At 29.8% G+C, this 230,686-nt stretch carries 189 protein-coding genes, 1 tRNA gene, 1 other RNA gene and 3 pseudogenes (2 of these 194 cut by a window edge); 112 read left to right on the top strand and 82 right to left on the bottom strand.

Features of this window, described 5'->3' with window-relative positions; genetic code table 11:
- The 4 genes from J3359_RS05275 to J3359_RS05260 form a co-directional block, all read left to right on the top strand.
- On the top strand, nucleotides 1-1,658 hold the 3' portion of the coding sequence (locus J3359_RS05275) for a SusC/RagA family TonB-linked outer membrane protein (protein ID WP_208079691.1). Its footprint begins 1,591 nt before the window's first position; 1,658 of the gene's 3,249 nt are visible here — the last part of the coding sequence; the start codon falls outside the window, past its left edge; the stop codon is at nucleotides 1,656-1,658.
- Between the two features lie 11 nt (nucleotides 1,659-1,669).
- The gene (locus J3359_RS05270) at nucleotides 1,670-3,175 is read left to right on the top strand and encodes a SusD/RagB family nutrient-binding outer membrane lipoprotein (RefSeq protein WP_208079690.1); all 1,506 of its coding nucleotides are present in this window, start codon (nucleotides 1,670-1,672) and stop codon (nucleotides 3,173-3,175) included.
- Nucleotides 3,176-3,196: 21 nt separating this feature from the next.
- Nucleotides 3,197-4,330, top strand: coding sequence for a hypothetical protein (locus J3359_RS05265; RefSeq protein ID WP_208079689.1), 1,134 nt, complete (start codon nucleotides 3,197-3,199; stop codon nucleotides 4,328-4,330).
- A 113-nt stretch (nucleotides 4,331-4,443) separates the two neighbouring features.
- Nucleotides 4,444-6,096, top strand: a complete 1,653-nt coding sequence (locus J3359_RS05260) for an alkaline phosphatase family protein (RefSeq protein WP_208079688.1) — start codon at nucleotides 4,444-4,446, stop codon at nucleotides 6,094-6,096.
- A 122-nt stretch (nucleotides 6,097-6,218) separates the two neighbouring features.
- Here the strand turns inward: J3359_RS05260 and J3359_RS05255 are convergent, their stop codons facing one another.
- From J3359_RS05255 to J3359_RS05220, 8 genes are all read right to left on the bottom strand, one after another.
- Entirely contained in the window at nucleotides 6,219-7,646 is a 1,428-nt protein-coding gene (locus J3359_RS05255) for a sialate O-acetylesterase (RefSeq protein ID WP_243765989.1), read from the bottom strand.
- A 187-nt stretch (nucleotides 7,647-7,833) separates the two neighbouring features.
- Nucleotides 7,834-10,461 carry a GH116 family glycosyl-hydrolase gene (locus tag J3359_RS05250; protein WP_208079687.1) on the bottom strand — a complete coding sequence of 876 codons (2,628 nt, stop codon included), beginning with the start codon at nucleotides 10,459-10,461 and terminating at the stop codon, nucleotides 7,834-7,836.
- 62 nt (nucleotides 10,462-10,523) lie between these two features.
- Complete coding sequence (locus J3359_RS05245; protein ID WP_208079686.1) at nucleotides 10,524-11,804, bottom strand: DUF6786 family protein; 1,281 nt, start codon at nucleotides 11,802-11,804, stop codon at nucleotides 10,524-10,526.
- A 98-nt stretch (nucleotides 11,805-11,902) separates the two neighbouring features.
- Entirely contained in the window at nucleotides 11,903-14,752 is a 2,850-nt protein-coding gene (locus tag J3359_RS05240; protein ID WP_208079685.1) for a GH116 family glycosyl-hydrolase, read from the bottom strand.
- Between the two features lie 113 nt (nucleotides 14,753-14,865).
- Nucleotides 14,866-18,207, bottom strand: a complete 3,342-nt coding sequence (locus J3359_RS05235; protein ID WP_208079684.1) for a VCBS repeat-containing protein — start codon at nucleotides 18,205-18,207, stop codon at nucleotides 14,866-14,868.
- Between the two features lie 98 nt (nucleotides 18,208-18,305).
- Nucleotides 18,306-19,967 carry a RagB/SusD family nutrient uptake outer membrane protein gene (locus J3359_RS05230; protein ID WP_208079683.1) on the bottom strand — a complete coding sequence of 554 codons (1,662 nt, stop codon included), beginning with the start codon at nucleotides 19,965-19,967 and terminating at the stop codon, nucleotides 18,306-18,308.
- Between the two features lie 12 nt (nucleotides 19,968-19,979).
- Nucleotides 19,980-23,231: a SusC/RagA family TonB-linked outer membrane protein gene (locus J3359_RS05225; protein WP_208079682.1), complete on the bottom strand. Its 3,252-nt coding sequence runs from the start codon at nucleotides 23,229-23,231 to the stop codon at nucleotides 19,980-19,982.
- A gap of 156 nt (nucleotides 23,232-23,387) precedes the next feature.
- A complete protein-coding gene (locus tag J3359_RS05220; RefSeq protein WP_208079681.1) occupies nucleotides 23,388-24,563 on the bottom strand; it encodes a FecR family protein in 1,176 nt (391 codons plus the stop codon).
- Nucleotides 24,564-25,013: 450 nt separating this feature from the next.
- On the opposite strand from J3359_RS05220, the gene J3359_RS05215 reads away from it, so the two are divergent.
- Genes J3359_RS05215 through J3359_RS05195 form a run of 5 tightly spaced genes read left to right on the top strand, consistent with a single transcriptional unit; the run spans nucleotide 25,014 to nucleotide 29,042 of the window.
- Nucleotides 25,014-26,042, top strand: a complete 1,029-nt coding sequence (locus J3359_RS05215; protein WP_208079680.1) for a DHH family phosphoesterase — start codon at nucleotides 25,014-25,016, stop codon at nucleotides 26,040-26,042.
- On the top strand, nucleotides 26,032-26,562 hold the full coding sequence (gene gldI, locus J3359_RS05210) for a gliding motility-associated peptidyl-prolyl isomerase GldI (RefSeq protein ID WP_208079679.1): 531 nt from the start codon (nucleotides 26,032-26,034) through the stop codon (nucleotides 26,560-26,562). The genes J3359_RS05215 and gldI overlap by 11 nt, the downstream gene beginning before the upstream one ends.
- Before the next feature lie 23 nt (nucleotides 26,563-26,585).
- Nucleotides 26,586-27,317, top strand: coding sequence for a BamJ family beta-barrel-assembly machinery protein (gene bamJ, locus J3359_RS05205; RefSeq protein WP_208079678.1), 732 nt, complete (start codon nucleotides 26,586-26,588; stop codon nucleotides 27,315-27,317).
- The gene (locus J3359_RS05200) at nucleotides 27,317-28,477 is read left to right on the top strand and encodes a peptidylprolyl isomerase (protein WP_208079677.1); all 1,161 of its coding nucleotides are present in this window, start codon (nucleotides 27,317-27,319) and stop codon (nucleotides 28,475-28,477) included. The genes bamJ and J3359_RS05200 overlap by 1 nt, the downstream gene beginning before the upstream one ends.
- Before the next feature lies 1 nt (nucleotide 28,478).
- Nucleotides 28,479-29,042, top strand: coding sequence for a phosphatase PAP2 family protein (locus J3359_RS05195; protein ID WP_208079676.1), 564 nt, complete (start codon nucleotides 28,479-28,481; stop codon nucleotides 29,040-29,042).
- Between the two features lie 344 nt (nucleotides 29,043-29,386).
- Here J3359_RS05195 and J3359_RS05190 read toward each other — a convergent pair whose 3' ends face one another.
- The gene (locus tag J3359_RS05190) at nucleotides 29,387-31,381 is read right to left on the bottom strand and encodes an LTA synthase family protein (protein WP_208079675.1); all 1,995 of its coding nucleotides are present in this window, start codon (nucleotides 31,379-31,381) and stop codon (nucleotides 29,387-29,389) included.
- Between the two features lie 324 nt (nucleotides 31,382-31,705).
- On the opposite strand from J3359_RS05190, the gene pheT reads away from it, so the two are divergent.
- From pheT to J3359_RS05175, 3 genes are all read left to right on the top strand, one after another.
- A complete protein-coding gene (gene pheT / locus J3359_RS05185) occupies nucleotides 31,706-34,132 on the top strand; it encodes a phenylalanine--tRNA ligase subunit beta (RefSeq protein ID WP_208079674.1) in 2,427 nt (808 codons plus the stop codon).
- 147 nt (nucleotides 34,133-34,279) lie between these two features.
- On the top strand, nucleotides 34,280-35,314 hold the full coding sequence (locus tag J3359_RS05180; RefSeq protein ID WP_208079673.1) for a quinone-dependent dihydroorotate dehydrogenase: 1,035 nt from the start codon (nucleotides 34,280-34,282) through the stop codon (nucleotides 35,312-35,314).
- Nucleotides 35,315-35,602: 288 nt separating this feature from the next.
- Complete coding sequence (locus J3359_RS05175) at nucleotides 35,603-35,761, top strand: YqaE/Pmp3 family membrane protein (protein WP_208079672.1); 159 nt, start codon at nucleotides 35,603-35,605, stop codon at nucleotides 35,759-35,761.
- A gap of 276 nt (nucleotides 35,762-36,037) precedes the next feature.
- Here the strand turns inward: J3359_RS05175 and J3359_RS05170 are convergent, their stop codons facing one another.
- The 3 genes from J3359_RS05170 to J3359_RS05160 all read right to left on the bottom strand — a co-directional run bounded on the left by J3359_RS05170 (nucleotide 36,038) and on the right by J3359_RS05160 (nucleotide 37,804).
- Complete coding sequence (locus J3359_RS05170; RefSeq protein WP_208079671.1) at nucleotides 36,038-36,376, bottom strand: tRNA-binding protein; 339 nt, start codon at nucleotides 36,374-36,376, stop codon at nucleotides 36,038-36,040.
- Between the two features lie 77 nt (nucleotides 36,377-36,453).
- A complete protein-coding gene (locus tag J3359_RS05165; RefSeq protein ID WP_208079670.1) occupies nucleotides 36,454-36,915 on the bottom strand; it encodes an Mpo1 family 2-hydroxy fatty acid dioxygenase in 462 nt (153 codons plus the stop codon).
- A 205-nt stretch (nucleotides 36,916-37,120) separates the two neighbouring features.
- Nucleotides 37,121-37,804 carry a tetratricopeptide repeat protein gene (locus J3359_RS05160; RefSeq protein ID WP_208079669.1) on the bottom strand — a complete coding sequence of 228 codons (684 nt, stop codon included), beginning with the start codon at nucleotides 37,802-37,804 and terminating at the stop codon, nucleotides 37,121-37,123.
- 563 nt (nucleotides 37,805-38,367) lie between these two features.
- Here J3359_RS05160 and leuC point away from each other — a divergent pair.
- The 4 genes from leuC to leuB all read left to right on the top strand — a co-directional run bounded on the left by leuC (nucleotide 38,368) and on the right by leuB (nucleotide 43,225).
- Nucleotides 38,368-39,768: a 3-isopropylmalate dehydratase large subunit gene (gene leuC, locus J3359_RS05155; RefSeq protein ID WP_208079668.1), complete on the top strand. Its 1,401-nt coding sequence runs from the start codon at nucleotides 38,368-38,370 to the stop codon at nucleotides 39,766-39,768.
- Between the two features lie 107 nt (nucleotides 39,769-39,875).
- Complete coding sequence (leuD, locus tag J3359_RS05150; RefSeq protein WP_208079667.1) at nucleotides 39,876-40,475, top strand: 3-isopropylmalate dehydratase small subunit; 600 nt, start codon at nucleotides 39,876-39,878, stop codon at nucleotides 40,473-40,475.
- Between the two features lie 108 nt (nucleotides 40,476-40,583).
- The gene (locus J3359_RS05145; RefSeq protein ID WP_208079666.1) at nucleotides 40,584-42,104 is read left to right on the top strand and encodes a hydroxymethylglutaryl-CoA lyase-like TIM-barrel protein; all 1,521 of its coding nucleotides are present in this window, start codon (nucleotides 40,584-40,586) and stop codon (nucleotides 42,102-42,104) included.
- A 65-nt stretch (nucleotides 42,105-42,169) separates the two neighbouring features.
- Nucleotides 42,170-43,225, top strand: a complete 1,056-nt coding sequence (leuB, locus tag J3359_RS05140; RefSeq protein WP_208079665.1) for a 3-isopropylmalate dehydrogenase — start codon at nucleotides 42,170-42,172, stop codon at nucleotides 43,223-43,225.
- 527 nt (nucleotides 43,226-43,752) lie between these two features.
- Here leuB and J3359_RS05135 read toward each other — a convergent pair.
- Both J3359_RS05135 and J3359_RS05130 read right to left on the bottom strand, forming a co-directional pair.
- Nucleotides 43,753-44,301: an acyl-CoA thioesterase gene (locus tag J3359_RS05135; RefSeq protein ID WP_208079664.1), complete on the bottom strand. Its 549-nt coding sequence runs from the start codon at nucleotides 44,299-44,301 to the stop codon at nucleotides 43,753-43,755.
- A 5-nt stretch (nucleotides 44,302-44,306) separates the two neighbouring features.
- On the bottom strand, nucleotides 44,307-44,675 hold the full coding sequence (locus J3359_RS05130; RefSeq protein WP_208079663.1) for a 6-phosphogluconate dehydrogenase: 369 nt from the start codon (nucleotides 44,673-44,675) through the stop codon (nucleotides 44,307-44,309).
- Nucleotides 44,676-44,905: 230 nt separating this feature from the next.
- On the opposite strand from J3359_RS05130, the gene J3359_RS05125 reads away from it, so the two are divergent.
- A complete protein-coding gene (locus J3359_RS05125) occupies nucleotides 44,906-46,081 on the top strand; it encodes a GlmU family protein (protein ID WP_208079662.1) in 1,176 nt (391 codons plus the stop codon).
- A 134-nt stretch (nucleotides 46,082-46,215) separates the two neighbouring features.
- Here the strand turns inward: J3359_RS05125 and J3359_RS05120 are convergent, their stop codons facing one another.
- Genes J3359_RS05120 through J3359_RS05105 form a run of 4 tightly spaced genes read right to left on the bottom strand, consistent with a single transcriptional unit; the run spans nucleotide 46,216 to nucleotide 49,126 of the window.
- Entirely contained in the window at nucleotides 46,216-46,950 is a 735-nt protein-coding gene (locus J3359_RS05120; protein ID WP_208079661.1) for a head GIN domain-containing protein, read from the bottom strand.
- A gap of 29 nt (nucleotides 46,951-46,979) precedes the next feature.
- Entirely contained in the window at nucleotides 46,980-48,059 is a 1,080-nt protein-coding gene (locus J3359_RS05115) for a hypothetical protein (RefSeq protein ID WP_208079660.1), read from the bottom strand.
- Entirely contained in the window at nucleotides 48,043-48,567 is a 525-nt protein-coding gene (locus J3359_RS05110) for a hypothetical protein (RefSeq protein WP_208079659.1), read from the bottom strand. The genes J3359_RS05115 and J3359_RS05110 overlap by 17 nt, the downstream gene beginning before the upstream one ends.
- Entirely contained in the window at nucleotides 48,557-49,126 is a 570-nt protein-coding gene (locus tag J3359_RS05105) for an RNA polymerase sigma factor (protein WP_208079658.1), read from the bottom strand. The genes J3359_RS05110 and J3359_RS05105 overlap by 11 nt, the downstream gene beginning before the upstream one ends.
- Before the next feature lie 367 nt (nucleotides 49,127-49,493).
- On the opposite strand from J3359_RS05105, the gene lon reads away from it, so the two are divergent.
- Together lon and J3359_RS05095 are read left to right on the top strand one after the other, a co-directional pair.
- The gene (gene lon, locus J3359_RS05100) at nucleotides 49,494-51,965 is read left to right on the top strand and encodes an endopeptidase La (protein ID WP_208080416.1); all 2,472 of its coding nucleotides are present in this window, start codon (nucleotides 49,494-49,496) and stop codon (nucleotides 51,963-51,965) included.
- Between the two features lie 223 nt (nucleotides 51,966-52,188).
- Nucleotides 52,189-52,863, top strand: a complete 675-nt coding sequence (locus tag J3359_RS05095) for a class I SAM-dependent methyltransferase (protein ID WP_208079657.1) — start codon at nucleotides 52,189-52,191, stop codon at nucleotides 52,861-52,863.
- Nucleotides 52,864-52,967: 104 nt separating this feature from the next.
- Here the strand turns inward: J3359_RS05095 and J3359_RS05090 are convergent, their stop codons facing one another.
- From J3359_RS05090 to ruvX, 5 genes are all read right to left on the bottom strand, one after another.
- Nucleotides 52,968-55,403: a glycoside hydrolase family 95 protein gene (locus tag J3359_RS05090; RefSeq protein WP_208079656.1), complete on the bottom strand. Its 2,436-nt coding sequence runs from the start codon at nucleotides 55,401-55,403 to the stop codon at nucleotides 52,968-52,970.
- 446 nt (nucleotides 55,404-55,849) lie between these two features.
- A complete protein-coding gene (gene mazG, locus J3359_RS05085; RefSeq protein WP_208079655.1) occupies nucleotides 55,850-56,629 on the bottom strand; it encodes a nucleoside triphosphate pyrophosphohydrolase in 780 nt (259 codons plus the stop codon).
- 115 nt (nucleotides 56,630-56,744) lie between these two features.
- Nucleotides 56,745-57,170: a DUF5606 family protein gene (locus J3359_RS05080; RefSeq protein ID WP_208079654.1), complete on the bottom strand. Its 426-nt coding sequence runs from the start codon at nucleotides 57,168-57,170 to the stop codon at nucleotides 56,745-56,747.
- Nucleotides 57,171-57,265: 95 nt separating this feature from the next.
- Complete coding sequence (def, locus tag J3359_RS05075; protein ID WP_208079653.1) at nucleotides 57,266-57,856, bottom strand: peptide deformylase; 591 nt, start codon at nucleotides 57,854-57,856, stop codon at nucleotides 57,266-57,268.
- A 213-nt stretch (nucleotides 57,857-58,069) separates the two neighbouring features.
- Complete coding sequence (gene ruvX, locus J3359_RS05070; protein ID WP_208079652.1) at nucleotides 58,070-58,480, bottom strand: Holliday junction resolvase RuvX; 411 nt, start codon at nucleotides 58,478-58,480, stop codon at nucleotides 58,070-58,072.
- A 121-nt stretch (nucleotides 58,481-58,601) separates the two neighbouring features.
- On the opposite strand from ruvX, the gene J3359_RS05065 reads away from it, so the two are divergent.
- Nucleotides 58,602-59,417: a 2,3,4,5-tetrahydropyridine-2,6-dicarboxylate N-succinyltransferase gene (locus J3359_RS05065; protein ID WP_208079651.1), complete on the top strand. Its 816-nt coding sequence runs from the start codon at nucleotides 58,602-58,604 to the stop codon at nucleotides 59,415-59,417.
- A 12-nt stretch (nucleotides 59,418-59,429) separates the two neighbouring features.
- The gene (locus tag J3359_RS05060; protein ID WP_208079650.1) at nucleotides 59,430-60,185 is read left to right on the top strand and encodes a glycosyltransferase family 2 protein; all 756 of its coding nucleotides are present in this window, start codon (nucleotides 59,430-59,432) and stop codon (nucleotides 60,183-60,185) included.
- On the opposite strand, the gene J3359_RS05055 is transcribed toward J3359_RS05060, so the two are convergent.
- Nucleotides 60,182-60,928, bottom strand: a complete 747-nt coding sequence (locus J3359_RS05055) for a glycosyltransferase family 25 protein (protein ID WP_243765988.1) — start codon at nucleotides 60,926-60,928, stop codon at nucleotides 60,182-60,184. The two genes, J3359_RS05060 and J3359_RS05055, sit on opposite strands and share 4 nt — an antisense overlap.
- The gene (locus tag J3359_RS05050) at nucleotides 60,925-61,728 is read right to left on the bottom strand and encodes an alpha-1,2-fucosyltransferase (RefSeq protein ID WP_208079648.1); all 804 of its coding nucleotides are present in this window, start codon (nucleotides 61,726-61,728) and stop codon (nucleotides 60,925-60,927) included. The genes J3359_RS05055 and J3359_RS05050 overlap by 4 nt, the downstream gene beginning before the upstream one ends.
- 120 nt (nucleotides 61,729-61,848) lie before the next feature.
- Between J3359_RS05050 and J3359_RS05045 the strand changes: the two genes are divergently transcribed.
- Together J3359_RS05045 and J3359_RS05040 are read left to right on the top strand one after the other, a co-directional pair.
- Nucleotides 61,849-63,264 carry a CCA tRNA nucleotidyltransferase gene (locus J3359_RS05045; RefSeq protein ID WP_208079647.1) on the top strand — a complete coding sequence of 472 codons (1,416 nt, stop codon included), beginning with the start codon at nucleotides 61,849-61,851 and terminating at the stop codon, nucleotides 63,262-63,264.
- A 5-nt stretch (nucleotides 63,265-63,269) separates the two neighbouring features.
- Nucleotides 63,270-64,037 (top strand): DUF1647 domain-containing protein, encoded by a 768-nt coding sequence (locus tag J3359_RS05040; protein WP_208079646.1) that lies wholly within the window; start codon nucleotides 63,270-63,272, stop codon nucleotides 64,035-64,037.
- A 256-nt stretch (nucleotides 64,038-64,293) separates the two neighbouring features.
- On the opposite strand, the gene J3359_RS05035 is transcribed toward J3359_RS05040, so the two are convergent.
- From J3359_RS05035 to J3359_RS05015, 5 genes are all read right to left on the bottom strand, one after another.
- Nucleotides 64,294-66,237: an LTA synthase family protein gene (locus tag J3359_RS05035; RefSeq protein ID WP_208079645.1), complete on the bottom strand. Its 1,944-nt coding sequence runs from the start codon at nucleotides 66,235-66,237 to the stop codon at nucleotides 64,294-64,296.
- A gap of 6 nt (nucleotides 66,238-66,243) precedes the next feature.
- On the bottom strand, nucleotides 66,244-68,073 hold the full coding sequence (locus J3359_RS05030) for an ABC transporter ATP-binding protein (RefSeq protein ID WP_208079644.1): 1,830 nt from the start codon (nucleotides 68,071-68,073) through the stop codon (nucleotides 66,244-66,246).
- Nucleotides 68,073-69,788: a phospho-sugar mutase gene (locus tag J3359_RS05025; protein ID WP_208079643.1), complete on the bottom strand. Its 1,716-nt coding sequence runs from the start codon at nucleotides 69,786-69,788 to the stop codon at nucleotides 68,073-68,075. The genes J3359_RS05030 and J3359_RS05025 overlap by 1 nt, the downstream gene beginning before the upstream one ends.
- Before the next feature lie 38 nt (nucleotides 69,789-69,826).
- Complete coding sequence (locus J3359_RS05020) at nucleotides 69,827-70,783, bottom strand: glycosyltransferase family 2 protein (RefSeq protein ID WP_208079642.1); 957 nt, start codon at nucleotides 70,781-70,783, stop codon at nucleotides 69,827-69,829.
- Nucleotides 70,784-70,859: 76 nt separating this feature from the next.
- A complete protein-coding gene (locus tag J3359_RS05015) occupies nucleotides 70,860-71,381 on the bottom strand; it encodes a DUF4199 domain-containing protein (protein WP_208079641.1) in 522 nt (173 codons plus the stop codon).
- Between the two features lie 177 nt (nucleotides 71,382-71,558).
- Here J3359_RS05015 and ffs point away from each other — a divergent pair.
- Nucleotides 71,559-71,657, top strand: an RNA gene (ffs, locus tag J3359_RS05010) — signal recognition particle sRNA small type.
- 246 nt (nucleotides 71,658-71,903) lie between these two features.
- Complete coding sequence (locus tag J3359_RS05005) at nucleotides 71,904-72,707, top strand: SDR family oxidoreductase (RefSeq protein ID WP_208079640.1); 804 nt, start codon at nucleotides 71,904-71,906, stop codon at nucleotides 72,705-72,707.
- Nucleotides 72,708-72,835: 128 nt separating this feature from the next.
- Here J3359_RS05005 and J3359_RS05000 read toward each other — a convergent pair whose 3' ends face one another.
- Nucleotides 72,836-73,843, bottom strand: a complete 1,008-nt coding sequence (locus J3359_RS05000) for an IS110 family RNA-guided transposase (protein ID WP_208076828.1) — start codon at nucleotides 73,841-73,843, stop codon at nucleotides 72,836-72,838.
- Nucleotides 73,844-74,580: 737 nt separating this feature from the next.
- Here J3359_RS05000 and fsa point away from each other — a divergent pair.
- From fsa to J3359_RS04980, 4 genes are all read left to right on the top strand, one after another.
- Nucleotides 74,581-75,234 (top strand): fructose-6-phosphate aldolase, encoded by a 654-nt coding sequence (gene fsa / locus J3359_RS04995; protein WP_208079639.1) that lies wholly within the window; start codon nucleotides 74,581-74,583, stop codon nucleotides 75,232-75,234.
- A 262-nt stretch (nucleotides 75,235-75,496) separates the two neighbouring features.
- Nucleotides 75,497-77,155, top strand: coding sequence for a 2-succinyl-5-enolpyruvyl-6-hydroxy-3-cyclohexene-1-carboxylic-acid synthase (gene menD / locus J3359_RS04990; protein WP_208079638.1), 1,659 nt, complete (start codon nucleotides 75,497-75,499; stop codon nucleotides 77,153-77,155).
- Complete coding sequence (locus J3359_RS04985) at nucleotides 77,155-77,637, top strand: S1 RNA-binding domain-containing protein (protein WP_243765987.1); 483 nt, start codon at nucleotides 77,155-77,157, stop codon at nucleotides 77,635-77,637. The genes menD and J3359_RS04985 overlap by 1 nt, the downstream gene beginning before the upstream one ends.
- Before the next feature lie 7 nt (nucleotides 77,638-77,644).
- Nucleotides 77,645-78,331: a hypothetical protein gene (locus J3359_RS04980; RefSeq protein ID WP_208079637.1), complete on the top strand. Its 687-nt coding sequence runs from the start codon at nucleotides 77,645-77,647 to the stop codon at nucleotides 78,329-78,331.
- Here the strand turns inward: J3359_RS04980 and J3359_RS04975 are convergent, their stop codons facing one another.
- A complete protein-coding gene (locus J3359_RS04975) occupies nucleotides 78,332-79,492 on the bottom strand; it encodes an alpha/beta hydrolase-fold protein (protein WP_243765986.1) in 1,161 nt (386 codons plus the stop codon).
- Between the two features lie 66 nt (nucleotides 79,493-79,558).
- Here J3359_RS04975 and J3359_RS04970 point away from each other — a divergent pair, with 66 nt between their 5' ends.
- From J3359_RS04970 to J3359_RS04920, 11 genes are all read left to right on the top strand, one after another.
- Nucleotides 79,559-80,398: a 1,4-dihydroxy-2-naphthoyl-CoA synthase gene (locus J3359_RS04970; RefSeq protein ID WP_208079636.1), complete on the top strand. Its 840-nt coding sequence runs from the start codon at nucleotides 79,559-79,561 to the stop codon at nucleotides 80,396-80,398.
- Between the two features lie 233 nt (nucleotides 80,399-80,631).
- Nucleotides 80,632-81,240: a fumarylacetoacetate hydrolase family protein gene (locus J3359_RS04965; RefSeq protein WP_208079635.1), complete on the top strand. Its 609-nt coding sequence runs from the start codon at nucleotides 80,632-80,634 to the stop codon at nucleotides 81,238-81,240.
- A gap of 8 nt (nucleotides 81,241-81,248) precedes the next feature.
- Complete coding sequence (locus J3359_RS04960) at nucleotides 81,249-81,563, top strand: hypothetical protein (RefSeq protein WP_208079634.1); 315 nt, start codon at nucleotides 81,249-81,251, stop codon at nucleotides 81,561-81,563.
- Entirely contained in the window at nucleotides 81,564-82,805 is a 1,242-nt protein-coding gene (locus tag J3359_RS04955) for a competence/damage-inducible protein A (RefSeq protein WP_208079633.1), read from the top strand.
- Nucleotides 82,806-82,979: 174 nt separating this feature from the next.
- Nucleotides 82,980-83,219: a 50S ribosomal protein L28 gene (gene rpmB / locus J3359_RS04950; RefSeq protein WP_077809621.1), complete on the top strand. Its 240-nt coding sequence runs from the start codon at nucleotides 82,980-82,982 to the stop codon at nucleotides 83,217-83,219.
- An 80-nt stretch (nucleotides 83,220-83,299) separates the two neighbouring features.
- Complete coding sequence (rpmG, locus tag J3359_RS04945; RefSeq protein WP_138537223.1) at nucleotides 83,300-83,482, top strand: 50S ribosomal protein L33; 183 nt, start codon at nucleotides 83,300-83,302, stop codon at nucleotides 83,480-83,482.
- Nucleotides 83,483-83,533: 51 nt separating this feature from the next.
- Nucleotides 83,534-83,686, top strand: a complete 153-nt coding sequence (locus tag J3359_RS04940) for a DUF4295 domain-containing protein (RefSeq protein WP_208079632.1) — start codon at nucleotides 83,534-83,536, stop codon at nucleotides 83,684-83,686.
- Nucleotides 83,687-83,956: 270 nt separating this feature from the next.
- A complete protein-coding gene (gene ftsY, locus J3359_RS04935; RefSeq protein ID WP_208079631.1) occupies nucleotides 83,957-84,931 on the top strand; it encodes a signal recognition particle-docking protein FtsY in 975 nt (324 codons plus the stop codon).
- Between the two features lie 97 nt (nucleotides 84,932-85,028).
- Complete coding sequence (locus J3359_RS04930; RefSeq protein ID WP_208079630.1) at nucleotides 85,029-86,678, top strand: amidase family protein; 1,650 nt, start codon at nucleotides 85,029-85,031, stop codon at nucleotides 86,676-86,678.
- Nucleotides 86,679-86,736: 58 nt separating this feature from the next.
- Nucleotides 86,737-88,089 (top strand): 30S ribosomal protein S12 methylthiotransferase RimO, encoded by a 1,353-nt coding sequence (gene rimO, locus J3359_RS04925; RefSeq protein ID WP_208079629.1) that lies wholly within the window; start codon nucleotides 86,737-86,739, stop codon nucleotides 88,087-88,089.
- A gap of 46 nt (nucleotides 88,090-88,135) precedes the next feature.
- On the top strand, nucleotides 88,136-88,873 hold the full coding sequence (locus J3359_RS04920) for a Dph6-related ATP pyrophosphatase (RefSeq protein ID WP_208079628.1): 738 nt from the start codon (nucleotides 88,136-88,138) through the stop codon (nucleotides 88,871-88,873).
- Between the two features lie 163 nt (nucleotides 88,874-89,036).
- Here J3359_RS04920 and J3359_RS04915 read toward each other — a convergent pair whose 3' ends face one another.
- Nucleotides 89,037-91,520 carry a M14 family metallopeptidase gene (locus J3359_RS04915; RefSeq protein WP_208079627.1) on the bottom strand — a complete coding sequence of 828 codons (2,484 nt, stop codon included), beginning with the start codon at nucleotides 91,518-91,520 and terminating at the stop codon, nucleotides 89,037-89,039.
- Nucleotides 91,521-91,723: 203 nt separating this feature from the next.
- Here J3359_RS04915 and bshC point away from each other — a divergent pair, with 203 nt between their 5' ends.
- Complete coding sequence (gene bshC, locus J3359_RS04910; RefSeq protein WP_208079626.1) at nucleotides 91,724-93,337, top strand: bacillithiol biosynthesis cysteine-adding enzyme BshC; 1,614 nt, start codon at nucleotides 91,724-91,726, stop codon at nucleotides 93,335-93,337.
- A gap of 190 nt (nucleotides 93,338-93,527) precedes the next feature.
- Complete coding sequence (gene rlmF, locus J3359_RS04905; protein WP_208079625.1) at nucleotides 93,528-94,385, top strand: 23S rRNA (adenine(1618)-N(6))-methyltransferase RlmF; 858 nt, start codon at nucleotides 93,528-93,530, stop codon at nucleotides 94,383-94,385.
- A gap of 123 nt (nucleotides 94,386-94,508) precedes the next feature.
- On the opposite strand, the gene J3359_RS04900 is transcribed toward rlmF, so the two are convergent.
- A complete protein-coding gene (locus tag J3359_RS04900; protein WP_208079624.1) occupies nucleotides 94,509-95,111 on the bottom strand; it encodes a hypothetical protein in 603 nt (200 codons plus the stop codon).
- 403 nt (nucleotides 95,112-95,514) lie between these two features.
- Between J3359_RS04900 and J3359_RS04895 the strand changes: the two genes are divergently transcribed.
- Nucleotides 95,515-97,023 (top strand): hypothetical protein, encoded by a 1,509-nt coding sequence (locus tag J3359_RS04895; protein ID WP_208079623.1) that lies wholly within the window; start codon nucleotides 95,515-95,517, stop codon nucleotides 97,021-97,023.
- 58 nt (nucleotides 97,024-97,081) lie between these two features.
- Here J3359_RS04895 and J3359_RS04890 read toward each other — a convergent pair whose 3' ends face one another.
- From J3359_RS04890 to J3359_RS04875, 4 genes are all read right to left on the bottom strand, one after another.
- The gene (locus tag J3359_RS04890; RefSeq protein WP_208079622.1) at nucleotides 97,082-97,456 is read right to left on the bottom strand and encodes a LysM peptidoglycan-binding domain-containing protein; all 375 of its coding nucleotides are present in this window, start codon (nucleotides 97,454-97,456) and stop codon (nucleotides 97,082-97,084) included.
- Between the two features lie 230 nt (nucleotides 97,457-97,686).
- Nucleotides 97,687-99,075: a dihydrolipoyl dehydrogenase gene (gene lpdA, locus J3359_RS04885; protein WP_208079621.1), complete on the bottom strand. Its 1,389-nt coding sequence runs from the start codon at nucleotides 99,073-99,075 to the stop codon at nucleotides 97,687-97,689.
- Nucleotides 99,076-99,305: 230 nt separating this feature from the next.
- On the bottom strand, nucleotides 99,306-101,081 hold the full coding sequence (argS, locus tag J3359_RS04880) for an arginine--tRNA ligase (RefSeq protein ID WP_208079620.1): 1,776 nt from the start codon (nucleotides 101,079-101,081) through the stop codon (nucleotides 99,306-99,308).
- Between the two features lie 520 nt (nucleotides 101,082-101,601).
- Entirely contained in the window at nucleotides 101,602-102,744 is a 1,143-nt protein-coding gene (locus J3359_RS04875; RefSeq protein WP_208079619.1) for an ATP-binding protein, read from the bottom strand.
- A gap of 281 nt (nucleotides 102,745-103,025) precedes the next feature.
- Between J3359_RS04875 and J3359_RS04870 the strand changes: the two genes are divergently transcribed.
- The 3 genes from J3359_RS04870 to J3359_RS04860 all read left to right on the top strand — a co-directional run bounded on the left by J3359_RS04870 (nucleotide 103,026) and on the right by J3359_RS04860 (nucleotide 105,580).
- Nucleotides 103,026-103,550, top strand: a complete 525-nt coding sequence (locus J3359_RS04870) for a YkgJ family cysteine cluster protein (protein ID WP_208079618.1) — start codon at nucleotides 103,026-103,028, stop codon at nucleotides 103,548-103,550.
- 234 nt (nucleotides 103,551-103,784) lie between these two features.
- On the top strand, nucleotides 103,785-104,621 hold the full coding sequence (locus J3359_RS04865) for a sterol desaturase family protein (protein ID WP_208080413.1): 837 nt from the start codon (nucleotides 103,785-103,787) through the stop codon (nucleotides 104,619-104,621).
- Between the two features lie 548 nt (nucleotides 104,622-105,169).
- Nucleotides 105,170-105,580: a hypothetical protein gene (locus J3359_RS04860; protein WP_243765985.1), complete on the top strand. Its 411-nt coding sequence runs from the start codon at nucleotides 105,170-105,172 to the stop codon at nucleotides 105,578-105,580.
- Here J3359_RS04860 and J3359_RS04855 read toward each other — a convergent pair.
- A protein-coding gene (locus J3359_RS04855; protein WP_208079617.1) for an IS630 family transposase occupies nucleotides 105,569-106,703 on the bottom strand; the annotation gives its coding sequence in 2 pieces (ribosomal slippage) (nucleotides 105,569-106,265 and nucleotides 106,264-106,703; 1,137 coding nt in all). The genes J3359_RS04860 and J3359_RS04855 overlap by 12 nt on opposite strands.
- A gap of 54 nt (nucleotides 106,704-106,757) precedes the next feature.
- Here J3359_RS04855 and J3359_RS04850 point away from each other — a divergent pair.
- Together J3359_RS04850 and J3359_RS04845 are read left to right on the top strand one after the other, a co-directional pair.
- A pseudogene (locus J3359_RS04850) lies at nucleotides 106,758-107,818 on the top strand (type IV secretory system conjugative DNA transfer family protein); the annotation flags it as partial.
- 234 nt (nucleotides 107,819-108,052) lie between these two features.
- Nucleotides 108,053-108,807, top strand: a pseudogene (locus tag J3359_RS04845) (ThiF family adenylyltransferase).
- Nucleotides 108,808-108,818: 11 nt separating this feature from the next.
- Here the strand turns inward: J3359_RS04845 and J3359_RS04840 are convergent.
- Nucleotides 108,819-109,580 carry a response regulator transcription factor gene (locus tag J3359_RS04840; RefSeq protein WP_208079616.1) on the bottom strand — a complete coding sequence of 254 codons (762 nt, stop codon included), beginning with the start codon at nucleotides 109,578-109,580 and terminating at the stop codon, nucleotides 108,819-108,821.
- A gap of 103 nt (nucleotides 109,581-109,683) precedes the next feature.
- Between J3359_RS04840 and J3359_RS04835 the strand changes: the two genes are divergently transcribed.
- The 9 genes from J3359_RS04835 to J3359_RS04795 all read left to right on the top strand — a co-directional run bounded on the left by J3359_RS04835 (nucleotide 109,684) and on the right by J3359_RS04795 (nucleotide 122,362).
- A complete protein-coding gene (locus J3359_RS04835; protein WP_208079615.1) occupies nucleotides 109,684-109,980 on the top strand; it encodes a hypothetical protein in 297 nt (98 codons plus the stop codon).
- 428 nt (nucleotides 109,981-110,408) lie between these two features.
- Nucleotides 110,409-112,802 (top strand): TonB-dependent receptor domain-containing protein, encoded by a 2,394-nt coding sequence (locus J3359_RS04830; protein ID WP_208079614.1) that lies wholly within the window; start codon nucleotides 110,409-110,411, stop codon nucleotides 112,800-112,802.
- A 311-nt stretch (nucleotides 112,803-113,113) separates the two neighbouring features.
- Nucleotides 113,114-114,409 (top strand): hypothetical protein, encoded by a 1,296-nt coding sequence (locus J3359_RS04825; protein WP_208079613.1) that lies wholly within the window; start codon nucleotides 113,114-113,116, stop codon nucleotides 114,407-114,409.
- A gap of 57 nt (nucleotides 114,410-114,466) precedes the next feature.
- The gene (locus tag J3359_RS04820; protein ID WP_208079612.1) at nucleotides 114,467-115,747 is read left to right on the top strand and encodes a hypothetical protein; all 1,281 of its coding nucleotides are present in this window, start codon (nucleotides 114,467-114,469) and stop codon (nucleotides 115,745-115,747) included.
- The gene (locus J3359_RS04815) at nucleotides 115,747-117,024 is read left to right on the top strand and encodes a hypothetical protein (RefSeq protein WP_208079611.1); all 1,278 of its coding nucleotides are present in this window, start codon (nucleotides 115,747-115,749) and stop codon (nucleotides 117,022-117,024) included. Before J3359_RS04820 ends, J3359_RS04815 begins: the two co-directional genes overlap by 1 nt.
- 6 nt (nucleotides 117,025-117,030) lie before the next feature.
- Complete coding sequence (locus tag J3359_RS04810) at nucleotides 117,031-119,232, top strand: peptidase domain-containing ABC transporter (RefSeq protein WP_208079610.1); 2,202 nt, start codon at nucleotides 117,031-117,033, stop codon at nucleotides 119,230-119,232.
- Between the two features lie 108 nt (nucleotides 119,233-119,340).
- The gene (locus J3359_RS04805) at nucleotides 119,341-120,246 is read left to right on the top strand and encodes an IS982 family transposase (protein ID WP_208079609.1); all 906 of its coding nucleotides are present in this window, start codon (nucleotides 119,341-119,343) and stop codon (nucleotides 120,244-120,246) included.
- Nucleotides 120,247-120,538: 292 nt separating this feature from the next.
- On the top strand, nucleotides 120,539-120,766 hold the full coding sequence (locus tag J3359_RS04800; protein ID WP_208079608.1) for a hypothetical protein: 228 nt from the start codon (nucleotides 120,539-120,541) through the stop codon (nucleotides 120,764-120,766).
- A gap of 72 nt (nucleotides 120,767-120,838) precedes the next feature.
- The gene (locus J3359_RS04795; RefSeq protein ID WP_437440107.1) at nucleotides 120,839-122,362 is read left to right on the top strand and encodes an IS1634 family transposase; all 1,524 of its coding nucleotides are present in this window, start codon (nucleotides 120,839-120,841) and stop codon (nucleotides 122,360-122,362) included.
- Nucleotides 122,363-122,395: 33 nt separating this feature from the next.
- On the opposite strand, the gene J3359_RS04790 is transcribed toward J3359_RS04795, so the two are convergent.
- Nucleotides 122,396-123,337, bottom strand: a complete 942-nt coding sequence (locus J3359_RS04790) for a hydrogen peroxide-inducible genes activator (protein ID WP_208079606.1) — start codon at nucleotides 123,335-123,337, stop codon at nucleotides 122,396-122,398.
- A gap of 115 nt (nucleotides 123,338-123,452) precedes the next feature.
- Here J3359_RS04790 and J3359_RS04785 point away from each other — a divergent pair, with 115 nt between their 5' ends.
- Entirely contained in the window at nucleotides 123,453-123,926 is a 474-nt protein-coding gene (locus J3359_RS04785) for a Dps family protein (RefSeq protein ID WP_208079605.1), read from the top strand.
- 137 nt (nucleotides 123,927-124,063) lie between these two features.
- On the opposite strand, the gene J3359_RS18270 is transcribed toward J3359_RS04785, so the two are convergent.
- The 3 genes from J3359_RS18270 to J3359_RS04770 all read right to left on the bottom strand — a co-directional run bounded on the left by J3359_RS18270 (nucleotide 124,064) and on the right by J3359_RS04770 (nucleotide 126,744).
- On the bottom strand, nucleotides 124,064-124,708 hold the full coding sequence (locus tag J3359_RS18270; protein WP_243765984.1) for an acyloxyacyl hydrolase: 645 nt from the start codon (nucleotides 124,706-124,708) through the stop codon (nucleotides 124,064-124,066).
- 8 nt (nucleotides 124,709-124,716) lie between these two features.
- A complete protein-coding gene (locus J3359_RS04775) occupies nucleotides 124,717-125,604 on the bottom strand; it encodes a 3-hydroxybutyryl-CoA dehydrogenase (protein WP_208079604.1) in 888 nt (295 codons plus the stop codon).
- A gap of 180 nt (nucleotides 125,605-125,784) precedes the next feature.
- On the bottom strand, nucleotides 125,785-126,744 hold the full coding sequence (locus tag J3359_RS04770) for a Gfo/Idh/MocA family protein (RefSeq protein ID WP_208079603.1): 960 nt from the start codon (nucleotides 126,742-126,744) through the stop codon (nucleotides 125,785-125,787).
- Between the two features lie 243 nt (nucleotides 126,745-126,987).
- Here J3359_RS04770 and J3359_RS04765 point away from each other — a divergent pair, with 243 nt between their 5' ends.
- Nucleotides 126,988-127,629 (top strand): protein-L-isoaspartate(D-aspartate) O-methyltransferase, encoded by a 642-nt coding sequence (locus J3359_RS04765; protein ID WP_208080411.1) that lies wholly within the window; start codon nucleotides 126,988-126,990, stop codon nucleotides 127,627-127,629.
- Here the strand turns inward: J3359_RS04765 and J3359_RS04760 are convergent.
- Genes J3359_RS04760 through J3359_RS04745 form a run of 4 tightly spaced genes read right to left on the bottom strand, consistent with a single transcriptional unit; the run spans nucleotide 127,626 to nucleotide 130,643 of the window.
- Nucleotides 127,626-128,858, bottom strand: coding sequence for an ATP-binding cassette domain-containing protein (locus tag J3359_RS04760; protein WP_208079602.1), 1,233 nt, complete (start codon nucleotides 128,856-128,858; stop codon nucleotides 127,626-127,628). The genes J3359_RS04765 and J3359_RS04760 overlap by 4 nt on opposite strands.
- Before the next feature lie 40 nt (nucleotides 128,859-128,898).
- A complete protein-coding gene (locus J3359_RS04755; RefSeq protein WP_208079601.1) occupies nucleotides 128,899-129,321 on the bottom strand; it encodes a DUF2147 domain-containing protein in 423 nt (140 codons plus the stop codon).
- Nucleotides 129,322-129,369: 48 nt separating this feature from the next.
- Nucleotides 129,370-129,897 carry a KdsC family phosphatase gene (locus J3359_RS04750; RefSeq protein ID WP_208079600.1) on the bottom strand — a complete coding sequence of 176 codons (528 nt, stop codon included), beginning with the start codon at nucleotides 129,895-129,897 and terminating at the stop codon, nucleotides 129,370-129,372.
- Nucleotides 129,898-129,944: 47 nt separating this feature from the next.
- A complete protein-coding gene (locus J3359_RS04745; protein WP_208079599.1) occupies nucleotides 129,945-130,643 on the bottom strand; it encodes a Rossmann-like and DUF2520 domain-containing protein in 699 nt (232 codons plus the stop codon).
- 74 nt (nucleotides 130,644-130,717) lie between these two features.
- Between J3359_RS04745 and J3359_RS04740 the strand changes: the two genes are divergently transcribed.
- The 3 genes from J3359_RS04740 to J3359_RS04730 all read left to right on the top strand — a co-directional run bounded on the left by J3359_RS04740 (nucleotide 130,718) and on the right by J3359_RS04730 (nucleotide 132,900).
- Nucleotides 130,718-131,872 carry a trans-sulfuration enzyme family protein gene (locus J3359_RS04740; protein WP_208079598.1) on the top strand — a complete coding sequence of 385 codons (1,155 nt, stop codon included), beginning with the start codon at nucleotides 130,718-130,720 and terminating at the stop codon, nucleotides 131,870-131,872.
- 80 nt (nucleotides 131,873-131,952) lie between these two features.
- Nucleotides 131,953-132,669 (top strand): bacillithiol biosynthesis deacetylase BshB1, encoded by a 717-nt coding sequence (gene bshB1, locus J3359_RS04735; protein WP_208079597.1) that lies wholly within the window; start codon nucleotides 131,953-131,955, stop codon nucleotides 132,667-132,669.
- A 155-nt stretch (nucleotides 132,670-132,824) separates the two neighbouring features.
- Nucleotides 132,825-132,900, top strand: a tRNA-His gene (locus J3359_RS04730).
- Between the two features lie 165 nt (nucleotides 132,901-133,065).
- On the opposite strand, the gene J3359_RS04725 is transcribed toward J3359_RS04730, so the two are convergent.
- From J3359_RS04725 to prfB, 4 genes are all read right to left on the bottom strand, one after another.
- Entirely contained in the window at nucleotides 133,066-135,525 is a 2,460-nt protein-coding gene (locus J3359_RS04725) for a TonB-dependent receptor (protein ID WP_208079596.1), read from the bottom strand.
- A 142-nt stretch (nucleotides 135,526-135,667) separates the two neighbouring features.
- Nucleotides 135,668-136,009 carry an arsenate reductase (glutaredoxin) gene (arsC, locus tag J3359_RS04720; RefSeq protein WP_208079595.1) on the bottom strand — a complete coding sequence of 114 codons (342 nt, stop codon included), beginning with the start codon at nucleotides 136,007-136,009 and terminating at the stop codon, nucleotides 135,668-135,670.
- 1 nt (nucleotide 136,010) lies between these two features.
- Nucleotides 136,011-136,787 carry a phosphoethanolamine transferase gene (locus tag J3359_RS04715; RefSeq protein ID WP_367890394.1) on the bottom strand — a complete coding sequence of 259 codons (777 nt, stop codon included), beginning with the start codon at nucleotides 136,785-136,787 and terminating at the stop codon, nucleotides 136,011-136,013.
- A 9-nt stretch (nucleotides 136,788-136,796) separates the two neighbouring features.
- Entirely contained in the window at nucleotides 136,797-137,891 is a 1,095-nt protein-coding gene (gene prfB / locus J3359_RS04710; RefSeq protein WP_208079593.1) for a peptide chain release factor 2, read from the bottom strand.
- Nucleotides 137,892-138,086: 195 nt separating this feature from the next.
- Between prfB and J3359_RS04705 the strand changes: the two genes are divergently transcribed.
- From J3359_RS04705 to J3359_RS04695, 3 genes are all read left to right on the top strand, one after another.
- Nucleotides 138,087-140,501 carry a zinc-dependent metalloprotease gene (locus J3359_RS04705; RefSeq protein ID WP_208079592.1) on the top strand — a complete coding sequence of 805 codons (2,415 nt, stop codon included), beginning with the start codon at nucleotides 138,087-138,089 and terminating at the stop codon, nucleotides 140,499-140,501.
- 190 nt (nucleotides 140,502-140,691) lie between these two features.
- Entirely contained in the window at nucleotides 140,692-141,216 is a 525-nt protein-coding gene (locus J3359_RS04700) for an AAA family ATPase (RefSeq protein ID WP_208079591.1), read from the top strand.
- Entirely contained in the window at nucleotides 141,213-142,238 is a 1,026-nt protein-coding gene (locus J3359_RS04695) for a threonine aldolase family protein (RefSeq protein ID WP_208079590.1), read from the top strand. Before J3359_RS04700 ends, J3359_RS04695 begins: the two co-directional genes overlap by 4 nt.
- Nucleotides 142,239-142,595: 357 nt before the next feature.
- Here J3359_RS04695 and J3359_RS04690 read toward each other — a convergent pair whose 3' ends face one another.
- From J3359_RS04690 to J3359_RS04675, 4 genes are all read right to left on the bottom strand, one after another.
- Complete coding sequence (locus tag J3359_RS04690) at nucleotides 142,596-143,843, bottom strand: transposase (protein ID WP_496559661.1); 1,248 nt, start codon at nucleotides 143,841-143,843, stop codon at nucleotides 142,596-142,598.
- A gap of 139 nt (nucleotides 143,844-143,982) precedes the next feature.
- A complete protein-coding gene (locus J3359_RS04685) occupies nucleotides 143,983-144,369 on the bottom strand; it encodes a hypothetical protein (RefSeq protein ID WP_208079589.1) in 387 nt (128 codons plus the stop codon).
- A 10-nt stretch (nucleotides 144,370-144,379) separates the two neighbouring features.
- Entirely contained in the window at nucleotides 144,380-144,994 is a 615-nt protein-coding gene (locus tag J3359_RS04680; RefSeq protein WP_208079588.1) for a DUF8845 family protein, read from the bottom strand.
- Nucleotides 144,995-144,996: 2 nt separating this feature from the next.
- On the bottom strand, nucleotides 144,997-145,491 hold the full coding sequence (locus J3359_RS04675; RefSeq protein WP_208080410.1) for an RNA polymerase sigma factor: 495 nt from the start codon (nucleotides 145,489-145,491) through the stop codon (nucleotides 144,997-144,999).
- Nucleotides 145,492-145,612: 121 nt separating this feature from the next.
- Here J3359_RS04675 and J3359_RS04670 point away from each other — a divergent pair, with 121 nt between their 5' ends.
- The 4 genes and pseudogenes from J3359_RS04670 to J3359_RS04655 all read left to right on the top strand — a co-directional run bounded on the left by J3359_RS04670 (nucleotide 145,613) and on the right by J3359_RS04655 (nucleotide 149,336).
- Nucleotides 145,613-146,506, top strand: coding sequence for a MerR family transcriptional regulator (locus J3359_RS04670; RefSeq protein ID WP_208079587.1), 894 nt, complete (start codon nucleotides 145,613-145,615; stop codon nucleotides 146,504-146,506).
- Nucleotides 146,507-146,567: 61 nt separating this feature from the next.
- Nucleotides 146,568-148,035: pseudogene (gene crtID, locus J3359_RS04665) on the top strand (bifunctional phytoene desaturase/3,4-desaturase).
- Nucleotides 148,036-148,037: 2 nt separating this feature from the next.
- Entirely contained in the window at nucleotides 148,038-148,880 is an 843-nt protein-coding gene (locus J3359_RS04660) for a phytoene/squalene synthase family protein (RefSeq protein ID WP_208079586.1), read from the top strand.
- Between the two features lie 3 nt (nucleotides 148,881-148,883).
- On the top strand, nucleotides 148,884-149,336 hold the full coding sequence (locus J3359_RS04655) for a sterol desaturase family protein (RefSeq protein ID WP_208079585.1): 453 nt from the start codon (nucleotides 148,884-148,886) through the stop codon (nucleotides 149,334-149,336).
- Nucleotides 149,337-149,467: 131 nt separating this feature from the next.
- Here J3359_RS04655 and J3359_RS04650 read toward each other — a convergent pair whose 3' ends face one another.
- The 4 genes from J3359_RS04650 to J3359_RS04635 form a co-directional block, all read right to left on the bottom strand.
- The gene (locus J3359_RS04650; protein ID WP_208079584.1) at nucleotides 149,468-149,899 is read right to left on the bottom strand and encodes a DUF4268 domain-containing protein; all 432 of its coding nucleotides are present in this window, start codon (nucleotides 149,897-149,899) and stop codon (nucleotides 149,468-149,470) included.
- 107 nt (nucleotides 149,900-150,006) lie between these two features.
- Nucleotides 150,007-150,588, bottom strand: a complete 582-nt coding sequence (locus tag J3359_RS04645) for a MiaE family protein (protein WP_208079583.1) — start codon at nucleotides 150,586-150,588, stop codon at nucleotides 150,007-150,009.
- Between the two features lie 2 nt (nucleotides 150,589-150,590).
- The gene (locus tag J3359_RS04640; RefSeq protein ID WP_208079582.1) at nucleotides 150,591-152,780 is read right to left on the bottom strand and encodes a SulP family inorganic anion transporter; all 2,190 of its coding nucleotides are present in this window, start codon (nucleotides 152,778-152,780) and stop codon (nucleotides 150,591-150,593) included.
- A 1-nt stretch (nucleotide 152,781) separates the two neighbouring features.
- Nucleotides 152,782-153,615 (bottom strand): universal stress protein, encoded by an 834-nt coding sequence (locus J3359_RS04635; RefSeq protein WP_208079581.1) that lies wholly within the window; start codon nucleotides 153,613-153,615, stop codon nucleotides 152,782-152,784.
- A gap of 125 nt (nucleotides 153,616-153,740) precedes the next feature.
- Between J3359_RS04635 and J3359_RS04630 the strand changes: the two genes are divergently transcribed.
- Nucleotides 153,741-155,582, top strand: coding sequence for a cation:proton antiporter (locus J3359_RS04630; protein ID WP_208079580.1), 1,842 nt, complete (start codon nucleotides 153,741-153,743; stop codon nucleotides 155,580-155,582).
- A gap of 250 nt (nucleotides 155,583-155,832) precedes the next feature.
- Here J3359_RS04630 and J3359_RS04625 read toward each other — a convergent pair whose 3' ends face one another.
- Nucleotides 155,833-157,482, bottom strand: a complete 1,650-nt coding sequence (locus J3359_RS04625) for a MutS-related protein (protein ID WP_208079579.1) — start codon at nucleotides 157,480-157,482, stop codon at nucleotides 155,833-155,835.
- Nucleotides 157,483-157,548: 66 nt separating this feature from the next.
- Nucleotides 157,549-159,240, bottom strand: a complete 1,692-nt coding sequence (dnaX, locus tag J3359_RS04620; RefSeq protein WP_208079578.1) for a DNA polymerase III subunit gamma/tau — start codon at nucleotides 159,238-159,240, stop codon at nucleotides 157,549-157,551.
- Nucleotides 159,241-159,593: 353 nt separating this feature from the next.
- Between dnaX and msrA the strand changes: the two genes are divergently transcribed.
- Nucleotides 159,594-160,247 (top strand): peptide-methionine (S)-S-oxide reductase MsrA, encoded by a 654-nt coding sequence (gene msrA / locus J3359_RS04615; protein ID WP_208079577.1) that lies wholly within the window; start codon nucleotides 159,594-159,596, stop codon nucleotides 160,245-160,247.
- On the opposite strand, the gene J3359_RS04610 is transcribed toward msrA, so the two are convergent.
- The gene (locus J3359_RS04610; protein ID WP_208079576.1) at nucleotides 160,244-160,561 is read right to left on the bottom strand and encodes a Fic family protein; all 318 of its coding nucleotides are present in this window, start codon (nucleotides 160,559-160,561) and stop codon (nucleotides 160,244-160,246) included. The two genes, msrA and J3359_RS04610, sit on opposite strands and share 4 nt — an antisense overlap.
- A gap of 162 nt (nucleotides 160,562-160,723) precedes the next feature.
- Here J3359_RS04610 and J3359_RS04605 point away from each other — a divergent pair, with 162 nt between their 5' ends.
- Nucleotides 160,724-161,521, top strand: a complete 798-nt coding sequence (locus J3359_RS04605; RefSeq protein ID WP_208079575.1) for a hypothetical protein — start codon at nucleotides 160,724-160,726, stop codon at nucleotides 161,519-161,521.
- 175 nt (nucleotides 161,522-161,696) lie between these two features.
- Here J3359_RS04605 and secA read toward each other — a convergent pair whose 3' ends face one another.
- From secA to J3359_RS04585, 4 genes are all read right to left on the bottom strand, one after another.
- A complete protein-coding gene (secA, locus tag J3359_RS04600) occupies nucleotides 161,697-165,038 on the bottom strand; it encodes a preprotein translocase subunit SecA (protein ID WP_208079574.1) in 3,342 nt (1,113 codons plus the stop codon).
- Between the two features lie 151 nt (nucleotides 165,039-165,189).
- Entirely contained in the window at nucleotides 165,190-165,411 is a 222-nt protein-coding gene (locus tag J3359_RS04595; RefSeq protein ID WP_036785931.1) for a DUF2795 domain-containing protein, read from the bottom strand.
- A gap of 170 nt (nucleotides 165,412-165,581) precedes the next feature.
- Nucleotides 165,582-166,154: a cob(I)yrinic acid a,c-diamide adenosyltransferase gene (locus tag J3359_RS04590; protein WP_208079573.1), complete on the bottom strand. Its 573-nt coding sequence runs from the start codon at nucleotides 166,152-166,154 to the stop codon at nucleotides 165,582-165,584.
- Nucleotides 166,155-166,259: 105 nt separating this feature from the next.
- Nucleotides 166,260-167,033, bottom strand: coding sequence for an O-methyltransferase (locus J3359_RS04585; RefSeq protein WP_208079572.1), 774 nt, complete (start codon nucleotides 167,031-167,033; stop codon nucleotides 166,260-166,262).
- Nucleotides 167,034-167,122: 89 nt separating this feature from the next.
- Between J3359_RS04585 and J3359_RS04580 the strand changes: the two genes are divergently transcribed.
- Nucleotides 167,123-167,920: a polysaccharide biosynthesis/export family protein gene (locus J3359_RS04580; protein WP_208079571.1), complete on the top strand. Its 798-nt coding sequence runs from the start codon at nucleotides 167,123-167,125 to the stop codon at nucleotides 167,918-167,920.
- A gap of 6 nt (nucleotides 167,921-167,926) precedes the next feature.
- Nucleotides 167,927-170,392 carry an exopolysaccharide transport family protein gene (locus J3359_RS04575; RefSeq protein ID WP_208079570.1) on the top strand — a complete coding sequence of 822 codons (2,466 nt, stop codon included), beginning with the start codon at nucleotides 167,927-167,929 and terminating at the stop codon, nucleotides 170,390-170,392.
- A 224-nt stretch (nucleotides 170,393-170,616) separates the two neighbouring features.
- Here J3359_RS04575 and J3359_RS04570 read toward each other — a convergent pair whose 3' ends face one another.
- The gene (locus tag J3359_RS04570) at nucleotides 170,617-173,016 is read right to left on the bottom strand and encodes a TonB-dependent receptor (protein WP_208079569.1); all 2,400 of its coding nucleotides are present in this window, start codon (nucleotides 173,014-173,016) and stop codon (nucleotides 170,617-170,619) included.
- 250 nt (nucleotides 173,017-173,266) lie between these two features.
- Here J3359_RS04570 and J3359_RS04565 point away from each other — a divergent pair, with 250 nt between their 5' ends.
- The 10 genes from J3359_RS04565 (at nucleotide 173,267) to J3359_RS04520 (ending at nucleotide 184,547) form a co-directional block, all read left to right on the top strand.
- Nucleotides 173,267-174,328 carry a sensor histidine kinase gene (locus J3359_RS04565; protein ID WP_208079568.1) on the top strand — a complete coding sequence of 354 codons (1,062 nt, stop codon included), beginning with the start codon at nucleotides 173,267-173,269 and terminating at the stop codon, nucleotides 174,326-174,328.
- Entirely contained in the window at nucleotides 174,321-175,019 is a 699-nt protein-coding gene (locus J3359_RS04560) for a LytR/AlgR family response regulator transcription factor (RefSeq protein WP_243765983.1), read from the top strand. The genes J3359_RS04565 and J3359_RS04560 overlap by 8 nt, the downstream gene beginning before the upstream one ends.
- Before the next feature lie 370 nt (nucleotides 175,020-175,389).
- Nucleotides 175,390-176,088: a hypothetical protein gene (locus J3359_RS04555; RefSeq protein ID WP_208079567.1), complete on the top strand. Its 699-nt coding sequence runs from the start codon at nucleotides 175,390-175,392 to the stop codon at nucleotides 176,086-176,088.
- Nucleotides 176,089-176,244: 156 nt separating this feature from the next.
- Complete coding sequence (locus tag J3359_RS04550; RefSeq protein ID WP_208079566.1) at nucleotides 176,245-177,345, top strand: helix-turn-helix domain-containing protein; 1,101 nt, start codon at nucleotides 176,245-176,247, stop codon at nucleotides 177,343-177,345.
- Nucleotides 177,346-177,616: 271 nt separating this feature from the next.
- The gene (locus J3359_RS04545) at nucleotides 177,617-177,898 is read left to right on the top strand and encodes a hypothetical protein (RefSeq protein ID WP_208079565.1); all 282 of its coding nucleotides are present in this window, start codon (nucleotides 177,617-177,619) and stop codon (nucleotides 177,896-177,898) included.
- Between the two features lie 158 nt (nucleotides 177,899-178,056).
- Nucleotides 178,057-178,749 (top strand): ABC transporter ATP-binding protein, encoded by a 693-nt coding sequence (locus J3359_RS04540; protein ID WP_208079564.1) that lies wholly within the window; start codon nucleotides 178,057-178,059, stop codon nucleotides 178,747-178,749.
- Between the two features lie 24 nt (nucleotides 178,750-178,773).
- Nucleotides 178,774-181,272 (top strand): TonB-dependent receptor, encoded by a 2,499-nt coding sequence (locus tag J3359_RS04535; protein ID WP_208079563.1) that lies wholly within the window; start codon nucleotides 178,774-178,776, stop codon nucleotides 181,270-181,272.
- Between the two features lie 5 nt (nucleotides 181,273-181,277).
- Nucleotides 181,278-182,726: an ABC transporter permease gene (locus J3359_RS04530; protein WP_208079562.1), complete on the top strand. Its 1,449-nt coding sequence runs from the start codon at nucleotides 181,278-181,280 to the stop codon at nucleotides 182,724-182,726.
- A gap of 2 nt (nucleotides 182,727-182,728) precedes the next feature.
- Nucleotides 182,729-184,075, top strand: a complete 1,347-nt coding sequence (locus tag J3359_RS04525) for a DUF3526 domain-containing protein (protein ID WP_208079561.1) — start codon at nucleotides 182,729-182,731, stop codon at nucleotides 184,073-184,075.
- 85 nt (nucleotides 184,076-184,160) lie between these two features.
- Nucleotides 184,161-184,547, top strand: a complete 387-nt coding sequence (locus J3359_RS04520) for a MerC domain-containing protein (RefSeq protein WP_208079560.1) — start codon at nucleotides 184,161-184,163, stop codon at nucleotides 184,545-184,547.
- Nucleotides 184,548-185,423: 876 nt separating this feature from the next.
- Here J3359_RS04520 and J3359_RS04515 read toward each other — a convergent pair.
- Nucleotides 185,424-186,065, bottom strand: a complete 642-nt coding sequence (locus tag J3359_RS04515; protein ID WP_208079559.1) for a TetR/AcrR family transcriptional regulator — start codon at nucleotides 186,063-186,065, stop codon at nucleotides 185,424-185,426.
- Between the two features lie 151 nt (nucleotides 186,066-186,216).
- Between J3359_RS04515 and J3359_RS04510 the strand changes: the two genes are divergently transcribed.
- Nucleotides 186,217-187,224: an IS30 family transposase gene (locus tag J3359_RS04510; RefSeq protein ID WP_208079558.1), complete on the top strand. Its 1,008-nt coding sequence runs from the start codon at nucleotides 186,217-186,219 to the stop codon at nucleotides 187,222-187,224.
- A 48-nt stretch (nucleotides 187,225-187,272) separates the two neighbouring features.
- On the opposite strand, the gene J3359_RS04505 is transcribed toward J3359_RS04510, so the two are convergent.
- Complete coding sequence (locus J3359_RS04505; RefSeq protein ID WP_208079557.1) at nucleotides 187,273-188,550, bottom strand: aminotransferase class I/II-fold pyridoxal phosphate-dependent enzyme; 1,278 nt, start codon at nucleotides 188,548-188,550, stop codon at nucleotides 187,273-187,275.
- A 294-nt stretch (nucleotides 188,551-188,844) separates the two neighbouring features.
- Here J3359_RS04505 and J3359_RS04500 point away from each other — a divergent pair, with 294 nt between their 5' ends.
- From J3359_RS04500 to J3359_RS04410, 18 genes are all read left to right on the top strand, one after another.
- Nucleotides 188,845-190,701 carry an O-antigen ligase family protein gene (locus J3359_RS04500; RefSeq protein WP_208079556.1) on the top strand — a complete coding sequence of 619 codons (1,857 nt, stop codon included), beginning with the start codon at nucleotides 188,845-188,847 and terminating at the stop codon, nucleotides 190,699-190,701.
- Nucleotides 190,694-191,797, top strand: a complete 1,104-nt coding sequence (locus J3359_RS04495) for an efflux RND transporter periplasmic adaptor subunit (protein WP_208079555.1) — start codon at nucleotides 190,694-190,696, stop codon at nucleotides 191,795-191,797. The genes J3359_RS04500 and J3359_RS04495 overlap by 8 nt, the downstream gene beginning before the upstream one ends.
- Nucleotides 191,798-191,995: 198 nt before the next feature.
- Nucleotides 191,996-192,286, top strand: coding sequence for a hypothetical protein (locus tag J3359_RS04490; protein ID WP_208079554.1), 291 nt, complete (start codon nucleotides 191,996-191,998; stop codon nucleotides 192,284-192,286).
- 62 nt (nucleotides 192,287-192,348) lie between these two features.
- Nucleotides 192,349-193,332, top strand: coding sequence for a 6-bladed beta-propeller (locus J3359_RS04485; protein WP_208079553.1), 984 nt, complete (start codon nucleotides 192,349-192,351; stop codon nucleotides 193,330-193,332).
- Nucleotides 193,333-193,348: 16 nt separating this feature from the next.
- A complete protein-coding gene (locus J3359_RS04480; RefSeq protein WP_208079552.1) occupies nucleotides 193,349-193,858 on the top strand; it encodes a hypothetical protein in 510 nt (169 codons plus the stop codon).
- Nucleotides 193,859-194,009: 151 nt separating this feature from the next.
- A complete protein-coding gene (locus tag J3359_RS04475; protein ID WP_208079551.1) occupies nucleotides 194,010-197,090 on the top strand; it encodes an efflux RND transporter permease subunit in 3,081 nt (1,026 codons plus the stop codon).
- An 8-nt stretch (nucleotides 197,091-197,098) separates the two neighbouring features.
- Entirely contained in the window at nucleotides 197,099-198,601 is a 1,503-nt protein-coding gene (locus tag J3359_RS04470; protein WP_208079550.1) for a TolC family protein, read from the top strand.
- A 505-nt stretch (nucleotides 198,602-199,106) separates the two neighbouring features.
- A complete protein-coding gene (locus J3359_RS04460; protein ID WP_208079548.1) occupies nucleotides 199,107-199,394 on the top strand; it encodes a hypothetical protein in 288 nt (95 codons plus the stop codon).
- Nucleotides 199,395-199,401: 7 nt separating this feature from the next.
- Nucleotides 199,402-199,671, top strand: coding sequence for a hypothetical protein (locus J3359_RS04455; RefSeq protein ID WP_208079547.1), 270 nt, complete (start codon nucleotides 199,402-199,404; stop codon nucleotides 199,669-199,671).
- Between the two features lie 60 nt (nucleotides 199,672-199,731).
- Complete coding sequence (locus J3359_RS04450; RefSeq protein WP_208079546.1) at nucleotides 199,732-200,262, top strand: hypothetical protein; 531 nt, start codon at nucleotides 199,732-199,734, stop codon at nucleotides 200,260-200,262.
- A 2-nt stretch (nucleotides 200,263-200,264) separates the two neighbouring features.
- The gene (locus J3359_RS04445; RefSeq protein ID WP_208079545.1) at nucleotides 200,265-201,296 is read left to right on the top strand and encodes a BF3164 family lipoprotein; all 1,032 of its coding nucleotides are present in this window, start codon (nucleotides 200,265-200,267) and stop codon (nucleotides 201,294-201,296) included.
- Between the two features lie 142 nt (nucleotides 201,297-201,438).
- Nucleotides 201,439-202,536, top strand: coding sequence for a signal peptidase I (gene lepB / locus J3359_RS04440; RefSeq protein ID WP_208079544.1), 1,098 nt, complete (start codon nucleotides 201,439-201,441; stop codon nucleotides 202,534-202,536).
- 38 nt (nucleotides 202,537-202,574) lie between these two features.
- Nucleotides 202,575-205,742, top strand: a complete 3,168-nt coding sequence (locus J3359_RS04435) for an efflux RND transporter permease subunit (protein WP_208079543.1) — start codon at nucleotides 202,575-202,577, stop codon at nucleotides 205,740-205,742.
- Between the two features lie 87 nt (nucleotides 205,743-205,829).
- Nucleotides 205,830-207,560, top strand: coding sequence for a hypothetical protein (locus tag J3359_RS04430; protein ID WP_208079542.1), 1,731 nt, complete (start codon nucleotides 205,830-205,832; stop codon nucleotides 207,558-207,560).
- A 246-nt stretch (nucleotides 207,561-207,806) separates the two neighbouring features.
- On the top strand, nucleotides 207,807-209,834 hold the full coding sequence (locus J3359_RS04425) for a hypothetical protein (protein WP_208079541.1): 2,028 nt from the start codon (nucleotides 207,807-207,809) through the stop codon (nucleotides 209,832-209,834).
- Between the two features lie 370 nt (nucleotides 209,835-210,204).
- Nucleotides 210,205-211,167, top strand: coding sequence for a signal peptidase I (lepB, locus tag J3359_RS04420; protein WP_208079540.1), 963 nt, complete (start codon nucleotides 210,205-210,207; stop codon nucleotides 211,165-211,167).
- A complete protein-coding gene (gene lepB, locus J3359_RS04415; RefSeq protein ID WP_208079539.1) occupies nucleotides 211,145-211,360 on the top strand; it encodes a signal peptidase I in 216 nt (71 codons plus the stop codon). Before lepB (J3359_RS04420) ends, lepB (J3359_RS04415) begins: the two co-directional genes overlap by 23 nt.
- Before the next feature lie 418 nt (nucleotides 211,361-211,778).
- Complete coding sequence (locus J3359_RS04410; RefSeq protein WP_208079538.1) at nucleotides 211,779-212,048, top strand: hypothetical protein; 270 nt, start codon at nucleotides 211,779-211,781, stop codon at nucleotides 212,046-212,048.
- 393 nt (nucleotides 212,049-212,441) lie between these two features.
- Here J3359_RS04410 and mnmE read toward each other — a convergent pair whose 3' ends face one another.
- The 3 genes from mnmE to J3359_RS04395 form a co-directional block, all read right to left on the bottom strand.
- Nucleotides 212,442-213,836, bottom strand: coding sequence for a tRNA uridine-5-carboxymethylaminomethyl(34) synthesis GTPase MnmE (gene mnmE / locus J3359_RS04405; RefSeq protein WP_208079537.1), 1,395 nt, complete (start codon nucleotides 213,834-213,836; stop codon nucleotides 212,442-212,444).
- Between the two features lie 142 nt (nucleotides 213,837-213,978).
- Nucleotides 213,979-214,881 (bottom strand): mechanosensitive ion channel family protein, encoded by a 903-nt coding sequence (locus J3359_RS04400; protein ID WP_208079536.1) that lies wholly within the window; start codon nucleotides 214,879-214,881, stop codon nucleotides 213,979-213,981.
- Between the two features lie 26 nt (nucleotides 214,882-214,907).
- On the bottom strand, nucleotides 214,908-215,408 hold the full coding sequence (locus J3359_RS04395; RefSeq protein ID WP_208079535.1) for a Dps family protein: 501 nt from the start codon (nucleotides 215,406-215,408) through the stop codon (nucleotides 214,908-214,910).
- Nucleotides 215,409-215,597: 189 nt separating this feature from the next.
- Between J3359_RS04395 and J3359_RS04390 the strand changes: the two genes are divergently transcribed.
- A complete protein-coding gene (locus J3359_RS04390) occupies nucleotides 215,598-215,936 on the top strand; it encodes a DUF4870 domain-containing protein (protein ID WP_208079534.1) in 339 nt (112 codons plus the stop codon).
- Between the two features lie 55 nt (nucleotides 215,937-215,991).
- On the opposite strand, the gene argH is transcribed toward J3359_RS04390, so the two are convergent.
- The 9 genes from argH to J3359_RS04345 all read right to left on the bottom strand — a co-directional run bounded on the left by argH (nucleotide 215,992) and on the right by J3359_RS04345 (nucleotide 225,075).
- Complete coding sequence (gene argH / locus J3359_RS04385; protein ID WP_208079533.1) at nucleotides 215,992-217,266, bottom strand: argininosuccinate lyase; 1,275 nt, start codon at nucleotides 217,264-217,266, stop codon at nucleotides 215,992-215,994.
- An 80-nt stretch (nucleotides 217,267-217,346) separates the two neighbouring features.
- Nucleotides 217,347-218,417: a M20 family metallo-hydrolase gene (locus J3359_RS04380; RefSeq protein ID WP_208079532.1), complete on the bottom strand. Its 1,071-nt coding sequence runs from the start codon at nucleotides 218,415-218,417 to the stop codon at nucleotides 217,347-217,349.
- Nucleotides 218,418-219,194, bottom strand: coding sequence for an acetylglutamate kinase (gene argB, locus J3359_RS04375; protein ID WP_208079531.1), 777 nt, complete (start codon nucleotides 219,192-219,194; stop codon nucleotides 218,418-218,420).
- 70 nt (nucleotides 219,195-219,264) lie between these two features.
- Nucleotides 219,265-220,203 (bottom strand): N-acetylornithine carbamoyltransferase, encoded by a 939-nt coding sequence (locus J3359_RS04370; protein ID WP_208079530.1) that lies wholly within the window; start codon nucleotides 220,201-220,203, stop codon nucleotides 219,265-219,267.
- A gap of 78 nt (nucleotides 220,204-220,281) precedes the next feature.
- A complete protein-coding gene (locus J3359_RS04365) occupies nucleotides 220,282-221,412 on the bottom strand; it encodes an aspartate aminotransferase family protein (protein ID WP_208079529.1) in 1,131 nt (376 codons plus the stop codon).
- Nucleotides 221,412-222,212, bottom strand: a complete 801-nt coding sequence (gene proC / locus J3359_RS04360) for a pyrroline-5-carboxylate reductase (protein ID WP_208079528.1) — start codon at nucleotides 222,210-222,212, stop codon at nucleotides 221,412-221,414. Before proC ends, J3359_RS04365 begins: the two co-directional genes overlap by 1 nt.
- A gap of 79 nt (nucleotides 222,213-222,291) precedes the next feature.
- The gene (argC, locus tag J3359_RS04355) at nucleotides 222,292-223,269 is read right to left on the bottom strand and encodes an N-acetyl-gamma-glutamyl-phosphate reductase (RefSeq protein ID WP_208079527.1); all 978 of its coding nucleotides are present in this window, start codon (nucleotides 223,267-223,269) and stop codon (nucleotides 222,292-222,294) included.
- Between the two features lie 2 nt (nucleotides 223,270-223,271).
- Nucleotides 223,272-224,462, bottom strand: coding sequence for an argininosuccinate synthase (locus J3359_RS04350; protein WP_208079526.1), 1,191 nt, complete (start codon nucleotides 224,460-224,462; stop codon nucleotides 223,272-223,274).
- Nucleotides 224,452-225,075 carry a GNAT family N-acetyltransferase gene (locus tag J3359_RS04345; RefSeq protein WP_208079525.1) on the bottom strand — a complete coding sequence of 208 codons (624 nt, stop codon included), beginning with the start codon at nucleotides 225,073-225,075 and terminating at the stop codon, nucleotides 224,452-224,454. The genes J3359_RS04350 and J3359_RS04345 overlap by 11 nt, the downstream gene beginning before the upstream one ends.
- An 882-nt stretch (nucleotides 225,076-225,957) precedes the next feature.
- Between J3359_RS04345 and J3359_RS04340 the strand changes: the two genes are divergently transcribed.
- The 8 genes from J3359_RS04340 to J3359_RS04305 form a co-directional block, all read left to right on the top strand.
- Nucleotides 225,958-226,371 carry a DUF2141 domain-containing protein gene (locus tag J3359_RS04340; protein ID WP_208079524.1) on the top strand — a complete coding sequence of 138 codons (414 nt, stop codon included), beginning with the start codon at nucleotides 225,958-225,960 and terminating at the stop codon, nucleotides 226,369-226,371.
- A gap of 47 nt (nucleotides 226,372-226,418) precedes the next feature.
- A complete protein-coding gene (locus J3359_RS04335) occupies nucleotides 226,419-227,777 on the top strand; it encodes a histidine kinase (protein ID WP_208079523.1) in 1,359 nt (452 codons plus the stop codon).
- A 1-nt stretch (nucleotide 227,778) separates the two neighbouring features.
- Entirely contained in the window at nucleotides 227,779-228,075 is a 297-nt protein-coding gene (locus J3359_RS04330) for a 2TM domain-containing protein (protein ID WP_208079522.1), read from the top strand.
- Nucleotides 228,059-228,397: a 2TM domain-containing protein gene (locus tag J3359_RS04325; protein WP_208079521.1), complete on the top strand. Its 339-nt coding sequence runs from the start codon at nucleotides 228,059-228,061 to the stop codon at nucleotides 228,395-228,397. The genes J3359_RS04330 and J3359_RS04325 overlap by 17 nt, the downstream gene beginning before the upstream one ends.
- A 2-nt stretch (nucleotides 228,398-228,399) precedes the next feature.
- Nucleotides 228,400-228,717 carry a 2TM domain-containing protein gene (locus J3359_RS04320; protein ID WP_208079520.1) on the top strand — a complete coding sequence of 106 codons (318 nt, stop codon included), beginning with the start codon at nucleotides 228,400-228,402 and terminating at the stop codon, nucleotides 228,715-228,717.
- Between the two features lie 69 nt (nucleotides 228,718-228,786).
- Nucleotides 228,787-229,092: a 2TM domain-containing protein gene (locus tag J3359_RS04315; RefSeq protein ID WP_208079519.1), complete on the top strand. Its 306-nt coding sequence runs from the start codon at nucleotides 228,787-228,789 to the stop codon at nucleotides 229,090-229,092.
- Nucleotides 229,093-229,344: 252 nt separating this feature from the next.
- Complete coding sequence (locus J3359_RS04310) at nucleotides 229,345-230,100, top strand: LytR/AlgR family response regulator transcription factor (protein WP_208079518.1); 756 nt, start codon at nucleotides 229,345-229,347, stop codon at nucleotides 230,098-230,100.
- 196 nt (nucleotides 230,101-230,296) lie between these two features.
- A protein-coding gene (locus J3359_RS04305; RefSeq protein ID WP_208079517.1) for a helicase HerA-like domain-containing protein crosses the window boundary here: on the top strand, nucleotides 230,297-230,686 show its 5' portion. 1,182 nt of this gene lie beyond the right edge of the window; 390 of the gene's 1,572 nt are visible here — the first part of the coding sequence; its start codon is at nucleotides 230,297-230,299; its stop codon lies off the right edge, out of view.

Genomic DNA, 230,686 nt, shown 5'->3' with positions numbered 1-230,686 from the left:
AAAAAATTAGTAAAGACATTTACACTTATAGTATTTCTGACAGAGGAGGTCGTTTTAGATATTCAAATAAAAGATTTTTTGAAAATAACACAGACTTTTTAATCTCTTATAACAACGATTTTTTAAATGACGATTTAAATGTATCTGCTACTTTAGGAGTAAATCAACGTTATTTTAAAACCCATTCAGAAAGTGGAACTACTGGTCAATTGATTGTTCCAGAAATTTTTACGTTACAAAATTCAGTAGATAATATACAACCATCTAGTTACAAAGAGCAAAAAGGTGTTTATAGTGGTTACTATACTTTAGATTTTGCATACAAGGACAAACTTTTTGTTGGTGCAACAGGTCGTGTAGATAAAACATCTACTCTCCCTTCTGCTGGTGATACATTTTTCTATCCATCCTTATATTCCAGTCTTATTATAAGTGAGATGTTCGATTTACCAGAGTTTGTAAACTTTTTTAAAGTAAGAGCAGCAGTTTCTCAAGTTGGATCTGATCAATTTGGTGGGGTTTATGGTTGGCAAAACCAATATGGTACAGGTAGGTATAGAAACTTACCAACCGCTGGTTACCCAGGGCTTTTAGAAAACCCCAATTTAAAACCTTCTTATACCAATACTTACGAATATGGTTTCGAAACAAGAATGTTTAGTGGTAGATTGGGTATTGATTTCTCTTACTATAGAAATCGTTATGGACCACAAATTTTTACGCAATCTTTTTCATCTGCATCTGGTTGGAGTGGTGTTAGGGAAAATGGTAGAGAAACAGAAAGAAGAGGTATAGATTTTTCTATAACAGGTTCACCTATTAGATCTGAAAACTTAAATTGGACGACAATTTTTAATTTTGCTACCTATAAAAACTACCTAATTTCTTTACCTCCTTTAGAAGATGGTACAGTGCCAGATAGGGAAGGTAGAACTTATGTAGGTGAAGAACTAAACCATTATTGGTATGGTGTATGGGATAGATCGCCAGATGGACAATTAATTATTGGTGCCAATGGTTTACCAGTAGGAAGACCTGCAATAGATCTTGGTAATACGCTTCCAGATTTTACAGCAAGTATTAACAATACTATACAGTATAAAGATGTATCGCTTAGCTTTTTAATAGATGGTCGTTTTGGTGGTGTAACTTTCGATAGATATAATCGTGATTTATGGAGATCTGGTTCGCATACAGATGCCATACATCCAGAAAGAGAACTTTCTAATATTGCTTTTGCTACTGGTGGCGATGCTAGAACAATGCAAATACCAGGAGTTTCTGTTGTTTCAGGAGAAGTAACCTACGACGCAGAAGGTGCAGTATTAACAGATACTCGTGTTTACGAACCAAGTACAGCTAAAGTATCTTACCCACAATGGGCATCTAATTACAAGGGAGATTGGAGAAGTAATATTATAGAAAAAACTTTTGTTAAATTAAGAGAGGTTACTTTAACTTATAATATTCCTAAGAAAACGTTAGAAAAAACATTTTTAAACTCAGCCTCAGTATCTTTAATAGGTAGAAATTTATTTTACTGGACAAAAGACGATACTTTTAACGATTTAGACACCTATACTGTATCTGGTGGTGATACCGATTTACAACTACCTTCGCAAAGGTCGTATGGATTTAATATTAATTTACAATTTTAAAAAAAGTTATAATGAAAAATATAATAATAAAATCGGCTCTATTCTTGATTTTGGTAGGAACATTTAATAGTTGTTTAGATTATGAAGACTTAAGGGAAAATCCGAACAGCCCCAATGCAGTTCCTCCGAGTTTAATATTTACGAACCTAACGCCACGTGTATCATCATCATTTACTGGAGGGTATTCTAGAATGCAATACCACATATATATTCCTACAGATGGAACTTCTAAAGTTAATTTTAGAGGTGGTTTTGGAGGTGGTTTTAATTATGGAACCATCCGTAATATCGATAAAATGAACGAGGAAGCAGAGGCTTCGAATGCACCTGTATATAAAATTTTAGGTAAGTTTTTTAAAGCTAGAAGCTTTATTGAAATGACAAGACGTATGGGAGATGTGCCTTTAACAGAAGCAAATAAAGGAGCTGAAATACCAAGACCAAAATACGATACTTCGAAATCGGTATATATACAAAGTTTAAATTGGTTAGATGAAGCGAACAAAGAACTAGGAGAATTTATAAGTGCAAACCCAGGTTTTCTTCTTGATGGCGACCTTTATTTTAAGGGTAATTTAAAAAAATGGCAAAAACTAATAAATTCTTATACCTTAAGAATTCTAATTTCGTTGCATAAAAAAGCAAACGATGCAGATGTAAATGTAAAAAGTCGTTTTAATGCTATTATTAACAACCCTTCTACATATCCTATTTTAACTAGTTTAGCAGACAATGCCCAGTTCGAATATAAAAACGAAGATGGTTTTAGACAATCTTATAATCCAAATAGTGCTGTATCGAAACCTTCTATAAACTATGCTAAGTATTATATAGATATGCTTAAAAGCTATCAGGATCCTCGTTTGTTTTCAGTTGCAGATCCAACACAAGAGGCTGTAGATGCAAACCCAGATTTGGTGGCAGTAACAGCAAATTTCGATTCTTACAGTGGCGCAGATGCTACAGCTAATCCTGCAGATAACGTTACAGGAAATTTAAATGGAAAATTTAGCAAACCTAATGACGAAAAATATTGGAATTTTGTAGGACAACCAGGAGTTCTTTTAAGTTACTGGGAACAAGAATTTACAATAGCAGAAGCTGCTCATAGAGGATGGATATCTGAAAATGCTAAAACACATTATGATAATGCAATAACTGCTTCTATGGAATGGTATGGAGTCGACAGCAGCAAAATTACAGCGTACTTAACGAATGTTAATTCTAGTTATGTCGCAGGAACTATCGGGTTAAATAGAATATTAGAACAAAAGTATTTGGCTTTTGCAGAAAATTCGGGTACAGAAGCATTTTTTAACTTTAGAAGAACTGGTATACCAAACTTACCATTCTCTAGTTTTAATATTGGTGATCAAGACCCTGGATATCCAGTGCGTTGGTCTTATCCTAGCTCTGAACTTTCTAATAACGAAGTAAATTACAAGGCAGCATTAGTAAGCCAATTTGGTGAAGAATCTGATGATGTCGATTTCCTTATTTGGGAACTAAAAGACTAACAAAAATTAAAATATTTCAGGATGAAAAATATTTCAAAAAAACAAAACTTTTCAACATTTTTATTTACCTGCCTTACTTTAGTATTAGTAATGAGTTGTATAGATAAAGGAGATGGTTGGGCAGACGATAGGTATTTAGAAAACTTCGAACTTTCATGGGACAATCCAAACCCTAAAACAGGGCAACCTTATACCGCAGACGAACTAGCGGAACTTAAGTACGACCCCAATGAAGAAGAACGTTTTAAGGGGGCAACACCTGTGGTTCTTAATTTACTAACTTCTAAGCAAATTAGTAAGGTATCGGTTATCGATGGTTCAGATGGATCTACGCTATTGACCATTACAGAAGCACAACCAGTGGATAGCAAATTTAAAGTATCAATAAGTACTTCATTGGATGAGTTAAAAATTAAAGAAGGTAAAACCAAAGCTTTAAAGTTTAACATTGTGTATAATGATGGCTCCATAGGAAGTACATTGTTTAAAGTTGTTTCGATATTGCCATTACCTCCTGCAGTTGATATTTTGAAAGGACACTGGAAGTTTGACGATGCCAGTAATTTCTTAAAAGCTACGCTTGGAAATGATTTGACTTTAGGTGGTAACAACGGTGTTTCTGCTGTCTCAGGGATGTCAGCAAGTGATGGTGCAGCTTTAACCTCATTTGGAGGTTATTTAGAGGTTAATCACGGATTGCCGGCCTCGGGTGGTGATAAGGTAAATAACTACACTATAATTTTAGATGTTAGCCTGCCTGCATCATCTTTTGGTACTTACTCAAATTTGTTACAAACGTTGACAGATAATAGTTCCGATGGATCTACTTATATTAGTCCTGCAGGAGGGCTTTGGGGTAATGGTATTGGAACTTCAGGTGGAGGTTCGATAACTGAAGATACTTGGCATCGAGTAGTTATTACAGTTGGAGATGGTGATTATAGAGCCTATATAGATGGAGGTAAAATTTTAGGAGGTTCTCCTGGAGCTGATGGTATCCATTCTTTAGATTTATCTAAATTCCTATTGTTTGCCGATAATGGAAATAATGAAGATGCACCCATAAAAGTAACAGAGGTTATGCTGTTCGATGTTACGTTCGATAACAACTGGATAACCGAAGACTTACCACCAGTAGGTCAACCATTAAAATAATAAATAATAGTTTGAGTTAATTTTAATATCCAATTTTATGTTTACATGAGATTGGATATTTTTTTTATACATTATAATAGTTTTACAAATTTAATTTATATAGATATAGAATTATGACTTTTAAATTCGATAAATTTTGCCTTTCAATAATTTTGTTATTTCCATTATTGTTTAATAGCTGTAGTAATTCAAGTCAAGAAAAAGAAAGCCTTCCTACAAATAAAATTGTAAATAAAGTATTGCTTATTGGAATTGATGGTTGCAGACCAGATGCTATGATGGAAGCTAAAACACCAAACTTAGATGCTTTAATGGAAAATGGAACATATTCTTTAGATGCCAGATGTTTATATACGACAAGTAGTGGACCTGGCTGGACATCTATGTTAAGTGGAGTTTGGCAAAATAAACATGGTGTTGTAAACAATTCTTACAAAGGTGCTCAGTTTTCTAAATACCCGCATTTTTTTAAATATATTAAAGAAGCAAGTCCTAAAAGTAGAACAGTTTCTATTGTAGAATGGAAACCTATAAATAAAAATATGGCTTCATTAGCGGCAGATGTGTTTACTAACGCTAACTCAGATGCAGATGTTAAAAACAAAGTAGCTAATGAGTTGCTAAATAATAACCCTACTGCATTATTTGTGCAGCTTTCTAATGTAGATATTACAGGTCATAGAACTGGGTTCAGTCCCCAAAACCCCAACTACATAAATGCTATTGAAACAGTTGATACACAAATAGGAGGGATGTTAGATGCTTTAAAGGCTCGTAAAACCTATAATAATGAGAATTGGCTTATTTTGGTTAGCACCGATCATGGTGGTTTGGGAACTACGCATGGAGGTCCGTCCGAAGAAGAAAGAACCATATTTGTTATAGCAAGTGGAGATAATATTCCAAACAAAGAAATAAAAAAAACAACTTCTCAGGTAACTATTCCACCTGTTAGCAATTGTTTAAATAGTAAGTATGAGCTAAAATTTGATAACACAGTAGTGAAAATTTCGAATAATGATAATTTTAATTTCGGAGAAAATCAAGACTTTTCAATAGAATGTAGAATTCGTTCCAAATCTCCACAAGACGTTAGTGTTCTCGCTAAAAAAAACTGGAGTAGTGGAGTACAGCCAGGATACATTTTCTCATTCAAACCCAATACAAATAGTTTTAAAGTTAATGTTGGTGATGGTGCTAATAGAATTGATGTGGAAGCTGGTGAAATTACAGACAACCAATGGCATACAGTTAGTGCTACATTCGATAGAGATGGCTTGCTAAAGGTTTATATAGATGGTGTTTTAAAAAATAGCACGTCTATGGCTACAATTGGCAATATTAATAATAATCTTCCATTTACTATGGGAGCCGATGGTAATTTAAATTATTATTATAATGGCTATTTATCTGAAGTTAGAGTGTTCAGATCAATACTTAGTGATACTGATATTAACAATTGGAAATGTAAGGTGTTGGATAATTCTCATCCCAAGTATACAAACCTATTAGGGCACTGGAAACTAACAAAAGGGACTGGTACTACACTTAATGATTTTAGCAGTAATAAACATAATGGAATAATAACAAATGGTGTATGGAATAACGCAAGAACTAGTACAGTAGAAACAGTAAGTAATTTTAACAATACCCCAAGAACAGTAGATGTGGCAGTTACAGCTCTAAATCATTTATGTATTCCAATTAAAAGTAGTTGGAATTTAGAAGGGAAATCTATTATTAGTACAAATTGTTCCAATAATTAATGGATAAAATAATTAGCGGACAACTAAATTTAAAATTCAATTAAAAAAAACGGGGGGGTGGCTAAAATTTATAATATAAAACCAGTTATTATTTAAATTTACTATAAGAGAAAATGAGTGAATTACTCTTTCCAATTATCTGTTCTAAATGCAGCTGCTGGTAGTCCATAACTGTTATACAAGTTTGGTTGTGCTGTTTCCGTAAAAGCAAAACGTACTGCTACAGGCTTTTTTACTTTATTTGATCTCAACTCAACCTTATCTCCTTTTATTTTTGCTTTTGCAGGGTAAAATTTTCGATCTTCTCCAGCAATAAAAAATTCTTTTGCCTCTTTTCCTTTCAATTTTAAACCTTCTCCAACAAAATCGAAAGTTATTATTGCTTTTTTATTTTCTATTTTTAACGATTTAAAAATAGGGCTACTAAAACCAATATTTTTTACTCCATAAGTTTTTGCCATTGCCCATAAGGCTAAACGTCTTCCTACTTCTTGCTTGTTAGATGGATGAATATTTTTTAGATTACCAATATCATTGGTAACCACCATTCCTGTATTTTTAACTGTCTGCATCGTTTTTAATTGCGCTTCACGAATCAAAGCAGCCTCTATATTCGTTTTAGAATTATAATTGAAAGGAGCTATTTCAGCAAAATAAAATGGAAAATCTTTTTTCCAATCGTCTCTCCATGAATTTATCATCATCGAAAAAGCTTGATGATAGTATGCTGCATTTGTTCTATTAGATTCTCCTTGATACCAAATAGTACCAGCTATGTTAAAGTTTTTTAAGGGGTAAATCATAGCGTTATATGCAACTCCTTCGTAATGAGGCCACCAACTTTGTTCAGAGACTTTTTCCATACTCTTAATTAAAGCTGGCGCTTGTTTTATTACATCTTTAGGAATCCAAACTTCTATGTTTGTACCTCCCCAACTTGAATTAATCAGCCCAATAGGAATGCCAAGTTTTTTGTGTAATTTTCTTCCAAAAAAATATCCTATAGCACTAAAATTTTTCATCGTCTCAGGTGAGCTTTCCTTCCACTCTCCATAAGAATTATCTTGAGGATAATTTGATGTATGCTTAGGAACCGTAAAAAACCTGATATTAGAATAAGTTGAATTTTTAATTTCTTCTGCTGCATTGTCTATACCATTACTTGGTGTCCATTCCATATTAGATTGTCCTGAACATAACCAAACTTCGCCAATTAACACATTTTTAAGCACGTGTTTTTCATGCCCTTTAATAGTTATTTTATAAGGCCCACCAGCAATAGGTGTTGGTAATTTTAAAGACCAAATACCTTGATATGCTTTTACAGCTATACTTTTGTTATTCCAAGATCCTGTTACAACAATTTCTTCATTAGGCACTGTAGTCCATCCCCAAATAGTGGCTTCGGATTTTTGTTGCAATACCATATTATCTGATAGAATAGAGGGCAACCATATTTCTGCCTGAGCATTCAAACAAAAAAAGACAAACAAAAAATTTAAACTTTTTCGCACAATAGATTTCATGTTAAAATTGATAAGATTCTTCATTTTTTTTAAAATTATATTGTTTTTAAAATTGTTATTTTACAGGTATTCGAAAAAATGCAATTACATAATAAATTTAAAAGCTACACATTTAATTTCGATTTTATTCTTTTACATTCTCGTAATTTATTCTACATTTATTTTTTTATTAACCTGGTCTTTTGTTTATTAACTAATAGATAAAACAAATTTAATTTATTTCAATCTTTATTATATCATCTTTTGAAAGTAATATTTCTTTAAAAGATAGGATAATTCTGTTCTCTTTTTTCTTTAATTTGGCTTTTATCTTTTTTCCGTTAAGCATTACATTAAAATTTTTAGACGATGGCAATTGGTCCAAACTAATATTTTGTAATTTTAATTGGCCATAAGCTATTTCTAAACTAGCTTCCACGCTATTTTTTTCAATTTTTTGGCTGAAGGTTCCCCAACTATTTCCTGTAATAAATGCCGATTTAAAAGCTTCTGGGTTAATTTTTGGTGAAAAACCAATTTTTCCATTCGGCTCATTTAAAGTAAAACCAGAAGCTGCGATAAAAGCACCATAGCTAGACATTGCTCTGGTATAATGATTACCATATTCAATCTCGTTATAAGGATTTCTTTTTTGAGGCTGATAACGATCATGTATAGCTTTGATCATCGTCATTCCCTCATCTACCAGTCCTTCTGCAATCATATGCCCAGCTGCTTGATAGGTAAAGCCAGTCATACATTCACTAAAATACCCCACTACTAAATTATCCCATTCAGCAGCTTTTGTACCTTTAGATGCTAATGCCCCACCTTTAGGAAACGTACACATAATAGTACCTGCTTCCCCTGGCAAGGCATAAAAACGAAAGTTTTTGATAGTTGATGTGTCTAAATACTTTCCAACATCCTTTTGGTAATTATATTTATAAATAGATTTTAAAGCACTAATGGTTTCTTTTTTTGGTAATACTCGTGGTAATCCTACTTGAATTGCCCAAGATTGCCCTAATACTTGATCGATATGACAACCAATATTTGTATTTGGGTTCTCAGTATTATCAGAATCTGGAATATTTATAAAATACTCGCCATCAAATAGTTGGTCTGTCATATTTTTTTTCCCAAATTTGGCAATTGTTGTACATTTTTTAGCAAACTTTTTGTCTCCTATTTCTATTGCCATAGCAGCACCTGCTTGTAGGGCAGCATTGTACAAGCTACTATGCCATGTGTTTTTACCATACCATTCTTTATCTAAGGTATTGTATTGAATACCTTCTAAAACACCGTCTGGTTTTACTGATTTTTCTGCATCATGAGCAATCATATATTCCACACTTTTCTTAATTTTTGGCCAGTATGTTTTTAAAAAATTTTTATCGGAAGAAGTGGTGTGTTCTCTATAGGCTCTTAAAATGGTTCCTGCTTGCCCATCTACAGCATAGCCACTCGCTTTTTGATTGAACTGTCTTCCCAAACCACTAAATTCTCCTCTATAACCAATAATACCATTTTCTTTAAAAGACAAACCATAATCTATTTGTGTTCTTAATTGTCTTGCCAAACTTGGAAACACCCTGCCCAATGCTTGTTCGTAATGAAACACATGTGTACATGTTCCTTCTCCTAAATATACACCTTCCATCGTATAAAAACGATTTTCATTGTCTGGATTATCTGTTAAATCGTCCAAACGATAACAGGATGTTGTTGCCAAAATACTTGTATTTATAAATGTTCTATCTAAAAACCACGTAGGTAAAGACGAATTATACCATATTTTATTCCATAATTTGGTCGTTTCTAAATATTTGGTTGTATTTGCTACAATTTTGTTTGCAACATCTGCAGATGATGTAAATTTTTTACTATAATAATTCCTTAAATTCTGTTTATTTTTTAGAGGATGAAAACCACTTTCTTTACGATGCACATTTGGAAAGTACCAAGACAGCACAAAGGTTAATGTTTTACTTTCTCCTGCATTTAATTCGACTTCTTTCCCGATAACACCTGTTAATTTATTTCCTAATTTTACTTCGGCGAAATTTTTGTTTGATTTATCTACTTCTGCTAAATTGTATTTTATATCTCTTGGCGCTGTTGGTGATGCCCAAGCATCCGTTCCTTCTAAAAGGGTTAAAGACATGTTACCATAATCTGGTAAATCTTTGCCTTCTTCGTTATCGACGATAGATGATGTAAACAATTGAAGAGCATCGCCCGATTTTATAATTTTATTCTGAGCTTTTCCTTGGGCAACACTTGCCATTTTAAAATTTGCCATATTTTGAAGCCATCCAAATAATTCGACGGACACTTTAGAGTCTGAATCATTCGTCATCGTATATTCCATAACTACCGCTGGAAAATCTGAAGATTCGTGATCTGTTGGAATAAATGGTGAATACGAATTTAAGACTACCGAAACTGGAAAATAGTCGTCTTTATAAGTCACTTTTCCCATAGGATACTCTCCTCTAAACGTAATATTAGAAAACCCATCGCTATTAAGTGATTTAACGATAGGTGTTATTGTTGTGGGTAATAATTTTTTAATACGAACTGCAAAACCTTGGTTAAATTGATGGTCTTGTGCCATCGGGTTGACATAGAATTTATCTCCAGGACCTCCTGGTTGAATTCGTTGAATATTAAAAATATCCCAATACCACAATTGCCCATCTCCTCCTAAATAAACTTGCCCTGCCGTTAAACCTCCAATTGGCATTCCAATATATTTTATTTGTTCGCCCGAGTAAATTTCAGCACCATTATTTTGTGCATTTAATTGGAATGACAAAATTGTTAAAATGAATACTAATATTTTTTTAACCATTGTGTTCTAATTTGTTATTCGTTCTCGTTCTTTTTAATTTACTACCTCTTTAAGCTTTCTTCTCATTTAAAAGCTGTATTTATTTCATCAATAGATACTTTTAGTGTTTTTTTAGCTATTTCATTTAAAATTTCTGCTTTTCCTTTAAAGTGATAAATGCGTTGTGCATGGGTATAACTTTTTCCTACTTTTAATGCCAATGCCGGTGATGAACTTTCCAACTCGTAAAAAGGCCCCATTTGCGAACCATCTTCCAAGGGACCATCATTATATGCGTTTAAGACATCTCCTGAATATGGTTTTTTTTGTAGTTCCCACGCAGAGTTTACATAACTATCGGTTGGGTTTGGTGCTGTGATTTCTAAAATGGTTAAAGTTTTATTTTTAGCATCATAACTTCCCATAAATTTAGTAGATCTTGCAGGGGAAATACCAATTTTACCTCTGCTGGCACCATCTGCTTTAAAATAAATAGTTTGCTCGGTCTTTTTTAAGCGGTCACCTGCCACTTTTCCAAAATAATCGTCTTTTACTTTTATCCCCAACTTAGATTTAGCCCCTTCTATAATTGGAACAACAATTGTTGTTTCTGGGGAAGGTGTAAACATACTTAACAACCAAATTGACACCAAACCAGATTCTTTTTTCCAATCTGCATTACCTATATTTTTAACAACATTTGATGTTTCATAGGCAACTACCAAAAAGTCTTCCGTTTTCAATTGCAAAGCATCGGTTATTTGTTTTTTAGTAAGTAATGACACTTTTCTATTGACATCAATATCTAATTTTGTTCCTGAATAATTAATTAAATGCATTTCTTTATGGAAGACAGCACTATTAGAATTGTGTTCCACAACATCAAAACCTTCTGTATCTAAAACTTTTGGTACATACCAATTTTTAAAATCGAAACTCTTTCCTGGCTTAAAATAAATAGAATACTGACCACCTTCTGGCCCCAACCAAAAGCGTTCTTCACCTCCTGTAGGGTTAATATGTTCTTTTATTTCTTTGGAAGCAATCAAATCGTAGTTTAACCATCCAAAACTAATTCCTTTATTTCCATTTAATGAACTTGTCATTACTCTTCCTTGTAACTCAGGAGACAGTGCTAATATTGCTTTTTTATCATCACTTTCTAAGACTAAGGTATTTTTATAGTTTTTTTGAAGAAAATCTTTGTCGTAACCAAAAGTTCCTTTTTCAAACGAGGCTTCATTTATTACTTTTCTTACATTAGTATTAGTATCGTTCGATTGTTTTGAATCTTTATTTTTACAGCTAATTAATGTAATCACACATAAAAATAAGAGTGTCGATTTTAAATACATTTTAATCATATTTATGTTTTTTATTACTGTTTACACCCAAACATAGGTAGTGTATTGCGTTTTAAATTTTCATATTTTTATAGTCGTTAAGCTCTTATTAAACTGATTTAAGAATATTTAATTTCAATAGTTAATTTTGCATTTTCGGTAATTTCTATTGCTTTAAATTTTAATCGTACTTTAGAACTATTTGTTGTATACTTATTTTTTATTCGTTTTCCGTCTAAATGAAGAGCCACTTTCTTAGGCTTTTTAACTTTTGGAATTTCTAAGGAGATTTCTTTTATAACTAAGCTTCCTGAGACTAATTTAATAGATGCTTGTTGTTTATTTTTCTTTTGTATTTGTGCATAGGTTCCCCAGCCTTTCGCTGCAATAAAACCTGCTTCAAAATTTTCGGGATGTAATTTGGGAGCAAAGGCCAACTGTTTTTTAGGTCCATGGTATTCAAAACCGCAAGCTGCCAAATACACACCATAACTTGCCATTGCTCTGGCATAGTGATCGCTACATTCCACTTCGTTATACGGATTTCTTTTTCCTGCATGGTAACGATCGTGAATGGCCTTAGTAATGGTCAATCCTTCTTCGATTTTATCTTCCCAAATCATATGTCCTGCAGCTTGGTATTCAAACCCAGTCATACATTCGTTAAAATATCCAAATTGCCAATGTTTTTCCCAGTCATCTTTTTTTCCGCCTTTTGGCCACGTGCACATTACCAATCCTGCATCATCGTCGATGGCATAAGGACGACCTGCTAATTTTTCTGGTAGCGATTTTCTAAATTCACCCATATTAGGAACAAAATTGTATTTCCATAAGGCGTCTAATGAGTTTTGAATCATTTCTTTATTGTACAATCGTCCCAATCCTAACTGAAATGCCCAACTCTGACCAAATACTTGATCTATATAACAACCAGTACCAATACCAATAGCATCTTTATGCTCAGGATCTTCATTTTGAACAAAATATTCACCATTATAAAGAGTTTCTATATTTTTTTCTCCTTTTTTCAGAATGGTTTTACATGTTTTAGAAAAGATGGTGTCATTCATTTCAATTGCCATTTCTTTCCCTGCTTTTAATGCAGCTAAGTATAAAGATATAATTACAGGAATATTGCCATACCATTCTGCATCTAAAGTATTGTGCTGTTCGCCATAGATCATTCCGTTGGCTTCGCCATCTTCTGCATCCATATCAATTAGGTATTGTAGTGCCGATTTTATATGTTTCCAATTTGTTTTTAAAAAGGTATTATCTGCAGTCATTTGATGCTCTCTATACGATCTTAATACAACACCTGCTTGTCCATCGGCTGCATCTCGATTTGCTCTACCTCCTCTAAAATCTACTTTTCCATTAGATTCTATAACCTTAAAATCGGTTTGTTCTCTTAAATTACGTTCTAACTCAGGAAAAACACGTCCCATGGCTTGAGCATAATGCCATACATGAGTACAGGTTCCTGGGCAACAACCAATACCTTCCCAAGCCCAAAAACGACCATCTTCCAATAGATAACAGGTTTCGGTTGCTAGAATTGAAGTGTTGGCAAAAGTTCGATTCAAAAACCAATAAGGTAGGCTCGATTTGTTATAAAATACATCTGCAAACGCAAGTGTTTTTGTGTGTAATCTTTTAAAGTTTTGAACAATGTCTTTTGAAACTTCGAAGGCATTTTTGAAGCGCTTGCTATAAGAACGTCCTTTAAAGCGATTGCCATCTGCACTTAAATTTGGAAAATACCAGCTAACTACAAAGGATATTTCTTTAGTTTCTCCCGGTTTTAAAGTTACCGATTTACTTAAACCACCACGTAAACTTACCCCAAAAGGTTCGGTTGCCAATTCTTTTTGTTGTTGTTCTTTTGGAAAGAGTGCTTCTGAATAATACTCTTCTTGCGCTGTCGCTGCAATATCGTCACCTAATAAAGTTAAACACATATTGCCATTGTCTCTCTTCTTTTCAAATTGAAAATCTAATTCTGAACCGTTTTCATCTAAAAGAGCTTCGCAAACTAAAGATGTACTCTTTTTATTATGAATAATGGTGTTTTTTAATTGTATTTCCGTTTTTACTCCTGAATGATTGAATGCTGCATTTTCTAACCAACCTGATAACTCACAGTTTACAGTAGCATTACCTGTATTAGAAATCGTGTAGTGCATGATTGTTGCAGGATAACTAGAGGCGTCTACATCTAACGGAATAAAAGGTGAGTAGGCTTTTAACACTACTTTTACGGGACACCCCTTATCTTTATATGTAATTTCACCTACGGGATATTGCCCTTTAAAGGTAATATCTTTAAAACCTTTATAATCTAATCGTTTTTCCCATTTGGTATCTCCTTGTTCGATTTTTATCGCAAAACCTTGGTCAAATGGATATTCTTGAGTTATAGGTACGATGTAATTACTACCATCACGAGCTCTTACTTTTCTCCCATTTAAATAATAGGTAGCATCTACAACACCTTCTTTTTGTTCATTAAAAATATCCCACAGCCATAATTTACCATCACCTCCCAAATACACCTGACCTGCACAAATACCACCAACAGGCATTCCAATATACACTAAATCTTTACCTGTATAGGTTTCTGGAACTCCACGTTCGTATAAAGATTGTATCCAGTCTGGGTCTAAATTTTTGTTGATTGGTATTTGATATCCTTCTTGAAGAATACCGGTGGCACTTAATGGATGGCTTAATCCCATTAGAGCCAAACTACCTAAACCAAGTCCCATTGTTTTCATGAAGTCTCGTCGTTGTATTCCTACTTTGTTTTTAGCTTCGTTTTCGAGTCCTGAAGCTGGGGTACAACATCCCGTACTTGGGTCGCAATTTTCTATGTTTGCTACTTTAACTTCAATATTTTCTTTTTTTTCTGAATCACAACATCCTGTGCTTGAATCGCAGGATGTTTTTTTTAAATTTTTACCCATTTTTTAAATTTTTGTAAAGTACTACTCCTTAAAAACAACGAATGTTTTCATTTATACTACTGAATGATTAGATTTTTATTTCTTTTTTTTTTTTTTTTGAAATTGTTAAGGTTTTATTGTTTTTTATAATTATATATTTTTAGAGACTCTTCGTTTCTGGCGACAAGAAAAGCATTTTGTTGATTTGCTAATTTTATCTCTACTATTTCACGAATTTCTCCTCTTAAATTTAATCCACTTTTAATTGGAGAAACTACGTTTAAATTATTACCTCCTTTATTTTTAATATATATGCCATAACTAGCATCGTTTCTTGGTGTTTCAATTTCGGACTCGTATAAGTTTCCACCTGCAATAATATCTTTGTAACCATCATCATTAAAATCGTTAATATACATAGAATTAATGGATGAAGTTTGGGCGTGATTTTCTAAAGGAACTGCAACAAAACGCTTTCTTTCATTTCTAAAATATGTAGAGGCAAAAGTATTTGCTTTGTAATGTACAGCGTTTTTAATATCTTCTTGTTCTAAAATATCCATAATTGTAGCTTTACTAAAGGCTTTATATGTAGGAAATTTCTTTTTTATATAAGGCATTTGACTTGATGTGCAGCTTCGACCTCTTAATGGAAATAAATTACCTTGTTCGTAAAATCCTAAAACGATATCGTTTGTACCGTTTTTATCAAAATCGTTACTAAAAATTTCAAAAGGACTTTTATTTGAAGCTTTGTATTTATAATTTAATCCTAAGTTTCCTGCTATAAAATCTAAATCACCATCATTATCCATATCTGCTGTGGCAATACTATTCCACCAACCTACTTGTTTTCCTAATCCATAAGAATCTGTTACGTCCACAAATTTGCCGTTATCGTTTTTTAAGAGTGTTATTGGCATCCACTCACCAACCAATATTAGATCTTTTTTACCATCCTTATCAAAGTCTGCCCAGTTAGCATCTGTAACCATACCTATTTCTTTGAGTACTGGTGCAATTTGATTTGTTATGTCTTGGAGGGAAATTTTTTCTTTAGTACTATTATTTTGTAATATATAACTAGTTGCTGGAAATGGATACTTTCCTGGAATTTGTCTCCCACCAATAAACAAATCAAGATCACCATCATTATCGTAATCGGCGGCTCTAACTTTTGATCCACTTGCTAAAAACGGAGGCAGTGCTTTACTGTTCTTTTTAAAGTTTCCTTTCCCATTGTTAATATACAATCGATCTTTATAGTATTTAGAGCTGGCAGGTTCTTCATTTCCTCCACTAACTACATATAAGTCTAAATCTCCATCATTATCTACATCAAAGAACAGTGATGAAACGTCTTCATGATTTTTATCATCTTCTAAAACTGGAGAAATAATTTGTTTAAAGGTAGCGTCTGGTAATTGTATATAGAATGCGCCTGTATAGCCTTTAGCTCCTCCAACATAAAAATCATCTAAATTATCACCATTTATATCTCCGACTGCTAGTGCAGGTCCTTGCTGTGACATTTTATGAGGAAGTAGTGTTTCTCTTATATAATCGTTAAAATTATTTTCTTTATGTGTGTAATTTATTCCACAATTATTTGTTATGTCTACAAAAAGTGGGGTATGGGATTCTATTTTTTTATTTCTTAAGAGTTCTTTAGGCTCCTTTTCTTGCACTATTTCTAAGGTTCTATTGCCTTTAACATTGTATAAAAATTGTTTATTTCCATTTGGCCATGTAACTTCCAAGGTGTCTACTTTCTTGTTGTTTCCTAATCCAAAATGTAGCATGGGTTCAACAGATGAAAGGTAACCTCGTGTAGGAATTAGCTCTTGAGATTGATAACTCTCTCCTATTTTTACGTTTACTTTAGCACCAATAGCAAAATGGTTATCTAAAGTTCCTTTTAATTTTAATCTTAAATAATGGTTGTTTGGAAAACTATCGATAGCGTTATTTTTATAAACTCCTGCCACATCGTCTAGATTATTCATTACCATATCCAAATCACCATCATTATCTAAATCGACATAAGCTATCCCTTGTGAAAAGCCTACATGGCTTAGCCCCCAATTACCTTTTATAGTCTTAAAGGTTAAATCTCCTTTGTTTACGAAAGCATAATTATCGTGTGCTACAACAGGCATTTCTTTAATAAGTAAATATCTATTTTTATCATTAATTTTACCTTCTTCCTGAAGTTTTCTATCTAGATTATTAAAATCATTGTCATTTACTTTCCTCCTCATTCCATTGCTAATAAAAATATCTTTCCAGCCGTTATTATTTAAATCACACATTAAAACAGACCAGCTCCAATTGGTATTTGAAAGACTTGCTAAATCGGCGATATCACTAAATGTTCCATTTCCATTGTTAAGTTGTAAGTTGTTTTTCATGTACTGGTGATGAAGTCCCATATCTACTGCTTCCTGAAACAACTCTGGAGACATCGCAGACATGTTGGTTTTCCTTTCCTTATTATTGTCGTTACTCATATCTAATTGAAGAAGGTCAATAAATCCATCATTATTAATATCGGCTGCATCTGTTCCCATTCCAAAATTAGCTGTATGATTCATTGCCGAGGCTAATTTATCTGTAAAGGTTCCATCTCCGTTATTTATGTAGTAAAAATCTGGAGAGTTAAAATCGTTGGAAACATATATGTCATACCATCCATCGTTATTAAAGTCTGATGTAGAGATATTAAGTGAGAGACCAAAATTCTTTAAACCTGCTACCTCTGTAACGTCGGTAAAATAATTATTACCATTATTTTTATATAACTTGTCTCTTTCTTCTTCTGATGGGTTTTGTTGTTTTTCTGCATAATAAGCATTTGTTGCCTCAAGTGCTGTGGGTGCATAGGAGCATAAGTACATATCGAGATCTCCATCTCTATCATAATCGAAAAACACGCTTTGGGTAGAATATCCATTATCATCTAATCCAAATTCTTTTGCCTTTTCTGTAAAAGTAAGATCGTGATTGTTTATGTATAGTAAATTTCTTCGAGTTTTAAAAGGGCCTGATGCACATATATAAATATCGAGCCAACCATCGTTATTAACGTCGGCCATTGTAACTCCGTTAGACCATCTTAAATTATCTTTACCACTTAAATTAGACTTTGCAGTAATATCTTCGAATTTAAAATCTCCTTTGTTAAGATAAAGAGCGTTATCTGTCATATTAGCAACAAAATAAATATCTTGAAGTCCATCATTATTAACGTCTCCAACAGCTACTCCACCCCCATTGTACATGTATGGAAAGTTGAAATAGTTTAATTGAGGTACCTCTGTAATACGGTTCGTAAAGTTTATTTTTGAATAAGATTTATCCACTTTACTAAAACTCAGTTCTAACTTAGATGAGTTTTTATTTTTTTTACTCTCTTGACAAGAATAAATTATAAATACAATAAAAAGAAAATATTTTTTAAATTTAATATAATACATCTTTAGAATTTGAAAAATATTTGAATTTTTAATAAATACCAAGGATTTAATAAATCCTTGGTATTCTCAGATTAACTCAAACAAATATTTTTTTATTTTTAATAACCAGGGTTTTGAGTGATGTTAGCATTTTTATCAATAACACTTTGTGGTATTGGCCAAAAGTAAAAGTGGTCTTCAAACTTATTGGGCTCTGCAATAAATTTTTCTACAGTCCAATCACCTTGTCTATTATTATAATCATCAATATTTTTATTAATTCCATAAACAAATCCTCCTGGAGGGTTTAGAACAATGTGTGCAATTTTCCAACGCATTATATCCCATAAACGTTTTTCTTCATTTACGAGTTCTACACGTCTTTCATGACGAATAGCTTGTCTCATTGCATCTTGATCGCCTAAAAGAGCATCTACTCCTGGTAAACCAGCTCTGGTTCTTATTTGATTCATTGCTTTTGCAATTTTTGCATTGCCTGGATCAGACTCATTTAATGATTCGGCATATAATAGAAGTGCATCCGCATATCTATAAAGAATCCAGTTTTGATAACCAAAAGTAGCTGTAGCTTCCAATTCTACATACTTAGTACACCAATAGCCACTTCTACCTCCACCACCTTCGCCACCAAGAGCTTCTGTTTTATTGTTATCTGGATGAGAATCAAATGGGGTCATGGTTCCATCTTGTCTCAGAACATCTACACCAGGAAGTAAAAACCAAGAAGTTAAACGTTTATCTCTATTTTTAAAAGGTTCTACGATATCATAATTAGGAGATTCTTTAATTCCCTTACCATCATCTACTTGATAATCGTCAATTAAGTTTCTAGGCGCACTAAACGAGGCCCATCCACCACCACGTAAACCTGTACCTCCTGGCAAACCTAAGATATTGATGAAATTAGTTATCTCATCTTCAACATATTGTCTTGCTAAAATAGTCTCATCATCAATGTTATTTGTGCTACTTTGAAATAAAGTAACTAAATCGGGGTGTAAACTATATCGTTTTTTATCTATTAATGTACCAATAGTACTTGCTGCTTCTGCCCAAAGTTCTGTACTCGATTTATCCGAAATTTTTGTATCCCTAAAGTCATCTAAAGAAGCCATCCACATTAATACTTCTGTTTTTAGCATAATGGCAGCATCTTGAGTTATAATACCTGATTTATCATGAACATCATCAAGCAATGGAATGGCTTGATTCAAATTCTCTAAAATAAAGGCAAAAACATTTTTTGATGGAGTTCTAGTAGCCTTTTTCGATTCATCTAAAGTAGCAGTTTTCTTAAACAGAATTATATCTCCCCAGAATCTAGACATTCTAAAATACCTGAACGCTAATAAAAAATAGGCTTGTCCTTTCATGTTTTCTAAGTTAGTAGAAGCTTCTAATTTATCGATATTTTCTAGAAAATAAAGAATGTTTCTAATCTGGTTATAATTATATTCTCTATGTGCTCCTGCTGTTAAATAACCTGTAGATGGAGTTAAATCTCCTTGACTTATTTGTCCCATACCACCTTCTCCCCAAGCATTGGTCATAATAGAGTTATCACTTAAACATTCTGCCCACCATCTTCTTGCGTTTGGTAAATAGGTGTATAAAACATTTAGTGCTTTTTGAGCATCGCCTTCTGAGCTCCAAAATGAACTTTCATCTGGCGCATGTAATGGTGGTTGGTCTAAAACATCTGAACAAGATGTAACATAACCTACAACCAATAAAATTAATATTATTTTTATATTTTTCATGTTTCTTTACTTTTAAAAGTTTAATTGAAGACTCATCGTTATCGTTCTAGGTAATGGATATATTCCTCCCTCAGGATCAAAGCCTTCGTATTTAGAGAAAATTGCCAAATTTTGTCCTATTAATGATACTGAACCATTTTTAACACCAACTACATCGGTTAATGCTTTTGGTAATGTGTAGCCAAATGTTAAATTTTGAAGCTTTAGATAATCTGCTTTTCTTAACCAATAATCAGAAAATGATGCATCGTTACCACCACTATTTAAACTTAATCTTGGGAAACTTGCATCTAAATTAGTTGGCGTCCAACTATCTTTATGCATTGGTCTTGCATTATCTGCTAAAAAGAATGCCCATCCTTCAACACCATCCATATATCGTAAAGCTCTGTGTCTACCATAAAAATTAGCATTTAAACTAAAACTTTTATATTCAATACCTAAATTGAAACCATAAGCGAATGCATTTTTATCATTTAATACCACTCGATCATCTGCATTAATAACACCATCTTCATTTTGATCTACATATTTAATATTACCTGGTTTTACATTTACTTGTGTAGCACTATTATCTATATCTGCTTGATCTCTAAAAAGCCCATTAGACTGTAATCCGTATGGTAAATTTAAAGAAGCACCTACCTCTGTAATGTTTCTACTACTCTTCCAAGGTCCAGAGCCTCTAAGATCTAATACCTTGTTTTTAGAGTGCGATATATTAAAATTTGCATTAAAATGTAATTCTTCTCCAAGTTTTTCTCTATAATTTAGTGTTAATTCAAAACCTTTGTTTTCCATTTTTAAAGTATTGGTAAATGGAGCAGACAAACCATATTCATCTGGTACAGGTTCTCTGTATAAAATATCGGTTCTAAGATCTTTAAAAAGGTCTAACTCTAAACTTAATTTATTATCAAAAAAACCTATTTCTATTCCTAAATTAGATTTGGTAGAACTTTCCCAAGATAAATTATCTAAAAATGAAGCTGTTGCTGCTGCTCCACCTACAAGAGTTCCATTAAAAGCATACACTCCAGAATTAAAACCAAGAATATTTCTGGTTTCATAACGGTTCACTTTTAAAGCATCTCCTAATTTCCCCCAAGATCCTCTTACTTTAAATTTTGAAATAAAGTTGATATTATTTTCAAAAAAAGACTCCTTATGTATATTCCATCCTGCCGAAAAAGAAGGAAATGTACCCCATTGATAACCTGGTTTAAAACGAGATGTACCATCATGTCTTAAACTAGCTTCAAATAAATACTTTTCTTTATAATTATAATTAACCCTACCAACAAAGGATGCAATAGACTCGTTGTACGCAAAACCCGAATTATCTTTAGTTCCCACAGCAATATTTAATACATATATATTTTCAAATGCAGGATCTAATCGAGAAGCACTAAAATTATTTCCTTTAGAGACTTCCTGAGAAGCTAATGCAAAAACGGAAAAAGAATGGTTTTCATTAAGGTTGAATGTATAATCTGTAGAAATTTGTAAAATTTCCGTAACACTTGTACCGAAAGCATCGTAAATACTTTGATTACTTAATGGATCTTTACTAAATACAGTCTCATCTGCATTATATAAAGTTATAGGCTTTGAAAAATTATGTGTTTGAGTCTGGCTATTAGAGTGTGAGTAGAGGGGTTTAATATTCCAACCTTCTAAGGGAGTTAATGTTGCAGACAAAATAGTTGTCATCTCTTTAAATATTTGAGAATTTGTACCACCTTCTTCAATTATAGCTATTGGGTTACCTCCTGGAATACCACCAGGTCCCTGAAACCTTCCCTGAGCAGTTCTTATAGGGGTAATAGGTGAAACACGAATGGCGTTAGTTAATGCACTTCCTGCACCTTGTGGTCTTTCTATATTGGTTTTTGTGTATTGAACATTGGCATCTAATGACAACCAATTATTTATTTTGTAGTTTAATTTTGGGTGTACCACCAATCGTTTATACTTATCTCTTGGTAAAGCTCCAGATTGTTTATCGTAACCAATACCAAGTCTAGTAGTAATTTTATCGTTACCTCCTGATAAAGATAAATAGTTATTATTAATAAATTGGTTTTTTTTAAAAATTTCACGATACCATTTATTATCTGGTAATTTACCATCTTCTAAATCTTTAAAATCTGCTGGAGTATATCGTTCTGTCAATCCATCATTAACACTGGCTAAATTATATAAAGTCATATAGTCTTTTCCGCCAACATAATCTATATATTGTTGTGGGGTTTGGACCCCCATACTCGTTGTTAAAGATACTCGCAAACCTTCGTGATTTTTAGCGCTCTTTGTTGTTATTAAAATAACTCCGTTCGCAGCTCTTGCCCCGTAAATAGCAGCAGATGCTGCATCTTTTAAAACAGAAATATTCTGAATATCATTTGGGTTTACGGAATAGATATTTCCAGGTATGCCGTCTATAATTACAAGAACTCCCGAGCTTCCTCCTATCGTAGATGTTCCTCTAATATTTATACTGGCTCCACTACCTGGCTGGCCTGAACTGTTGCTAACATTTAATCCAGGGACCTTACCTTGTAGTAATTCTTGTACATTAACTACTGGTTTATTTTCTAAGGTTTTTCCTTTTACAGTTCCTACAGCTCCTGTTAGGTTTACTTTTTTTTGTTTTCCATATCCTACAATTACTATCTCATCTAATGAAGCTGTATCTTCTTGCAGTACGATCGTAAACTTCGTTTGTTGGGTATTAACAGCGACCTCTTGTGTTATAAAACCAACATAAGAAACCACAAGTATGGCACTGGCATTGGATACATTTAAAGAAAACTTACCATCAAAATCTGTTTGTGTTCCATTTGTTGTTCCTTTTTCAAAAATAGAAGCTCCTAGTAGTGGCTGGTTATTAATATCTAAGACAACACCTTTTATCGTTTTTTTCTGTACAACAATAGGCCGATTAAGTTCGGTATTTTTTTTATGAACAATTACGGTGTTATTTTCCGTTAAATTATAGGAAAAACCGTAAGGAATTAAAAATTTATTTAACAAAGCGCTTACCTTTATAACCCCTTTATTAAGAGGTAGTTTAGGTATTACTTTTATTAAATCGTGTCGATAAATAAATTTGTAGTCTGCTTGCTTGTTAATTAATTTAAAAACTTGCTTAACAGACATGGTTTTACTTTTAGAAATGTTAATATCTGCATCTTGCGAAAATCCGTTCTCGGTAGTAAAAGCAAATATTGTAGTGCAACATAAAAAAATAAATGTCTTCATAATAAATCTTAACAGCCGTTTCTGTTTTGAGAAAAGACCAATAGTAATTTTAAATTTCATAAATTTGTATTGATTTTGGTTAAACTTAGTGTTAATTAGAAAAATCGTTTTAGGAAAAAGACTATTACGGTCTAAGGTTTTAGTCTTTTCCTTTTTTTATTTTATTTTTATAATTTTATCTTCAATTTTAAATATTATTTCGTTTTTCTGACTTGTTTTTTTTATAATGTTAATTATTTCTTGAATTGTTTTAGTTCTTTCTAAAATTCCTGTAAATTCGATTTTTTTTCTACTTGAATTTTCAAAAATAACATCCATATTATACCATCTTGATAGTGTTTTCATCATTTCATCTAACCTAGCTTCTTCAAAACTAAACAATCCTTTTACCCAAGCAATTTCATTTGAAACATCAATAGATACAATGCTTATTGTATTTAAGTCTCGGTTGATTCTTGCTTGCTGATTAGGAACCAAAATTTTTCTGATGTTACCTTTTTCTATTTGAATTTTACCACCAACGAGTGTAGTAGCAATTACGGCTTCGTCATTATAGGCTTTAATATTAAATTCGGTTCCAAATACGCTTACTTTTTGCCCTTTTGTAATAACATTAAATTTAGATCCGTTATGTTTTGAGCTCGGTGATATTTCGAAATATGCTTCTCCATATAAAAGTTCAACATTTCTTTCTTTTCCACTAATAAATTTTGTTGGGTACTTTAATTTAGTCTCAGAATTTAACCAAACTTTAGATCCATCTGAAAAAACTATAGCATATTCTCCTCCTCTAGGAATCGTTAAACTATTAAATTCTATAACATCATTCTGGATCGTTTTTTCATCTTTACTGTCGTAGGTTATTTTTTTACCATTACTTTTTAAGTAATTATTTTTATACGTTTCGTCTTTCGTTAAACTCACTTGATTGCCATTCCCTAAAGTTAGTATCGCTTTATCTGTCCCTGGTTTTATTACATTTGTTTCTTTGACTGGAGTATTAGTGAATTTTTGATTTTGATTTTGATTAAAAACAATATAGCTAAAAACACTAACCAAAACTATAGAGGCTGCAAAAGAAATTTGCTTTAACATTCTAATTCTTTTTTGTCTTCTATTGGCTTTTATTTTTCTATAAATTTCAAATTTAACTTCCTCTAAATTATAGTCTTGCACGCTACATTTGGTCAAGTATTCTACTAATATAAATTTATTAAAGACTTTTAAATTATTGGAGTTTGTTAACCATTTCTCCAAAATTTCTAATTCTACAATATTTGCTTCGTTATTTATAAACTTTACAAATATTTTTTTTATTTTTAATTCTTTCATACACCAAACTATATATACTATTACGTTTAATTTTTTGACACCCCTCTATATTTTTTTGTTTTTTTTAACATTTTTTTCTATTTTAAATATTAATTTCAGATAAAAAATAAAATTCTTTATTTTACGCTTTCTATCATTTCTACAATAGGAAAAATCTCAAAATTTATAACTACAATTTGTAAGACTACTCTTCCTGCATCATCTAAATGACATTTGTTTTTTTAATAAAAACACCTAAGTACCTGGTAGTCATTCGATAGCGTGTCCAGTTTACGTTTAAAGATTGAGAACTCGTGCATTAATGTAAAAAAAGAAGTTTTTTTAAAATATGAGTTTGCCCTAAATTTTGTATTTATTGGTTTGGTTGTCAATTATCAGCATAAAAAATGATTTATAATTGAGAATAAAAATAATTTTACGAAATACTATTAAATTGTATCTTCGCAAACTATGATTTTAAAAGGATTTAACAAATTAAAAACGTTTCTAGATAAACCAAGAAACATTGTAATAATAGGACATCGAAATCCAGATGGAGATGCTATAGGTTCTTCACTGGCTTTGTGTCAGTACTTTACAAAAAAAGGACACAACCCAACTGTTGTGGTTCCAAATGAATATCCAGATTTTTTACATTGGTTGCCTGGTTCTAAAGGTGTATATCGTTTCGATTGGCAAAACTCACAATCGCAAAGAGCCATTAATAATTCGGATATTATTTTCCTTTTAGATTTTAATACACTGCATAGAGTTGGCAACGATATGCAAAATACGTTAGAGAAATACCCAAATGATTTTGCGATGATAGATCACCATCAACAACCAGATGATGTAAAATATATGTATTCCGACGTTACAATTTGTTCTACCTGCCAAATGGTGTATCAATTTATAGAGATGAACAACGATTTGGAGCTAATAGATAAAGACATTGCTACGTGTTTATACACAGGTATTATGACAGATACAGGTTCTTTCCGTTTTCGATCTACAACCAGTAAAACACACAGAGTTATCGCCGATTTAATTGATAAAGGAGCAGAAAACGATAGAATTCATAACAATGTATATGATGCAAATTCGTATAATAGATTATTATTATTAGGAAAAGCATTGAGTAATTTACAAATTTTACCATCCTATAAAACTGCTTACATTACTTTAACTAACGAAGAAAAGAAACGTTTCGATTTTCAAAAAGGAGATACAGAAGGTGTTGTAAATTATGCACTTTCTTTAAAAGGAATAATTTTTGCGGCTATTTTTATTGAAGATGCAGAGCAAAATATTATTAAAATTTCTTTTAGATCGAAAGGAAACTTCTCTGTAAATAACTTTTCGAGAAATCATTTCGAAGGTGGAGGACATGATAATGCAGCTGGAGGAAAATCAAATTTAAATTTGGCGCAAACTGTTACGAAATTCACATCATTATTACCAAATTATAAAGAAGAATTAAATGCGTCTTATGAAGATTAAAATGCTTTTATTTTGTGGAATTATTTTGGTAGGCTGTTCCAAATCGACACCTAGGAAACCAATTAACCCAAAACCTTCTACAACTATTTTTCAAAAAGCAATTGAAGAATCGAAACAATTAAATAAGGTTGAAGAAGAGAAAATCGAACAATTAATAGAAAAAGACTCAATAAATAAGTATACAAATTCTTTAAATGGGTTTTGGTACACTTACATTACAAAAATTGAAGCAAATACAGCAACACCAAAAGCAGGAGATATTGCTGTTATAGCATATGATATTCGCGATTTAAACGATTCTATAATTTATAGTAAGGAAGAATTAGGTATTAAAAATTACAGTGTAGACAAAGAAGATTTTATTTCTGGAATACAAAAGGGAATAAAGTTGATGAAAATCGGAGAAACCATTACATTTGTGCTTCCATCTTACAATGCATTTGGTATTTCTGGAGATGGAAACAAAATAGGAATAAATAAAAGTATAAAAAGTACAGTAACATTATTAGATATTAAATAAACAAATAATAAATTAAATTAAAAATGAAAGTAATAAAAAATTTAGCAGTAGTAGCAATTACAGTAACAATGTTCTCTTGTGGAAAACAAATTAAAGAAGTTAAAACATTAGAAAAAGAAATCGATTCTGTTAGTTATGCCATTGGTTTAAGTATGGGTACTCAATTTAGAGCAAATTTAAAAGAAGTAAACAACGATGCTTACATTCAAGGATACTTAAATGGAGTAGATTCTACAAATTTTCTAATTAAAACAAAAGACGTACAAAATGTTATAAATACTTATTTGAGAAAAAAGCAAATGGCTCAAATGAAAGAACAGCAAGAAAAAGCAGCAAAAGAAGCAGAGGTTAAATTTGCAGACAATAAAAAAGCAGGAGAAGACTTTTTAGCTGAAAACAAAAAGAAAGAAGGTGTTGTTACTACAGATAGTGGTTTACAGTATATTGTTTTGAAAGAAGGAACTGGAGAAAAGCCAGCATCACCTACCACAAAAGTAAAAGTACATTACCATGGAACAAATATAGAAGGTAAAGTGTTTGATAGTTCTGTAGATAAAGGAGAACCTTCGGAGTTTGTTTTAAACCAAGTTATTAAAGGATGGACAGAAGGCTTACAGTTAATGAAAGTAGGCGCTAAATACAAGTTTTTTATTCCACAGGAATTGGCTTATGGAGCACAACAAAGAGGAGAAAATATAAAACCATTTTCTACTTTAGTATTCGAAATAGAATTGTTAGATATCGTTAAGCAATAATGAAAAAGTATTTATCTATTTTTTCTCTATTTGTTTTAATAATTTCTTGTTCCACTAAAGAAAAGTATAAAAACCTAAAAGAAGGCGTTTATGCAGAAATACAAACGAATAAAGGCGATATATTATTAGAATTATATTCGAAAGATGTTCCAATGACGGTTGCCAATTTTGTTTCTTTAGCAGATGGTTCTAATACAAAAGTTACAGATTCTTTCGCAGGAAAACCTTACTATAATGGTATTCGTTTCCATAGAGTGGTTCCTAATTTTATAATTCAAGTAGGAGACCATACAGAAACAAGTACTGGAAATCCAGGGTATGTTTTTGGAGATGAGTTTCCTAAAGATTCTGTTGGAAATTTATTGTATAAACATAATGATGGAGGAATTGTATCTATGGCAAATGGTGGACCAGATGGAAATGGAAGTCAAATTTTTATAACTCATAGACCCATTCCTCATTTAGATGGAAAACATACTGTTTTTGGAAAAACGATTGTAAATTCAACACAATTAAAAAAAATAAAGAAAAAATTTTCAGATTCTTTAGCACTTTCAAAAGCAATTGATTCTGCACGAATGGCTGTTATTAATAAAATTGCTCAGTTCGATACGATTCGTAATATTAAAATAATTAAAATTGGTGCAGAAGCCGAAAATTTTAATGCTTCTAAAGTTTTTAACCAAGAGTTTGCTAAATTCGAAAAAGCAAAGAAAGAAAAATTAGTAGAGCAATCTAAACTAGACGAAAAAAGATACGCAGTTTATTTAGAGAAGAAAAAAGCGTTTTTGGCTAAGATGAACGAGGACAAAGCAACCAAAACAAACTCTGGTTTGCGAATTCTAAAGTTAAAAAGCACTAAAGGAACAAAGGTTGTAGAGAATAAAAAAGTTACTGTAGATTATACGATTTACGTTGCAGATGGTCAAAAAATACAATCTACTTTCGATAAAGGTGGTCAAAACCTTGTTTTTCAGTTAAATGATAAAGCAAAACCAATGATTACTGGTTTTAAAGAAGGTGTTTTAACATTAAGAGAAGGAGAGAAAGCTCGTTTTTTTATTCCTTATTACCTAGCTTTTGGCGAACAAAAATATGGCCCATTTCCAGCAAAAGCAGATGTTGTTTTTGAGGTGGAAGTTTTAAAAGTAGGTAAATAATTTGTTAGACAGAATACTAAAAATAGATAAAGAAATTTTAATTTTCCTAAATAATTTAGGAAACGAACACTGGGATTCTTTTTGGTTGTTTGTAACCAATCAATTTAATTGGACTCCAGTGTTTCTTCTTATCTTTTTTTTAATCATAAAATCCTTTGGTTGGAAACGTGGGGTATTTATGATCTTGTCTATGATTGTTTTGGTCGCTTTTTCAGATCAATTTACAAATTTCATAAAAAATTACATCCAAAGATTAAGACCAAATAACGATCCAGAAATAGACCATTTACTAAGAACTTTAATAAATCCACAAAGTTTTAGTTTTATATCTGGGCATGCAACCACATCTACATTTTTTACGGTCTATGTTATTTTATTATTAAAAGGAAAATACAAATACAGTGCTTTATTGTTGTTTTTTCCAGTGCTCTTTTCCTACAGTCGTATATATTTAGGAGTACATTTTCCTCTCGATATTTTTGTTGGAATAACAATAGGAACTATTTTTGCAAACTTATACTTTACACTCTATAAGAAAATAGACAAAGTCTCTTTTGCTAAATAGAACTTTTTTATTCAATATAAAATAAAAAAACATTAGCTTAATTTTTATAAATTAATTTGAGTTCTATTTAAGAAACAATATAGAACTTTGTTTTAATAAATTAACATACAGTGTTTTATGTTTCTGTATCATTTCTACGATAGGAGAAATTTTATAATTTATAACTACAATTTGTAAGATTCCTCTTCCTGCGTTATCAGAATGATATTAATTTTCAAAAAAAAATTAAGTAGTTAATAATCAATTAGTAATATATCGAACCTGCATTAAATTAGTAAAGTCTATAAACATACTTTACGAAACGCTGTATTTTTCTCAGTAAACTTCGTAATACAATTTTAACTCTAACGCTTCTTGTTGTTAAAGTATAAATACTTTGTAGAATGGTAGTAAGCAGAAAGCAAACTATCCATTTGTTGTGCTCTTTCTATATTATCTTCTTTAATGTTCTTTAACCCTTTTGTTTTTAAATTATATAACCCAGTTGTTTTGGTAACGTTAGTTTTCGAATAATACAAGCTATCTTGTAAAATACCCACTGCAGGTTCTCCATTAATTCCTAAGTAAACAAAAGAAGTAGTGTTGGTTTGTGTGCTGTCTAACAAATCGTTTCCTAAAGTATAATTCGTATAATTTATCTTCGCTAAACTTGCTACTGTTGGAAACAAATCGATTATTTTTCCGTTTTTAGAAATAGTTTTTGAAGCTACAAATTTAGGCGCATGAATTAAAAAAGGAACATGCTGTAGCTGAATATTTAAATCGAATTCTTTTGGATATAAATTCGTCCTTTTCATGGCTGTATTATGGTCTCCAAAAAACACAAAAATCGTATTTTCGTAATAACCAGATTTTTTTGCACGTTCTAAAAACCGACCAATGTTAAAGTCTAAGTATCGTAAAGCATTTAATTGAGCTAAAGATTTAAAGCCACTTTTTTCTAACAAACCTTCAGAAATTTCATTGTCTTTTAAAGGTTTGTAAGCTTCTTTTTCGTCTGGTACCGTAAAAGGCATGTGGTTAGAAGCAGTTTGAATATAAGCAACAAAAGGTTTTTCTTGTTGATGTAATTTTAGCAATTCTTTGTTAGACTCTTTAAATAATTCATAATCGTCAATTCCCCAAACATCTGCTCTTTTTTCGGTTTTATAGCTTCCTTCTTCGAAAATCTTTAACCCCCTAATATTCGATTGAAAAATACTTCTAATATTCGCCCAGTTTGCACTTCCTCCTAAAAAATATAGTTTTTCATAACCATTAAATTGATCGAAAATAATACGTTGGTCTTGCAGTAACGGATTTCTAGAAGCAGTTCTAACATCTTCAATATCTGGTAATCCTGTAACGCTTGCAAAAACGCTGGCAGCAGTTCCTACTTTGTGAACATAAAAATTAGGGAAACTCGTACTTACATTAATTAATGAATCTAAATTGGGGGTCGATTTTATGGGGTTTCCATAAAAACTCATCGTTGTTATTCCAACAGATTCCATCATTACAATAACTACATTTGGCTTTTTCGTATATGTGGAATCAAAAACTACTTTTCTTTCAAAAGAAATTTTATCCTTTGGTAAATTTAAATGTTTGGCAATAACAGGATAGTATTTTTTAAACTCTTCCATATTTACGCCTTCACTTCTGTAGGCAAAACTATCAAAGAAATATAATACAGGGTTTAAGGTAAATTGGTTAACAGCATTGTTTTTAGAGAAAAAAGCCTGGCTCCAACGTAAAGGATAATGAGTAAAACTATTGTAAATTCCGAATGAAAGCAATAAAACAGTAGTTATAAAATAAAGAGCTTTTACTTTTTTAGAACGTTTTTCTTCAACATTAGAAAAACGATTGTAAATAGATTTCGAAAATTTATAAATGATAAAAATAAGGATTAGTAATCCTATAATTCCTTTATAAACAGGATAACTTTCTACCAAAACCTGTCCAGATATTTTTAAATTGGTTAAAAATCGAAGAGAAGAAGCATCTAAACGAATGTTTAAATAGTCGTAATAACCAAAATCAAACAGAAAAAATAAAGTGAGAATTAAATAAGTAATAGACAAATAAATAGTAGCAATTCTTTTATAAATTCTGTTTTTTAAAAAGCGATAATTTGTAATTAAAACAAGTATTGCCAAAGGGAAAAGCGTAATAATAGCTAATTTTAAATCGAAACGAAGTCCTAATAAAAAAGCTTTTCTTACTTCTACAGAAGTGGCATTTTCTAAATTAGCAAAAAAACTGTAAAAAATAATTCTAAAAATACTTGTAAAAACAAATAAGAAAAACACATTTGTAAAAATGTACTTTATGTAGTTGGGTATTTTTTTAAACATGAAACTCATTAATTTACTGCAAAGATATCTAATTCTTAAATTATAAACCTACAGCATTTCATTTTATTGCAATTGTGTTAGTTTTTATAATAATATAGAGGTTTTTAGTTGAACTATTGCCCTGCTTTATAGAACACTAAAAATAGTTATAATAACTTAATTAGTTGCAAATTTTATGCTTTGAAAATTATTTAAAAATCAATAAAAAAAAGTTTCGATATATTACTTTTTCACTTTGAGAGTAGAACTTTAATTTTACTGTAAAAATGCTTAAAAAAACGAGAATTTCAGTAAATTTGCGCCTGAAAACTTCAAAAAGAAAATATGAAAATTTCGTACAATTGGTTAAAGCAGTTTCTACAAATAGATTGGGAACCAGTAAAAACAGGAGAGTTATTAACTGATTTAGGATTAGAAGTAGAAGGTATCGAAACCAAAGAATCTATAAAAGGTAGTCTAAAAGGCATTGTTGTTGGCGAAGTTTTAACTTGTGTACAGCACCCAAATGCAGACAGGTTAAAAGTTACCACAGTAAATTTAGGAACAGCAAACCCTGTACAAATTGTTTGTGGTGCACCCAATGTTGCTGCTGGTCAAAAAGTACTTGTTGCCACAATTGGAACTGTTTTATATGATGATAAAGGAGAAGGTTTTAAAATAAAAAAAGGAAAAATTAGAGGAGAAGAAAGTTATGGGATGATTTGTGCCGAAGACGAATTAGGCTTAGGCAAAAGCCATGATGGAATTATGGTGCTAGATGCAGAAATAGCTACAGGAACTTTAGCTTCCGAAGTTTTTAATATAGAAACAGACTACGTTTTCGAAATTGGTTTAACGCCAAATCGTTCAGATGCTATGAGTCATTTTGGTGTGGCAAGAGATGTAAGGGCAGGTTTAATGCAACAAGACGTAAATTTAGAATTAATATCGCCTTCTGTAAGCGATTTTCATGTAGATGAAAGAACGTTAAGAATCGATGTAGAAGTAGCAGATAAAGACCAAACTCCAAGATATTGTGGAATTACCATTACAGATGTAGCCGTTAAAGATTCTCCAAAATGGATTCAAAATAGATTAAAAGCTATTGGAATTACTCCTAAAAACAACATTGTAGATATTACAAATTATGTGCTACATGAACTTGGGCAACCTTTACATGCTTTTGATGCCCAGAAAATAAAAGGAAATAAAATTTTGGTAAAAACTTTAGAAGAAGGAACAAAATTTACCACTTTAGATGATGTTGAAAGAGAATTGTCTTCTAATGATATTATGATTTGTGATGGAGATTCAAACCCTCTTTGTATTGCAGGAGTTTTTGGAGGTTTACAATCTGGAGTTACAGAAAATACGACTTCAATTTTCTTAGAAAGCGCTTATTTTAACCCTGTTTCTGTAAGAAAAACAGCAAAAAGACACGCTTTAAATACAGATGCTTCTTTTCGTTTCGAAAGAGGAATTGATATTAATATGACAGAATATGCACTAAAACGTGCAGCTTTATTAATTGAAGAATATGCAGGAGGTAAAATGGCCTCTGATATTTCTGATTTTTATCCAGTAAAACTAGAAGATTTTCAAGTATTCTTATCTTATGAAAATGCGTACAGATTAATTGGACAAGAAATTCCGAGAGAAACAATTAAAAATATTTTAGCTTCTTTAGAAATTAAAATTAATAGCGAAACAGAAGGAGGTTTAGGCTTAACAATTCCTTCTTATAGAACTGATGTACAGCGAGAAGCAGATATTATCGAAGAAATTCTAAGAGTGTATGGTTATAATAATATTGAGTTTTCTCATAAATTAAACACCTCAATTTCTTTTGATTCTAATAAGGAAACAAAGGTTGAAAATGTGGTTGCAAACCAATTAACAGCACAAGGTTTTAATGAAACTATGGCAAACTCATTAACAAAGCCCCAATATGGAACTTTATCGGAAAATATTAATGAGGAAGCAAATGTAGAAATGCTAAACCCATTAAGTAACGATTTGAAAGTAATGCGCCAATCTTTGTTGTTTAGTGGTTTAGAATCCGTTTCTTATAATATCAATAGAAAAAATAATTCTTTAAAGTTTTACGAGTTTGGTAAAACATATCATAAATATTCTGGTAAATACCAGGAAAACAAACATCTAACACTTTTTGTAACAGGAAACAGAACAAATGATAGTTGGAAAATAGTAAATCAAAAATCGGATTTCTTTTATTTAAAAGGAATCATTAAAAGTGTTTTAAGTAGATTAGGAATCGATAGTTTAAAATCGACACCTAGTAAATTAGATGTTTTTTCTGAAGGAATTTCCTTTGGATTAGGAAAAATGAAATTGGTAGAATTTGGAGTAGTAAAAAACAGTTTGCTAAAAGAATTCGGAATTAAACAAGAGGTTTTATATGCTGATTTTAATTGGGACACCATTTTAAAATTAACAGGAAATAAAAAAATTAAAGTTGCTGAATTACCAAAATTTCCAGCAGTAAAAAGAGATTTGGCGTTACTATTAGATTCGAAAACAGCTTTTAAAGAAGTGTATAATTTGGCATTTCAGTCAGAAAAGAATTTACTAAAAGAAGTAGATTTGTTCGATGTGTATGAAGGAGATAAGTTGCCAGAAGGTAAAAAATCGTATGCAGTTAGTTTCTTATTACAAGACGAAACAAAAACGTTGGCAGACAAACAAATAGATAAAATAATGCAAAAATTACAGCAAACATTCGAAAAAAAATTAGATGCTGTTTTACGATAAGGTTTAAATGAAATAAAACTAAATGAGGTAAGTAGAACTTATAACTGACCAGATGCAACCATAATGTAAAACTAAAATAAAACTCGCTCTTATAATTACATATTTAAAAGTCGAAAAATCAAAAAAAAGTAGTAAATTAGAATAGAAATGTATAAATTAATAGTAAGACCCATCTTTTTTCTTTTCGATCCAGAAAAAGTACACTATTTTACCTTTTTTCTAATTAGAATTTTATGCAAAATTCCTTTTGGAGCGTCTATTTTTAGAAGTATGTATCAGGTAAATGACACACGTTTAGAAAAAACTGTTTTCGGTTTAACGTTTAAAAATCCTGTTGGTTTAGCTGCTGGTTTCGATAAAAATGCAGTTTTATATAACGAATTGGCAAACCTTGGTTTTGGTTTTATTGAAGTTGGAACGGTTACTCCAAAAGGTCAAGTTGGAAACCCTAAAAAAAGATTGTTCCGTTTAAAAGACGATCAAGGAATTATCAATAGAATGGGTTTTAATAACAATGGAGTAGAAGAAGCGATTAAAAACCTAAAGAAAAATAAACATAAAGTGCTTATTGGTGGAAATATTGGAAAAAATACAGACACCAAACCAGAAAACTATACAAAAGATTATATTACAGTTTTTAAAGAATTACACCCTTTTGTAGATTATTTTGTGCTAAATGTTAGTTGCCCAAATGTGGGAAGTCACGCAAAATTAAATGACAAAGATTATTTGGTAGAATTGATTACTGCTTGCCAAAAAGAAAATAAAATTTTTAAAATTAAGAAGCCAATTTTATTAAAAATTGCTCCAGATTTAAATAATATTCAATTAGATGAAATAATAGATTTGGTTGCAGAAACAAAAATTGATGGTGTGATTGCTTCAAACACGTCTACTTCAAGAGAAAACTTAAAAGCCTCTAAAGAACGTTTAGCCGAAATTGGAAATGGTGGTGTAAGTGGAAAACCAATTAAAAACCAGAGTACAAAAGTAATTAAATATTTAGCAGATCAATCCAATAAATCGTTTCCTATTATTGGAGTAGGAGGTATCCATTCTGCAGAAGATGCGTTAGAAAAATTAGATGCTGGTGCAGATTTGGTTCAGGTATATACAGGATTTATTTACGAAGGCCCAGGTTTAATTAAGAAAATTAATAAGGCTGTTTTAGATAGGATGTAGTTTTAAAGTCTAATATCCCTGTTTTTCGACTGCGCTCAAGATAAACGTTGGTAAGAGTCATTTATTTGTTGCTCTTAGAAGTACCAATCTTAACTGATCTCAAAAGTAAAAAGACTATAATTTTTTTAAGATTTTAAGTTTCTTTTTAAATGTTACGATAATGTAAATGGGCTTATTTAATTGGTATACAGAGGTGTTTATTGTCTTCTAAAAGTGCTTAAATAATAGATGGTTTGTAACAAAAACAGCTTTTAATCGTCTTAATAATATCTAAATCAACATTATATTATGAGTCTTTTTAGAGTATTTTTTGCCATTTTCTTTCCACCACTTTCGGTAATAGATAAAGGCTGTGGTTCTTTTGTAATTATCTTTTTATTAACGCTTTGTGGCTGGATTCCAGGTATAATTGGAGCGTTGGTTATTTTGAATAATTCTAAGAATTAATGTTTCTCGAAAAGTCGTAGAGACGCAAAGTTTTTATTTTACTATTTAACGTAAGTTCGACAAACTACTAATTAATTATTTAAATATTTTTCTTAAAAAAAAATCAATGTTATTTGGATGACGCAGGAATCTTACAAATTATAGTTATAAACTATTAAATTTTTCCTATTGTCGAGATTACAGGAAGTGGAAGTATAAGTGGTTGTCTGTCAAAAAACTAAGATACAGTCATATATTGTTTCTTAAATCGAACTCACGATATTAAACTTGAAGACCCTAACTAACCTGCTCTCCATTCTTAACCTTCTTAGAAGCTTGTAGTAAAACCACATTTCCATTAGTGTTATAAATACCAACTACTAAAACTTCACTTATAAAGTTAGCAATTTGTCTTGGCTTAAAGTTAACGATGGCAGAAACTTGTTTGTTTAACAAATCTTTTTTTGAATACAAATCTGTTATTTGAGCGCTTGACTTTTTAATTCCTAAACCACCAAAATCTATGGTTAATTGATAGGCTGGTTTTTTAGCTTTCGGAAAATCGTTGACTTCTATAATGGTTCCTATTCTAATATCAACTTTTAAAAAATCATCGAAAGTTATTTCTGGTTTCATATTTTATTTTTATCATAAGTTGGCAGTCATAATTTGTAAACTTAGTGTCTATCTTCTCAATTGAAACCTAATAGTTATCACTTCCTCCTCAATTTTTGAATCACCCAAAGTGGGCCAATCAACAAAAACTGTAAATCTTTTGCAAAAGAAGGCTTTTTACCTTCCACTTTATGTCCCCAAAACTGACCAACCCAAGCCAAAACAAAAATAATTATCGAGGTATATAAAAGATTTGTAGTATTTCCCAACCAGAAATTTCCAACAATGCAAAGCAAGATTACAAATAACATATTTAAGAAGTACCAAAATCCCAAACGCAAATAAAAGAAAGAAATTACAATACCAATTACTACTGCCCAATTTTCTATAAGCGGATTATATAAACGAAAAGTATTTTCTAAAAGCGAAGTTGGAATACTCATTAAAAGTCCGATTACGCTAAAGAAAATTAATGGAACACAAATATAGTGTACCAATTGGTTGGTTTTATTTTGATGACTTATAGCATACTCATCAAACCATTCTTGTGCGGTTTTCATTATTTAATAACTTAAGGTTTAAATATACAAGTATTTTCAAAAAAAATAAAATTAAATATTGTTTTGAGTTTTTTTTTCTAGCAAAGTTGCAGACACCAAAAAGATTTAATTTGTTACTGCTACTAAAAACTGTAACTGAAGGTTCTACAGGCTCAGCCAGATATTCGTTTCGTTTAGCTGGTTTAGATTTTAAGTCCTAAATCCATTATTTTTCTTCTGTTAATTTTTTATAGGCTCTTTTTGCATTGTAATTTTCGGGATTAATAACCAATGCTTTTTTATAATATTCAATTGCTTTTTCTTTCTTATTTAATACAAGATACGCTTCTGCTGTGCTATCGTAAACATTCGAGCTTTTAGGATGCAAGGCAATATTTATTTTAAAAATTTCTACTGCTTTTTTTGCTTTTCCTTCTTTTAAAAGTTTGTAACCTATAGAGTTAATTCTTCGTTCTTTAATTATAGGGCTTAAAGAATCTTGTTCTTTAACGAGTAAAAAAGCTTTTAGAGCTTTGTCATATTCTTCTGCTTCGAAATATTCGTTAGGAGTTTTTTCGCTTTTATTTAATTTTTTGAAATGATAAATAACGCCATTATGTTCTTTTTTTGGAGCCAATTCTATATGCATTTTTGGAGTGCTTACAAAAACCATTTTTTCGTTCAACTCTTTCATATAAAAAGCACTATCGTTTACTTTTAGCAAATCAATATCGTTGTTTCCACGCCATTTTGCTTTTAATACTTTATCTTTAAAATAGATTTCAATTACTTCGTTTTCGTTAAATAAATAACGACCTTCAGTTGCTTTTATAAATTCATCAGAATTTTTTTGAGAAGTACAGCCAATGCATAAAATAAAAAGAAATAATGGATATATATAGGTTTTCATAGGTAGTTTCGTAAATTAATCCTCTATTTAGACGACTAATTTATTCATTTTGTTACAATTTTTTCAAAATAAATTAAACTATTGTTACCAAATAAATATCTTTAACCAGAAATAGTTTAAAATTAAACAAAAAAATTTAAGCTTCGAGAGAGATTTATAAGAAACGACTAAAATATTAAAGTTTATAATTAGCTTTTAATTATTCTAGAAGTTAGTTAGAAATTAGGTAGTTTAAGATTCCTTTCTAAATAATAATTCCTTCAGTATTTATGGTAATATAAAAAGAATTCCTATTATTTCAAGTTCAGTTCTCATTTTAGAATTTATATCAATTTCACTGTAATATTCAATTTTAGCATTTTTAATTTTTAACATAATAAAAAATTCTACAAAACAAATAGACATCGTATTTTAAAATAGGTTAAAAAACTGTAAATCAAATACATAAAAACAACTTTAACAGTTGAATATAATGTAAGAAACACTTCTAAAACCTAAAAATCTAATGAAAGCTTTATATTTGATAGCTGATACAAGAAATAGTTACTAAATATAAAATAAAAATGGCAAAAACATTATTTGACAAAGTATGGGACTCACATGTAGTTCGTAGTGTAAAAGACGGACCAGATGTGTTTTTTATCGATCGTCATTTTATTCATGAAGTTACCAGTCCTGTTGCGTTTTTAGGATTAGAAGGCAGAGGAAATACAGTTGTATATCCAGAGCGTACTTTTGCGACTGCAGATCATAACACACCAACAGTAAATCAACATTTACCAGTAGAGGATCCATTATCTGCGAATCAATTAGATGCCTTAGAAAACAATGCGAAAAAGCATGGGATTTCTCACTGGGGTTTAGGAGATAAAAATAATGGAATTGTACATGTTGTAGGTCCAGAAAACGGAATTACCTTACCAGGAGCAACCATTGTTTGTGGAGATTCTCACACATCTACACATGGTGCATTTGGTGCAATTGCCTTTGGTATTGGAACTTCGGAAGTAGAAATGGTTTTGTCTACACAATGTATTATGCAACCAAAACCTAAAAAAATGCGCATTAACGTAAACGGAAAATTAGGTATAGGCGTTACTCCAAAAGATGTTGCTTTGTACATTATTAGCAAACAAACAACTTCTGGTGCAACTGGTTATTTTGTAGAATATGCAGGAGATGTTTTTAAAGACATGTCTATGGAAGGTAGAATGACAGTTTGTAATTTGTCAATAGAAATGGGTGCAAGAGGAGGAATGATTGCTCCAGATGCAAAAACTTTCGAATATATAAAAGGACGTTCTTTAACTCCAAAAGGAGCAGATTGGAACAAAGCCATGAAATATTGGGAAACTTTATATACTGATGAAAATGCAGAATTTGATGCAGAATTTAATTACGATGCTTCAGATATTGAGCCAATGATTACTTATGGAACAAACCCAGGAATGGGAATGGGCGTAACAAAATCGATTCCAACAGCTGCAAATGTTGAAGGAGGAGCAGAAACGTATAAAAAATCGTTAGGATATATGTCTTTTAGTGAAGGCGATTCTATGATTGGTAAGCCCATTGATTTTGTCTTTTTAGGATCTTGTACAAATGGAAGAATAGAAGATTTTAGAGCATTTTGTTCTATTGTAAAAGGAAGAAAAAAAGCAGACAATGTTACTGCTTGGTTGGTTCCAGGTTCGCATAAAGTGGTAGATCAAATTAACACAGAAGGATTAGATAAAATAATTACAGATGCAGGTTTCGTTTTAAGAGAACCAGGTTGTTCTGCTTGTTTGGCAATGAATGATGATAAAATTCCAGCAGGAAAATTATCAGTTTCAACATCGAACAGAAACTTCGAAGGAAGACAAGGACCAGGATCCAGAACGTTATTAGCAAGTCCTTTAGTAGCTGCAGCATCTGCAGTAGAAGGAGTAGTTACAGATCCAAGAACGCTACTTGTTAGTTAGCAGTTTTCAGTGGCAGTTTACAGTCACAAAACTGAATGGAATTAAAATATTTTATTAAAATTAAACAATTACTGCCAACTGATACTGGCAACTGAATACTAAAAAACATGGCTTACGATAAATTTGAAGTATTAACAAGTACAGCATATCCATTACCAATAGAAAATGTAGATACAGATCAAATAATACCTGCTCGTTTCTTAAAAGCAACAGAACGTGTAGATTTTGATAAAAACTTTTTTCGTGATTGGAGATACAACCAAGATGGAACACCAAAAACAGATTTCCCTTTAAATAAAAAGATTTATGCAGGTTCTAAAATATTAGTTGGAGGTAGAAACTTTGGTTCTGGTTCTTCAAGAGAACATGCAGCTTGGTCCGTATACGATTTTGGATTACGTTGTGTAATTTCTTCTGCATTTGCAGATATTTTTAAAGGAAATTGCTTGAATGTTGGTGTATTACCAGTTCAAGTTTCTCCAGAATTTGCAGACAAATTATTTGATGCAATTATGGCAGACCCAAAAACGGAAATTAAAGTAGATTTACCAAACCAGAAAGTAACATTGGTTGCCACTGGTGAAAGCGAATCTTTTGACATTAATGCCTATAAAAAAGATAATATGTTAAATGGTTTCGATGATATTGATTATTTAAAAAATATGGAAAACGAAATTGCTGCATTTGCGGAAACAAGACCGTTTTAGATTTCTTCACAAAGTTGAAATAACATCGCTTTGTCATTCCGATTGAAGCAATAGCGAAACATAGGAATCTATAAAAAAATAAAAAGAAATATTTTTCAAGTTGATAAAATGACCCAAAGAAAAATAGAAATAATGGACACGACACTGCGTGATGGCGAACAAACATCAGGAGTGTCGTTTTCTGTTTCAGAAAAACTAACCATTGCAAAATTATTGTTAGAAGAACTAAAAGTAGATCGTATAGAAATTGCCTCTGCAAGAGTTTCTAAAGGAGAATTAGAAGCTGTTCAAAAAATTACTTCTTGGGCTTCAGAAAATAATCAATTAGAAAAAATTGAAGTGTTAACCTTTGCTGATAGTGGAAAATCTATTGATTGGATGGTAGCATCTGGTGCGAAAGTCCAGAACCTATTAACCAAAGGTTCTTTAAATCACTTAACACATCAACTTAAAAAAACTCCAACGCAACATTTTGTAGATATTAAATCTATTATTGAATTAGCGACTAAAAACAATATAAAAACCAATGTTTATTTAGAAGATTGGTCTAATGGAATGCGAAATTCCAAAGAATATGTTTTTGAGTATTTAGATTTTTTGACTGCTCAAAATATAGAACGTATTTTATTACCAGATACTTTAGGAATTTTAACTCCAGATGAAACCTTTGCATTTATTTTAGAAGTTCGCAATAAATACCCAAATACGCATTTCGATTTTCACGGACATAATGATTATGATTTAGGTGTTGCCAATGTTATGGAAGCTGTAAAAGCAGGTGCTAACGGATTGCATTTAACCATAAACGGAATGGGAGAACGTGCAGGAAATGCACCTTTAGCAAGTGTAATTGCTGTAATTAACGACTTTTTAAAAGAAGTTGAAGTGACTGTAAATGAAACAGCATTGAATAAAGTAAGTAAATTGGTAGAAACATTTTCAGGTTTTCGCATTCCTGTTAATAAACCTGTTGTTGGTGCCAATGTTTTTACGCAAACTGCTGGAATTCATGCTGATGGTGATAATAAGAATAATTTATATTTCAATGATTTAATGCCAGAACGTTTTGGAAGAAAACGTAAATATGCCTTAGGGAAAACCTCTGGAAAAGCAAATATTCAAAAGAATTTACAAGATTTAGGTATCAGCTTAAATGATGAAGAATTAAAGAAAGTAACCCAAAAAATTATAGAATTAGGAGATAAAAAAGAAGTGGTTTCTCAAGACGATTTACCTTATATTATTTCTGATGTTTTAGATTCTGATACTATTGAAAAACGTGTTATTGTAGAAAATTATGTTTTAGGACACGCAAAAGGAATGAAGCCTTCTACCACTTTACAGTTAATCTTGGAAGGATTTCGTTACGAAGCACACGCACAAGGAGATGGACAGTTTGATGCTTTTATGAATGCATTAAAGAAATTATACAAAACACATAGTAAAAAAGAATTGCCAAGTTTAATAGATTATGCCGTTAGAATTCCACCAGGAAGTCATTCTGATGCTTTGTGTGAAACAATTATCACTTGGAAAAGAGAAAAAAACGAGTTTATAACACGTGGTTTAGATTCAGATCAAACAGTATCTGCAATTAAAGCAACAGAGAAAATGTTGAATATTATTTAAAAATTCAAAAATTCAAAAATTGAAAGGTTTAATCTTTCAATTATTTAATCTTTTAATAAATAAAAATGAAATTAAATATCGCATTATTAGCAGGAGATGGAATTGGACCAGAAGTAATAGACCAAGCAGTAAAGGTGTCGGATGCTATTGCTAAAAAGTTCAATCATAAAATTAATTGGAAACCAGCCTTAACAGGAGCAGCCGCAATTGATGCAGTTGGAGAACCTTATCCAGATGAAACACATAAAATTTGTGCGTCTTCAGATGCTGTGTTATTTGGTGCAATTGGGCATCCACGTTTCGATAACGATCCTTCTGCAAAAGTTCGTCCGGAACAAGGCTTACTAAAAATGCGTAAGAAATTAGGGCTGTTTGCGAATGTTCGTCCAACATTTACATTTTCTTCTTTGTTAGATAAATCTCCCTTAAAAAGAGAAAGAATCGAAGGAACAGATTTGGTTTTTTTACGTGAATTAACAGGTGGAATTTATTTCGGAGAAAAGGGGAGAAGAGATGAAGGAGAAACTGCTTTCGATAACTGTGTGTACACAAGAGCAGAGGTACAAAGATTGGCAAAAAAAGGGTTTGAATTGGCAATGACTCGTTCTAAAAAATTATGTTGTGTAGATAAAGCGAACGTTTTAGAAACATCAAGATTATGGAGAGAAACTGTGCAAGCAATGGAAAAAGAGTATCCAGAAGTGGTAGTTTCTTATGAGTTTGTAGATGCAGTTGCGATGCGTTTGGTTCAATGGCCAAATAGTTACGATGTTTTAATTACGGAAAATTTATTTGGAGATATTTTAACAGATGAAGCTTCTGTAATATCTGGTTCTATGGGGTTAATGCCAAGTGCCTCTTTAGGAGCAGATATTGGTTTATTTGAGCCAATTCATGGTTCTTATCCACAAGCAACAGGTTTAAATATTGCAAATCCGATGGCAACTATTTTATCTGCAGCTATGATGTTCGAAAACTTTGGTTTACAAAAAGAAGGAAAAGCAATTAGAGATGCTGTAAACAATGCTTTAAATAAAGGAATTGTAACAGAAGATTTAGCTGACGGAGGAAAATCTTACGGAACAAAAGAAGTAGGAGACTGGTTGGCAGAACATATATAAAATTTATTTTTTTAGAGGGAATGTAAAGCTCTGTTATTTATATTTAAAAAGCATGCAATTGTTAGTTTAAAAGTTGGATGCTTTTTTGTTTTCGCTAATAGACGAATATGAAATCGTTTTAATGATTTACATTAGGTCTTGGCAGTAATTTCACGCAACTATTTCGGAATTTCTGCATCTATAAAATATAACTCAAAATAAAAATTATGAGAATTGGAAAATTAACTTTAATACTTATTTTAGAAATTGTATAGGAATGTAAATAAAACTCTGTTTGTTAATTTTTTAGATTCGTATATTTTAAAGTTTTTAAGTGTGATTTATAACTACCTAAATTCTCTCTATTTTTTATTGTTTTATGGAAAATAATTTTGTCTTTAAAATATAAACGAATTATTTAGAAACTAGTAAAGTCTTATAATAAGATTTCTAATCGAGGTGTTCTTTAGCAATATTAGTCTATAACTTTAGGGCTGCGTCTTCTGATTTTAGAAAAGTCAATTAAAATTATTTCTATAGAACTTACTTTATTTCAACTCAATTCTAGAATTACTTTCCTTTAATAGATGAATGTATGCATCCGTTTTAAAAATTTTACTACTAAAACGAGACGTTCTGTTTCTACCTTCATTTTGTCTTGTAATGGATCTTGCAAAACGTCTTATTTCATCTTTAGAAGTTAAAATAATGCCAGGAATTTGCGCACTTTTTCCAGCTTGGTCTTTAGCAACCATTGTAAAATAAGAAGAATTACAATGTTTCTTTTCGCCAGTTCTAATATTTTCCGATTCTACACGTAACCCCACAACCATAGAAGTTCTTCCTGTATAATTTATGGAAGCTTTTAAGGTTACTAATTCACCAACTTCAATAGGGTTTAAAAAATCTACTTTGTTTACGGAAGCAGTTACGCAATAATTTTCGGAATGTTTCGAGGCACACGCAAACGCAATTTGATCCATTAGGTTTAAAATATGTCCACCATGAATTTTTCCACTAAAATTAGAATGCGATGGCAACATTAACTCTGTAATGGTTAATTGAGATTCTTCAATATGTTTAAATTTTTTTTTCATCTTTTTTAATTTTTCCTAAAATGTGGAGATTGATCTTCTTCTACTTTGGTAACAAAATACTTGGTATCACCCAACCAGAAAAACGTAGCATATCTTTCTATATAAGTAAGTTTTACATAACGTCCTTGAAATTTTTGTAAATTTTCGACTACTTTTTTGTTCTTATCTTCTACAGAAAAAGCAAAAATTTGTGCCCCAGAAATACCTTGACTAATTTCTCCTTCCCAAGTTTTTACCAAAACTCCTTTTTTACTAATTTTAATTAATTCGCCAGAACGAACCCCTTCACTAAACGTAATATTATAAATAAAAACGTAATATAATAACGTAATTAAAATTACGACAGTTAATAAGATTCCTATAATTTTTTTCATATTCAAAAATACGATTATAATTTAGTATTCTTAAAATTGTTGAAATTAAAATGGTATAAAAGTTATTTTTTTCTTTAAGGTAAGTTTAGAAACATTAACGCTTTATCTCTTTATAATTGTTGTTTGTAAGTTAATTGATGTTTTTTATCGATGTTTTAAAGTGATATTGCACAAACTTTTCTTCACATATTACAAGCATTCCTATATATTTGCAAAAAAAAAATTCTAAAATGAATTATATTTTATTCGATGGCGATGTTAGAAATTCGCTGTTACCATTTACTTTTACAAGACCAGTTGCAGATATTAGAATTGGTATTTTAACCATTAGAGAAAAATGGGAAAAGCATTTGGGTTTAACTACCACAACTATTACTGAAGAATATTTGGAAGAGAAGTTTCCAATGGTAGAAATGGAAGAGAATATTTTAATAAATGCTTCTTTTTGTCCTACAAATTCTTTAGTAGAAAAAGTAAAAAACTTAGGTGAAAACGAAGCTATTTTTAAAGGTGAAGATGTAATTGCTTTTTACACATCCGATTCTCAAGAGGAAGTAAATTTCGATGAATATACACAAATCGAGTTTGAAGAAGAGTTACTTCAAATTAAAGAAAATTGGGATATTTTTACCTTCAATGGAAAAGCAATTAAAGAAGATTTCGATTTAATTACAGAAGATAGAACGTCGCAACCAATTCCAGAAGGAGTTCAAGTAATTAATAAAGAAAATATTTTTATTGAAGAAGGAGCAGAGGTTATTTTCTCTTCTTTAAATGCTTCCAATGGTCCTATTTATATTGGTAAAGATGCTTTAATAATGGAAAACGCTTCTATTAGAGGGCCATTTTCTATGAGTGAGAAAGCCGTTGTAAAAATGGGAACCAAAATTTATGGAGGTACTACACTTGGGCCTTATTGTAAAGTTGGTGGAGAAATTAATAATTCTGTTTTATTTGGTTATACAAGTAAAGGACATGATGGTTATTTAGGAAATTCTGTTTTAGGAGAATGGTGTAATTTAGGGGCAGATACAAACAACTCGAACCTAAAAAATAATTATGCAGAAGTTAAATTATGGAAATACGAAACTGGAAATTTTGCAAAAACGGGTTTGCAATTTTGCGGTTTAATGATGGGAGATCACTCCAAATGTGGTATTAACACTATGTTTAACACAGGAACTGTGGTTGGTGTAAGTACAAATATTTTTGGAACAGGTTTTCCAAGAAATTTTATCCCTTCTTTCAGTTGGGGTGGAGCAGCAGGTTTTACAACATTTCAAATGAGAAAAGTATTGGAAGTTGCAACAGCTGTTATGAAACGTAAAAATTTAGTTTTTGATGATAAAGACCAACGAATTTTAAATCATGTTTTTGAAATTACGAAAGAGTATAGGAATTATTAGTAGTTTAAGAATTAAGAATTAAGAATCAAGAATCAAGAATCAAGAACTAAGAATTAAGAAAAAAAAGCGTAAAAATGATTTATCATTTTTACGCTTTTTTTGTCTAAAGTTTTAAAATTAAAAGTCAAAAAAAACTAATTCCTATCAATAACACTTCCAGAACCTACAGATTTTGTATTTATATGACTTGGGTTTCCTTTGTAATATAGATTTCCAGAGCCTACTATTTTTGCTTTTATTTTAGATTTTACAGTTGTTTTAATACTTCCAGAACCAGCAACAGTTGCTTTTACTTCATCGGTTTTTAAATCGAAAGCCCTAATGCTTCCGGAACCTGCAATAGAACAAGTTAATTTTGTGGTATTTCCTTTTAAATCGATATCTCCAGAACCACCAATAGATGCACTAACTTCTTTAGCTTGTATATGTAAATCTATTTTTCCAGAACCTCCTAAACTCGCATTAAAATCTCGTGCAGTAATTTTTTCTTTGCTAGAAATATTTCCAGACCCCCCCAAAGAAACACTTTCAATATCATTGTAAAATACAGTTATAGTTAATCTTTTTGTGGTTCTAATATTGGTATTTTTCTTGTAATTTATTTTTAAGGTATTTCTTTTAACTTCTGTTTTTATATAAGGAATAATGTTTTCTTCTCCTTCAATTTTAATGTTTCCTTCTTTTCCTTTTACAAGAATTACATCAAAAGAGCCACCTGCAGTAACACCATCGAAATTAGGTGTGGTTCTATTTACAGTAACCACATTTCCATTTCCTTTTATTTTTTTGCTATTTCCCCACCAGTTTTGCGCATTCATAGAAAATGCAATCGTAAAAATTAAGCAGGTTAAAATTATTTTTTTGTTCATAATATATTAGTTTTGGTTATTAATTTTGTTTAGTTTTCTTTAATTCTAACACTTCCATATTGAGAATTTATTTTTAAATTTCCACTCGATTTTCCTTTACCATATTTTCCTTCGTAATATTTTTTTGTGGATTTGGAAATGCTTTTTGTAAGTTCTAATTTATCGTTATTCCTTTTAAAACTTCCATATTGCAAATCTATTTTAAAGTTGAAAGAAATTGTTGGTTCTACATAAATTTTAATGCCTGTATATTGTCCAGAGATATCTACTTTTTCGAAACCTTCTACTAAGTTTTTTACTATAAGCGAACCATATTCTGTATCTATAATTAAGTTTTTTCTTACAGTTCCAAAACGCAGACTTACATAATCGGAATTTCCATTGATATCTTCTGCATCATTTATAGTAATAGAACCATAATCTGCATTAAAATCGATAGCACCAGCTTTATCGAACTTTAAAGTTGAATAATCTGCATTTACTTTAATGTCTTGCGAATTTTCAATCGATAATTTAGAATAATCGATATTTACATCGCCACTTTTCATATATGCAATAGTAGAAGCAGAACAGTAATCTAAATTAATATTATTATCATTAGAAGACAATTCGCCCACAATAATTTTTCCATAATCGCAATTAATATCTGCAGATCCAGAAATATTTCCTAAATAAATACTGCCATAATCGTTATCTAAATCGACACTATTTGTTTTTGGCATTTTTACAATATAGTTAATCTTGTAGTTTACATTTTTACTCTTTTTCCACCAAAACCAACTACTTTTCTTTTCTCCAAAAGTAGTTTTTGCACTTACTTTAGAACTGCTGGCATTAAATGCTATATTTATTGATTTTAATTTTTCTTTAACATCTTCTAAATCGTCTCCTTTTACTGTAATTTTTACTTCAATTTCTACTCTATTTTTATCCCAAGTAGTAACGTTTAAATCGCCATACTTGTTATTTAAAGAAACTAAAGCATTTGAATTTACGTTGTATTCTTTTGTAATTGTTTTCGATTTTTCGTGTTTTTTATCTTTGTCATTTGCAGAGGAAATCAGTGGAAAAAAAAGCAATAAGAATGTAATTTTATATATAAATTTCATTATTTAGGTTATTAGTATTTTTAATTTTATCGATTTGTTGTAAGGTGCGTTCTAAAATATCTAAACGTCTTTGGTAATTTTTAATCATAGCAGCAATAACTCTTCTTTGCATTCCATTTTTGGTAAGTTCTTGTACAAAAATTTTATAATTATCTTCTAATTCCTCTAATTCGTCCAAAGCACTTTCTATAATTGTTTCTGTGTCTAAACTTCTATTGAGTTCTAAAGTTTTAATTTCGGCATTAATTGTGGAAACAAAGTAATTTTGAACTTCTTCCATTTTAGGAGAAACATCTGCCAAATCCATTTGTCTTTTTTGGTGATTGCTTCCTAACGAAAAACCTAAAACTAAAATTACAGACGCAGCCACACTTAACCATTTCCAAGGAGTTTTTGCTTTTTTGTTTGGCAGATTCAGTTTACGCTCAAAACGTTCTAAATGCCCAGAATGAGGTTCTTTTAAATCGAAATTATTTTCAGAAAAAAAATGTTTTAATTTATCTTCCATATGCTTGTGTTTTTATATTCTCTGCAAGTAAAACCTGCTTTAATTTTTTCTTAGCTCTCGAAACTGTAGTTCTAACATTTTCGTTGGTATAATTTAATATTTGCGCAATTTCTTCATAATCATAGCCTTCAATTAAGTTTAAATTTAGTAACAATCTATAATTTTCTTTCAAGTTTTGCATGCAATTTAAAACGATTTCAGGTTTTAAACCAGCATATTCAAGTGTTTCCTCTTGCACATTATCATCATTAGGAATTACTTCCATTTTTACCTCTTGGTATCTTGCATTTTTCTTTAATTGTGTTAAACTTTTATTGATAACAATTCTCTTTAACCACGCTCCAAATGTAACTTTACCTTTATAGGTGTGCATTTTTGTGAAGACTGTTAAAAAGGCTTCTTGCATGATATCTTCCGCTTCAAATTTATCTTTTAAAATACGAAAAGAAACATTGTACATGGCTCTGTAATACCCTTTGTAAATTTCTAATTGCGCGTTTTTGTCCGACTTTTTGCAGCGTTCTATAAGGTTGGTTATATGTGGTTGATTAGTTTCCAATAAAACGTTTCTATGTTAAAGACAAAACCATCTTTAATTTGTGACACTTTTCTGAAAATAAAAGTAAACTTTTTATTTTTAGCGAATGCTTAAAATAATTGAGCATAAAAGCATTTACTATTTATTATAGCTTTACAATAACTATCAAACTGTAAAGTTTATCAGTTAAAATATGTATTTTAAGTAGTTAAACTTATAGTGTTGTTTTGTATGTTGAAGTATTCTTAAATTTTTATAGACATTGGCACAACAATTGTCTTATTAATTTTAGGTAAGCAGATGTCTGTTTTTTAAGATTCTGATTATCAATATTTTAATAAAAATAAATTTGATGTTGATTATCTTAGATAAACCAATCAATGTCAGTATGACAGATATAAAGAAGATGAGCAAACCAAAAGTAATGAGATTAGACAATATGTCGCTTCATAGCATGCTAAATGAAGATTCTGAGTTAATTCCTTTAATGACGCCAGAAGATGAAGAAATTATCAATAACGAAAGCGTTCCAGAAATTTTACCAATATTACCTTTAAGAAATACGGTTTTATTTCCGGGAGTTGTAATTCCAATTACAGCTGGTAGAGATCAATCTATTCAATTGATTAAAGATGCTAATAAAGGCGATAAAGTTATTGGAGTTGTTGCACAAAAAAATGAAGAAGTAGAAGAGCCTAGTTTAAAAGATATCCATACAACTGGTGTTGTTGCACAGATTTTACGTGTTTTAAAAATGCCAGATGGAAACACAACTGTTATTATTCAGGGTAAAAAACGGTTTGAAATTGATACACTTATTCAAGATAAACCATATTTAAAAGCTACTGTAAAAGAAGCTTTTGAAGACAAAGTTATTAACGATAAAAAAGAGTTTGAAGCAATTATAGATTCTATTAAAGAACAAGCTTTAGAAGTAATTAAAGAAAACCCAATTTTGCCTTCAGAAGCTTCTTTTGCGATAAAAAATATTCAATCGAGTTCTTTTTTGGTGAGTTTTATTTCATCGAATATGGATTTAAGTGTGTTGCAAAAACAAGTAATTTTAGAAAAAGACAATCTAAAAGAACGTGCATTGTTAACATTAAAAAACCTAAACAAAGAACTTCAGAAATTAAAATTGCGTAACGATATTCAGTCTAAAACAAGAGAAGATTTAGACCAACAACAAAAAGAATATTATTTACATCAACAATTAAAAACCATCCAAGAAGAATTGGGAGGTGTTTCCAACGACCAAGAGTTGGAAGAAATGCGTACAAAAGGAAAAGCTAAAAAATGGACGAAAGAAGTTGAGAAAACTTTTGAAAAAGAATTAGGTCGTTTAAAGAGAATGAATCCGCAAATGGCGGAATATGGCGTTCAAAGAAGCTATTTAGAATTGTTGTTAGAATTGCCTTGGGGCGAATACACAAAAGATAAGTTCGATTTAAAAAGAGCGACAAAAATCTTAAACAGAGACCATTTTGGTTTAGATAAAGTAAAAGACAGAATTATAGAACATTTAGCGGTTTTAAAGCTAAGAAACGATATGAAATCTCCAATTTTATGTTTGTACGGACCTCCAGGAGTTGGTAAAACTTCGTTAGGAAAATCCGTTGCAGAAGCTTTAGGAAGAAAATACGTTCGTATGTCTTTAGGAGGTTTGCGAGACGAAGCAGAAATTAGAGGACACAGAAAAACCTATATTGGAGCGATGCCTGGACGTTTAATTCAGAATTTGAAAAAAGCCGAAAGCTCGAACCCAGTTTTTGTGTTGGATGAAATAGACAAGTTAGGGCAAAGTCATCAAGGAGATCCATCTTCTGCAATGTTAGAGGTTTTAGATCCAGAGCAAAACGAATCTTTTTACGACAATTATTTAGAAGTTGGTTACGATTTATCGAAAATCCTTTTCATAGCCACTGCAAACAATTTAGGACAAATCCCTTGGGCTTTGCGTGATAGAATGGAAATAATAAATGTAACTGGTTACACGATTGAAGAAAAAATAGAAATCGCCAAAAGACATTTGTTGCCAAAGCAATTAAAAGAACATGGTTTATCAACCGAGCATTTAAAAATTGGCAAAAAACAGTTAGAGCAAATTGTAGAAGGCTATACAAGAGAATCTGGTGTTCGTGGTTTGGAAAAGAAAATAGCAAAAATGGTGCGTTTTGCGGCAAAATCGATTGCTTTAGAGGAAGAATACAACATTTCTATTACGAGTGAAGATGTCGAAAAAATATTGGGAACTCCAAGAAATAGAGACAAATACGAAAATAATGGAGTTGCAGGTGTGGTTACTGGATTAGCATGGACAAGCGTTGGTGGAGATATTTTATTTATAGAATCTATTTTATCGAAAGGAAAAGGAACGCTTTCCATTACTGGTAATTTAGGAAATGTAATGAAAGAATCTGCAACCATTGCTTTACAATACATAAAATCGAATGCAGAAGAATTTGGTATAAAGCCAGAAACTATGGAAAAATACAACGTCCATATTCACGTTCCTGAAGGTGCCACACCAAAAGACGGACCAAGTGCAGGTATTACCATGTTAACTTCTTTGGTTTCTTCTTATACACAGCGAAAAGTAAAAAACAAGTTGGCTATGACTGGCGAAATTACGTTACGTGGAAAAGTATTACCAGTTGGTGGAATCAAAGAAAAAATATTAGCTGCTAAAAGAGCAAATATCAAGGAAATAATTCTTTGTGAAGACAACAGAAAAGACATTTTAGAAATAAACGAAAGTTATTTAAAAGGTCTTACATTCCATTATGTTTCGGACATGAAACAAGTAATTGAAATAGCACTTACAAAGCAAAAAGTACAAAATGCTAAGAAATTAGTGTAAGTTTTTAGTTTTTTATATTGAACTGAAAAGCCTTTTTTTTTGTGAAAAAGAGGCTTTTTTTTTTTGATTGGCTAACTTAACATTGAAGATATCGTTTTAAAGATTTATTTCAAAACTCAACAAAGTTGTATTTTTTTTAGGTTTAGAAACAAACCAAATTATTTGTATTTAAAACCCAAAACTTATAATTTGTAAGTTTGTTTAATTAGAGATTGTATTTATAATGAACAATAAAAAAGAAACCCATAAAAAAAAGAAGCCATGGCCGACAAAAAAAGCAATGGAACAAGTCTATAAAATGAAACTTTGGGGCGATAATAATACCGATTTTTATTCTGGTGAAGGTTCTTATAATTTGGCTATTGTAAATCCCTATTTAGATGTTGTAAAGTTGTTTTTAAATTCCTTCGAAAAACGGCTTGTAGTTTGCGATTTAGGTTGTGGCGATTTTAATGTAGGTAAAGAATTGGTGCAGTTTTCTAAGAAATATTTCGCGATTGATATTGTTGAAGATTTAATCAAACGAAATAAAGAGAAATTTAAAGCAGAAAACCTAGAATTCCGTTGTTTAGATATTTCAAAAGATAATTTGCCTTCTGGAGATTGTGTTTTATTGAGACAAGTATTGCAGCATTTATCTAATACCGAAATTTCTAAAATACTAACAAAACTCTCTAATTTTAAATACATTATTTTAACAGAACATTTGCCAAATGGCAATTTTACTCCCAATGAAGATATTATTTCTGGACAAGGAATTCGACTGAAAAAACAAAGCGGATTAAACCTATTAAAACCTCCTTTTAATTTTAAAGTGAAAGGAGAAAAACAATTGTTAGCTACAAATTTAAAAGAGTCGAAAGGTGTTATTCTAACGACTCTTTATCAATTATTTTAATTTTTGATGAGAGTTCAACTCATCAGAAAAAAGAGTTAAAAGAGTTGTATAAAGCGTTTTTATAAAATTTATTTTATCTAAAAAAAGTGATATTTAATTCTCTGTTATACACCGAAATTTCTTCCATCTTTCAAAGGAAAATACTCGGTATTTGCTTTCGTATTTAAAGCAATTTGTTTTCCATTGTATTCTAAGATACAAGAGCCACCCTTTTTAGAGAAAATACGTACATTTTCTAATTTTCCTGCTTTCCAATCAATATCAACAACAAAACCACCTCTTGCGCTTAATCCTTTTACATAACCATTTTTCCAGTTTTTTGATAAGGCTGGTAACAATCTAATTTCTCCAGACTGACTCTGTAATAACATTTCTGCAATTCCTGCTGATGTTCCAAAATTTGCATCCATTTGAAAAGGAGGATGCAAGCCAAATAAGTTGGGGCTTACACTTTTAGATAAAACCATATTTAAACTTTTTTCAGCGTTTTCTGCATCGCCCAATCTTGCATATTGGTTAATTAACCAAGCAGCACTCCAACCTGTGTGTCCACCACCATTTTTAATTCTATAATCTAAAGATTTTCTTGCAGCTTCTGCATATTTTGGAGTTTTAACAATATCAATTTGATATCCTGGGTGCAATGCAAATAGATGAGAAATATGTCTATGACCGGGTTCTAATTCTTTAAATTCTTCTCTCCATTCCATTAAACGTCCATCTGAACCAATTTTTGTTTGTGCTAAATTTTGTTGCGCTTTTATTACTTTTTGTAATAATTCGTCATTTATACCTAAAGCATTGGAAGCATCTATATAATTTTTAAAAAGTTGCCAAATTACTTGTTGGTCGTGAGAAGGTCCCATACAAATTTTACTATTACTTCCATCTGGTGCTAAGAAGCTGTTTTCTGGAGAAACAGAAGGTCCAGAAATTAATTTACCAGTTTTTGGATCTGGAATTAACCAATCTAAATAAAACTGAGTAGAAGTTTTTAAAATAGGAAACTTTTCTTTTAAGAACTTTTTATCTAATGTATAATAATAATGTTCCATAATGTGTGTCGTTAACCAAGCACCACCACCCAAATGCATTCCCCAACTAGACTCTTCTCCAGGAGCTGTAAATCCCCAAGCATTTGTAATTGGGTGTAAAACCCAGCCACTTGCATTGTAATGTACTTTTGCTGTACTTTTACCTGCTTCTTTTAAAGTTCCCATTAAATCGAACAATGGTAAATGCATTTCACCTAAATTGGTGCTTTCTGCCAACCAATAATTCATTTGAACATTTACATCTGTATGGAAATCTCCATTCCAAGGAGTTTGAATTTTATTTGCCCAAATTCCTTGTAAATTTGCAGGTAAAGTTCCTGGTCTCGAAGAAGAAATTAATAAATATCTACCATATTGAAACAGCAATTCCACCATACGTAAATCTTCTTTTTTTGCTTTTATATTTTTAAGGCGAACATCTGTAGGAATGGTGTCTAAAGCATTTGAAGTAAGTTTTAAATCGACTCTTTTGTAATATTGTTGATATTCTTCTTTGTGCCTTCTTAAAAGCTCTTTATAAGCTGTTTTCTTTGCTTTTTGTAAATTTGTCGCTGTAATATTTTTATAATCTCTTCCTTTATAAGTAGGAAATTCTAAAACATAATTTGTTGAAGCTGTTAAATATAAGGTAACTTCATCTGCATTTTCTACAATTAAATTTTTGCCTTCGTATTTAACAGTTCCATTTTTATTTACGGCAGATAAACGTGTTAAGTATTCTAAATTTGTACCTCCTTTACCATCAGAAAGTGCACCTTGCATAATTAATTGGTCGTCTTTTGTTGAAGTTTTAAATCTTTCTGGCCTTGTTATTGTGCTTTTAAACGATATTTTACCAGGTGTGTCTGCAGTTAATTTTACAACCATTACTTGGTCTGGTTCACTAACAAAAATTTCTCTTTTGTAGTTTACACCATCTTGTTTGTAGCTCACTCTAACAACAGCATCGTCTAAATCTAATTCACGATTATAACTTTCATAATTACTGTTTTTATTGAAATCAATCCATAAATCTCCCATGGTTTGAAAACACCCAAAAGGAACTTCTGCACCATTTCCATGTCCACTTCCTTTGCCAATACAAACTTGAGTTTGTTGTGTTAAAAGTGTTGCTTCTTTATATTTTCCTTCAAAAAGTAATTTTCTAATTTTCGCTTGCGCTGGATAAGCTTTCGGGTTGTCATCATCACTTGAACTTCCAGACCACATACTTTCTTCGTTCAGTTGAATACGTTCTTTGTTTACATCTCCATAAACCATTGCACCTAAAGCGCCATTTCCTAAAGGTAAAGATTTTAGCCATTCTGGGTCGTCTTTCCATCCATTATGGTTGTCTGCTACTGTAGCTAAAGCAGGTTGTTTGTACCAAAGTTTAAGCGAATTGTAATCTTCTTTTTTTTCTGATTCTTGGCAAGCTGATAAAAAAAGTAAAAAGCTAATGGCAAATAATTTAATGAAGTGAGAGGTAGATTTTTTGGTATTCATTTTTTAGAATTGATTTAGAATAAAATTAATATTTGAAAGATTACAATATTTCAAAAATGTAGGCTAACTTACATCAAAAAAAAGGCAGTTGCAAACTATAGAAAGTAGTAAGGTAAAGGTTAACGAAAAAAGACTCCTTTTTTGATGATTTTGTGTCATATAAAAAGCAATTGTTAAGTTGAAAACTTAAATATTCTTTGTAGAAGTTATAGTTTAGAAGGAAGTTAAATTATAAATCTGGGGGTATAAGGCTTTGTCAATTGCGTACAGCTTTAGCTGGACGTCAGATAAATATTCTCTACAGGTGGCTTTAGCCAAAATATTTAGTCTTTTTAAGGGCAGTTAGGTTAAAGTTAATGTTTAATTGAAAACATTATACAATAGGGTAAAAACCATTGCTATTGATTCTTGTTTTATGAATAAATTGTTACTTTATTACAAAATAATTATTTGAAAAACTCTTTCGATTTTTCCCAGTAAACATCCATTTCTGTTAAAGACATATCAGAGAGAATTTTACCTTCTTTTTTTGCTGTTTTTTCTAAATATTGAAAACGATTTACAAACTTCTTATTTGTTCTTTCTAAAGCATTTTCTGGATTTACATCAATAAAACGAGCGTAATTTATCATAGAAAATAAAACGTCTCCAAATTCTTTTTCGATGTTTTCTTTATTTCCTGCTTTTATTTCTTCGTTTAATTCGCCCAGTTCTTCTTGTACTTTTTCCCAAACTTGTTCTGGTTTTTCCCAATCGAAACCAATACCAGCTACTTTTTCTTGAATTCTACTCGCTTTTACAACAGCAGGCAAACTTTTAGGAACACCTTCTAAAACAGATTTTTTGCCTTCTTTGAGTTTTAATTGTTCCCAATTTCGTTTTACATCTTCCTCGCTTTTAACTTTAATTTCTCCATAAATATGTGGATGTCTGGAAACTAATTTGTCGCAAATAGAGTTGGCGACGTCTGCAATATCAAAGGATTTTTTCTCACTAGCGATTTTTGCATAAAAAACAATATGCAATAAAACGTCTCCTAGTTCTTTTTTTATCTCTTGTAAATCGTTATCAAGAATTGCATCAGCCAATTCGTACGTCTCTTCGATTGTTAAATGACGTAGGCTTTCTAAAGTTTGTTTTTTATCCCAAGGACATTGCTCACGAAGCTCGTCCATAATATCTAACAAACGATTAAATGCTGCTAATTGCTGTTTTCTTGTGTTCATTTTTATGGTTTTTCTTGCAAAGTCGTGAAGATGTAATTTTTTAAGTTTCAAAAATACAGCGTTTATCAATTATAAACTGCGACTGCCACTGAAAACTGCCACTAAGAACTAAATTCTATTCGTTTTCTTCGGGAGAAACTTCAGCAGTTGCTTCTACTTTAGTAAAATCCATTCCAGATTTTACTAATAAGTTAAACCATTGAATTACTTTTTTAATGTTCGAAGTGTACACTCTTTCATCATCATAATCTGGTAAAACTTCAGCAAAAAAAGCTTCTAATTTTTTTCCACTTTCTTTGTGAGAAATTGCTTCTTTACCTTCAGTTTTTTCGTACATAGCTTTAAAAACTTCTAACAAAGGTTTGTCTTCTTCGAAAGTATAAATGGCAATATTTTCTAACAAACTAACATTTTGTGTTGCATTCACTGCCAAACGTTTTTGGTCTGTTAAAGATTCTACAATAATTGCGTTTTTAGATTGAGAAACTACTTGGTACAAACCAGACTTTCCTGTTACTGAGATTATTTTATTAAATTTCATATATATAGTTTTTAAATGTCTCCTCGAGCGCAGTCGAGAGGTTGTTTTTATCGAAAACTTATCGTTTTCGAGCGCTCTTGAAAAGACCTATTTTTTTATTTACCTTTTTTAACATTCGGAAAACGCATTCTGTATTCTGCGTTAATTTTTCCTTTAGAAATATTGTTTAATTTCTTTTTAATAATTCTTTTCTTTAATGATGAAAGTTTGTCGGTAAACAAAATTCCTTCTATATGATCGTATTCGTGTTGAAAAACCCTTGCAGCCAAACCGTCTAAAGTTTCTGTGTGCATTTTAAAGTCCTCATCTTGATATTCAACGGTTATTTTTGGCTTACGAAAAACATCTTCACGAACATCAGGTATGCTTAAACAACCTTCGTTAAAAGCCCATTCATCTCCTTCTTCTTCTAAAATTTGAGCATTTATAAAAACACGATTAAAGTTTTTTAATGTTTCTCTATCTTTCTCAGACAAAACTTCATCTTCCGCAAAAGGAGAAGCATCAATAATAAACAAACGAATCGCTTTGCCAATTTGTGGAGCCGCCAAACCAACGCCAGAAGCATTGTACATAGTTTCCTTCATATTGGCGATTAATTTGTCTAAATCTTTATAATCTGGTTCTATATCTACAGCTACTTTTCTTAAAACTGGGTCTCCGTAAGCAACAATTGGTAAAATCATTTTCTTATTATTTTTTAAGAATGCAAAAGTACAACTTAGAATAATTAATTACGAATTTTAAATTGCGAATTTTATTTATTTAGAGTTTCAAATTAAATTGGCTAAAACACTACAATTGTTTATTATTTTGTTTATGTTATTTAAAGCGATTCAATTACACAATTGTACTTTTAAGTAATTAATACGATTACATAATTACACATTTCAACAATTTTACTTGCTATATAAATACGACTGTAAAATTATGGTTGCACTAATTTCGTCTACCAAAGATTTGTTTCTGCGTTGTTTTTTCTTCATTCCACTATTAATCATAGTTTGAAACGCCATTTTAGATGTAAAACGCTCATCTACTCTTATAACTGAAATTGTAGGAATTTGTTGTGCTAATTTTTTTAGAAAAGCAAGAATTAAGGCTTCGCTTTCACTTTCGGAATTATCCATTTGTTTTGGTTCTCCAACCAAAAAAAGACTTACTTTTTCTTTTTGAACATAGGCTTTTAAAAACGGAATTAACTCAGAGGTATTAACTGTGGTTAAACCAGAAGCAATTATTTGCATTTCGTCTGTAACTGCAATTCCTGTTCGTTTTTTTCCAAAATCTATGGCTAAAATTCTTGACATTTATAATTTTTTGATGCAAAAATACGTTTTTTAAACAAAGCAGAAATATCTGTTTAAAAAATGTATCTTCGCTTTTAGTTTTTGCAGATAAATTTATATTTGTAGAAATTAATATATTATCATGAAAGAAATTAGAGAAATTATAGAATTGGCTTGGGAAAATCGCGATTTGTTAAAAGAACAAAACACGATAAATACTATTAGAAAAGTAGTCGATTTATTAGATAAAGGAGCGTTAAGAGTTGCAGAACCAACAATTAATGGTTGGCAAGTAAACGAATGGGTAAAAAAAGCAGTTGTTTTGTATTTTCCAATTCAGAAAATGGAAACCTTAGAAGCGGGTATTTTTGAATATCATGATAAAATTCCTTTAAAGAAAAATTTCGCAGAAAGAGGAATTAGAGTGGTACCAAATGCAGTTGCAAGGCATGGAGCTTACATTTCTGAAGGTACTATTTTAATGCCAAGTTATGTAAATATTGGTGCTTATGTAGATGAAGGAACCATGGTAGATACTTGGGCAACAGTAGGTTCGTGTGCACAAATTGGTAAAAACGTTCATTTATCTGGAGGTGTAGGAATTGGTGGTGTTTTGGAACCATTACAAGCGGCTCCAGTAATTATAGAAGATGGCGCTTTTATTGGTTCGAGATGTATTGTTGTAGAAGGTGTAAAAGTAGAAAAGGAAGCTGTTTTAGGGGCAAATGTTGTATTGACTATGAGTACCAAAATTATAGATGTAACTGGAGACAAACCTGTGGAAATGAAAGGTAGAGTTCCTGCAAGATCTGTAGTAATTCCAGGGAGTTATATAAAGAAATTTGCGGCAGGAGAATTTAATGTTCCTTGTGCATTAATTATTGGAAAAAGAAAAGAAAGTACTAATAAGAAAACCTCTTTAAACGACGCGTTGCGTGAGTATGACGTTGCAGTTTAAGAGTAAAATACTATGACAAAAATATCGGCAATTATACCTACATTAAATGAAGAAATTCATATAACAGATGCAATAAAATCTGTAAGTTTTGTTGATGAAATTATAGTTATAGATTCTTTTAGTACAGATAAAACTGTATCAATAGCAGAAAAATACAATGTAAAAATCATCAAGCGAAAGTTTGATGATTTTTCTTCTCAGAAAAACTTTGCAATTTCTCAAGCCAAACATCCGTGGATTTATCTTTTAGATGCAGATGAGAGAGTAACTCCAAAAGTTAAAAAAGAAATTTTAGAAGCCGTTAAAAATCCGAATGGTTTTGTCGGTTTTTATGTGCGCAGAACTTTTTATTTTGCAAATCAAAAAATAAATTATTGTGGTTGGCAAAGAGATAAAGTAGTTCGTTTGTTTTTAAAAGAACATTGTAAATATGTAGGAGTTGTTCACGAAAGAATAAAAACAATTGGCGAATTAGGTTTTTTTAAGCACAAAATAGATCATTTTGGGTACAGAAGTTACAATCATTTTATCGCTAAAATTCATCATTATGCTTCTTTAAAAGCGAGAGATTTGCACAAAAGAGGAAAGAAAGTTGGTTTGTTTCACATTCTTGTAAAACCACCTGCCAGATTTTTTATTCATTATATAATTAGGTTGGGTTTTTTAGATGGATTTGCGGGTATTATTTTAGCAAAAACTTTAGCATATTCTGTACTTACCAGATATATAAAATTATGGCTTTTAAATAAGGGAATTAAAGAGAGTTAGTTGCTTTTGTAAAAAGAATAATTTCTTATAAACCGATATGTTTTATAAGTAATTAAAGTAACAAGTTGCCAAAAAGGACGAATAATTTCTCTCAGTACTTTCTTGAACTTCGGCATTTTCTTTTGCTGAATGGTAGTGCCACCCACATTTTTATCATTACTACTAACATACCTTTTGTTGGTAGTTAAAACAGGTGTTTTATGTTTAAAAACATCTTGTTTTAAAACATCTATTGGCGAATAATACTTGGTTAAGTTTTTAGAAAGTGTTGCTGCCGCTTTTTTACCAATTATTTGTCCTGTTGTTTGTAAAGCAGGAATTAGAAATGTACTAATTAAAGTGTTTGACTTCAACTTAAAAAAACCTTTTCTACCAGAAATATCTAAAAAATCGTTCTTAGAAATTGATTTTAAAAGCGCATCTAAATCCTTAAAAAAATCTTTTGTTAATAAAGCATCATCTTCTAAAACCAACGCAAAATCTTCTTTTTGAGTAGCAATTATTTTCCACAAATCGAAATATGTTTTGGTTAAGCCTATTTCGCCATCGTTCAAATATGGGTAATGTGTTAAAATATTGTGTTGGTTTTTTGCTTTTTTCAGAAAATCTTGTGGCAATTCTTTTCCATAAACTGCTGGCATTCTTGTTAACGGAATGTTCAATTTTTTAAATTGATGTTCCATAAAATTCCTGCGCTCTAGACTTTTGTCTAAATTGATATAATATACTTTGTATAAACTCATATTTTTATCCAATTTTCACAGGCTATTTCATTTTCTTTACTAACAAACCACTGTTTTGGTGCAATAATAGTTTTGTTCTCATTTTTGTTCAACCAAGCTCCCCACCAAGAAAAACTACTGTTGGCAGTAATGTTGTGGTTGCAAAGACTCATTAAATATATATCTTCATGTGGAATGGTTTTATGATCGATATAAACAGCATTTTTTAAGGGTAAATTTTCTTTCGTCCAAGAAATATCATCAGAAAAAATAAAAAATTGAACGTCTTTGTTTTCTTGTTTTATTAATTGAACAGCCTCTTTATAATACTCTAAACTACAAGTGCCATGAATCGTGTTTGCTTTTTTATCGGAAACATAATCTCCTCTTCGAATGTGTAAAGAACAACTTGTATTGGCATCTAAAATCTGTTTTTGATAGTTTTTTGTTGATGTCGATAGTTCATCAGCAATTGTAAATTGTTCCAGTAAAACAGTTCTTATTTCCGAAAAATATTTTTCTGTTTGGAAATAACCTTTAACATATTCGTTTCCTTTTAAAGAGTTTAAAGAGGCGTCAAATAATAAGCTTTTTTCTTTTTTGTATTGAAAAAGGTTGATTTTCGAGAGAAAAATGGAAAAGTTAGTAGCATGTTTTAAATCAATTTTATAAGTATCTAAGTGATAGCCACCATGTAATTTGTAATTTTTAAAGCCAGAAACATCTAATTTTACATCAAACCCTTGCTGTTCTAATGCTTTTGCATAGGCATATTGAAACATTTGATTTCCTAAACCACCAAGAATTCTTACAATTATCATTATTAATAAAAACTTTTTAAAAGATATAAGCAAAAGTACAAATGTTATTATAATTTTCTTTCATCAATTTTATGTTTAAAGGAATATAAACAATAAATTTGCCATCACTTTTTAATACTTATGAATTACAAAGAAGCCATATCTTCAGAAATTTTTACAATCATTTCAAAAGCATCGAAACAATTAAAAGTCGAAAGTTATGTTATTGGTGGTTTTGTTCGCGATTTTCTGTTGAAAAGAGGCGATGCAAAAGACATAGATGTTGTTGCTGTTGGAAGTGGAATCGAATTAGCTTTAAAAGTATCTTCTTTATTACCAAACAAGCCAAAAGTACAAGTTTTTAAAACCTATGGTACAGCAATGTTGCGTTTTAAAGATGTGGAAATTGAGTTTGTTGGCGCAAGAAAAGAATCGTATTCAGAGAATAGTAGAAATCCTGAAGTTACAGAAGGTACTTTACAAGACGACCAAAATAGGCGAGATTTTACCATAAATGCGTTAGCTCTAAGTTTAAATGCAGCAAATTTTGGTGATTTATTAGATCCATTTAACGGAATTGAAGATTTAGAAAATAAGAAGATTAGAACACCTTTAAATCCAGATATTACCTATTCAGACGATCCTTTAAGAATGATGCGTGCCATTCGTTTCGCAACACAATTACATTTTAAAATTGAAGAAAATTCTTTGGCTGCGATTTCTAAAAACTCAGAAAGATTAAAAATAATTACTAGAGAACGTATTGTTGATGAATTAAATAAAATTTTAGCTTCTTCAAAGCCGTCAATAGGTTTTTTGTTATTGTATAAAACAGGTTTGTTGCCACAAATTCTTCCTGAAATCGTGGCTTTGAAAGGAGTAGAGGAGGTAGAAGGGCAAAAACATAAAGATAATTTTTATCACACTTTCGAAGTGGTAGATAATATTGCTAAAAAAACCGAAAATGTTTGGTTACGTTGGGCAGCGTTATTGCACGATATTGGAAAAGCGCCTACTAAAAAATTTAGTAAAAAAGTAGGGTGGACTTTCCATGCACACGAATTTGTGGGTTCTAAAATGGTTTATAAAATATTTAAACGTTTAAAAATGCCATTGAATAACAAAATGAAATTTGTTCAGAAAATGGTGTTGTTAAGTTCACGACCAATTGTGTTGGCAAGTGAAGTTACAGATTCTGCAGTAAGACGTTTAATTTTTGATGCTGGTGAAGATATCGATTCTTTAATGACACTTTGTGAAGCAGATATTACTACTAAAAATCCAAAGAAATTTAAAAAATATCATCAAAACTTCGATTTGGTACGTGCTAAAATAAAAGAAGTAGAAGCGCGAGATAAAGTCCGTAATTTCCAACCGCCAATTTCTGGTGAAGAGATTATGACAGCTTTCAACCTAAAACCTTGTAGAGAAATAGGTCAAATAAAAGAAGCGATAAAAGAAGCTATTTTAGATGGTAAAATACCTAATGAGCATAAAGCTTGTTATAATTTTATGATTGAAAAAGGAAAACAATTGGGGTTAAAAATGATAAATTAGAAGGTATGAAATTATTAACTGAAATAAGGACTCTTTTTTTACAAATTCAATTGTCATTCCATTCATTTTCAAAAGATTTGGTAATTGTTACAGGTTCAGATAGTTCTCATTTTAAAAGCTTATTACAACTTTTAGAGAGCTTAAAAATTCACGAAAAAAAATCTAAAAAAATTGTTTACGATTTAGGTTTAACTACAGACGAAAATGAGATTCTAAAAAATAATTTTCCTGAATTTGAAGTAAGAAAATTTGATTACTCAAAATATCCATCCTATTTTAATATTAAAATAAGTGCAGGAGAATATGCTTGGAAACCAGTTATTATTAACGACGTTTTAAATGAATTTAAAACTGCTGTTTGTTGGTTAGATGGAGGTAATAAAGTAGTGAAAACTTTAAATTCCATTAGAAAACTTTTAAAATTATATGGTTTTTATTCTCCATTTTCAAAAGGAGTTATTTCGGATTGGACACATCCAAAAACACTCGATTTTTTAGGAGTTTTAAATAATAAATCTTTATTAAAACAACGCAATTTAAATGGAGCTTGTGTTTGTGCAGATTATAATAATTTAAATGCTCGAAATTTAATTAAAAATTGGAGTGATTGTGCTAAGAACAAAGATTGTATTGCTCCAGAAGGCAGTAGCAGAGAAAATCATAGGCAGGACCAAGCTGTTTTGTCTGTCTTGGCTTATAGAGATATTCCGAATATTGCAAAAAAAATGATTTTTAAGAAGTTAGGTTTTAAAACGCACCAAGATATTGATTAAGATTATGCAAGTGATTGCATAGTAACCAACTTAAAGTTTTATCTCCATTTGCTTTAAACCAAGGTTTACATCTTTCTTTCTGGATTTTTAAATTTTTATTCTCAGGATTTTTCCTAAATAATTTTTTCAAATTGAACATATATATGTTATAAATTAAGTTATTAAAATTAGTATAAAAACAATACCATTTCAATAGTAAAATTAAAGAAATGACAAATAACAACCTCTAATTTCTGATGAAAAAGACGAGAGATTATTATTTAATGGTATCGCCTTTTACTGTGTAGTGCCAAGCCAAAGACATTACACTATCTAATTCTTTTTTGTAATAATTTTTGGTATGTTTAAAACTATTAGGCTTATTAATATAATATGTTTTCGCTCCATAAGTTTTGGTAAAACTTATTATTTCATCTCGTGTATTTACCTTATCGTAACTGTACCCAATGTTCTTTTTAGAATTAATTAAGGAATTACCAAAACTATAATATTTAAAATTTGCAGGAGACACTAAATCATATAAAGTTGCACCTATGTCTTTATGGCTTCCAGCGGTTTTTGTTTCAACTAAATTACTTTTTAAGTTCTTTCCATAAATTATAAACGGAACTGTTGAAGATTCATAAAGTGTAGGTTTATTATTGATGAATTTTCTTCCAAAATGATCTCCCGTAAAAGAAAATAAAGAACTCTTAAATTTCTTTTCTGCTTTTTTTACAAATTCTCCCAACGTTTTGTCTGCATACCATAAGTGCCCCAAGGCTTTTACAGGTGTTTGTTCTTCATTATATTTTTTTTGAAATTCTAAAGGTAAATCGCTCTTTTTCTTATAAAAAAAACCTTTTTTGTATATATCTACTTCGTAAGGAGAGTGATAACTCATAGTAAGAATTACATTCAATGATTTTTTTGTATTATTTACTTTATTTAAAACCATTTTGTAAAGTGCTTCATCATCAATCCCCCAGATACCTTTTGAAGCTTTAGAGTTTGCAGCACCATAAACGTTTTCTGCACCTTGTTTTCTTACAAAATTATCAATATTTTGCCAAGATAAATAACCTCCGTAAAAGAAATTAGTTTCATAACCCATTTTTTTAAATTGTTCAAATATTGATGTTGGAAAAGTTCTTAAAGCACCAATTTTACTGATATTTATTCCACAATAAGGCACACTTGTTACAATTGTACCAAAAGAATTCATTGTTGTAGAAGCTGCAGGAGTAAAGTTCTTAAAACTTATGGCTTTATTTTCAATATTTGTTAATTCTGAACTTAATTTTAAATTTCTGTACTTTTTCATTAAAGGCCAAGAATCATAACTTTCCATTACCACTAAAAAAACTTGTTCTGGTTTTTCAATTAAAATTGAATTATTAATTGTTTCTTTTTTTAAGAGATTATTAATTGGAGAGAAATTATTTTGAATACTTAAAGGTATCTCTCCAAAAGGATTTTTATCATAAGATTTATTTATTTCATTATAATCTGAAATAGCGTTATTTAGAGATACAAAAGGGTTTGTTATTGTTTTGTTTATAAAATTATCAGGAGAAACTGCTGCATAAAAACGCCTTACAGGATACTTTGTATAGGAACCTCTAATGCTTCCAATAAATAGAACTAAAGCTAAAATTTTATATGTAATATTTTTATATTTAAAATTAAATTTATTTAGAAAATTATAAATCTTATTGCTATTTTCATAAAAGGTGAAGATTTTTAAAAATATAAAAATTAGGGTAATTATAATAAAACTATTAAAAATTGGATTAAAGTCAGATAAAATCGATTCAAAAACAGCTTTTTTATCATCATATAACCCCATAAAAAGAAAATGGTTAAACTGGTCTTTATATTCTTTGTAATAGTTAATGGTTACTACTGAAAAAATAACAGACAAAATTATAAATAAATACTGAAAAATAATTCTAATATTTTTTGTAAATCGACCTTTAAAAAAAGGAAGTAAAATATATAAACACAAAAAAGGAATTATTAAAAAATAAGATATTGCAGTAATATCAAACCGAAACCCCATAAAAAAAGAATTTATATAGTCTGAAATGAGTAAAGGGTTTTGAATATCTGAACTATAAATTAAGATAAAAGTTAATCTAAAGACAAAGAAAAAAAATACCCCAATAAACCAAAAAAACAAAAGATTACTAAATTCTTTTAAAAATAAATTTTTCTTCATAATTATTTAGCTTAAACTTTGCATGGTAACCAATTTAAAATATTCACCTTTTTTGACAAGTAACTCTTCATGTTTACCTTGTTCTACAATTTTTCCTTTTTTTAGTACCACAATTTTATCTGCTTTTTGGATGGTAGATAATCTGTGAGCAATCACTAACGAAGTTCTGTTTTGCATCATTTTTTCTAAAGCAACTTGTACCAATTGTTCAGATTCTGTATCTAAGGCAGAGGTGGCTTCGTCTAAAATCATAATTGGTGGGTTTTTTAAAACCGCTCTTGCAATGGATAAACGTTGTTTTTGTCCGCCAGAAATAGTATTTCCACTATCTCCAATGTTATTGTTGAATTGTTCTGGTAACTCTTTTATAAACTCGTAGGCATTTGCAATTTTAGCAGCTTCTAAAATGTGTTCTTCAGTGGCATTTTGTGCACCTAATTTAATATTGTTTTCAATGGTATCGTTAAATAAAATTGAATCTTGAGAAACAATTCCCATTAAATCACGCAACGATTTTTTAGTAATATTTTTTATGTTTTCGCCATCGATAAAAACGTCTCCTTTGTTTACATCGTAAAAACGGGTAATTAAATTGGCTAAAGTAGATTTTCCACTTCCAGATTGCCCAACCAAAGCAACAGTTTCTCCTTTATTAATCGTTAAAGAGAAATCTCTTAAAACATAATCGTTTTTGTATTTAAAAGAAATATTTTTAAACTCAATTTTATCTGTAAAATTTTGTTTTACAATGGCATTTGGTTTGTCTTTTATACTGTTTTCTGTATTTAAAACTTGCATAATTCTTTCTGCAGAAGCTTCTCCTTTTTGGATATTGTAAAAAGTGGTAGTAATTAATTTAATAGGGTTTAAAACAGTGTAAAACAACACAATATATCCCATAAATTCATCTGGTTGTAAGGCGCTTGTTTTAGATAAAACTTCTGTTCCTCCATACCAAAGAATGGCAATTATAGTTGCAGACCCTAAAAATTCACTCATTGGAGAAGCTAAAGATTGTCTGTGGAAAACACTTGTCATTAGTTGCTTAAAACTACTTGTAGAATTATTGAATTTCTTCTCAATTACATTTTCTGCATTAAATCCTTTAATAATTCTTAAACCAGTTAGGGTTTCTTCAATAAATGATAAAAAATTTCCAGTCTCTTTTTGAGCTTTAACAGAGCTAGCTTTTAATTTTTTACTGATAGAAGAAATTATAAAACCAGAAACTGGTAATAAAACAAATACAAAGAGTGTTAATTTTATACTCATAAACAACATAATGCTTATAGAAATTACCACTGTTAATGGTTCTCTTACCATTACTTCAATAGAAGTTAAAATAGAGTTTTCTACTTCTTGCACATCAGAAGTCATTCGTGCAATAATATCTCCTTTTCTTTTTTCTGAAAAATAAGCAATAGGCAATTCTATAATTTTACGATATAATTTATCACGTAAATCTTTTACAACTCCAGTTCGTAAAAATGTAATTACATAAGAAGCTAAATAGCGAAATAAATTTTTAAGAAAAAACAAAGACAATGCTAATAGACAGATAAAAAAAAGTGTATTTATTTCTCCATTCGTTTCAATTTTTTGAGAAATAAAATGATAGAAATTCTCTTTTAAAAACGAACCTATTTTAGTAATTCCCTCGTAAGTAGGTTTGCTGGTTACTTTTTTATCCGTCCCAAAAAGAATTCCTAAAACAGGAATAAAAGCTAAAACAGAAAGCACATTAAAAATAGCATACAGAATGTTAAATACAATGTTTAAAACCGTAAATTTCCTGTACTTTTTCTCATATTTTAAAATGTCCTTAAAGTAGCCCATTAATTTAGCTTCATTTCTTTAATAATACGTTGAATTTTAGCATCCAATGCAGTTTCTATCTTACCTGCATTTTCTTTTACATCTAAAGGAGCATTTACACTGAAATAAAATTTAATTTTAGGCTCAGTTCCACTTGGTCTTGCAGCAACTCTAGTTCCTTTTTCTGTTTGATAAATTAAAACATTCGACTTTGGTAAATCGATTGTTGTTTCTTTACCCGTAAGTAAGTTTTTTTGAATAGAAGCATCGTAATCTGTAAGCGTTTCTATTTTTTCTCCATCTATTTCAGTTAAAGGGTTATTTCTCATATCGCTTAACATTTGCTTTATTTCTGTAGCGCCATCCATGCCCTTTTTGGTAATAGAAATTAAATGCTCTTTGTAAAAATTATTTCGAACATAAATTGCTAATAATTCTTCATAAAAAGAACTTCCATTTTGTTTTGCTAGAGCCGCAACTTCACAAGCTAAAAGTGTTGCAGTTACTGCATCTTTATCTCTTACAAAATCGCCTACCATATATCCAAAACTCTCTTCTCCACCACCAATAAAATCTAAATTAGATGCATCTCTAATTAATTTTGCAATCCATTTAAAACCAGTTAAGCAAACTTTGGTTTCTACACCATAATTGGTAGCAACATCATTTACTAATTCTGTAGAAACAATGGTAGAACCTACAAACTGGTTTCCATTAATTTTGCCTTCTTCTTTCCATTTTCTTAATAGAAACTCCGTCATAACAACCATGGTTTGGTTTCCATTCATCAATTTCATATTTCCATTTGTATCTCTAACAGCGACTCCCAATCTATCACAATCTGGGTCTGTACCAATCACAATATCTGCATCAATTTTATTGGCTAAGTCAGTTGCCATTTTTAAAGCTTCTGGCTCTTCTGGATTTGGCGATTTTACAGTTGGGAAATCTCCATTTGGTTCTCTTTGTTTTTCAACAATATGTACATCTGTATAACCTGCTTTTTGTAAAGCATCTGGCACAGAAACAATCGAAGTTCCATGTAAAGAAGTAAAAACTATTTTTAAATTGTTACGATTTATTTTATCAAAAAGTTTTCCGTTTTTTACAGAACCTTCAATAAAAGCATCATCTACTTGTTTACCAATAATTTCTATTAAATTTTCATTTGCTTCGAATTTAATTTCCGAAAAATCTAAAGAATTTACTTCATTAATAATTCCACTATCATGTGGAGGCACAATTTGCCCACCATCTGCCCAATACACTTTGTAACCATTGTATTCTGGCGGGTTGTGAGAGGCTGTTAATACAATACCTGCATCACAGCCTAAATGACGTACAGCAAAAGATAATTCTGGTGTGGGTCTTAAATCTTCAAATAAAAATACTTTCATATTGTTTGCTGATAAAACATCTGCAACAATTTTTGCGAACTTTTTGCTGTTATGCCTGCAATCGTACGCGATTGCAACTTTTAATTGTTCGTTTTGTACGTTTTTATTTAAATAATTAGATAAACCTTGTGTTGCTCTTCCTAATGTATATTTATTTATTCTGTTAGTTCCTGCTCCCATAATTCCACGCATTCCACCAGTTCCAAACTCCATGTCTTTATAAAATCTGTCTGCCAAATCTGAAGAATTTGAACTTACCAATTGCTGAATTTCTTGTTGTGTTTCAATATCGAAAGTAGGAGAGAGCCACTTTTTTGCTTTATCTAAGATTTCGTTCATTTTAGTTAATTTTTATGAATAAAATACAAATATACATTTTAGAAATTGAGTTTTTCCTTTATTGAATAGTGTTTTTCGTTGCTTTTGGTCTTTATTATTAATTCGCCAATAAAACCTGCTAAAAATAATAAAGTTCCCAAAATCATAGAAGTAAGAGCAATGTAAAACCAGGGATTGTCAGTTACTAAAATAGTTTTAATACCATTGTAGAGTTTGTATAACTTTAAAACACCAATATAAAACGCGCTTGTGGTTCCGAATAAGAACATAAAAGTTCCCCAAAGTCCAAAAAAGTGCATGGGCCTTTTTCCGAATTTCGATAAAAAAGAAATGGTAATTAAATCGAGAAAACCATTTACAAATCGATCCATACCAAACTTTGTAACACCATATTTTCTAGCTTGGTGTTGCACCACTTTTTCGCCGATTTTTGTAAAACCTTCGTTTTTTGCCAAAACAGGAATGTATCTGTGCATTTCTCCACTTACTTTTACGGTTTTAATTACTTCGTTTTTGTAAGCTTTTAAACCGCAATTAAAATCGTGTAATTTTAAGCCTGAAGTTTTTCTTGCAGCCGCATTAAATAATTTTGAAGGAATATTTTTGGTAATTACATTATCGTAACGTTTCTTTTTCCAACCAGAAATAAGATCGAAATCTTCTTTTACAATCAGGTCGTATAATTCTGGAATTTCTTCTGGATTGTCTTGCAAATCTGCATCCATTGTTATGACAACATCTCCTTGTGCAAGTTCGAAACCTGCATCTAAAGCCTGCGATTTACCATAGTTTTTTTGAAAACGAATTCCTTTTACAGAGTCGTGTTTTTTAGATAGTTTTTCGATTACTTTCCAAGAAGTATCTGTACTACCATCGTCAATAAAAATAATTTCATATAAATAACGATTGGATTGCATAACTTTTGCAATCCAATCGTGTAATTCTTGTAAAGATTCTTCTTCGTTAAGAAGTGGTATTACTACCGAAATTTCCATATATAAGGTTCAGAGTTCTAAATTTGAATGTTCAAAGTTACTATTTTATTAGATATGGAACAACGAACTTTAAGATTTAGTATGTTTCTTCTTCAGATTTTTTCATGATTGCTGCTGCGATTGCTGCAACTACAAAACCACCAATAGCACTTCCAATAATTCCCATTGCAGCCATCATTCCAGGTCCTCTAAATGCTTTTCCCATTTCATTTGCATTCTCAATTTGTTCTTGAGTCATACCTTGATCCATTAGTTTTTGATTTTGAACTTCCATAACTTGATTCATAAATTCTGGTTCAATAAAATTCATAAAAATGTAATTGTAAATTACACCAATAAGTGCTGCTATTATCGCTACACCTACACCAACTTTTACACCTTGACCCCAAGACATAAATCCACCATTGGTTTCTTTAAACTTTTTTATACCAAATATGATAAAAACAATAAATAAAATTCCAGATATTAAAGCAACTGACCAATGTGGGTCTAAATGCATACCCATTGCATATACAATTAAGTTAATTACAACACTTATAATACCAAGTGTTAATCCATAATTTAAAATAATACTTTTACTACTTGCTTGATTTTCCATTTTTTTACTGATTTAGTTAGTTATACAAATATATTCATTTCGTCGAAATAGTATTCTGTTTTTAGTTTTTTTCTAAAAACTATTGCAACAATTAATTAGTATTCAAACATTTAAAAATGTTACAAAATTTTTAAGATTTTTTAATTGTTAAAATAAAAATCTATTGTAAATTTGCAGTGGCAAGTCCTACACAACTAGCTCCCTTTGAATCCTCCAGGGTGGGAACACAGCAAAGGTATTAGGTTGTAGCAGTGTGATGTAGATAGCTTGCCATTTTTTGTACCCTAAATTTAGATTATTTTTTTTTATTTTTTAGGTTGTCACGCTGAAAGTGCCTCACACACGAGTGAGCAGCAAATCGTAGGATTCTTTAAAGATGACAAACTGTATAGAGACTTTGCTTATAAAACATTACTTCTTATAAAATTTCTCGTTTTCTTTATTAATATTTTAAGATATTTGCAAAACTTTAAAGTTCAACTACAAATATTGAATTTTAAATATTGAATTTGAAACCAAAACATGTCTAAAGTTGTATTAGTTACTGGCGCTTCTTCTGGAATAGGGAAAGCAATTGCTACTTTTTTATCTGAAAAAGGATTTATTGTTTATGGAACCAGCAGAAACCCTAAAAATATAGAAGATTTTAACTTCAAATTAATTGCTTTAGATGTTTTAAATGTTGAAACTATTAAAGCCACAATATCTTCTATTATAAGTGTTGAAGGTAAGATAGATATTTTAGTAAATAATGCAGGGATTGGAGTTACTGGACCAATTGAAGAAACACCAACAGACGAAATGCGAAACGCATTTAACACCAACTTTTTTGGAGCAATTGATGTTATTAAAACAGTTTTGCCTTACATGCGTGAGCAAAAATGTGGACTTATAATCAACACAACTTCCATTGCTGGTTATATGGGGTTGCCTTTTAGAGGAATTTACTCATCATCTAAAGGAGCTTTAGAACTGGTAACAGAAGCCATAAGAATGGAAGTAAAAAGATATGGAATAGATTTGGTAAATGTGGCTCCAGGAGATTTTGCGACAGATATTATTTCCAGAAGGTACCACACACCACTTTTCGACGATTCCGTGTACAAAGAAAACTACAAAGCCAATTTAGATTTGATGGATGCTCATGTAAACACTGGGAAAAACCCAATTGAAATGGCTGAAAAAGTCTTTAAAATCATCAATACTAAAAATCCGAAAATACATTATAAAGTGGGTGGGTTTTTAGAGAAATTCTCGATTGTTTTGAAACGAATTTTACCAGATACTTGGTTCGAGAAGTTGTTAATGAATCATTATAAGTTATAAATACTATTTCTAAACCTCACAGATACTGTGTTAAAATCCTAATTTATTTATATTAATTTTCTATTTTTATATTTCATTTAGGAAATCAATTTTATGATTATCCTGTGGGCGATTCATTTCGCCCTTTTTTATTTCCATTGATATTCTGGATTATACTGTTGCTCATTTTTCCATAAGGTATAAATTACAATTAATAGTTTTCTCATCACAGCAATAACTCCTTGTTTTTTAGTATTTTGTTTTTCATTTAATCTTTTATAGAAAGTTTTCATTCTCTGATCAAATCTAGAAGCACAAAGTGCTGGCATATACAACGCTTCTCTTATATGCGAGTTCCCTTTTTTTGAAATTCTAGTTCGCCCTGATTTAGTTCCAGATTGATTTTCTACAACATCTAAACCAGCATAACTGACTAATTTACGAATACTACTACATTTTCTAAAACCATCTGTTTCTGCTAATAATTTAACAACAGTAAGCATTTGAATGCCTTTAATTGCTGTTATTCTATTAATTTTTTCTTCTAAATCTTTGTCTTTTGAGACCCATAATTTTATTTCTTTTTCACACTCATTTATACTATCTTCTTGCTGAACCAATAGCTTATTCATAATTGTAAGCACTTCTTCCAAAACACCGTGTTTACTCTCAAACGCATGCAATTGAGATTGTGTTGCAGATTTAGATTTTTTTAATTGTGATAACATTCTACACAAGTCTTTTATGGCTTGAAAATGTTCACTAATTGGTTCCCATAATGCTACTGAAAATGAAAACCCAAAAAGAGCGATTAATTTAGCATCAGCTTTATCTGTTTTTGTTTTTTGATGTAAACTTTTTCCAAAATATTTTATCTTTTGTGCTAATTGTACACTTACTTTTTCTTGCTGTTCAAATAAGAAATAACATAAATTCTCATGATAAACACCTGTAGCCTCCATAATATGAACTAAATAAACTTCCTTTTTACGTTTAGAAAACCATATTAAATAGTCTTTAAAGCCTTTTAGATCATTACTAAAACTACGTGTGCCTTTAATACTTAAACTTCCTGTTTGTGTTTGCTCTTGAAAACATACATCAAATTTCTTACAAGAAACATCAATGCCTACTACTTGTTTAATTACTTTGTCCATTTTGTTAGATTTACAAAGAATTCTTCCCACAGCCTAACCTCGTAATAATACTGGATATAATTATTGAAATTATTCCTAAAATACTGTTCAGGTTCTAAAGAAAGAAAGCTAGGTAAGAGGATATTCTGAAAGACGATATATGCAAATGCATTATCAAGGTTTGTTTCTTGCACTTACCTAGTTCTTTGTTTGTTTAAGTATCAAAACAAAACATTTTTATCCTTTTTTCAATGAACTTTATGTATTTTTATTCTTCAATTTAATCAAACACAAACATACGAGGTTTTTAAAACCTGTGAGGTCTTGTTGCGTTAGATTTGTTGCTGAAGTGTTTTTTTCGAAATGACAAACGAATGTCATTTCGACTTTATGGAGAAATCTTAACAAAGTAAAGATTTCTCAATTTCACTACGTTTCATTCGAAATGACAAATTATTTACAAAAAATTAGTTTCTATTTTCTATATTGTTTATAAACTACTAATAAATCAATTACCTTTTTAAAAGTAAAATCATTTTTGTTCTTATCTTTGTTGTTGGTAAATAGGCCTGCGTTAGGGATTGAAGTGGCATCCTTTTTTTTATAAAATAGTTCACAGTTTCTTTTGCATAAGAAATTTGTTTGAATAGTTGAGATACTGAAACAAGTTCTGCATAAAAAAAAGATACAACGTAAAGCCCGACCTTTTTAGGGAACGCCCTAATAATTAAAAAATATATACAACTAAAAATAAACGAATGAAATTTTTTATTGACACAGCAAATTTAGAACAAATTAAAGAGGCGCAAGCTTTAGGTATTTTAGATGGTGTAACTACGAATCCGTCTTTAATGGCGAAAGAAGGCATTACTGGCGAAGGAAATATTATTAACCATTATAAAGAAATTTGCGAGTTGGTAGATGGAGATGTTTCTGCAGAAGTAATTTCTACAGATTTCGAAGGTATGGTTAAAGAAGGAGAAGCTTTGGCTGCTTTAAATCCGCAAATTGTGGTAAAATTACCGATGATAAAAGACGGAGTAAAAGCATGTAAATATTTCTCTTCGAAAGGAATTAAAACGAATGTAACTTTAGTATTTTCTGCTGGGCAAGCTTTATTGGCAGCAAAAGCAGGTGCAACGTATGTTTCGCCATTTATTGGACGTTTAGACGATATTTCTACAGATGGTTTAAACCTAATTTCAGAAATTCGTTTAATTTACAATAATTATGGTTTCGAAACTGAAATTTTAGCAGCTTCTGTGCGTCATACAATGCATATTATAGATTGCGCAAAATTAGGTGCAGATGTTATGACTGGCCCTTTAAGCGCTATTGAAGGTTTGTTAAAACACCCTCTAACAGATATTGGTTTGGCAAAATTTTTGGCAGACTATAAGAAAGGAAATTAAAATTAGTTTTTAGTTATTAGTAGTTGGTTTTTAGTACTTACTCATAACTTTTAATTTAATTATTAGAAGCTATTTCCTGCTTTCCACTATATCTTTTTGCTGAAAAAAAAGCAAAAAGGATGTCGTTTCAATCAGGGCTAAACTTATTTAGAAGTAAATAGCAAAATTATAAACAGTTCTTAATTTGTTGGTTTTTAGTACTCACTAATAAGCTAAAAACCAACAACTAAAAACTTTTAAATCTTAAAAAAGATTTAAAACAATGTATCCAAAGAAACCTTTAGCTCAATTGGTAATTGCTGCATGCAAACAATTTAATGTTGGTACTGTTGTAATTTCTCCAGGTTCACGAAATGCTCCTTTAACGGTTGGTTTTTCGAATCATCCCAAAATAGAAACATTAAGTGTTGTAGACGAACGCTGTGCCGCTTTTTTTGCTTTAGGAATTGCACAACAAACAAGAAAACCAGTTGCAGTTTTATGCACTTCTGGCTCTGCTTTGTTAAATTATTATCCTGCAATTGCAGAAGCTTTTTACAGTAATATTCCGTTAGTGATAATTTCTGCAGACCGGCCAAAACATTTAATAGATATTGGCGATGGACAAACGATTCGTCAAGAAAATGTGTTTGCGAATCATATTTTGTTTTCTGCAAATTTGATTGAAAATCCAAAATTTAAAGCCAAAAATGCACAATTAATTGGAGAAGCATTACAGATTTCTGTTTCGCAACAAGGTCCTGTGCATGTAAATGTCCCTTTTGATGAACCTTTGTATGAAATCGTTTCGGAATTAAAAGAATTTCATTTTCCACATATTAGTATGAGTACTTTAGATAATTCTCATATTAATTATAAAAAATTAGCAAAAATTTGGAACACCTCAGAAAAGAAAATGATTGTTGTTGGTGTAAATTATCCAGATAAAGAACTTCATAACTTAATGGATTTGTATGCAGGAGATGATTCTGTTTTAATTTTTACAGAAACAACTTCGAATTTGCATCATAACAAAGCTGTAAATTCTATAGACCAACTAATTTTTTCTATGGAAGATGCTGAGTTTAAAGAATTACAGCCAGATATATTAATTACTTTTGGTGGAATGATTGTTTCGAAAAGAGTCAAACGATTTTTAAGAGATTATGCACCAAAACATCATTGGAATATCGATGAGAGAAAAGCAACCAATACTTTTTTCTGTTTGTCGGAATTTATTCAAACAAAACCAGTAGATTTCTTTTCTCATTTTAATACATTTATTACATCTCCAAAAAGTAATTATCAACCTAAATGGTTAGCAATTAGAGACGAGAGAAGAAAAAAACATGCAGCTTATTTTAAAGATATAAAATATTCCGATTTTTCTGTTTTCGAGCAAATTTTAAATAGCATTCCAGAGAATTGTCAACTTCAAATAAGCAATAGTTCTATTATAAGATATGCACAACTTTTTACGATAAAAAAGTCGCTAACAGTTTTTTGTAACAGAGGTACAAGTGGAATAGATGGAAGTACGTCTACAGCTATTGGAGCTGCTTTTGCAAGTGAAAAACAAACTATTTTTATAACTGGAGATTTAAGTTTTTTCTACGATTCTAATGCACTTTGGAATAATTATATTCCAAAGAATTTTAGAATTATTTTAATTAACAACTCTGGTGGTGGAATTTTTAAAATAATTCCCGGCCCAAGAACTACAAATGCGCATCTATATTTTGAAACTCCGCATAATTTAACAGCGGAATATTTGGCTAAAATGTATAATTTCGATTATGTAAAAGCGCATTCAAAAGAAAGTACAGAAAAAAGATTACAAGGTTTTTTTGAAACATCAGAAAAACCAAAAATATTAGAAATTTGTACGCCAAGTAAAGAAAATGATTTAGTTTTAAAAGAATACTTTAAATATATAAAATAATGAGTTTACACGAAGAAGAAAATAATTCACACGAAAATGAAAATGATTTTCAAGAACATGATTATAATTTTAAAGAGGGAGATAAGGTAAATTTAGTTATTGAAACAGAAACAGGTTTAGGTTATACTGTTTTAATTAACGATGAATTTGATGGTTTGCTTTTTAGAAGTGAGGTTTTCCAAGAATTGGAAGAAAATATGGAAGTTACTGGCTATATAAAAAATATTAGAGAAGATGGTAAAATAGATGTTTCTTTACGTCCACAAGGTTTTAGAAATGTCATAGATTCAGATGTTGATAAAGTCATAACAAAACTAAAAGACAGCAGAGAAGGTTTTTTAATGTTAACAGATAAAAGTTCGCCAGATGCTATTCGTTTTCATATGAAAATGAGTAAAAAAGCCTTTAAAAAAGCGGTTGGTAATTTATACAAGCAAAAACTAATCGTAATAAAAGAAGATAGAATTGAATTGGTAAAATAGCAAAGAGATGAAAAATTTTTTACTATATATATTAATTTTTAGTGCAACAGTTGTAAATGCTCAATTTACAGAAACTTTATCTTCAGATAGACCAGGACAAGCTTTGTCTGTAAATACAGTTGGTAAAAACGTTTTTCAAATTCAAGCTGGAATCGATTTTTTTAACAATAATTCCGAGTTCTTTCCAAATTCTTATTTTAGATATGGACTTTCAGAAAAGTTTGAGTTAAACTCAGGTATTATTTTATCAGGAAATAAATTTGCTAACGATATCGCTTCTTTTTCCATTGGAGCAAGGTATAATCTGTCTGAAGTTAATAGTAAATACGCTTCCACTTTACAGTTTTCTCACGATTTTGGAACGACAATTCAAAATTCTCAATTAACCTATATTTTAGGAAGTTCTTTATCCGATAAACTTTCTTATACCATTAATTTAGGGATTAATTTCGATAATGATTTTAGCTTTAATAACGGAATTTATGTATTTAACTTATCTTATGTAATAAATTCGAAAATGGGGGTTTTTCTAGAACCTTTTGGAAACTTTTTAAATAGTTTTCAGTTGAATTTCGATTCTGGTGTCTATTATCTTCTAAATAACAATTTTCAGATAGATACACTTATAGGATATAATAATAGTTTGTTTGTAGGAACAGGATTTACCTGGAGAATTCCTTCGAAAAAAAGCTAATTATCTACCTCCAATTCTTAAGATGTTTTCATAAAAAGCATCTGCATTAGGATCGGAAGGATCCATCTTTCCATACCCAATTTTATAATATTTTAAAGCTTTTCTAATATCGTTTCCTTTTTCGTAATATCTACCTAAATAATAATCTCCTAAAGGTGAAGTAGGAAATAATTTTAGAATCATTTTACCAAAATTTAATAGTTGATCTCCATTTTCTTTTTCAATAACTATTTTTTCAACAGCATAAATATCTCTTTCTCTAATACCTAAGTTACTTCCAAAGAGGTATTCGATTTCCAAGTATTTGTTTTCTAAATAGGCGATTGCATCAATAGGAGAGAGGTCTTTTACTTTTGTGTCAAACTCCTCTTTGGAGATGGCAGAATAAATTTCGAAAGTTTTATTTAAAGCTCTAGGAATTGCTTCAGAAATTGCAGAAACACTGCTGGCAGTATTTATGTTGTCGTTTATTACATTAAAGTTTTTAATTTCTAAACCTGTTAAAGCGTTTTGTACTTCTCTTATTTTTAATTGTTTAGCGTCGGAAAAAGAGTTGGAGTTATTTGTGTAAAAATAGAAGGTGTTATCTTCATTTTGATATCTTTCTAAGCTAAAAGATTGCAGTTGGTTCTCAATAAAGTCAGAAAAAGTAGGATTAATACAAATGTAAGAATTTATAAAAGGCTTATTTTCCCTTAAGAAATTTGTAATTAAATTAGCAGAAGTTCCTTCTCCAATAATAGAAATAAAAGGAGAGGTTTTATAATTACTTTCAATATCAAAAATGACCTCATTTTTTATAAATTGATAAAATTTTTCATTATTTGTCGTTAATTTTTCACTGTTTAAATTGAAGTAAGTATCAATCTTTCGAGTTTTTTCCATTTCAATTCCCACAACAATTTGTTTAGGAGCTTTATCTTTTGAAGCAAATAAAACAGCGTTTCCTACATAAGTATCAAATAAATATTCTGCATCTAAAACAATGGCCAGAGGATAATTTTTTTCCTTCGTTTCGTCATAACCTTCAGGCAAGTATATTCTTATGGTTCTTTTCGAATCTACAAAATCCGATACAATTGTTTTTTTGATAATTTTTTGTGAAAAAACACAAATGGAAAAAAGTAAAAATATTAATGAAAGCGATTTCTTAATCATCATTTAGAATGTTTATTTTTGTAAGCAATAAATTTTTGTTCTCTTTTAGAACGACCAAAATACAAAAATATGATACAACCTGATTGGAAAACAGCTAAAGAATATGAAGATATTACCTATAAAAAGTGTAATGGTGTTGCTAGAATAGCCTTTAACAGACCCAATGTTAGAAACGCTTTTCGCCCAAAAACAACCAAAGAATTGTATGATGCTTTCTATGATGCAGGAGAAGATGTAACTATTGGTGTGGTTTTGTTATCTGCTGAAGGACCAAGTACAAAAGATGGAGTATATTCTTTCTGTTCTGGAGGAGATCAAAAAGCGAGAGGACATCAAGGTTATGTTGGAGAAGATGGATACCATCGTTTAAATATTTTAGAAGTACAACGTTTAATAAGATTTATGCCAAAAGCGGTTATTTGTGTCGTTCCAGGTTGGGCAGTAGGTGGAGGCCATTCTTTACATGTAGTTTGCGATTTGACCTTAGCAAGTAAAGAACATGCTATTTTTAAACAAACAGATGCAGATGTAACTTCTTTTGATGGGGGTTATGGTTCTGCTTATTTGGCGAAAATGGTGGGACAAAAAAAGGCAAGAGAAATTTTCTTTTTAGGAAGAAATTATTCAGCTCAAGAAGCGTATGAAATGGGAATGGTAAATGCTGTAATTCCTCATGCTGAATTAGAAAGTACTGCTTACGAATGGGCACAAGAAATTTTAGAAAAATCACCAACCTCTATAAAAATGCTAAAATTCGCAATGAATTTAACGGATGATGGAATGGTTGGTCAACAAGTTTTTGCAGGAGAAGCAACACGTTTGGCTTATATGACAGATGAAGCAAAAGAAGGAAGGGATGCATTTTTGGAGAAAAGAAAACCTAATTTTCTTAAAAAGTGGATACCTTAGTCCCATCTTAATCTTCCCAAAGGGAAGAAACGATTGCGAAAATTAGTCTGCAAAAAAAAATCATTTCCAATAAAAGAGTATTAAATTAGTATAAGAGTGTTTTTCCCAAAAGAGGAAAAATTTGTTTAAGAAAAAAAGAGTTATAAAATTTGTTTTAATAATAAATTTGAATACTACAGTATTACCCAGTTTGTAGTTCCTTGCCTTTGGGAAGGTTAGGATGGGCTGTTTTTATGAAAATAATTTGTATTGGGCGCAATTACGCAAAGCATATCGAAGAATTGGCAAATGAAAAACCAGCACATCCTGTTGTGTTTTTAAAGCCAGATTCTGCTATTTTACCGAGGAAAAATCCGTTTTTTATTCCACCTTTTTCAAATGATGTCCATTATGAAGTAGAGGTTTTGGTAAAAATTAATAAAGTAGGCAAACATATAGATGCCAAGTTTGCGCATAAATATTATGACGAAATTGGTTTAGGAATCGATTTTACAGCAAGAGATATACAACAACAATGCAAAGAAAAAGGCCTGCCTTGGGAAAAAGCAAAAGCCTTTGACGGAAGTGCAATTGTGGGGGAGTTTTATCCGAAAGAAAATTTCGATTTAGAAAACTTGAAATTTCAATTATATAAGAATAATGAACTTGTACAAGATGGAAACACAAAGGAAATGCTATGGAAAACAAATGAGTTAATTGCTTATGTTTCGCAATATTTTACTTTAAAAAAAGGAGATATTATTTTTACAGGAACACCAGCAGGAGTTGGTAAAGTAAATGAAAATGATGTTTTAAAAGGAATTTTGGCAGGTGAGGAAGCATTTCGCATTACAGTCAAGTAAAAATTTGTATGAAAATTTTAGGCTATATCTTTATATTTTACGTTGGTTTTTATTTTTACAGACTTGCAGAAAATCATAATAAAAATAAATGGTTATTTGGATTTCTAGGAGTTGCTATTTATTTTTCAGGTCTACTAATATACCCTCTTTATGTTAGATTTTTTTACGTTGAAGAAATAAATGAAACTTCATTGATTTTTATAAGCTTCAAATCCTTTGTTATAGGGTTTGTATTTATATTAGTAAGTTTTCAGCTTTTAAGTATTTTTTGGAGCCGTAAAAAGAAAATTGATAAAAAAGAGATAGAAAAAATAGGAAAGTAAATGAAAGCAGAAATAATAACGATTGGAGACGAGATTTTAATCGGACAAATTGTAGATACAAATTCACAATGGATTGGTCAACAATTAAATAAAATAGGTGTTTCTGTATATCAAATTACTTCCATTCAAGATGAAGAGCAACATATTTTAAATGCTTTTAAGGAAGCGCAAGAAAGAGCAGATATTGTAATTATTACAGGAGGTTTAGGCCCCACAAAAGATGATATTACCAAGAAAACAATAGCTAAATTTTTTAATGACGATAAAATTGTAGAATATCCAGAAGTTATAACACATATTAAAGGATTGTTCAAAAAAATAAATCATCCATTTAAAGAAATTCAACGAACACAAGCACAATTGCCTTCCAAAGCAATCTTATTAAAAAACAATTTTGGTACAGCTCCAGGTATGTGGTTTTTCGAAAATAAGACTGTTTTTGTATCACTTCCAGGTGTTCCGTATGAAATGAAAGGGTTAATTACGAATGAAGTGTTGCCAAGAATTCAAAAACAATTTAAACTACCATTTATACTTCATAAAACAATTATGACGTATGGACAAGGAGAAAGCACCATCGCAGAAAGAATAGAAGATTTCGAAAATAATTTACCAACTTATATAAAATTGGCATATTTGCCCTCATTTGGGAAAGTTCGTTTGCGATTATCCGCCTTTGGCGTGAATAAAGAAATTTTAGAAAAAGAACTAAATGCAAAAGTAAATGAGGTTTACCAACTCATTCCAGAAATAATTACAGGTTTAGATGATGATGCTTCTTTGGAAAAAAGAATAGGAGTTTTGTTAAAATCCAAAAACAAAACAATTGCAACAGCAGAAAGTTTAACAGGAGGCAAAATTGCATCTACCTTGGTTTCTGTAGCAGGTTCATCAGCCTATTATAAAGGAAGTTTTGTAACCTATTCAGCAGAAACAAAAATAAGTTTATTAGGAGTTTCCGAAGAAATCATAAAAACACACACAGTTGTAAGTAAAGAAGTTGCTTTAGAAATGGCAAAAGGAGCCAAAGAAAAACTAAAAACAGATTATGTAATTTCTGTTACAGGAAATGCAGGGCCAACAACCGATAATACCGATAAAAGTGTTGGTGTTGTTTACATAGCATTAATTTCTGATGAAAAAGAAATCGTCGAAGAATTCAGTTTTGGGCAACCAAGAGAAAAAGTAATAAACAGAACTGTAAGCAAAGCCTTAGAAATGTTGCAAAAAGAATTAACTTAAAGCTTTTTTCTGAGAATTTAAAGAAGGTAAATCCTAGTAAAGAGAACAATTAAGCACTTATTTTAAGTATTTGTAATAAAGATTAAAAAATTCATAAAATTGTTTTGTTCAATATTGTAATTATTTGTAGATTTGCACCTCGTTTAGAGATAACACTAAAAAACTGTCGAAAAGATGTCTAGAGTTTGTGAATTAACAGGAAAAAAAGCAATGGTTGGGAATAACGTTTCTCACGCTTTAAATAGAACCAAAAGAAAGTTTGACGCTAATTTAATGACCAAGCGTTTTTACATTCCAGAAGAAGATAAATGGATTACTTTAAAAGTATCTGCTTCTGCATTAAAAAATATTAACAAGAAAGGAATTTCTGCAGTTATAAAAGAAGCGAGAGCTAACGGATTTTTAACTAAATAATTATTAAGTCGCAGTTTACAGTTACAGTTTCCAGTTGCAAAACTTTAAACTTTAAACTTTAAACTTTTTAAACTAAAGAGATGGCAAAAAAAGGTAACAGAGTTCAAGTAATTTTAGAATGTACAGAGCACAAAGCAACTGGAAAACCAGGTACTTCTAGATACATTACAACTAAGAACAAAAAGAACAGTCCAGATAGAATGGAGATTAAAAAATTTAATCCTATCTTAAATAAAATGACAGTTCACAAAGAAATTAAGTAATTTAAATATCTAGAACTCAGGACAGAGCATATAGATTAAAACATTTAGACAATGGCAAAGAAATCAGTAGCATCGTTACAAACAGGATCAAAAAGATTAAGTAAAGCTATAAAGATGGTAAAATCTCCAAAAACAGGAGCTTACATGTTTGTAGAAGCAATTATGGATCCTGCATCAGTAAACGACTTTTTAGCTAAAAAGTAATCGTTTACCAAAAAATATTCAGAGCTACTTTCTTAAATTAAGAAAGTAGTTTTTTTTGTGCCTTATAATTACGTATTTTTGGCGTTACCTAAAAAGGTTGGGCTTGGAATTTATCTTCAGCGGAGTCGAAAGGTTATATTTTTTTGCAGAAAAAGTAAAAAGGATGTCATTTCAACCCCTAACACAAAAGACATTTTTAGTGACAATTTGACTAAACCAAACAAATGGCACGTTTTTTAACGTACTGATTTTATAGTATAAAATATAAAAATGAGTTTTTTTAAAAAAATATTTTCGAAAGAAAAAAAGGAAACATTAGACAAAGGTTTAGAGAAAACAAGTACAAATTTCTTTAATAAACTTTCTAAAGCAGTTGCTGGAAAATCTAAAGTAGATGACGATGTTTTAGACAATTTAGAAGAGGTTTTAGTAGCATCTGATGTTGGTGTAAACACCACACTTAAAATTATTACAAGAATCGAAGAACGTGTTGCCAGAGATAAATATGTTGGTACAGACGAATTAAATAAAATTCTTAGAGAAGAAATTGCAGCTTTACTATCGGAAACAAATGTTGGCAACGAAACTGAATTTACAATTCCAAAAATCCCTAAAAATACTGAAGGAAAGAAAATGCCTTATGTTTTAATGGTAGTTGGCGTAAATGGAGTTGGCAAAACAACAACTATTGGTAAGTTGGCTTCTCAATTTAAAAAACAAGGATTAAAAGTAGTTTTAGGAGCAGCAGACACTTTTAGAGCAGCAGCAATCGATCAATTACAAGTTTGGGCAGACAGAACAGGTGTGCCAATTGTTCGTCAGGAAATGGGGTCAGATCCTGCTTCTGTAGCTTTCGATACCTTAAAATCGGCAGTAAATCAAGATGCAGATGTCGTAATTATAGATACAGCTGGTAGACTACATAATAAAGTCAATTTAATGAACGAGCTGACCAAAATTAAACGTGTAATGCAAAAAGTGGTAGACGATTCTCCACACGATGTTTTATTAGTTTTAGACGGCTCAACTGGACAAAACGCATTTGAACAAGCCAAACAATTTACATTGGCTACAGAAGTTACGTCTTTGGCAGTTACAAAATTAGACGGAACAGCAAAAGGTGGTGTTGTCATAGGAATTTCCGATCAATTTAAAATTCCCGTAAAATATATTGGAGTAGGAGAAGGAATAGAAGATTTACAAGTCTTCAATAAAATTGAATTTGTAGATTCTTTTTTTAAGTAGGAATAATTTTTAATAAATATTTTACAACTCTTTTTACATTTTGTGAAAGGAGTTTTTTTTGTTTCTTATCTTTGGATATCAAAAAAATATTTCAATAATGAAAAAATTACTACTACTTACCACATTAATAACTTTCGTTGTTAGTTGTCAGCAAAAAAAAGAAGTTGTTCTTAAAGATGCTTTCAAAAAATATGACGAAACAAAAGCTTTAGCACAATCGCAAGAAAACAAAAGTGAACGAATGAAGTTTAAACTAATTCAATCTAAATATTTAGATATGAATGTTGTTTTTAAACCATTTCAAAAAGAATTGGCTACTTTTTCTGAAGAAAACTACGAAGCACTAAAACCGCTAATTTTAGAACAAAACATTCCTCAACTTCAAAAAAATGTAAAAGAAGGAAAACTATCTTACGAAAAGCTTACACTTTTTTATCTTTACAGAATTCGAAAATTCGAAAGTGATTCAACATTATCGTTAAATAGTATTATTGCTTTAAACCCAAATGTTTTAAAGGAAGCTAGAGAAAAGGATAAAAATAAAGTTGATGTTTCAGAATTATCAATCTATGGAATGCCAATTTTATTAAAAGATAATATCAACACAAAAGATATGAAAACAACTGCAGGAGCAATTGCTTTGGCAGATAATAAAACTTCGGAAGATGCTTTTATCGTTCAGAAATTAAGAGAAAATGGTGCAATTATATTGGGCAAAGCCAATTTAAGTGAATGGGCGTATTTTTTCTGTGATGGTTGTCCTTTAGGATATTCAGCAATTGGTGGACAAACCTTAAACCCTTATGGAAGAGGAAAATTTGAAACAGGAGGAAGTTCTGCAGGAAGTGGAGTAACAGTCGCAGCAAATTATGCAGTTGCAGCAGTAGGTACAGAAACTGCTGGCTCTATAACTTCGCCTTCAAGTCAGAATTCTGTAGTAGGTTTAAAGCCAACCATTGGTGTTTTAAGTAGAACAGGAATTGTTCCAATTTCTTCAACATTAGATACACCTGGGCCTATGACAAAAAGTGTTGTTGATAATGCCATTTTTATGAATGCTTTAAGAGGTTTTGATAAAAGTGATGCTGCTTCAAAAAAAATAGAAGAAGATTACATTCAAAACGGATTTAGAAATAAGTTTGAAAACAGAAAAATTGGAGTAATAAAACAATTATTATCCGATTCTATTTACAATTCAACAATCGAAAAACTAAAAAAAGTAGGTGTTGAAATTGTCGAGATTACACCTCCAGAAATCTCTTTTGATGGTTTTGTTACGTTGTTAAATATCGATATGAAGCACGATTTACCAAAATATCTAAAAAACAATGCCAGCAAAAATATAGAAGTAAAGAATGTAAATGATATTATAAACTTCAATAAAAAAGATTCTGTTTTAAGAGCTCCTTATGGACAACAATTATTTGAAGGAATTGTAAATGATAAAACAATGTCATTAGAATTTAAAAAAATAAAGAAAAACTTAAATTTGGAAGGACAAAAATATTTACAAGCTTTAAATAAGGAGAAATTAGATGCCATTTTATCGATAAATAACTATCATTCAGGCATTGCAGCCGTTGCAAAATACCCAACATTAACAGTTCCTATGGGATATAAAGAATCTGGAGAACCTGTAAGTTTAACTTTTATTGGTTTGCCTTTTTCCGAAAGAAATTTATTAGAAATTGGGTATGCTTTTGAGCAATTAACGAAAGTTAGAAAAATGCCTAAAAACTATCAATAGAAGCAATTATTAATCATTTTAAAACTCGTATTTTTGCACTCGCTTAAAACAAAATACAATGCGTACAAAAACCATCAAAAAAAATAAAATTAACGTTGTTACTTTAGGTTGTTCTAAAAACATTTACGACTCGGAAGTGTTAATGGGGCAGTTGAAAGCCAATGGTAAAAACGTGGTGCATGAAGATGAAAATGATGATGGAAATATTGTTGTGATTAATACTTGTGGTTTTATCGGAAAAGCAAAAGAAGAATCTATTGATACGATTTTACACTATGCCAACAGAAAAGAAGCAGGAGAAATCGATAAAGTTTTTGTTTCAGGATGTTTAAGTGAGCGTTACAAACCAGATTTGGAAGAGCAAATACCCAATGTAGACCAATATTTTGGTACACACGATTTGCCGAATTTATTAAAGGTTTTAGAAGCAGATTATAAGCACGAATTAATAGGCGAACGTTTAACAACCACTCCAAAACATTACGCATATTTAAAAATTGCAGAAGGTTGTGATAGACCTTGTTCGTTTTGTGCGATTCCTTTAATGAGAGGAAAACACGTTTCTACACCTATTGAAGATATTGTTACAGAAGCAACAAAATTAGCAGAAAAAGGCATTAAAGAAATTATGTTAATCGCACAAGATTTAACATATTACGGATTAGATATTTACAAAAAACGCGCTTTGGCAGATTTGTTAGAAGCTTTGGCAAAAGTAGATGGAATTGAATGGATTCGTATGCATTATGCATTTCCAACAGGTTTTCCAATGGATGTTTTAGAAGTAATGAAACGCGAACCAAAAGTGTGTAATTATTTAGATATTCCTTTACAACACATTAATACAGAGTTGTTAAAGTCGATGAAACGAGGAACAACACACGAAAAAACAACGGCTTTAATCCGTAAATTTAGAGAAGCAGTTCCAGAAATGGCAATTAGAACTACGTTAATTGTTGGTTACCCGGGTGAAACTGAAGAAATGTTTCAAGAATTAAAAGATTGGGTAGAAGAAATGCGTTTCGAACGTTTGGGAGCTTTTGAATATTCGCACGAAGAAAATACTGGCGCTTATGTTTTAGAAGACGATGTTCCTGCAGATGTAAAGTTTAAACGTGTAAATGAAATTATGGAAGTTCAGTCTCAAATTTCTTGGGAATTAAACCAAGAAAAAATAGGAAAAACTTTTAGATGTTTGTTCGATAGAAAAGACGGAGAATATTTCTACGGAAGAACAGAATCGGATTCTCCAGATGTAGATAATGATGTTTTGGTAGATGCTAAAGAACACTACATTAAGATTGGAGAATTTATTGATGTGAAAATTCACGATGCTGGAGATTACGATTTGTATGGAACGCCTGTTAAAAAGCAAGAAAAACCAGTTCCTTTAAATCAAAGGAAAAAATAAACTTTTAAAATCCTACTTGTGTAGGATTTTTTTGTGAAAAAATACGATGAAAAAAACATATTTTAATTGGAGTTCAGGGAAAGATGCTGCTTTGGCATTGTATAAAATGCAACAGAATCCTGATTACGATGTAAGTTTGTTGGTTACGACTGTAAATGAAGATTATAAACGGGTTTCTATGCATGGTTTGCGAAAAGAGTTACTCGAAAAACAAATAGTATCTTTAGAACTTCCACTTCAAACAATTTCTTTTCCTGCAAATGTAACTATGGATTCTTATTCTAAAACCATGAAAATAGCAATGGATTCTTTAATAGAAAAAGAATATGAATATGCCGTTTTTGGCGATATTTTTTTAGAAGATTTAAAAGAATATCGCGATTCTAAATTAAAAGAAGTTGGCATGAAAGGAATATACCCACTTTGGAAGAAAGACACAAAAGAAGTTATAGCCGAATTTTTAGAATTGGGTTTTAAAGCAATTACAGTTTGTGTAAATTCGAAAATGTTAGGCGAAGAATTTGTCGGTAGAATTATTGACGAACAATTTATAAAAGATTTACCAGAAAATGTAGATGTTTGTGGAGAAAATGGCGAGTTTCATACTTTTGTTTTTGATGGGCCAAATTTTAGCAAACCTGTAGATTTTACAATTGGTGAAAAAACGTTGCGTTCTTATACTTTGCATAGTAATGATGATGATAATTGCTATCAATCAAAAGATAAAGAAGAAGAAAAAAACTACGACACCAGTTTTTGGTATTGCGATTTGATTCCGAAATAAATTATTGTAAGGTTGAGCTATTTATTAATTTTATGGTTTTAACCCAGAAAGGGTTTCAAACCCTTTCTGGGTTGTGGGTTGTGAAATTTCCTGCAAGCTCTTTTTTCTTTTTCAGAAAAAAAAGCGAGTAGCGAAAGCCCGTTAAAACGCCCAAATAAAAACTTTACTTCAACTTATCTGAATTTAATAAGAAAACTGCATTCGCTACAAATAACTTTCCATTTTCCCAGAAAGCTCTAAATAAAGGGTTGTCTACCATATAAATAACGCTTCCATTGCCCATTGGTTGCTCGCCAATAAACAACGATTTTGGCACGTTTTTTACAGCTTTACTTCCTGCATACCCCGAAACATTTTTCGTGTTTTCGTCGAAATACCCAACATTGTAGCCGTCTTTTAAATACTCATAAGAAGTTCCGCCTAATTTTAGAGAAAAATATTCCTTTCCATACCCAAAAGCCAAAGGATGTGTGTTGTCTAAAGTACTTTTAAAAATACTTCCCGTGATTAAATTGGCAACATCTTTTCTCTCTCTGTCTGCAAATGGCGTTAAATTAATGTCTTTTTCGTCTTTTTTATCTTCGGAAACCTTTGTTTTTAAAGAGAAATCATCTTTGTTCGCAAAACTGCTAACTGCATTTCCAATAGCGATTAAAGTTCCTCCAGAATGTGTCCATTTTTTTACTTTTTCTAAAGTAGATTTATCTAAAACAGCATTGTAATTTCCACTTGGCAAAATAATTACATCATATTTAGAAAGGTCTGTAGATGAAAAATTATCAGAATTTATATTGGTAATTGGGTATTTTAATTGTGTTTCAAAAAAGTGCCAAACTTCTCCAAAACTTAATGATGATGTTGCTTTACCAGAAATAACTGCAATTTTTTGTTTGTTGATAGGTTTTATAGATGGCGAACCAAAATCTGCTCCAGTTTGAGAAAATCCAGAGGAAACAGCTGTTAATTGACGCATATTTCTATCCGCAATTTTTATTAATTTGGAATCAAAATTTTTATTTCTATTGTCGTTTCTTAAAATAATTAAGGTTCCTTCTTTGTATGATTTTCCATTTGCAGAAAATGCTTTTTGTGTGAATCTTGGAACCATATCATTTTTTAATAAATCGGCTAAAAATGTAGCATCATCGATACTATTCCATTTAGAAATGTAGGCATAAGCAGATTTATTGATACTATTATTAATGATTTTTTTACCATTATTTATAGAAGAAGCCACTTTAGAAGTGGATGCTACAGCATTAATTCCATGTGCATAAGGCAAAGACCAAGCTGTAATATCGTAGGTTAAAGAATCTGCTAATTTGGCATTTGGCTCAAATAAAACTTTTACCATTTTACCTTTTGGTTGATTCGTATGAATTACTAAATCGTTGGTAGAAGTATCAAATTTTTCGTTTTCTTGATTTGCATAATTGTACCCTTTTACAGAACCTTTTTTGGCATTTTCGTACTTAATTTCGTGTTTGTCTAACAATGCTTTTAAACGATTCATTTTATCTTCGTTATCGTTTTTTAAAACGTAACTTTTATAATTTAAATCTGCATTATTAAAGAATTTCTTGAATTCGGTATTCAGTTTTTCTGCATTTTGTGAAGAAATTTCAACTGTAGATAAACCAGTTGTCATATGATGTATTGCTCTGTCTTTTAAGGTTAAAACTTCGCCTTCATCTGTATGTATTCCCAAACCAGCCATTCCATGACCAGCCTGTTCATACGTCATTCCAATTGCGCCCATGTAAGTTGGGTAGGTATCTCCATAACTTGGGTACAACAAATCGAAACTTTCTTTTGTAAAATATAACCAATCTTCTTTGTCGAAATATTTTGCGTGATTTTTACCTATTTGAGTTTGAAAATCACGTTGCCAATCCGTAATTATTTCGTGAAAAGGTTCTGCAGCAGGCGCAAAATAATAAGGATTGTTAATATATTGCTCATGAAAATCGACATGAACATGTGGCATCCACTTATTGTACATTTTAATTCTTTGTGCAGATTCTACTTGTGTAACCCAAGCCCAGTCTCTATTTAAATCAAATAAATAATGATTTGGTCTTCCAGAGGGCCAAGGTTCTTTGTGCTCTTTTGCGTTTTGATCTATATTAAAAGGCATACTTTTAACTTGATTGTACCAATTTACATATCTGTCTCTTCCATCAGGATTTACACATGGGTCTATAATTACAATCGTGTTTTTTAACCAATCTTTTTTATTGGTAACCAATTCATAAAGTGTTAACATAGCCGCTTCTGTACTTGAAGCCTCATTTCCATGAACGTTGTAGCTTAGCCAAACAATGGCTTTTTTATTAGTAGCATTCCCAGAAACTATTCCAGTTTGAGAAAGATTTTCTTTTCTAATTTGACCTAAATTATTGATGTTTTCCTGTGAAGAAATATAACTCAAATACAAAGGTCTGTGTTCGTTTGTTTCTCCGTATTTTTCCATTTTAACGTTCGATAAAGTGTTGCTAACATATTGGAAATAGTCTACAACCCTGTGATGTCTCGTAAAACGAGAACCAATTTCATAGCCTAAAAATTCGGATGGAGATTGTAAAGTTTGAGAAAAAAGGGTTCCTGTAAAAAGAACAAGAACGACTAAAAATGCTTTAATTTTCATGTGTAAGTAACGGATTAGAAAACCAAAAGTAAGGATTATTTTTTTTAATATTTTAAAACTCTTTTTTTAGTTGTTAAAACTTTGTTAGATTGAAAATGAAGTTCCGACAAAGCATAAAATATTCGTATTTTTATAAAAAATTAAATGAGCCAAATGCACCTAACATCAGAAATTAATTGTTGCTTTAAAAGTGTTATTATATAATGAAAGTAACACAAATTCCTTTTAAAAACACTGGTTTTTTCTCTAAAACAATGCTCGATTATTTAGAGCAAAAAGAAACGATAAAACCATTTTATAATAATTTTCCAGATATTACAGGTTTCCATAATCAGATCGAAGAAAAACAAAAATCTTACAGGTTACAATCGAGATTGACCTTGGTAAATGCACTGGAAAATCAATATAAATTTCTCGACTCCGCTCTAAATGACAATGCAGTTTCAGAAAAAACGAAAGAAAATATAGCCTTATTAAAACAGCAAAATACATTTACGATAACAACAGGACATCAATTAAATTTATTTACAGGTCCTTTGTATTTCTTATATAAAATTATTTCTGCGATTAATTTAGCGGAAGAATTATCAGAAAAATTTACAGATAAAAATTTCGTTCCTATTTATTGGATGGCAACAGAAGACCATGATTTTGACGAGATTAATTACTTCAATTTCGAAGGAAAAAAAGTATTGTGGAACAGAAAAGATGGTGGCGCAGTTGGGCGATTTTCCACAGAAGGTTTAGAAACTGTTTTTGAAGTTTTTTCGAATCAATTAGGGAATTCTAAAAATGCAGAGCAATTAAAAGCACTTTTTAAAAAAGGATATTTAGAACACAATAATTTAGCAGATGCCACTCGTTTTATTGCCAACGAATTGTTTAAAGAATACGGTTTGGTAATTATTGATGGTGATGATACAACTTTAAAAGAACTATTTATTCCGTTTGTAAAAGACGAATTAGAGCATGAAACTTCGTTTAACGAAGTTTCTAAAACGATTACAAAATTAGAAAAGGAATATAAAATACAAGTAAATCCAAGGGAGATAAATTTGTTTTATTTGAGTGAAAGCTCTCGTGAACGTATTGTTTTTGAAGATGGAATTTACAAAGTAAACAATACTGAAATCACTTTTTCTAAAGATGAAATTTTAAAAGAAGTAGCTAAAAATCCTTTAGCATTTTCGCCAAACGTAATTATGCGACCCTTATACCAAGAGGTTATTTTACCAAACTTATGTTACATTGGAGGAGGAGGAGAAATGGCATATTGGTTTGAGTTAAAGAACTATTTTAAGAAAGTAACTATTCCTTTTCCTATTTTATTGTTGCGAAATTCTGTACAAGTGATTTCTACAAAACAACAAAAAAAATTAAATAATTTAAATATTTCTCATGAAGAGTTATTTTTGAATCAGCATAAATTACTATCCAAAAAAGTAGTAGAAAATTCTGATATTAAGATTAGTTTCAATGATAAAATAAATTATTTAGAAGAACAGTTTGCCGAATTAAAACAAGTCGCAGAAAAAACAGATGTTTCTTTTATTGGTGCTGTAAAAGCCCAAGAAGTAAAACAAATAAAAGGATTACAAAATTTAGAAAAACGTTTGTTAAAAGCAGAAAAAAGAAGACAAAACGATTTGGTAAAAAGAATTACAGCATTGCAAAACCAAATTTTACCAAACCAAAGTTTAGAAGAAAGACAACGTAATTTTTCTGAATATTATTTAGAATATGGTGAAGATTTTATCGATGCTTTAAAGAAATCGTTAAAACCTTTAAAATTAGAGTTTACGATTTTAGAGATTTAATTTTTTAGACACAGATTTCACGGATTTTCACAGATGTTTGTGGTAAAAATAAGATACGAATTTCACGAATTAGCACGAACTTTTATGTTTTATAAAATTAAATTTAAAAGCATATCTATTTTATCAATGAAAATCAGTGAAATCTGTGTTACTTTTTTATCACTAATCATCATCATTACAATCAACAAACATGAAAGACAAAGGATTGCACCCAAAAAATAAATTTAATAAAGGATATAATTTTAATGAATTAATAAAAGTAAATCCACCTTTAAAAGAATTTGTTTCAGAAAACAAATATGGAACAACAACTATTGATTTTTCGAATCCAAAAGCTGTAAAAGAACTCAATAAAGGTTTACTGTTTTCTTTTGATAAAATTTCTGTTTGGGATTTTCCTGACGAAAATTTATGTCCGCCAATTCCTGGGCGACTAGATTACATACATCATTTGGCAGATTTACTTGCTGATGAAAAAAACATAAAAATATTAGATATTGGAACAGGAGCAACCTGTATTTATCCGCTTTTAGGAGTTGCAGAATATAATTGGAATTTCGTGGCTACAGATATCGATTTAGATTCTTTGGACACAGCACAAGATATTATAGACGATAATAAATTGGAGCAAAATATTACTTTACGTCAGCAATTTGATGAAAACAATATTTTAAAAGGAGTTATTGAGGGTGAAGACTCATTTTTGGCAACCATGTGTAATCCGCCTTTTTACAAATCTGCAGAAGAAGCACAAGGTGCAAACAAGCGTAAAAATAGAAATTTAGGAAATAGTGCTGTTCGAAATTTCTCTGGAAACAACAACGAATTATGGTATGTTGGAGGCGAAAAAGCATTTTTGCATAATTATTTATATGAAAGTTCTTTATACAAAACGTCAAGTAAATGGTTTACAAGCTTGGTTTCTAAAAAGGAAAATGTAGAGAGTTTAGAAAAATCATCCAAAAAATTGGGCGTAATTGAGTTTAAAGTAATTCCATTAAGTCAAGGAAATAAAGTAACGAGGATAGTTTGTTGGAGGTTTCAGTAGGCAGTATTCAGTATTCAGTTGGCAGTTATCAGTTGGCAGTCATCATCTGAATTAATAACAGGTAATAATCTGTGTAATCCGTGAAATCTGTGTCTTTTTTTTCTGTGAATCTCTGTGAAATAATCAATTAAAAACAACATCATTAATTTTATATTTTTTACAAATAAAATGTAAAATGGTGTACACTAACATGTGGACAAAAACTAAGCAAATAAAAGCATATAAAGGAACTCCAAAAAGTTGGTAAGGCCAATAATACGTCCAAACTCCTAAATAAATAGTTATAACTTCACCAAAAGCAGGAAGAATTAAAGCCAAAATAATTGCCAAAATAATTTTATTTTTCTGAGTTTGGTTTTTCAAAAGAGGAATTAAATTTCGCTCTAATTTGTATAAATAATGGAAAGCCAACATCCAAGCAAAAGGTAACCATAAAGGCAGTTCTCTTGTAACTTTATGATATTCCCAATAACCATTGTTTACACCCCAAGTTTCACCAACAATTCCTCCAAAACCAGTTAATAACATTCCTACCAATAACAACCAATTCTTATTCGTTTTTGGTTTTATAATCTCTTTGTAAATATTATGAATAATTTTTAGAATTAAAATCCCTGCAATAATTGCATCATATTGTTTTAATAAACCAATTAAAACCCCAGCAAAAATCAATTTTATAAGCGCTTTTAGAATTTCTATGGAAAATTGTTTTTTGTTAGTGATCAAAATTTTGAGGCTGTTTTATTATATTTTGAAATCTTCTTTCTTGATTTTTATAGGTAAAATAATAGGTGAATAAAAAATAAATAATAAACAGAATAACAAATATCACTAGAAATTTAAGAGTTAGGAAACCTTTATTTCCATCTGATATTTCAAATAATTCCATAATTATACAAAAAGGTAGCACAAAATAAATAGTTTGAAGAAACGAGAATTTAAGTCGTTTTTCTCTTTTTATCTTCCAATAGCTTATAAACTTTTCGTTTTTTGTTTTATAATATTCTTTTGAATTCATAATTTAATTATACAAGGTAAAAATACTGTTTTTTAAACTTTAATCTAAAAATAATTATTTATTTCTGTATCTTCATTTTCTAAATTAAAGAGCGAAATAATTGCAGTTTTTATGAAGATAACAAAGTTATTTTACAAGAAATTTTTAGTTGTAATTTCAATTATAGCGATTGTTTTATTTGGATTGAATTTTTATGCAAAAAATAAAATTGATGAAGTTCTTCAACAAAAAATAACAGAAAAAGGCTTTGAATATTCTGGAGATATTTCTGTAAATGTTTTATTCGGAAATGTAGCTATTAATAATGTAGAACTTTCTAAAGATAGTTTAAAATTTCAGTCAAATACGATTTCTGTAAGCGACTTTTCCTATTATTCCTTTTTAATAAATGATAAAATTTCAATTGGAGAAGTTAAAGTCAGCACCTCTTCAATTGAAGGGAAATTACCCAAAAAAACTTCAAAACCAATTTCAAAAAAAGATACACTTCAACATAAAAAGGAAGAGATTTTTATAGAATCAATAATTGTAAATAATTTGAATGTTTCTGTTGTGGATGCAGCGTCTTATCCCATAAAAATGGCAAATATTAATATAGAAATTAGCGATTTTGATTTATCTGCAAACAGCCATAAAAAAATCCCTTTCTCTTACGATAATCTTTTTGTGGAAATAGACAATTTCGAGAAAAAAACATCCGAAGTTCAAGCAATAAAGTTTAAGAAATTCGAATTTAAAAATAATGATATTGTTATCGATAGCTTACAAATTGTACCTTTAAAATCTAGAAAAAATTATATTTATCATCTCCCTTACGAAAAGGAGTTGTTAGACTTGGTTGCAAAGCAAATTAAAATTTCTGATATTAAAATAGAAGAGGAGCCCAATTTATCTTTTTCGGCAAATCATATTTTGGTAGACAATGTTTTTTTCGATTTGTATTTGAATGCTTCAGTTTTAGAAGCTTCCAAAAAGTTCAAGCCTTTGTACAGTAAAAGTTTACGTGATTTACCTTTTAAAATTGATGTAAAAAGTTTAGATATTAAAGACTCTAAATTAATTTATGAAGAGCAAACAAAGAAAAACCACAAACCAGGAATTTTAGTTTTTGATGAATTGAATGCTCAAATAAAAAATATAAATAACAGTGAGTACAAAACAGAAAAATTTACAGTTGTAGATATTCAATCGAAGTTCATGACCGACTCAGCTTTAAAAATAAGATGGAGTTTCGATATCAACAATAAAAACGATGATTTTAGAATTTCAGGAAGTTTGTTTCATGTGAATTCTAAAAATATGAGTTCTTTTATTTTACCTGCTTATAACGTAAAAATGGATGGTTATATTAATGAGATGTTTTTCGATTTTGAAGGAAATAATTCCGTTTCCAACGGAAAATTAAATATTGATTTTAAAAATTTTAATATTAAGATTTTAGATAAGCAAAAGAATAAAAAGAAGTTTTTAAGCTGGTTAGCGAATCTTTTTGTAAAAGATACTTCTAAACAGGGAATGGTAAAAACTAAAGTAGAAAAATTAGAAAGAGACCAAACAAAATCGTTTTGGAATTACTTTTGGAAAAACATTGAGAAGGGATTGCAAAAATCGCTTATTTAAAGATACAAAAAAACCGAAACAATTTGCTTCGGTTTTCATATGCTAAAAAAGTAAATTCCTACAAGTTAGGAATTACTAATTCCTGTCCTGGATGAATAACATCTGGGTTTTTTAAGATGTTTCCATTGGCTTTAAATATTTCGGTATATTTAGAAGCTTTTCCATAATATTTTTTTGCAATTTTTCCTAAAGTTTCTCCTTTTTCTACAGTATGTCTTGCGTAAATAGAATCGTCTTCTATTTTTATATCTGCCATAATATCAGTTGGGTTTTCTCCACCAATTTTTTTAATTTCGTCCCAAATTAAGTCTTTCTCATAAGGTGTTTTTGCAAATCCCCAAACTTTTAATTGTCCGTTTTCTTCTTTTACATCACCATCTTTAATATTTAACTGTTCTCCTAAATCTAAAACACTTCGATATTTTGTTCTCATTTTAATTCTTTTTTTTTTGGATTGTTATTATAATAATTTAAAGATACAAAAAAACCGAAGCAAATTACTTCGGTTTTTCGACAAATGTATCTATTTTATCGTTGAAAAGTCTTTTTTAAGAAAGTTAGTGAGAATTTTTACAAAACGTTTTATAAAATCTGTTTTTTATATTTTAATAAAGATATAAAATAAAAATCCTTTGCGAACTTTGCGTCTTTGCGTTTAAAACACTACAAATGAATCACTTCATCATAAGCATCTGCAACAGCTTCCATTACAGCTTCACTCATAGTTGGGTGTGGGTGAATTGTCTTTAACACTTCATGCCCAGTAGTTTCTAACTTACGTCCTAAAACGGCTTCTGCAATCATATCTGTAACACCAGCACCAATCATGTGGCAACCTAACCACTCACCATATTTTGCATCAAAAATAACTTTTACAAAACCGTCTGGAGTTCCAGCCGCTTTTGCTTTTCCAGAAGCAGAAAATGGGAATTTACCAACTTTTAAATCGTAACCAGCCTCTTTTGCTTTTGCTTCTGTCATACCAACAGATGCAATTTCTGGAGTTGCATAAGTACAACCAGGAACGTTTCCATAATCAATTGCTTCTGTATGTAAACCTGCTAATTTCTCTACACAAGTAATTCCTTCAGCAGAAGCAACGTGTGCCAAGGCTTGCCCAGGAACCACATCTCCAATTGCATAATAGCCAGGAATATTTGTTTGGTAATAATCGTTTACCAAAATTTTATCTCTGTCAGTAATAATTCCAACATCTTCTAAACCAATATTTTCTATATTCGATTTAATTCCAACTGCCGATAATAAAATATCTGCTTTTAAAGTTTCCTCACCTTTTTTAGTTTTTACAGTTGCAACAACGCCTTCACCAGAAGTATCTACAGATTCTACTGAAGAATTTGTCATTACTTTAATTCCTGCTTTTTTAATGGAGCGCTCAAATTGTTTAGAGATATCAATATCTTCTACAGGTACTACATTTGGCATGTATTCTACAATGGTAACCTCAGTTCCCATAGCATTGTAAAAATGCGCAAACTCAACACCAATTGCACCAGAACCTACAACAATCATAGATTTTGGTTGGCTTGGCAATGTCATTGCTTGTCTGTATCCAATTACTTTTTTACCATCTTGAGGTAAGTTTGGTAATTCTCTAGAACGAGCACCAGTTGCAATAATAATATTGTCTGCGCTATATTCTGTTACTTTTCCATCTTCAGCAGTAACATCTACTTTTTTTCCTGTTTTAATTTTTCCAAAACCGTTAATAATGTCGATTTTGTTTTTCTTCATTAAAAAAGCAACACCTTTGCTCATTCCATCTGCAACACCACGACTTCTTTTAATTACAGCATCAAAATCTTTATCAATTGCTTCTGCTTTTAAACCATATTCATCTACATGTTTTAAATAATCGTACACTTGTGCCGATTTTAACAAAGCTTTTGTTGGAATACACCCCCAATTTAAGCAAATTCCACCTAAAGATTCCTTTTCTACAATTGCAACTTTAAAGCCTAATTGACTTGCTCTAATTCCAGTTACGTAACCTCCAGGTCCACTTCCGATAATAATGATGTCGTATTTCATTTTTCTTTATTTAAAGATTTAAAATTAAAAGATTCAATACAATTTCAATCTTTTAATTATTTAATTTTTCAATATTTATTTGGGCGTTTTAACAGGCTTTCTCTACTCGCTTTTTTTATTCAAAAAAGAATAAAAAAGAGCTCAAACAAATCGTTCAATCCTTAACGCTTGCTAATTTACTAACTTTTGTCCTTACTGCCAACTGCATATTGCAACTGTTGACTTATTTTCTACATTCTCTCTGGAACTTGAATCCCCAACAACGAAAATGCAGACTTAATTGTATCTGCTACTTTCTTAGCCAATTGTACTCTAAATACTTTTTTATCTTGATTTTCTTCTCCTAAAATTGATACATTTTGATAAAAAGAATTGAATTCTTTTACCAAATCATACGTGTAATTTGCAATAACTGCAGGCGAATAATTGGCTGCTGCTTGCTGAATTATCTCTGGAAACAACTCCAATTGTTTCAATAATTCTTTTTCTTTTTCATGTAATTCAATCGAAACTGGTTTAGAGTAATCAAAATCTGCTTTTCTAATTATAGATTGAATTCTAGCATACGTATACTGAATAAAAGGTCCAGTATTTCCTTGAAAATCTACAGAACTTTTTGGGTCGAACAAAATTCTTTTTTTCGGGTCTACTTTTAAAATAAAATATTTTAAAGCTCCTAAACCAATGGTTTTGTATAATTCGTTTTTTTCCTCATTAGAATATCCGTCTAATTTTCCTAATTCCTCAGATATTTCTTTGGCTGTAGTTGTCATTTCTACCATTAAATCATCAGCATCTACCACAGTTCCTTCTCTCGATTTCATTTTTCCAGAAGGTAAATCTACCATTCCGTAACTTAAATGATGTAATTGTTTAGCCCAATCGAAACCTAATTTCTTCAATATTAAAAACAAGACTTGAAAATGATAATCCTGCTCATTTCCAACAGTATAAACCATTCCACCAACATCTGGGAAATCTTTTACACGCTGTATCGCAGTTCCAATATCTTGTGTCATATACACTGCTGTTCCGTCTGAACGCAATACAATTTTTTCATCTAAACCATCATCTGTTAAATCGCACCAAACAGAACCATCTTCTTTTTTATAGAAAACACCTTTTTCTAAACCTTGTGCAACTACATCTTTTCCCAATAAATACGTATCACTTTCATAATATAACGTGTCAAAATTAACTCCCATATTTTTGTAAGTAACATCAAAACCTTTATAAACCCAAGAGTTCATAGTTTTCCAAAGAGCAACTACTTTTTCATCTCCAGCTTCCCATTTTTGTAACATTTCTTGTGCTTCCATTAGAAGTGGCGCTTGTTTTTTTGCATCTTCTTCAGAAATACCTGATGCAACTAAGTTGCCAATTTCTTTTTTATATTCTTTGTCGAATTTTACGTAATAATTTCCAACCAATTTATCTCCTTTTAAACCAGAAGATTCTGGAGTTTCTCCATTTCCAAACTTTTTCCAAGCCAACATCGATTTACAGATATGAATACCTCTATCGTTTATAATTTGTGTTTTGTACACTTTTTTTCCAGCTGCTTTTATAATTTCAGCAACAGAGTAGCCTAATAAATTATTACGAACATGCCCTAAATGTAAAGGCTTGTTGGTGTTTGGCGAAGAATATTCCACCATTATTGCTTTTTCATCTGCTTTTGGCGAAACAATACCGAAATTTGCATCAGTATATATAGAATTGAAGAAGTTTGTGTAAAAAGCATCCTCAATTACCAAATTTAAAAAACCTTTTACAACATTGTAGTTGGTAATTTCTGGGACATTTTCAACAACATATTTTCCTAAATCTTCTCCTATTTGTACAGGGTTTCCTTTTTTATAGCGCAACATTGGAAAAACCACGACTGTAATATCTCCTTCAAATTCTTTTCTGGTTGCTTGAAATTCCACAGTCGGAATTTCTATAGTATATAATGCTAAAAAGCCTTCTTTTACTTTGGCTTCTATGGTATTTTGGATATTCATTTACTTTCGAAAATTGAATTGCAAAATTAAGGATTTTATTTGTTTTTTTGGAACTGAAATAGGAAGATTATTTGGAGAAAATTGGGAGTTATTTTTTGTTGTGAACTTACAAATAATCATAAAAATGACTGTATTTATATTAATTCAGTCAGTTTATTGACTGTATTTACGTTAATTAGGTCAGTTTGTGTTTTAAGGTTGGTATATATGCTTACAAAATTACCACAAATTCACGAATAAAAACAATACAATTAGTGAATTCAGAACACTTTATTAAGTGATTTTTTTAATGAAAAACTCAATACCAATGAGTTTTAATTCATTACAAATATATTTTTTAGTATTATTGGTTTTAGTCAAACAGTTTTTAAAGATAAAGAGAGCTTTTGCTAAAGCCATTTCTATAACTTATCAATAACATCCAGCTAAAGCTGGATGCAAATGACAAAATTCGATTTTTAGTGCTTTTACTTTTAACATCAACTACTAAGATTAAATTCGTGAATTCGTGGCAATTTTTTTAAGTAATAAAATCCAAGTAATTTTCGTTATTTATCAATTCAAAATCTGCATTTTCATACGCTTTCCCAAATGCTGTAGGGATTTTTACTTTTTTAGTACTGTTCCATTTAAACTCAAAAGCATTTAGTTTTTCGGCTTTCTCTTCTAACCAATCTAATTCTTGTTGGTCGTAAGTTCTCCAAAAATAATTATTACGAAGCATTTTTTTATATTCTTGCTTCTTCATACGTTCTACAATTAGGTAGTTTTCCCACAATTGCCCTACATCATTTCTGTTTTGTAGAATATTAAAATTTTTTATAATCGCATTTCGAATGCCCACATCATAAAAATACCATTTGCTGGATTTTGTAACTTCTTTGCGTAGGTTTTTACTGTATCCTTCAACTTTAAAAACCACAAATACTTTGGTTAATAAATCTAAATAATTTTCAACGGTGTTTTTAGAAATTTGAAGCTGATTTCCTAATTCGTTTAATGAAACTTCATTTCCAACTTGAAAGGCCAATAATCTTAGTAAATTATAAATTTTATCTGCCTTTTTTATATTCTGAAAAATTAGAATATCTTTTAATAAATAATCATTTATAATTTCTTGTAAATAGTCTTGTTTGTCTTCCCAACTATCTAAATATACCAATTCTGGATACCCACCAAACAACAATCTTTCTTCTAATTTTTCTGAAGTTATTTTATAGTTTTCGTATTTAGAAAATTCAATCTGACTTAATGGATACATATAAATTGTATATTTTCTCCCCACTAAAGGTTCACCTAATTGGTTGTTTAAATCGAACATAGAACTTCCTGTAACAATTATTTTTATGCCGTCAATTTCATCTATAATTAACTTTAAAATTAAACCAATATTAGGTATATGTTGCGCTTCATCAATAGCTAATAAATCGATACCTTTTAATAAACGTTTATAATTTGCAACACTTCTTCTTGCTAATAATTCTGCATCGTCTATATCTTCTCCATTTAATTTTAAAATTTTAGCAGGAGGAAAATTATGAATGTATTTTTTTATAAACCGTGTTTTTCCAACACGTCTTGCGCCTACCAATAAAATTACTTTATTTGGTTGCGCTTTTTTATGAACTACATTAATAACAGCTCTTTCTATCTCTGTTTTCATATTATAAATATATAAAATTTTAATTAAACTGACTAAATTTACATTAATTGAGTTAGTTTATTGACTGTATTTACATTAATTAGGTCAATATGTTAACTGTATTTGCATTAATTGGGTTATTTTGTAGATTTTATATATTTACTAAACCATTACAGATTCAAGATTAAAAAATAAAATTCGTGAGTTCGTGGCCAAAAAAAACCGTATTAAAGTGTTAATTTGATTTACTTAAACATCACAAAAAACAAAATAGTGTCATCATTAAATTGTATTTTTGCATTATGGAAAAACGTTTACAAGAACTCCCAAAATTAGCACAAGAAGTAAAGAAAGAAAGCGAAAAATATTTTACGAGATTAAAGAAACGAACGCCAAAAAGATTGGATTATTTAATGCAAGAATTGCACGATAAAGAGTTTGAAAAAACTGACTGTTTAACGTGTGGAAATTGCTGTAAAACTACAAGTCCGATTTTTACAGATACAGATGTAGAAAGAATTGCAAAGTATTTAAAGATAAAAGTTGCCGTTTTTCAAGAGCAGTATTTAGAGAGAGATGAAGACGATTTTATGGTGCTAAAAACGGCTCCTTGTTCATTTTTTGATGAATCTGATAATACGTGTTTTATCTACAAAGTAAGACCCAAAGCATGTGCTGAATATCCGCATACAAATCGTAAAAAGTTTATTGGAATAACAGATTTAACGATTGCAAATACAGCCATTTGTCCTGCTACTTATAATATTGTAGAGAAATTAAAAGAGGTTTTACCTTTGGAAGGAAATAAGAAGGTTAGGAGGAAATAATAGCATTTAAATCTCCAAAAGAGACTTTTCTCATTTTTGTTGTTAAAAAACTTTTCGATACAATTTTCTCAAAAAATCGAAAATCATTCGAAGTGATAATATCTTAGAATTTTATGTTATTAAATGATTGTGTTTAAATAATAACGAGTTGTAAGTTCAAGTAAATTTGTGAAGAATAAACAAATTTGTATCGACAACATTATTTTCACTATTTTAGTTGCAAATAAAACAATTTTGGAAACTATTTTTAATTATTTCGAAACCATTCCTTCTTCTCATAGAAGTATTATTTTGGTTGGCGGAATTACTTTTTTCTGGTTATTGGAAGGTTTAATTCCATTATTTAAATTCGATTATAAAAAGTGGAAACATGCAATTCCTAACTTGTTTTTTACGTTAACGACTATTATCATCAATTTTGCTTTGGCTTTTTTATTATTAAAAACTGCTGATTGGGTAAAGGCTAATAATTTTGGAATTATCAATTGGTTCCCAGAAATGCCTTTGTGGTTGTATGTGGTTTTTGGCGTTTTATTTTTAGATTTTTTTGGTGCGTACTTAGCACATTATACAGAACATAAAATAAAACCTTTGTGGATGGTTCATTTAGTGCATCATTCAGATCATAAAGTAGATACAACTACTGCAAACAGGCATCATCCAATAGAAAGTTTAATTCGTTTTGCGTTTACGTTATTAGGTGTTTTTGTTGTAGGAACTCCTATTGCTATTGTGTTTATTTATCAATCTATGTCGTTGATTTTTACACAATTTACCCATGCAAATATTAAAATTCCGCCAAAAGTAGATAAATTCTTGAGCTACTTTATTGTGTCTCCAGATATGCACAAGGTGCATCATCATAATATGTTACCTTATACAGATTCTAATTATGGGAATATTTTTTCTATTTGGGACAGAATTTTTGGAACGTATTTGGAGTTAGACAGAGAAAAAATTGTCTATGGAGTAGATACTTTTCCTGATGAGGTTAAAAACTCTTCCTTAAAAGAATTGTTAAAACAACCTTTTCAAGGATATCGAAAACCTACTGGAGTAGAAAAGGTTTAACGTTTTGTATTCTTGCGTAGGCAGGAATCCATAATTGGTCAATAAACTACTACTTAATAATTAACAAATATAGAATGGCAGGGAACATAACTTCGTGTTTATCAGTGTTTTAAAATTAAGTTATATATTATTTCTTAAAAAGAACTCACGTTAAAAGTAAAAACCAAAAGTGCTAAAAGTACTTTTCCTGTTTTCGTCATGCCAAAACAAAATTCTCTTAACTACCTGATTTTATACGATTTATAATTTAGTAAGTCAGGTTTTGGGTGTCTCGTTTTTTTTTTTTTGTTAATTTAGCCTTATGTTTATAAGGCAAAAGAGGAACAAGTTGGGTAGCGTTAGTGTTCAGATTATATCCAAATCTCACGGAAAATATAAAGTCGTAAAATCTTTTGGCAGTTCTTCAATACCCGAAACTATTTCAAGCAATGTACAAAAAGCTAAACAGGAAATTCGCCGTCTGGAATCCAATCCAAGTTTGTTCATGTTGGAAAAGGATATTTTGTTGGAGTCCTTGATAAAGCCATACAATCAAGTTCTATCGGGATATGAATTGGAATCTGGCACATATCATCCTTTATGTTATCGTTCCTGTATTATTTATTGGCACGGTACTCTATGTATTCTTTCACGAGGAGCGGTCAACGACTGTCCACAAAAAATATCGGGTTCGTTTTAAATTAAAACGGGGTAAATTCCAAGTAGAAAATATCAAACGTGGGGCATCGGTTATTGGGTCTGCCGGTAGTGGAAAAACCGAAAGTATTATTTATAATTTTCTGCAACATTTTAGTAGATATAACTTTTGCGGAATTATTCATGATTACAAAGATTTTGAATTGACCGAAATGGCTTATCCACTATTCAAAGAAAACAAAGTAAAATTCTATACCATTGCCTTTGACCAAATTCATTATCGGGTCAATCCCATTGCTCCTAGTGTCAAGTCAATTATTTAATGTCGGATAAAGCCTTTTTAGTTTAATGCAAGAATCTTTAGTTGTAAACTGCCAGTTTATTGTTGCTTGTTTTTGATCTCTATACTTGACCCAAGCACCAACCTCTGTTTTGACGGTTTCAATATGGTCTATTCTTCTGTTTAGACATTGTCCATTTAAAACATTGAGTTCTATTTCTGCCATATTAAGCCAACTTCCATATTTTGGGGTGTAAACAAATTCAAACCTATCCCATAATTGTTTTGCTTGTTCAGGCTTGAAAGTTTGATAAAGAGAACTTGCTTTATGAGTGTTTAGATTATCCATTACCAAAGTTATTTTTTCTGCTTCTTTGTATTGTTCTGCTATATCTTTTACAAATAATGCCCAATCTTTTTTTGTTTTTCTTTCTGTAATTTTCACTATTCGTTTTCCTGAAAATGGCTCATTAGCCATAAAGATATTACAAACACCATTTCGTTTATACTCATAGTCCACAATCTTACTACCATCTTTCAACTTTATAGAATCTTTGATTTCGTCGATAAGTTGTTTAGGGGATTCATCCATGCAAACTACAGGGTGTTTTGAACAATAGGGGCGCTTATAAACGTCTAAGACATGTTCCATATTAGCTACAAAATCAGCATTTTGGATTGGAGGAATAACCCAACCTTTAACTCGCCAGGGTTTCAACTCGTTTTTTTAAAACAGAACGAACTGTTTCATGAGATAGACTATCTACATAGTTTAATTCTACCATTTTATCGGCTAAAAGACGAAGCGACCATTTAGCCATACCTTGTGGGGGCTCACTACAAGCGATGGATATCAGTTTGGCTTCTCTATCACCGTCAATCTTTCTTTCATAAACACGGGTGGTAGGTTTGCGAGATAAACAGGCTTCAAATCCTTCTTCCACAAAACGTTTCTTTATCCTGTCTATGGTTCGCATAGCTATTTTTAAAACTTTTGATACCTCTTGATTAGTTACTTTAATTGAATCAGAATAAGCACCCTCGTCTTTGTTTAGAAGGATATAAGCATTACGATAAATTTGACTGCTATGTTTACCTTTTGAAATGATTTGTTCTAAATCTTTACGCTCTTCTTTGGTTAAGGTTATTGTATATTTTTTTGCCATGGTTTCTTGCAAAGATATAAAAAATATACGACTCTTTAATGTTGACTTGACACTAGGTATATTCTCAATGAAGAAGATGTAAATGAACTATCCAAAGTACTTATCGAGAATTTATTGGAACATAAAGAGTCTGGCATAAGCGGAGCAAGCAAGTTTTTTAATGATGCCGTAGAAGGCTTGTTAAGCGGATTGATATGGAAATTAAAAACAGCTTTTCCACAATATTGTACCTTGCCCATTTGATTGCTGTTTTTCAAAGTTTCAATACTAAAAAAATGGTCGCTTTTTTAAGTACCAATTTAACTTCTAAAAGTATGGCAAGTGCTTTTATCAATGGTATCGATTCGGATAAGCAAACAGCTGGTGTTAAAAGTACCTTGGCCAATGCCTTTAAAAAGATTAGTTCCCGACAACTATTTATGGTGTTGTCTGCTGATGAAGTGCCTCTCAATATTAACAGTAAAGAAAACCCTGCGGTAATTTCCATCGTGAACCAGCCTAAGTACGAATCGGCATATTCTCCTATAATCGCTACTATTATGCATACGGTCATTAAACAAATGAGTGTGCGAAATCAAGAATCTTCGTTTGTAATGATGGAAGAAGCTCCAACCATAAAATTGCTCAATATGCACCGTATTCCCGCTACGCTCCGAAGCTATGATATTGCCACTATTTATGTCATGCAGGACAAAATTCAAAACGATATGTTGTATGGGGATAAAGCCAGCAAAGCAATTTTAAGCAATCTTTCCTATCAGTTTTTTGGAAAAGTGAACGACCCTGATACGGCTAAATACTACGAACGTTTTTTTGAACTCGTAAAAATGGAAACCACTAGCATAAATAAAGGTTTTAATCTTAACTTTGATACGCGTATTACCAAAGGCGAAAAAGAAGTTTCCAAACGCAGGGCGGATATTTTTTTCAGATTAAAACAAGGTGAGTTTATCACTTTTGCTGATGGTAGGGATAAAAGAGTACAGTTTAAATTGCAGCATATTCAAAAGGAAATGCCTAAAAATAACACACCGTATTCTAATGAAGATTTACAACTGAATTTTGAGAAGATTTATAAGGACGTTGGTTTGTTGTTTAAGAGAAAAAAAAGCTAATTAAATCAATGCCGAATAGCAAAAATGGAGGCAATTTAAAATCTTAAAATTTGAAAGTTTGGATAGGAAAACAAAGGTTTTTATTACTCCCCATCGAGAATCAAAATGAGGAAATATTCCCTAATGATAAAGAGCCTAACTTATCTAAAGATAAATGTTCAAAAATGTAAAAACTATTCTTTTGTATAGTATATAAATGGTCACAATAGGATAATTTCGTAATAGAAAAAAGTAATGGAAGAACGATATAGTAGAAATAGATTGTACCTTATCGAGAAAGAACAGAAAATAATAAAAAATTATCCCATTTTATTGGCTGGAAGCGGTATAGGAAGTAATATTGCGGAGTGTGCCCTACGTTTTGGTTTTGAGAATATAACCATTATTGATGGTGACCAAGTAGAATTATCCAATTTGAATAGACAAAATTACGTAGAAGATGATATTTTGGTCGCTAAATCTCAAGTCTTGGCAAAAGACTGAAAGCGATTAATGGAAAGGCAAATATTAGGTGTTACAATTGCTTTTTGACCGATGGAAATATTGAATTGTACCTAAAAGGTCATAAAATAGCTGTTAATGCGTTGGATTTTTCTTCGGATGTTCCTTTGCTATTTGATAAAATATGTCAACAAAAAAGTATTCCCGTTTTACATCCGTATAATCTGGGTTGGGAATCTTTAGTTAACGTAATCATGCCCGAAGGATTATCACTGGAATCAATTTCCAAAAAAACGGAGAAATTTAACGAAATTAAAATGGTGGAATACGTATCGGGTTATTTGAAGTTTTGGGGAACGCCCAAAATATGGATAGATAAAATTCTACAACGGTATAAAAACGAAAAAGAAAACCTACCGCCTCCCCAATTATCTATCGGTTCGTGGCTTGTGGCAGGAGTGTGTACGTATTTACTGTACAATTTGGCAACAGGAAAAAAAGTAAAAAAATTTCCAGAATTTTATCTATCATCAATAATGGACAATTAATATAAAAGTAACTAAATCAATTTATTATTGATGGCAAAGGAAATGGCTTCCGTTATATTGGATACATGCAAATCTTCAAATAATTTTTGTCTGTGGAATTTTATCGTAGCGGGTGACAAAAAAATAATTTCTGCAATTTCGTTTATCGTATAACCCTGTGCTGAATAACGTAAAATCTCTTTTTCCCGTTCGGTCAGTACTACCTTTTCTTCAACTTTCCAAAAGTTGTTCTCTAGATCGTATCGCCAAAATTTATTACTGCCCTGTTTGTATATTTTAACATTTCCCGAATGATGTCTCGAAGAAAGCGATACAATACATATTGCTTTCCATATCTTACCATTACTGGTCAAAAATAGGGGTGTTAATTTATGGTTGACCAAAATTGTCTTTCCATTTTTGTTTTTTAAACGGAAATCGTACAGGATAGTATATCGTTTTCGTTCTTCCAAAGAGATGTTATCATAAAAATTGAACCAAACTGTGTTAATTTTCAATAATAAATCCAAATCTTCTTTAGGAACGAAATTAAAATAAAAGCCGTAACCCATTTCTTTTACCTCTTTGGCTGTATGACCACAAAGAAGCAAAGGGTTGTCCGATACGTAATCTAAACATTTTTTTTGATAATCTATAACATAAATACTTTTATAAGAGGTTCTGGCAAAGGCACGGATAGGTTCTAAATAATCATGCACCTGTTTATAATCGTTATCAGAGATATGATTTACAGTATTTTGGATTGAGAAGAAGTTATCAATACGATTGTCCATGATTAATCACAAATATATTACTTTTTTAATAAACTATCCTTTTGTATAGTATAATGAATTAATAGGTTACGTAATTTTATTAGGTACAAAAAGCAGTCGTTTTATGGTTTATGAAAAATATCGTTTAAGAGAACTTCAGCCGAATGAAATAATAAGATTGGCAGAATTTATAGTGGTAGAAAATTTCAAGCACCATCGCCAGTCTTGTAATGACGTACCTTTTAAACGGAAGAAAGAGATTCTATCTGTTTATAATCAGGAAATGGATTTTTTGAACAGTTCCAAAATATTTGTTGCCGAAGATACTTCAGGAAATATTGTAGGTTTCATTAGAATCTTAAAGTGGAACGGAATGGACGTATTACCGTTACAAAGAATTTTTGGGATTGATTCTTTATAGGTATTAAGTGGTTTTTCTTCGGATACTATATGGCATATCGGTAGGTTTGCCATAAAGAAAAATATACGATGTATCAAATTGTTTAAACAATTGATACTCCGTGCCATTTCCCCAATTTGTGAAAACAGTAACAGTGTTGCATTTGCGGAATGTGATTGCAAGTTGTTAAAGATATTATCCCTAGTAAACATACAGACTACAGTTATTAGCAGACCTTTAAATTATTTAGGTTCTAAAATGGTTCCAATCTATATGCTTTATAAAGGATTGATCGATTTTTATACCCAGAATACAGAAACAATCTCTCTTTTGTTTCGAATGGAATGGGCACACCCATGATTTTTTTGCCACAGACCTAAAAAACTAACCTTTTGTATAGTGAAAAACTTAATAAGCTGTTTTAATTTTGACCTATCAATTTAACATTTATGAATTTATTTAAGATATTTATAATATCCCTCATTTCTTTTTCTTCCTACTCGCAAGTTGATATACGAGGTGTTGTTAAAGATGCTGCCAATATGCCTATTGAATTTGCCGATGTGTTCCTAACCGATGCCAATAACCAGATCATATCTGGTGGCATTACCGACGACAAGGGTGCGTTTAACTTGACAACCAAACAAGGCACATACAAACTTACCGTAAGTTTTATAGGCTATGCGGAGTGGAATCAAAACGTAACCCTGGACAAGGATATGGATTTGGGAAGCATCATTTTAAAAGCAGATAAAAACCAATTAGATGAAGTGGTGGTAACTGCCAAAAAACCATTGATAGAACGTAAAGTGGATCGGTTGGTTTTTAATATAGAGAACAGCGTGGCGGCAAGTGGAGGAAACGGTTTGGATGCCCTGAGAGTTGCACCCGGTGTTCGGGTACAGAACGATGCCATATCAATGGTTGGAAAAAGTAGTATGGCTGTAATGGTAGATGATAGGTTAATTCATTTATCAGGTGATGATTTAATAATTTTTCTAAAAACTTTGCAGACAGATAACATTAAAAGTATAGAAGTTATTACAAATCCTCCTGCAAAGTTTGATGCTGAAGGAAATAGCGGTATAATAAATGTAAAACTAAAACATTCAGATAGTGATTATTGGAATGTTTCTTTAAATAGTTTGTACAGACAAACAACTTATCCTTCAGGAACTTTTGGTGGCAACTTCAATTATCAAAAAGAAAATCTAAGTCTTTTCACAAATCTTAGTTATGAAAATGGTTCAAAAAGAGAAACCGAAACAGAAAAAATATTTTATCCAACTCAAAAATGGGACAATAATTTTAAAAATAGAAAAATTGCTAAGATTTTTAGTAGTCATATTGGATTAGATTACAGACTTTCTGATACTTGGTCGGCAGGAATTCAATATTTAGGTAATTTTAGTAGACCTCACTCCAATCAATATAATAAATCTATAATAAAAGATAATATAAGTTTATCTATTGATTCTATTATCAATACAATTGCTTATGACAACAAAAAAACTTTATCCAATTCATATAATTTTCATTCTTTTATAAAACTGGATACTATTGGTAAAAAAATTTCTACGAATTTTGATTATTTTGATTTTAGAAATGATCTGAAAAGAAGTTTTCAAACACAAGCAATAACTGAAGATTTTTCCTCAACACCTGATGGATATCTATCGGTAGATAATAAAGGAATTCATGATCTAAAAATCTATTCGGCTAAAATTGATGTTGATTATCCAACTTTATGGGCAAATTTTAGTTTTGGAGGCAAGGTGTATTTCTCTAAAACACATTATGACAATAAATATTTTGACAGTACGGCCGGTGTTCCAATTTTGCAACCTAATAGAAGCAATATTTTTGACTATGATGAGAATACTCAGGCATTATACTTTATGGGTAACAAAAAACTTTCTGAAAAATGGTCAATCCAACTTGGATTGAGAATAGAAAACACTCAAACCAAAGGTAACTCTATCACTTTGGGTGAAATAGATCGCAATAATTACTTGCAGCTTTTTCCAACAATATATATTTTAAATAAGACAAATGACGCGAGTGTTTTTTCTTTGAATTATGGAAGAAGAATTTCCAGACCAAGATATAATGAGCTAAATCCGTTCCAAGTATATTATAGTCCTTACAGTTATACACAGGGTAATCCGACACTTACGCCTTCATTTACAGACAACATTGAGTTTCAATATGCTTTCAAGAATGTATTATTCAGTTCACTCTCTTTTTCACACAAAAGCAGAGGTCGAGGTAATCCACCTTTTTTCGATGATGATACGAAAATTCAGTATTTGATAGACCTTAACTTTTACAATACTGACACTTACAATTTAAGTGAGGTCTATATATTTAACAAGTTAGATTGGCTGCAAACCGAACTTCAAGGTAATCTATTCTATACTACTACGAATTTCACAAAAGATGTAAATATTTCTGAACCAAAAGGTTGGGGAGCCTTTGTTAGTGTAAATAATAGATTTGTTCTAAATACCAAAAAGACGATTAACGGTGAGATTAACTTTTGGTATCAATCACCCCAATTTCAGGATGTATACAAAATAAAAGGGTCAGCAAGTTTGGACTTAGGCCTTAAGTTCTCTCTACTCAAAAGCAAATTAAATATTGGGGTTTTTGCTGATGATGTTTTGAAAACGGATATTGAAAGAGCAAACACCAAATCAGGCAACACAAATTACTCATATTCGTATTACAATGACTATAGAAATTTTAGGTTGTCGGTAAACTATCGATTTGGAGCTACACATTTAAAAGTTGAAAAACACAATTTTGGAAATGAAGAAGAAAAAAATAGAATTGACAATTAAAAAAAGGATATAGCCACAGCCTATATACAAAGAGTGGTATTTATTAATCTTTAATTTTTTTTAAAATGAAAAATGCACAAATTAAAAAAGCAAGCGATTTTCTTGGAATCAAGGTTCTTAACCCACTCCAAGAAAAACAAGTAGTGGGAGGAGGATCTCACCACCATGATGGAAGACATCATCACGATACAAATTGTATTAGTGCTATTAAGTGATTGGTGATTTCAAATTTTAGAATCAAGGAAAGCACAGTCGATTTCCTTGATTCTAAAATTTAGATAATTGAAACATTTTAAAAATTAGTCAAAATCATGGAACAAGCAACAGTAAAAACATCATTAACTGAGAAGCCAAAGGCTTTCAACGAAAAATGGTGGGATAAGTTTTTACATAAAACGAATAACCTTACCAAAACAGCAGTAATTGAAGATTGTTTAAACTTTGAAGAAACATTACTTTTCCGCAAATATGTTCTTGAAATTATCCAAAAGCTTGCAGAACTAAGAACCGATAAATATGGGTTTAGAGTTTTTGTAGATGGAGTCAAATTGGATGAGACGGAAATGAGCAAAATATATGATTTGCCCCCATTAGAAGATGAGGAATTAGAGGAATGGGTTGAAAGAGTTTATAAAGGGAAGAAATTCGGGATGATTATAAATGCTGGAGAAAAGTTCAATTTAAAACTCTCTAAAAATATAGCCCTAAAAACAAAGCCTTATTTTGAAAAAGTTGGATTTCCTAGAGATGGAATAAACTTTTCATTATTTATTGGCAACTATGAAAAAACTCCTATAGGGATTCATCAAGACCCACCTGGACAGGACGTTATGCACTTTCATCTAGGTCCAGGAGCAAAAACTATGTATACGTGGGGTAATGAAGAATATAAAGAATTAATTAACACCCAGAAATATAATAAACAAGATGTCGAAAGTTTACTTCCATTCTCATCAAAATTTATCTTTAAAGAAGGCAGTATTTATTTTATGCCGCAGGGTGAATATCACATTGGCATGCAAGATGGGTTGTCAATTGGCATAACATTTTGGAGATACAATCATAATAGTGAAATATTACTTCGTAAACTTTTGTCACTAACTCTTAATGAATTTTTGGAAGGAGGAAAAGATTTATTAGCAATAGACAAAAATGACATAGATGATGTTTCTGGAGTAGATGATATCCTTGAAATTCTTAAAATCCCTCATGAATTTAATAACTTAAATTACAAAGATCTCTTAAGAGAGACCTATAGGGGTTTGAGGTATTCAATTCATAGTAATGCGGGCTACAGAACAAGTCCATTCCCCATGGATAATGACATTTTGTTTAAAGGAAATAACGTAGTTCAAATCGAGCAACCTTTTAAAATTTTGTACAAAGAATCTTTACATAAGGAAAAACTTCATGTTTTTGTTAGAGGAGTTAAGATCGAATTAAATAATTTCAATTGTATTAAATCTCTGATTGACAAAATAAATATTGGAAAACCTTTAAAAGTCTCCGAACTTTTGAAAACCTTAGATAAAGATTGGGACGAAGAAATTGGACTATTTATTCTGAATACTATATATAAAAATCATGGAATTATTAAAGTGAAGTGATTTAAACTTTTTTAACCAATCAAAAAAGTTTAAACCATTTCAGTAAGTATTTAAAAAATGGCAACTGTAAAAAACAAAATATTTGACAAATCTTGGTGGGGTAAATTCATTGAAAAGACTCAAGGTATGTCCGAAGCGAATGTTTTTAAAAATTGTATTCGCAAAGAAGAAATCTTGTTGATGAGAAGCCAAATTTTAGAAATGCTTGCATCAATATTAAAATTAAGAACAAGTCGTTTTGGGTTTAGGGTTTACGTAGATGGAAAACTTCTAGAAAATAATGAGATGATACATCTATTTGATTATCCACCTGTAAAAGGAGAATCAATTGAAGATTGGTCAAAAAGAGTCTTTGGTAACAAAAGATTTGGAATGATAGTAAATCAAGGAGAAAGATTTAACCCAGCACTTTCCAAATTACTTGCATTTAAGTTGAAACCACTGCTAGAGTTGAATGGTATGCCAACCGAAGGTATTATTTTTACACTGTTTATTGGAAACTATGACAAAACTCCACTCGGAATACATTTGGATTTACCGGGTAAAAGCGTAATCCATTTTCATTTGGGACCAGGAAAAAAAACAATGTATACTTGGGACAATGATACATATGAAGGGTTAGTAGGCGAACAGAAATATAATAATCAGAACATACAAAAATATATTCCTTTCGCAAATAAGTATGAATTCGGCGAAGGAGATTTGTACTTTATGCCAGAAGATATCTATCATGTAGGAACTCAGGAAGGTTTATCAATGGCCATTGGATGTTGGTATAATAATCGTTCAATGGAGGATTTTTCAAAACAAATTCTTTCGTTTCTAACAGAAAAATATCTAATTACCTGCGGTAAGAACTTGAAAGCTGATAAAAACGAAATAAATGATATTAGCATTATAGATGATTGCCTAAGTTTATTTGATATTCCACCTGAATTAGAAAAATTATCTTTTAAAGATCTTATAAGAGAGGAGTATCGTGATTTTAGATATTCCCTATTCAGTAATGCAGGCTATCGAACAAATCCTCCTCCACTTACAAAAGACGTTAAGTTGCAAAATAATGATATCGTTCAATTAGAATTACCTTTCTTAATTAAATATAAGGACTCATACGACAAAACAAAGCTCCATATTTTTATAAGAGGCACAAAAATAGAGTTTAATAATTTTAGTTGCCTAAAACTACTTATAGACAAAATAAATACGGGAGCTACATTTAGAGTGGCTGAGTTAATTGATGTCCTTGATGAAGATTGGAGTAAAGAGACAGGAGTATACATAATATCAACATTAATTAAATATAAAGGAATTTCTTTAATTAAAAAGGTGGAATAATGAAATCCGATGTTCTAAATAAAATCAAAAAAGAAAAATTTAGCCCATCATGGTGGGACGATTTTTTAGTAGAAACTAATAATATGACAAAAACAAACGTCATTAAAGAAAGTATATCAGCAGATGAGATTTTACAATTTAAGAGGTTAGTTTTAAAGATTATTTCCAAATTATCCCATTTAAAAACCACTAAATATGGATATAGAATTTTTGTTGATAAGCATCAATTGGATAAAAATGAAATGAATAAAATTTACAATACACCTCCATCAAGTAATGATACTGTCGAATCTTGGTGCGAGCGAGTGTTTGAGGATAAGGAGTTTGGTATAATAATTAATTCCGCAGAAAGATTCAACAATAAATTATCAAAAAAAATTGCAATAAAATCAAAACCGTTACTTGATAAAATGGGTTTTCCGATTGAAGGTATAAACTTTACATTATTTATTGGAAATTATAACAATACCCCCATAGGGATACATCAAGACATGCCAGGTGAAAATGTAATTCATTATCATTTAGGGCCGGGTAACAAATCCATGTTCATTTGGGAAAATGAGGTGTTTGAGAAATTGGAAAAGAAATTTAATAAAAACGATATTGATCGGTTCATTCCTTATGCTAAAGAGTACAAATACGAGCCTGGAGACATTTATTTTATGCCACAAGGTGTTTATCATGTAGGTAGACAGAAAGGTTTGTCAATTGCCCTAACTTATTGGTTCTACAATCATTCCAAAAAAAGAATTGTAGAGAAGCTAAATACTGTTCTTATGGAGCAATACTTAGATGAAACTCACGAACTTCTTCCATCAGACTTAAATCCAATTGATGATTTAAGTAACATTGACAATATATTGACAGCATATAAAATCCCTTCAGAGTTTAAGAACTATAATTTACGCGAACTTTTAAGAGAAGCCTATAGAGATTTAAGATATACTATTTCAAGTAATTCTGGATATAGAACTAGTATATTTCCAATAAACAAAGAAAAAGATATAAACCCAAAATTAAAAATAATTATTGAAAAGCCATTTAAAATTCTTTACAATAATTCAGCAGAAAAAGGGCGGATGAATGTTTATTTAAGAGGCAGAAAGTTTACCTTTAAAAAAATTGAATCAATCAAAAAATTAGCTGATAAAATTAATGAAGGAAATGTTTTGAGCGTAAAAGAAGTTTTACATTTGGTGGAAGATAGTTTAGATAAGAATACCGTTTTTTATTTGATAAATTTATTTTATAAATATCGTGCAATAAGAATTTTGTAAAATGTCATGATTTTTATTCCTCAACATGATAAAAAGGATTGTGGAGTTGCATGTCTAAGTATGGTATGTAAACACTATGGCAAGAGCTATTCTATAAAATATTTGAGGAATATTTCGTATGTAACTCGTGAAGGTGCTTCTTTATTGGGTTTGAGTGAGGCCTCAAGACAAATTGGTTTCAATACATTTTCTGGGAAACTTTCATTAGATAATTTAAGCAGAACCCAGTTGCCTTGTATTATATATTGGAACAAAAATCATTATGTCGTTCTATATAAAATTAAAAATTCAAAACTCTTTAACTCTAAATTATTTTATGTTGCTGATCCACGTCATAGTATAATTAAATTAAATGAAGATTCGTTCAAGAAATCATGGTATACTGAAAGTAAAGAGGGGATAGCCCTTTTTTTGGAACCTACAGAGGCATTTTATAAAAAAGACCCGCCCAAAGAAGATAAACTATCCATAAAATACCTTTTTAAGTATCTTCTTCCCTATAAAAAGCAGCTCACTTTTATGTTCCTGTTTTTGTTGGCAGGTAGTGGTCTCACGTTAATATTTCCGTTTTTAACAGAAGCCCTAATTGACAAAGGAGTTAATGCCAAAGACCTCAATTTTATCAGTATCATCCTTTTGGCACAGCTTGGGGTTTTTCTGGGGTCCATTATCATTGACATCTTTCGCAATTGGCTCATGCTCTATGTAGGTACGCATATTAGCATAACTATCATATCCGATTTTTTAAAAAAGATGCTGCAATTGCCCATCAAGTTTTTTGACACCAAATTGATGGGAGATTTTCGGCAACGTATTCAGGACAACAAAAGAATAGAACAATTTTTGACCTCGCAGAGCCTAACTACTTTTTTTTCCATCATTACTTTTTTGGTGTTTTTCGGGGTACTTTGGCATTATGATTTTAAAATTTTATTGGCTTATTTAACCTTAACGGTATTGTCTATTATCTGGTCGTTCTATTGGCTAAAAAAAAGAAAAATATTGGATTACTACCGTTTTCAACGACAGAGCGAAAATCAGGAATCCATTTACGAAATGCTCAATGGGGTAACGGAAATTAAGCTCAACCAGTTTGAAGATTTTAAACGCAACGAATGGGAAGGTATCCAACAAAAACTCTTTAAGCTCAACATACGTATTTTAAAATTGGACCAAGTCCAACTTTCAGGCTTTAATTTTCTAAACCAGCTAAAAAATATTCTCGTCACCTTTTTAGCGGCTACCTATGTGGTACAGGGTAGCATGACTTTAGGAGCCTTGTTAAGTATTTCTTATATCATCGGGCAGATGAACTCTCCCGTAAACCAATTGGTCAGCTTTTTCCGCTCTTTACAAGATGCCAAATTAAGCTTGGAGCGTTTAAACGAGGTACAAACCCATAAAACGGAAGAGCAAGAGCATCAAAAACCAATTGAATTACAAAATAATTTTCAAAAAAATGGTATTGAAAAAGGCATCCGTTTGGAAAATGTAAGTTTCCAGTACGAGGGGCCAAAATCTCCTTTTGTATTAAAGGGTATCAATATGTTGATTCCAGAAGGCAAAGTAACCGCTATTGTGGGAGCGAGCGGTAGCGGAAAAACAACCTTGATGAAGTTATTGCTGCGTTTTTATGACCCTGTACAAGGACAGATTTACTATAATTACAATACTATTTTAGAACTTTCGCCCAAAAGCATTCGAGAAAATTCGGGCGTGGTTATACAAGATGGTTATATCTTCTCTGAAACCATAGAACGTAACATAGCCACTGGTGATGAAAATATTGATGAAGATAAATTAAAAAACGCCTTGAAAGTTGCTGATATGGAAGACATGATTGCCTCGTTGCCCCTGGGTTTAAAAACCAAAATAGGAGCTGCTGGCAATGGTTTGTCCGGTGGGCAACAGCAACGTATTCGCATTGCCAGAGCCGTTTATAAAGATCCTCATTATATCTTTTTTGATGAGGCTACCAGTGCCTTGGACGCTGAAAGCGAAAAAATTATCCATGATAACCTTTATGAATTTTTTAAAGGAAAAACCGTAGTTATCATAGCCCATAGGTTATCTACCGTGAAAAATGCAGACCAAATCATTGTTCTTAAGAAAGGTGAAATTGTTGAAACTGGGAATCATAAAAAGTTGGTAAACAATAAATCAGATTATTTTAATCTTGTGAAAAACCAATTGGAATTGGGTGTGTAATATAACTAACGTGAGTTCGATATAAAAAGTTAAACTTTTATAGTGAAAAAAGCAGAAATTTTAGTAAATTAAGGTATTGAAAATCAATTAACTAAAATTATTCTGCTTATGATTTCTGACACTAAAATTATTGAAATTTTTTGTAATCTAGACGATTTTATGAAAGAATTTGATACTGTTTTAACTCAAAACAGTATTTCAGACACTTCACTACCAAAAAAACGCCACCGAAAGTCAAAAATGAGTAAAAGTGAAGTGATGACCATTATGGTTATTTTTCACTTAAAATCCTACCGTAATTTAAAACACTTTTATCTTTTTTACGTGTGTAAACACATGGAAGATTTTTTTCCTGAAACCGTTTCCTATAATCGCTTTGTAGAATTACAAAAACAAGTAATTAGACCCTTAGCTGTGTATCTAAAACTTCGCGGATTAGGTAAATGCTCGGGCATATCTTTTATTGATTCTACCGCTATTAAAGTGTGTCACTACAAAAGAGAAAAACAACATCAAGTATTTAAAGGCATAGCCGAAAAAAGCTACGGAACATTGGGCTGGTTTTATGGTTTTAAGCTACATTTAGTTTGTAATGACAAAGGTCAAATAGTTGATTTTTTGATTACTAAAGCCAATGTAGATGACAGATACCCTTTGAAAAACAAAAACTTTCATGATAAAATATTTGGGAAAATATATGGCGATAAAGGCTATTTGGGAAAAGATTTATTTGACAGATTATTTGTTGACGGTATTCATCTGGTCACCAAATTGAGGAAGAATATGAAAAAGAAAGCTCTCGATTTTATGGATACAGTCTATCTTAGAAAAAGAGCTATTATTGAATCGGTAAATGATGTGTTAAAAAACACTTGTCAAATAGAACATTCTAGGCATCGATCCTTTGATAATTTTATTGGAAATTTAATCGCTGGTTTAACTGCTTATTCTTTTCTTGATACTAAACCAAGTATTAAAATTCAAAGATTTTTACCTAATTTGAGCGTTGCTTAAATCGAACTCACATTAAATAAGGTCTTTTCTGTTATTTTAAATGGTTCTATAAGTACTGCAATTCATAAGGAAATGAAAGGAATAGATACCTCATATTTAATCCCCGGAAAAGAGATTTCTACTCAATTCAATGTGCAAAAATATTCTATTTAGTCTAAGACTAGATATTCGTGTTTCTATCTAAAAGCTGTCTTTTCTCATTTCTGCAAAACTGGACTAAATATCAAAGGTAATTCTCACTAGTAATATTTAGGTTCTATGAAGATTTATTTCATATTAAACACACTACAAAATGAAAATTTATAAAGAAATTGTAAGAAAACTTGATGATGAATTGAACATATTGGAAATAGAGACTGAAGACATCTTGGTAAAAGCTGAAAAAGGAATAAAACTCACGAAGCAAGCTTTAAAGGATATACGAAATCTAGTTACGGATTGTGAATTTAAAACCGCTGAAAATGAAATAAACTTTTTCCTGTTTTCGTCATGCCAAAACAAAATTCTCTTAACTACCTGATTTTATACGATTTATAATTTAGGAAGTCAGGTTTTGGGTGTCTCGTTTTTTTTTTTTTGTTAATTTAGCCTTATGTTTATAAGGCAAAAGAGGAACAAGTTGGGTAGCGTTAGTGTTCAGATTATATCCAAATCTCACGGAAAATATAAAGTCGTAAAATCTTTTGGCAGTTCTTCAATACCCGAAACTATTTCAAGCAATGTACAAAAAGCTAAACAGGAAATTCGCCGTCTGGAATCCAATCCAAGTTTGTTCATGTTGGAAAAGGATATTTTGTTGGAGTCCTTTTTGAGCGAAGTCGGAAATGCACAGATACGTACCATTGGCCCAGAACTGGTCTTCGGTAAGATCTTTGACCATATTGGCTTCAACACCATAAGCGAAGAGCTTTTTCGGCATTTGGTCATTGCCCGATTGGCTTTTCCCCTGAGTAAGCTTAAAACCATTGAATATCTTTACCGTTATCAAGGAATCAGTCTTGAAATAAGTTCGGTCTATCGTTTTTTAGACAAACTGAACGACGAATTGAAGGACACTGTCGAGCAAATCTCTTTTGCCCACACAAAGCGTATTTCAAACAATAATATCGGCATTGTGTTTTACGATATGACCACGCTTTACTTTGAGGCCAGCGATGAAGACGATTTGCGTAAAACAGGCTTTAGCAAAGACGGAAAGCACAGTAATCCCCAAATATTTTTGGGCCTGTTGGTCGGTCTTGAAGGTTATTCCATTGGCTATGATGTTTTTGAAGGTAATATATACGAAGGGCATACCCTGATTCCAACTATTGAAAAAATCAGCAAAAAGTTCAATCTATCAAAACCAGTCGTAGTGGCCGATGCAGGCCTGTTAACTTCCAGAAACATCGGAATACTTCTAGAAAACGGCTACGAGTTCATACTTGGTGCAAGAATCAAAAACGAATCCGGTGAGATCAAGACAAAAATTTTCGAATCGAATTTGAAAAACAACGAATTTGCCGTAATAGATAAATCCGAAGATGTAAAACTGATCATTGCCCATTCTGACAAAAGAGCTAAAAAAGATGGGCACAATCGCAAAAAAGGACTGGAAAGATTAGAGAAAAAGATAAAAACAGGCAAACTTACCAAATCGAGCATAAACAACAGAGGTTACAACAAGTATTTGAAAATTGAAGGCGAGATAAAAGTAACCATAGATAGGGACAAATTTGAGAAAGATAAAAAATGGGACGGTCTAAAAGGGTATATTACCAATTGCAGCTTGAACTCTGAAGAAATAATCAATAACTACAAAAACTTGTGGCATATTGAAAAGGCTTTCAGGATGTCGAAAACAGATTTAAGGATACGTCCTATCTACCATCGAAAAAGAAAAAGGATCGAAGCCCATATTTGTTTGTCATTTGTCGCTTATTCTATATACAAAGAGCTCGAGAGGGTATTAAAAATAGAAAAATACCCTTTGTCGGTAGAGAAAGCGGCCGAGCTAACACACAACATGTATCAAATCGAAATTATATTACCTGAATCCTTACATACTAAAAACATCAATCTAAAAATGGACGAAAACCAAAAAGAGCTAATCGAAATTATCGATAAATTTTACTAGGGTGCCTCATTGACAAAAACAGGAAAATAGTTGTTATTTTTGATTTAAAGGACTAATAATCTTTACATCAGAAAAAGAAATAGCACCCCTTACAACAGCATCAATCGTCTTTTTTAAAGCTTCAATTAGTTGCATTTTTAATTGAGATTTATGATAAATTAGACTCACTTCTCTTGCTGGTGGTGGGTTTGTAAATTCACGCAAGTGAGATTTGTCTACATCGTTTAAATCTAAAGTATGTAAATAAGGGAGCAATGTCATACCCAAACCTTCTTTGGTTAATTTTATTAAAGTATCGAAACTTCCACTTGCCAATTGGAACGATTTTTTATTATCTGTTTTAAAAGTTCGGCATAAATTAATTACGCTTTCTTTAAAACAATGGCCGTCTTCTAATAGTAAAATATCGTCCATTTCTAATTCGTTAGGAGCGATTACTTTTTCATTAAAAAGACGATGATTTTGTGGAATTAAACCAACAAAAGGCTCGTAATATAGGGGTCTTTCTTTAATCGCTTCGTTTTCTAAAGGAGTTGCAGCAATTGCAGCATCTATATGGCCATCTGTTAACTTTCTAATAATTTCTTCTGTCGTTAATTCTTCAATAATTAATTTTACTTTCGGGTATTTTTTTGTAAAATTATTTAAGAACATTGGCAATAAAGTAGGCATTATGGTTGGGATAATTCCTAATTTGAATTCACCTCCAATAAAACCTTTTTGTTGATGTACAATATCTAAAATTCTGTTGCTTTCATCTACAATTACTTTTGCTTGTTCTACAATCTTTTTTCCAACTTCTGTTAATTCAATTGGTTTTTTAGAACGATTAAATATTTTTACTCCAAGCTCCTCTTCTAATTTTTGAATTTGCATACTTAAAGTAGGCTGTGTAACAAAACTATGCTCTGCAGCAATTGTGAAATTTTGATATTCGGATACTGATAAAATGTATTTTAATTGGGTAATTGTCATTGTTATAGTAGATTTTGATAAAGGTATTAAAACTATCAATAATAATTATAGTAACTTACGGTTAATTTCTTATAAATTTGCTATTGAAAATTAGGAATATAAAAATTCAAATAAAATGAGCAAATCAATATTAGGATTAGACAAAAAGGAAAGTGCAAATTTGGTAGATAATTTAAACGGATTATTATCAAACTTTCAAATATATTATCAGAATTTAAGAGGATTGCATTGGAATATCAAAGGGAAAAATTTCTTTGAATTGCATGTAAAATTTGAAGAGTTTTATACAGATTCTCAAGTTAAAATAGATGATATCGCAGAACGTATTTTAACCTTGCAAGGTAAACCATTACACACTTTTACAGATTATATAAACCATTCTTCTGTACCTGTTGGAAAAGACGTTTCTAACGATGTGGAAGCTGTAAATTTGGTTGTAAGTTCATTGTCAGAATTATTAAAAATCGAAAGAGAAATCTTAGACGTGTCTGACGAAGCAAATGACGAAGGAACAAATTCTATGATGAGCGATTTTATTGCAGAACAAGAAAAAACCATCTGGATGTTAAATTCTTGGTTAGGAAAATAGTAGAAAACATCTCTTACAAGGTTTTTAAAACCTTGTAAGTATAATTTCAATAAAAAAATAAATCCTGTAAAACTATAAAATTTTACAGGATTTTTTAAATTTCAATTATTTTGTTTTAGTTCAAACAGTATAAGATATTACTGTAATTTATATGAAAATCCAACTTCAAAACCGACAATATTGTAACCATTATTAGGTAATTGTGTATCGAAATTTGAAACATGACCAATATTACTTCCTATATATAAATATGTTTTTGTTGAGGTTTTGTAGGAAAATCCTAAAGAACCGTTTTCAATAAAGGTGAACCCCTTGGCTAAACGCTCTGTTCTGGTGTCAATCGTTCCAACACCCAAACCTACAGTTAATTGAATATCTAAATTTCTTAGTATTTTTTTCTTTACTACAAAACCCAATTCAAAAGCATACAAATGCATTGTTTTTAAGGCGGTAAATTCTTCTCTTTTTTCCAGATAATTAGTTTCACCTGGCGTAACAAATTGCTCGTTTAATAGTTGATGTTTTAAAGCCTGAATTTGAGGTTGTACAATCAATTCAAAATGTAAATTTTTCCAGTTTCCTAAGTCGTAAAAAGCTTGAAACTTGAAAGTATTTGTGGTATAGGAATAATCTTTATCATCAAAAAGAAAGTTTTTTTCATTTGCATTGTTATAGAGAAAACCAACTTTTTTGGGAAAAAGAAATCCTTTTTTCACCTCTTGACTCATCATTTTAAAAATAGATAAGAAAAGAAGTAAAAAAAGGATTATTTTATGTTTCATTATAGTAGTTATGAAAACATTTTAGCAACCCTTTCTGCTTTTCTATTTTCTGAGTAATCATAAAAACCTTCACCAGATTTTATACCTAATTTTCCAGCCATTACCATGTTTACCAATAAAGGGCAAGGAGCATATTTTGGATTCTTAAAACCATCGTGCATTACATTTAAAATAGATAAACAAACATCTAAACCTATAAAATCTGCCAATTGCAAAGGTCCCATTGGATGTGCCATTCCTAACATCATAACTGTGTCTATTTCTTTAACGCCAGCAACACCATTATACAATGTTTCTATAGATTCGTTAATCATGGGCATTAAAATTCTATTGGCAACAAAACCAGGGTAATCATTCACTTCTACTGGAATTTTATGCACCTTTTTAGATAAATCTACAATCGTATTCATTACGTGATCAGATGTGTTGTAGCCTCTAATTATCTCCACCAATTTCATAATTGGTACAGGATTCATAAAATGCATTCCAATTACTTTTTCTGGTCTGTTTGTAACTGCTGCAATTTGTGTAATAGAAATTGAAGAGGTATTTGTTGCCAAAATTGTGTTTTCGTCGCAAACTTCATCAAGCTCTTTAAATATTTTCGATTTTAAAGACACATTTTCTGTGGCTGCTTCTACAACTAAATCAACATTTTTTGCGCCTTCATTTATCGCTGTAAAAGTAGAAATATTTGCCAAAGTTTTCTTTTTGTCAGTTTCAGAAATTTTTTCTTTGGCAACCATTCTATCTAAATTTTTAGAGATTGTTGCCATTCCTTTGTCCAAAGCTTCTTGCGAAACGTCGATTAAATGTACTTTGTAGTTAAATTGTGCGAATGTATGTGCGATTCCATTTCCCATGGTTCCAGCACCTATTACTGCTATGTTTTTCATATTAAAAAAAGCCCATCCTAACCTTCCCAAAAGGAAGGAATTTTTACTCGGGCGAATAAAAATTTTGTTATTAAAAAATTATTTTAAATTGCTAAAAGTTCAAGGTTTATACATTTATTATTGAAGTCTCTCCTTAAGAGTATTTCTTTCCCTTTGGGAAGGATTAAGAATGAAGCCTCACTAAAAACAATCAATTACCATTTGGGCAACTCGTAAAGCTTCTGTTCCTGCACTTAAAGAAACAACAGGTTTTGTTCCATTTTCAATTGCATCCGCAAAAGATTCTAATTCGTCTAAAATGGCGTTGTTTGCTTCAACTTCGGGGTTGTCGAAATAAATTTGTTTTTTAATGCCTTCCGCATTTTGTAAAATCATAGCAAATTCATCTGGTTTTTCAGGAACATCTTTCATTCGAACCACTTCAGAAACTTTCTCTAAGAAATCGACAGAAATATATGCATCTTTTTGAAAAAATCTTGATTTACGCATATTCTTCATCGAAATTCTGCTTGCCGTTAAATTTGCAACACAACCATTTTCGAACTCAATTCTTGCGTTGGCAATATCTGGTGTTTCAGAAATTACAGAGATTCCACTTGCGTGTACGTTTTTCACTTTAGAATCTACCACAGAAAGAATGATATCAATATCATGAATCATTAAATCTAGCACCACAGGTACATCTGTTCCTCTTGGATTAAATTCTGCCAACCTGTGTGTTTCAATAAACATTGGGTTGTTTATTTTATTTTTTACAGCCGTAAAAGCAGGGTTAAATCGCTCTACATGACCAACTTGACCTTGTATGTGATTTTGGCTTGCCAATGTTTTAATTGCTTCTGCTTCTAAAACAGTTTTTGTAATTGGTTTTTCAACAAAAATATGACAGCCTTTTTCAATCGCCATTTTTGCACACTCGAAATGAGATAAAGTGGGAGTTACAATATCTACAACTTCCACAGCATCCATTAAGCTCTCCATAGAATCGAACAATTTGTAACCAAATTCTTTGGCAACTTTTTGTGCATTTTCTATAAATGGGTCGTAAAAACCAACCAGTTCGTATTTTTCTGATTGTTGTAATAAACGTAAATGAATTTTTCCCAGATGTCCAGCACCTAAAACTCCAGCTTTTAACATAAATATTTTATTTTTTATTCTGTCTCCTCGAGCGCAGTCGAGAGATTTTATTGTTAATTTTATAATTTGTTCTCAAGAACTTTGTCCCCCATTTTCACTCAAAATATTTTTTGAGTTCAATAATGCTCGAATGGACATATACTAATTGTAAGACTATAAAAATTTAAACAAAAACAAAGATACGATTTTATAGGAATGTATTTAGATTTATTACTATTTTTAGGTTTCAGAAATCTCTTACAATTGAAAGACACCTCAAAACATCAAGGACGTAGAAATCAGCTTGCTAATGTGTTAGAAGCAAAAGGTATAATCGACGAAAATGTATTGAATGCTATACGTAAAATTCCACGGCATTTATTTATAGACTCTAGTTTCGAAGATCATGCATACCAAGATAAAGCATTTCCAATCGCTGCAGATCAAACCATTTCTATGCCTTATACAGTTGCTTTTCAATCGCAAACTTTAGAAATAAAGCCAGAAGATAAAGTGTTAGAAATAGGCACAGGTTCTGGTTACCAAACTGCAGTTTTATTAGAATTAAAAGCGGAAGTTTATTCCATAGAAAGACAAAAAGAACTGTTTAAAAGAACGTCTTTATTCTTACCAAAACTAGGTTACAAGCCTAAGAAATTTATTTTTGGAGATGGTTATAAAGGTTTCAGAGAAAAAGCACCTTTCGATAAAATAATTGTAACTGCAGGAGCACCTTTTGTTCCAAATCCATTATTATCGCAATTAAAAATAGGAGGAAAGTTGCTAATTCCTGTGGGCGATAAAACACAAATAATGACGCTTTTCATTAGAAAATCTCCCAAAGAATTCGAAAAACACGAATTAGGAGATTTTGCTTTTGTACCTATGTTAGAGGAGAAAAACTAAACATCTTTTTTAACATTTCCTAAAGAACCATTTTTAGTTGGCGTAAGTTCGTAGGTAAAGTCTGGTTGCAAATCATTTACAATTCTGTGAGAAACAAAAAGTACAGTTGTATTGCTTTCTTTGGCTATTTTATTAATTAAAGCAACCACAATTGCGGTTCCTTTTTCATCTAAATTAATAAGAGGTTCGTCTAAAATTAATAAAGGTGGATGTTTTATCATTGCTCTTGCAATTAAAACCAAACGTTGGTTCGCAACAGATATATTCTGGACAGCCGTATTTTTATCACTATCTAAGTTTAGTAATTGAATCCAGTTATCTGCTGTGGTTTTTTGGAATGTAGAAGGTGTTTGATACAAACCAACACTGTCATAAAAACCAGATAAAATCATTTGTTTTACAGTTTGTTTTCTATGAAATAATTCTAATAAATTAGGACTGAAATAACCGATTTTCCTTTTTATTTCCCAAACACTTTCTCCTGTTCCTTTTTTCTTGCCAAATAAATAAATTTCTTGTTCGTAAGCTTTTACGTTGTTTCCATAAATCATGGATAAAATAGTCGATTTTCCAGATCCATTTGGGCCAATTATTTGCCAAAACTCGTTTTTATGAATCGTCCAATTTATCGAATTTAAAACCTGATTTTTATCATAAAAAACATTTACATTTTTAAAACAAATTATTGTATTTTTAATGTCTTTGTAAACGATTATCGATTTTGGAATTTCTCCATCAAAAATAAAGGTCTCATTTTTATAATGATAGTTTTCAATTGGAATTTGGTTTTTTATTTTATCATTTTCAATTTCTAAAACACGAGATATTACAGGTAGAATTTCCTCTTTTCTATTAAAAATTTGAAGAATAATTATTTCTGAAGATAACTTAACAAGTTTTTCTTTTAATAATTTTACAGAAGCTATGTCTAAACTTTCAAAAGGACTGTCTAAAATTAAAAAATGCGGTTTTTGTAGCATTGCATAGTTGAGTAATGCTTTTTGTTGTTCTCCTCTTGACAAAGAACGAATGCTTCTGTTTTTTATAAGTGTGTTGGTATTGTGTTTTGCTTCAATTTTCATCAGTTTTTCTAAAACTGAGTAAGAAAATAAGAAACCTTTTTTTGCTTTTAAAATTTGTAAAGAATGTTTACCATTTAAAATGTTATTTAATAATTTGCTTTTGGGTAAAATCGAAGATTTATGAATTGCAAAATGGGTATTCTTCATATTTTTTGGATTTTTTATGCAGTAATTTTTAGAAGAAAAATTACTTCGCTCTTTCCCAATAAGCTGTTTTTCCAAAAAGTGAAACTCCAATATAACCACGAAGTTTTAGTTTATTCGGTTTTACAAGTTTAATATAACATTTGTATGTTTTTCCGTTCCTTGGATCTATAATGGTTCCTCCAGACCATTCATCATCGTCTTTCTTTAAACCAGATAAGATGTCTAAACCTAAGATGGGTTTGTTTTTAAATTCGCCTTCGCAATCTACACAACGTGCATCTTTTCTATCAGGATTCATAATTTTAACAACTTTTCCGTAAGCTTTTCCTTCTTTTTTGTAAATTTCTAAAACAGAATCTACGACACCTTTGTCGTTTCTAGAATTCCATTTCCCGAAAATAGTTTGTGCATTTATAGTAAAAGTTAAAATAAAAAGTAAAGTTGTTAAAAATATCTTTTTCATAGTTGTTAAGTTTTTATTTCCAAAAGTATCAAAAATAGGGAAAAAAGTTTAATCGTATTTTGCGTTGAAATTATTCTCCCATTTTCCTTGTACTCGAAGAATTTGTTCAATTATATCTCTAACACAGCCTTCGCCACCTTTTTTGTAAGAAATATATTTAGAAATTTGCTGAATTTCTGGAGCCGCATCATTTGGGCAACAAGGCATTCCTACTAATTTCATCACTGGGAAATCTGGAAGATCATCTCCCATATACAATACGTTTTCTGGTTGTAAATCGTATTTTTCTACCAATTGATTGTATTGCATAATCTTATCATGAGCGCCTAAGAAAATATCTTTAATACCTAAGTTTGCCAAACGAGTTCTTACACCTTCGTTTCTTCCGCCAGAAATAATACACACGTTAAAACCTTTATTAACAGCTGTTTTTAAAGCATAACCATCTTTTATATTCATGTGTCTTACCAATTCTCCATCTGGCATAATGGTTACCATTCCGTTTGTTAGAACACCATCCACATCAAAAATTAAGGTATTTATTTTGGGTAATAATTGTTTATAGCTAATTTCCATAATTATATTTTAAAGCCTTTCGATTGCACTCAAGGAGATGTCTTCTTTTATTTAATTGAATTTACAATCGACTTTGTGATTAATTTATATATTTTTTGTTGTTCTTTATGCAGCAAATCTAAATGATTTTTTATTGTTTTTTTATCATTTCTAATGGCAGGACCTGTTTGTGCTTTTTCAGGAGATAATGTTTTAATTTTTAATGCTGTTTCTTCAATTAAAGGTTGTAAAATTTCAAAAGGAACCTCATTTTCTTCACAAATATCTTTTCCTATTTTATAAAAATGATTTGTAAAATTATTTACAAAAACAGCAGCAACATGTAAAGCTTTTCTCTGCTCTGAATTTACGTTATATATTTTTTTTCCGATTGATTTTGCTACGGTTTCTAGTAGTTTGTAGTCATTTTTATTTTCAGCTTCCAAACAAAAAGGAACTTCAGAAAAATCGACATTTTTATCTTTTGAAAAAGTTTGCAACATGTAAAAGACACCTTTGTTTGATGTGTTTTTTAAATTTTCCATAGCAAAACTCCCAGAAGTATGCACCACAAAAGAGTTTTTAATTTTTGAAGAAACTTTGGCAATTGCATCATCTGAAACTGCAATAATTGTAAGATTTGCTTTTGGAATGTTTGTTAAACTTCTGGAATTTCCTTGAATCGCATTTATAGTATCTACTTTAGAAAAAGCGTTTACCAAATGCGTTGCAACATTTCCATTACCAACAATTAAAACTGAAATCATATAAGCGAAGATATTCAAAAATTATAGAAATTTAGAATTGGATTTGGTATTTTAGCAGAAGTAAACTTTTTTAAATGAGAGATGATAAAAAATTAGGAATAAACACAACGTGCGTTCACGTTGGCGAAGTAAAAGATAGCGAACATAAAGGAGCAGTTTCTCCAATTTATATGGCAACTTCCTATGCTTTTGATGGTGTGGATGTAAAACGATATCCACGTTATTTTAACACACCAAATCAAGAAATGTTGTGTAAAAAGATAGCAGCTTTAGAAAAAACAGAAGATGGTTTGATTTTTAGTTCTGGAATGGCAGCAATTTCTGCAGCTATGTTTGCTTTTTTAAAAACGGGCGATCATGTAATTATTCAGCAAGTAATTTATGGTGGCACTTTTAATTTAATTGTTTCTGAGTTCGATAAATACGGAATTGAATATTCGTTTACAGAATCTGATAAAGTAGAAGATTTTGAATTGCTCATTAAAGAAAATACAAAGATTTTATATATTGAAACACCTTCGAATCCGCTTTTAGGAATTACAGATTTAGAGGCTATTGCTAAGTTGGCAAAAACAAATAATTGTTTGACAATGATTGATAACACGTTTGCTTCTCCTATAAATCAGAATCCTATAGATTTTGGGATTGATATTATATTACATTCTGCCACAAAATATATGGGAGGACATTCAGATATTTCTGCAGGTGCAATTGCAGCTTCCAAAAAACATATAGAAACTATTTGGAAAACTGCCATTAATTTTGGTGGAAATTTAAGTGACCAAACAGTTTGGCTGTTAGAAAGAAGTTTAAAAACACTAAATCTTCGTGTAAAAGAACAAACCAAAAACGCACAAAAAATGGCTGAATATTTAGAAGGAAACCCAAATATAGACCAAGTTTATTATCCAGGATTAAAAAGTCATCCACAATATGAATTAGCAAAAAAACAAATGAAAGGTTTTGGAGCTATGTTATCTTTTGAATTAAAAGAAAATATTGATGCCATGGAATTTCAGCGTAATTTACAGCTCATAAAACCGTCTATGAGTTTGGCAGGTTTGGAAAGTACAACTGTGAGTCCAGCACAAACCACACACGCTTTATTAAGTGAAGAAGAACGTTTAGAAAGAGGAATTAGAAATGGCTTAATTCGTTTTTCAGTAGGAATTGAAGAGGTAGAAGATTTATTTGCAGATATTGAACAGGCTATTAACAGTTTAGTTTAAATAACGATTGTCTCCTCGAGTGCAGTCGAGAGATTAATAAGAGGTCTCGACTGCGCTCGACCTGACAAAATAGAGTAATTATGAAATTAGATATATTAGCTTTTGGTGCACATCCAGATGATGTAGAATTAGGTTGTGGAGCAACAATTGCCAAAGAAATTTCCTTAGGAAAAAAAGTAGGCATTGTAGATTTAACACGAGGAGAATTAGGAACACGTGGTTCTGCTGAAATTCGTGATGTAGAAGCAAAAAATTCAGCAAAAATATTAGGAGTTTCTGTACGTGAGAATTTAGCTTTTGCAGATGCTTTTTTTACAAACGATAAAAAACATCAATTAGAAGTTATAAAAATGATTCGCAAATACCAACCAGAAATCGTCTTGTGTAACGCAGTTGACGACAGGCATATAGATCACCCAAAAGGAAGTAAGTTGGTTTCTGATGCTTGTTTTTTAAGTGGTTTAATGAAAATTGAAACGGAAGTAGAAGGGAAGCAACAAGAAAAATGGCGACCTAAACAAGTATATCACTTTATACAATGGAAAAACATAGAACCAGATTTTGTAATTGATATAACAGGGTTTATAGATAAAAAAACGGCTTCAGTTTTGGCATATAAAACGCAATTTTACGATGCAAATAGTAACGAACCAGAAACGCCAATTACTAGCAAAAATTTTATAGATAGTATAAATTATCGAGCAAGAGATTTAGGAAGATTAATAGGAGTAGAGTTTGCAGAAGGTTTTACCACAGAACGTTATGTAGCTGTAGAAAATTTAGATAAATTAATTTAGTAATAATATAATTTTCGATAGTTTATCGAAGTTTTAGATAGACTTTCTTTTCCTCAAAAACGTGAATCAAGAAATAATGTTTTTGATAGAAAAAAACATTATTTTTTATTGTTTTAGAATAGAAAAAATATTTATATTTGCACCCGCAATTATATGGTGGTTGTAGCTCAGTTGGTTAGAGTATCGGTTTGTGGTACCGAGTGTCGCGGGTTCGAGTCCCGTCTTCCACCCAAAACACAAAGCTTCTTAGAAATAAGGAGCTTTTTTTGTGCTTAGAATTTTATAAAAGATTAAAATGGTGCGAAAAATTTATCTTGAGTAAGGTGAAAGGAGTCTCATCTTCTAATAAAAATGTAAATCTTCTTAGAAATAAGGTTTTATTTAAACTAAAAAGTTCTAAAATACTCCTCCACCATCATCATCTCTTTCTTGAGAATTTCTATTTTTTTGATTTTTATTTTGATTGAATCTGTAGGTAAAGTTCAGCGAAATTTGACGAACTCTCCATTGGAAACTTTGGTTGGTAATATTCGTAGGATTTTCTCTACTTGGCGAAAATGTATTTGTAACATATTTTCTTGAATTGAAAACATCGCTCACGTTTAAAACCAAGGTTCCTTTGTCTTTTAAAATATCTTTGCTAAATGCTAAATTTGTAGATAAAATTCCCTTTGTATCGCTTTGAGCATCACTTCTTGGTCCTCTGTAAAATAATCTTGTTTGCCATTCGATATCTGCTGGTAAAGTAACTCTGGCATCGAATCTTGTAAACCAAGAAGTATTTTGGGCATCGAAATTTTGGTTGATTGTTGACGTAATTCCAGTTGTTGGATTGGTTACATCGTACGAATAATCTCCATCTGTTTTAAATTGAAAAAAGTTAAAACTTCCTGAAAAACGTAGTTTTCTTGATGGATTGTAATTGGCGTTAAATTCGAATCCCATTCTGTCTTCAGAAGCTAAATTAATTGGCTGTCTTACCAAAACATTGGTTTCTTTTCCATCTATAATTCTAACTTCTTGTCTGTTAACTCTTACAATATCGTTGGTAGAATGTTGGTAGTAAATAGAGGAATTTAAAGTTAATTTACCCCATCTATTTAAGTAACCTAAATCGAAAGAATTGGTGTAGGTTGGGTCTAAATCTACATTTCCTTTGTAAATTATGGTTCTACTTGCTCTATTTTCAAATGGATTTAATGAACGAGAACGTGGTCTTCTTAAACGTCTACTGTAACCTAAAGTAAAGCTTTGGTCTTCTGTTATTTCATATCCTAAATTTATGGTAGGAAAAAAATTTGTATAGTTTTTTGTAAACTTTTCTTGTGAGGTTAAAAGGTTTACATCAATTTTTGTAAGTTCTGCACGAAGTCCTAATAAATAAGAGAATTTGTTTATTTTACTTCCATATTGTGTATAAAATGCATTTACATTTTGTGTAAATTCTAAATTATTAGAAGGATTAAATTCATCTAGACTAGATAAATTTACAAGATAATTTGATGTTAGCACTTCGAAATTCCCTCTATAACCTGCTTCAAACTGAGAGTTTTTTCCAATTGGCAATACATAATCTGCTTGAAAAAGTTTGTCAATTGTAATTTCATCAGTAAAATTTGTCTCTGGGTTACTATCTGTAATAATCGCAGATTCGTTTTCTTTTCCAACACTGTATTGATAATCTAAACTTAACTTATGTCCTTTATCATCGAAATTATTTACGTAATTTAAAGAAAATTGTAGGTTTTGGTCTTTTTCGCCTTCATCTTGAATACGTGTTGAATTATATAAACTATTTCCTGATGGATTGAACGAACTAATTTCTGTGGTCGATAAATTCTGTCCATCTGAATCTCTCACAAAAATGGTACCTGTTAAAGCGCTTTTTTTGTTGATAAAATACTCCAAACCAACATTTCCGTTAAATCCTTTGCTGGCTCTATCAAAATTTCTGTCTTCGATTCTAGTACTATCTAAAATGCCATTAGATAAATAAGAAATATCCGAATTATATCTTCCTGGACCACGTCTATCTCTATATCCAAAATTAGAGAATAAATTAATTTTCTCTGTTCTAAGATTTAAATTTACCGAACTTTGGTAAGATCTTGGGTCACCAACATTTACGTTTACAGAACCATTAAAGCCTGTTGCTCTTCCTTTTCTAAGAATAATATTTAAAATTCCTGCGGTTCCTTCTGCATCGTATCTTGCAGATGGCGAAGTAATTACTTCTACACGTTCTATGGCATCTGAAGGCAATTGTCTTAGTGCTTCTGCACCATTTAAGCCTACTAATGCAGATGGTTTTCCATCAATTAAAATACGTACATTCGAACTTCCACGCAAACTTACAGTTCCTTCAGGATCTACATCTACAGAGGGTACATTATCTAAAACGTCGGAAGCTGTTCCACCTTTTACAGTCATATCTTTACCAACATTGTAAATCTTTTTATCTAAACGAATATCTACAGTCGATTTTTCTGCAATTACCACAATTTCGTCTAAACTAGAAGTATCTTCCTTCAATTTTATAATTCCTAAGTCTTTATTTGTTGAAATTTTTTGTGCAGGAAACTTTATGGTTTTAAAAGAAATAAACTCAACATTAATTTCATACGTAGATTTTGGTGCTTGAATACTAAAAAAACCTTTCAAATCTGTAATACCACCTGAAACTTTTTGGGTTTTGGTATCTTTTAAAATTACAGTTGCGTACTCTAAACCTTGGTTGGTGGCTGCATCTACAATTTTACCTGTAATTTTAATGTTTTTTGATGTTGAACCTTTCTGTGCAAATAAAAATGTTGCTAAGAAAAGGCAACATAGAAAAATAGTATTTTTTTTAGTCAAAATTTGTTGTTTTTTTTATTTAGGACAGTAAAACTCCAACTAAGTTTAATTTGTCTTTGTTAAAAAAAAGTTAAAGAAAATTAACTAAATGCGTTTTTAAATTAAACGTTGTTTTTCTAAATAAAATTTAAACAAAATAGTTTTAAATTATCGATAAAATATTCTCTGGAGGTCTCCCAACAACCGCTTTATTATCGTTTATTACAATAGGTCTTTCAATTAGTTTTGGGTTTTCGACCATGGCTTTTATAATTTCGGGATTAGATAATTCTTTGCCTTTATAATTCTCTTTCCAAATTTTCTCGTTTTTACGAACCAATTCAATAGGAGAGATGTCTAATAATTCTATAATTTCCGTTAATTCTTCTTCGGAAGGAACAACATCTAAATATTTTATAATTTCAAATAAATTTCCTGATTTTTCTAAAATTTCTAAACCTTGTCTCGATTTAGAACAACGTGGATTGTGGTATATTTTTATCATTTTAATCTAATTTTAAAACTGTTTTATTTACGGTGTAAAAGGTTCTTTTTTGTAAAGTATCAAATTTTTTATTGGCAAAACTCTGTTGTTTTTCGAAATTTGGATATGAGATATGAGACAGATCTAAAATTGTCTGAAACGTATTTGCAGAGGATATTTTTTGATTGATATTTTTGTTTAAATTCTCTATTTTTTCTGAATATTTATGATTGTATTTTTTCGATGTCCAGATAAATAATGGAATTTTTATTTCGAATTTACTTGGAGTTTCAAAACCGTGAAGAATTTTACCGTCCTCTGTATCAAATAAGTTTTCTCCATGGTCGGAAATGTAATACATATAAGAAACTACGTTTTTTTTCTTCAATTTATGAATAATTTTGCTCAGAACAAAATCTGTATATAAAATTGAATTGTCGTAACTATTTATAATTTCTTTTTTATTAGAAATACTGTTTGTTGTTTCTGTAGACAATCCTTTTTTTAGTGTTGGTTTAAAAACTTTAAAATTATCTGGATAGCGATAATTATACCTAAAATGGCTTCCAAGTGTATGCAATATAATAAACTTTTTTTGGTGAGAATCTTTTAGAACTTTCTCTAAAACTGGAATTAGTTTTTCATCGAAATTTGCAGCATCTAAAGAAGTGGAAATACTTTTGTAAGAATTTGCCAAAGAACTATATAAGGCAAAAGAACTTCCTGTTCCAGACCAATTAAAACCAGTAAAATACTGGGAATCACCAAAGTTATAATGAAAATTCCTGTAAAAATATATTGCTTTTTATTAAGAATCCTTCTGTCCATTCAACATTAAATAAGATTTTAAAAATGGGTTGATATCTCCATTCATTACATTATCTACATTCCCAGTTTCATGCCCAGTTCTTACGTCTTTTACCAATTTATAAGGATGCATTACATAATTACGAATCTGGCTTCCCCATTCGTTTTTCAATTTTCCAGACTCAATTTCGTCTCTTGCTGCTTGTTGTTTTTGCAACTCAATTTCGTATAATTGAGATTTTAGCATTTTTAATGCAGTCGCTCTATTGTCATGCTGAGAGCGAGAATTGGAACAAGAAATTTGAATTCCTGTGGGTTTATGCGTTAGCTGAACTTTGGTTTCTACTTTGTTTACATTTTGTCCTCCAGCACCACTCGATCTTGCTGTAACAATCTCGATATCTGTAGGGTTTATTTCAATTTCAATAGAATCATCAGCCACAGGAAAAACATACACCGAACCAAAAGTAGTGTGTCTTTTTGCATTCGAATCGAAAGGAGAAATGCGCACCAATCTGTGCACACCATTTTCTCCTTTTAACCAGCCAAAAGCATAATCGCCATCGATTTCTATAGTAATTGTTTTAATACCAACAACATCTCCTGCTTGATAATTGAGTGTTTTTAACTTAAAACCTTGCTTTTCTGCCCACATTGTGTACATTCTCGAGAGCATTTCTACCCAATCGCAACTTTCTGTTCCGCCAGCACCAGCAGTAATTTGTATGGTGGCAGATAAGGAATCCCCTTCTTCCGAAAGCATGTTTTTAAACTCAATATCTTCTAAAAAAGTACTTGTTTTTTTAAACTGTTCTTCAATTTCAGTTTCTTCAACTTCTCCTTCTTTATAAAAGTCATATAAAACCTGTAAATCTTCATTTAAAGTGATAGCTTTCTTGTAATCTGCCACCCATTGTTTTTTAAAACGAAGTTCTTTCATTATAATTTCTGCTTTTTTGGGGTCGTTCCAAAAATCAGGATTTGCTGTTTTTTCTTCTTCGTTAGTAATTTCAATCAGCTTTTTATCAATCTCTAAATAAGATTTTAGCTTTTCAATTCTTTCAGAAATATTTTTGAGTTGGTCTTGTGTAATCATACGACTTAAAAGCTACGAATTCACGAATTTTTAACCGTGAAAATTATTTAAAAATCACACTAAAAAAAACATTTTGATTTTAATTCGTGAATTCGTGGTGTTTTTTAGAATTTGAACAAAAATAAATGAAATTTTAAGAACTCTTCTTTTAAAAGTCGATTCTTATTTTATAGATTTATAGAAAATATATTCAAGATGAAAAAAATACTACTCGTTTTCTTATTCATTACTATTTCTTTGAATGGTTTTTCTCAGTTTTTTATAGAGAAGTCTGGAGATAAACTCCAAAAAGGAATTACAAAATTCGATGGATATTTTACTTTTTATTACGATGAAAATGAAGATAAAATATTTTTACAAGTAAATAAATTAAATAGCGATTTCTTATATGTACGCTCACTTTCGGAAGGAGTTGGTTCGAACGATATTGGTTTAGATCGTGGGCAATTAGGAAGTGGAGTAGTCGTTCATTTTAAAAAAGCTGGGAATAAGTTAATGCTAATACAGCCAAATTTAGATTTCCGAGCAATTACTGATAATAAAGAGGAAAAACAATCCGTAAAAGAAGCATTTGCAAAATCGGTTTTACACGGTTTTGTAATCAAAAAAGAAAAAAAGGGAACGTATTTAGTAGATGCCACCACTTTTTTTATGAGAGATGCACATGGAGTAGCCCAAACTTTGGCAAAAAATAACCAAGGAAATTACAGTTTAGATAAAAGTAAATCGGCATTTAATTTAGAGAGAACAAAAGCATTTCCAAAGAATATTGAGTTCGATGTAATGCTAACCTTTAAAGGTTCTCCAAAAGGATACAATATTAGAAGTGTAACTCCAGATGCGAGTTTGGTAACTGTACATCAACATCATTCTTTTGTGGAGTTGCCAGATAATAAGTACAAACCAAGAGTTTACGATCCACGTTCTGGAAGTTTCCCAATGTCTTATTTAGATTATGCAACGCCCGTAAATCAATCCATTAAAAAACGATTTATTTACAGACATCGTTTGGAAAAAAAGAACCCAAATGCAACAATTTCTAAAGCAAAAGAACCTATTATTTATTATTTAGATCGAGGAACTCCAGAACCAGTTCGTTCTGCATTATTAGATGGAGGAAGCTGGTGGAACCAAGCTTTCGAGGCAATTGGTTATAAAGATGCTTTTCAAATTAAAATGTTACCAGAAGGAGCAGACCCATTAGATGTTCGTTATAATATGGTGCAATGGGTACATAGATCTACAAGAGGTTGGAGTTATGGAAGTAGTATTTCTGACCCAAGAACTGGCGAAATTATTAAAGGTCATGTAAGTTTAGGGAGTTTACGAATTCGTCAAGATTTTTTAATTGCACAAGCGTTGCAAGCTCCATATAAAAATAATACTGTGGAAGATGATTTTGCGTTACAAATGGCAATTGCAAGAATTAGACAATTATCTGCACACGAAATTGGCCATACTTTAGGTTTCGCACACAATTTTTCTGCAAGTACAAATGGCAGAGCTTCTGTGATGGATTATCCACATCCAAAATTTAGTTTAAAAAATGGTAAAATCGATTTTTCTGATGCCTATGATACTAAAATTGGAGCTTGGGATAAAGTAACAGTTGCGTATTCGTACCAAGATTTTCCTGATACTGCAAATGAAGAAATGGAACTTCGAAAAATTTTAGAAAAAGCTACAAAAAACGGATTAAAATATTTGTCAGACCAAGATGCAAGAAGCCAAGGAAGTGCAAGTGCTTCTGCGCATTTGTGGGATAATGGAGGCAATATTTATGATGAATTGTACAATATTCTAAAAATTAGAAAAACGGCAATTGAAAAGTTTTCTACAGATAATATTAAAACAAATGAACCTTATTCTGTGTTGGAAGATGTGTTTGTGCCACTTTATTTTTTCCATCGTTTTCAAACAGAAGCAACTGTAAAACTCATTGGAGGTTTAGAATATAGTTATGCTGTAAAAGGTGATAATCAAACCGTTGTAAAACGAGTTTCTGGAACTACAGAAAGAATTGCTTTACAAGCCGTTTTACAAACCATAAATGTTGATGAAATTGCAATTCCGAAAGAAAAATTAGAGCTTTTTCCACCAAGAGCAATGGGTTATGGAAGAAGTAGAGAATCTTTTAATAGCAAATTAGGTGTTGCTTTTGATGCTTTTTCTGCAGTAGAAACAGCTTCTGAAATGACCTTGAATTTATTATTGAATCCTCAAAGAGCATCGAGATTAATTGCTCACAAAAGCTTGAATAAAAATCAGTTAGGTTTAAATGAATTGATTGATGAGTTGATAAACAAAACCATCAAAAAAAAATATAAAGATGTTTATTACCAAGAATTACAAAACGTTGTAAATACCAATGTTTTAGAACAATTGTTTGCTTTGGGCGCAAATAAAAACCAATATGCACAAGTAAATGCAATTGTACATTTTAAAATAGGTGAAATTAAATCGATATTAAAAAGTAGCAATTCAACAGGAATACAAAATATGTACAATAAAGCAATGATTAAAATGATTGAAGATTTTCAGAAAAATCCATCTTCATTCAAGAAAAATGATGCGCCAAAAATTCCTGATGGTTCGCCAATTGGGAATTGAAATCCCATTGTCTTTAAGACATTTCTCCCAAGGAGAAAGTTTAGTTTTTTTGTAAGTTAAAAATTGTAACATAAAGATTTGCTAAGAAAACATAGAAATTTTCAATAAAATAACAGAAAACTCTGCGAATTTCTATGTAAACTCTACGTAAATTTGTGAAATAATTGTCTAATATTTTTTAAATTTTTTGATGAAAAGAAAAATAATAATTACAGGAACAACTTGTACAGGAAAAACAACTTTAGGTAGAAAATTAGCCAAAAAATTATCAATTACACAAATAGATTTAGACGATTTGCATTTTTTGCCAAATTGGGTAGAAAAAGATAATGCTGTATTTGTACAAGACGTAAATAATGAAGTGAATAAATATAGTGAATGGATTGTTACAGGAAGTTATCAATCGCTTTTAAAAGATACAATTTGGCAAGAAGCAACCACCATTATTTGGTTAGATTATTCGTTAAATTTAATTATTAGAAGATACTTTATAAGAACCTATAGAAGGGTGTTTTTAAAAGAAAAATGTTGTGGAGAAAACTTTGAAACTTTAACAACAATATTTTCTAAAGAAAGTTTATTTTTGTGGATTTTTAAGACTTATTGGAATAGAAAAAGAAGAATGGTAGATTGGAAAGAAAATCTATTTTCTTATAAAAATTGGATTATTTTAGAATCTCCAAAACAAGAAAAAACGTTAAAAGAATTATTATGATTATAGACCTAATTTCAGATACAGTAACCAAGCCAACAAAAGAAATGTTAGCGGTAATGATGAATGCAAAAGTTGGTGATGATGTTTTTAAAATGGATCCAACAGTAAATGAATTGCAAGAAAAAGTAGCCAACATGTTTGGAATGGAAGATGCCTTATTTTTTCCTTCAGGAACAATGGCAAATCAAGCAGCTATAAAATTACATACACAACCAGGAGATAAACTAATTTGCGATAAATACGCACATGTTTACAATTACGAAGGTGGTGGAGTCGCATTTAATTCTGGAGTTACCTGTAATTTAATTAATGGAAATAGAGGAATGTTTACAGCAGCTCAATTAGAGGATATTGCAAAAGAAACTCCACAAATTTATTTACCATTTACAAAACTAGTTTGTATAGAAAATACTACCAATAAAGGCGGAGGTGCTTGTTGGGATTTTTCAGAAATAAAAAAAATAGAAAAAATAACTAAAGAAAATAATTTAAAGTTTCATTTAGATGGAGCTCGATTATTTAATGCATTCGTTGCTAAAAACGAAACTCCAAAGCAATATGGACAATTATTCGATACAATTTCTATCTGTTTCTCTAAAGGTTTAGGAGCGCCAATTGGTTCTCTTTTGTTAGGATCTAAAAACGATATAGAACAAGCATTAAGGTTAAGAAAATTGCTTGGTGGAGGAATGAGACAAGTTGGTTTTTTAGCAGCAGCAGCCATTTATGCACTAGATAATCATGTAGAAAGATTGGCAGAAGATCATAAAAAAGCACAGGAAATAGGAGCCGTTTTAGAATCGGTTTCTTATGTTACAAAAATAGAACCTATAGAAACAAATATTGTTATATTTTATGTAGATGAAAAAATAGGAGCAGATAATTTTATCAATACAATGAAAGATAAAAATATTTTACTAACACCAATGGGAGAAGGAAGAATAAGAATAGTTACGCACTTAGATTATACGAACGAAATGCACGAAATTCTGTTAAAAGAATTAAAAAATTATCAAAAATAAAAACGGACAACTGGCGAAAATGGCGAAGCGAATACGCTCTTATTTTTGTCATATAAAACATCATATCTTACACCAACAGCAAATCTACCTTGGTTGTAAGCAACACCTAAATGCAGTGCTGGGAAATTCGTTTTTACTGAATTATTACTGCTAAAATCTGTTTGTTTTGCAAAATAGTAGTCTAAATCGGCACATTCAGAAAATAGGTTATTTTTAAAAATGCAGCTAAAATTGCGGGCAGAATTATTTAAATTCTACCCTCAATTTTTGTTTTAAAGCTGTTTTAAGTGTTCAGTTTCTTAAAAACTTCCCAACAAGACATACCTCTCCCATAAAACTATATTCAATGCTTCAAATTTAGACTACTTGTTGTGCTGTTTTAGCTATTTTTCTTCGGCCAATTTCAAGAGCATTCCCTGTGTGTATTCCAAAGAATATCCATAGAATTTCATTCTTTTTAGTTTTGGCTTTTATTTTTCGTAAGTGATAATATTCTTTATCCTTTCCAAAAGAACCTTCTAATCTTGTAGCTCTTTCTTTTGCGATAATAGCTCTAAGTTGCTTTTTTTCTTTATGATTTTTCGGCTTTTTTCCCTTGGGGATAAAGTCTGTTTCTATGTTCTTAGAACTACAGTGTTTTCTATTTTTATTGGTGGCATAAATTTTATCTGCTCCAGCTATTTTTACTTTTTTTCGAGTTAATCCTTGTGCTTTTTGGACTGTTTGAATAAAACGATTTCCTTCATGAAATGCATTAAAGTTAATATGTTCGATAAAGCTAATTCCATCAATTTGAACTTTGTTAACTTTTGCTCCAAATTCAACAGGTTTTACTTCCTTTCCTCGAACAATAGGACGAATATAATCCTTTTGAATGCTTACAATTCTATCTTTGATTTTTTCTCCTGTATCAAAATGATCTTTTTGTTGTTTGTAAATCCTTTGAATTGTATTTATTCGCTTATAATACAAAGCTATAAACTCAATATTGTGATTTTCTGACAACTCTTTTTCAAAGTTGATAAATTTACTTAACAGATTGAGTAAACCTCGGGTTAATGAAATACGTTTCGACTTGGTTTTTCTTCGCATTTTACTAAATCCTTGATAACGTTTTTTCCACTTGATATATTTACTTCTAATCATTTTAACCCCTAATATAGAGCAGGTTTTACGTAATTGATTGTACAACCAATGAACCGACTCCCAAAGTAATTTTTGGATGCTAGGGTAACGAACTTCACTTTCATAACAAGTAGCATCCATTACAATTTGATTGGGGTTTTCAATTTCGTTTTTCCAAGAGTTGAATAGAATTTTTTCTATGGAATTAATATCGAGTTTCTCTGCTAATTCACAACGTATTTGGCTCACTATTTTATAGTTTGTTAAGCGTTCAAAACCTAGTTCTATATCACAGAAAAATTGATAGTCTAAATTCGAGTTTAGTTGCTCAATCAATTTTCTATCTGAACAATTAGCATAATGTTTTAAAAACATTAAACCTAGTCTTCCTTTAGGACTAAAAAGATAGTTTCTCCCTTTTGATTGTTCAGAAATACCAAAAGAGCTAACTAAATCATTCCAAGGAATTGCAGAGTAGATTTTACCTAAATCTCCCTCTAAAAATCGCGCATAATGAGCATCATAATTCTCGCTGAGGGGAAAAAATTGAAATGCGGTGTTGCATTTCAGAAATTCTTCGTACTTTCATAATTATCGAAATTAAAACCCCGTTTTTTGCCTATATTGGCCATTTTCGGGGTTTATTATAGCTACAAAATACAACAAATCCCTCGTAAAAACAAGGGATGCGTTGTTTTATGAAAGTGCCTAAATCGCTAGAAAATTGTATGCCAAAATCTGTTTGATACAAAGAAATAATACTTGCACCATACACGTTTGTTGTAAAATCGTTAATTTTTGAATACAAGTAATTTACACCTGTTCCTAAAGAAAAACCATTGTTAAAATTGTAAATAGCACTTGGCGAAATACCAACAGTGGTTTGGTTATTTCCAAAACCAACTGTAAATCCACCTCCATATTGTACGTGGTTCCAGAAATCTGTTTTTTGTGAAAAACAAGTTAGCGATAAACAAATACACAAAACAGATAAAATCTTTTTCATAACAATTTTTTTAGTATTCGCTGTCTAATTTAGCTAATTCTTTATAATTTCTTTTCAATTTTTTTAATAATATTCCATAAAGCAGTCTGTAAAATAAATACAAAACGACCAACATTACTGTTATTAATAATAAAGTTAATAAACAAAACAATAGAATTTGCTTTATATTAAAATCTTCGAAATTTAAATTTACTTCTGCAACCATTACAATAATTGAGATTATAGCAATGTAAATTAAGTTGAAAACTACATAGTTATTAACTGTTTTTCTAGTTTTTAGAATTTTTTTCATTAAAATTCTGGTAGAGTCGGAAGTAGATATTTTTTGATAGTTTAAATAAAACTTTATCAAAAAATAAAATATTATTACATAAAATATTACTTGCGAAACATAAATAAAAGTTTCCAATCCTATTTTTTTATACTCTTTATAAGTATCATCCATATCCACGAAAAAGTATAAAGAATTTAAAACAATAAACTCTAAAATACCAATAATAAAAATCCATTTTACAATAGATGATGATTTTGATTGCGCTAATTTGTAAATTTCCACAGCAGAAAATTTACTAACTTCTTCTGGTTGGTTCACCCAAGCCTTTTTATAATTTTCTAATAAATCCATAACTATGGGTTTAGAATGTTTTTTAATTTTTCCTTTGCTCTGTTCATTTTTACTCTTGCATTCACACTAGAAATACCTAATGTTTCCGAGATTTCTTTGTAAGGTTTATCTTCTAGGTATAAGAAAATAAGAGCCTTATCAATATCATTTAATTGATGAATCGCCTTATAAAGAGCTTTTAATTGTACTTCTTCAGTATCGTCGTAATCTGTAGCTTTTATTTTATAAGCAACATCACTAAAATCTTGTGTCTTTACTGTTCGTGTAGACTTTCTATATAATGAAATTGCCGTATTTAAAGCTACTCTATACATCCATGTGCTAAATTTAGAGTCTCCCCGAAATTTTGGGTAATTTTTCCAAACCTGTATGGTTATCTCTTGAAACAAATCGTTATGTGCACTTTGGTTTGTAGTATAAATTCTACAAATTTTATGCGCAATATTTTGATTCTTTTCAAAATCCGCTAAAAAATTTTTCTCTAAATCTTTCTGCACTTGCTTTTTTGGTTGATTGTTACTTATAAGTAGCTCAAAAGTAAAAAATGTTACAATTACTTGAAAAAATATTTTGTTGGAGTATTTTTTTTTACATTTGTTCAAACATAATTTAATTATATTGAACAATATTAAGCAAGATTTTACGATTAAAGACCTCGAAAATATTTCAGGAATAAAGGCTCATACTATACGTATATGGGAAAAACGATATAATTTATTAGAGCCACAAAGAACGGAAACGAATATTCGTTACTACTCTCATAGCAATTTGCAAAAGCTTTTAAATGTTGTTTTGTTGAACAAAAACAATTATAAAGTTTCGAAAATTGCTAAAATGAACGACGAGGAAATAAAACTACAAGCTAGAGAATTGGCTTTTTCTTCAGCAATTGAAGACGAAGCAGTAAATTCTTTAAAATTATCGATGTTGCAATTCGATAAAGCCTTGTTTAATAATACTTACGACCAATTATTGCATAAAAAAACATTTCGTGAAATTTTTAAGGATGTTTTTTTACCATTTCTAAATCATATTGGTTTATTATGGCAAACAGATACTGTTTTACCAGCTCACGAGCATTTTATTTCTAATTTAATTGTTCAGAAGATTCATATAAATACAGAGAAATTACAGTATAGTATTCCTAAATCTAGGAATACATATGTGTTATTTTTACCTGAAAACGAAATTCACGAATTAGGTTTGCTATATTTAAATTATGAGTTGGTTTTAAGAGGGAGTCATACCATTTATTTGGGGCAAAGTTTGCCCTTAGATAATTTGCATCATTTTTTTGATAACGATAGAGAAATTTGTTTTATTACTTCTTTAACAGTGCAACCTTACGATAACAAATTGGAAGACTATTTTAAAGAGATTGAAAATGTTCTTGCCAATAAAAACCACCAATTTATTGCCATTGGTCATAAAACTTCTCAACTCGACAAAAAGAACTATAATTTTAATTTATCTCTTTACGCTTCCGTAAAAGATGTGTTAAAAGTCTTATAAATCTCATTTACTAAATTTAAAATTGTTTAATAATTTACTATATTTGTTAAACACAAAATATATGAACAAAGAAATATACATAATTGGTTCTGGTTTCTCTGCTTTGGCAGCATCTTGTTACATGGCAAAAGAAGGTTATAAGGTAACTGTTTTAGAGAAAAACAGTACTTTAGGAGGTAGGGCAAGACAATATAAAAAAGACGGCTTTACATTCGATTTAGGTCCTTCTTGGTATTGGATGCCAGATGTTTTTGAGCGTTTTTTTTGCAGATTTTGGCAAAAAACCATCAGATTACTATACGTTGGATAAACTAAATCCTGGTTATGAGGTTTATTTTGGAGAAAATTCCTCGTTAAAAATATCAGAAAATTTAGAAGATATTTATAAAATGTTCGAAGCAGAAGAAAAAGGAAGTGCAAAACACTTAAAAGCTTTTTTAGATGTTGCAAAAGCAAATTACGAAACCGCTATTTTAGATTTGGTGTATAAACCAGGGGTTTCGCCTTTAGAATTGGTAAATACAACCACAATAGCAAGAGTAGCTCAATTTTTTTCAACCATAAGAAAACAAGTTAGAAAAAATATAAAGAGTTCTAAATTAATTAAAATTTTAGAGTTTCCAGTATTATTTTTAGGAGCAAAACCCAATAATACACCAGCATTTTATAATTTTATGAATTATGCCGATTTCGGTTTAGGAACTTGGCACCCAAGAGGAGGTATGTACAAAGTTATTGAAGGAATGGTTTCCTTGGCAACTTCTTTAGGCGTAAATTTCGAAGTAAATGCAAATGTTGAAAAAATTATTACAGACAAAAATAAAAATGTAACTGGATTATTGGTAAATGGTCTAGAAATAGAAACGAATTTAGTTTTAAGTGGCGCCGATTATCATCACACAGAAACTTTATTAGAGGAGAGTTTAAGACAATACTCGGAATCTTACTGGAGCAAAAAAACGTTTGCACCCTCTTCTTTGCTGTTTTATGTTGGTTTTGATAAGAAAATAGAAAATGTGAGTCATCACACGTTATTTTTTGATTCAGATTTCGATGCACACGCAAAAGAAATTTACGACAATCCTAAATGGCCAACAGATCCGCTTTTTTATGCGAATTTTACGTCTATGACAGATAAGACTTCTGCACCAGAAGGTAAAGAAGCAGGGTTTTTCTTAATACCAATTGCACCAGGAATCGAAGATACAGAAGAGTTAAGAGAAGCTTATTTTCATAAAATTTTAGATAGATTTGAGAAATTAACAAACCAAGAAGTAAAAAAATACGTTATATTTAAGAGATCTTTTTGTGTGAAAGATTTCGAACAAGAATATAACTCTTACAAAGGAAATGCCTATGGAATGGCAAATACATTATTGCAAACAGCATTTTTAAGGCCAAATATTAAAAGCAGTAAAATAAATAATTTGTATTTTACAGGGCAATTAACAGTTCCAGGACCAGGAGTTCCACCAGCGTTAATTTCAGGTAAAATTGCGTCGGAATTAATTATAAAAAAACAACATTAACTATGAAAGAATTATTTGATATGGTTTCAAATGATTGTAGCAGGCTTGTTACAAAAAAATACAGCACTTCTTTTTCTTTGGCTGTAAATATGTTGTCGCCAAAAATTAGAACCGACATCTATAATATTTATGGTTTTGTTCGTTTTGCAGATGAAATAGTAGACACTTTTCACGATTACAATAAAGAAAAGTTAATGGCACATTTCGAGAAAGACTATTATATGGCGCAAGAACAAGGAATTAGTTTAAATCCTATTTTAAATTCTTTTCAACAAACAGTAAATAGATACAATATTCCAGATCATATGGTGCAGGCTTTTTTATCGAGTATGAAAGCCGATTTACATAAAACAGAATACCAAACAAAAGAAGAATATGATGCATATATTTACGGTTCTGCAGATGTTGTTGGTTTAATGTGTTTAAAAGTATTTGTAAATGGCGATAATGCCCAATTTAACGAGTTAAAAGATGCTGCAATGCGTTTAGGATCTGCGTTTCAAAAAGTTAACTTTTTAAGAGATTTAAAAGACGATTTCGAACTCTTAAATCGTTCTTATTTTCCGAATATCGATTTAGGAAAACTAGACCAAGCCTCAAAACAATTAATTATTGACGAAATTGAGGCAGATTTCGATTATGCTTTTAAAAACGGAATTTTAAAATTACCTGTAGAAGCAAAATTCGGCGTTTATATGGCATACAGATATTACAGAAGACTGTTAAAAAAGTTAAATAATGTACCTTCAGAGAAAATTATGGACACCAGAATTAGGATTTCTGATCCAATGAAAATAAATTTGCTAGCGAGAAGCTATGTAAAATATAAATTAAATATGATTTAAAGTATGCTATATTTTTTAATTACTTTAGGAGTTTTTATAACTATGGAAGGTGTAACTTGGCTTACACATAAATACGTTATGCATGGTTTTGGTTGGTTTTTACACGAAGATCATCATGAACCAGGTTATCCACACGTTTTCGAAAAAAACGATGCTTTTTTCATCGTTTTTGCGATACCAAGTATGGTGCTTTTCTTTTTAGGAACTTATACACCACATACATATTTGCTTTTTATTGGTTTAGGTATTTTATGTTACGGAATCGCCTATTTTTTAGTGCATGACGTTTTAATTCACCAACGCTTTAAATGGTTTAAAAATACAAATAATAGATATTTAAAAGCCTTAAGAAAAGCACATAAAGTCCACCATAAAAATATGGGAAAAGAAGACAGTGAATGTTTTGGAATGTTGTTTGTGCCGCTAAAATACTTCAAAGAACAAAATTTGTTTTAATATTTTTTGGGCGTTTTAACGAGCTTTTCGCACTCGCTTTTTATTTGCCTAAGGGCAATAAAAGAGCTCAAACAAATGCTTCAATCTCTAACGCATGCTTGTTTGCTAACAAATTGCAATCATTAAAAAGGTTAAATATTTTTTATAACATCTTCATATTCATAGAAGAAAAGTTCGAATTTTGGCATTGTTTCCATATAAAACTCGTAACAATCTCGCCAAGTATTTTTATTGTAAATACTAAATTTACTATCAAAAGGCACATAAATTCTATGAATTAACTTTCCGCTTTCTAATTCATATTCATTATCAAAAACAATTTCAGGAATGTCATTTTCCATTAACGACTTCAAAGATAGAAGCTGGTCGTAATATAGCATATTAACCAACTCATCTGTGTTTTCCAAATCTAAACAAACCATTGCTTTCTTTCTATCTGCCACAAACTTAAAAGAAAAACCTTTAATTTTAGTATTGTACAACAACCACTTTCTCGGAAACGATTTCCCGAAACTTGTCCAAAAGTCTTTTCGTAGTTGTGCAGCTTCGTCTTTGCTAAACATGTTCGTTTTTTAGTTGTAAATAAGTTTCAAAGTTTCAAAAATTCAAGGTTCAAAAAACATCCAACTCCACAACAGTATTTCTTCCCTTAGGGAAGATTAAGATGGGATTATCCATGAATCTTCGCAACATTTCCACGTTCACGCATTATTTCTGCTTCAAAAGCCAAAAGAGCGTTCCATTTTTCGTCTACAATTGCTCTGTCTTGGTATTCTCTTGCAAACTGTAAGAAAGTAGTGTAATGTCCAGCTTCAGAAATCATTAAGTTTTTATAGAATTTTTGTAATTCTTCATCTTCCATATTTTCAGAAAAAACCTTAAAACGCTCACAACTTCTGGCTTCAATTAAAGCCGCAATTAATAAACGTTGCACCAAAGCATTGGTTCTATCTTTTGTTTTTGGGAAAAATTTTTGCAAACGAATTGCGTAATCGTTTTTTTGCTCTCTTCCTAAAACCATTCCACGTTTTACCATTAAAAGATGCACCATTTTAAAATGTTGCATTTCTTCGATGGCAATATTGCTCATTTCTTTTACAAGCTCGGTTTCTTCGGAATAATTAATAATAATAGAAACAGCATTCGAAGCTGCTTTTTGCTCTAAAAAAGCATGATCTGTAAGTATTTGTTCTAAATTTACTTTGGCAATTTCTGCCCAAGAAGTTTCGGTTTCAAACTGTAATCCTAACATTTTTATAGTATTTTTTGTAAGCCAGAACCAAAATAGGCGAGGGCTTTCATTTCTTTTACACTTGCCAAACGTTCTTTGTCAATTACTAAAAGACCAACGTCTGTCGCTTCAATATGGTATTGCTTGTTGCTTTCAAAAAACAAAATTAATTCATCTGTAAAATAATCTCTAATTTTTTCTTCATTTTTTCCAGATAAATAAAAGCGTTTGCTAAAATCTGGATGCGCATCAATATCAATATCTTTATAACCCGCAAAATGATAAATATATTCAAAAACTCCTTCTTTATCTAACGTAAATTTAGGAAGTATTTTTTTAGGATGAATATGTAGCATGGTTGCTTTAATAACTTGTTTTGCAATTAGCTCTCCTTCCGAAAACTGAACATCGAACATCGTACAATCTTCATTAGAAAGTACATTCGACACTTTATCTATATTTTTTGTTTTAAAATACCCGAAATTTGGTAACTCTTCCATTTCTATGTCGGAAAAAGCATCATAAGAATAATGCATTTCTTCGCTAATTTTCTGAATCGATTTTTGTCTTTTGGTTAAAACACGTTCTTTTGGGACAAACTTTTTAGGTAACAATTTACGCATCGCAAACGGATGTGCGCTTCCAGATTTTGCATCGTCTAAACCAATCACTTCAAAATGCCCACCCTTTCTGTCGAAATTTGCGATGTAATTACTCATATTTTCCATCACAGAATGGTCTACAAAATCACATAAAGAAAAATCGATAATGGCTTCTTGCGTTTCTGGAATTTGATCTAATTTCGTTTTTAGTTTTGTGTAGTTTAAAAACGAAGAAAAGTTCTTTACACTCACATAATATTTCTCATCTTCTTTAAACATTAGCACATTTGGCTTTAAAGCATTTTTAATAAACAATAGCACGTTTTTATTGATAAAAACATGTATTACGAATGTGATAATGATTCCATTTAAAATTCCAATAATCAGACTTGTATAAATTGTTACTAAAAGTGTTACTGTAAATATTATTAATTGTTCTTTACCAATCTTAAATACCTTTTGAATGTTCTTTGGAGCTGCTAATTTGTAACCTGTAAAGACTAAAATAGCCGCCAAAGCTGGTAGTGGAATCTTTCTTAATTCAGCTGCAAATAAAACAATAAAAAGGACTAAAAAAGTAGCGTGAAAAAAGTTTGCAGATTTATTACTTCCCTTATTATTTACATTTACAGAACTTCTCGCAATTACAGTTACAACATTTAAGCCACCTAAAAAACCACTAATTACTGTGGCAATTCCTAAAGCTCTAATATCTTTATTTATGTTCGATCTTCTTTTTAGAGGATCTAATTTATCAACCGCTTTTATGCTTAACAAACTTTCGATGCTAGAAATTAAGGTAATTGCAATTACAGCATTTATAAAATCGGCATGATAAACTTTCCCAAAATCAGGAAACGCAAAATTCGACAAAATATCGTTTGGCAAATTAATTAATAAATCTTTATGGATTGGGTAATCGTGAGCAGAAAACAAATCAAAATAGTAATATAAACCAACACTTAAAACCACAATCCACATAGGAGCAGGGATTAATTGAAAATATCGATTTCTAATTTTACTGTAAAAAATCATGATAAACAAACTTACAATTCCTATCAACCCTGCATAAAACGTGCTGGAATCGTCCGTTTTTATAAAATTAAGAATTCCTTCAGGAATCTGAATTAACAAATCTATAATGCTTCCTTTAGCTTTTAAATCACCTAACATTACATGAATTTGCTTGGCAAAAATTCCAATTCCAATAGCCGCCAACATTCCTTGGATGGCAGAAGCAGGAAAGAAGTCGCCTAAAGAGCCCATTCTTAGAAATCCGAGAATAATCATAATAACTCCAGAAATTACAATCGCAGCAAGCGTGTATAAAAAACCTTGTTGCATACCTCCATTTCCAAGTGTTGTAATTGAAGCTAAAATAACAACTACTAAGCCATTTCCAGGGCCTGTAATGGTTACATGAGAACCTCCAATAAGTGCAACCACAATTCCACCAATAATAGCAGCAATAATTCCAGAAATTGGTGGTGCCCCAGAAGCCAAAGCCAAGCCTAAACCCAATGGAAGTGCGATTAAGGAAACCACAAAACCAGAAAACAGGTTTTTTGGAAGCTCGCTTACAAACGTTTTAAATGTACTTTTCTTTGTCATTTTATTTTACAATTAAAACATCTGTTGGTAATTCCGATAAAATATATTCGATGTCGTGTGGAAAAATTCGGTCGAAAATTCCTGTTTTAGTAGGTGCATTCATTACTAATAAATCGGCTCTTTTTACACGTGCATAATGCCCGATAGAATAGCCTCTTTTTCCAAAAATACTTTGTGTTTTTATATCGATTCCTTCACAATTAATTTCTTTTAAAATATTTTTTACACGAAAATCTTCTCTAGATTTTATGCGTTCTTTTACGATTGTAGATTTTCTTAACGTTTTATCGTCGCTAACTGTAACATGTAATTCTGCCTGACTAATTTCTTCGACAATCGTTAATTTTTTACAGCTTAAATTTTTAGAAAAAAAGATAGAAGTCTTAATGGTTTCTTTTGTTTTTGTATCGTGTAATCCATTTACTATTATATGTTTACATGGTATTCTTTTAACTGATGGTTTAATTAGTAACAAAACAGAGCAATTTGCTTTTCTTGTAATTTTTCTGGCAATAGAACCCACATAATATCGTAGCAAATTTTCTTGTTGAATGGCTCCTAAAATTAATAAATCTATGTTTTCTTTTGCAGATGTTTCTAAAATTACATTTACAGGTTTGCCTTCTTGCCAAATTGTTTTCAGTGGTTTTTTTAGAACTTCTGCTTCTGTTAATAGAGCTTTAATATTTTGCTCTTTTTCGAGTGTTTTTTTTCCAACGTGAACGCCTACTAATTTAGCATTAAACATATTTGCCATTCTAATGGCTTCGAAAAGATTTGCTTTTAAATTCGGCGAAAACGCAATTCCTATTAAAATTTTATGAATTTGTTGCAAAAAAAGATTTTAAAATTAGGTTGAATGCACAATATAGGGAACTTTATAAGAAAGAAAAAAACTAAAAAATTATTTTTATCATAGGGAAACATCCTTAAATTTACTTTTTTGAAAATTGAAAATGTATGTTAGAATTAGCAGGAATAATTATTTTAGGAATATTGGCTCAATGGGTAGCTTGGAAATTTAAAATTCCAGCTATTTTACCCTTAATTTTAATAGGCTTATTAGTGGGGCCAATTGCTGCTGAATTCTTAAGCGAAGATGGTTCTAAGTGGATTGAGCCCATTTGGAATGGAAAAAAAGGACTATTTCCTGGAGAAAGTTTGTATTATTTTGTTTCCTTAGCCATTAGTATTATTCTTTTTGAAGGTGGGTTGACATTAAAAAGAGCCGAAATTAAAAATGTTGGGCCCGTAATTACAAAATTAATTACTGTTGGTTCTACAATTACATTTTTTGGAGCAGGTATTGTGGCACATTATGTTTTTAATTTAGGTTGGGAACTTTCTTTTCTTTTTGCAGGGTTAATTATTGTAACAGGACCAACTGTAATTACACCAATTTTAAGAAATATTCCTTTAAAGAAAGATATTTCTACGGTTTTAAAATGGGAGGGAATATTAATTGATCCGATTGGAGCCTTAGTTGCAGTATTGGTTTTTGAATTTATTAGTGTAGATGGAGATGGAGGGTTTACTAAAACCGCTTTAATAGAATTTGGTAAAATTTTGTTATTTGGTACTGCTTTTGGTTTTACATTTGCGCATGCATTGGCATACGCTGTTAACAAAAAACTAATTCCTCATTATTTATTAAATGTAGTCTCTTTATCTACAGTGCTATTAGTTTTTGTAGAATCGGAACTTTTTGCGCATGAATCTGGTCTTTTGGCGGTTGTTGTTATGGGAATGGTTTTAGGAAACGGAAAATTAAAAAACCTCAAAGAACTTCTCTATTTTAAAGAATCTCTAAGTGTTTTATTAATTTCTATCCTTTTTATATTATTAGCAGCAAACATAAATATGGAAGATTTACTGCTGTTATATACTTGGAAAACTGCTATTTTATTTGCAATTGTAGTTTTTGTAATTAGACCTTTGGCCGTTTTTGCAAGTACACATAATTCTAAATTAAAATTAAACGAGAAGCTATTTATAAGTTGGGTGGGACCAAGAGGTATTGTGGCTGCAGGAATCGCTTCTTTATTTGGAAGTAAATTATTAAAAGAAGGCGTAGAAGGTGCAGAATACATTACACCTTTGGTTTTTATGATTGTTTTAGGAACCGTACTTTTAAACGCCACAACTGCAAGATTATTTGCAAAATTAGTAGATGTTTTTCTAAAAAGTTCGAATGCGATTTTAATTGTGGGAGCATCTAGCCCTGCAAGATTAATAGCGCATTATTTAAAAGAAAATGATAAAAGAGTTGTTTTGATAGATTCTAATAAAAACTTTATTCAAGAAGCGAATAATATGGATTTAGAGGCATATACAATTAATATTTATGATGAAGATTTAACAGATAATATCGAATTAAACGATGTTGGTTATTTAATTGCAATGACAGGTAGTGAGGCTGTAAACCAATATGCAATTAACAATTTTTCGGAATCTTTTGGCGAACATGGCGCTTTTAGATTGGCAACTTCTAAAGAGATTCGAAATAAGACATTAAATAGTAGAACTCAGTTTTTAACTCCAAAAGACGATTATATTAATTTAAGTGAAGCTTTTAGAGACAACCCTAAAATTTACGAGGTAGAAATTGAAACCAATGATGCTTACGAAGCAATGCTTTCTAAATTGTTTAGAGAATCGAGATCTGTACCTTTATTCGTTAGAAAAGGAGAAGAAATTTACCTAATTCCTGAATATGAAAAATTAGAAGAGCCTAAAGAAAACTGCACTTTGGTGTATTTAGGAAAGCCTTTGGAAGAAAATAAAGAAAGTGTTAAAAATTAGGAAAAGTAAGTCGCAAAGTTTTTTATCAACTACGACTGAAAACTGCAACTGCGACTTAAAACTTAAAACCTTGTCAATTGCAACCAGCTTTAGCTGGATGATATGAATAAATTTCACACAAATGGCTTTAGCCAAAATTTCCACGCTACTTGTAAATATTTTGGCTGAAGCCAACATTAGTCGAAAACATATCACAATGGGTTAAAACCCATTGCTATTGAATTGTTTATTAAATTGAAGTGTAAAAAAGTCAAGAAAAATAAGTAGACTCTACATCTTTTGCTTCCTTAATTATTTCTGGTGGATATTTATATAAATCTAATATTTTAATTGCATTTCTTGTTTTTAGTTTTCCTGCTTTTAATTTATGATCGAATAACAATTTATCATCTTTTATTTTTTCACTAAAGTGGAATAACGCAAAATTGTCTTTTTCCAGAAGTTCTGTTAACTCAATATCGTGCGTTGAAACTAAAACTGTGTGTTGTTTTTTATTCAAAAAAGATAAAATTGCTTTTCCACCAGAAATTCTTTCAACAGTATTTGTTCCTTTAAAAATTTCATCCAAAACAAATAAGCAAGGTTCTAAATTTAATGAAGCATTTATTAACTCTTTTACAGCTAAAACTTCTTGTAAATAATAACTTGTATCGTCTAATAAATTGTCTGTAATTCTTATTGAAGAAAATACTTTATAATATGGTGCTACGTATTTTTTTGCAAAGCAAATATGCAATGTTTGCGCCAAAATACTATTAACAGCAACTGTTCTTATAAATGTTGTTTTTCCTGACATGTTAGAGCCAGTTAACAACATACTCTTATTATTTAACAGTATATTATTTTCGATACAATTTTCAATTAAAGGATGGTAAATATCTGTAAAATCAATAGTTTTATCTTTGGTAAAAGTGGGTTTACAAATTTTTAAATTTCCAGATTTTAAGGAAGCTGTAGAAATAGCGATATCAATTTCTCCAATAAAAAGGAACATTTTTTCAATACTTTTTCTCTCTTTGGTAATGGAATCTATAAAACTATAAAATACTAAATATTCAATATTAAAAAGAATTTTAATAATCTCAAATAAGAACCAAAAAGCAAATAAAAACTCATTACTAACATTTTTTTCAAAAGCAATGAATTCTGTCTTAAATTTAATCGATTTTATTTTTTGAATAAAAGAAAGGTCTTTAAAATATGTTTTTATGTAAGGATGTTTACTTAATTCTTTACTAACATTTAAAGCTCTGGACAATTGATTTACACCATTTAAATAATAAGTAACACTGTGTTTGTTTTTATAATGAAACACCATATTTATAGCTGAAATTGGAACTAAAGCCAAACCAAAAAACGGATTAAAAAAAGCTAAAATTAAACATGAAATTGCACTAATGGTAAGTGTAATTATCAACCACATGTATTTTGGTTTTTCTAACTGTTTATCGTTAATTAATTCTTCTAAATAATAAGAGTTATTAGAATTTAATTTCGATAATTCCATTTGAAAAGAAATACTAACTTTTTTGTTCAATTTGAAGAAATCGACAAGAGAATCAAATTTTAAAAGATTTTCAATACTTCCAATTGTTCGCAATTTAAAGTATAAATATTGCTCGCCAATTTTTGAAGATGTTCTATCAATAAATTTAAAAATATCGTCAATATCTAAATCTATTTTACATTTTTCTGAGATGATATGATAAGCTTCACTTTTATTAAAATTATTATTGAAGTATTTACCAATTACAAAAAAGTTATAATGAGATTTCTTATATTCTTTTCCCCAATTTTCGGAAAGGGAAGCTCTAATTTTTTTTAGTTTTCTTCTGTTTGAAAATCTTTTAAAAATATAAAGAGAAGTAAAAATGAATAATAATGCTAAAAAATAGTTCATAGTTGATATAATCACTTAAATTTTACTTCCTAAGTACTTCTATTTGTAGAAATAAAGTAATTTTTGTTACAAATCCAACTCAAAAGTTTGGCGTAATTTATCTAAAAGCGGATTTTTCTCTTTTAACTTATTATACTTTTCTTGTGGAGTATAAGCGAATTTTTTTTCTACAGTTTCATTTAAAACAGTTACAATATCTATTCCGTAATTGTTTAATTTTTCACGCAAAAATTTTAATAGTTTTGGTCGCCCTTTTAAAAACTGGTCTTGCATTAGTTTATTAGGAACTGTAAACGAAATTTTAAAGCTATCATTCAGTTTTGGTACATCTGTGCCTACAATCGAAGCCATACTTCTTTCTCCTTTTTTCTGTAGAAGTGCAGTGTATTCTTTCCAAAGTTCTTGCAATTCCTTTTCTGTAAAAACGTCTTTTGGGTGATTGTCGAAATTTTCTTCAACAATCGTTTTTTTCTTTTCTTTTTTCTCGTGAATACTTTTTAAAGAAAGAGAAGACCGCCTTTTTGCAATATTTAAGATTGGTTTTTTAACAATCTTTTTCTCTGTAGCAAGAGTTTGGGAATTAATAACAGGAGTTTCTACCTTTTTTTCAACAGGTTTTACAATTTGTTTTTTTGCAGGTGAAAGTGCTTGGAAAAAAGTAGCAGGAATTATGTAGTTAGCTGGCTTTTTTTTTTCTCCATCGAAAGTGATAGAGGCAATTTGCATGAGCGTTAGCTCCACCAGCAAACGTTGGTTTTTACTTGCTCTATAATTCAAATCGCAATTATTTGCTTTTTCAATAGACTGCATTAAAAAAGGAATGCTTGCTTTTTCTGCTTGTTTTAAATATTTCTTTTTGGCAGTATCTCCAACTTCCAGCAATTCTAAAGTCGCTTTGTCTTTTGCCACCAACAAATCTCTAAAATGACTTGCCAATCCGTTTATAAAATGATGTCCTTCAAAACCTTTTCCTAAAACCATATTAAATGCGTTTAAAACATCAGGAATTTTATTTTGAAGCATTAAATTAGTCATCGTAAAATAGGTTTCGTAATCTAAAACATTTAAGTTTTCGGTAACTGCTTCACGAGTTAAGTTTTTTCCTGAAAAACTTACAACTCTATCAAAAATAGACAAAGCATCACGCATGGCACCATCTGCTTTTTGAGCGATAATATGCAAAGCATCGTCTTCTGCAATAATATTTTCTTTCTCGCAAATGCTTTTTAGATAATTTTTAGCATCTAAAACTCCAATTCTTTTAAAATCGAAAATTTGACAACGAGATAAAATCGTAGGAATTATTTTGTGCTTCTCTGTAGTTGCCAAAATAAAAATAGCATGTGCAGGCGGTTCTTCCAACGTTTTTAAAAAGGCATTAAATGCTGCTTGCGACAACATATGCACTTCATCAATAATATAAACCTTGTATTTTCCTGTTTGTGGTGGAATGCGAACTTGGTCGGTTAAATTTCGAATATCATCTACAGAATTATTAGAAGCTGCATCTAATTCGAAAATATTAAACGCAAAATCTTCGTCTTCTGACAATGCTGCATCTTGTTGGTTTATTTTCTTTGCCAAAATTCTTGCACAAGAAGTTTTACCAACGCCTCTTGGCCCTGTAAATAACAAAGCTTGCGCTAAATGATTGTTTTTTATAGCGTTATCTAACGTGTTTGTAATGGCTTGTTGCCCAATAACATCCTCGAAATTTTGAGGACGGTATTTACGTGCTGATACTATAAAATGCTCCATTTATTTATATTAATGCTAATGTTGTTTCTTCTTTTGTAGTAAAAAACTCAAAACTTCTATGTCTGTTCGAGCGCAGTCGAGAACTCTAAGCTTAAAATTTTAGTTTTTCACTAATTAACAAGACTGTTTTAATGATTATTTAACAAAAATAACCATCTAAAGGGGTTTATACAAATAGGTTTCTTAATAAAATACTAAAGTTGTAAACAACTGTAAATAGAAGCGTAATTTTACGACTGAATAAGTGTTCGAAAGGTTCATTTTCGAATTAAAAGTTCCGAAAATTGCACTGAGATTTTTATGCAATGTTCTTAGTGCAATTTTTAATTAATAATAATCTATAATAAATACATATGAAATTGATAAAACCATTTTTAATATTTTCTTTTACACTTTTACTAATCTCTTGTTTTGGATTTTCGAATAAAAAACAAAACGACCAACAAGCAGTGTATGTTCCGCAAGAAGGCACCAAAGTTGCTTATTTTGCAAGTGGTTGTTTTTGGTGTGTTGAAGCTATTTTCGAGAGCGTAGAAGGAGTAGAGGAAGCAGTTTCTGGTTATGCTGGAGGAAATACGTTAAACCCAACTTACGAAAAAATTGGAACAGGAAAAACAGGACATGCAGAGACAGTTGCAGTCTATTACAATCCTAAAGTGGTAAGTTTTGAAACCTTGGTAAATGTGTTTTTTGGTTCTCACGACCCAACAACTGTAAATGGGCAACACCCAGATTATGGAACACAATATCGTTCGATTGCTTTTTACAAAACTGCAGAAGAAAAGCAAACAATTGAAACTATTTTAACTATTTTAAATGATAAAGTGTACAATGGAAAAATCGCAACAGAGGTAACTAAATTAAAGCGTTTTTATAAGGCTGAAGAGTATCATCAAGATTTTGAAAAAAGGAATCCGAACCAGAGTTATGTAAAAGCAGTTTCTATTCCAAGATTGAATCGTTTTAAAAAGAAATTCCCAGAATTATTGAAGAAAGATGCTCATTAATATTTGCCAATTTCTATTCTTTTTCGAGTAGGAATACCATTTGAAGAGACAGCATTTTTCCAAAAAGGTTTCACAAGAACTGTTTTATTAAGTTCTTTTATAAAAAGTTCAGATAATGGACGCTCGTTATCTTTTGCCATTTCTTTAATTTGAGAAAGAGCAACATCATGAGCTTTCATCTCTTCAATATCACTTACTGGAACATCGCCAGAACTTTTGGCAAAAAATAGTAAAAGCTGAGTTTGTTCATAAGTTAAAGTATTTCCTTCTAAATGATTTGAATTATAATTAATTAGCCATCCCCTGAAAAACATTTCAAATAGATGTTAAAGTGTTGTTTTTATTGATAATTTAATGAGATTTAAAACAGGAAAACTGTTTAAAAATTCGTGTTTTTTTACAAGCCAAAAGCCAAAGTAAAATGAACAAAAGCATAGTTTTAACTATATTTGAAACCAATTAAAAATAATAATAAAATGAATTTAAAAACAGTATTTTTACTTACATTAATCTCTTTAATGAGTTGTTCTTCTACTCAAAAAATTAAAGTAAAACAAGGTGAGATTTTATACAACCAAACCAAGCACATTGGATTTTCTAATTATAATAATGGTGGTTATGTTATTAAAGACCTTAATAATCATTCTTTTCGAGTAGAGCGTGTAATGGGTGATAGTGGAGAAAGTAACGACTATTTTTATGTACTTAATTTTAATTTTACTAATCAGAAAATGGAACTACCTAGTAGCGAAATAGGTTTTAGAACAGAAAAAGGTACCATAGAATACCTTGTTGAAAACAATTATTGGAACCTCGACTCTGGTCTTAATGTAAGTGCTATTAAAAAACTGGTAGAACAAACAGGTACTGCTGTTACAGATGCTAAAAAAGTCGAAAAAGCTAACGAAGTAAGAGCAAAAGCTATAGATGCCTTCGTAAAACGCGATGGTACTATTGTTAAGGGGGGATCTCAAGGTACTAAGGTAATAGGGTATGTAAAATCTCCAGATCATTATCTTGCTACTAGCCTTACACCTATAAAAATTTATGATGCAGAGCATAATCTTATAGCAAAAGGAAAAAGTACAATTATTAATAACGAAGTTTTTACCACTTTCGATGGAAAAAAACATAAGTATCGTGCTAAATACGAGTTAAATGAGCTTACAAAATTGCCCTTTTTAACAGAAATGGTGTATTGCCTGATACTGGAAGGCTACATCTATGGTGGGAAAATTAATTACGATAAGAAGATTACTATTTTCGAAGAATAGAAATAATATTAAATACTTTTAAAACATACTACTCTTTAAACATAAGAGTAAGGAAGATTGGGTTTACAGCCTCAATCATAAAAAATAAGTCCAAAATTTTCTAATTTAGAAATTTTTGGACTTACTAATTAATTTTAGCTTCTACTTAATAGGCGTATAAGTGGTTGTTATTTATTTATTTATTTATTAAAACCCATTCTCCTTTTTCAATTAAAGGAATTGCTTGTTTAAATTTAACTTCTTTTTCTTCACCACTCATTACATTTTTAATGGTAACTCGTTCGTTTCTACCAATTTTTGGTTGCTCTCTAACAATGGTTTCAACAGGTTCTGAAGATTGCTGACGAGAATTAGAAATTGCTTGTTCTGTAGAATTTTGCACATCTGCTTTACTCGTGTTTAAACGCTGTCTTTTTTGTTGACGAGCTTCGGAAATTTGAGACCTATCTTGTGCAGGTAATTCTCCTTTAAATAAGAAAGACAATACTTCTTTATTAATTTCGTCTACAGTTTGTTTAAACAATTCAAAAGCTTCGAATTTATAGATTAATAAAGGGTCTTTTTGTTCGTAAGATGCATTTTGTACGGAATGTTTTAATTCGTCCATTTTACGTAAATGTTCTTTCCAATTTTCATCTATAATTGCTAAAGTGATATTTTTCTCGAAATCTGTAACCAAACTTTTTCCTTCACTTTCATACGCTTCTTTTAAATTGGTAACTACTTGTAAAGATTTTGTTCCATCTGTAAAAGGAACTACAATACGTTCGTATCTATCTCCTTCATTTTCATAAACATCTTTAATTACAGGAAATGCTAAAACCGCATTTCTTTCGATTTTGTTTTTATAATGTTCTGTAACAATGTCGTATAATTTGTCTGTAAGTTCTTTTTCGGACATTTTATCGAATTCTTCTTCAGAAAAAGGAGAAGTCATCGAAGAAAACTTAATCAATTCAAATTCGAAATTCTGATAATCTTTAATGGCTTTATTAGAGTTTACGATAGATTCACACGTATCATAAATCATGTTTGCAATATCTACTTGCAAACGTTTTCCATCCAAAGCATTTCGTCTTCTTTTGTAAACAAACTCACGTTGCGAGTTCATAATATCGTCATATTCTAATAAACGCTTACGAATACCAAAGTTGTTTTCTTCTACTTTCTTTTGTGCTCTTTCAATAGATTTGGTAATCATAGAATGCTGAATTACTTCGCCTTCTTTTAAGCCCATTTTATCCATCATTTTTGCAATTCTGTCCGAACCAAAAAGACGCATTAAATTATCGTCTAAAGCCACATAAAATTGAGAAGAACCAACATCTCCTTGTCTTCCTGCACGTCCTCTTAATTGCCTATCTACTCTTCGTGAATCGTGTCTTTCTGTACCAATAATTGCCAAACCACCAGCTTCTTTTACTTCAGGTGAAAGCTTAATATCGGTTCCACGACCTGCCATGTTTGTTGCGATTGTAACTACTCCTGGTTTACCAGCTTCTGCAACTACATCTGCTTCTCGTTTGTGTAATTTTGCGTTTAATATATTATGAGGAATCTTACGCATTTGTAACATTCTACCTAATAATTCCGATATTTCTACAGAAGTTGTTCCTACTAAAACTGGTCTTTTTTCTTCGACTAATTTTACAATATCGTCGATTACTGCATTGTATTTTTCACGAGCAGTTTTATAAACCAAATCTTGTTTATCGTCTCTTTGAATTGGTTTATTTGTAGGAATTTCTACAACATCTAATTTGTAAATTTCCCATAATTCACCAGCTTCTGTAATCGCAGTTCCTGTCATTCCAGACAGTTTGCGATACATTCTAAAGTAATTTTGAAGTGTAACTGTTGCAAAGGTTTGTGTAGCATCTTCAATTTTTACATTTTCTTTGGCTTCAATAGCTTGGTGTAATCCGTCTGAATAACGACGACCATCCATAATACGTCCAGTCTGCTCATCAACAATCATTACTTTATTGTCCATAACCACATATTCTACATCTTTTTCGAACACTGTGTAGGCTTTTAAAAGCTGATTCATCGTATGAATACGTTCGCTTTTTATGCTAAAGTCTTTGTATAACTCGTCTTTTTGTTTTGCTTTTTCTTCTTTTGAAATATCTGCGTTATCAATTTCGCCAATTTTTACACCAATATCTGGCAAAACAAAGAAACTGTCGTTTTGTGTTTTTTCTGATAAATGTGCGATTCCTTTATCGGTTAAATCAATTTGGTTATTTTTTTCTTCAACAACAAAGTATAAATCTTGATCCACTTCTGGCATTAATTTATTGTTGTCTTGCATGTAATAATTCTCTGTTTTTTGAAGAATTTGTTTGATGCCTTCTTGAGACAAAAACTTAATTAACGCTTTATTTTTAGGTAAACCTCTGTAAACTCTTAATAGTTGGAAACCACCTTCTTTGGTATCTCCATCTGCAATTAATTTTTTAGCTTCCGCTAAAACACCTACTAAATGTTGTCTTTGTAAAGAAACGATATCTGCAACTAAAGGTTTTAATTCGGTAAATTCGTGTCTGTCTCCTTGTGGAACTGGACCAGAAATAATTAAAGGTGTTCTTGCATCATCAATTAAAACAGAATCAACTTCATCTATAATTGCATAATTTGGTGGTCTTTGTACTAAATCGTCCTTAGAACTCGCCATGTTATCACGCAAATAATCGAAACCAAATTCGTTATTTGTTCCATAGGTAATGTCTGCATTGTAAGCTTTTCTACGTGCATCTGAATTTGGTTGATGGTAATCGATACAATCTGTCGTAAAACCATGAAATTCAAAAATTGGTCCCATCCACGCTTTATCACGTTTTGCTAAATAATCATTTACAGTAACCAAATGCACACCATTTCCTGTTAAAGCATTTAAATAAACTGGTAAAGTAGAAACCAAAGTTTTTCCTTCTCCAGTCATCATTTCTGCAATTTTCCCTTGATGTAAAACAGAACCACCAATTAATTGTACATCGTAATGAATCATGTCCCAAGTAACTGGTTTTCCAGCAGCATCCCAAGAATTTGCCCAAAAAGCTTTGTCGCCATCTAATTCGATATGATCTCTCTCGCCAGACAATTCTCTGTCATAAGGAGTTGCAGTAACTTCAATTTCTTTGTTTTCCACAAAACGTTTCGCTGTTTCTTTTACAACTGCAAAAGCTTCTGGCATAATTGTATTTAATGTTTCTTCGGAAACTTTGTAAGCTTCGTCTTTTAAAGCATCTATTTCTGTATAAATGTCTTCTTGCCTGTCTATATCTGCAGTTTTAGCTTCTTCTTCTAATACAGCAATTTTGTTGTTAAATGGTTTTGTAGCTTCTTGAATCCTGCCTTTAAATTCAATTGTTTTTGCCCTTAATTGGTCGTTAGATAATTTAGAAAATTCTGCTTCGAATTTTCTAACGTTTTCTACAATTGGTTGTAAAGATTTTAAATCTTTTTCTTGTTTGTCTCCAACAAAAAGTTTAATTACGGAGTTTAAAATGCTCATTTTTATTTATGATTTAATCAGCTAAAAAATTAACTGACATTATTTAATTGTGAATCAAGTTTTTAAAAACTTGAAAAAAAGTACTATTTTCAATGAATTTCAAAACAAAAAAAAAGCCTCTTTAGAGACTTTTTATATGGTTTTAAAATTTTTAATATTCATCTTCATTCCAAAGATAATCATCTTCAGTGGGATAATCTGGCCAGATTTCTATAATCGAATCGTAAGAATCGCCTTCGTCTTCTATATCTTGTAGATTTTCTACGACTTCTAAAGGAGCTCCAGTTCTAATAGCGTAATCTATTAATTCGTCTTTGGTTGCTGGCCAAGGTGCATCTGCTAAATAAGATGCTAATTCTAATGTCCAATACATTTCTTATTGTTTAATTTTGTGCAAAAATAATTTTTTTGCTGAATTATGCAAGTCTTTTTTAAGAAATTTATTGTGAAGTCTTTTTTATTTTTTTTAAGCATCTTATTGTTAATGAACTAAGTGTTTAAATAAAAATTAAAATTTCTTCTAACCGATAAAAAAAGAACGTGTTAGTTTTTAGTAGGTATCCATTTGATTTCTTCTACTTGTAAGTCTTTAGACAATTTTCGTGCCAGCACAAAAAGGTAGTCAGAAAGTCGGTTTAAGTATTTTAGGATGTCATTATTAATTGTTTCTTCGTCATTTAGCTCTACAGAAAGACGTTCTGCGCGTCTACAAACGCATCTTGCTACGTGACAGAATGACACTGCTTGATGGCCTCCAGGTAAAATAAAATGAGTCATTTGCGGTAATTTTGCATCCATTTTATCGATTTCATTTTCTAAAAATAAGATAGCATCTTCATCTATTTTAGGAATATTTAAACGCTCTTTACCATTTTTTAGAGTTTCTTTTTCAGGTGGAGTTGCCAACATTGCACCTAAAGTAAACAATTCGTTTTGTATTTTTAAAAGAGATTCTTTAACATCAGCATTTATTTCTTGGTCTTTTATTAAACCTATATAAGCGTTTAATTCGTCTACAGTTCCATAAGAATCGATGCGTAAATTGTATTTTTTTACTCTGGCTCCTCCAAAGAGGGCAGTAGTTCCTGTATCACCAGTTTTTGTGTATATTTTCATATCAAGAGGTTCGAAAGTTTAAGATTTAAAATTCAAAGTTACAAACTTTAAGGTATGTAGTTATTTTAATTAAGAGAGTTTAACAATTAAACAATTACATCTTTTTCAAGTTCTTATTTTAAAATGTTCTTTTTCTTGTTCTTTTCGGAAGAAAACAATTCCCCAATGAAAAATATCTACAGTAACTGTTACAGAAGGGTGGTTTTTAATTTCTGTCCAAGCTTCTTGCATTTCTTGGCTCCAATAAATATCATCAAAAATCCAAATAGAGTTGTTATGGATAGTTTTTAAGCAAGTTCTAAAATAATTTAATGTTGATTGTTTGGTATGATTTCCATCAAAATAAATAAAATCGTATTTGTTATTTTTTACAATTTCAGGAAGTGTTTTATTAAAATTTCCTGTGATAAGGTTTATGTTTTTGAAGTTATTTATTAGTAGTTCATTGGCAACTTTACTCGTTTCTGGGCAGCCTTCTAAGGTGGTTATTTTTGTATTCTCATTCCCAATTTTTATGGCAGATGTTGCCAAACCTATGGAAGTACCAATTTCTAAACAGTTTTCTGGTTTAAAATAATTTATAACTTTAATTAATAGTTTTGCTTTTGTGTTAGAAATTCCTGCAATTTTCGCAATTTTAGCAACTTCACGTTCGTTTGTTTTAAAAATTCGAGATCCAGAACCAAAATCGGTGACTTTTATGTTTTTTTTGTTGTCTAGTAGGTGTTTTTTTATGGTAAGAAAATAGTTCCATAGGTTATTATTCGTTTTTTTGTAAAAACATTTGGTAACCAAATTATACACAAAAGGCGAATGTACCCCATGTTGATTGGTAGATTTTAATAAAAAAATAAAATATTTTATTGCTATATTAGACATTCTGTAAAAATGAAAAACGAAAGTAAAATAAAATTATAGCTTTACATCCATAAAAAGTATATTTGTAACTTATGTTACCAAAAATAAAAATGAAATACTACATTACAATTCCTTTACTAATTATTTTTTTTAGCTCTTGTGTGTCAAATAAAGACTTAAGGTATTTACAAGGTCAACCAAAAGCGAATACAGAAATTAAGAGAATTAACGATATCCCTTATAAGTTACGGATAGACGATATGGTTAATATTATTATAAAATCTAACAACCAAGAATTGGTTTCTGTTTTCAAAAAAACTGAAAACATTAGTTCAAATACAGTAAATTCAAATCAAAGTTTTTCTGGTAATGCTAATTATTATTCGGATTATAGTGTAGATAACTATGGAAATATTCGTGTACCTACTTTAGGAAATGTTAATGTTTTAGGTTATACAGTAGAGGAAGTGCAACAAAAGATAGAAGATAAGTTAAAGGATTTTGTAAAAGAAGGAGAAAATGTTTTTGTAGCTGTAAAATTAGCAGGAATAAAATATACAATATTTGGAGAAATAGAAAATCCAGGTACAAAAATTATTTATCAAAATAGAGTTTCTATTTTAGATGCAATTGCCAATTCTGGTGATATTACAGATGTTGGAAACAGAAAAGCAGTTGAAATAGTAAGACAAACTATGGCTGGAACAAAAAAATATACAATAGATTTAACAAATATAGATGCTTTTAATTCGGAAGTTTTTTACATAAAACCAAACGATTATATAAACGTGCTTCCTTTAAAACAGAAATCTTGGGGAACAGGAACTACAGGTTTACAGAGTTTAACTACTGTTGTTACTGTACTTTCTTTAATAACATCGACCATTATATTGGCTAGAAATTTATAATTTAATATGAGCAACCAATTAAAAGATACAGCTAACCAACCTAATATAGATGTTAAAGATTATTTATATAAAGTATTGGCATATTGGAAGTTATTCTTAGTAACCATAGTTATTGGTTTAATTATCGCCAAATTTATGAATGGTTATATGCAAAAAATTTACAGTTTAAATACTGTAATTTCTGTAAAAGAAGAAAACAACCCACTATTTTCTACAGGAACCAATATTGCGTTTAATTGGGGTGGAGCAAGTGACGAATTAGAAACAGTTAAAGTTACTTTAACTTCTAGAACGCACAACGAAATTGTTGTAAAAAGGTTGCAATTTTATGTAGAGTATTTAAAAGAAGGTCGTTTTCGATTGGCAGATGTTTATGGTTATACACCTTTTAAAGTAGCTTTAAATGTTAAAAAACCACAATTATATGGAAAGCTTATATCGCTTGAAATTACAGGAGAAAATACCTACAAAATTTCTACAGAATTTAATGAGTCTGGCAATAATAAAATAATAACTTATAATTCGAATACCATAGAGAATTACAGTACCAACTCTTCATACTATTCAGAAGAATTTAATGTAAAAGACTCTATTAAGACTAATTTCTTAAATTTTAAAATAGATAAGATTGGTACTTTTACAATTGGAGAAAAATATTTTATACGATTTGGTAATTTCGATGGAACTGTAAAAGCAAATAAGGGTATTTCTGTAAATACTGTAACCAAAGCAGCTTCGCTATTAGTTTTGCAGAAAGAAGGAACAAATAAAAATAGAATTGTAGATTATTTAAATACAACAGTACAAGTTTTAGACTCTATTAAGCAAGTTCAAAAAATAGAATATGCTGTTAAGACAGAAGCTTATATAGATACACTTTTTAAAGAAGAAACTATAAAATTAAAAGAGATTGAAGAAAATCTTGGAAATTATAGAGAGTCTAACAACATTTTCGACTTGTCAACAGAAGGATCTTCTTTTTATGAGGAAACGATTCAATTAGAAAGAGATAGAAAAGAATTACAAAATTATAACGATTACTTAGTAGGCTTAAGAACTTATCTAAGAAGTAATAATTCTTTTAATAAAGATAAGTTGGTACCAGCTACAATAGTGCTACAAGACCCTAAAATAGTAGATTTAATTAATAAATATGTAGCGAAATCTGCTTTTAGAGAACAGATGAGAAAATCAGTTAAAGATATTCATCCAGAAGTTAAAAAAATAACAAGTGAACTAAACATTATTAAAAATAATCTATTAGAAAATATATCTTCTCTTTTAAGGCTAAATTCCAATAAGCTTCGTAAAATAAATGTAAATTTAGCTTCTTATAAATCTAAATTAAAAAGGCTTCCAAGAAAAGAACAAGGCTTAATTACTTTCCAAAGAGATTACGAATTATCGGAAGCAAATTATAATTATTTAAAACAGAAAAAATACGAAGCAGGAACAGCAATTGCCGCAAATGTTTCTGATGTTAAAATTGTAGATACTGCAAAAGATTTAGGAGAAGGACCTTTATACCCAAAACCAAGTTTTAATTACATGGTGGCTTTAATGCTAGGGATTGTTTTTCCATTGCTTTATATAATAGTTAGAGAGCTGTTAGACAGTAAAATACATACTGCAGAAGAAATTCAGAATAACTATGCAATTCCTGTTTTAGGTGTTGTGGGTAGAAATTCTACGAAGAATAATTTGGCGGTTTTCGAAAGACCAAAATCTTCGGTTTCAGAATCTTTTAGAGCATTAAGATCCAACATTCAGTTTTTATTTAAAAACACAGATCAAAACAAGTCAAAAACTTTAATATTAACATCTTCTGTAAGTGGAGAAGGAAAAACAATGATTTCCATAAACATGGCAACTGTTTTTGCATTAAGTGGAAAGAAAACAATATTAGTTGGTTTGGATTTACGTAAACCAAAAATTTATGATGATTTCGATTTATCGAATGACGTAGGTATTGTAAATTATTTAATTAATCAAAAAACGTTAGACGAAGTAAAAATAGCAACAAAAATCCCGAATTTAGATGTTATCCTATCAGGACCAATACCACCAAATCCATCAGAATTATTACTAAATGATGCTGCAGACAAAATGTTTACTCAGTTAAAAAAAGATTACGATTACGTAATTATAGACACGCCTCCAGTAGGTTTAGTATCAGATGCTTTGGAATTGTTTAAATATTCGGATGCTGTAATTTATGTAATTCGTCAGAATTATACCGAAAAAGGAATGATGAAAATGATTGACGATAAGTACAAAAACAAAGAAGTAACCAACATTAGTTACGTATTAAACGACTTTTCCATTAAAAGTAAATATGGCTATGGCTATGGCTATGGTTATGGTTACGGATATGGGTATGGCTATGGAAAATATGGCTATGGTTATCACGAAAATGAAGTTAAAGAAGGTTTCTTTTCTAAATTGATGAATATTTTTAAATTAAAGAAATAAATTTTAAAAAGCATCGTTAATTCGATGCTTTTTTGTTTTTAAAGCTTAACAGGTTTTTTGCAAGAAATAAAGTTTATATTTATTTTTTATAAACACTTAAGTGGTTAATAGTTGTTTATTTAGTTAGTAATGTATCGAGCTCACGTTAAATAATATATCAAAAAAAAACAGCCCTTTAAATTAATTTAAAAGACTGTTTGCAGATATTAAAATTCAAACAATTACTATAAAAACTTATCTGCTTTTTCGTTTCTATCTCTTTTTTTGCGTTTTACATTTTTATTATTTCCGCCAAATAAATAGGAAAGACCTACAAAAACAGATCTTGAATCTCTTCTAAACTCTCCAGTTTGTATAATCGTTCTATAAGCTTCAAAAGCAAAACGTTGTGTTTTAAAAATATCGTTAAAATTAATGCTTAATGTTCCTTTACCTTTTGCAAAATTATATCTAGCTCCTGCATTTACAAAGTAGTTTTCTTTAAGCTCATATTGTAATACTTTTTGTTTACCTGTATATAATGCAAATAATTGAAAAGTTAGGTTTTTAGTAGCTTTAAAGCTTTGGTTTATTTTTGCATTTAATAACGTGTTATTTACAGAAACATTTTCGTTTTCTATTACCCCTTTTTGTGCTCTAGAATACACATCAAAACTACTATTAATTGTCCACCAATTTAACGGTTTATAAGAAGCAGAAAGTTCTAATCCGTAAGCATTATTGTTATTAAAATTATCGTAATCTATAATTAATAAATTAGGATTATCAGCATCAAAAAAACCTCTTCTATTAATTTCATTTGAAATTTGTCTGTAAAAACTACCAAAAGAAACATTTCCTTTGTTAATTTTTCTGATGTAATTTAGCTCAATAGAATTGGTAAATTGTGGAACTAAACTTGGGTTGCCTGTAATAACAATTTGGGGTGTATTTAATTGCCTAATTGGGTTTATTTGGTTTAACGAAGGTCTATCTATTCTTCTACTAAAACTAAATTGATACGCATTTTTACTAGTTTTACTAGGTGTATATTTTAAAAAACCTGATGGGAAAACATTAAACAGTTTATCTGTAAAGAAAAAAGGCGTTTTTCCATTTTCAAAAAATTGTGCATTTACATTATAATCTTCTAAACGCAAACCAATATTGTATTGCCATTTGTTCCAAAACTGACTAAAAGTTGCATAAAAAGAGTAAATTTCTCTATCGTAAGAAAAGGTAGCATTATTAAAGTTTGGGTTTCCTGTTTGGTAAATATTATCTGTATTTCTTAACCTTGTTTCTACACCTAGTTCTAAAGTTGTATTGGCTAAAAGTGGCTTTGTATAATCTAAATTAATAGTTGTATTTGTTTTTTTGTTGGTAATCGACTCTACATAATCTGCAGAAGGCTTGTTGCCAGAAAAAATAAAATCGTAATTGTTATCGCTATCTAAAGTATTGTAATCAACTTCTAATTCTACGCTATGCTTTTCTTTTTCGAAATTATGTTTAAAATCAAAATTATAACTTGCATTTGTATTGTTTGTGTTTGTAATATCAATTTGATTAAAATTATTGGAAGAATTATCAAAAAAAAGAATATCTCTGTTTCCATTAATTTTATTTTTTGCAAAATTTCGATTGGTATAAAAAGAGAATGTATTTTTATTATTGATAAAATAATCAAACCCAAGTTTTACTAAATGAGAAGTATTATCATTAACATTGTTAGTAGTTTGCGAAACTCGTTCTATGGTTCTGGTAATGTTTCCAAAAGCAAGACTTTTACCCAGTCTGTTACCATAATTACCATAAAAATTTAGTTTTCCTTTTCTATAATTTAGATTAATAGCATTATTGTATCTAGCTCTTTCTCCATAAGTAAAGCCAGAATTAAAAGAACCATTAAAACCTAAATTTGCATCTTTTTTAAGAATAAAATTAATAATACCACTCATACCTTCTGGATTGTATTTGGCAGATGGATTTGTAATTAACTCAATCGTTTTTAAAGAAGTAGCAGGTATTTGCTGCAGTAATTCCCTGGCACTTAAATTGGTGGGTTTTCCATCAATTAAAATACGAACATTTTCATTTCCTCGTAAAGAAATATCGCCATCTTGATTTATAGTTACAGAGGGTATATTTGTCATAATATCACTAGCAGATGCACCAACTGTGGTTAAATCTTTACCAATGCTTATTACTTTTCGATCTACTTTTTGTACAATTGTAGAGCGTTCCGAAGTAATTGCAATCTCATTTAATGAAACAGCATCTTCTTCAAGTAAAATGTTCCCTAAATCTATCTTGGTTTGGTTTTTATTAAACGTAATTGTTTTAGAAATGGGTTTAAATCCTATAAATTGAATCTGTAAATTATACGTTTTTAATTCAATTTTCGAAACTTTAAATTTTCCATAATCATCCGTAATTCCTCCAGAAATTATTTTGTCTGCAACCTTTAAAATAATGTTTGCATAAGGTATTGTTTGTTTCGTTTCTTTGTCTAAAACGGTTCCTGTAACTGTTCCTTTTTGAGCACAAAGTGCAACTGAAAACAGAAAAAAAACAAACGTTAAGTAGTAATTCTTAAAATTAGATGAATACTCGATTAGGATTAATTTTTTTAAATAATTCATTTTACTTTTTTTGATTATTTAGCGAAACTAAACGTAAAATGAATATCTCTTTAAAAGCGATGATAGAGGCCGAATTAATTATGACAAATTGGTTTAAAACGAAGATAAAATGTTTTTGTCTACTGCAAAACACTATTTGGCATTAAAAAAGCTTTTTTTAGCATCTATTTAAGGATACCAAACACTCTTTTTACTATATTTATTATTTGGTATTGTAAGGCTACCAAGTAAAATTTTTAGAAATCATTTTATGCTTAAAAAAGCAAAACAATTTTTAGCAAACTCAAAATTTAGATATCTAATTTTTGGAATCATAATTTTTCTTTTTTCTGCATCAACTTCCAGTTGGTACTTCTCCACCACAGAAGAATTAATAATTACTTACGCTATAAGAGCAACACTGCAAATTACAATGGCTTTTGTTATTTTAGAACTCTTAATTCCTAAACTTTTATACCAACAAAGAAAAAATGCTTTTATATTTTCTTTTGTAATTACTTTATTAACCTATTATATAGTTTGTACGCTAATTTATATGAATTATTTTGAGCCGACTTTTCCTAAAACGTATGCAGTTTATGTAAAACGTTTTGTAGATGCTTCTTTTATAGGAAGATTAACTAATTTTAGCGAATTTATTGTAAAAAGTTTGTATCTATTGTATCCAACTTTGTTGTTGTTAATTTTTAAATTATTGGTAGAAAAACAGCATTTGCTTCATTTAAATGAGCAGAAAAAAATAGCTGAATTGGCTGCTTTAAAAAATCAATTGAATCCGCATTTTTTATTTAACACTCTAAATAATTTATATGCATTAACCTTAAAAAAATCGGATGCTGCACCAAAGGTTATTCAAAAACTTTCAGAAATTTTAGATTATATTTTATATAGATGTAATGATGATTATGTTTCTTTAGACAAAGAAATAGAATTGATTGAAAATTACCTTTCTCTAGAAAAAATTAGATATGCAGATCGAGTAAAAATTTCTTTCGAGAAAAATATTACAGGAAAAGAAAAAATTGCACCACTTTTATTATTAACCTTTGTAGAAAACGCTTTTAAACATGGTGTTGTTAATGAAATCGATAAAGCAAAAATAAATATTAAAATATTAAAAAATAAAGAGCAATTAATTTTTACTGTAGAAAATAGTAAACCTTTAACAGTAAATTCTAAAACAAATAAAGAATCTATAGGCTTACAAAATATTAAAAAACAGCTAGAATTATTATACCCTAGAGCTTATAATTTAATAATAGAGAATAAAACAAACTGGTTTTCTGCCAACTTAAAATTAGATAATGTATAATTGTATAATTGTAGATGATGAGCCTTTAGCAAGAGAACTTATAGAAAGTTATTTAAATAAATTACCCAATTTTAAATTGGTAGCTTCTTGCGCCAATGCAATTGAAGCGAGTAGTATTTTAAGTTTAGAAAAAGTAGATTTACTTTTTTTAGATATAGAAATGCCTGTTTTAAAAGGCACAACTTTTCTAAAAAATTTGGCAAACAAACCAAAAGTAATTTTTACAACGGCTTATAGAGATTATGCTTTAGATAGTTACGAATTAGATGCTATAGATTATTTGTTAAAACCCATTTTTTTTGAACGATTTTTTTTAGCCATCCAAAAATTCTTAAGAACTTATAATTCTAGTAATTTAATAACTGAAAATAAGAATAAAAGAAATAATTATGTATTTGTAAATAAAGCTAAAAAACAGATTAAAATAGATTTTGATGCAATTTTATACTTAGAAAGTTTTAAAGATTATATTAAGATACATTTTAAAGAAGATACCTTAATGATTAAAGAAAGCATCTCTGCTTTTGAGAAAAAAATTGATAAAAGGTTTATTAGAATTCACAGATCTTACATAGTAAACACCCATAAAATTACAGCGTTTACTAAAAATGATGTGGAAGTTGGTAAAATTGAAATTCCTATAGGAAATAGTTACAAAGAAAATTTAATTCCTTTTTTTAATTCTATTTAATAAGAGTTCGATTTAAGAAACAATATATAATTCTATTTTAAATTAATATAGGTGTTTAGTTTTTTGTGCCATTTCGATAATAAGAGAAACCTCATAATTTATAACCACAATTTGTAAGATTCCTCTTCTTACGTTATACGAAATAATAGTAATTTTCAAAAGAAAAATAATTAAGTGGTTAGTAGCTAATTAGTAGTGTGTCTAACTCACGTTATTTAAATTAAATTCTTAGATTTTCGTAAAAAATTCTTAAACCTCCTATAAAATAAGTCCATTTACAGTATGCGTACTTTATCTAACCCACTTTATTTTTCTGTTTTATAATGTCATTTTACATTCGCAATTCATATTAAAACAAAAATTATAAATTATGAAACAATTAAATTTAATTACAGTATTAGCAATTTTTTTATTAAGTCTATCGAATGTAAATGGGCAATCTAAAGTTATAAAATTAAATTTTAAAAAAGGTGAAGTATTAGATATTTTACTTTTTACAGGAAAACCAGATATGGGTAAATATTTTCCAGAATACAAAAAAACAGCATTTGCTTTTGCATTACAAACAGGATATACTCCACAACCAATTCTTAATATTACAGAAACTACAGAAGGTGGTTTACAACCTGGTAATTTTGTTTTTGGAAAGTGGAAAAATTTGACTGCTAGAGAACAATTTTTAAATGAAATTGACAAAAAAGTACCAGACTTTCATCAACAAAGAAGAAAAATGTGGTCTACTTTTTACCTTTCTTATTTCGAAATGAACGAAAATACTTCTTTTGAGCTACATTCAGAAAAATTAAATGTGGCTACTGCTTATTGGCTAAAAAACAAAAATGATATAAAAAATTTTCAAAAAGAATGGACAAAAATGGCAAAGAAAAATGGAGCTACTATTCTTTTAGGACTAAATAACCCTAAATCTTCTGTAGGTTATATGTATAAACCAAATTTTATAATATTAACATCTTGGCCCTCTAAAGCCTCTTTCGATAATTTTAAAAAAGAAGCTTTTTTAAAGAAAAATAAATCAGTAATAAACGTAAACGAATTTATAATAAAGTAATATAATATGGAGGCTGTCTAAAAAGTATTAGATTTTGTTATTTCAACAGTAATAGATAAATCTTATTTATTAAATTTTAATATTATAGATTTTTTGATTTCCTTTAAAATAACTGCTAAATCTACTTTATAGACAGCCTCTTTAAAAAAAAACACTATGGAAAATTTTACGGAACAACTTATTTATTTTAGCTTTTTTCAGAGCATATTTCTTTTAATTATTTATCTATTTTCACCTAAAAAAAGAAAAAAATTAAATAGTTATGTTATCGTTTTCGTTTTTGTATTACTACTTGGCTTGTCTGGAAAAATAATTTATATATCTAAAGTTTTTGGAGAGAATTTTAGATTTTTAACTATTTCTGAATTTGCAATTTTACTTTTTGGAAGCACAGTTTATCTGTTTACAAAAACATCTCTTTCAGAAAAAGATTTTTCCTATAAAAATCTAATACATTATATTCCTGGTGTTTTGTATAGCCTATTTGTTGTTTATTATTTTATGTTACCTTCAGATACAATTATAGTAGATAGAATAAAAAGTGGAGAATTATATAAAACCGTAAATATTTTAGTAGCTTTAGGTTTATCTGTAAATATTATGTATTGGCTTTTTTCAATTAAAGAATTTATAAAATTTAAGAAAAAATTAAATAATGAAATTAGTTATGTTGTAAAAACAAGATTTTTCTTAAACTTTTTAATGGCTATAGGTATTTGTTTATTTTCTTGGCTAACGATTTATATATCTAGTTTTTTAGATTTAAATATTGATGAAAAAAAGATAAGGCAGTTCATTTGGCTAGCAATATCTTTTATAATTCTATTTATTGCTTACTATAGTATGGTAACCCCAGATTTATTTATTTTAAAATCGTTAAAATTTAAAACAAAATATAATCAATCTAAACTTAAAAGTGAAGATTTAGAAATCCTTAAAGAAAAACTAAAGCATATAATGCTTTCTAAAAAACCGTATTTAAATAGAAAACTCTTAAAAACGGAATTAGCAGAAATAATGGGTATTAGCAATCCTGAATTGGCAAGATTATTAAATGAAAAAATTGGGATGAACTTCTTTGAATTTGTAAACTATTATAGAATTAAAGAATTTATTCAATTATCGGAAACAGAAGAGGCTAAAAATTTAACTTTTTTTGGTTTAGCACAAGAAGCTGGGTTTAACTCTAAAACTACGTTTCATAAGTCTTTTAAAAATATAATGGGTACATCTCCTTCTAAATATTTTAACACGTAATTACTAAAAAATCTTTTTTTTGTTAATTTTATAAATTATATCTTTTGTTCTTTAGCTTGCATCCAGGTAAATAACAAAGTTCATTTTTTTAAATTAAAGTTTTAATCTATTTTTTTTATAGGAATTATAATAAAAGAAATTATTATCAATAGTTTATTCAGCTTAAAAAAAAATATAATATTTTTTTAAAAAAATAAAAAGAAACTTATATCTTCACGCCGTGAATTATTTAAAGAGAACAGTTAGTTTAGTCTTGTCAGTGGTCATTTTAATGACACACTTTATAGCCCTTAAGCATTCTCTTGATCATGCTTCTAATGCCAATCAAGGTTTAGTTTCTTCTTTAGAATTAGATCAAACTTCAGATTTAGATTCAGATTGTTCTATATGTGGTATTTATTTAAATGTAGAAATATCTAAAACACTAAATTTTACATACACTTTATTAGTTCCAAAACTATTAACGGAACCTATCTTTAAAAATGAGGAAGATTTTACATCTCTCATTTTTTATTTAAAGAAATCGAGAGCACCACCAACTTTTACAGTTTAACATACTAATCAATCAATAATAATTATACACTGTAAATGTGTGTAATTATTATTGATTAATATGTCTTTATTTCCATTTATTAGATATCATTTAGTTCTTTTAAAGAATATTTTGTCTATTAAATAACATTTTTCAACTTAATATTTTAAATTTTAATTATGCTACAAGCAAAAAAGCTTTGTAAGCGTTATGACGATAAGTTTGCGCTCAAAGATTTAAGTCTTACAGTAAATCCTGGTGAAATTTTTTGTCTACTTGGACAAAATGGGGCAGGTAAAACCACTACTATTAATATCTTTTTAGGTTTAATAGCACCAACTTCTGGAGAAGCATTTATTAACGATGTTTCTGTATTAGATAATAAATCTATACGAAGTTCAATAGCTTATATACCAGAAACGGTGCAGCTGTATAGTAATTTATCAGGTTTAGAAAATTTAGATTTTTTTAGCAGATTAGCGGGTTTTAAATATCAGAAAGAAGCACTAATTCAGTTTTTAAAACAGGCAAATTTACAAGAAGAATCTTATACTAAAAAGCTATCTACTTACTCAAAAGGAATGCGTCAAAAAGTGGGTATTGCTGTTGCTTTATCTAAAAATGCTTCTTATATATTAATGGATGAGCCAACGTCTGGTTTAGACCCAAAAGCATCTGTAGAATTTGCAAAAACATGTAAAAAATTAGCGGCAAATGGTGTTGGTATTTTAATGGCAACTCACGATATTTTTAATGCAGTAAACATTGGTTCTAAAATAGGAATAATGAAAGAAGGAACTTTAATACATACTGCCAAAACAGAAAACATTACAGCACAAGAATTACAAGATTTATACATTAAAACAATTTAAAAAAACTACAAACACAAATTTAAAATGAATATAAAACACACAACATTCTTAATTTTAGTACTGATTGCAAAATTAGGCTTTTCTCAAGCTAAAATATCAGGTAAAGTTATAGATACACAGAACGTATCTATAGAAGGAGCAAACATAATTTTAATTAATCCAGCAAAAAAACAAAACGGAGTAACATCAGATTTAGAAGGCAACTTTACAATTAAAGCAAGTGACACAGGATTATATAATATTCGTATTACTTATCTTGGATTTAAACCTTTCAAAAAAACGATTACAATACATGCGAATCAAAATATAAATTTAGGAGAAATCGTACTTCAAGAATCTTCAGAATATTTACAGTCTATAGAAGTTTTAGGTAGAATACGTAAAGATTATAATAGTGATTATTCTTTTTCGGCAACAAAAATTGCCATTAAAAATAAAGAATTACCACAAGCTGTAGCAACTGTTACGAAAGAATTATTAAGTGATCGTTTGGCTTTTCAGTTGGTAGATGCTGTAAAAACAGTAAGTGGTGTAGCTGCAACTGGTTTGTACAACCATTATAATATTAGAGGTATTACACAAGCAGATGACGGACAAATGATTAACGGAATGAGAACACGTCAATATTATTTTTTACAACCAATAACATCACACTTAGAACGTGTAGAAGTAATTAAAGGACCATCATCTGTAACATTCTCAAGTGCAGATCCTGGTGGAACCGTAAACATGGTTACTAAAAAACCATTGGCAGAAAAAAGAAGTTCAATAAGTTTTACAACAGGTAGTTTTGGAACTTTAAGAGCAACAGCAGATTTTACAGGACCTTTAAATGATGAAAAAACATTATTGTATCGTTTAAATGTAGCTTTTCAAGATGCAGATTCTTTTAGAGACGTTGTAAATAACAATGCAATTTTAATAAACCCATCTTTAAGTTATGTTCCAAATGATAAAACATCATTAAATGTGGAAATGATTTATAATGATGCTGAAGGAAATTTAGATAGAGGTCAGCCAATTTTTGGAGCAATTAATGGTGAGTTTGATTTAAATAGTACACCAATTACAAGAAATGTGGGCGCATCTAATGATCATTATAAAACCAATGAATTAATTTTTATTGCTAATTTTAATCAAAAATTTACAGAAAACTTTGGTTTTAATGCCCAGTTTATGAAGCAAACTTGGAATGAAGATTTAGCTGAACATAGATTTGATGGAACTGCAGTAGATATTGATGGTAATGTGATACCTACTTTAGCAAGAATGAGATATGACCAAAGACAACAATTTTGGGAAACAGATAATTTTAGTGGATATTTTAATTACGACATTAAAAAAGGAAATATCACCAATAAATTATTAATAGGTTATGATGCTACAAGATGGGAAAGAAAAATTGGCGCAGGTTTTTTACGTGCCAGAAGGTATTTAACAATTAATGGAAAACAAGCTAATTTTAAACCTGCAAACGCAGCTAATTTTCAGCAGATGACAGTAGATGGTGTTACCATGCCAGTTCCTGCTGTTCCGCATTTTAATTTAGCAAATCCTTTTAATGGAGCAAGAAATACAAATGCTTATAATTTAGCAGAATTATCTATTCCTGCAAATTTAAATACTTCAAGTGGTTTCTATATTCAAAACCAATTTAAGGTAGGTAAGTTTTCTGCATTGTTAAATTTAAGATACGAAACGTTTACAGACGTATTTAACTATAAAGGTGATGAACAAGAGTTTAAAACAAGTGCTTTTGTACCAAGAATAGGTTTAACCTATGAAGTTACTAAAGATATTAGTGCGTATGCTACGTATTTAGAAGGTTTTCAACCACATACAAACACGGTGTCATTATCGCCAACAGCAGAAGGTTTCTTTTGGGCGGCTTCACCAGCAAGATTTGATCCTTTAGAAAGTTCTTTACAAGAAATTGGTGCTAAAGGAGAATTTTTAAATGGGAAAATATTCGCCAATTTTGCAATTTTTAACATCACTCAAAAAAATATTTTATTGGGAGATACTTATGATTTGGATAATTTAACCACAAGAGGAAAGCAAAGAAGTAGAGGGTTTGAAACAGATATTTCTGGTTATGTTTTACCTAATTTACAACTAACAGCTTCTTATGCATATACAAATGCAACAATAGAAGAAGATGCTATAACAGAATTTATAGGGCAAAGAATTGGTGGTTCTCCTAAACATAATGCAAATTTCTGGGGGCGTTACAATTTCACAAACAAAACCTTAAGAGGAATAGGAGTTGGTTTTGGTGCGCAATTTGTAGACGAAAGATTTACTTGGTATAACCCAACTTATAATACTAATAGGTTACTATTACCAGAATATACAATATTTGATGCAGCTGTATACTATAAGCCAAATAATACAGGAATACAGTTGACTTTAAAAGTAAATAATTTATTTAATAAAACTTATTGGTTAGGTGGTATAAATCCATCTAGACTAGGACCAGGAGCACCAAGAAATGTATTGTTAAATGCTACTTATAATTTCTAATTTTTATGAGAAAAGCAGTTGTTATTTTATTAGCAAAACAATTTTTTAAAAAGACCTTTAGCAATAAAGGTCTTTTAATCCTATTGTTTATTTTTTTATCGGTTTTAACATATGTAACTGTAATAAGCTGGGTTGCTTTTGAAAAAAAGCATCAAGTCGTAGAGCATCATCAAGATGAATCAAGAAAAAGTTGGGATAATAATCCTGATAAACATCCACATAGAATGGCACATTTTGGATCATTTGTATTTCGCGCACAACACCCATTAAGTATTTTTGATTCTGGTATAGAAAGTTATACTGGTAATGCCATTTTTTTAGAAGCGCATAAACAACATACAGCTAACTTTTCTGAAGCAAGTTTATCTACTGGCTTGGTTCGTTTTGGCGATTTAAATATTACCATGTTGTTGCAACTTATTTTACCTTTAATTATTTTCTTTTTAGGGTATGCTTCCATCACTTCAGAAAAAGAAAATGGAACTTTAAAAATAATGCATATTCAAGGCGCAAAAGTTAAAGAAATTCTTTTAGGAAAATCTTTAGGTTTGTTTTTAGTTTCTGCACTTTTTTTTATACCAGCATTCATTTCTTTATGGAGTATTGTATTTTTAGAAGAAAAAGATGCAATTAACAGTTCAGTAGCAATCAGGTGTTTATTAATTACTACAAGCTATGTTTTATTTTATATAATTTTATCTTTTATTACTGTAATTGTATCTGGTAAAAGCCAAAATTCTAACAAAGCATTGTTAAGTTTATTAAGCGTTTGGTTGTTGTTTTTTATAATTACCCCAAAAATGGCACAAGTTGTAGGTAACTTAATGTATGCTAATCTTTCAAAAATTGAATTTAAAGCAGCTATTGAAGATGAGATTTCTAAACAAGGAGATAGTCATAACCCAAATGATCCTTATTTTAATGATTTACGAGATTCAATTTTAAAAGCAAACAATGTTACCAATGTTAAAGATTTACCTATTAATTATAGTGGTTTTGTAATGAGTAAAGGAGAAGAACAATCAGCCAAAATCTATAATAAACAACATAATAAATTAATTAACACTTATCGAAAACAAAATAGTATTACAGAAGGTTTGGTATTACTAAATCCTTATTTGGCAATTAAAAATTTATCGATGAGTTTTTCTGGGACAGATTTTGATACCTATGTTAATTTTCTATCACAAACAGAAGATTATAGATACAAACAATCTCAATATATGAACGATTTACAAATGAAATTTATTAGCAATAAAGCAACGAGTAGCGAAGGTAAAATTAACGTGGTTGATAAATCTTATTGGAAATCTGCACCAAAATTTAATTATAAATATATATCTATTCATAAAACGATAAAAAATCAGTTATTAGCTATTTGTACGCTTATTATTTGGTTTCTATTATCTTTTCTGTTTATCAACAAATTTTCTAACCGTTTTAAAATTATTTAGTTATGTATCCTTTATTAATCAAACAATTTTTCAGATCAAAAACGGTATTATTGGCTTTTGGAATTTTAATGGTTTTAGGGTTTTTAAGTATAGGAACAGGAAAACAATTTCTAAATCAAAAGCAAGAAGTTATTGCTAAAACAGAAGTGCTGCAAGAAAAACATATAAAAAAGCAAACCAATCTTCATAAAGATGATTTAGGATTGCTGATGTACTATTTAAAGTTTTCATTTATAAATCCTGTAAATTCGTTAGCAGGTATATCTATAGGACAAAGCGATTTAAATTCGCACATACAAAATGTAACTATTTTAAATCTTGAAGGACAAAAATATGATACTGATTTAGTAAATCCTATGAAGTTGAGTGTTGGTAATTTAGACATTAGTTTTTTAATTATTTTTCTTTTTCCGCTAATTATAATTGCGTTAAACTTTAATGTTCTATCAGAAGAAGAGGAGAATGGTACTTGGAAATTAATTACGATTCAAGGAAAATCTACTTTTAAATTTTTATTGCAAAAAATTGCAATAAGACTAATTTTTGTAGCAATAATTTTAGGCTTATTATTCTTTTTAGCTAAAATTATTTTAGGAATTCCTTTTAATAAACCTTTTTTACAAATAATAATAATAAGCTATTTGTATATATTATTTTGGTTTTCAATTTGCTTTTTTATCATTTTATTCAAAAAATCGTCAAATACAAATGCGATTGTATTGTTAAGTACTTGGTTGGTTTTGGTTGTTATTTTACCTGTTTTGGTAAATAATTATATTACCAATAAGTATCCTGTAGAAGAAGCTTTTACAATGACTATTAAGCAGAGAGATGAATATCATAAAAAATGGGACACTGATAAAAGAGAAACTTTAGATAAATTTTACGCACATTATCCTCAATTTTCTCATTATAAACTTCAAGAAGAAGGTTTTTCTTGGTTGTGGTATTATGCAATGCAACAAATGGGCGATGATGAATCTAAACAAGAGCGAGATGCAATGTATAGTAAAATTGAAAAAAGAGAATCATTAAGTAAAAAGATTGCTCAGTTTTTTCCGCCATTACAAGTACAATTATCTATGAATGCTATTGCCAATACAAGTTTAACTGACCAAGTAGCGTTTTTAAATGCAACAACAAAGTTTCATGAAGAATTACGTTTGCAATTCTATCCTAAAATCTTTGATAAAAAGGCCGCAAATTCTATAGATTGGAAACAGTACAAACCTGTGTTTTATAAATCTAAAACTACTTTTAATTTGTATGATAATATTCTTTATATGTCTTGTATTATACTATTATTAATAGGTTTTGGAGTTTTAAAAAACTTAAAACATTTTACTTAATAGCAATTTAAATTAAACAGAAGTAATTAAGTTAGACGAAATAAAAAGGTTATTCGTTTAACTTAATTGTTCAAAAAAATAAAAAATGATAATTTTAAAACAGAAATCTGATATTTTAGGAAGTTTTGTAAGTTCTTTATGCCTAATACACTGTATTGCAACTCCATTTATTTTCGTGGCACAAACGGGTATGAATACTTGTTGTGCAACAACTCCGGTTTGGTGGAGTTATATTGATATATTTTTTTTAGTAATTTCTTTTTTTGCTATTTATTGGTCAACAAAATTAACCACCGTAAAATGGATGAAATTGTCGTTATGGATAAATTGGTTTTTATTATTTACAGTAATTATAAACGAAAAATTAGCACTTTTTTACTTACCAGAAGTAGCAATTTATATACCAGCATTAGCACTAGTAATTTTGCATAATTATAATAGAAAATATTGCACGTGTAATGTTGAAAGCTGATGTGTAAAAGAAATTTAATAATAAAATTACTTTTATAATCTATTTTTAATACTAATGTTATTTTTAGATTCTTAACAATCACTAAAACTCTAAAAGTTAGAGTTTTTAATTTTCTTTAAACATACTTTTATCTTCCAAAAGAAAACAAAGTAATCTGAAAAAAACTAAAAGACAACAAATCTATTTGCCAATACAATATGTAATATTCCTTTTAAATAAAGGGTTTAATACGGTTAGGGTGGAGTATAGCTGTAAGATTTTAACTTCTTTTGGTTGATTTATTTAAATAAAAGAAAATAAATAGATTCTAATTTTTATGCATCATGAGCCATAAATACTACTTATATAAATCATTTTTTCTACGATTTGATAGAGTATTTCATAGAAAGTAAGTTATACCTAAAAACTAAACGCTAATCACGTAATAATTTTTTAAGTCAGTTTGGTAACCTTGAGTGTAATTTCGTTTCATCTTTTCGTTTAAGAAGGATACTTCAATAAGTGTTAAAACTTCATGTTGTTTTGAGGTTAAATTTTCAAAAAATATTTCTACCTGTTTTTTTGAAATACCTGCTTGTTCACCTAAAATATAGAATTGATTTGTAATTATACCTTGTGCTAAATTTGTTGGTAATATCCCCTCTTTTAAAGCAAAATCGTTATCCTCTATATGAATTCTACTATTTAATAAACCGTAAGCAGGAATTAATTTAAAATCACCAAAAGGAGTTTCTAATATTGAGAAGTTTTTATAAGAGTAACACTGTTAGAAAATAAATAATTGCATAAAATAAACTTAAATAATTTGATAGACTCTATTTTATAAGCAGAAGTATATTTTTTTAATTAAGTGATTATAAATTACAGAATATCAGGTTATGATTTTTTATAATTATAAGTATTTTCTATAATAAAATTCAAAGCATTCCTAATTCTATTATACCCTTCAGTTTGATTTATATCAATTTCACAAAATGTTGTATCATTTGATTTAGCATGTAATACCATATAGTAAATACCTGCGACTAAAAGAGCCGATATGGCTCTAATATCTATATCACTATCTTGAAGATCTTTGTCGATTAGTTCAAATATTTTTGAACCGAGACGTTCTCTATCTTCACAAACTTCATACATAATTTTTGATTTTTGACTAATTTCCCATAAAATAAGTTTTTGCATTTCACTATTATTATAAAAAAAATCAAGTTGATTTTCTAAAAGGTATTTAATTATATTTTTAGAACTGTCACCACCATTTTCTATAATGATTTTTCCAATTTCCCCAGAAGCCTCTACCCAATAATCTTTACTTTTTACATAGGTTTCTATAAGATGATTAACTGAGTCAAAATAAGTAGTAATGAGCCTACGACTTAAATTAGCTTCTTTTGCTATATTTGTAGCGGTTAATCCAACATAGCCCTTTTTTTTCAATACTTTACCTACAGCATTTATTAACTTTTCTTTAGAACGGTCTTTATTGTTAATTTTTCCATCATATTTCTTCCTATCCATTGGTCTGTACTTTTATATATAATATAATTATAAAAATATAAATTTTTAATTAAAACACTCTGTAAGTTCAATTAATAAGTGCAACATACAAATTTAAAACACTTGAGAATAATCCCAAGTGTTTTAGGTCAAAAGTATAAATTTGTCTTGCATGAAAAAATATACACAATTAACCTTATCACAAAGGTATCAAATAGAGGCATTATTACAAGCAGGTTTAACACAAACTGCAATAGCTTTACAATTAGATGTTGATAAAAGTACAATTAGTAGAGAATTAAAACGCTCAATTGCTCTTCGAGGAAGAACTTCTGGTAGTTATATTGCTACAAATGCAGAGAGGAAATCTAAAAAGCGACATCGTGAGAAGAATAAGAGAATATTATTAACAGACGAGCTTAAGCAAGCAATCGCAACTAAAATGCGGACAGATAAATGGAGTCCAGAACTGATTTATCAAAAATGGAAACAAGACAATATTAACGTTGTTTGTCATGAAACGATTTATAAATGGATTTGGAAATCAAAATTAACAAACACAAAGCAGAACCTGCCTTATAAAGAGCTTTACAAAGAATTAAAACATGGTAAAAGAAGGCAAAAAAGAGGTAATATAAAAGATACCAGAGGTGCAATTACAAACAGAGTTCATATTACAGAAAGACCATTTGTAGTAGAACAGAGAAAAAGAATTGGAGATTTGGAAGCAGATTTAATGATGGGAAAAGACCATAAATCAGCTTTATTAGTACTAACAGATAGAGCTACTTTAATTACAATGATAGAAAAGTTAAATGGGAAAACCGCTAAAGAAGTAACTGAAAAAATCACAAAACGATTGAGTAGATTTAGCACAAGTTATGTGAAAACAATTACTTTTGATAATGGAAAAGAGTTTGCTGGACACCAAAAAATTGCCAATAAATTTAATGTAAAAACCTACTTTACAACACCTTATACATCTCAAGAAAAAGGAACTGTAGAAAATAGAATTGGAGTAATCAGAAGATTTTTCCCAAAGAAAACAGATTTAAGAAAAATATCAAAACAAAGAATTAAACAAGTAGAATTAGCAATTAATAACAGACCTATTAGAAAATTCAATTATATTACGCCTATTGAAAAACTAAATAATAAGTTTGTTGCACTTATGAGTTGAACACAGCCTCGTTTTATTTAAAAAATATATATTATAATTATTTAGAGTTTACTGTTTTGTATTAATTCCAAGCTTTTGATTTACATAATCAAATCCATTTAAAGCTTTATCTAAATGTTCTTTTGTATGAGTAGCCATTAAACTTGTTCTAATTCTAGCGTCTTTACGTGATACACCTGGATACATAATTGCATTTGCATATACTCCTGCTTTTAAAAGTAATCTTGCAGCATCTCCTGTTTTATGTGCATTTCCAATTTTTATGGGAATAATTGGAGATTCAGTTACGCCTATATCTAAGTTCATATCTAATAGACCTTTTTTAAAGTAGGCTACATTTTCAGAGAGTTTCGTTCTCCATTGAGGTTCTTCATCAATTAGATCAAGTGCAGTTAATAAACCGTTGATGGTTGGAGTAGAATTTGAAGAGAAAACATATTGGCGAGATTGAAATTTTAGGTAATTTATAACTTCTGGTTTGGAAATTACAAATCCACCAATGTGCCCAAGTGCTTTACTCAATGTGCCAGATATTATATCAACTTTATCTAATAAATTAAACATTTCGATAGCTCCTCTACCATTCTCTCCTAAAACTCCAATACCATGTGCATCATCAACCATAAGAAATCCCCCGTACTGTTTCGTAAGTTGATAGATTTCATCCATTTTAGCAAGGTCTCCGTCTTGAGAATATACTCCATCAATAATAACCATTCGAGTTTGATATTTTGATTTTGCATTAGATAATGCTCTCTCTAAATAATCAAGGTTGTTGTGAGGGAATCTCTTTACGTTTGTTTCCCACAAACCTTCATATACACTAGCGTGGACAGCCATATCAACAATAGCACAATCATTGCTTTTTAGCATTGCCAATAATGTGGCACTGTTTGTTGTATACCCTGTAGTGTAAATTAAAGAAGAATCTTCAGGTCTATTAAAAAAAGAAGATAGTTTTTTTTCTAATAAATTATGGTACTCATGATAACCACCAATAAGTGGAGAAGCACCAGATCCTGTTCCGTATTTCTGTATCCCGGCAATAGCAGCAGCTTTAATTTTAGGATGCTGAGTGAAGTTTAAATAATCATTTGAAACTAAACTTATGCATTTTTTTGGCTCTTTTTGACAATGTGTACTCAGTAAAATTTCTGGGCCACAACCATTATGGGTTACAAAACCATAATTCATGTGCCCATTTATCTTCATGTGATTGGTAAATTTTTTAAAAGTATTCACCTTTTGAAAAAAATTTAAATTAGGAATTTTCTCAAAATCCTTAAAACTTGCATTATTAAAATTGATATTAATTTCGGTATTCATAGCGTTGGGTTAGGTTGATAAAAAAACAAATATACATATATAATCCCTTTTATGGGATATTTTTTTATCGCTTTTACTATGTATTAATATTCTTTAATCTAATGTATTATGTGTTTTAACTGACACAAAATTGATTAATAATTCAATAATAATGTATTAAAATATCCCGTATTTGAGATATTTTTATATATTAGTAAAATATTATAAAAAAAATGAGTAAAATAATATTCACCTTCCATTATTTTAGTTTCTAGTTGAATTATGTTTTTTACTAAAACTATAAATTATTTTTTATTGATTAGCATAGGTTTGTTGTTGGTAGTTCTGCCACAACTCAATTTAGCTGATTACATACAATCAACAATAACAAGTAAATTTATTGTTTTTGCATATAGTTGTGTGGCTCTTTTTGAAGTTTTTTTAATTATGTTCTTTACATCTTTATTTAAAGAGTTTCAAGTTACCAAACTCGATATTGCCATATTGTTGTTGTTTGGATATATATCAATAAATAGATACTTTATTCAACCAAATTTTGGTTTCTCTTTACGTTATATAGAATTGATAGGATTAGGAATTATCTATTTTATTATAAGAACTTTTTCTTTAAAAACATATCTCTGGTTACTGTTAGCAGTTATCATTTCTGGTATTGCTCAATCAATTCATGGAAATTTGCAATTATTGGGTTATTTATCTTCAAATCATTCTGGTTTTAAAATAACTGGTAGCTTTTTTAATCCAGGACCCTATGCTGGTTTTTTGGCTACGGTGTGGCCAATTGCACTAGGTATGTATTTGTTCAGAAAAAAAATAATAGTTAAAATAAATGCATCAATTACAAAAAGCTCGACAAAAACAAGAAAAATAATTAAATATATTTTTGAATATATACCACTGCTGGGGCTAATTAGTGTAATTATAGTAATACCTGCAACACGATCTAGAGGGGCTTGGTTGGCAGTATTATTAAGTAGTCTTGTTTTACTAGAGTTTAAATATAGTTTTATTAGAAATACGTTTAAGAAAATTAATCGAGCACAAAGAACTGCTTTGTTTTTAGCTACACTAATTTTTCTGTTTGCTGGTTTGTTTGGAATCTATCATCTTAAAAAAGGGTCTTCTGATGGTCGTTTGTTTATCTGGAAGGTAACTACAGAAATTGTAAAAGATTTTCCTGCTACTGGAGTTGGTTTTGATGATTTTAAAACCCATTATATGAATTATCAAGCAGGTTATTTTAAAAAACACGGAGAAACCATAGATGCGTTAGTTGCAGATAATACCAATTATGCTTTCAATGAATGGTTACAATTTATAACTGAAAATGGGTTTATAGGTTTATTGTTGTTGGTTATTGTATTGTTTGTATTATTCAAAATAAAGGCTGCTGATGAAAACAGATTCTTTTTTTTAATAGTAAAAGCAACGTTTTTAGGCATTGGTGTTTTTGCTCTTGTTTCATATCCTATGCAAATATTACCCATCAAAATTATTTTAGTAATGCTTCTTGCTCTTTTAGGAAGTTTGGATAGAGAGAAGTATCGAGTTCTTAATTTTAATAATAGACCTAAATATACTCTTTGGGCATTTAAAGTATTTGTTTTTGTGTTAGGCTTTACAGGAATCTATAGTGGTTATTCTTACACAAAAAAATTGGATAACAGTTTCAAACAATGGAAAAAAGCATCAATTACTTACCAGTATGGTGATTACATAGGAGCAGTTGAAGAATATGTTAAAGCTTATCCTACACTTAATAAAAATGGTGATTTTTTAATGAATTATGGCAAGACGCTATCAATGAATAAACAAAATGAAAAAGCGATACAAATTTTAGAAAAATCCAAACAATATTTAAACACAACCATTATAGAAACGGCTTTAGGTGATGCTTATAAAAATATAAAAGATTATAGCAAGGCAGAGATAGCTTATAAACATGCTGCGAATATGATTCCTATTCGATTTTACCCTTTATATCTACAAGCTAAGTTATATGAAGAAAGTGGTGAAAATGAAAAAGCAATTGCTATTTCGAAAACGATTTTAAAAAAAAATATAAAAGTGCCGTCAACCGCTATAAAAGAAATAAAAATAGAAGTGAACAAGATATTAAGCAATTATAATCAAAAAAAAAATAATGAATAAGAAAAATAAGTATTTGGTTAAATGTTTTTATTTATTGTTTTGCGTTGGTTTCTTATTGAATTGTACAAAACCTAAGGAAGATAAGGAAAATTCAATAACTAAAAAAGAATACTTACCAGATAAAAACGAAGTAAATATCCTTGTTTTAAACAAAGGAATTTTTAAAAAAGAATTAGTGAGTAATGGGCGTTTGGTAGCGTTAGAAAAAAGTGAACTTAAATTTAATGTTAGTGAAAAATTGACTAATATTTACGTTAAAAATGGTACTTATGTTAAAAAAGGAAAAGTATTAGCAAGTTTAGATGCTTTTACATATCAACAAAAAGTAACCAAGGCAGAGATCGATTTAAAGCAGGCTACTTTAGAATTTAATGATTTACAAATAAGAAGAGGGTTTAATTCAGAAAATAAAGAAGATATACCTGAAAAAGAATATGAGATGATGGCAATTAAATCTGGCTATAAAAATGCAATTCATCAATTAAAAAATACTCAGTTCGATTTAAAATCAACCAAATTAATAGCTCCTTTTAGCGGTAAAGTAGCCAATATGAATAGTAAAAAATATGATCAAATTTATTCAGGGAAAGAATTTCTTACTTTAATAAATGATGCAATTTTTGAGGTTGAATTTTATATTATAGAATCTGAACTTAAAGACATAAAGGTAAAGGATAGAATCTCTATTGAACCTTTTGCTTCAAATAAAACTTATAAAGGAAAAGTAACTACAATAAATCCACAAGTTGAAAAAGATGGTACTATTTTAATTAGAGCTAAAGTAAAGAATGATGGTAATTTATTAGAAGGAATGAATGTAAAAGTTTTTGTAAAAAAGGATATTCCGAATCAATTTGTTGTACCTAAATCTGCTGTAGTTTTAAGAGATAATCAAGAAGTATTATTTACAGTTAAAAAAGGGAAAGCTTATTGGACCTATATTTTAACAATTTTAGAAAATAGTAAATCTTATGCTGTAATACCAAACCCAGATAAAAGTAGCGCAACATTAAAAACTGGAGACACTATTGTGATTTCTAATAATTTGAATTTAGCGCATGATAGTGAGGTATTTGTGAAAAGAAGTGAAAATTAAATTATAGATAATAATATGTATAATCTTTAAATGATTTGCCTATGTAGTTCTCTCTTAAATAAAGGTCTGTTTATAAAAAGTTATTTTCAGAATACTATTTAATTGGTATTAAGTAGATATTATGTTTTGTTAAGTAGCATACCTTCTAAACTTATAAAATTAAAAATTATTATTATTAAACATTTAAAATCTTTAGAAATGAAAAAAAAGAAAATTATTCTTGGAACGATAATTCTATTAGCTGTAATGGCTATTAATTTAAATCATCGAAAAGCAGATGAAACTTTTCAGTTGAACCTTTCTCATTTAATATCTATGAAAATAGCAAGTGCGGAAGATAGTTCAGGATGCTCTGCATCTGCTAATTGTTTTAAAACAATAGACGGACAGACTGTAGTTAGTGGCTCAGTTAGTTGTACTGGTGATTACATTTGTTTATCAGGTGACGGTTGGGTTAACTGCGATAATAATAAGAGTGCATGCATTTAAATAGATGTTAAATATATACAAGCATAAAGTAAAACTTTATGCTTGTCTTACAAATAAAAATTATGAAACCACTTAAATTTTTTCTGTTTATGATATTGTTTATTTCGTGTAATAAAAATAACAACACTTTCAAAAGTACAGATTTAGAATTTATTAAATCTATTAATAAACTAGAAGACGGAACGTATATTTCTGATGTTAGAAATATTAAAAATTATAATAACCAAATATATTTAACTGATTATAAACGAAATCAGGTAATTGTTCTTGACAAGAATTTAAATTTAAAAAACACCTTTGGCAGTACAGGTAGAGGTCCAGGAGATTTTTTGGGAGCATTTAATATATTTGTTGATAATTCAAATATTTATGTTACGAACGATGGAAAAAAATCAATAGAAGTATTTAATAATTACAAATATTCTTACACAATTTATCCCCCAGAGGATATAAAATTTAATCCACAACTTAGTTTTTTTAAAAAAGGACCAAATTATTATATATGTAGTCCAGACAACGAATATAATTTTACAAAATTTGATAGCATAGGTAATGCTTTTCGCTTTGGTAGTTTAACAAACTATGAAAATAAAAGCGAAGAAATTATAAAAAACGAATGTCATTTAATAAACTATCAAAATAAAGTTATATCAATTTCCAATATAAGGCCAGAAATTAATATATATGATTTAAAAGGTAAATTTCTTTCTAAATATGATTACTCGAATCTTGATATTGTTAAGAGCTTTACAAAGTTTATAAAAACTAAAGAGTCTAAATTTAATTCATTTTATGTTCTTGCTTCTGATGTATCTCTAGATAAGAATAAGTTATATTTAAAAGTACCGTCATATAAAAATAATAAAGTACAATCGCACAAAATTCTTGAACTAGAGTTATTAGATGATAATATCAAGCCAAAACGGATAATAAATCTTGGAAAAGGATGGTTTGAGAATTTTTCTATAAAGGATAATACTTTTTTTGGATTTGATGCTATATCTGGAAATTTAATTAAATCTAAAATACGTGATAATGAATTATAGATGTAAAAATTTTGCTTTGATAATTTTAACATTTTTAATAATTCAATGTAAACAAAGTAGAGAAGAAAATAATTCCATAAGTAAGAACTTATCAATAAAAAAAAATATTTTAGAACAACAGAAAAAATCTATTAGAGGAAAAAAAATTAAATCTTTATCTGATATTTTAGAAGATAGTTTAAAAACTTCTAATAAAACTATTTTCTTATATAACGGATTTGATTGTGGTACATGTATTGATGTTGGTTATGAAATATCAAAAAAAATAGATTCCTTAAATAAATCTAAAAAAGTTTATATTATTTCAACCTCAGCCAATATCGGAAGAGATCAACTAAAAAACAGTTATATAGACTATGTTTATAATGATGAAAAAGATTTAATTAGAAAAGAATTAAAATTTATATACACTCCTGTTTTTTTGAGGTTAGATATAGAAGGCAGCATAAAAAATGTTTTTTTTCCTAACTATAATAGAGATTTTAAAGCTGAAGAAAATTTTATACTTAAATGTGTTAGTAAATAAACTTGTTTGTAAATTAAATTTTGGTCTTTGTAAGCCTGTCAAAACATAATACTTTTTAAAGTAAAATAAAGTTCGCCAAGCTTAATTTAACATTGGACTTCAACAATTGCTTTTTTAACACCTATAAAAATAAACTTTGTAATTTTTTGATATGGTAAAATTTTTAATACATAAACCTATAGCTGTTTTAATGACAACATTAGGGGTGTTGATATTAGGTGTTTATGCTTTTGGTTTTATACCAATATCGTTAATGCCAGATATTGATATTCCAGAAATTACAGTACAGGTTCAGGCAGATAATATGTCTGCTAGACAATTGGAAGATGCCATTATAAAACCATTACGTTCTCGCTTAATGCAAGTAGGTCATTTAAAAGATATTAAAAGTGAAACTACTAATGAATTAGGGATTATTAAGCTTAGTTTTTCTCACGGTAGTAATATTGACTATGCTTTTATAGAGGTGAATGAAAAAGTAGATAGAATAATGGGTAGTTTGCCCAAAACGATTAAACGCCCAAAGGTTATAAAAGCAAATACTACAGATATTCCTGTATTTTATTTGAGCATGACCCTTAAAGAATCTGCTAAAAATAATAAAACAACAATTAATAATATAGATGATTTATTTCCCGTCTCTCAGGAGTTTGTAGATTTCAATCGTTTTTCTAACCAAGTAATTCGTAAAAGAATTGAACAGCTAAATGAAGTAGCTATGGTGGATATTAGTGGTTTAGTATCGTCAGAAATTTTAATAAAAGTAGATCAAAAAAAAATAGATGCATTAGGGATTAGTTTAGATAATTTAGAATCGGCTATCAAAACAAATAATTTAGATATAGGGAGTCTTTTAATTAAAGATAATCAATATCAATATGATATTCGGTTAGGTAATTCTTTAAATACAATAAATGATGTAAAATCTATATACATAAATAAAAATAACAAGGTTTATCAACTGAAAGAACTTGCGGAGGTTATAGAGCATCCGCAAAAAAGAACTGGTTTAGTTTTGTCTAACGGAGACGAAGCACTTACAATGGCAATCATAAAACAAAGTGATGCTAGAATGGGCGATTTAAAGACTTCTTTAAATAACTTAATAAAAAACCTGAAAAAAGATTACGAGCATATTAATTTTTCTATTACTAGAGATCAAACCAAGTTATTAGATGTTGCCATAAGTAATTTATTGCAGAGTTTATTATGGGGAATGCTTTTAGCATTTGCGGTGATGTTTTTATTTTTAAAAAATATAAAATCTCCTTTATTAATAGGAATTACTATTCCAACTTCAGTTATTATTTGTTTTTTATTTTTTCATCTTCTAGGCATTTCAATAAATATTATATCGCTTTCTGGTTTAGTTTTAGGAATTGGTTTAATGATTGACAATTCTATTATTGTTATCGATAATATTACACAGTATAGAGAAAGAGGTTTCAACTTATCAGAATCTTGCGTTTTAGGAACAAATGAAGTAATAAAACCGTTATTAAGTTCAGCATTAACTACCTGTGCTGTTTTTCTACCACTGGTTTTTTTAAGTGGTATAAGTGGCGCTTTGTTTTATGACCAAGCAATGGCAATAAGTATTGGGTTGTTCATTTCCTTTTTTGTTTCAATAACATTATTACCAGTCTTATATCGTTTATTATATAGAAAAGAAAGTAATGCAATAACCAAGGAAATAGGTTTCTTTTCCAAAATAAATACTTTAGATTATGCCGTTTTGTATGAAAAAGGATTTCGTTGGGTAATGAGAAAACAAGTGGCTTCTTGGAGTATTATTATACTTCTCTTAGTTTCAACTATTGGATTGTTTAATAGTTTACCAAAAACACAAATGCCTGCGCTTACAAGTACAGAGGTTTTGTTAAAAGTAGATTGGAATGAACCTATTAATGTTGATGAAAATAAACGTAGAGTACTAGAAATTTTAAATCCTATTAAAGAAAAATTAATAAATCAAACGGCTTTAGTAGGGACTCAGCAATTTATTTTAGATAAAAATGCAGATGCGAAAGGCTCAGAAATGACACTTTATGTAGAAACAACATCAGAAACTGCACTAACAAATATAAAAAGGCATTTAAATGAGTTTTTGACAAAAACATACCCGAATGCAGTATTTGTATATGAAGATGTAGACAATATTTTTAGTTTAATTTTTTCAAATAAAGAAACTTCTTTAGTTGCAAAATTACGCCCTGTTGAAAATTTAGGAAGTCAACAACAAAAACAATTAAAAACGATCTGGCATCAGCTACAAGCAAAATCAGAAACTATAAAGTTAGAACCTATTGCGCTACAAGAGTATATGACTTTGGTTGCAGATCAAGAAAAACTAATGATGTATAATGTAAATGCGAATACGTTATTTAATACTTTAAAAAGTGCTTTTAATGAGCGTGAAGTATTATCAATTGTAGACAATCAAAACTTTGTTCCAGTAATTTTAGGAGGAAATGCAAAATATTTGAATGATATTCTAAATGAGACAACAGTTATATCTAGAGATAGTGCTGTTTTTCATGTAAAAAACTTTATTAAAACTGTAAAATCAGAAGATTTAAAAACAATTACAGGAGGTAATGAAGGTGAATATTATCCTGTAGCATTTCATATAGATGATGCTCAAGTAGCAACTACTATTACAGATATAAAGAAAGTAGTTAGCAAGAACTCTCAGTACGATGTAAATTTTTCTGGAAGTTTTTTTTCTAACCAAGAATTAATGAGCGAATTAAAAATAGTCTTATTAATTTCTTTAATACTACTGTATTTTATTCTAGCCTCACAATTTGAATCTTTTGTTTTACCGTTGATTATATTGTTAGAAGTACCCATAGATTTAGCAGGTGCATTTTTGTTTTTAAAACTTTTTGGTATGAGTATCAATTTAATGTCTATGATAGGTATTGTAGTGATGAGTGGAATTATTATTAACGATTCCATTTTAAAAATAGATACCATTATTCAATTACAAAGACAGGGATATCCGTTAATGAAGGCGTTATTAGTTGCAGGTCAAAGACGTTTAAAACCGATATTAATGACCAGTTTAACAACCATTCTAGCCTTGGTACCTTTATTATTAACTAGCGGAATAGGAGCAGAATTACAAGCTCCTTTAGCAGTAGCCTTAATTGGAGGTATGCTTTTGGGCACAATAGTTAGTTTATACTTTATACCAATCTGTTACTATCAATTTACAAAGAAAACATGATTAGATATATGAAAATAAAGCAAATTGTTCTTGGTATCTACTTTTTATTAAGTTGTATAAAAATTAGTGCACAAGAACAACAGGTTATCTCCATTTCGCAAAACATAACACTAAATAATGTTTTAGAATTGGCAAGGAAAAACTCCTTAGATATTTTTAAAGCAAAACGAAATTATGGTGTTAGTTACTGGAAATTTAGATCTTATAAATCTAGTTTACTCCCCAAAATAGACTTCAATAGTAGGCCCTTTACTTTTAATAGTGCTCTAATAGAACGTTATGATTCTGAGCAGAATATAGATGTATTTAGGCAGCAGCAAACCATTAATAGTTATGCAAATATTTCTGCAACCCAAAATATAAGAGCTACTGGTACAAGTTTATTTATAAGCTCTAGTTTTAATAGGCTTGAAAACTTTGGCGATTTTGAAACCAAAAGCTATAATGTTACACCAGTTCGAATTGGTTTGGTACAACCTATTATGGCTTTTAATAGCTTTAAATGGGAGCAGAAAACAGCACCTTTAGAGTTTCAAAAAGCCAAACAAGATTTCTTATATGAATTACAAATAACTAATTTAAAAGCAGTTAATTTATTTTTTAGCTGGGCATTAGCTAGTAAAAAAGTAGAAATAGCAAAAGAAAACAAGATAACAGCGACAAAATTATATAGTATTGGAAAAAAACGATACGATTTAATAGCCATTGAAAGAGATCAGCTTTTAAATTTAGAATTAGATGTGTACAATGCAAATACCAATTTGACTCAAAACACACAATCATTACAAAAGGCTACTACAGCATTAAAATTATTTTTGAGAGATAAACTACCAAATAGTTCCCTACCAGAGTTACCAGAATTAATATTAGATTTAAAAATAAATGTAGATACCGCCATTAAATTAGCCTACAAAAATAACCCAGACATATTAGATTTAAAGATTAGAAAACTAAAAGCACTAAGAGATTTAGATCAAGTAATTAAAGAGAATAGATTCGATTTGTCTATAACCGCCAGTTATGGTTTAAACCAACAAGCAGAAACTTTTGTAGATGCTTATGGTAGGTTTTTAGACCAACAAAATATAAGTATTCAATTTAGTGTGCCTATTTTAGATTGGGGAGAGCGTAGAGGAAAAATTAAAACAGCTAAAATGAATAAAGATGTTGTAGATATTGAGCTCCAACAAAATGAAGAAACCTATAAACAAGATATCACACAGAATGTTTTAGACTTTAATATTCAGCATGAGTTGGTTTTGGGGGCGTTAAGAACAAATAAAATTTCAAAAGAATCGTATCAGTTAACTGAAAAAAGATTTTTGTCAGGAAGTGTAGATTTTTTAAATCTTACTGCCGCAAGAAAAGCTTGGCAACAAGCAAATGAAAACTACATACAAGCATTACAAAATTATTGGGTATTATATTATAAAGTACAAAAATTAACATTGTATAATTTTATAGATGATACTCCATTAATACGAAATTTTAAAACCATACTAGACAATTAATTTAAGAAAACGCTATGACTTATTTTGAAAGAAAAGAAAAAGAGAGGCACTTACTATATCTAATAGACCATAAGAGATTGAGCTCTTTAGAAAAAGTAGCCAATGATTTTGAATGCAGTGTAAGAACTATAAAAAGAATGATAAGTAGTTTAAGAAACGACGGTTATAAAATATGTTATTGTAGAAAAAGTTGTAAGTATTTTCTTGAAAATTAGCAAAGTGACAGAATTTGTCCCTGTGAGGGTTTAAATTTGTATTTGTAAAAGTTTAACGATGAAAAACAAAAAAACCTCTGAGCATTCAGTTGTTAAAAAAGAGTTTCACAAATTGTTTAACTAAAATAAGAGCCTATGTAATAAGCCCAAAACACCCAGAGGAAGTCTTTAATTTTTTATTGACTAAATAGTTTTTAAATATAATAGCTATTTAATATTCTGTAAAAGTAGTATTTCCTAGAAAGACTTTTGTAAAAAAAAATAATTTAAACCTAATTAAATAATTAAAAATGAAAAAATTAAAAACAAAAAAAAGTATTATTAGTATTGCTACTTTAGCAATCGCTATGACATTTGGAATAATGAGTAGTAACAGTTTGTTAAATAACGATGGGAAAAATGATGTGTTTTTAGATATGCTTTCTGTATCTATGGCGCAAGCAGAAACTACGGTTAAAACCAATTGTTATGCTGGAAACGTTATTACATCATCATACTATCCGACATGTAAACCTAATTGTCCATATGAATATATGGGTAATCCAGCTTACCAAGGGAAATGTACTGTTACTGCATAGTTTGATTATGAAAAAAAATTTAACTATTGTAGCACTTTCTATAACCTGTTTAACAATTTTTAATTTAAACTTTGAAAAGAATTATAATAAAGACTTTAAATTGGATTATATTAAAATGTTAAATTCGGCAAATGCTGAGGAAGGACAATCAAGTAATTCTGCTTGTTTTGCTGGAGAAACAACATGGATTTTTGGAAAAAAAGTACCAACGTGTACAGTGAGTTGCCCAAAAGTTAGGCTTAAAAATCGACTTGAGGTAGGAAATTGTACAGTTTAAATTAATAATAATTACTGGTAATTTAATTCTGAATTACCAGTAATAAAAAAAAACAAAAAATTGAATTATATAAATAAATTAGGATTGATTCTGTTTGTGATATTTATTTTTTCTTGTTCAAAAAACTATGATGGAGTTAGCGAGAAATTTATTCAAACCAATAACCCTGAACTGGTAAATAAGAGGATAGATTTTGTGGAAAAAGATTACTTTAAAGTAAATGATTTTACAAATAATAACAATAACAAAAACATAAAAATTCTCAAATTAATTAACACTTCTTGTACCTCTTGTTTTTTAGAAATGGAAAAATGGAAAAAACATATAAAAGAAAAAAACATACTTGAAAACTTATCTGTTAGATTTTTAGCAATTGGAGATTATAATTCTTATTTCAGAAGTGTAGTAAAAGACTATAATTATCCATTTGAAATATATTTAGATTCTATAGATACTTTTTTGAGCAAAAATAATTTTATATACAATCCCTTGGAGACTTTTTGGTTAGGAGATAATGATACGATTGTAATGATAAAATCTCCTCTTGAAAATAAATTAATGTTGGAATTGTTAAAATCAAAAATGAAATAAAAATGAAAAAAAAATATTTATTTATTAATTTATTTTTATATATATTTTTCACCAGTTGTAGTGAAAATATAAATATTAATTCGATAGAATTACCAGGATTTAAGAAAATTAAAAGCCAAGTTTTACCCATAAAACCAAATTGTTTTTACCAATTACATTCTCAAAAATCTTCTCTTTTCGTTATTGATGGTTGTGGTGAAAAATACATAAATTTATATTCAGAAAAGGATTATAAAAAAATAAACTCATTTGGCTTTAAGGGAAATGGGCCAAATGAGTTTTATTTCCCTGAAATATTGCCAGAAAATAATAATTCAAATGAATTTTGGATACATGATATAAATCATAAAAAGTTTAAAAAGTTTAATTTAAAAAATATTTTAAATAATGATTTTGCCCCTTTAATTGTTGAAAGAAAAAATCCTAAAATATTAGGTGGTTTTGAATTAACTATAATTGATAATGAAAAAATAATTTTAGGTAATGATCACATATCAGGAGAAGGAACATTTTTTATATATAATAAAAAAGAAAATGAAATAAAATGGATAGATTTCTATCCAATAATTGATGATATTCCTAGAAAAAAAAGAGCTGAAGCCTATGATGCTTTTATTAAATATAGTAAAGAAAATGATTTAATTGTAGGTGCTAGCAGATACTTTAATCGTATAAATTTTTATAAATTAAATGGGGATTTAATAAAATCTTTAAAAATAGGGGAATTTGAATACCCAAATTTTAATGTCAAAACTAATTACGTTATTCCTCAAAATATAGTTAATCATTTTATTGGGTTGGTTTTGAGTAAAAATAAAATTTATACATTATATTCTGGATATCAGCAAAAAAACATGTCTCATAAAGATAGTAGAACAAAACTTTTAGTATTTGATTTTAAAGGAAAATTATTAAACTCTTATCAGTTAGATAAAAATATTTCTAAGTTTACTATCAATGAGAATGAAAATAAACTATATGGTTTATCTCAAGATTCTGATGGACTTTCGGTAGTGAATTTATATAAATTATAAAATAACCTGCTATTTTTAATGGGTAGAGATGTTAAGTTTTTATATTAAAATCTTGAAAATAAATTGATGGTCAGTTTTAGATTTATTTCAAAAAGGAATATAATTATTTCTTTTTACTTGGGCAGTTTTAATTTTGTTAGATATGTTTTTTTTTACTTTTTTTCTTATATTAATTGTCACTTTATTTTGTTTTTTTAATAAATTACTCAAACAAAAGCAGTTAAAGAAAAGTATAAAAATTATATTTAAAATAATTTTTATACTTTTCCTTGTTTTATGTACTAAATTATTAGTTTTTGATATCTATAAGATTCCAAGCTCATCAATGGAAAACACGTTGTTTCCAAATGACGTAATCGTCGTTAATAAACTAAAATATGGCCCCAGACTACCGCGTTCTCCGTTTGATATTCCTTTGGTAAACATTGGGTATTATTTTAATGACAATGCTAGAAAAAGAATAAAAGAACTATGGTGGCCATATAAAAGATTATCAGGTACATCATCAATTAAACAAGGCGATGTTTTTGTGTTTAATTTGGGTATAACTCGAGATTTCTTTGTAGTGAAACGTTGTGTTGCTCTTCCTGGAGATACACTAAAAATAAAAGATGCCGAAATTTGTACTAATAGTATTTTGTTTAATTCTCCTAGTACAGTTAAAAACAGTTATAAATTTATTGTTAGTAATTATAACCGTTTGTATAGAGAACTAGATTCTATAAATTTAAATAATATCTCGCTCCAAAAAAATGGAAGATCTAAGTATGCACGTGCTATACTTTCTAAGTTAGAGTTTAGTCAATTTTCTCAGCTAAAAAACGTAGAATCTTTACAGAAAGAAATAGATACTTTTAATTTAAAGAAGGAACTACTTAAAACATCAGAAAGTAAGTGGACACTTGATAATATGGGATCAATTATTATCCCTAAAAAGGGAATGAAAATAAAGTTAACCCTTGATATTTATTTGCTATACAAAAAAACAATAAACAAGTATGAAAATTGTATACTAACAGACAAACAAGGTGTTTTTTACATAAACAATAAACAAGTAAACACATATACATTTAAGCAAAATTATTATTTTATGATGGGAGATAATAGAAAAGGAACAATAGATTCTAGAGCTTGGGGGTTTCTTCCAGAATCTAATATTGTTGGTAAAGTACAATGTGTTTTATATTCTAATTATCAAGATGAATTTCGATGGGATAGATTATTAAAAAGTGTATATTAGTAATTAAATTTCATCATATTATTAAGCATGTTTCATCTATGAAATTTAAATTTTCTTCATTTTCTATTCTTACCCTTTTTATCTGTTTATCAATTATTGGGGTTTGTTTAATTCCATTATTAAGTGTGCAGTTAGCGCCTTCAAAAGTTTTACCTTCCATTAATGTAAGTTACAGATGGCAAGATGCTTCTGCTAAAGTACTTGAGCAAGAAGTTACTGCAAAGTTAGAAGGTGTTTTTAATACGGTCAAAGGCATAAAAAATATTAGCTCTACGTCAAATAAAGGGAGAGGAAATATAGTCATTGATTTTAAAAAAAGCACAAATATGGATGCCATTCGCTTTGAAATGGCAAATCTTATTAGACAATCCTATTCAGAACTTCCAGAAGGTGTTAGTTACCCGAGCTTATCTCTTAGTACACCAAATGAAAACAAGGCGCCTATCTTATCGTATAGTATCAATGCAATTGAAAGTCCTAATTATATTAAAAAATATGCAGAAAAACATATTTTACCTCATTTATCAACTTTAAAAGGGGTTAGTAAAGTTACTATTTATGGAGCTGCTCCTTTTGAGTGGGTGATAACATACAATACAAATAAGCTTTTGCAATTAAAATTATCAGTTAATGATATTCAAAAAGCAATTAATATATACCTTAATGAACAAGAATTAGGTAATGGTGTTTACAGAGCAAATAACAATACTAATAATTATGAAATAGCATTAAGTTTAGCTTATAAGGGAGATGCTGAAATTAATTGGAACAAAATTCCTATAAAAAAAATAGGAAATAGAATTATTCTATTAGAAAACATAGCTAAAGTCACCTATAAAGAAGCTGTTGTGAACAGTTACTACAGAATAAATGGGTTAAACAGTATAAATATGACTGTTTATGCTGAGCAAGGTGTAAATACTATTGATTTAGCGAGAACTGTTAAAGCAAGAGTTACAGGTTTAAATGCTCAATTGGATAGTGGCTACAGTATAAAGTTAACGCAAGATACTACAGAGTATGTAGTGGAAGAGTTATATAAAATTCAAAAGCGCACCTTATTTTCTTTTATCATTCTACTAATCTTAATTCTTTTAATTAATAGAAGTTTTAAATACTTAGTTATTCTATTTTTAAGCGTCATTACCAATTTATTAATCGCAATTATTTTTTATTACTTGTTTCAAGTAGAATTGCAATTATATTCGTTTGCGGGCATAACTATTTCTTTTGGTATTATCATAGATAATAGTATTATTATGATTGATCATATTAAAAATAAAGGAAATAAAAAAGTATTTTTAGCCATTTTAGCAGCAACGCTTACAACGATTGGGGCGCTAATGATTATTTTTTTATTAAAGGAAAATCAAAAAGCAGATTTATTGGATTTTGCTTTAGTAATTGCCATAAATATAGGTGTTTCTTTGTTGGTGTCTTTATATTATGTGCCAGCACTTTTAGATAAGATAAATACCTCTAAAAAGCGTATCAATTACTCTAGAAAAAGAAAAAGGAGAATTGTTAGATTCACAAATCTTTATAAACGGATAATTTTTTGGATGAAAAAACCACGTTTTAAATGGTTGTTTATGTTGGTGTTTATTTTAGGGTTTGGAATTCCATTTCAATTATTACCTAAAGAAATAAAAGGAGAGGGTTTTTTTACTGAACTTTATAATAAAACAATAGGAAATGAAGATTTTAGTAATGATATAAGACCTACTTTAGAAAAAGTAATTGGTGGCTCATTAAGATTGTTTACAGAAGATGTTTTTGAAAATTCGTATTATTCAGAACCTGAAAGAACTACATTAAGAGTCACAGGTAGAATGCCAGATGGCTGTACCATACTACAATTGAATGAAGCTATTTCTAAAATGGAGAAATATTTGAGTCGTTTTAATGAAATTGAACTATTTGAAACCAGAATATCTAGCTATAGAAACTCTAATATTGCTATTTATTTTAAAAAAGAATATGAATTTGGCGGTTTTCCATATACTTTAAAAAGTTTAATCGAGTCAAAGGCAATTAGCTTAGGGGGGGTAGATTGGTCTGTTAGTGGTATTGGTAGGGGTTTTTCTAATGCTTTGGGTTCGGGTTCAAAACAATATAGAATTGTATTAGAGGGCTATAATTATGATAAATTATACAGTTATGCAGAACAGTTATTGCAACAATTGATAGATAGTTCTAATTCGCGAGTCAAAGAAGTAGAAATAACAAGCAATGCTTATAGAAGTAATTCCTTATATGAATATTATTTAGATTTTAATACGAATAAATTAGCACTTGCTAATGTTTCTCAAGCGCAACTTTACGAATACTTGAAAAATAAAGTCTACGCAGGTAGATTGCCTTCTATTATTCAAAATAATGAATTACAGAATGTGAAATTAATTTCTGACAAATACAAAAAGTTTAATGTATGGGATTTAAAGAATACGCCAATAGCAATTCAAAATAAACAATATAAATTAGCTCAATTAGCAACTGTAGAGAAAAAGAAAACTGGAAATACGATTAAAAAAAATAATCAACAATATAGTTTAACAGTTGCGTATGATTTTTTAGGGACTTTTCAGTTGGCTCAAAAAGTTAAAGAGAAAACTATTAAAAGTTTTGAACCCAAGTTACCACTCGGTTATAGGGTATTTGAACAAAAATATAATAGATGGAATAAAAAAGACAAGGAACAGTACTATTATTTATTTATAGTCATAGGAATTATCTTTTTTATATGCGCTATTTTATTGGAATCTTTAAAACAGCCGCTTGCAATAATTAGTATGATTCCTATCTCATTTATTGGTTTGTTTTTAACATTTTATGTGTTTGATTTCAATTTCGACCAAGGTGGCTATGCTTCATTTATATTATTATGTGGTATTGGTGTAAATTCTGCACTTTATATCGTGAATGATTTTAATAATTTAAAAATTCAATATCAAAAAAGAAACTCTAGATTTCTTTATTTTAAAGCCTTTAATTATAAAATTATTCCTGTTATTCTTACCATCACATCAACAATTGTTGGTTTAATTCCTTTTGTTTGGGGTGGTCAAAATGAAGCCTTTTGGTTTTCATTTGCTGTCGGTTCAATTGGAGGTTTAATATTTTCTCTAATTGGAATAATCTTTTATTTACCATTATTTATAACAAAAAAACATAATTCAATAACAATGTTGTCCGATAAAACTTAAAAAATTATGAAGAAGATTATTCTATTATTCATTTTATGTATTTATTCCTGTAGTCAATATAATTCAGATATAGGCGAGGCACTAAAAATGGCTGGAGAAAACAAAGTAGAGTTAATTAAAGTCTTGGAGTATTATAAAAATCAAAATAATAAAGAAAAATTAAAAGCGGCAAAATTCCTGATTTCTAATTTACCTAATAATTATTCGTATGATACTATAAATTTGTATAAATCAGTCATTAAAGATATTAAGGTAATTAAAAGTGATTTTTTAATTAATAATATAAATTTAGCTTATAACTCATGGAAAACAAATCCTTATGCCAGAGATAGCGTAAGTTTTAATCATTTTTGTGAATATATTTTACCTTACCGTCATATACAAGGTAAAGCTATTGAAAACTGGAGAGATTTTTTTATAAAAAAAAATCAGAATCATTTTAAAGATTCATATCCTATGTCATTCACCAAAGCTTGCGATTCACTATTTATACAATATAAAGAATATAAATTTGATTATTGGATAATTTATAAGCGTCCAATACTTAAATTTAAGGATTTCATGAAAATAAAGCGCGGTAATTGTGCCATAAAAAGTTGGTTTAATGCTTATTTGGTTAATGCAGAAGGTATTCCTATGGTTATAGATTTTGTTCCAGCCTGGGGGACAAGAGAGGGGGACCACCAATGGAATGCTTTACTGTATGGAGGTAAGACACTTTACTTTGAATCTTTTTGGGAATCGGGAAACAATTGGTTCTATAATCCTAAAATAAATAATAATAGATTTGAAGACGATTGGAGTGGAAAAATACGTCTTCCAAAAATATATAGGCATACTTTTTCAACACATATAGAAGGGCCAATTTCTGACAATAGACTAAAGATAGAAGATATACCCCCTTTGTTCAGGGATATAAAAAAAATTGATGTTTCTGATTCATATTTCAAGGCTATAAATGTAGAGATAAAATTCACAAAAGCTCCTCCAAAGAATACTTATTATTTATACTTAAGTGTTTTGGGAGTTAACAAGAAATGGGTTCCAGTTCAATGGGGTAAAATAACAGGTAATAAAGTTATATTTAACAAGATGGGAACAGATATTGTATATCAACCTGGATACTATAAAAGTGGTACAATAATCCCTTTTGGAAATCCTTTTCATCTTGACCATAATGGCAATCAAAGAGAATTTATGGCAGAAGGGAAGAGACATGAAGTTATAATAAAACGAAAATACCCAGAGAAGAAAGGATTGCTTAAAGAAGCTAAATTATTAAAGGGAACTTTAATACAAGCTTCTAATAGAAAGGATTTTAAAAATTTCACTATATTAAGAAAAATAAATTTTGAGCCAGAATTAAGACCTTATGATATTAAAATAAACCCTAAAAATAAATATCGATACTATAGATTGTATTCTAAAAACAAGATAACTGTAAAAAAAATCGAATTATTTTATGAAAATTTAGAGGGTAAAGAAGTTTCTTTGAAAGGAGATTTTATTTCAAATTCATCTAATGAAACCGATTCAATAACGTGGAAAGGAATAGATTTAGGAAGTCCTCAGTACATTTCTAAATTTAGATTTACCTCACCAAATAACTTAAACCATGTTTTTGTAGGGGGGAATTATGAGCTTTTTTATGCAGATGAAGGCAGTTTTATTTCTTTAGGCAAAAAAAAGGCTGATTCTTCATGTGAATTAAAGTTTGACAATGTTCCGAAAAGGGCATTATTATATTTAAAATGTCTTGATGGAGGCAGACAAGAAAGAATTTTTGAGTATAGAAATGGAAAACAAATATGGTATTGATTATTGTTAAACAATAAATAAGTATAAACTTGAATATATTAATTATCAAGAATTAAATTATTAAAAAAAAAACGATAACTAAGTAGAAATTATCAATTATAAAAGCCTATAAAGTATTTGATAATAAACTTATCCATTATTTAAATTATTAGATTATTTTCTTTAAAAGAATCAGATGCAAACGTTTTAATTGGGAGATAATTATAAAATAAATACTGTTTTTATAACAAAAAAAAACTAAATGATATGAGATATATACTATTTTTTTTTCTTTTAACATTTTTAATAAGTTCATGTGAAAAATATGATACGAATGTAGAAGAAGCTTTAATTTTAGCGGGTAAAAACAGAGAAGAACTAGAAAAAGTACTTGATTATTACCAGAAACCTAAGGACAGTTTAAAATATAAGGCAGCCTGTGTTTTAATTAGTACAATGCCATATCAATTTTATAAAGATGGTAAAAAATTACAACATATTTTAAATTTAAAAGGTACATTACATAAAAAGTTTGACAAGTATTCAAATGTAAAAAACAGATTTTATAGCAGAAATATAAGAACAGAAATTTTTAAAAAATATATTGATACTATAGAGTTAAAATATGGTAAAATTAGCTTTTCAGATTTAAATACATTTTACGATATTGAAAATATAACATCACAATTTCTAATTGAAAATATAGAGTATGCTTTTATGGCATGGGAACTACCTTGGGCAAAACATTTAAATTTTGATGAGTTTTGTGAATATATTCTTCCTTACAGAAGTGGACAGCAAAAACCAAATTCATGGAGAAAATTTTATTTTAATAAATTTAAACTATTTAGAGATTCACTTTCAAATGAAAAAGATCCTGTAAAGGTCTGTAAAATATTAAATAAATTGATTCGTAATGATGGTTTTGGTGTATTGGGTAAAAAGGTGAAAAAGTTTAAAAACTCAGTACCTGGGCCTTATATGACAGAATTGGGTTTAAGTGGTGATTGCGTTTCCATTTCTAATAGAACAATAGAGGTTATGCGTTCAAATGGTATTCCTATAACAGAAATTTTTATTGATAAATTTGGAAGAAATGGGCATAACCATATGCTAAATGCAGTTATGGATACTTTAGGAGGTTGGAAAATTTTTAATGGATATATTCAAGATCCAGGTAAGTTCATTCCTAGAGAAGATATTACAAAGGTTTATAAAAAAAGAAATCTTTTGGAATATTTAAATTTAAAAAAACAAAATAATATAGAAAAAAAACTAAATCATATTGGATGGGAAGATATTACAAAACAAGTCACAAGTGTTTTTAATGTATCAATTAAAGTACCAAATAGTAATATGAATAAAAAAAAGGCATATTTATGTATTTTTAATCCTAATTCAAAAACAGGGTGGACACCAATCGAAGGTACTGTAATAAATAATAATAATGCTCTGTTTGAAAATATAGGAGGTAAAAACGTTATTTATCTTACTATGATTGAAAATGAATATGGTGAATTAAGCATTCCAATCGGCTTACCATTTAAAATAAATCCAGATGGGACTAAAACAAACCTTAACCCTCAAAAAGAGCTATTATTTTTTGAATTTAATAGAAAATTCCCTCCTAATAAAGGTTTTGAAAAAAGAGCAGAGTTATTAATAGGGGGGAGGTTTGAAGGGGCTAGCTATTCTGACTTTAGAGATGCAAAGGTTATTTTTAGAATTAAGAAAAAGCCAAAACAGTATAATGTGATATATAAAGTAAATGAAGAAAATAAATATAAGTATGTAAGATTTTGCTACCCAGAATCTAAATTTACAGATTTAGCCGAAATTTCGTTTTTTAATACTAAAATTAATAAATTAAAAGGTAAATATATATATTCAGAAGGTGTGTCAGATGAAAATATGGATATTATTTTTGATTCTGATGAGTTATCCTATGTTCAAGTTTTACATTATGATGGGGTAATTAATAAAAAAATCTCTAATAAAATAATATTAAATAAAACTAATAATATTTGGGTAGGTCTAGAACTTGGAGAAAGCACTAAAATAACTCATATAGGATTTTGTCCTAGAAACGATAAAAATAATATAAATGTAGGTATGACATATGAATTATTGTTTTGGGATAAGGAATGGAAATCATTAGGGCAAAAAAAAGCAACTTCAAATAAAATAAGCTATTCTAACATCCCTCAAGGGGCATTACTTTGGTTAAGAAATCATACTGAAGGAATAGAGGAGAGAATTTTTACTATAGAAAACAATAAAGTTATTTGGTGGTAATTTTTTTAAACAAACATATTTAAAAGGATAGGTTACTTGATGTAATAAATTTAAATAATATTTTTATATAGAAAGTTGTATTATTTATTAAAAAAAGTGACAGAATTTGTCCCTTTGATGAGTTAATTTTGTATACGAATTTAGAACTTTGATTAAAGAAACAAAACCTCAGGAATTGGTTGTAAAAAAAAGATATTCACAAATAATTTAAGCAAAAGTAATATCCTTGAATAACAATGTGGTAAACTTCAGCTTTTATTAACTGAATGGTTGAAAATTAGTTATTTAACATTCTTCAAATCTAGTCTAATAGTATTACTTAAAGTTTTTTGATAAATAAATGTATACAAAAGAATTGAAACTTAATAAAATGAAAAAAAAAGTAGTAGTTTTTTTATTTATTATCATATTTTTTTTGATTGGTGTATTCTGGCTAGCGTTTACTTTAGCGTTATTAATAATAACATATTTTGGATTGTTAAAATTAATATACTTAATTAAAAACTCTTTCTTTAAAAAAACAGTAAAAGGCTTATTTATTTTTTCATATCTACTTTCAATTATAATTTTTGTAAAGTTAGTTTTTTTTGATATCTATAAAATTCCAAGCTCATCAATGGAAAACACATTATTTACTAATGACGTTATTGTTGTTAATAAATTAAAATATGGTCCTAGATTACCACGCTCTCCATTTGATATTCCTTTGCTAAATATTGGGTATTATTTTAATGAGAATGCTAGAAAAAAAATAAAAGAATATTGGTGGCCGTATAAACGTCTTTCTGGAACAACAGAAATAAATCAAGGAGACGTTATTGTATTTAACTCTATTTGGAGTAAAACTTTTATTTTAGTAAAACGTTGTGTTGCTCTACCAGGGGATAAGTTTAGTATAAGAGATACCAAAATATATACTAATAGCAATTTATTTAAAGAACCAGATGCAGTAAAAAAAGACTATACTTTTAAAGTTAAATCCTTGAATAACTTGTATAAAGTTCTAGATTCTTTTTCAAACAATATTTTTTTAAAAAAAGAAAATTTATTGAGTTACAAGGCTAGTTTGACAAAAGAACAATTAAATTACCTTAAAGAACAAAATCAAATATATTCTACAAGTCTAATAAGTGACACAATTACAAATGAAAAAATGTTTGTAAAGCGACCTAATTTAAAATGGACATTTGATAATATGGGACCAGTTACTGTGCCTATAAAAGGGATGAAAATAGTAATAAATGAAGAAAATTTTGAATTTTATAGAAAAGCTATTAACAGCTCCGAGAACTGTAATATAACAAAAACCAATGGTTTTTTTCTATATAGATAATAAAAAAGTTACTACTTATACTTTTAAGCAGAATTATTATTTTATGATGGGAGATAATAGAAATGGAACTTTAGACTCTCGAGCTTGGGGCTTCGTCCCTGAAGAAAATATTATTGGTAAAGTGCAATATGTTCTATATTCTAATTATCAAGATAAATTTCAATGGAATAGAGTATTAAAAAATGTAAATTAAATCTTTTTATATTTTTTTTCTTAAGAATTAGCAAAGTGACAGAATTTGTTCATATGCGGTTCTACATTTGTAAATATAAAAATTTAGTGTTGAATAATGTTTTAGAAAGCCTGAAATTAATTTTTTTGCTGAAAAACAGTATCGTAAAATGTGTAGTTAAAACCAATCGCCTACGGAATAATACAAAAATGCTTGTGAGTAGTCTTTAATTATTAATGGCTATTAAATATAACAAATTGTCAATACTATACAAGTAGTATTTTCTTCTAGACTGTCTAAATTAAATCAAATATAATTTTAGAATTTTACAAAATGAAAAAAAATAGGAATATTCGGAGTCACAATTATAATATCTTTAACATTTTTTAATGTAATAACAATTTCTAAGATAGATTAAAAAATTATTTTACCTTCTTTAATGAAATTATCGATTGCTAATGCAGAAAATAATGAAGGTAAATATATGTATAGAAATGTTACCACTAATAGTTCGACCTATACGATGATAGATAATTGTGGAACAACTATTGGATTTACAAGTACTTATACTCAAACTGAATGTAAAGGAACGGGTATGACAGCATGTACGGCTGGAACTTCAAGTCTAACACCATATATTCCTGAAAAGATAAATGTTAAAAATGAACACATAATAATAAAATGCTCAGAAAATTTAATTGTTCTATGATTAAAACTTCTTACGGATGGTCTCTATCTCCTTCTTAATTATTTATTAAATGTAACAATTATAAACCCAGAAGATAAAGAGGAACTTGTTTTAACTTTAAATGGTAAAAAGAAGAAAATAACAAAGCAGAATTTCTTTGACTTTGGTTTAGATTTGGGAATTACAATAAAACAAATTGAAACTGTTTTTAAAAGATTTATAAAATTACAGTCAAAAGTAGAAGATTTAATATCACAATCTTTTTTATCTGAAGAGATGCGAAAAAAGTATAAAAAATTAGTAGAAAAAAGATATTTGTTGTTTGCTGATTAATGAATATTATTTTTCTTTAGATAGTCTTTTATCAACCCCAAAAAAATAAAGTCTTGCCAAAAGAATCTAAAAGACAACAAATCATTTCCCAATACAAAAATTTCCAAAAATATGCCCCAAAATATCCTTATCAACATCATATTCGCCAGTAATATTACCTAAATGACGCAAACACTCGCGAATATCAATAGAAAATAAATCGGTTGAAATTTCTAAATCGATACCTTGTTTTACGGAAGTAATTGCCATTAAAGCATTATTTAAAGCCTCAAAATGACGAGAATTCGTAACAATGGTTTCATTATTGCTTAAAGCACCAATATTTACTAAAGAAGTTAGTTCTGTTTTTAATTCTTCAATACCTGTTTTATTTTTTGCAGACAAAGGAATTAAGTTTTCAATTTCGGAAGATAGAGTAGTGGCTTCTTTATTTGAAAGCGTATCAATTTTATTAGCGATTACAAGCAAACGTTTATTTGGAAAACGTTTTTTTATGGTTTCAATCTCAACTTTAAATTCAGAACTTTTAACTTTGAACTTTTCCGAATTTATAAGGAAAATAATTAACTGTGCATTTTCCGCTTTTTCATAGGCTTTTTTAATCCCAATATTCTCTACAACATCTAAAGTTTCTCTAATTCCTGCAGTATCTATAAATCGAAAAGCAACACCATCTATAATAATTTCGTCTTCAATAGCATCTCTGGTAGTTCCTGCAATATCGGAAACAATGGCTTTTTCTTCATTTAAAAGTGCGTTTAAAAGCGTCGATTTTCCAACATTTGGTTCACCAATAATAGCAACCGGAATTCCATTTTTCATGGCATTTCCAAACGCAAACGAATCAATTAATCGTTTTAAAACAAAAGTAATTTTTGCAACTAACTCTTTAAATTTTGTTCTGTCTGCAAATTCAACATCTTCTCCAGAAAAATCGAGTTCTAATTCAATTAAAGCGGCAAAATCTAACAATTGAGCACGTAATTCTTTCAATTCATTGGTAATGCCACCACGCATTTGCTGAATTGCCATTTTATGGCTTGCCTCAGAATTGGCAGCAATTACATCTGCAACAGCTTCCGCTTGCGATAAATCCATTTTTCCGTTTAAGAATGCACGCATGGTAAACTCACCATTATTAGCCATTCTACAACCATTTTTTAAAAAAAGTTGAATTATTTCTTGCTGAATAAAACTAGAACCATGGCAAGAAATTTCTACCACATTTTCGCCAGTATATGAATTGGGGTTTTTAAAAATAGAGACTAAAACTTCATCAATAATAATATCATTATCAATAATATGCCCCAAATGGATTGTATGTGTTTTTTGGTTTTTTAAAGATTTTTCCTTTTTTACAGATTTGAAAAATAGATCTACAATTTCAATAGATTTTTGTCCTGAAAGGCGAATAATAGAAATTGCGCCAATACCAGAAGGAGTTGCCAAAGCGATAATTGTGTCTTGTTGTGTCATGTTACAAAAATACGCAAAGATTTTTTCAGAAAAATAAAAAGCCCACCACAATTTGTGATAGACTTTCAAAGCAATTCAAGGGGGATATCATTGCAAATTTATATACACTAAAAATTATGTATTAGTTTGGTTTATTAAAATATTAATAAACACTTTCTTCTTCTTTCTCTTTTTTCTTTTCTTCTTTAGAAACTTGCGATAAGTTCAGTTTGTTATTTGGTACAAATTCTAAAGTTCTCATTGGGAATGGAATATTAATATTTGCTTTATCAAAAGCTTTCTTAATCTCTATAATCGCTTTACTTTTTGCTTTTAATTTTTCTAATGCATTTTCTGAATCTACCCAAAATCTACATAAAAAATTAATAGAACTATCACCAAATTCGGTATAATAAAACTCTACATTTTTACCAATTTTATCTTGATTAAAATTAGCACTAATTGTTTTTTTCGTCAATGCTTCCACTTGCTCTAAATCCGCTCCATATTCCACACCACATTCAATGGCAATTCTCATTTTTGTGGTTAATGAATAATTCTTAAAAGGACTCTCTAAGATGGTCTTATTAGGAATAACTACCATATTATTATCTGCCTCTTTTAAAACAAAATAATTCAAATTAATATCCATAACTTCTCCAGAATATCCACTTGTTTCTACCCAATTTCCAATATTTAAATTTCTTCTAAAAGATAAAACTACTCCAGAAATCGTGTTAGATAATGTTCCTTGCAGTGCCAAACCAATTACAATACCAGAAACTCCAGCCGCAGAAACAATCGTTTTTAAAGTATCGTCGAATTTAAGAACGGTCATCGCTAAATACAAACCAACTAAGATGGTAATTGCAGATGCCACTCTCGACACTAAATCTCTAACCGATTTTTGGCTAATTCGTTTCCCAATCGTTTTATTTACTATTTTATTCATTGCTCTAGATGCGAAATACGCGATTACCAAAACAACTAATGCAATTGCCAAGTTGGGTATATTTTTAAGAAATATATCTTTCCAAGCTTCTAACTTTTCTACAATTTTATTCATTTTTAAAATTTATTTGTTTTTTAATTTTATTCTACAAAACTGGTGTTTAGTTCGTCTTTAGTGTCTTTAGACCAAGCATTTAACATCCAAGTAGATTTTTCCAATTCTCTAATATATGCACCAATTAAATCGATTGTTCCCTCGTCTTTCGCTTCGTTTGCTTTGTCAATTACCCTATTTAATTGCTCTAATAAAATACTATGATCGTCAATAAGTACAGCCACCATTTCTGTATCCGACAATAAAGGACTCGATTCTTTAATTCTTGAAATCTCTATATAATCCGATAATTTGCTAATAGGATGGTATCTAAAAGTTACAATTCGTTCTGCAACTTCGTCAATTTTAATTCTGGTATCGTTATACATTTCCTCAAATTTTCTGTGTAATTCAAAGAAGTTTTTACCCAAAACATTCCAGTGAAAATTTCTCAATTTTTGATAATACACATGATAATCTGCTAACAAAACATTCAACTCCGAAACAATAGGTAACATTCTTTCGTTTTCCATATTTAAATAATTCATAGTGTAAAGTTTTAAATTATTTCCACTACAAAACTAAGGCAGATATGCATTTTTTCTTACCTCAGACAATTTTCATTTTAACTCAAACCGAATTCACATATCTTTAACTTCTGTATTATTTTAGTCGAAAATTTGTAACAAAACCACTAATTTTACGACCAATAAGTGTAACCAAAATTAAAAAACACCATGAAAGAAGACAGACAACTCCTTGTAATAACACACATAAGTCAATTATTAGATTTCGTAAGTGGCATAGGAGGTTTTATAGTGCCATTGGTTTTGTGGCTCACAAAAAAAGACGAAATTTTAGGAATGGATTTTCATGGAAAAGCCATTTTAAACTTCCGAATTTCTATGTTTTTGTATATTTTAATCTGTATTCCACTAATTTTATTATTAGGTTTAGGAATTATAGGATTAATCGTAATTGGACTTTTCTACCTAATATTTCCAATTATAAACGCGATAAAAGCCAGTAATAACGAACCGCCAAATTATCCATTTAGCATACGATTTATAAAATAGCAAAAAGGAGTTTAACCTCCTTGCACTTGAAAATCTGTGAATTTATGGCAAATTTCTACTTTGGATATTTCTCAGCAATCTTATCCAAACTCAAATTATGAATACTCCCAATATGTGTGTGTTGTTTTCCTAAATCTGCTTTATAAGTTCCTGCTTGCACTTGTCCGCCAATTTGTTGGTAGGCTTCTCTAAAACTCATGCCTTCAACTACCAAATTGTTTATAGAATCAACTGTAAATAAATGCTGATATTTCTCATCATTCAAATTAATATCTTTTACAATTACTTGTTGAATCGAATAATTAAAAATGTCTAAAATATCTTTTACATCTTCAAAAGCATTGATTATATTTTCTTTTAATAATTGAAAATCTCTGTGATAACCTGTTGGTAAATTATTAGTAATTAGTACCATTTCTGTATGCAAAGCCTGAATTTTATTGCATTTTCCACGAATCAATTCAAAAACATCTGGGTTTTTCTTGTGTGGCATAATGCTACTTCCTGTTGTTAATTCATCAGGAAACGAAATAAAACCAAAATTTTGACTCATATATAAACAAACATCCATGGCAAAACGTGCCATGGTATTACACAAGCCGCCCAAAGCAGCAGCGATGGAACGCTCACTTTTTCCACGACTTAATTGAGCAGCAACCACATTGTATTTTAGTGTTGCAAACTCCAATTCTTTGGTTGTTAATTCTCTATCAATAGGAAAAGAGCTTCCATAACCAGCAGCAGAACCCAAAGGATTTTGGTCAACAACTTTAGTTACAGCATTTAGCATATACACATCGTCAATTAATAATTCTGCATAAGCAGAAAACCACAGCCCGAATGAAGATGGCATTGCCACTTGTAAATGTGTATAACCAGGTAAAAGGCTTTCTTTATGTGTTTCAGCAAGATTTAATAAGGTTTCAAATAGAACTTCAACTTTTGAATTAATCAACTTTAGGTTGTCTTTGTAATACAATTGAAGCGCTACTAAAACTTGATCATTTCTGGAACGTGCCGTATGAATTTTCTTACCAACTTCACCTAATTTGTTTGTCAATTCCCATTCAATTTTAGAGTGTACATCTTCAAAAGAAGCTTCAATAGCAAAGTCTCCATTTTCGATATCTTTTGCTAACTCTTGCAATCCTTTTTTCAAATCTACCAATTCATCAGCAGTAATAATTCCAATAGATTCTAGCATTATGGCGTGTGCTAACGAAGCTTGCACATCATATTTTGCAATATGTATGTCAATTTCTCGATCATTACCCACTGTAAAGTTTTCTATTTGTTTGTCTATTGAAAATCCTTTATCCCAAAGTTTCATGTATTCTTGGTTTTTGGTTTTTGGTTGATGATTTTTGGTTGGAGTTTTTAAACCACCAACTAAAAACCATTAACTATCAACTATTTTATAATAACTCTATTTAATAACTCAATATAAACTTGTATTCCTTCCTCAATTTCAGCTAAATAAATAAATTCATTTGCAGAATGAGAACGTGTGCTGTCTCCAGGCCCTAATTTTAAAGATTGGCAAGATAACACAGATTGGTCTGATAATGTTGGCGAACCATACGTTTTTCTTCCCATAGCAATTCCTGCTTTCACCAAATCGTGTGCTGTGGATATTGATGACGAATTTAAGCGTAAACTTCTTGGAGTTATTTCTGTGCAAGGCGAATTTTCTTGTAAAATGTTTGCAATTTCTTGGTTTGAATACGCGTCATTTACCCGAACGTCAATCACCAAATTTACATACGCTGGAACTACATTGTGCTGTTTACCAGCATTTATTTGTGTAACCGTCATTTTTACATTACCCAAAGCTTTCGAACTTTTTTTAAACTTAAAATCTTTAAACCATTGTAAAACCTCAATTGAATTGTAAATTGAATTGTTATTATTTGGATGTGCAGCATGACTCGGAGTTCCTGCTACAACTGCATCAAAAACTACCAAACCTTTTTCTGCAACTGCCAAATTCATTAATGTTGGTTCGCCAACAATGGCAACATCTATATGTGGAATTACAGATAGCATAGAATTTAATCCATTTGATCCACTGCTTTCTTCTTCAGCAGAAGCCACAATTACCAAATTGTATTTTAAATCTTTTTGCTGATAGAAATGCGTAAAAGTAGCCATTAAAGAAACCAAGCATCCACCAGCGTCATTAGAACCTAAACCGTATAATTTTCCATCACTAACAATCGCTTTAAAAGGATCCTTTGTGTAAGCAGAATTTGGTTTTACAGTATCGTGATGAGAATTTAAAAGTAGTGTAGGCTTATTTTTATCAAAATATTTATTGGTTGTCCAAACGTTATTTTTTGTTCTTTTAAAAGGAATGTTATGTGTTTTAAACCAGTTTTCTATTAAAAGAGCAGTTTTATCTTCTTCGGATGAAAAAGATTGCGTTTCAATTAAACTTTTTAAAAGTGAAATCGCATTTTCTGTTAATTGTTGAATTTCCATTTATAAAGTAATTGTTGTAAAATTATTATTTTCTTTTGTGAACATAGAAGTGTTTCCAATATGTACTTTTTCTACTCCGTTTTGTAAAGCATCAAAGCAATTGTCAATTTTAGGAATCATTCCATTTACAATAATGTTATCTTCTAAAAGTTGTTTGTATTTCTCTGAATTTATGTTTTTAATAACAGATTCTTTATCATTAAAATCTTGTAAAACACCATTCAATTCAAAGCAATAATAAATGGAAGTTTCATAAATGTTACTCATGCCAATTGCAATTGTGCTTGCAATTGTATCTGCATTTGTGTTTAATAATTGTCCATTTCCATCGTGTGTAATGGCACAAAAAACGGGCGTAAAATCAGCCTGAATTAATTTATTAATATTTGTATGATGTATTTTTTTTACATCACCAACAAATCCAAAATCTATTTTTTTTACAGGTCTTTTTTCGGATTGAATACTATTCATATCTGCACCAGTTAAACCAATAGCATTTGTTTTTAAAGCTTGCAATTTTGCCACCATATTTTTGTTGACTAAACCTCCATAAACCATGGTAATTACTTCCAACGTTGCTGCATCAGTAATTCTTCGTCCATTTATCATTTTAGATTCAATACCCAATTTTGAGGCAATACTTGTGGCTCGTTTTCCACCTCCGTGAACTAATACTTTCTTTCCTTCTAAATTCGAAAATAATTTAAGAAAAGCATCTAAAGAAGCTGTATCTTCTATAATATTTCCTCCAATTTTTATGATTGATAGTTTTTCCATCTGATAGCTTTTATCTTTTAGCTTTTAGCTTTTGGCAGCAAATTGCTAAAAGCTAAAGGCTAAAAGCCATTTATAAATTTTCTAAAATCTTTTTCAAAACCAATTGCGCTGCAAAAGTTCTATTGTTTGATTGCTCAATCACCAAAGAATTTTCTCCATCTAAAACTTCGTCAGCAACCACAACGTTTCTTCTTACAGGTAGACAATGCATAAACTTTGCATCTCCAATCTTTTTATTGGTAATCATCCAATCTAAGTCGGTTTTTAATACTTTTCCATATTCGTCATAAGAGCTCCAATTTTTTGCGTAGACAAAATCTGCATCTTTTAAAGCTTCCTCTTGATTATGGTAAATTGGCGTTTCTTTTGTGATTTTTGGGTCTAAATTATAACCTTCAGGATTTGCAATCACAAACTCAACATCCATTTTTTGCATTGCTTGTACAAAACTATTTCCAACTGCGTGAGGTAATGCTTTTATATGTGGTGCCCAACTTAAAACGACTTTTGGTTTTTTCTTTGTTTTATTTTCTGAAATACTAATAGCGTCTGTAAATCCTTGCAATGGGTGAGAAGTAGCACTTTCCATATTTACAATGGGTACAGAAGCGTATTTTATAAATGAATTTAAAACGACTTCATTTTTATCTCTTTCTTTATCCGTTAAAGTAGGAAAAGCTCTAATTGCAATTACATCACAATATTGAGAAACTACTGCTGCAGCTTCTTTAACATGTTCTGCAGTAGTTCCATTCATAACTGTTCCATCTTCAAATTCAATTCCCCAAGCATCACCAGAAACATTCATTACAATAGTATCCATCCCTAAATTTAAAGCAGCTTTTTGAGTGCTTAAACGTGTTCGTAAACTTGCATTAAAAAATAGCAATGCCAATGTTTTGTTTTTACCTAATTCAATATCTTGTAACGGATTTTTTTTAAGTGCTTTGGCCTCTTCAATCCAAGAGTTGATATTGTCGATATCGTTTATATGTGTGTAATTTTTCATGTTTCAAAAATAGGTCTCTACTGCGCTCGACCAGGCATAAAGCTGTCTTCTCGAGCGCAGTCGAGAGGTTTTAGTTCACTATTGTTTTAACTCACTTTTTAAGGCAGTAAAAAACACATCAACATGTTTTTTTTGAACTGTTAAAGAAGGTAAAACTCGAATTAAATTGGGGTTTTTAGCACTTCCCGTAAATATTTTATGATTGTAAATTAGGTTTTTACGTAATTCTGCAATCGGAAAATCAAATTCCAACCCTAACATTAATCCTCTTCCTTTTAATTTTTTTAATTGTGGAATTTCCTTTGATTTTTCAATGAAATATGCTGAAACCTCTTTCGCATTTTCCATTAATTTTTCTTCTTTAATAACATCTAAAACTGTTAAAGTTGCCACACAAGCCAAGTGGTTTCCACCAAAAGTAGTTCCTAACAAACCAAAAGATGCTTTTATAGAAGGATGAATTAAAATGCCACCCACAGGAAAACCATTTCCCATTCCTTTGGCAATTGAAATAATATCTGGAGTGACATTAAATTTCTGAAATGCGAAAAAATTACCAGTTCTACCAAAACCAGACTGTACTTCATCCGCAATAAAACACGTATTGTATTTTTTACATAATTTGTTAGCAGTTTCATAAAATTTGGCTGTGCTTTCGTCTAAACCTCCAACACCTTGTATAAACTCAATAATAACAGCACAAACATCGTTTTTTGCCAATGCTTTTTCCAAACCAGTTAAATTTCCTAATTCTAAAATTTCAACTTCTTGTTGTGCGTTTATGGGTGCAATAATTTTAGGATTATCTGTGGCAGCAACAGCCGCAGAAGTTCTTCCATGAAAACTGTTTTTAAAAGCAATAACTTTCTTTTTATTGGTATGAAAAGATGCTAATTTTAAAGCATTTTCATTGGCTTCTGCACCAGAATTACATAAAAATAATTCGTAATTTTTACAACCTGATAATTCTTCTAATTTGTCGGCCAATTCAACTTGTAAAGGATTCTGAATAGAATTACTATAGAAACCCATTTTTGCAACTTGTTCGCTAATATTTTTTACATATTTAGGATGCGAATGTCCGATAGAAATTACAGCATGTCCACCATATAAATCTAAATATTTGATACTATTTTCATCGTAAACATACACATCTTTTGCCTTTACAGGAGTGATATTGAACAACGGATATACGTTAAATAAGCTCATTATATTTGTTCTTTTTTAATAGTACTAATTTTATTAAAAGAAGCCACCATTCCTTGTATTAAAGAAGAGCTTAAACCTTTATGTTCCATTTCGTTTAACCCCTCAATGGTGCAACCCATTGGAGTTGTAACTCTGTCGATTTCTTCTTCAGGATGCTTTTCATTTGTAATTAATAAATTGGCTGCACCTTCACTGGTAAACATTGCCAATTCTTGTGCTTCTTTAGCATCGAAACCTAATTGAATTGCAGCTTGAGTAGTGGCACGAATTAAACGCATCCAAAAAGCGATGCCACTTGCACAAACCACGGTTGCTGCTTGCATTTGCGATTCTGGAATTGCCAAAGAATGCCCCAATCTATTAAAAATTGCTTCCGCAAGCTGAATTCTTTTTGCACCTTTTGCGTTGCTACACAAACAGGTCATCGATTTTCCAACGGCAATTGCTGTGTTTGGCATTGCTCTAATAATAAATTTATCTGCACCTACTTTTTCTTCAATTTTAGGAATTAAAAAACCAGTAATTGTAGAAATTAACACGTGTTTTTCGGTTAAAATTGGTTTGATGTCATCCAGAATTTGTTCAAGATGAGCAGGTTGCACTGCAAATATTAAAACATCAGATTTTTTTACAGCTTCTTGATTGTCAGTGGTTAAGAATACGTTTTTGTATCCATTAAATTCTTCAATTTCACCTAAATTTCTTTTGGTTAGGTATAAAGAGGTAATTGCGTTGTTGGTAATTAAACCTTTCGCAATAGATTTTCCTAAATTTCCTGTTCCTATGATTGCTATTTTCATAAATATTGATTTATGGTTGTTAGTTATTGGTTTTTGGCGGTTTAACTATAAACTATCAACCAAAAACTATCAACCAGTATTAAAAATAATTCGCTTTTAAATTAATTCCTGTTGTTTCTTCAAAGCCAAATAGTAAATTTAGATTCTGAATTGCCTGACCAGAAGCTCCTTTTAGTAAATTATCGATGGTACTTGTAATTAATAGTTTATTGTCATATTTTTTTAAATGAAGTAAACATTTGTTGGTGTTTACCACTTGTTTCATGTGAATTTCATCATCAGAAATAAAGGTAAAAGCAGCATCTTTGTAAAATTCTTTATAAATTTTTTTTGCGTCGTTTACACTGCCATTATACTTTGTATAAACGGTTGCAAATATTCCTCTGGAAAAATTTCCTCTATTTGGAATAAAAATAACATCATCAGTATAATTACTTTGTAATTGATGTATTGTTTGATTTATTTCACCCAAATGCTGATGCGTAAAAGCTTTATAATGCGAAAAATTATTATCTCTATAGGTAAAATGTGTAGTTGCAGACAACGAAGTTCCTGCACCAGTTGCACCAGTTACAGCGTTAATATGAATATCTTTTTTTAACAATCCGTTTGCTGCCAAAGGTAAAATTGCCAATTGCAAAGCAGTTGCAAAACAACCAGGATTTGCAATATATTTAGCCGATTTTATCGCTTCTTTTTGTAATTCTGGTAAACCGTACACAAATTCTTTTCCTTCTAAATTTTTATCAGAAGTTAGTCTAAAATCATTACTTAAATCTATGATTTTTGTGTTATTTGAAAATGAGTTTTTCTCTAGAAAAGCTTTTGAATTTCCATGCCCTAAACATAAAAATAAGACATCTACATTTTTATTGATTTCCGAAGAAAATTTAATTTCTGTACTTCCAATTAAATCTTGATGAACCTTATATAATTTATTTCCAGCATTTGAGGTGCTGTACACAAAATTGATATTCGTTTTTGGATGGTTCAATAATAGCCTGATTAACTCACCAGCAGTATAGCCTGCGCCACCTATAATTCCTACTTTTAACATCGTTATTTATTTACTTGTTGATAAATTTTATTTTGATTTCCCAAAATTTTGATAAAACCTTTTGCATCATCAGCTGTCCATGCTTTATTTTCTTCACCATACGTGCTGAATGCACTCGACATTAAATCGTGGTTAGAAATAATTCCATCCAAAGAAAAATGATAGGGTTTTAAAGTAACCACCACATTTCCTGAAACCATTTTTTGAGAACTTTGTAGGAAAGCTTCAGTATCTCTCATTACAGGATCTAAATACTGCCCTTCATGCAAATGCATTCCGTAAAAACTCGATAAATACTCTTTGTGTTGCAGTTGCCATTTTGTAAGCGTGTGTTTTTCTAATAAATGATGGGCTTTTACCGTAATTAAAGCAGCAGCTGCTTCAAAACCAACTCTTCCTTTTGTACCAACAATGGTATCGCCAACATGAATATCTCTACCAATTGCATATTTAGAGGCAATTTCATTAAGATTTTCAATGTTTATTTCAGGTTTGTTTTCTTCACCATTTAAAGCTACGAATTCTCCATTTTTAAAAGTGATGGTAACTTTTTCTTCTCCAGTTTTTTCTAATTGAGAAGGATATGCTTCACTTGGTAAAGGTTTTTCTGATTTTAAAGTTTCAACACCACCAACACTTGTTCCCCAAAGTCCTTTATTTACAGAATACTTCGATTTTTCCCAAGGCATATCAATTCCTTCCGATTTTAAATACTCTATTTCTTCTTGTCTGGTTAATTTTTGGTCTCTAATAGGTGTAATAATTTTAATGTTTGGCGCTAAAGTTTGAAAAATCATATCAAAACGAACTTGGTCGTTTCCTGCACCAGTACTTCCATGCGCAATATATGCTGCATTTATACTTTTTGCGTATTCTATAATTTCGATGGCTTGTATAATTCTCTCAGCACTAACAGAAAGTGGATAAGTGCTATTTTTTAGAACATTTCCAAAAATTAAATATTTTACTACTTTATTGTAGAATGTTGCAACTGCATCAATATTTTTATAGGTTGAAACGCCCATTTTATACGCATTACTTTCTATGTTTTTAATTTCTTTATCAGAAAAACCACCTGTATTTACACTAACTGCGTGAACATCGTATTCTTTTGATAAACTTACTGCACAATAAGAAGTATCTAAACCACCACTATATGCAATTACTAATTTTTTTCCTTTATTATTTGACATTTTTATCTTTTTTTAGAAACAAGTTCTGTTTTATTTTTTTTAATCTTTTAAAAACGTTTTCTTTCACCTTTTTTGGTTTTTCTTCGTTTTGCTTTTTAGGGTCGAATAACATTCCTGTACACAAACACATTTTTTGTTCAGTTCTTGTTAAAACATCGTAATTTTTACAGGTTTGGCAACCTTTCCAGAAAGATTGGTCGTTGGTAAGTTCCGAGAAAGTAACAGGTTTGTAACCCAAATCGCTATTTAGTTTCATAACGGCTAAACCAGTTGTAATACTAAATATTTTAGAGTTCGGAAATTTGGTTCTGGAATGCTCAAAAACTACTTTTTTTATCTGTTTTGCTAACCCAATATTTCTAAAATCGGGATGTACAATTAAACCAGAATTGGCAACGAATTTTCCATGGCTCCAAGCTTCAATATAACAGAAACCAGCAAATTTATTGCCTTCTAAAGCAATAACTGCATTTCCATTTTCCATTTTGGTAGTTATGTATTCAGGTTTTCGTTTGGCAATTCCTGTTCCTCTAATTTTAGCAGCATCTTCTATAGTTTTACAGATAATTTCTGCATAAATACTATGCGATTTATTGGCAATTACAATTTGCATTGTATTGATGTTTTAAAAATGTTTGTACTTAAATTGTTGTTTTTGAAAAGCGGAATTGGACTCACCTAATTCCATAATTTTTTAGACACCCAAAGGGCGAGGTAAGAAAAAGCGACGCACAAAATTATTGTTATTAGAAATAATAATTTGTGTTGATTTGCTTTTGGTGTTTGTTGTGTAATTCATGATAAAAAAATAAAAAATTATAGTTCTCCTGTTTGTTTGCTAATTTTTAGGTATTAGCGAGTTTGACTGCGAAAGCGCAATCTGGGAACTATAATAGCTGTTTTATTTTTTAAAGTAAACATGGTGTAAAAGTATATTATTTTTTGATTCAATTGTTACAAATGAAGACTTTTTATTCACTTTTATCAATCTGATAAAAAAAGAAGTTTATAATTATTGATATTTTATTAAAAGTAATTTACAATCAGAATTAATTCAATTTTAGAGATTTGGGAGTTGTAGTTTTTTGCCACGAATTCACATTTTTTTTAAAATTGAATCAATATTAATGGGTTTTAATCCACAGTAAGACTGTTTTAATGAAATGTTGGCTTTTAGCTAAACGTATTTTGGCTAAAGCCATTTGTGTTTAATTTAATTATAACATCCAGCTAAAGCTGGATGCAATTAACAAAATTTATTTTTCGCAACTTAACTTGTAATACTTGTTATTTAATGAGTTTTACAATTCATAAATTCGTTGCAAAACGCATAATTATTACCTTATTAATTAAGCCTTTTAAAAGATAAGTAGGAATTTTTTACAATTCAGTATACAAAAAAAACAGTTCGGTATTCTTTACTTTTAAAAAGTGTGATTGTGTTGCATTTTTGTACAATCAAAAACAATAATATTAACACTTAAACAAAAATATTATGAAATTTTTATTATCAATTTTAGTCGTAGCAATGTTATCAATTACAAATTCGATTACGGCTCAAAACAAAAAAATAACTGTAACTATAAATAACATCACTTCAGACAAAGGAAAAGTTGGGTTTGCATTATTTAATAAAGATAATTTTATGAAAACGCCAATACAAGGTAAAGAAAGTAAAATTAAAGACGGAAAAACAACAGTGGTTTTCGAAAATGTTCCTTCTGGAGAATATGCAATTACTTGTTACCATGATAAAAATAACAATGGTAAAATGGATTTTAAATCTAATGGAATGCCTTTAGAAGACTATGGAGCATCGAATAATGTAATGGCTTTTGCGCCACCAACTTTCGAAGGTGCTAAGTTTATGTTGAAGGATAAAGATTTAAAATTAGAAATTAAATTTTAGTAAATTACGCTAAAATAGAGTAGGAGAATATTTTCCAAAAAAAAAGAATGAAAAATCAAGAAGTTTACACAGTACTAAATATTAAAAAAGGAGTGATTATTTGTTTAAAAATAACCATAATTTTTGGAATATTATTTGGTATAGTTTTTCAGCAACAAACATTAGTTGGTATCGCTTGGACTTTTGCAATCTCTGGAATGTATTCTTTTGGTATTGGTTTTGGTAATGGTTTTATAAACAGTTATTTATCTAAAAAATGGGATTGGATAACACAAACAAATCAAAGAGTTTGGGCAGGAATAATTACCACAATTTTATATACGGTTCCTGTTGTTTTAGCCATAGATTATGTTGTTTTTGTTGTATTAAATGGTATAGATTCTTCAAATTTTTTTAAAGGTCAGTTTTTGTGGGCGCATTTATTTTATATTCTTCTTTCTTTAGGGATTTCTACCTTTTTACATGCGAGAGGTTTTATGAAGAATTGGAAACTTGCAATGACCCAAGAAACTACCAAACAAGAAATTGTTGCAAAAACGGAAACAGCGAAGTTCGAATCTTTAAAAAATCAATTAGATCCACATTTTTTATTTAATAGTTTAAATGTTTTAACGAGTTTAATTGGAGAAAATCCGAATCAAGCAGAAAAATTTACCACAAAACTGTCTAAAGTGTACAGATATGTTTTAGAGCAAAGAAACAAAGATTTAGTACCTATTGAAGAAGAACTACAATTTGCAAAAACGTATATGGAATTGTTAGGAATGCGTTTTGAGGATGCTGTAAAATTTAACATTCCAGATAAGATTGATAGTAATGAGTTGAAAATTGTGCCTTTATCTTTGCAACTTTTATTAGAAAATGCAGTGAAACACAATGTGGTTTCCACCTCTAAACCATTAACGATTCGTATTTATAAAGAAGACAATTATCTAATTATAGAAAACAACATCAATTCTAAAGAAGCGATAGGAAAAAGTACCAAAGTTGGCTTACAAAATATTGCAGATAGGTATGGATTAATTACGAATAAAGCCGTAAAAATAGAAAATAACAACAAAACATTTAAGGTAAGTTTACCTCTCTTAATTAAAATGAAGAATACTATGTATCCAGATAATTTAGAAAACAGCAAATATGTTAGAGCAGTAGAAAGAGTCGAAAAATTGAAAGAATTTTATCAAAATTTAGCTTCTTACTGTTTGGTAATTCCGTTTCTAATCTTTATCAATTTAAAATTCTTTCCAAACTTCCAATGGTTTTGGTTTGCTGTTTTTGGATGGGGAATAGGTTTAACTTTTCATTTTTTAGAAGTGAATAATTACACTATTTTCTTGGGGAAAAATTGGGAAGAAAAAAAGATAAAAGAAATAATGGAGAAAAATAGAAACGATAAATACAATTAAAATGGAAGATAAATATTTACAAGAGCAAGAATATCTTAAAGCTAAAAAGAAAGTAAAAGAAATAAAAGATTTCTATATGCATTTAGTGGTAATGATATTTGCATTACCCATAGTAATAACTGTTAACTTACTATTTGTGCCAAATTTTCACTTTTTCTGGTTGGCCGCATTTGGAATGTTATTTTCAGTAGCCATACATTGGGTGCAAGTGTTTGGGTTTTCTAAATTCGGATTAGGAAATAATTGGGAAGAGAAAAAAATTAAACAAATAATGAAAGAAAATGAAAAGAATAGATAATTCAAGAAGTAGTTTTACAGAAGAGCATAAATATTTATTGGCAAAGAAAAGGGTAGAAAAAATAAAAAGTTTTTACATTCATTTAGCGGTTTATATCTTTGTAAATATTTTTATCAGCGCAATTATTATTTACGGATTAACGAGCGATAACGAATACAATTTTCAAGAAGCAATTACTCATTTTGGAACCTATTCTACTTGGTTTTTTTGGGGAATAGGATTGTTTTTCCATTGGCTAGGAGTTTTTGGAACGAACCTATTTTTCGGAAAAGATTGGGAGAAAAAGAAGATTGAAAAATATATGGATGATTATAAGTTTTAATAATGGAAGCAAACAATCGTTTACAAGAACAAAAATACATTCGGGCTAAAAAAAGAGTTGAAGAGTTAAAAGGATATTATTGGCATTTAGTAACTTATATAATTATAAATTTATTTTTGAGTGGTGCTCAAATTATTGAAGGAATTTCAGAAAACAGAACATTTGAAACAATATTTTCTGATTTTGGATTGTATGGAGTTTGGATTGTTTGGGGAATAGGATTATTTTTTCATACTTTTAAAATTTTCGGTTTTCGCTTTTTTTTGGGTAATGATTGGGAAGAACAAAAAATTAAAGAAATTATGAACAAGAATAATTAATAGTTTTGAAAGAAAGCAGATTTTATCGATAAATGGAAATAAAAATAATAAAAACAAACAATTAAGAAGATGGAAAGAGATTTCGATGTAGAAAAATATAAGAAAGTTAAAAAGAGAATTCATGAAATTAAACAATTCTACAAACACTTTTCTGCCTATTTAATTATTAATTTGTTCTTTATTGGAAGAAGAATTTATAAAGATATAGATCGTGGAGAATCAGTAATAGATGCGTTTACAGATGTAAGCAACTATAATTTCTTCTTTTGGTGGGGAGTTGGATTAATAATTCATGGATTGTTGGTTTTTGGAGCTCCCAAAATTTTTAGCAAAGATTGGGAACAACGAAAGATTGAAGAAATGATGAAAAAATAGTTTTGTATTTTAGTTTTAAAGTTGCAGAGTTGCAGAGTTATAAAGTTGCAGAGTTATAAAGCTCAAAGTTTCAAATTCAAAATTTATAAATAATATTTTTTTAACCATTAACCATTAACCATTAACCATTAACCATTAACCATTAACCACAAACCATCAACCATTAACCACAAACCACAAACCATCAACCATCAACCACAAACCATCAACCATCAACCATTAACCACAAACCATCAACCAACAACTAAATTAATGAACGTACTAATAATCGAAGACGAAAAACCAGCCGCAAGAAGATTAAACAGAATGTTGGGCGCTTTAGATATTGAAGTCCAGCAAATGTTACATTCTGTAGAAGAATCTTTAAATTGGTTACAGAACAACGAGCATCCAGATTTAATTTTTTTAGACATTCAATTATCAGACGGTTTATCATTTGAAATTTTCGAAGAAATTGATGTAAAATCAGCCATTATTTTTACAACAGCTTATGATGAATATGCCTTAAAAGCGTTCAAATTAAATAGTATCGATTATTTGTTAAAACCTTTAGATGAAGACGAATTAAAAGTAGCAGTTGATAAATTTAAAGAACATCAACCTACAAAAACAGATGTGCAAGTAAATTTAGACGACATTCGTAAATTACTAATAAACCCGGTTGATAGAAAATTTAAAAAACGAATTTCGATCAAGGTTGGCCAGCATATAAAAATTATAAATATCGATGAGGTTGAGTGCTTTTACAGTGAAAATAAATCGACATATATTCATACTTCAGAAAATAGAAATTATTTATTAGACCATTCTTTAGAAAACTGGCAAGAACAGTTAGATCCAGAACAATTTTTTAGAGCCAGCCGAACTTTTATAGTTCACATCAATTTTATAAAAGACATTATTGCGTATTCAAATTCACGTTTAAAATTAATTTTGAATTCTTATAATGAAACCGAAATTATTGTAAGTAGAGAGCGCGTAAAGGATTTTAAGAGCTGGATAAATTAGCTTTTTTAGTTTTTTCAAGAAAAAAACTTTTTAATTTTTCTTTGTGAATCCCTTACTCTTCTTTGTGAAACTCTGTGAAATAACTTCTAAAAAAAACCGAAGAAACTTCAAGGTTTTCGATTTATCACGAAACAAACACATAAAATTATTTCCTAACAATTAAACTTTGATTATTTTTATCAAAATTTAGTATTAAATGAGTCAGCGTGAAAATTTTTTCGACTATATAAACAATGGTTACAAAACAAAAGGCGATTTTATAGAATTAGGTGCAGCAATGTTGGGCGAAGAAACCATTACAGATGCATTGGTTAAAATTCCTCTAAAAACCTTAAACAGACATGGTTTAATAGCTGGAGCAACAGGAACAGGAAAAACCAAAACATTACAAGTTTTAGCGGAGAATTTATCCGAAAAAGGAATTTCGGTTTTGTTAATGGATATTAAAGGAGATTTATCAGGTTTGGCACAACCAAGTCCAGGGCATCCGAAAATAGATGAACGTCACGCAAAAATTGGTTTGCCTTTTGAAGCAAAAAAATTTCCCATAGAAATTTTAACAATTTCGGAACAAGAAGGAACAAAA

The organism is Polaribacter cellanae (assembly GCF_017569185.1).
GTDB lineage: Bacteria > Bacteroidota > Bacteroidia > Flavobacteriales > Flavobacteriaceae > Polaribacter > Polaribacter cellanae.
This window is presented reverse-complemented; position numbering and strand designations above follow the sequence as displayed.

Bases quoted from the DNA above. Each gene is read 5' to 3' on its own strand.
- J3359_RS05270 (WP_208079690.1), top strand. From the start codon at position 1,670: ATGAAAAATATAATAATAAAATCGGCTCTATTCTTGATTTTGGTAGGA.
- J3359_RS05265 (WP_208079689.1), top strand. From the start codon at position 3,197: ATGAAAAATATTTCAAAAAAACAAAACTTTTCAACATTTTTATTTACC.
- J3359_RS05260 (WP_208079688.1), top strand. From the start codon at position 4,444: ATGACTTTTAAATTCGATAAATTTTGCCTTTCAATAATTTTGTTATTT.
- J3359_RS05255 (WP_243765989.1), bottom strand. From the start codon at position 7,646: ATGAAGAATCTTATCAATTTTAACATGAAATCTATTGTGCGAAAAAGT.
- J3359_RS05250 (WP_208079687.1), bottom strand. From the start codon at position 10,461: ATGGTTAAAAAAATATTAGTATTCATTTTAACAATTTTGTCATTCCAA.
- J3359_RS05245 (WP_208079686.1), bottom strand. From the start codon at position 11,804: ATGATTAAAATGTATTTAAAATCGACACTCTTATTTTTATGTGTGATT.
- J3359_RS05240 (WP_208079685.1), bottom strand. From the start codon at position 14,752: ATGGGTAAAAATTTAAAAAAAACATCCTGCGATTCAAGCACAGGATGT.
- J3359_RS05235 (WP_208079684.1), bottom strand. From the start codon at position 18,207: ATGTATTATATTAAATTTAAAAAATATTTTCTTTTTATTGTATTTATA.
- J3359_RS05230 (WP_208079683.1), bottom strand. From the start codon at position 19,967: ATGAAAAATATAAAAATAATATTAATTTTATTGGTTGTAGGTTATGTT.
- J3359_RS05225 (WP_208079682.1), bottom strand. From the start codon at position 23,231: ATGAAGACATTTATTTTTTTATGTTGCACTACAATATTTGCTTTTACT.
- J3359_RS05220 (WP_208079681.1), bottom strand. From the start codon at position 24,563: ATGAAAGAATTAAAAATAAAAAAAATATTTGTAAAGTTTATAAATAAC.
- J3359_RS05215 (WP_208079680.1), top strand. From the start codon at position 25,014: ATGATTTTAAAAGGATTTAACAAATTAAAAACGTTTCTAGATAAACCA.
- gldI (WP_208079679.1), top strand. From the start codon at position 26,032: ATGAAGATTAAAATGCTTTTATTTTGTGGAATTATTTTGGTAGGCTGT.
- bamJ (WP_208079678.1), top strand. From the start codon at position 26,586: ATGAAAGTAATAAAAAATTTAGCAGTAGTAGCAATTACAGTAACAATG.
- J3359_RS05200 (WP_208079677.1), top strand. From the start codon at position 27,317: ATGAAAAAGTATTTATCTATTTTTTCTCTATTTGTTTTAATAATTTCT.
- J3359_RS05190 (WP_208079675.1), bottom strand. From the start codon at position 31,381: ATGTTTAAAAAAATACCCAACTACATAAAGTACATTTTTACAAATGTG.
- pheT (WP_208079674.1), top strand. From the start codon at position 31,706: ATGAAAATTTCGTACAATTGGTTAAAGCAGTTTCTACAAATAGATTGG.
- J3359_RS05180 (WP_208079673.1), top strand. From the start codon at position 34,280: ATGTATAAATTAATAGTAAGACCCATCTTTTTTCTTTTCGATCCAGAA.
- J3359_RS05175 (WP_208079672.1), top strand. From the start codon at position 35,603: ATGAGTCTTTTTAGAGTATTTTTTGCCATTTTCTTTCCACCACTTTCG.
- J3359_RS05170 (WP_208079671.1), bottom strand. From the start codon at position 36,376: ATGAAACCAGAAATAACTTTCGATGATTTTTTAAAAGTTGATATTAGA.
- J3359_RS05165 (WP_208079670.1), bottom strand. From the start codon at position 36,915: ATGAAAACCGCACAAGAATGGTTTGATGAGTATGCTATAAGTCATCAA.
- J3359_RS05160 (WP_208079669.1), bottom strand. From the start codon at position 37,804: ATGAAAACCTATATATATCCATTATTTCTTTTTATTTTATGCATTGGC.
- leuC (WP_208079668.1), top strand. From the start codon at position 38,368: ATGGCAAAAACATTATTTGACAAAGTATGGGACTCACATGTAGTTCGT.
- leuD (WP_208079667.1), top strand. From the start codon at position 39,876: ATGGCTTACGATAAATTTGAAGTATTAACAAGTACAGCATATCCATTA.
- J3359_RS05145 (WP_208079666.1), top strand. From the start codon at position 40,584: ATGACCCAAAGAAAAATAGAAATAATGGACACGACACTGCGTGATGGC.
- leuB (WP_208079665.1), top strand. From the start codon at position 42,170: ATGAAATTAAATATCGCATTATTAGCAGGAGATGGAATTGGACCAGAA.
- J3359_RS05135 (WP_208079664.1), bottom strand. From the start codon at position 44,301: ATGAAAAAAAAATTTAAACATATTGAAGAATCTCAATTAACCATTACA.
- J3359_RS05130 (WP_208079663.1), bottom strand. From the start codon at position 44,675: ATGAAAAAAATTATAGGAATCTTATTAACTGTCGTAATTTTAATTACG.
- J3359_RS05125 (WP_208079662.1), top strand. From the start codon at position 44,906: ATGAATTATATTTTATTCGATGGCGATGTTAGAAATTCGCTGTTACCA.
- J3359_RS05120 (WP_208079661.1), bottom strand. From the start codon at position 46,950: ATGAACAAAAAAATAATTTTAACCTGCTTAATTTTTACGATTGCATTT.
- J3359_RS05115 (WP_208079660.1), bottom strand. From the start codon at position 48,059: ATGAAATTTATATATAAAATTACATTCTTATTGCTTTTTTTTCCACTG.
- J3359_RS05110 (WP_208079659.1), bottom strand. From the start codon at position 48,567: ATGGAAGATAAATTAAAACATTTTTTTTCTGAAAATAATTTCGATTTA.
- lon (WP_208080416.1), top strand. From the start codon at position 49,494: ATGACAGATATAAAGAAGATGAGCAAACCAAAAGTAATGAGATTAGAC.
- J3359_RS05095 (WP_208079657.1), top strand. From the start codon at position 52,189: ATGAACAATAAAAAAGAAACCCATAAAAAAAAGAAGCCATGGCCGACA.
- J3359_RS05090 (WP_208079656.1), bottom strand. From the start codon at position 55,403: ATGAATACCAAAAAATCTACCTCTCACTTCATTAAATTATTTGCCATT.
- mazG (WP_208079655.1), bottom strand. From the start codon at position 56,629: ATGAACACAAGAAAACAGCAATTAGCAGCATTTAATCGTTTGTTAGAT.
- J3359_RS05080 (WP_208079654.1), bottom strand. From the start codon at position 57,170: ATGAAATTTAATAAAATAATCTCAGTAACAGGAAAGTCTGGTTTGTAC.
- def (WP_208079653.1), bottom strand. From the start codon at position 57,856: ATGATTTTACCAATTGTTGCTTACGGAGACCCAGTTTTAAGAAAAGTA.
- ruvX (WP_208079652.1), bottom strand. From the start codon at position 58,480: ATGTCAAGAATTTTAGCCATAGATTTTGGAAAAAAACGAACAGGAATT.
- J3359_RS05065 (WP_208079651.1), top strand. From the start codon at position 58,602: ATGAAAGAAATTAGAGAAATTATAGAATTGGCTTGGGAAAATCGCGAT.
- J3359_RS05060 (WP_208079650.1), top strand. From the start codon at position 59,430: ATGACAAAAATATCGGCAATTATACCTACATTAAATGAAGAAATTCAT.
- J3359_RS05055 (WP_243765988.1), bottom strand. From the start codon at position 60,928: ATGAGTTTATACAAAGTATATTATATCAATTTAGACAAAAGTCTAGAG.
- J3359_RS05050 (WP_208079648.1), bottom strand. From the start codon at position 61,728: ATGATAATTGTAAGAATTCTTGGTGGTTTAGGAAATCAAATGTTTCAA.
- J3359_RS05045 (WP_208079647.1), top strand. From the start codon at position 61,849: ATGAATTACAAAGAAGCCATATCTTCAGAAATTTTTACAATCATTTCA.
- J3359_RS05040 (WP_208079646.1), top strand. From the start codon at position 63,270: ATGAAATTATTAACTGAAATAAGGACTCTTTTTTTACAAATTCAATTG.
- J3359_RS05035 (WP_208079645.1), bottom strand. From the start codon at position 66,237: ATGAAGAAAAATTTATTTTTAAAAGAATTTAGTAATCTTTTGTTTTTT.
- J3359_RS05030 (WP_208079644.1), bottom strand. From the start codon at position 68,073: ATGGGCTACTTTAAGGACATTTTAAAATATGAGAAAAAGTACAGGAAA.
- J3359_RS05025 (WP_208079643.1), bottom strand. From the start codon at position 69,788: ATGAACGAAATCTTAGATAAAGCAAAAAAGTGGCTCTCTCCTACTTTC.
- J3359_RS05020 (WP_208079642.1), bottom strand. From the start codon at position 70,783: ATGGAAATTTCGGTAGTAATACCACTTCTTAACGAAGAAGAATCTTTA.
- J3359_RS05015 (WP_208079641.1), bottom strand. From the start codon at position 71,381: ATGGAAAATCAAGCAAGTAGTAAAAGTATTATTTTAAATTATGGATTA.
- J3359_RS05005 (WP_208079640.1), top strand. From the start codon at position 71,904: ATGTCTAAAGTTGTATTAGTTACTGGCGCTTCTTCTGGAATAGGGAAA.
- J3359_RS05000 (WP_208076828.1), bottom strand. From the start codon at position 73,843: ATGGACAAAGTAATTAAACAAGTAGTAGGCATTGATGTTTCTTGTAAG.
- fsa (WP_208079639.1), top strand. From the start codon at position 74,581: ATGAAATTTTTTATTGACACAGCAAATTTAGAACAAATTAAAGAGGCG.
- menD (WP_208079638.1), top strand. From the start codon at position 75,497: ATGTATCCAAAGAAACCTTTAGCTCAATTGGTAATTGCTGCATGCAAA.
- J3359_RS04985 (WP_243765987.1), top strand. From the start codon at position 77,155: ATGAGTTTACACGAAGAAGAAAATAATTCACACGAAAATGAAAATGAT.
- J3359_RS04980 (WP_208079637.1), top strand. From the start codon at position 77,645: ATGAAAAATTTTTTACTATATATATTAATTTTTAGTGCAACAGTTGTA.
- J3359_RS04975 (WP_243765986.1), bottom strand. From the start codon at position 79,492: ATGATGATTAAGAAATCGCTTTCATTAATATTTTTACTTTTTTCCATT.
- J3359_RS04970 (WP_208079636.1), top strand. From the start codon at position 79,559: ATGATACAACCTGATTGGAAAACAGCTAAAGAATATGAAGATATTACC.
- J3359_RS04965 (WP_208079635.1), top strand. From the start codon at position 80,632: ATGAAAATAATTTGTATTGGGCGCAATTACGCAAAGCATATCGAAGAA.
- J3359_RS04960 (WP_208079634.1), top strand. From the start codon at position 81,249: ATGAAAATTTTAGGCTATATCTTTATATTTTACGTTGGTTTTTATTTT.
- J3359_RS04955 (WP_208079633.1), top strand. From the start codon at position 81,564: ATGAAAGCAGAAATAATAACGATTGGAGACGAGATTTTAATCGGACAA.
- rpmB (WP_077809621.1), top strand. From the start codon at position 82,980: ATGTCTAGAGTTTGTGAATTAACAGGAAAAAAAGCAATGGTTGGGAAT.
- rpmG (WP_138537223.1), top strand. From the start codon at position 83,300: ATGGCAAAAAAAGGTAACAGAGTTCAAGTAATTTTAGAATGTACAGAG.
- J3359_RS04940 (WP_208079632.1), top strand. From the start codon at position 83,534: ATGGCAAAGAAATCAGTAGCATCGTTACAAACAGGATCAAAAAGATTA.
- ftsY (WP_208079631.1), top strand. From the start codon at position 83,957: ATGAGTTTTTTTAAAAAAATATTTTCGAAAGAAAAAAAGGAAACATTA.
- J3359_RS04930 (WP_208079630.1), top strand. From the start codon at position 85,029: ATGAAAAAATTACTACTACTTACCACATTAATAACTTTCGTTGTTAGT.
- rimO (WP_208079629.1), top strand. From the start codon at position 86,737: ATGCGTACAAAAACCATCAAAAAAAATAAAATTAACGTTGTTACTTTA.
- J3359_RS04920 (WP_208079628.1), top strand. From the start codon at position 88,136: ATGAAAAAAACATATTTTAATTGGAGTTCAGGGAAAGATGCTGCTTTG.
- J3359_RS04915 (WP_208079627.1), bottom strand. From the start codon at position 91,520: ATGAAAATTAAAGCATTTTTAGTCGTTCTTGTTCTTTTTACAGGAACC.
- bshC (WP_208079626.1), top strand. From the start codon at position 91,724: ATGAAAGTAACACAAATTCCTTTTAAAAACACTGGTTTTTTCTCTAAA.
- rlmF (WP_208079625.1), top strand. From the start codon at position 93,528: ATGAAAGACAAAGGATTGCACCCAAAAAATAAATTTAATAAAGGATAT.
- J3359_RS04895 (WP_208079623.1), top strand. From the start codon at position 95,515: ATGAAGATAACAAAGTTATTTTACAAGAAATTTTTAGTTGTAATTTCA.
- J3359_RS04890 (WP_208079622.1), bottom strand. From the start codon at position 97,456: ATGAGAACAAAATATCGAAGTGTTTTAGATTTAGGAGAACAGTTAAAT.
- lpdA (WP_208079621.1), bottom strand. From the start codon at position 99,075: ATGAAATACGACATCATTATTATCGGAAGTGGACCTGGAGGTTACGTA.
- argS (WP_208079620.1), bottom strand. From the start codon at position 101,081: ATGAATATCCAAAATACCATAGAAGCCAAAGTAAAAGAAGGCTTTTTA.
- J3359_RS04875 (WP_208079619.1), bottom strand. From the start codon at position 102,744: ATGAAAACAGAGATAGAAAGAGCTGTTATTAATGTAGTTCATAAAAAA.
- J3359_RS04870 (WP_208079618.1), top strand. From the start codon at position 103,026: ATGGAAAAACGTTTACAAGAACTCCCAAAATTAGCACAAGAAGTAAAG.
- J3359_RS04860 (WP_243765985.1), top strand. From the start codon at position 105,170: ATGAATTGGAATCTGGCACATATCATCCTTTATGTTATCGTTCCTGTA.
- J3359_RS04840 (WP_208079616.1), bottom strand. From the start codon at position 109,580: ATGGACAATCGTATTGATAACTTCTTCTCAATCCAAAATACTGTAAAT.
- J3359_RS04835 (WP_208079615.1), top strand. From the start codon at position 109,684: ATGGTTTATGAAAAATATCGTTTAAGAGAACTTCAGCCGAATGAAATA.
- J3359_RS04830 (WP_208079614.1), top strand. From the start codon at position 110,409: ATGAATTTATTTAAGATATTTATAATATCCCTCATTTCTTTTTCTTCC.
- J3359_RS04825 (WP_208079613.1), top strand. From the start codon at position 113,114: ATGGAACAAGCAACAGTAAAAACATCATTAACTGAGAAGCCAAAGGCT.
- J3359_RS04820 (WP_208079612.1), top strand. From the start codon at position 114,467: ATGGCAACTGTAAAAAACAAAATATTTGACAAATCTTGGTGGGGTAAA.
- J3359_RS04815 (WP_208079611.1), top strand. From the start codon at position 115,747: ATGAAATCCGATGTTCTAAATAAAATCAAAAAAGAAAAATTTAGCCCA.
- J3359_RS04810 (WP_208079610.1), top strand. From the start codon at position 117,031: ATGATTTTTATTCCTCAACATGATAAAAAGGATTGTGGAGTTGCATGT.
- J3359_RS04805 (WP_208079609.1), top strand. From the start codon at position 119,341: ATGATTTCTGACACTAAAATTATTGAAATTTTTTGTAATCTAGACGAT.
- J3359_RS04800 (WP_208079608.1), top strand. From the start codon at position 120,539: ATGAAAATTTATAAAGAAATTGTAAGAAAACTTGATGATGAATTGAAC.
- J3359_RS04795 (WP_437440107.1), top strand. From the start codon at position 120,839: ATGTTTATAAGGCAAAAGAGGAACAAGTTGGGTAGCGTTAGTGTTCAG.
- J3359_RS04790 (WP_208079606.1), bottom strand. From the start codon at position 123,337: ATGACAATTACCCAATTAAAATACATTTTATCAGTATCCGAATATCAA.
- J3359_RS04785 (WP_208079605.1), top strand. From the start codon at position 123,453: ATGAGCAAATCAATATTAGGATTAGACAAAAAGGAAAGTGCAAATTTG.
- J3359_RS18270 (WP_243765984.1), bottom strand. From the start codon at position 124,708: ATGAAACATAAAATAATCCTTTTTTTACTTCTTTTCTTATCTATTTTT.
- J3359_RS04775 (WP_208079604.1), bottom strand. From the start codon at position 125,604: ATGAAAAACATAGCAGTAATAGGTGCTGGAACCATGGGAAATGGAATC.
- J3359_RS04770 (WP_208079603.1), bottom strand. From the start codon at position 126,744: ATGTTAAAAGCTGGAGTTTTAGGTGCTGGACATCTGGGAAAAATTCAT.
- J3359_RS04760 (WP_208079602.1), bottom strand. From the start codon at position 128,858: ATGAAGAATACCCATTTTGCAATTCATAAATCTTCGATTTTACCCAAA.
- J3359_RS04755 (WP_208079601.1), bottom strand. From the start codon at position 129,321: ATGAAAAAGATATTTTTAACAACTTTACTTTTTATTTTAACTTTTACT.
- J3359_RS04750 (WP_208079600.1), bottom strand. From the start codon at position 129,897: ATGGAAATTAGCTATAAACAATTATTACCCAAAATAAATACCTTAATT.
- J3359_RS04745 (WP_208079599.1), bottom strand. From the start codon at position 130,643: ATGATTTCAGTTTTAATTGTTGGTAATGGAAATGTTGCAACGCATTTG.
- J3359_RS04740 (WP_208079598.1), top strand. From the start codon at position 130,718: ATGAGAGATGATAAAAAATTAGGAATAAACACAACGTGCGTTCACGTT.
- bshB1 (WP_208079597.1), top strand. From the start codon at position 131,953: ATGAAATTAGATATATTAGCTTTTGGTGCACATCCAGATGATGTAGAA.
- arsC (WP_208079595.1), bottom strand. From the start codon at position 136,009: ATGATAAAAATATACCACAATCCACGTTGTTCTAAATCGAGACAAGGT.
- prfB (WP_208079593.1), bottom strand. From the start codon at position 137,891: ATGATTACACAAGACCAACTCAAAAATATTTCTGAAAGAATTGAAAAG.
- J3359_RS04705 (WP_208079592.1), top strand. From the start codon at position 138,087: ATGAAAAAAATACTACTCGTTTTCTTATTCATTACTATTTCTTTGAAT.
- J3359_RS04700 (WP_208079591.1), top strand. From the start codon at position 140,692: ATGAAAAGAAAAATAATAATTACAGGAACAACTTGTACAGGAAAAACA.
- J3359_RS04695 (WP_208079590.1), top strand. From the start codon at position 141,213: ATGATTATAGACCTAATTTCAGATACAGTAACCAAGCCAACAAAAGAA.
- J3359_RS04685 (WP_208079589.1), bottom strand. From the start codon at position 144,369: ATGAAAAAGATTTTATCTGTTTTGTGTATTTGTTTATCGCTAACTTGT.
- J3359_RS04680 (WP_208079588.1), bottom strand. From the start codon at position 144,994: ATGGATTTATTAGAAAATTATAAAAAGGCTTGGGTGAACCAACCAGAA.
- J3359_RS04660 (WP_208079586.1), top strand. From the start codon at position 148,038: ATGAAAGAATTATTTGATATGGTTTCAAATGATTGTAGCAGGCTTGTT.
- J3359_RS04655 (WP_208079585.1), top strand. From the start codon at position 148,884: ATGCTATATTTTTTAATTACTTTAGGAGTTTTTATAACTATGGAAGGT.
- J3359_RS04650 (WP_208079584.1), bottom strand. From the start codon at position 149,899: ATGTTTAGCAAAGACGAAGCTGCACAACTACGAAAAGACTTTTGGACA.
- J3359_RS04645 (WP_208079583.1), bottom strand. From the start codon at position 150,588: ATGTTAGGATTACAGTTTGAAACCGAAACTTCTTGGGCAGAAATTGCC.
- J3359_RS04640 (WP_208079582.1), bottom strand. From the start codon at position 152,780: ATGACAAAGAAAAGTACATTTAAAACGTTTGTAAGCGAGCTTCCAAAA.
- J3359_RS04630 (WP_208079580.1), top strand. From the start codon at position 153,741: ATGTTAGAATTAGCAGGAATAATTATTTTAGGAATATTGGCTCAATGG.
- J3359_RS04625 (WP_208079579.1), bottom strand. From the start codon at position 157,482: ATGAACTATTTTTTAGCATTATTATTCATTTTTACTTCTCTTTATATT.
- dnaX (WP_208079578.1), bottom strand. From the start codon at position 159,240: ATGGAGCATTTTATAGTATCAGCACGTAAATACCGTCCTCAAAATTTC.
- msrA (WP_208079577.1), top strand. From the start codon at position 159,594: ATGAAATTGATAAAACCATTTTTAATATTTTCTTTTACACTTTTACTA.
- J3359_RS04610 (WP_208079576.1), bottom strand. From the start codon at position 160,561: ATGTTTTTCAGGGGATGGCTAATTAATTATAATTCAAATCATTTAGAA.
- J3359_RS04605 (WP_208079575.1), top strand. From the start codon at position 160,724: ATGAATTTAAAAACAGTATTTTTACTTACATTAATCTCTTTAATGAGT.
- secA (WP_208079574.1), bottom strand. From the start codon at position 165,038: ATGAGCATTTTAAACTCCGTAATTAAACTTTTTGTTGGAGACAAACAA.
- J3359_RS04595 (WP_036785931.1), bottom strand. From the start codon at position 165,411: ATGTATTGGACATTAGAATTAGCATCTTATTTAGCAGATGCACCTTGG.
- J3359_RS04590 (WP_208079573.1), bottom strand. From the start codon at position 166,154: ATGAAAATATACACAAAAACTGGTGATACAGGAACTACTGCCCTCTTT.
- J3359_RS04585 (WP_208079572.1), bottom strand. From the start codon at position 167,033: ATGTCTAATATAGCAATAAAATATTTTATTTTTTTATTAAAATCTACC.
- J3359_RS04580 (WP_208079571.1), top strand. From the start codon at position 167,123: ATGAAATACTACATTACAATTCCTTTACTAATTATTTTTTTTAGCTCT.
- J3359_RS04575 (WP_208079570.1), top strand. From the start codon at position 167,927: ATGAGCAACCAATTAAAAGATACAGCTAACCAACCTAATATAGATGTT.
- J3359_RS04570 (WP_208079569.1), bottom strand. From the start codon at position 173,016: ATGAATTATTTAAAAAAATTAATCCTAATCGAGTATTCATCTAATTTT.
- J3359_RS04565 (WP_208079568.1), top strand. From the start codon at position 173,267: ATGCTTAAAAAAGCAAAACAATTTTTAGCAAACTCAAAATTTAGATAT.
- J3359_RS04560 (WP_243765983.1), top strand. From the start codon at position 174,321: ATGTATAATTGTATAATTGTAGATGATGAGCCTTTAGCAAGAGAACTT.
- J3359_RS04555 (WP_208079567.1), top strand. From the start codon at position 175,390: ATGAAACAATTAAATTTAATTACAGTATTAGCAATTTTTTTATTAAGT.
- J3359_RS04550 (WP_208079566.1), top strand. From the start codon at position 176,245: ATGGAAAATTTTACGGAACAACTTATTTATTTTAGCTTTTTTCAGAGC.
- J3359_RS04545 (WP_208079565.1), top strand. From the start codon at position 177,617: ATGACACACTTTATAGCCCTTAAGCATTCTCTTGATCATGCTTCTAAT.
- J3359_RS04540 (WP_208079564.1), top strand. From the start codon at position 178,057: ATGCTACAAGCAAAAAAGCTTTGTAAGCGTTATGACGATAAGTTTGCG.
- J3359_RS04535 (WP_208079563.1), top strand. From the start codon at position 178,774: ATGAATATAAAACACACAACATTCTTAATTTTAGTACTGATTGCAAAA.
- J3359_RS04530 (WP_208079562.1), top strand. From the start codon at position 181,278: ATGAGAAAAGCAGTTGTTATTTTATTAGCAAAACAATTTTTTAAAAAG.
- J3359_RS04525 (WP_208079561.1), top strand. From the start codon at position 182,729: ATGTATCCTTTATTAATCAAACAATTTTTCAGATCAAAAACGGTATTA.
- J3359_RS04520 (WP_208079560.1), top strand. From the start codon at position 184,161: ATGATAATTTTAAAACAGAAATCTGATATTTTAGGAAGTTTTGTAAGT.
- J3359_RS04515 (WP_208079559.1), bottom strand. From the start codon at position 186,065: ATGGATAGGAAGAAATATGATGGAAAAATTAACAATAAAGACCGTTCT.
- J3359_RS04510 (WP_208079558.1), top strand. From the start codon at position 186,217: ATGAAAAAATATACACAATTAACCTTATCACAAAGGTATCAAATAGAG.
- J3359_RS04505 (WP_208079557.1), bottom strand. From the start codon at position 188,550: ATGAATACCGAAATTAATATCAATTTTAATAATGCAAGTTTTAAGGAT.
- J3359_RS04495 (WP_208079555.1), top strand. From the start codon at position 190,694: ATGAATAAGAAAAATAAGTATTTGGTTAAATGTTTTTATTTATTGTTT.
- J3359_RS04490 (WP_208079554.1), top strand. From the start codon at position 191,996: ATGAAAAAAAAGAAAATTATTCTTGGAACGATAATTCTATTAGCTGTA.
- J3359_RS04485 (WP_208079553.1), top strand. From the start codon at position 192,349: ATGAAACCACTTAAATTTTTTCTGTTTATGATATTGTTTATTTCGTGT.
- J3359_RS04475 (WP_208079551.1), top strand. From the start codon at position 194,010: ATGGTAAAATTTTTAATACATAAACCTATAGCTGTTTTAATGACAACA.
- J3359_RS04470 (WP_208079550.1), top strand. From the start codon at position 197,099: ATGAAAATAAAGCAAATTGTTCTTGGTATCTACTTTTTATTAAGTTGT.
- J3359_RS04460 (WP_208079548.1), top strand. From the start codon at position 199,107: ATGAAAAAATTAAAAACAAAAAAAAGTATTATTAGTATTGCTACTTTA.
- J3359_RS04455 (WP_208079547.1), top strand. From the start codon at position 199,402: ATGAAAAAAAATTTAACTATTGTAGCACTTTCTATAACCTGTTTAACA.
- J3359_RS04445 (WP_208079545.1), top strand. From the start codon at position 200,265: ATGAAAAAAAAATATTTATTTATTAATTTATTTTTATATATATTTTTC.
- lepB (WP_208079544.1), top strand. From the start codon at position 201,439: ATGTTTTTTTTTACTTTTTTTCTTATATTAATTGTCACTTTATTTTGT.
- J3359_RS04435 (WP_208079543.1), top strand. From the start codon at position 202,575: ATGAAATTTAAATTTTCTTCATTTTCTATTCTTACCCTTTTTATCTGT.
- J3359_RS04430 (WP_208079542.1), top strand. From the start codon at position 205,830: ATGGCTGGAGAAAACAAAGTAGAGTTAATTAAAGTCTTGGAGTATTAT.
- J3359_RS04425 (WP_208079541.1), top strand. From the start codon at position 207,807: ATGAGATATATACTATTTTTTTTTCTTTTAACATTTTTAATAAGTTCA.
- lepB (WP_208079540.1), top strand. From the start codon at position 210,205: ATGAAAAAAAAAGTAGTAGTTTTTTTATTTATTATCATATTTTTTTTG.
- lepB (WP_208079539.1), top strand. From the start codon at position 211,145: ATGGTTTTTTTCTATATAGATAATAAAAAAGTTACTACTTATACTTTT.
- J3359_RS04410 (WP_208079538.1), top strand. From the start codon at position 211,779: ATGAAATTATCGATTGCTAATGCAGAAAATAATGAAGGTAAATATATG.
- mnmE (WP_208079537.1), bottom strand. From the start codon at position 213,836: ATGACACAACAAGACACAATTATCGCTTTGGCAACTCCTTCTGGTATT.
- J3359_RS04400 (WP_208079536.1), bottom strand. From the start codon at position 214,881: ATGAATAAAATTGTAGAAAAGTTAGAAGCTTGGAAAGATATATTTCTT.
- J3359_RS04395 (WP_208079535.1), bottom strand. From the start codon at position 215,408: ATGAATTATTTAAATATGGAAAACGAAAGAATGTTACCTATTGTTTCG.
- J3359_RS04390 (WP_208079534.1), top strand. From the start codon at position 215,598: ATGAAAGAAGACAGACAACTCCTTGTAATAACACACATAAGTCAATTA.
- argH (WP_208079533.1), bottom strand. From the start codon at position 217,266: ATGAAACTTTGGGATAAAGGATTTTCAATAGACAAACAAATAGAAAAC.
- J3359_RS04380 (WP_208079532.1), bottom strand. From the start codon at position 218,417: ATGGAAATTCAACAATTAACAGAAAATGCGATTTCACTTTTAAAAAGT.
- argB (WP_208079531.1), bottom strand. From the start codon at position 219,194: ATGGAAAAACTATCAATCATAAAAATTGGAGGAAATATTATAGAAGAT.
- J3359_RS04370 (WP_208079530.1), bottom strand. From the start codon at position 220,203: ATGAAAAATTACACACATATAAACGATATCGACAATATCAACTCTTGG.
- J3359_RS04365 (WP_208079529.1), bottom strand. From the start codon at position 221,412: ATGAGCTTATTTAACGTATATCCGTTGTTCAATATCACTCCTGTAAAG.
- proC (WP_208079528.1), bottom strand. From the start codon at position 222,212: ATGAAAATAGCAATCATAGGAACAGGAAATTTAGGAAAATCTATTGCG.
- argC (WP_208079527.1), bottom strand. From the start codon at position 223,269: ATGTTAAAAGTAGGAATTATAGGTGGCGCAGGCTATACTGCTGGTGAG.
- J3359_RS04350 (WP_208079526.1), bottom strand. From the start codon at position 224,462: ATGTCAAATAATAAAGGAAAAAAATTAGTAATTGCATATAGTGGTGGT.
- J3359_RS04345 (WP_208079525.1), bottom strand. From the start codon at position 225,075: ATGCAAATTGTAATTGCCAATAAATCGCATAGTATTTATGCAGAAATT.
- J3359_RS04340 (WP_208079524.1), top strand. From the start codon at position 225,958: ATGAAATTTTTATTATCAATTTTAGTCGTAGCAATGTTATCAATTACA.
- J3359_RS04335 (WP_208079523.1), top strand. From the start codon at position 226,419: ATGAAAAATCAAGAAGTTTACACAGTACTAAATATTAAAAAAGGAGTG.
- J3359_RS04330 (WP_208079522.1), top strand. From the start codon at position 227,779: ATGGAAGATAAATATTTACAAGAGCAAGAATATCTTAAAGCTAAAAAG.
- J3359_RS04325 (WP_208079521.1), top strand. From the start codon at position 228,059: ATGAAAAGAATAGATAATTCAAGAAGTAGTTTTACAGAAGAGCATAAA.
- J3359_RS04320 (WP_208079520.1), top strand. From the start codon at position 228,400: ATGGAAGCAAACAATCGTTTACAAGAACAAAAATACATTCGGGCTAAA.
- J3359_RS04315 (WP_208079519.1), top strand. From the start codon at position 228,787: ATGGAAAGAGATTTCGATGTAGAAAAATATAAGAAAGTTAAAAAGAGA.
- J3359_RS04310 (WP_208079518.1), top strand. From the start codon at position 229,345: ATGAACGTACTAATAATCGAAGACGAAAAACCAGCCGCAAGAAGATTA.